Origin of the sequence: Micromonospora sonchi (assembly GCF_014646235.1) — a bacterium.
In the GTDB taxonomy this organism is placed as follows: domain Bacteria; phylum Actinomycetota; class Actinomycetes; order Mycobacteriales; family Micromonosporaceae; genus Micromonospora; species Micromonospora sonchi.
Map to the genome: position 1 here is coordinate 57,350 of NZ_BMNB01000009.1, position 174,759 is coordinate 232,108.

154 protein-coding genes, 1 tRNA gene and 4 pseudogenes are annotated in these 174,759 nt (G+C 72.3%); 105 read left to right on the plus strand and 54 right to left on the minus strand.

Annotation, left to right across the window (positions count from 1 at the left end):
• Positions 1–138: 138 nt before the first annotated feature.
• Positions 139–1,221, minus strand: coding sequence for a polyprenyl synthetase family protein (locus IEY61_RS11685; protein ID WP_189043428.1), 1,083 nt, complete (start codon positions 1,219–1,221; stop codon positions 139–141).
• 9 nt (positions 1,222–1,230) lie between these two features.
• Complete coding sequence (locus IEY61_RS11690; protein ID WP_189043430.1) at positions 1,231–1,629, minus strand: helix-turn-helix domain-containing protein; 399 nt, start codon at positions 1,627–1,629, stop codon at positions 1,231–1,233.
• Positions 1,630–1,842: 213 nt separating this feature from the next.
• Between IEY61_RS11690 and metF the strand changes: the two genes are divergently transcribed.
• Positions 1,843–2,760, plus strand: a complete 918-nt coding sequence (metF, locus tag IEY61_RS11695; RefSeq protein WP_189043433.1) for a methylenetetrahydrofolate reductase [NAD(P)H] — start codon at positions 1,843–1,845, stop codon at positions 2,758–2,760.
• Positions 2,761–2,804: 44 nt separating this feature from the next.
• Positions 2,805–3,494, plus strand: coding sequence for a CDP-alcohol phosphatidyltransferase family protein (locus IEY61_RS11700; RefSeq protein WP_189043435.1), 690 nt, complete (start codon positions 2,805–2,807; stop codon positions 3,492–3,494).
• Positions 3,495–3,612: 118 nt separating this feature from the next.
• Here IEY61_RS11700 and IEY61_RS11705 read toward each other — a convergent pair whose 3' ends face one another.
• From IEY61_RS11705 to IEY61_RS11735, 7 genes are all read right to left on the minus strand, one after another.
• A complete protein-coding gene (locus tag IEY61_RS11705; protein ID WP_189043437.1) occupies positions 3,613–5,100 on the minus strand; it encodes a phytoene desaturase family protein in 1,488 nt (495 codons plus the stop codon).
• An 11-nt stretch (positions 5,101–5,111) separates the two neighbouring features.
• Entirely contained in the window at positions 5,112–6,239 is a 1,128-nt protein-coding gene (locus tag IEY61_RS11710; protein ID WP_189043439.1) for a glycosyltransferase family 2 protein, read from the minus strand.
• On the minus strand, positions 6,236–7,150 hold the full coding sequence (locus tag IEY61_RS11715) for a carotenoid biosynthesis protein (protein WP_189043441.1): 915 nt from the start codon (positions 7,148–7,150) through the stop codon (positions 6,236–6,238). Before IEY61_RS11715 ends, IEY61_RS11710 begins: the two co-directional genes overlap by 4 nt.
• Positions 7,147–7,719, minus strand: coding sequence for a GNAT family N-acetyltransferase (locus IEY61_RS11720; protein WP_189043443.1), 573 nt, complete (start codon positions 7,717–7,719; stop codon positions 7,147–7,149). Before IEY61_RS11720 ends, IEY61_RS11715 begins: the two co-directional genes overlap by 4 nt.
• A complete protein-coding gene (locus IEY61_RS11725; RefSeq protein WP_189043445.1) occupies positions 7,716–8,459 on the minus strand; it encodes a monooxygenase in 744 nt (247 codons plus the stop codon). The genes IEY61_RS11720 and IEY61_RS11725 overlap by 4 nt, the downstream gene beginning before the upstream one ends.
• Positions 8,456–8,944 (minus strand): YbaK/EbsC family protein, encoded by a 489-nt coding sequence (locus tag IEY61_RS11730; protein WP_189043447.1) that lies wholly within the window; start codon positions 8,942–8,944, stop codon positions 8,456–8,458. The genes IEY61_RS11725 and IEY61_RS11730 overlap by 4 nt, the downstream gene beginning before the upstream one ends.
• Positions 8,945–9,047: 103 nt before the next feature.
• Positions 9,048–9,461, minus strand: a complete 414-nt coding sequence (locus tag IEY61_RS11735) for a GntR family transcriptional regulator (protein WP_189043449.1) — start codon at positions 9,459–9,461, stop codon at positions 9,048–9,050.
• Between the two features lie 115 nt (positions 9,462–9,576).
• Between IEY61_RS11735 and IEY61_RS11740 the strand changes: the two genes are divergently transcribed.
• The 12 genes from IEY61_RS11740 (at position 9,577) to IEY61_RS11795 (ending at position 25,036) form a co-directional block, all read left to right on the plus strand.
• Positions 9,577–9,747: a hypothetical protein gene (locus IEY61_RS11740; RefSeq protein WP_229705836.1), complete on the plus strand. Its 171-nt coding sequence runs from the start codon at positions 9,577–9,579 to the stop codon at positions 9,745–9,747.
• A 205-nt stretch (positions 9,748–9,952) separates the two neighbouring features.
• Entirely contained in the window at positions 9,953–10,225 is a 273-nt protein-coding gene (locus IEY61_RS11745) for a hypothetical protein (protein WP_189043454.1), read from the plus strand.
• 413 nt (positions 10,226–10,638) lie between these two features.
• Positions 10,639–11,088, plus strand: coding sequence for an SAV_6107 family HEPN domain-containing protein (locus IEY61_RS11750; RefSeq protein ID WP_189043456.1), 450 nt, complete (start codon positions 10,639–10,641; stop codon positions 11,086–11,088).
• Between the two features lie 144 nt (positions 11,089–11,232).
• Positions 11,233–11,982, plus strand: coding sequence for a DnaE2-dependent mutagenesis accessory factor ImuA' (gene imuA' / locus IEY61_RS11755; RefSeq protein ID WP_189043458.1), 750 nt, complete (start codon positions 11,233–11,235; stop codon positions 11,980–11,982).
• 78 nt (positions 11,983–12,060) lie between these two features.
• Positions 12,061–13,674, plus strand: coding sequence for a DNA polymerase Y family protein (locus IEY61_RS11760; RefSeq protein ID WP_189043703.1), 1,614 nt, complete (start codon positions 12,061–12,063; stop codon positions 13,672–13,674).
• A gap of 66 nt (positions 13,675–13,740) precedes the next feature.
• On the plus strand, positions 13,741–17,133 hold the full coding sequence (locus tag IEY61_RS11765) for an error-prone DNA polymerase (RefSeq protein ID WP_189043460.1): 3,393 nt from the start codon (positions 13,741–13,743) through the stop codon (positions 17,131–17,133).
• Between the two features lie 45 nt (positions 17,134–17,178).
• Positions 17,179–19,815: an AAA family ATPase gene (locus IEY61_RS11770; protein ID WP_189043462.1), complete on the plus strand. Its 2,637-nt coding sequence runs from the start codon at positions 17,179–17,181 to the stop codon at positions 19,813–19,815.
• A 135-nt stretch (positions 19,816–19,950) separates the two neighbouring features.
• Positions 19,951–21,072 (plus strand): RodZ family helix-turn-helix domain-containing protein, encoded by a 1,122-nt coding sequence (locus IEY61_RS11775; RefSeq protein ID WP_189043465.1) that lies wholly within the window; start codon positions 19,951–19,953, stop codon positions 21,070–21,072.
• Between the two features lie 152 nt (positions 21,073–21,224).
• Positions 21,225–21,974, plus strand: a complete 750-nt coding sequence (locus IEY61_RS11780) for a methyltransferase domain-containing protein (protein ID WP_189043467.1) — start codon at positions 21,225–21,227, stop codon at positions 21,972–21,974.
• Positions 21,971–23,224 carry an alkaline phosphatase family protein gene (locus tag IEY61_RS11785; RefSeq protein ID WP_189043470.1) on the plus strand — a complete coding sequence of 418 codons (1,254 nt, stop codon included), beginning with the start codon at positions 21,971–21,973 and terminating at the stop codon, positions 23,222–23,224. The genes IEY61_RS11780 and IEY61_RS11785 overlap by 4 nt, the downstream gene beginning before the upstream one ends.
• Before the next feature lie 38 nt (positions 23,225–23,262).
• Positions 23,263–24,522, plus strand: a complete 1,260-nt coding sequence (locus tag IEY61_RS11790; RefSeq protein WP_189043472.1) for a DNA polymerase IV — start codon at positions 23,263–23,265, stop codon at positions 24,520–24,522.
• Positions 24,523–24,637: 115 nt separating this feature from the next.
• Positions 24,638–25,036, plus strand: coding sequence for an SCO2097 family morphological protein (locus IEY61_RS11795; protein WP_189043475.1), 399 nt, complete (start codon positions 24,638–24,640; stop codon positions 25,034–25,036).
• 132 nt (positions 25,037–25,168) lie between these two features.
• On the opposite strand, the gene IEY61_RS11800 is transcribed toward IEY61_RS11795, so the two are convergent.
• From IEY61_RS11800 to IEY61_RS11810, 3 genes are read right to left on the minus strand one after another with little or no spacing between them, the layout of a single operon-like run.
• Complete coding sequence (locus IEY61_RS11800; RefSeq protein WP_189043477.1) at positions 25,169–27,643, minus strand: transglutaminase TgpA family protein; 2,475 nt, start codon at positions 27,641–27,643, stop codon at positions 25,169–25,171.
• 16 nt (positions 27,644–27,659) lie between these two features.
• Entirely contained in the window at positions 27,660–28,958 is a 1,299-nt protein-coding gene (locus tag IEY61_RS11805; protein ID WP_189043479.1) for a DUF58 domain-containing protein, read from the minus strand.
• A gap of 1 nt (position 28,959) precedes the next feature.
• On the minus strand, positions 28,960–30,012 hold the full coding sequence (locus IEY61_RS11810; RefSeq protein WP_189043481.1) for an AAA family ATPase: 1,053 nt from the start codon (positions 30,010–30,012) through the stop codon (positions 28,960–28,962).
• A gap of 510 nt (positions 30,013–30,522) precedes the next feature.
• Between IEY61_RS11810 and leuS the strand changes: the two genes are divergently transcribed.
• Positions 30,523–33,357: a leucine--tRNA ligase gene (leuS, locus tag IEY61_RS11815; protein ID WP_189043483.1), complete on the plus strand. Its 2,835-nt coding sequence runs from the start codon at positions 30,523–30,525 to the stop codon at positions 33,355–33,357.
• A gap of 47 nt (positions 33,358–33,404) precedes the next feature.
• Here the strand turns inward: leuS and IEY61_RS11820 are convergent, their stop codons facing one another.
• The 4 genes from IEY61_RS11820 to IEY61_RS11840 form a co-directional block, all read right to left on the minus strand.
• Positions 33,405–33,833: a hypothetical protein gene (locus IEY61_RS11820; protein ID WP_189043485.1), complete on the minus strand. Its 429-nt coding sequence runs from the start codon at positions 33,831–33,833 to the stop codon at positions 33,405–33,407.
• A gap of 633 nt (positions 33,834–34,466) precedes the next feature.
• On the minus strand, positions 34,467–35,162 hold the full coding sequence (locus IEY61_RS11830; RefSeq protein WP_229705849.1) for a TVP38/TMEM64 family protein: 696 nt from the start codon (positions 35,160–35,162) through the stop codon (positions 34,467–34,469).
• Positions 35,163–35,236: 74 nt separating this feature from the next.
• On the minus strand, positions 35,237–35,959 hold the full coding sequence (locus IEY61_RS11835; RefSeq protein WP_189043489.1) for a type 1 glutamine amidotransferase: 723 nt from the start codon (positions 35,957–35,959) through the stop codon (positions 35,237–35,239).
• Entirely contained in the window at positions 35,949–37,196 is a 1,248-nt protein-coding gene (locus IEY61_RS11840) for a MurT ligase domain-containing protein (protein ID WP_189043706.1), read from the minus strand. Before IEY61_RS11840 ends, IEY61_RS11835 begins: the two co-directional genes overlap by 11 nt.
• A 355-nt stretch (positions 37,197–37,551) precedes the next feature.
• On the opposite strand from IEY61_RS11840, the gene mraZ reads away from it, so the two are divergent.
• The 24 genes and pseudogenes from mraZ (at position 37,552) to IEY61_RS11960 (ending at position 62,787) form a co-directional block, all read left to right on the plus strand.
• Positions 37,552–37,983 (plus strand): division/cell wall cluster transcriptional repressor MraZ, encoded by a 432-nt coding sequence (gene mraZ, locus IEY61_RS11845; protein WP_119575626.1) that lies wholly within the window; start codon positions 37,552–37,554, stop codon positions 37,981–37,983.
• 213 nt (positions 37,984–38,196) lie between these two features.
• The gene (gene rsmH, locus IEY61_RS11850; protein WP_189043491.1) at positions 38,197–39,303 is read left to right on the plus strand and encodes a 16S rRNA (cytosine(1402)-N(4))-methyltransferase RsmH; all 1,107 of its coding nucleotides are present in this window, start codon (positions 38,197–38,199) and stop codon (positions 39,301–39,303) included.
• A complete protein-coding gene (gene ftsL / locus IEY61_RS11855) occupies positions 39,300–39,905 on the plus strand; it encodes a cell division protein FtsL (protein WP_189043493.1) in 606 nt (201 codons plus the stop codon). Before rsmH ends, ftsL begins: the two co-directional genes overlap by 4 nt.
• Before the next feature lie 3 nt (positions 39,906–39,908).
• Entirely contained in the window at positions 39,909–42,158 is a 2,250-nt protein-coding gene (locus IEY61_RS11860) for a peptidoglycan D,D-transpeptidase FtsI family protein (RefSeq protein ID WP_189043495.1), read from the plus strand.
• Between the two features lie 101 nt (positions 42,159–42,259).
• A pseudogene (locus IEY61_RS11865) lies at positions 42,260–43,801 on the plus strand (UDP-N-acetylmuramoyl-L-alanyl-D-glutamate--2,6-diaminopimelate ligase); the annotation flags it as partial.
• Positions 43,802–43,893: 92 nt separating this feature from the next.
• Positions 43,894–45,318, plus strand: a complete 1,425-nt coding sequence (locus IEY61_RS11870) for a UDP-N-acetylmuramoyl-tripeptide--D-alanyl-D-alanine ligase (protein WP_189043498.1) — start codon at positions 43,894–43,896, stop codon at positions 45,316–45,318.
• Positions 45,315–46,448 (plus strand): phospho-N-acetylmuramoyl-pentapeptide-transferase, encoded by a 1,134-nt coding sequence (gene mraY / locus IEY61_RS11875; protein ID WP_189043500.1) that lies wholly within the window; start codon positions 45,315–45,317, stop codon positions 46,446–46,448. The genes IEY61_RS11870 and mraY overlap by 4 nt, the downstream gene beginning before the upstream one ends.
• A gap of 297 nt (positions 46,449–46,745) precedes the next feature.
• The gene (locus IEY61_RS11880) at positions 46,746–48,200 is read left to right on the plus strand and encodes an FtsW/RodA/SpoVE family cell cycle protein (RefSeq protein WP_189043708.1); all 1,455 of its coding nucleotides are present in this window, start codon (positions 46,746–46,748) and stop codon (positions 48,198–48,200) included.
• On the plus strand, positions 48,200–49,306 hold the full coding sequence (gene murG / locus IEY61_RS11885) for an undecaprenyldiphospho-muramoylpentapeptide beta-N-acetylglucosaminyltransferase (RefSeq protein ID WP_189043502.1): 1,107 nt from the start codon (positions 48,200–48,202) through the stop codon (positions 49,304–49,306). The genes IEY61_RS11880 and murG overlap by 1 nt, the downstream gene beginning before the upstream one ends.
• Before the next feature lie 58 nt (positions 49,307–49,364).
• Entirely contained in the window at positions 49,365–50,897 is a 1,533-nt protein-coding gene (murC, locus tag IEY61_RS11890; RefSeq protein WP_373293138.1) for a UDP-N-acetylmuramate--L-alanine ligase, read from the plus strand.
• Positions 50,894–51,709, plus strand: a complete 816-nt coding sequence (locus tag IEY61_RS11895) for a cell division protein FtsQ/DivIB (protein ID WP_189043506.1) — start codon at positions 50,894–50,896, stop codon at positions 51,707–51,709. The genes murC and IEY61_RS11895 overlap by 4 nt, the downstream gene beginning before the upstream one ends.
• A 252-nt stretch (positions 51,710–51,961) precedes the next feature.
• Complete coding sequence (ftsZ, locus tag IEY61_RS11900) at positions 51,962–53,077, plus strand: cell division protein FtsZ (RefSeq protein WP_189043508.1); 1,116 nt, start codon at positions 51,962–51,964, stop codon at positions 53,075–53,077.
• 9 nt (positions 53,078–53,086) lie between these two features.
• Positions 53,087–53,833 carry a YggS family pyridoxal phosphate-dependent enzyme gene (locus IEY61_RS11905; RefSeq protein WP_189043510.1) on the plus strand — a complete coding sequence of 249 codons (747 nt, stop codon included), beginning with the start codon at positions 53,087–53,089 and terminating at the stop codon, positions 53,831–53,833.
• Positions 53,834–54,029: 196 nt separating this feature from the next.
• Complete coding sequence (locus IEY61_RS11910) at positions 54,030–54,719, plus strand: cell division protein SepF (protein WP_189043512.1); 690 nt, start codon at positions 54,030–54,032, stop codon at positions 54,717–54,719.
• 29 nt (positions 54,720–54,748) lie between these two features.
• Positions 54,749–55,054: a YggT family protein gene (locus tag IEY61_RS11915; RefSeq protein ID WP_111212523.1), complete on the plus strand. Its 306-nt coding sequence runs from the start codon at positions 54,749–54,751 to the stop codon at positions 55,052–55,054.
• A 44-nt stretch (positions 55,055–55,098) separates the two neighbouring features.
• Positions 55,099–55,902 (plus strand): DivIVA domain-containing protein, encoded by an 804-nt coding sequence (locus IEY61_RS11920; RefSeq protein WP_189043514.1) that lies wholly within the window; start codon positions 55,099–55,101, stop codon positions 55,900–55,902.
• Between the two features lie 77 nt (positions 55,903–55,979).
• Positions 55,980–56,531 (plus strand): hypothetical protein, encoded by a 552-nt coding sequence (locus IEY61_RS11925; protein ID WP_189043516.1) that lies wholly within the window; start codon positions 55,980–55,982, stop codon positions 56,529–56,531.
• 11 nt (positions 56,532–56,542) lie between these two features.
• Positions 56,543–56,848: a DUF167 domain-containing protein gene (locus tag IEY61_RS11930; RefSeq protein ID WP_189043517.1), complete on the plus strand. Its 306-nt coding sequence runs from the start codon at positions 56,543–56,545 to the stop codon at positions 56,846–56,848.
• 299 nt (positions 56,849–57,147) lie between these two features.
• A complete protein-coding gene (locus IEY61_RS11935; RefSeq protein ID WP_189043518.1) occupies positions 57,148–57,567 on the plus strand; it encodes a TraR/DksA family transcriptional regulator in 420 nt (139 codons plus the stop codon).
• A gap of 67 nt (positions 57,568–57,634) precedes the next feature.
• A complete protein-coding gene (gene lspA, locus IEY61_RS11940; protein ID WP_189043519.1) occupies positions 57,635–58,270 on the plus strand; it encodes a signal peptidase II in 636 nt (211 codons plus the stop codon).
• The gene (locus IEY61_RS11945) at positions 58,267–59,211 is read left to right on the plus strand and encodes an RluA family pseudouridine synthase (RefSeq protein WP_189043520.1); all 945 of its coding nucleotides are present in this window, start codon (positions 58,267–58,269) and stop codon (positions 59,209–59,211) included. Before lspA ends, IEY61_RS11945 begins: the two co-directional genes overlap by 4 nt.
• A 34-nt stretch (positions 59,212–59,245) precedes the next feature.
• The gene (locus tag IEY61_RS11950) at positions 59,246–60,289 is read left to right on the plus strand and encodes a hypothetical protein (protein WP_229705838.1); all 1,044 of its coding nucleotides are present in this window, start codon (positions 59,246–59,248) and stop codon (positions 60,287–60,289) included.
• 97 nt (positions 60,290–60,386) lie between these two features.
• Complete coding sequence (locus IEY61_RS11955; RefSeq protein ID WP_189043521.1) at positions 60,387–62,003, plus strand: AAA family ATPase; 1,617 nt, start codon at positions 60,387–60,389, stop codon at positions 62,001–62,003.
• A 49-nt stretch (positions 62,004–62,052) separates the two neighbouring features.
• A complete protein-coding gene (locus tag IEY61_RS11960) occupies positions 62,053–62,787 on the plus strand; it encodes a DUF2567 domain-containing protein (protein WP_189043522.1) in 735 nt (244 codons plus the stop codon).
• Here the strand turns inward: IEY61_RS11960 and IEY61_RS11965 are convergent.
• Positions 62,699–63,400: an LON peptidase substrate-binding domain-containing protein gene (locus tag IEY61_RS11965; protein WP_189043524.1), complete on the minus strand. Its 702-nt coding sequence runs from the start codon at positions 63,398–63,400 to the stop codon at positions 62,699–62,701. The genes IEY61_RS11960 and IEY61_RS11965 overlap by 89 nt on opposite strands.
• 108 nt (positions 63,401–63,508) lie before the next feature.
• Here IEY61_RS11965 and hisD point away from each other — a divergent pair, with 108 nt between their 5' ends.
• The 8 genes from hisD (at position 63,509) to hisF (ending at position 69,434) form a co-directional block, all read left to right on the plus strand.
• On the plus strand, positions 63,509–64,831 hold the full coding sequence (hisD, locus tag IEY61_RS11970; RefSeq protein ID WP_189043526.1) for a histidinol dehydrogenase: 1,323 nt from the start codon (positions 63,509–63,511) through the stop codon (positions 64,829–64,831).
• Positions 64,828–65,943: a histidinol-phosphate transaminase gene (locus IEY61_RS11975; protein WP_189043529.1), complete on the plus strand. Its 1,116-nt coding sequence runs from the start codon at positions 64,828–64,830 to the stop codon at positions 65,941–65,943. The genes hisD and IEY61_RS11975 overlap by 4 nt, the downstream gene beginning before the upstream one ends.
• A complete protein-coding gene (gene hisB / locus IEY61_RS11980) occupies positions 65,940–66,551 on the plus strand; it encodes an imidazoleglycerol-phosphate dehydratase HisB (protein WP_189043531.1) in 612 nt (203 codons plus the stop codon). The genes IEY61_RS11975 and hisB overlap by 4 nt, the downstream gene beginning before the upstream one ends.
• Positions 66,552–66,609: 58 nt before the next feature.
• Positions 66,610–66,783 carry a CG2302 family histidine operon protein gene (locus tag IEY61_RS11985; RefSeq protein WP_189043533.1) on the plus strand — a complete coding sequence of 58 codons (174 nt, stop codon included), beginning with the start codon at positions 66,610–66,612 and terminating at the stop codon, positions 66,781–66,783.
• Positions 66,780–67,433 carry an imidazole glycerol phosphate synthase subunit HisH gene (gene hisH / locus IEY61_RS11990; RefSeq protein ID WP_189043535.1) on the plus strand — a complete coding sequence of 218 codons (654 nt, stop codon included), beginning with the start codon at positions 66,780–66,782 and terminating at the stop codon, positions 67,431–67,433. The genes IEY61_RS11985 and hisH overlap by 4 nt, the downstream gene beginning before the upstream one ends.
• A 57-nt stretch (positions 67,434–67,490) precedes the next feature.
• Positions 67,491–67,814, plus strand: coding sequence for a hypothetical protein (locus IEY61_RS11995; protein WP_189043537.1), 324 nt, complete (start codon positions 67,491–67,493; stop codon positions 67,812–67,814).
• Positions 67,815–67,831: 17 nt separating this feature from the next.
• Positions 67,832–68,557 (plus strand): bifunctional 1-(5-phosphoribosyl)-5-((5-phosphoribosylamino)methylideneamino)imidazole-4-carboxamide isomerase/phosphoribosylanthranilate isomerase PriA, encoded by a 726-nt coding sequence (priA, locus tag IEY61_RS12000; protein WP_189043539.1) that lies wholly within the window; start codon positions 67,832–67,834, stop codon positions 68,555–68,557.
• A 109-nt stretch (positions 68,558–68,666) separates the two neighbouring features.
• Entirely contained in the window at positions 68,667–69,434 is a 768-nt protein-coding gene (hisF, locus tag IEY61_RS12005; protein ID WP_189043541.1) for an imidazole glycerol phosphate synthase subunit HisF, read from the plus strand.
• A 9-nt stretch (positions 69,435–69,443) separates the two neighbouring features.
• On the opposite strand, the gene IEY61_RS12010 is transcribed toward hisF, so the two are convergent.
• Positions 69,444–69,905, minus strand: coding sequence for a hypothetical protein (locus tag IEY61_RS12010; RefSeq protein ID WP_189043543.1), 462 nt, complete (start codon positions 69,903–69,905; stop codon positions 69,444–69,446).
• A gap of 99 nt (positions 69,906–70,004) precedes the next feature.
• Positions 70,005–70,658: a membrane protein YczE gene (gene yczE / locus IEY61_RS12015; RefSeq protein WP_189043545.1), complete on the minus strand. Its 654-nt coding sequence runs from the start codon at positions 70,656–70,658 to the stop codon at positions 70,005–70,007.
• 58 nt (positions 70,659–70,716) lie between these two features.
• Here yczE and yczR point away from each other — a divergent pair, with 58 nt between their 5' ends.
• Positions 70,717–72,174 carry a MocR-like transcription factor YczR gene (gene yczR, locus IEY61_RS12020; protein WP_189043547.1) on the plus strand — a complete coding sequence of 486 codons (1,458 nt, stop codon included), beginning with the start codon at positions 70,717–70,719 and terminating at the stop codon, positions 72,172–72,174.
• A 100-nt stretch (positions 72,175–72,274) separates the two neighbouring features.
• Here yczR and IEY61_RS12025 read toward each other — a convergent pair whose 3' ends face one another.
• From IEY61_RS12025 to IEY61_RS12035, 3 genes are all read right to left on the minus strand, one after another.
• On the minus strand, positions 72,275–74,098 hold the full coding sequence (locus IEY61_RS12025; protein WP_189043550.1) for an AMP-dependent synthetase/ligase: 1,824 nt from the start codon (positions 74,096–74,098) through the stop codon (positions 72,275–72,277).
• A 139-nt stretch (positions 74,099–74,237) separates the two neighbouring features.
• Positions 74,238–75,176: a terpene synthase family protein gene (locus IEY61_RS12030; RefSeq protein ID WP_189043552.1), complete on the minus strand. Its 939-nt coding sequence runs from the start codon at positions 75,174–75,176 to the stop codon at positions 74,238–74,240.
• Between the two features lie 122 nt (positions 75,177–75,298).
• A complete protein-coding gene (locus tag IEY61_RS12035) occupies positions 75,299–75,928 on the minus strand; it encodes a TIGR03085 family metal-binding protein (RefSeq protein WP_189043554.1) in 630 nt (209 codons plus the stop codon).
• A gap of 154 nt (positions 75,929–76,082) precedes the next feature.
• Here IEY61_RS12035 and IEY61_RS12040 point away from each other — a divergent pair, with 154 nt between their 5' ends.
• Positions 76,083–77,951, plus strand: coding sequence for an ABC transporter ATP-binding protein (locus IEY61_RS12040; RefSeq protein WP_189043556.1), 1,869 nt, complete (start codon positions 76,083–76,085; stop codon positions 77,949–77,951).
• Positions 77,952–78,182: 231 nt separating this feature from the next.
• A complete protein-coding gene (locus IEY61_RS12045) occupies positions 78,183–79,916 on the plus strand; it encodes an ABC transporter ATP-binding protein (RefSeq protein ID WP_189043710.1) in 1,734 nt (577 codons plus the stop codon).
• Between the two features lie 53 nt (positions 79,917–79,969).
• Here IEY61_RS12045 and IEY61_RS12050 read toward each other — a convergent pair whose 3' ends face one another.
• From IEY61_RS12050 to IEY61_RS12060, 3 genes are all read right to left on the minus strand, one after another.
• Complete coding sequence (locus IEY61_RS12050) at positions 79,970–80,605, minus strand: TetR/AcrR family transcriptional regulator (protein WP_189043558.1); 636 nt, start codon at positions 80,603–80,605, stop codon at positions 79,970–79,972.
• Positions 80,606–80,724: 119 nt separating this feature from the next.
• Entirely contained in the window at positions 80,725–81,480 is a 756-nt protein-coding gene (locus IEY61_RS12055; protein WP_189043560.1) for an ABC transporter permease, read from the minus strand.
• Entirely contained in the window at positions 81,480–82,226 is a 747-nt protein-coding gene (locus IEY61_RS12060) for an ABC transporter ATP-binding protein (RefSeq protein WP_189043562.1), read from the minus strand. The genes IEY61_RS12055 and IEY61_RS12060 overlap by 1 nt, the downstream gene beginning before the upstream one ends.
• A gap of 615 nt (positions 82,227–82,841) precedes the next feature.
• On the opposite strand from IEY61_RS12060, the pseudogene IEY61_RS31135 reads away from it, so the two are divergent.
• From IEY61_RS31135 to IEY61_RS12075, 4 genes and pseudogenes are all read left to right on the plus strand, one after another.
• A pseudogene (locus tag IEY61_RS31135) lies at positions 82,842–83,159 on the plus strand (phosphoribosyl-AMP cyclohydrolase); the annotation flags it as partial.
• A 186-nt stretch (positions 83,160–83,345) separates the two neighbouring features.
• Entirely contained in the window at positions 83,346–83,777 is a 432-nt protein-coding gene (gene hisI, locus IEY61_RS31140; protein WP_229705850.1) for a phosphoribosyl-AMP cyclohydrolase, read from the plus strand.
• 46 nt (positions 83,778–83,823) lie between these two features.
• Positions 83,824–85,377: an anthranilate synthase component I gene (locus tag IEY61_RS12070; protein WP_189043566.1), complete on the plus strand. Its 1,554-nt coding sequence runs from the start codon at positions 83,824–83,826 to the stop codon at positions 85,375–85,377.
• Between the two features lie 55 nt (positions 85,378–85,432).
• Positions 85,433–85,984, plus strand: coding sequence for a Trp biosynthesis-associated membrane protein (locus tag IEY61_RS12075; RefSeq protein ID WP_189043568.1), 552 nt, complete (start codon positions 85,433–85,435; stop codon positions 85,982–85,984).
• On the opposite strand, the gene IEY61_RS12080 is transcribed toward IEY61_RS12075, so the two are convergent.
• Complete coding sequence (locus IEY61_RS12080; protein ID WP_189043712.1) at positions 85,977–86,228, minus strand: hypothetical protein; 252 nt, start codon at positions 86,226–86,228, stop codon at positions 85,977–85,979. The two genes, IEY61_RS12075 and IEY61_RS12080, sit on opposite strands and share 8 nt — an antisense overlap.
• Positions 86,229–86,665: 437 nt before the next feature.
• Here IEY61_RS12080 and trpC point away from each other — a divergent pair, with 437 nt between their 5' ends.
• From trpC to IEY61_RS12140, 12 genes are all read left to right on the plus strand, one after another.
• A complete protein-coding gene (gene trpC, locus IEY61_RS12085) occupies positions 86,666–87,469 on the plus strand; it encodes an indole-3-glycerol phosphate synthase TrpC (RefSeq protein ID WP_189043715.1) in 804 nt (267 codons plus the stop codon).
• Between the two features lie 35 nt (positions 87,470–87,504).
• Positions 87,505–88,740 carry a tryptophan synthase subunit beta gene (gene trpB, locus IEY61_RS12090; protein ID WP_189043570.1) on the plus strand — a complete coding sequence of 412 codons (1,236 nt, stop codon included), beginning with the start codon at positions 87,505–87,507 and terminating at the stop codon, positions 88,738–88,740.
• A gap of 5 nt (positions 88,741–88,745) precedes the next feature.
• Positions 88,746–89,558: a tryptophan synthase subunit alpha gene (gene trpA / locus IEY61_RS12095; RefSeq protein WP_189043571.1), complete on the plus strand. Its 813-nt coding sequence runs from the start codon at positions 88,746–88,748 to the stop codon at positions 89,556–89,558.
• A 161-nt stretch (positions 89,559–89,719) separates the two neighbouring features.
• Positions 89,720–90,895 (plus strand): prolipoprotein diacylglyceryl transferase, encoded by a 1,176-nt coding sequence (lgt, locus tag IEY61_RS12100; RefSeq protein WP_189043573.1) that lies wholly within the window; start codon positions 89,720–89,722, stop codon positions 90,893–90,895.
• Between the two features lie 13 nt (positions 90,896–90,908).
• On the plus strand, positions 90,909–92,099 hold the full coding sequence (locus IEY61_RS12105; protein WP_189043575.1) for an FAD-dependent oxidoreductase: 1,191 nt from the start codon (positions 90,909–90,911) through the stop codon (positions 92,097–92,099).
• Between the two features lie 195 nt (positions 92,100–92,294).
• Positions 92,295–97,091, plus strand: a complete 4,797-nt coding sequence (gene gltB, locus IEY61_RS12110) for a glutamate synthase large subunit (RefSeq protein WP_189043577.1) — start codon at positions 92,295–92,297, stop codon at positions 97,089–97,091.
• Positions 97,084–98,595, plus strand: a complete 1,512-nt coding sequence (locus IEY61_RS12115; RefSeq protein WP_189043579.1) for a glutamate synthase subunit beta — start codon at positions 97,084–97,086, stop codon at positions 98,593–98,595. Before gltB ends, IEY61_RS12115 begins: the two co-directional genes overlap by 8 nt.
• A gap of 221 nt (positions 98,596–98,816) precedes the next feature.
• The gene (locus tag IEY61_RS12120) at positions 98,817–101,384 is read left to right on the plus strand and encodes an FtsK/SpoIIIE domain-containing protein (RefSeq protein WP_189043581.1); all 2,568 of its coding nucleotides are present in this window, start codon (positions 98,817–98,819) and stop codon (positions 101,382–101,384) included.
• Between the two features lie 2 nt (positions 101,385–101,386).
• Entirely contained in the window at positions 101,387–102,208 is an 822-nt protein-coding gene (locus IEY61_RS12125; RefSeq protein WP_189043583.1) for a hypothetical protein, read from the plus strand.
• A 186-nt stretch (positions 102,209–102,394) separates the two neighbouring features.
• Entirely contained in the window at positions 102,395–102,658 is a 264-nt protein-coding gene (locus tag IEY61_RS12130) for a DUF6244 family protein (RefSeq protein ID WP_189043585.1), read from the plus strand.
• A gap of 9 nt (positions 102,659–102,667) precedes the next feature.
• Positions 102,668–103,090, plus strand: coding sequence for a hypothetical protein (locus IEY61_RS12135; protein WP_189043587.1), 423 nt, complete (start codon positions 102,668–102,670; stop codon positions 103,088–103,090).
• A 408-nt stretch (positions 103,091–103,498) separates the two neighbouring features.
• Positions 103,499–104,548, plus strand: coding sequence for a polysaccharide deacetylase family protein (locus tag IEY61_RS12140; RefSeq protein ID WP_189043589.1), 1,050 nt, complete (start codon positions 103,499–103,501; stop codon positions 104,546–104,548).
• Between the two features lie 92 nt (positions 104,549–104,640).
• On the opposite strand, the gene IEY61_RS12145 is transcribed toward IEY61_RS12140, so the two are convergent.
• Together IEY61_RS12145 and IEY61_RS12150 are read right to left on the minus strand one after the other, a co-directional pair.
• Positions 104,641–104,895 (minus strand): flavin reductase, encoded by a 255-nt coding sequence (locus tag IEY61_RS12145; protein WP_189043591.1) that lies wholly within the window; start codon positions 104,893–104,895, stop codon positions 104,641–104,643.
• Positions 104,892–105,284 (minus strand): hypothetical protein, encoded by a 393-nt coding sequence (locus IEY61_RS12150; RefSeq protein WP_229705839.1) that lies wholly within the window; start codon positions 105,282–105,284, stop codon positions 104,892–104,894. Before IEY61_RS12150 ends, IEY61_RS12145 begins: the two co-directional genes overlap by 4 nt.
• Positions 105,285–105,416: 132 nt before the next feature.
• On the opposite strand from IEY61_RS12150, the gene IEY61_RS31785 reads away from it, so the two are divergent.
• Together IEY61_RS31785 and IEY61_RS12160 are read left to right on the plus strand one after the other, a co-directional pair.
• Positions 105,417–106,184, plus strand: coding sequence for a helix-turn-helix domain-containing protein (locus tag IEY61_RS31785; protein WP_268240642.1), 768 nt, complete (start codon positions 105,417–105,419; stop codon positions 106,182–106,184).
• The gene (locus tag IEY61_RS12160; protein ID WP_189043593.1) at positions 106,172–106,366 is read left to right on the plus strand and encodes a DUF397 domain-containing protein; all 195 of its coding nucleotides are present in this window, start codon (positions 106,172–106,174) and stop codon (positions 106,364–106,366) included. The genes IEY61_RS31785 and IEY61_RS12160 overlap by 13 nt, the downstream gene beginning before the upstream one ends.
• A gap of 41 nt (positions 106,367–106,407) precedes the next feature.
• Here the strand turns inward: IEY61_RS12160 and IEY61_RS31975 are convergent, their stop codons facing one another.
• Complete coding sequence (locus IEY61_RS31975; protein WP_308424566.1) at positions 106,408–106,623, minus strand: Fic family protein; 216 nt, start codon at positions 106,621–106,623, stop codon at positions 106,408–106,410.
• Between the two features lie 233 nt (positions 106,624–106,856).
• Positions 106,857–107,435 carry a Panacea domain-containing protein gene (locus IEY61_RS12170; protein ID WP_229705841.1) on the minus strand — a complete coding sequence of 193 codons (579 nt, stop codon included), beginning with the start codon at positions 107,433–107,435 and terminating at the stop codon, positions 106,857–106,859.
• A 219-nt stretch (positions 107,436–107,654) separates the two neighbouring features.
• Here IEY61_RS12170 and IEY61_RS12175 point away from each other — a divergent pair, with 219 nt between their 5' ends.
• The 6 genes from IEY61_RS12175 to IEY61_RS12200 all read left to right on the plus strand — a co-directional run bounded on the left by IEY61_RS12175 (position 107,655) and on the right by IEY61_RS12200 (position 113,766).
• Positions 107,655–108,455 carry a TerC family protein gene (locus tag IEY61_RS12175; protein WP_189043596.1) on the plus strand — a complete coding sequence of 267 codons (801 nt, stop codon included), beginning with the start codon at positions 107,655–107,657 and terminating at the stop codon, positions 108,453–108,455.
• A gap of 243 nt (positions 108,456–108,698) precedes the next feature.
• Positions 108,699–109,532, plus strand: a complete 834-nt coding sequence (locus IEY61_RS12180) for an esterase/lipase family protein (protein ID WP_189043597.1) — start codon at positions 108,699–108,701, stop codon at positions 109,530–109,532.
• Positions 109,533–109,810: 278 nt separating this feature from the next.
• Positions 109,811–111,259 (plus strand): pyruvate kinase, encoded by a 1,449-nt coding sequence (pyk, locus tag IEY61_RS12185; RefSeq protein ID WP_189043598.1) that lies wholly within the window; start codon positions 109,811–109,813, stop codon positions 111,257–111,259.
• Complete coding sequence (locus IEY61_RS12190) at positions 111,256–112,134, plus strand: acyl-CoA thioesterase (RefSeq protein WP_189043599.1); 879 nt, start codon at positions 111,256–111,258, stop codon at positions 112,132–112,134. Before pyk ends, IEY61_RS12190 begins: the two co-directional genes overlap by 4 nt.
• 85 nt (positions 112,135–112,219) lie before the next feature.
• A complete protein-coding gene (locus IEY61_RS12195) occupies positions 112,220–112,681 on the plus strand; it encodes an RrF2 family transcriptional regulator (protein WP_189043600.1) in 462 nt (153 codons plus the stop codon).
• A 158-nt stretch (positions 112,682–112,839) separates the two neighbouring features.
• Positions 112,840–113,766, plus strand: coding sequence for a sulfite exporter TauE/SafE family protein (locus IEY61_RS12200; protein ID WP_189043601.1), 927 nt, complete (start codon positions 112,840–112,842; stop codon positions 113,764–113,766).
• On the opposite strand, the gene IEY61_RS12205 is transcribed toward IEY61_RS12200, so the two are convergent.
• Entirely contained in the window at positions 113,763–115,196 is a 1,434-nt protein-coding gene (locus IEY61_RS12205) for a pyridoxal-dependent decarboxylase (protein ID WP_229705842.1), read from the minus strand. The genes IEY61_RS12200 and IEY61_RS12205 overlap by 4 nt on opposite strands.
• Before the next feature lie 245 nt (positions 115,197–115,441).
• Between IEY61_RS12205 and IEY61_RS12210 the strand changes: the two genes are divergently transcribed.
• Positions 115,442–117,724, plus strand: coding sequence for a rhamnogalacturonan lyase family protein (locus IEY61_RS12210; RefSeq protein ID WP_189043603.1), 2,283 nt, complete (start codon positions 115,442–115,444; stop codon positions 117,722–117,724).
• Between the two features lie 217 nt (positions 117,725–117,941).
• On the opposite strand, the gene IEY61_RS12215 is transcribed toward IEY61_RS12210, so the two are convergent.
• A complete protein-coding gene (locus IEY61_RS12215; RefSeq protein WP_189043605.1) occupies positions 117,942–118,967 on the minus strand; it encodes an LLM class flavin-dependent oxidoreductase in 1,026 nt (341 codons plus the stop codon).
• 53 nt (positions 118,968–119,020) lie between these two features.
• Positions 119,021–119,500 (minus strand): Lrp/AsnC family transcriptional regulator, encoded by a 480-nt coding sequence (locus IEY61_RS12220; protein ID WP_189043607.1) that lies wholly within the window; start codon positions 119,498–119,500, stop codon positions 119,021–119,023.
• A gap of 103 nt (positions 119,501–119,603) precedes the next feature.
• Between IEY61_RS12220 and IEY61_RS12225 the strand changes: the two genes are divergently transcribed.
• The gene (locus tag IEY61_RS12225; RefSeq protein WP_189043609.1) at positions 119,604–120,761 is read left to right on the plus strand and encodes a trans-sulfuration enzyme family protein; all 1,158 of its coding nucleotides are present in this window, start codon (positions 119,604–119,606) and stop codon (positions 120,759–120,761) included.
• A 33-nt stretch (positions 120,762–120,794) separates the two neighbouring features.
• Here the strand turns inward: IEY61_RS12225 and IEY61_RS12230 are convergent, their stop codons facing one another.
• Both IEY61_RS12230 and IEY61_RS12235 read right to left on the minus strand, forming a co-directional pair.
• Positions 120,795–121,283 carry a hypothetical protein gene (locus IEY61_RS12230; RefSeq protein ID WP_229705843.1) on the minus strand — a complete coding sequence of 163 codons (489 nt, stop codon included), beginning with the start codon at positions 121,281–121,283 and terminating at the stop codon, positions 120,795–120,797.
• Positions 121,284–121,576: 293 nt separating this feature from the next.
• Positions 121,577–121,659 (minus strand) — tRNA-Leu (locus IEY61_RS12235).
• Between the two features lie 81 nt (positions 121,660–121,740).
• On the opposite strand from IEY61_RS12235, the gene IEY61_RS12240 reads away from it, so the two are divergent.
• The 10 genes from IEY61_RS12240 to polA all read left to right on the plus strand — a co-directional run bounded on the left by IEY61_RS12240 (position 121,741) and on the right by polA (position 133,108).
• Entirely contained in the window at positions 121,741–122,361 is a 621-nt protein-coding gene (locus tag IEY61_RS12240) for an ANTAR domain-containing response regulator (RefSeq protein ID WP_189043613.1), read from the plus strand.
• A 243-nt stretch (positions 122,362–122,604) separates the two neighbouring features.
• A complete protein-coding gene (locus IEY61_RS12245) occupies positions 122,605–123,768 on the plus strand; it encodes a branched-chain amino acid ABC transporter substrate-binding protein (RefSeq protein ID WP_189043615.1) in 1,164 nt (387 codons plus the stop codon).
• Positions 123,769–123,871: 103 nt separating this feature from the next.
• Entirely contained in the window at positions 123,872–124,822 is a 951-nt protein-coding gene (locus IEY61_RS12250) for a branched-chain amino acid ABC transporter permease (protein WP_189043725.1), read from the plus strand.
• A complete protein-coding gene (locus IEY61_RS12255; protein WP_189043618.1) occupies positions 124,819–125,928 on the plus strand; it encodes a branched-chain amino acid ABC transporter permease in 1,110 nt (369 codons plus the stop codon). Before IEY61_RS12250 ends, IEY61_RS12255 begins: the two co-directional genes overlap by 4 nt.
• A gap of 4 nt (positions 125,929–125,932) precedes the next feature.
• On the plus strand, positions 125,933–126,772 hold the full coding sequence (locus IEY61_RS12260) for an ABC transporter ATP-binding protein (RefSeq protein ID WP_373293140.1): 840 nt from the start codon (positions 125,933–125,935) through the stop codon (positions 126,770–126,772).
• Complete coding sequence (locus IEY61_RS12265; protein ID WP_189043622.1) at positions 126,756–127,472, plus strand: ABC transporter ATP-binding protein; 717 nt, start codon at positions 126,756–126,758, stop codon at positions 127,470–127,472. Before IEY61_RS12260 ends, IEY61_RS12265 begins: the two co-directional genes overlap by 17 nt.
• A 35-nt stretch (positions 127,473–127,507) precedes the next feature.
• Entirely contained in the window at positions 127,508–128,413 is a 906-nt protein-coding gene (locus IEY61_RS12270; RefSeq protein WP_189043623.1) for an ABC transporter substrate-binding protein, read from the plus strand.
• Positions 128,414–128,419: 6 nt separating this feature from the next.
• Complete coding sequence (locus IEY61_RS12275) at positions 128,420–129,400, plus strand: amino acid ABC transporter permease (RefSeq protein ID WP_189043626.1); 981 nt, start codon at positions 128,420–128,422, stop codon at positions 129,398–129,400.
• 53 nt (positions 129,401–129,453) lie between these two features.
• Complete coding sequence (locus tag IEY61_RS12280) at positions 129,454–130,257, plus strand: amino acid ABC transporter ATP-binding protein (protein WP_189043727.1); 804 nt, start codon at positions 129,454–129,456, stop codon at positions 130,255–130,257.
• A 151-nt stretch (positions 130,258–130,408) separates the two neighbouring features.
• Positions 130,409–133,108 (plus strand): DNA polymerase I, encoded by a 2,700-nt coding sequence (polA, locus tag IEY61_RS12285; RefSeq protein WP_189043628.1) that lies wholly within the window; start codon positions 130,409–130,411, stop codon positions 133,106–133,108.
• 78 nt (positions 133,109–133,186) lie between these two features.
• Here polA and IEY61_RS12290 read toward each other — a convergent pair whose 3' ends face one another.
• The 5 genes from IEY61_RS12290 to IEY61_RS12315 all read right to left on the minus strand — a co-directional run bounded on the left by IEY61_RS12290 (position 133,187) and on the right by IEY61_RS12315 (position 136,497).
• The gene (locus IEY61_RS12290; protein WP_189043630.1) at positions 133,187–133,837 is read right to left on the minus strand and encodes a histidine phosphatase family protein; all 651 of its coding nucleotides are present in this window, start codon (positions 133,835–133,837) and stop codon (positions 133,187–133,189) included.
• Between the two features lie 500 nt (positions 133,838–134,337).
• Entirely contained in the window at positions 134,338–134,769 is a 432-nt protein-coding gene (locus IEY61_RS12300) for a DUF3140 domain-containing protein (RefSeq protein WP_189043633.1), read from the minus strand.
• Positions 134,759–134,974 (minus strand): hypervirulence associated TUDOR domain-containing protein, encoded by a 216-nt coding sequence (locus tag IEY61_RS12305; protein ID WP_189043635.1) that lies wholly within the window; start codon positions 134,972–134,974, stop codon positions 134,759–134,761. Before IEY61_RS12305 ends, IEY61_RS12300 begins: the two co-directional genes overlap by 11 nt.
• Positions 134,975–135,083: 109 nt before the next feature.
• A complete protein-coding gene (locus IEY61_RS12310) occupies positions 135,084–135,635 on the minus strand; it encodes a Uma2 family endonuclease (RefSeq protein WP_229705844.1) in 552 nt (183 codons plus the stop codon).
• 55 nt (positions 135,636–135,690) lie between these two features.
• Entirely contained in the window at positions 135,691–136,497 is an 807-nt protein-coding gene (locus IEY61_RS12315) for a class I SAM-dependent methyltransferase (protein ID WP_189043637.1), read from the minus strand.
• Between the two features lie 358 nt (positions 136,498–136,855).
• On the opposite strand from IEY61_RS12315, the gene rpsA reads away from it, so the two are divergent.
• Entirely contained in the window at positions 136,856–138,343 is a 1,488-nt protein-coding gene (gene rpsA, locus IEY61_RS12320; RefSeq protein WP_189043639.1) for a 30S ribosomal protein S1, read from the plus strand.
• 318 nt (positions 138,344–138,661) lie between these two features.
• Positions 138,662–139,843, plus strand: coding sequence for a dephospho-CoA kinase (gene coaE, locus IEY61_RS12325; protein ID WP_189043641.1), 1,182 nt, complete (start codon positions 138,662–138,664; stop codon positions 139,841–139,843).
• Positions 139,844–139,865: 22 nt separating this feature from the next.
• Here coaE and IEY61_RS12330 read toward each other — a convergent pair whose 3' ends face one another.
• Complete coding sequence (locus IEY61_RS12330) at positions 139,866–141,458, minus strand: hypothetical protein (RefSeq protein WP_189043643.1); 1,593 nt, start codon at positions 141,456–141,458, stop codon at positions 139,866–139,868.
• Positions 141,459–141,860: 402 nt separating this feature from the next.
• Between IEY61_RS12330 and uvrB the strand changes: the two genes are divergently transcribed.
• Both uvrB and IEY61_RS12340 read left to right on the plus strand, forming a co-directional pair.
• On the plus strand, positions 141,861–143,969 hold the full coding sequence (gene uvrB / locus IEY61_RS12335) for an excinuclease ABC subunit UvrB (protein WP_189043645.1): 2,109 nt from the start codon (positions 141,861–141,863) through the stop codon (positions 143,967–143,969).
• Between the two features lie 108 nt (positions 143,970–144,077).
• Positions 144,078–144,932, plus strand: coding sequence for a helix-turn-helix domain-containing protein (locus IEY61_RS12340; protein ID WP_189043647.1), 855 nt, complete (start codon positions 144,078–144,080; stop codon positions 144,930–144,932).
• Between the two features lie 94 nt (positions 144,933–145,026).
• Here the strand turns inward: IEY61_RS12340 and IEY61_RS12345 are convergent, their stop codons facing one another.
• Positions 145,027–145,320 (minus strand): antibiotic biosynthesis monooxygenase family protein, encoded by a 294-nt coding sequence (locus tag IEY61_RS12345; RefSeq protein WP_189043650.1) that lies wholly within the window; start codon positions 145,318–145,320, stop codon positions 145,027–145,029.
• A gap of 145 nt (positions 145,321–145,465) precedes the next feature.
• On the opposite strand from IEY61_RS12345, the gene IEY61_RS12350 reads away from it, so the two are divergent.
• Positions 145,466–146,464, plus strand: coding sequence for a TerC family protein (locus IEY61_RS12350; protein ID WP_189043652.1), 999 nt, complete (start codon positions 145,466–145,468; stop codon positions 146,462–146,464).
• A gap of 42 nt (positions 146,465–146,506) precedes the next feature.
• On the opposite strand, the gene IEY61_RS12355 is transcribed toward IEY61_RS12350, so the two are convergent.
• Together IEY61_RS12355 and typA are read right to left on the minus strand one after the other, a co-directional pair.
• Positions 146,507–147,370, minus strand: coding sequence for a serine hydrolase (locus IEY61_RS12355; protein ID WP_189043729.1), 864 nt, complete (start codon positions 147,368–147,370; stop codon positions 146,507–146,509).
• 80 nt (positions 147,371–147,450) lie between these two features.
• Entirely contained in the window at positions 147,451–149,319 is a 1,869-nt protein-coding gene (gene typA / locus IEY61_RS12360) for a translational GTPase TypA (RefSeq protein WP_189043654.1), read from the minus strand.
• A gap of 198 nt (positions 149,320–149,517) precedes the next feature.
• Between typA and IEY61_RS12365 the strand changes: the two genes are divergently transcribed.
• Positions 149,518–150,435, plus strand: a complete 918-nt coding sequence (locus IEY61_RS12365; RefSeq protein WP_189043655.1) for a lytic transglycosylase domain-containing protein — start codon at positions 149,518–149,520, stop codon at positions 150,433–150,435.
• On the opposite strand, the gene IEY61_RS12370 is transcribed toward IEY61_RS12365, so the two are convergent.
• The gene (locus tag IEY61_RS12370; protein ID WP_189043656.1) at positions 150,436–152,511 is read right to left on the minus strand and encodes an MMPL family transporter; all 2,076 of its coding nucleotides are present in this window, start codon (positions 152,509–152,511) and stop codon (positions 150,436–150,438) included.
• A gap of 181 nt (positions 152,512–152,692) precedes the next feature.
• Between IEY61_RS12370 and IEY61_RS12375 the strand changes: the two genes are divergently transcribed.
• Both IEY61_RS12375 and IEY61_RS12380 read left to right on the plus strand, forming a co-directional pair.
• Complete coding sequence (locus IEY61_RS12375) at positions 152,693–153,199, plus strand: MarR family winged helix-turn-helix transcriptional regulator (RefSeq protein WP_189043731.1); 507 nt, start codon at positions 152,693–152,695, stop codon at positions 153,197–153,199.
• Between the two features lie 5 nt (positions 153,200–153,204).
• Positions 153,205–154,929 carry a CocE/NonD family hydrolase gene (locus tag IEY61_RS12380; RefSeq protein ID WP_189043657.1) on the plus strand — a complete coding sequence of 575 codons (1,725 nt, stop codon included), beginning with the start codon at positions 153,205–153,207 and terminating at the stop codon, positions 154,927–154,929.
• A gap of 60 nt (positions 154,930–154,989) precedes the next feature.
• Here the strand turns inward: IEY61_RS12380 and IEY61_RS12385 are convergent, their stop codons facing one another.
• A complete protein-coding gene (locus IEY61_RS12385; RefSeq protein WP_189043658.1) occupies positions 154,990–155,193 on the minus strand; it encodes a cold-shock protein in 204 nt (67 codons plus the stop codon).
• A 256-nt stretch (positions 155,194–155,449) separates the two neighbouring features.
• On the opposite strand from IEY61_RS12385, the gene IEY61_RS12390 reads away from it, so the two are divergent.
• Entirely contained in the window at positions 155,450–156,058 is a 609-nt protein-coding gene (locus IEY61_RS12390) for a DedA family protein (protein ID WP_189043659.1), read from the plus strand.
• Between the two features lie 50 nt (positions 156,059–156,108).
• On the opposite strand, the gene IEY61_RS12395 is transcribed toward IEY61_RS12390, so the two are convergent.
• Positions 156,109–157,029: a N,N-dimethylformamidase beta subunit family domain-containing protein gene (locus tag IEY61_RS12395; RefSeq protein ID WP_189043660.1), complete on the minus strand. Its 921-nt coding sequence runs from the start codon at positions 157,027–157,029 to the stop codon at positions 156,109–156,111.
• 20 nt (positions 157,030–157,049) lie between these two features.
• Positions 157,050–158,282, minus strand: coding sequence for an RNA-guided endonuclease InsQ/TnpB family protein (locus tag IEY61_RS12400; RefSeq protein WP_189043661.1), 1,233 nt, complete (start codon positions 158,280–158,282; stop codon positions 157,050–157,052).
• Between the two features lie 69 nt (positions 158,283–158,351).
• On the opposite strand from IEY61_RS12400, the gene tnpA reads away from it, so the two are divergent.
• Together tnpA and IEY61_RS12410 are read left to right on the plus strand one after the other, a co-directional pair.
• On the plus strand, positions 158,352–158,720 hold the full coding sequence (tnpA, locus tag IEY61_RS12405) for an IS200/IS605 family transposase (RefSeq protein WP_229705845.1): 369 nt from the start codon (positions 158,352–158,354) through the stop codon (positions 158,718–158,720).
• 196 nt (positions 158,721–158,916) lie between these two features.
• A complete protein-coding gene (locus IEY61_RS12410) occupies positions 158,917–159,228 on the plus strand; it encodes a hypothetical protein (RefSeq protein ID WP_189043665.1) in 312 nt (103 codons plus the stop codon).
• Between the two features lie 151 nt (positions 159,229–159,379).
• On the opposite strand, the gene IEY61_RS12415 is transcribed toward IEY61_RS12410, so the two are convergent.
• A complete protein-coding gene (locus IEY61_RS12415; RefSeq protein ID WP_189043667.1) occupies positions 159,380–160,033 on the minus strand; it encodes an MBL fold metallo-hydrolase in 654 nt (217 codons plus the stop codon).
• Between the two features lie 5 nt (positions 160,034–160,038).
• Entirely contained in the window at positions 160,039–160,755 is a 717-nt protein-coding gene (locus IEY61_RS12420) for a maleylpyruvate isomerase family mycothiol-dependent enzyme (protein ID WP_189043669.1), read from the minus strand.
• A gap of 168 nt (positions 160,756–160,923) precedes the next feature.
• On the opposite strand from IEY61_RS12420, the gene rsgA reads away from it, so the two are divergent.
• The 3 genes and pseudogenes from rsgA to IEY61_RS12435 all read left to right on the plus strand — a co-directional run bounded on the left by rsgA (position 160,924) and on the right by IEY61_RS12435 (position 166,079).
• Complete coding sequence (gene rsgA / locus IEY61_RS12425; protein WP_189043672.1) at positions 160,924–161,955, plus strand: ribosome small subunit-dependent GTPase A; 1,032 nt, start codon at positions 160,924–160,926, stop codon at positions 161,953–161,955.
• 354 nt (positions 161,956–162,309) lie between these two features.
• Positions 162,310–165,291: pseudogene (gene uvrA / locus IEY61_RS12430) on the plus strand (excinuclease ABC subunit UvrA); the annotation flags it as partial.
• Between the two features lie 308 nt (positions 165,292–165,599).
• Complete coding sequence (locus IEY61_RS12435; RefSeq protein ID WP_189043674.1) at positions 165,600–166,079, plus strand: Rieske (2Fe-2S) protein; 480 nt, start codon at positions 165,600–165,602, stop codon at positions 166,077–166,079.
• Between the two features lie 95 nt (positions 166,080–166,174).
• On the opposite strand, the pseudogene IEY61_RS12440 reads toward IEY61_RS12435, so the two are convergent.
• Positions 166,175–166,891, minus strand: a pseudogene (locus IEY61_RS12440) (discoidin domain-containing protein); the annotation flags it as partial.
• Between the two features lie 114 nt (positions 166,892–167,005).
• On the opposite strand from IEY61_RS12440, the gene uvrC reads away from it, so the two are divergent.
• A complete protein-coding gene (uvrC, locus tag IEY61_RS12445) occupies positions 167,006–168,937 on the plus strand; it encodes an excinuclease ABC subunit UvrC (protein WP_189043676.1) in 1,932 nt (643 codons plus the stop codon).
• A gap of 51 nt (positions 168,938–168,988) precedes the next feature.
• Here the strand turns inward: uvrC and recQ are convergent, their stop codons facing one another.
• From recQ to IEY61_RS12460, 3 genes are all read right to left on the minus strand, one after another.
• Complete coding sequence (recQ, locus tag IEY61_RS12450) at positions 168,989–170,884, minus strand: DNA helicase RecQ (RefSeq protein WP_189043678.1); 1,896 nt, start codon at positions 170,882–170,884, stop codon at positions 168,989–168,991.
• Positions 170,885–170,987: 103 nt separating this feature from the next.
• Positions 170,988–171,215 (minus strand): DUF433 domain-containing protein, encoded by a 228-nt coding sequence (locus IEY61_RS12455; RefSeq protein ID WP_189043680.1) that lies wholly within the window; start codon positions 171,213–171,215, stop codon positions 170,988–170,990.
• Positions 171,216–171,297: 82 nt separating this feature from the next.
• Positions 171,298–171,822 (minus strand): hypothetical protein, encoded by a 525-nt coding sequence (locus IEY61_RS12460; RefSeq protein ID WP_189043682.1) that lies wholly within the window; start codon positions 171,820–171,822, stop codon positions 171,298–171,300.
• Positions 171,823–171,980: 158 nt separating this feature from the next.
• Here IEY61_RS12460 and IEY61_RS12465 point away from each other — a divergent pair, with 158 nt between their 5' ends.
• The 4 genes from IEY61_RS12465 to IEY61_RS12480 all read left to right on the plus strand — a co-directional run bounded on the left by IEY61_RS12465 (position 171,981) and on the right by IEY61_RS12480 (position 174,688).
• A complete protein-coding gene (locus tag IEY61_RS12465) occupies positions 171,981–172,835 on the plus strand; it encodes a helix-turn-helix domain-containing protein (protein WP_189043684.1) in 855 nt (284 codons plus the stop codon).
• A 22-nt stretch (positions 172,836–172,857) separates the two neighbouring features.
• On the plus strand, positions 172,858–173,049 hold the full coding sequence (locus tag IEY61_RS12470; RefSeq protein WP_189043686.1) for a DUF397 domain-containing protein: 192 nt from the start codon (positions 172,858–172,860) through the stop codon (positions 173,047–173,049).
• 114 nt (positions 173,050–173,163) lie between these two features.
• On the plus strand, positions 173,164–173,814 hold the full coding sequence (locus IEY61_RS12475; RefSeq protein WP_189043688.1) for a class I SAM-dependent methyltransferase: 651 nt from the start codon (positions 173,164–173,166) through the stop codon (positions 173,812–173,814).
• Positions 173,815–173,899: 85 nt separating this feature from the next.
• On the plus strand, positions 173,900–174,688 hold the full coding sequence (locus IEY61_RS12480; protein WP_229705847.1) for an alpha/beta fold hydrolase: 789 nt from the start codon (positions 173,900–173,902) through the stop codon (positions 174,686–174,688).
• Positions 174,689–174,759 lie beyond the last annotated feature (71 nt).

Sequence of the window (174,759 nt, forward strand, 5' to 3'; positions counted from 1 at the left end):
CGCCTCCGCGATCTTGCACTTTCCGTCGGGAGATTTCGGGGCAGAATGCGCAAAAGGCCGACCGAAAGTGCAAGATCGGCGCGGCGACCGCGGCGACCGCGGCGACCGCGGCGGCGTGGCGGTGCGGGGCGAGGGGTGTCAGTCGGCGCGGCGGGTGGCGGCGATGGCCAGGTCGACCAAGGCCTGGCGGGCCTCGGTGTCCAGGTCGACCGTGGTCAGCGCGGCGAGCGCGGCATCGGTCAGCGTGACGATGCGCTGTTCGGTGCGGGCCAGTGCGCCGCTGCTGGCGATCAACTCCCGCAGTCGGTTCACCCCGGCCGGGTCCAGGTCCGCGTCACCCAGACCGGCGCGCAGCAGCGCCCGGCCGGCCGCGTCGGTCGCCTCCATCGCCGCCGCCACCAGGTAGGTCCGCTTGCCCTCGCGCAGGTCGTCGCCGGCCGGCTTGCCCGTCTGTGCCGGGTCGCCGAAGACGCCCAGCACATCGTCGCGCAACTGGAACGCCTCACCCAGTGGCAAGCCGTACGCCGAGTAGGCGAGGCGTACGTCGGTGGGGGCGTCGGCCAGCGCCGCGCCGAGCAGCAGCGGTCGCTCGACGGTGTACTTTGCCGACTTGTACCGGGCGACCTTCCCCGCCCGCTCCAGCGAGGTGTCCCCGGTGGCCTGGGTCAGCACGTCGAGGTACTGCCCGACGGTGACCTCGGCCCGCATCTCGTCGAAGTCCGGCCGGGCGCGGGCCACCGCCCGGGGATCGAGCCCGGCCGAGTGCAGCAGTTCGTCGGACCAGACCAGGCAGAGGTCGCCCAGCAGGATCGCCGCCGCGTCGCCGAAGCCGTCCGGGTCGCCGCCCCAACCGGCCGTCCGGTGCCGGGCGGCGAACCGACGATGCACCGCCGGCTCGCCCCGGCGGGTGTCCGAACGATCCATCAGGTCGTCGTGGATCAGCGCGCTGGCCTGGACGAACTCCAGCGCAGCGAGGGCGGTCACCACCGGATCGCTGTCCGCCCCGCCCGCGCCCCGGTAGCCCCAGTAGGCGAAGGCCGGACGCAACCGCTTACCGCCGCCGAGCACGAACGCCTCGATCGTCTCGGCGACCGGCACCAGCGCCTCGTCGACGTTGGTCATCCAGGCTCGGCGACCGGCGAGGAAATCGGAGAGGGCCTGGTCGACCCGTTGTCGCAAACTGGCACGGTCGACGGGGGAGACAGGAGCAGCGTGGGTCACGCCCCGACGCTAACGGTTCCGGTCCCGACGCGCCGAGCCCCCCGTGTCCCGGCGTGCCGTGGCGCACCTGCTCACGGCCCGCGTCGCCGGTCGGGTCGGTGGGTGCCTCGGGGCCCGGGGGCGTCGCGCCCGGCGGTCGCGGCCGCCCTCGGTGGCGTCCGGCAGCAGGTCGGCCGGCAGCGCGAGGACCTGCGCCAACCAGGAGCGCCAGAAGGGCCCGGGCACGCGTCGCTGGCGCTCCCACCGGGAGATTTCATGCCGGCTCAGCGTGGGTACGCCGGCGGCGGCGCAGAGTTCGGCGGCGAGTCGGGACTGGCTCCAGCCCCGGGCCAGCCGGAACCGACTCAACAGTGCCCCGAAGGGCTCCTCCCCGAGCAGCGGCGGCGAATCGGGCGGTGACGACGGCATCACTCCTCCAAGGGGTCGGCGTGGTGGTGGCCCGCCGCCGGACACGGCTGTCGCGCCACCTGTCGAAACACTGACCCCCGCGCGGCCCCCACCACACCCGCGCAGCCCGAAAGCTATCCCGCCCGTACGACACTCCTCCGCGGCACCACCACCGCCACCCCGCCGACGTGGGAAGCTGGTGAGATGGCGGGTGTCACCCGTTAGAGTCGGAGCGTGGCTCTCGGTCTTCCCTCGGTCCTCCCAAAACCGCACCCGTCGATCGGGGAGCTGGTCCGCGACTGCCAGCCGACCTTCTCCTTCGAGTTCATGCCTCCCAAGACGGAGCAGGGGGAGCGGCAGCTCTGGCAGGCCATCCGCGAGTTGGAGTCGCTGCGCCCGTCGTTCGTCTCGATCACGTACGGTGCCGGCGGGTCGACCCGGGACACCACGGTGGCGGTCACCGAACGGGTCGCCAACGAGACGACCCTGCTGCCGATGGCGCACCTGACCGCGGTCAACCACTCCGTCGCCGAGCTGCGACACGTGATCGGGCGGCTGGCCGCGGCTGGGGTGCGCAACGTGCTCGCGGTGCGGGGTGATCCGCCCGGTGACCCGACCGGCGAATGGGTGCCGCACCCCGAGGGCGTCCACTACGCGGAGGACCTGGTCCGCCTGGTCCGCCGCTCCGGCGACTTCAGCGTCGGCGTGGCCGCCTTCCCGTACCGGCATCCCCGCTCGCCGGACGTCGCCACCGACACCGAGTACTTCGTCCGCAAGTGTCGGGCCGGCGCGGAGTTCGCGATCACCCAGATGTTCTTCGACGCCGACGAGTACCTCCGCCTGCGCGACCGGGTGGCCGCCGCCGGCTGCGACACCCCGGTCCTGGCCGGGGTGATGCCGGTGACCCGGATCGGCACGATCGAGCGGTCGGTGCAACTGTCCGGGGCGCCCTTCCCGGCGGCGCTGGCCGCGCGGTTCGAGCGGGTGGCCGACGATCCGGAGGCGGTCCGCCGGCTCGGCGTCGAGCAGGCCAGCGAGATGTGCCAGCGGCTGCTCGACGAGGGGGTCCCGGGCATCCACTTCATCACCTTCAACCGGTCCACCGCGACCCGCGAGATCTGGCAGAACCTCCGGGTCGGCGCCGCGACCTGACACCCGGGGGCGCGACACCTCAGCACCGCCGAGCCGGTTGAAACGTGGTGGGCAGACAGCTGAACTGGAACGAGTACGCCACGGCGTGGGCCCGGCTGCACGGCGGGTTCGATCCCCGGGCCGCCACACCGGTGGTACGCGGCTGGCTGCGTTTCTCCTATCACCTCGGCTTCCTGTTGGGGCGGCTGCGGGTCGGCCCGACCGCGGTGACGGTGGTCGGCGTGCTGCTCTGCGTCTGCGTACCGCTGCTCGCGGTCCGGCCGGGCGACGGGCCGTTCCTGGGCGCGTTGCTCGTGCTGCTCGCCTCGGTGGCCGACAGCGTCGACGGGGCGGTGGCGGTGGTCACCGGGCGGACGACCCGGCTCGGCTACGTCTACGACTCGCTGGCCGACCGGCTCGGCGAGGCCGCGTGGCTGGTGGCGTTCTGGCTGGTCGGTGCGCCGGGCGTGCTGGTCGTCGCGGGCGGCGCGCTGTCCTGGCTGCACGAGTACGTCCGGGCCCGCGCGGTCGCCGCCGGCATGCGGGAGATCGGCGCGGTGACCGTGGGGGAGCGGCCCACCCGGGTCTGCGTGGCCGTGGCCGGGCTGCTGCTGGCCGGTCTGACCGGGCTGATCGAGCCGGATCTGGCCGCCGGCACCATCACCATGGCCACCGCGGTCTGGGTGCTGCTGGCCGCCTTCGGGCTCGGGCAGTTGCTCTCCGCCGTCCGCCGGGCACTGATCGACGCGCGCTGACGATCTCCGGGTGGGCTGAGCTGAGCTCGGCGTGCGGGCCGGGTGTTAATAGGGGGCCCTTCCTCTACACCAGGCGTTAATAGGGGGCCCTTCCTTACACCCACACCCACACCCACACCTACCAGGCGGGGCCGATCTCGTGGGCGACGATCTGGGCGGAGAGGGTGACCATCGGCAGGCCGCCGCCCGGGTGGCTGGAGCCGCCGACCAGCCAGAGGCCGTGGGCCGGGCCCCGGTTGGCCGGACGGAGCAGACCGCCGGCCGTGCCGTAGATGGTCCCGCCCGGTGCGCCGGCCGAGTCGGCCAGATCGGCCGGGGTGCGGATGTCGCGGAAGAGCAGCCGATCGCGCACGTCCACGCCGCGCTCGGCCAGCACGTCGAGGATCCGGTCGGCGTACGCCTGCGCCAGCCCCGGCCGGCGCCAGTCGACCGCCCCGGAGGCGGTGCCGTGGCGGGCGGCGTTGACCAGCACGAACCACGCCTCGTGGCCGGTCGGGCGGACCACCGGGTCGTCGGCCACGGTGACGAAGACGGTCGGGTCGGCGGCCGGTCGGGCCCGTACCCCCCGGCCCGGGGCACCGAAGACCGCGTCGAACTCGGCATCGTGGTCGCGCGGGAAGAAGACGTTGTGGTGGGCCAGCCTGCTCTCGCCGCGTACGCCGAGCAGCAGCACGAAGCCGGCCAGGCTGCGGTCGGTGAGCCCGGCCAGCCGGCGCGGGTCGGGCAGCAGGTCGCGGTAGACGGTGAGCGCGTCGACGTTGGCCACCACCACGTCGGCGGGGATCGGGGCGTGCTGCCCGGCGACGCGTACCCCGTGCACCCGGCCACCCACCGCGTCGATCCGGGTGACCGTGGCGCCGGTGCGCACCACCACCCCCAGGTCCAGGCAGCGCGACAGCAGCGCGTCGGCGAGGGTGCCCAGCCCGCCGCGCAGGTACCAGCCGCCGAAGGTCAGCTCGGCGTAGGGGACCGCGACCAGCGCGGCCGGCGCGCGACGTGGGTCGGCGCCGGTGTAGGTGGCGTACCGGTCCAGCAGCATCCGCAGCCGTGGGTCGGCCAGGTGGGCCCGGCCCAGCCCGCGCAGGCTCTGCCCGGGCCGGATCGCGGCCAGGTCGCCCAGCCGCCAGGCCAGCCGGGCCAGGTTCCGGGGCGAGTCGACCCGGCGGCGCAGGATGTCGTGCTCGCTGGCCCGCCACACCCGCGCGGCGCGCCGCCACAGCCGCTGCCAGTCGGCGGCGGCCCGGTCGCCGAGGGCCGCGCCGACGCGGGCGGTGAACTCGTCCGGGTCGGCGCAGGAGTCGAGCACCGGCCCGCCGCCCGGGAAGACGTGCCGCACGATCGGGTCCAGCGGCTCCAGGCCGAGGTACTCGTCCAGCTTCGCCCCGGTCGCCTCGAACAGCTCGTGGAACACCTCGGGCAGGGTGAGCAGGCTGGGCCCGGTGTCGAAGTGGAACGAGCCCTCGGGCGTGTCGCGGGTGTGCCGGCCGAGCTTGCCGCCGACCGCCTCGGCCCGCTCCAGCACGGTCACCTCGTGCCCGGTGACGGCCAACCGGGCGGCGGTGGCCAGCCCACCCACCCCGGCGCCGACGACCACGATCCGCGCCATGCCGCGTCCTCCTAGACGACCGGGCGACCGCGCCAGGACAGGCGTCGCCGCTTGCGCAGATGGTACGACCGCAGGGTCAGCCAACCGAGGACCGCGACCGACACGGGGTGGCCCAGCGCGTCGGGCCAGGCCAGCCCGCCGGTGGCCCGGGCGCTGATCACCCGCCCGGCCACCCCCGTCAGGTACGCCAGGAAGGCGACCCCGGCCACCGCCGGCGCGCCGGCCAGCAGCGCGGTCACGGCGACCAGCGGCGGCGCGGTGTAGAGCAGGAGCAGCAGGGCCACCACCAGCGCGGCGTTGCCCGGGTGCCCGAACGAGGCCCAGAGCGACTTGGTGTATCCGTCGCGCAACTGCGCCCAGTTCTCGTACATCCGGCAGGAGGCCAGCCGGGAACCGTCCGCGAGGGCGATCCGGCCGCCGGCCCGCTTCACCGCCCGGGCCAGCTCGATGTCCTCCAGCACCCGGTCGGCGACCGCCGCGTGCCCGCCGGCCCGCAGGTAGCCGGCCCGGTCCACGACCAGGAACTGCCCGCCGGCCGCGGCCAGCGACGGCCGCGGTGAGCGTTCCATCGCCCGCAGCGGCAGGAAGGTCAGCCACAACCACTGCAACAGCGGCTGGACCAGCCGGTCCGCCGCCGTCCGCACCACGATCCGGGGGTACGGCGACAGCAGCGTCGCCCCGGCGGCGCGCAGCTCGGTGACCGCCGCCGCGACGGCGTACGGGGCGAGCACCACGTCGGCGTCCACGAAGACCAGCGCGCCGGCCGAGGCCTCGGCGCGACTGGCCAGCTGCCAGCAGGCGTGCGGCTTGCCCAGCCAGCCCGGCGGCGGGGCGACGCCGGTGAGCAGGGTGACCCGGGGATCGCCAGCGGCCACCGCGCGGACCACCTCGGCGGTGCCGTCGGTCGAACCGTCGTCGAGCACCACGATCCGCAGTTCGGGCACGCCGCGCTGGGCGAGCAGGGCCCGCAGGCACGGGGTGACCCGGGCGGCCTCGTCGCGCAGCGGCAGCAGCACCGCCACCGTCTCGGTGACCTCGGCCGTCCCCTCCGGCGGGCGGCGCAGCCACCGGCCGGCGTTGACCACGGTGTGCCCGGTCAGCACGGCGACGCCGCACAGCAGGACGAGCGCCGCGGTCATGCCGCGACGTCGACCCGGGGCCGGGGCGACCCGTCCCGGCGCGGGGTCCGGCGGGCCCGCCGCAGCGTGACCGCCAGCGGCACGGCGACCACCGCCATGCCGGCCGCGCCCCACAGCGCGGAGGCGGGCAGGTCGAGGAAGACCGCGTGGGCCAGCACGCTGGAGCCGTACGTCCACAGGTAGAGCGCGTACATCGGGTGGTCCCGGGCGTCGGTGGTGGCCACGGCGGGCCCGGCGAGCGGACGCAGCGCGGCCATCACCAGCACCGCGAACAGCAGCCAGCCCAGGTAGTTGCTGACCGGGATGCCGGGCAGGCCGGGCAGCGCCGGATCGGCATTCCGCCACACCCAGTGGCCCTCGGCCACCATCTGCGGGTCGAGGAAGAGGTCCCAGGTGGCCAGCCCGAGCGTCGCCAGCCCGATCCGTGCCGGCCACCGCCACCACTGCCGGTGCGGGCGGCCGGTGGCCGGTGCGCGTGTCGTGTTGGTCGAGCCGGTCGAGCCGGTGTCGACGAGCGAGTCGGTCGAGCCGGTGTCGACGAGTCGGGTCGCCACCAGCCAGGCGGGCCAGGCCATCCAGGTCCAGGCCAGCGGGATGATCAGCGGCACCCCGGCCAGCTTCGGGCCGAGCTGGCCGGAGTAGTCGTAGCTGCCGAACGGGAAGCCGGTGGCCACCCCCAGCGCCTCGATGGCGAACCCGCCACCGGTGGCCACCGCGACCAGCGCCACCGCCGTACGCGCACCCCGGGTCAGCAGCGCGTGACCGACCGAGAGCAGGTAGCCGAGCACGACCGTGGCCACGGTCAGCCGGGCCCGGGTCGCCCCCTCGGTCAGCGGATAGCAGATCTGGGCCAGCACCAGCAGCACCAGCAGCGCCCAGGCGCAGCCGCGGGCCGGTGGACGTCCGTTCATGACCGGGCGGGCTGGGGTGCCGGCTCCGGCGCGGGCAGGGGCAGGTCCCGGCCGAGCACCCCGAACGGGCGTTCGTCGCCGGGAAAGCGGAAGTCGCGCAGGATGTCGACGAAGCCGAAGCGGCGGTACAGCCGCCAGGCGCGCGAGGTGCCCTCGTCGGCCTCCGGGGTGGACAGCAGGGTGGTCGTTCCCTCGGCCATGGTGAGCAGGGCGCGCAGCTGCCTTGCGCCCAGGCCGTGCCCCTGCGCCGGTGGCCGTACGTGCAGCTCGACCACCTCGAAGCAGTCGGTCAGCCAGCGTTGCCGGGTGGCCGGGTCGAGCGCCCGCCAGACCTGGTCGTGCCACCACTGGCCGGGCCCGCCGACGTAGCCGTAGCCGAAGCCGGCCAGGTGCCCCGCGCTGGTCAGGCTGGCGACGGCGCGGAACCCGGGCCGCCGGACGTGGGTGGCGATGTAGCCGCGCCGAGCCCCCAGCAGGTCGGCGCGGTAGCCCATGGCTTCGCCGTAGACGGCCACCACGTCGTCCAGCCGCCGCAGGAGATCGTCCGGGGTCCAGCGCACCAGTCTCATGCCGCCCGCCCATCCTTCGCCGGGTCGCCGTCGGCCACCCATCCCAGTACCGTCCGGTCACCGACCACGTCACGCACCTCGAACCGGGCGAAGAGTTCCTCCGCGTACCACCGCTCGGTGTCCGTCCGGATGATCGCGGCTCGGTGCTCCGGGTGACGGTACGCGAACGCCACCAGATCCGCCGGATCACGCCACACACTCACCGTGCCCTGCCAGCCCAGCGGTGCCTCACCGACGCCGAAGCGGGCCAGCAGGCCGGGCGCGGCGTGCAGGGCGGCGGCGACCGGCGGGACCGCCCGCCAGAAGGTGAGCGCCCGCGCCGGACGCAGCCGGGCCCGCGTCAGGGCCAGCACCGGCCCGGTCACCCGGCTCCCCGTCGGCTCGCCGAACGGTCGCCGGCCGGACCATTCGCCCCGGCTGCTCAGTGGCCGCAGGTCGAGCCGGACGTCCGCCCGGGCGATGCCGGACCAGGCCCGACCCACCGGCGAGCCGGCGAACCGGGCCGCCGCGGCGGGAGACTCCCACACCGTCAGCGCCGCCCAGCGGGTCGGGTCGACGTCGCCCGGCCCGAAGCCGGTGCCGGTCCCGGTGCCGAGCAGCTTGCCGAACCGTACGCCGGGCAGGGCGCGCAACCGGCGCGGGTCGCGTGCCATCCGGACCAGCGCCCGGGGCAGAGCGGTCCGGGCGACCCGCCACACGTGCAGGGTGACCAGCTCCGGGACGGTCGCGGGCTCGTTCACGCCACGTCGGTCGGCGTTCCGCCGGTGAACCGCAGCAGTTCGGCGTACGTGGTGGGGAAGACCGCCCGGGGCACGCCACCGGCGGCCCAGATCTCGTCGTACTTCTCCAGGGCGGTGTCCACCAGCGTGCGCAGGGGGTGCGGGTGGCCCACCGGGGCGACCCCGCCGATCACCTGCCCGGTGTGCTCCTTGACGAACTGCGGGGTGGCCCGGCGCAGCCGGGCGACCCCGATCCGGGTGGCCAGGGCGACGGTGTCCACCCGGTGCGCGCCGGAGGTGAGCACCAGCACCGGCACCCCGTCGGCGTCGAAGACGAGCGAGTTGGCGATGGCACCCACGTCGACGCCGAGCGCCTCGGCGGCGGCCGCGGCGGTGTGCACCGCGTCGGGTAGCAGGCGGACCGTGGTGGGGGCGCCGACGCCGTCCCGGGCGTCCGCGCTCTCGAGCGCGTCCTGCACCGCCCGTACGTTCGGGTGTGACTGCATCCCGCCATTCTTCCCGGTACGCGGACGACCGGTGCACCCGGCCACGCCGCGTCGAGCCGCCGGCACGCGTTCCGGCAACGGTCACCGGGTTGTCACGTGGGCGTTATCCGCCGACGACGGTCACGCCATGCGCGCCGTACCCCTCCACCGTGCCGTTCGTTCTGGTCACCAGGACGACGGGCTCGCCTTCGTGGAGACCGTACCTGCGCCGCTCGTCAGGGTCGGGCATCCGAGCCTGCACCTGGTCGCCCTTACCCAGGGTCACCGTGGTGCGCTCCTGCTCGCCTCTGACGAACGTGCCGCGACTTTGTACGACCACGATCAAGCCCTCGCTTCGCAGTTGCTGAAGTGCGCGGCGGACCGTGAGCCTGCTGAGTTGGTACTCCTGGGTGAGGCTCAGCTCAGTCGGAACTCGCTGACCAGGGGCAAGTTGGCCGGAGCGGATGGCTTGCCGCAGCCGGTCCGCGAGTTGCTTCCATGTGGCGACATCGGGATCGAAGTCGCTCTCGCTGCTCACGAGCGCACGTTAGGTGACTCCATGTTGTCGTAGTGTTGTGTTTACGTCAATACAGCACTTAGAGTGACTGTATCCATGTTGGTCTGCCTTCAAGGAGCGCGACATGACCAGGCGCATGACCTACAACCAGTTCCTGCTGGCCGCAGCGTTCACGCTCGCGCGCAAGCACCGGCCGACGTGGAACCACATCTTGAAGCGGGTGACCTGCCGATGCGGACGAGATCTGCCGTGCCGCGTGCGGCATCGGGTGCCGATCGATCGGGGTCACTGGCCAGGGGAGGTGTGATGACGGCGCACGGGCCGGTGTTGCCGATCTGGACATGTGCGGGATGTGGTGCGCCCTGGCCCTGTCTGACCCGGCGTCGGGAGTTGCTGGCCGAGTACGCGGGTGCTCGGGTGTCCTTGTCGATCTACATGGCGTCGCGTCTGGTGTCCGCGACGCAGGACAGGGGCTGGGAGTCTGCCGGTGTTCTCCATCGCCGGTTCCTCGGATGGCTGCCGTGACCAGCCTCCGGGCTGGTGACCTGCTTCTCGTGGGTCGGCAGGCCAGCGTGCAGTTCGCCAAGCCGATCCTGTTCCGCGTGATTCGCGTGTTGGACCGGCCTACTTACGACGGGTGGATCTGGCTGGAGGGGTACCAGATCGACAACAGGGGCGATGCGGTGGAGCGGCGGTCCATCTTCGTGATGAAGGCCGGGCTGCGCATCGCTCCGCCGTCCGCGGTGGGCAAGCCGAGGCGCTTGAGGTCGCCTGTGAGTGGCTGAACTGCCGGATGTACGGCGCGCCACGCGTTGCATTTTCGCCAGCGGGAGGGTGTACTGTCAGCAGTAGTTAGAACGGGTGTTCGATTGCCTTGAACGTTCGTTTCAACCCTCGGGAGCAGGTGTTTCGCGGCACCGGCTTCCGACAGGTGCGGCGCCGCGGGCCGCACCGGGCCCCGGGCAGTCGCGAGTCCGGGCCCGTCAGGCAGGACCGTCGTCCGCCGCCCACGACCCCCGGGCGGCGGACGACGGACCCGCCGGTACGCCGGCCGGGTGTGGTGTGGGGAAGCTCCACACCCGGCCGGCCGCCCACCTGGTGCGTCTTCCTCCGCACCGCCCGCCACGGGTGCCTCGTGTCGCCGGAGCCGCTTTCCGTCGCGCGATGCGCCCGCACCGGCCCACCTGGAGGGAGACCCATGCCGACCACTCCGGCCCCGGCGCCGACGGTGCCCGCCCACGTGCTGCCGCACCGCACCCCCGCCCAGTTGCTCAGGGTGGCCCGGCAGGGTCTCGTCGAGGCCGCGCTGACCCGCCCCGACGGTCTCCGGTACGCCGCCGCCCATCTCGCGGCGCTGCGCGCCGCGGCCGGGATGCTCGCTGCCCGAGCCCGTCCCGCGCCCACCCGACGCAGCCGGGTTACCAACGTCTGGGTCCTGCTCGCCGGCGTCGCCCCCGAGCTCGACGAGTGGGCCAGCTACTTCGCCCTCGCGGCCGGCAAGCGGGCTGCCGCCGAGGCCGGCATACCCCGGGTGGTCACCGCCCGGGAGGCCGACGACCTGCTCCGCGCCGCCGAGGAGTTCGTGGCGGTGGTGGAGTCCGCGCTCGGCCTTACGCACCAACCGGCGATCGACGGTCTCGCCGCCTGAGTCGCGCCGCCTGAGTCGCGGCGTCCGGCCACCACGGCGGGACCCAGGGTGGCCGGACGCCGTCCGGCGCGACATGTCCTTATTGATCCATGAAGAGCACCATCCCGGGCCGGTGCCCGAGGCGACACGACGGGGGTAGATCCGATGGCGGGCCGTATGGTCGTCGGTTCCGCTGCGCTGGCCGGGCTGGTCCGCCCGGCCAGCGCGCCCGACCCGGCGGGCGGGCATCGGGTGTTGCCCGTGCGGCCCGAGTTGACCGGGCTGCTGCCCGGCCGTGGGCTACGGCGCGGCAGCACCATCGCGGTCGGCGCCGGCACGATCGGCGCCGGCCAGCTCCGGCACAGCGGCACCACGTCGCTGCTGCTCGCCCTGCTCGCCGAGGCATCCCGGGCCGGTTCCTGGTGTGCCGTGGTGGGGATGCCGACCTTCGGAGCCGGCGCGGCGGCCGAGGCCGGGATCGTCCTGGACCGGCTCGCCCTGGTACCACAGCCGGGGCCCGACTGGCCCACCGTCGTCGCCGCGCTCATCGATGGGGTCGACGTGGTGGTCACCGCCGTACCGACCACTGTCTCCGCCTCGGTCGCCGCTCGGCTGGCCGCACGGGCCCGGCAGCGCGGCTGCGTGCTCGTGCCGTACGGCCGGTGGGACGGCGCGGACGTGATGCTCCAGGTGGTCCGCGGGGTGTGGGACGGGCTCGGTGCGGGCCGGGGCCGGCTGCGCTGCCGCGAGGTGACCATCTCGGCCCGCGGTCGGGGCGCCGCCGCCCGACCCAAGGAGGTCAGGGTCTGGCTCCCCGGCGACGAGCTGACCCGGGTCATCCCCTCGGCCGACCGCTCCCGTAGCACGCCTCCTGGCGGGCGCGCGGCGATCATGCACTTGTGGTCGTCGAGATGAGCATTTCGCGGCTTATACGGCGACGCAAAGCGCAAGATCGCGGCGGACGGGCGTGGGTGACGTGGCGTGAGTGAGGGGATGCGGACGCTGGTGGTGTGGTGCCCGGACTGGCCGGTGCTGGCCGCCGAGATCGTCGACGGGGTGGCCGCCACCGGCCCGGTGGCGGTGTTGCACGCCAACCGGGTGGTTGCCTGCTCCGAGCGAGCTCGGGCCGAGGGGGTGCGCCGGGGGTTGCGTCGGCGGGAGGCGCAGGGGCGCTGCCCAGGGCTCATCGTCGTCGACCACGACCCCGGGCGGGACGCGCGGGCCTTCGAGCCGGTGGTGGCGGCGGTCGAGGAGGTGGCGGTCGGGGTCGAGGTGATCCGTCCCGGAGCCTGCGCGTTGGCCGCTCGGGGGCCGAGCCGCTACCTCGGCGGTGAGGAGGCGGCGGCCGAGCGGATCGTCGAGCACGTCGCGCAGAGCTGCGCGGTGGAGAGCCAGGTCGGCATCGCCGACGGGGCGTTCGCCGCCGGGCTGGCCGCCCGCCAGGGACGGATCGTGCCGCCCGGCGGGACGCCGGAGTTCCTGGCCGCCCAGCCCGTCGAGGCGCTCGGTCGGCCCGCCTTGGTCGATCTGCTGCGCCGGCTCGGAGTGCGTACGCTCGGTGACTTCGCCGCGCTGCCCGCCGGCGACGTGCTGGCCCGGTTCGGGTTCGACGGGGCGCTGGCCCACCGGCTGGCGACCGGTCGGGACGACCACCCGCTCGCGGTCCGGCGACCCCCTGCCGACCTGACGGTCACCGCCGATCTCGACGAGCCGATCGACCGCGTCGACGTCGCGGCGTTCGCGGCCCGGACGCTGGCCGCGCGGCTGCACGAACGCCTCGCCGGGCACGGGCTGGCCTGCACCCGGCTCGGCATCGAGGCGGTCACCGCGCACGGCCAGGAACTGCACCGGGTCTGGCGGCACGACGGTCTGCTCACCCCGGCGGCGATCACCGACCGGGTCCGCTGGCAGTTGGACGGCTGGCTCTCCGGCGGCGCCCGCTCCGGCGGCGGACCGGAGCGCCCCACCGCCGGGATCATCCGGCTGCGGCTGGTGCCGGACGGAGTGCTCGCCCAGGCCGGGCTGCAATCCGGGCTGTGGGGCGAGACCGGCGCGGAACGCGAGCGGGCGAGCCGGGCGCTGAGTCGGGTACAGGGCCTGCTCGGCCCCGAGTCGGTGGTCACCGCCGTGCTCGGCGGCGGTCGCTCTCCGGCCGACCAGACGCGGCTGGTTCCGTGGGGCGACGAGCGGCTGCCCGCCCGCCCCGGTGCCGCGCCACTGCCGGGCGGGGGCGCGGGCCCCGTCTCGATGCCGCCCTGGCCGGGGCGACTGCCGCCGCCCGCACCGGCGGTGGTGCTGCCCACCCCGCTCGCCGCGAGCGTGTGGGATGCCACCGGTACGCCGGTCGTGGTGAGCGCACGGCTGGCGGTGAGTGCCCCGCCGGCCCGGCTGGCCGTCGCTACGAATGTGCAGCCCGCCACCGTCTCCGGTGTCGCGGCGGCGTCCGAGATCGTGGGCTGGGCCGGGCCGTGGCCGGTCGACGAGCGGTGGTGGGCCCCGGGCGAAGCGCGTCGTCGAGCCCGCTTCCAGGTTTGCCTGGCCGACGGCGCTGCCCTGCTGCTCGCCGTCGAAGGCGGCCGCTGGCTGGTGGAGGCGATCTATGACTGACGTGAATCTTGGTCCCAAACTGCCCTCCAAGGGGCCGGAACGGACCAAGATCTCGGGGGAGAAACAGTGAGTTTCCACAATCCGCAGCTGTCGTGGTCGGAGTTGGAGCGGGTGCTCTCCGGACGGACGGAGGGCGGGAAAGGGAGCGGGGGCGGGAAGGGAAGCGGGAGCGGGAGCGGGCGGCACCTGCACGTGGTGGATCCGCTCGCGGTCGACGCCGACGGGGGCGACTCGCCGGCCGGAAGCCGGCGACGGGAGCACTACCGGCCGCCGGAGCTGACCCGCCCCGACGGCGCGGTGCCGTACGCCGAGCTGCACGCGCACAGCAACTTCAGCTTCCTCGACGGCGCCAGCCACCCCGAGGAACTGGTCGAGGAGGCGACCCGGCTGGGGCTCACCGCGCTCGCCGTCACCGACCACGACGGCTTCTACGGCGTGGTCCGCTTCGCCGAGGCGGCCCGCGCGCTGAACCTGCCGACGGTCTTCGGGGCGGAGTTGACCCTCGATCTGCCCGGCCCGCAGCCCGGGGTGCCCGACCCGCACGGCCGCCACCTGCTGGTGCTGGCGCACGGTCATGAGGGGTACGCCCGGCTGGCCACGACCATCGCCCGCGCCCAACTGCGCGGCGGGGAGAAGGGCCGCCCGGTCTACGGCGAGCTGGAGGAGGTCGCCGCCGACCTGCGCGACCACGTGCTGGTGCTCACCGGCTGCCGCAAGGGGCACGTGCCGGGCGCGCTGCTCACCGAGGGGGTCGACGCGGCAGCCCGCGAGCTGGACCGGCTCACCGCGCTGTTCGGCGCGGAGACGGTGGCGGTGGAGCTGACCGACCACGGGCATCCGGTCGACGGCGACCGCAACGACGCCCTGGCCGAGCTGGCCGCCGCCGCCGGGCTGCCCACGGTGGCCACGAACAACGTGCACTACGCCACCCCGGGGCGGCGGCGGCTGGCCACCACCCTCGCGGCGGTCCGGGCCCGGCGCAGCCTGGACGAGATCGACGGCTGGCTGCCCGCCGCCGGCACCGCCCATCTGCGCTCCGGCGCCGAGATGGCGGCCAGGTTCGCCGCCTACCCGGGCGCGGTGGCGCGGGCCGCCGAGTTCGGCGCGGAACTCGCTTTCGACCTCCAGCTCGTCGCGCCGCAGCTGCCGGCGTACCCGGTGCCGCCGGGGCACACCGAGATGAGCTGGCTGCGCCACCTCACCGAGCGGGGCGCCCGGGAACGCTACGGCCCCCGCGAGGCGCACCCGCAGGCGTACGCGCAACTCGACCACGAGCTGAACATGATCGAGGAGTTGGGCTTCCCCGGCTACTTCCTGGTGGTCTACGACATCGTCGAGTTCTGCCGCCGGGAGAACATCTACTGCCAGGGGCGGGGCTCGGCGGCGAACTCGGCGGTCTGCTACGCGCTGCGGATCACCAATGTGGACGCGGTCCGGCACCGGCTGCTGTTCGAGCGGTTCCTGGCCCCCGAGCGCGATGGCCCGCCCGACATCGACGTGGACATCGAGTCCGGCCGCCGGGAGGAGGTCATCCAGCACGTCTACGCCCGGTACGGCCGGGAGCACACCGCCCAGGTGGCCAACGTGATCTCGTACCGGCCCCGCTCGGCGGTGCGGGACGTGGCCAAGGCGTTCGGTTTCTCGCCCGGCCAGCAGGACGCCTGGAGCAAGCAGATCGACCGGTGGGGCGACGTGGCCACGGTGGACGTGCCGGACATCCCCGAGCAGGTGATCGAGTACGCCAACGCTCTCCAGACGTTCCCCCGGCACCTGGGCATCCACTCCGGCGGCATGGTGATCTGCGACCGACCGGTGATCGAGGTCTGCCCGGTGGAGTGGGGCCGGATGCCCGGCCGCAGCGTGCTCCAGTGGGACAAGGACGACTGCGCCGCCGTCGGCCTGGTCAAGTTCGACCTGCTCGGCCTCGGCATGCTGTCGGCGCTGCACCACGGCTACGACATGATCGGGATGAGCCTGGATCTCGGCGACATGACGCTGGACGACCCCGAGGTGTACGACATGCTCTGCCGGGCCGACTCGGTCGGGGTGTTCCAGGTGGAGAGCCGGGCCCAGATGGCCACCCTGCCCCGGCTCAAGCCCCGCGAGTTCTACGACCTGGTGGTGGAGGTGGCGCTGATCCGACCCGGCCCGATCCAGGGCGGTTCGGTGCACCCGTACATCCGGCGCCGCAACGGCCAGGAGCCGGTGACCTACCCGCACCCGCTGATGCGCAACGCGCTGGAGAAGACCCTCGGCGTGCCGCTGTTCCAGGAGCAGCTCATGCAGCTCGCCATCGACCTGGCCGGTTTCGACGCGGCCGAGGCCGACCAGCTGCGCCGGGCGATGGGCGCCAAGCGGTCGGTGGAGCGGATGGCGAAGATCGCCGACCGGCTCTACGCCGGCATGGCGCAGCGCGGCATCACCGGCGAGCTGGCCGACGACGTCTACCGCAAGCTCACCGCGTTCGCCAGCTACGGCTTCCCGGAGAGCCACGCGATGAGCTTCGCCTACCTGGTCTACGCCAGCTCCTGGCTCAAGCGCTACCACCCGGGTCCGTTCCTGGCCGCGCTGCTCAGCGCCCAGCCGATGGGCTTCTACTCGCCGCAGAGCCTGGTCGACGACGCCCGTCGGCACGGCGTGGAGGTACGCCGCCCGGACGTCAACGCCAGCGGCGCGAAGCCGGTGCTGGAGTCCACCCCGGACACCCGGTGGGGCAGCCAGTCGGGGGAGCCGCCGCACGCCTGGGGCCTGGGCGGGCCGGCCGTGCGGCTCGGGCTGGGCAGCGTGCGTACCCTCGGCGACGAGGTGGCCGAGCGGATCGAGGCCGAACGGGTGGCGCACGGGCCGTACCGCGACATGCCTGATCTGGCCCGGCGGACCGGGCTGACCGCCGCGCAGCTGGAGGCGCTGGCCACCGCGGACGCCTTCGCCTGTTTCGGGCTGACCCGGCGCCAGGCGCTCTGGGCGGCCGGTGCGGCGGCGCAGGACCGGCCGGGCCGGCTGCCCGGCACGGTGACCGGCGCGGACGCGCCCACCCTGCCCGGCATGGAGGCGGTGGACCGGCTGGTCGCCGACGTGTGGGCCACCGGGCTGTCCCCGGAGAACCATCCGGCCCGGTTCGTCCGCCCGCAGCTGGACGCCCTGGGCGCGGTGCCGATCGACCGGTTGGGCCGGGTGGAGCCGGGTCGGCGGATCCGGGTCGGCGGGATCGTCACCCACCGGCAGCGCCCGGGGACGGCGGGCGGGGTCACCTTCCTCAACCTGGAGGACGAGACCGGCATGCTCAACGTCACCTGTTCGCCGGGGCTGTGGCAGCGGTACCGGCGGGTGGCCCGCACCAGCGCGGCGCTGGTGGTGCGCGGGCGGTTGCAGCGGCACGAGGGGGTGGTCAACCTGGTCGCCGACCGGCTGGACGCGATCGAGGCGCCGGTCAGCCCCGCCTCCCGCGACTTCCGGTGATCAGCCCGAAGCGGCGGGTGTGCGCGGGTCGATATCCTGCCGGGCATGCTGCCGGGCCCCTCCGTTGCGTCGTTTGTCGGTCGAGACCGCGAGTTGGCGACGGTCCGCGCGGCGGTGTGCGCTCCGGCGGCGCGGGGCGCGCTGATCGCCGGCCTCGCCGGGGTCGGTAAGACCCGGCTGGCGCAGGAGGTCGCGGCGTACGCCAGGGCGGCCGGCCGGCAGGTCCTCGCCGCCCGGCCCTCCGGGTCCGGCTCCCACCTGCCCCTCGCCGCGCTCGCCAGCCTGCTGCTGCGGGACGACCAGGCCGCCGCCGCGGCCAATCCGGTTCAGCGGGGGCTGCGCGGACTGCGCCAACTGGCGGAGAAGTCCCCGACCGTGCTCCTGGTCGACGACGCGCACCTGCTCGACGAGGTCTCCGCGACCGTCATCCATCAACTGGTCGCCGAACGATCCGTGGCGGTGCTCGCCACCCTGCGTACCGACGAAGCCGTGCCCGCCGCGGTGACCGCGCTCTGGAAAGACCTCGACGTGCTTCGGGTCGACCTGGCGGTCCTGTCCGCGGAGGAGGCCGACACCCTGATCACCGAGGCGCTCGGCGACCCCGTCGAGGGGCAGACCCTGCGCCGCCTGCGGGACGTGACCGCCGGCAACGCGCTGTTCCTGCACGAGCTGCTCCACTCCGCCTGGGAGGCGGGTCTGCTGACCCGCTCGGCCGGCATCTGGCGGTTGACCGGGCGGCTGCGGACGACCGCCCGCCTGACCGAGCTGCTGCACGACCGGCTGGCCACCGCCGATCCCGACGAGCGCGACGCGCTCGAGACGATCGCCGTCGGTGAGCCGGTGCCGCTGGACGTGCTGCGGCAGCTGGTGGCCGGGGAGCTGCTGGAGACCCTGGAGCGGCGCCGGCTGATCACGGTGGCGGAGCGCGACCACCCGCTGGTACGCCTCGCCCACCCCCTCTACGGCGAACTGCTGCGGGACGAGATGCCACAGCTGGCCCGGCTGCGGCACATCCGCCGGCTCGCCGACGCGCAGGAGACGGCCGGGATCCACCAGGACGAGGACGTGCTGCGGGTGGCGATGTGGCGGCTCGACGCGGGCGGGCCGGTCAACCCCGAACTGATGCTCGCCGCCGCCCGGCAGGCGGCCCTGATCCGCCAGTACGAACTCGTCGAGCGCCTGGCGCTGCGCGCCCGTCAGGCCGGTGCGGGCGTATCCGCCGGACTGACCGTGGTCGGGGCGCTGTTCCAGTCCGGGCGCTCGGCGGAGGCGCTGCGGTGGTGCGCCGAACTGGCGGCGCAGGCCGGCGACGACGCCGAGCGCGCGCAGATCGCGCTCACCCACGCCTCCCTGCTGGCCCACGGCCGTGACGCGCCCGGCCTGGCGCACGCGGTGCTCGACGCGGCCGCGGTCACCGACCCGTTCTGGCAGGCCCAGATCGAGGTGAACCGGCTTTACCTGCGGACGTACGAGTTGGACTGCACCGGGGTCGAGGCGGCGCTGTCCCTCTTCGACCGGGCCGAGTCGGTGGCCGTGCGGCTCGGGGCGGCCAGTGCCGCCGGTGGTGCGTTGATGCTGGCCGGCCGCTATGCGGAGGTCATTCCGCTGGTGCAGCGGGCCATCCCGCTGGCGGCTGGGCACGACGGGCCGGGCCGGCTGCTGGCCGACAGCATGCGTCCGGCCAACGCGTGGATGCGCGCCAACCTGCTGGACCTGCCGGCGGCGCTGGCCGAGGCGGAGACGTCGTACCGGGAGAGCCTGCACCCGCCGGACCGGATCGCGCAGGCGGTGAGCGCCTTCACCCTCAGCCGGATCACCCTGATGCTCGGCCGCCCGGTGGCCGCGCTGCGCTGGGCGGCCGAGGCGCACGTCGTCGGCCGGCAGGCCCAGCTGCGGGCCGTGTGCCGGTGGTCGGCCGGCGTGCGGCTGCAGGCGGCGGCGCAGGCCGGGGCCGCCGACGAGTTGGCCGCGGCCGCGGCCGACCTGGCCGCCGAGTCCGGCGAGCGCCGAACCCGACTGTTCGACATCGAGGTGATGCGGGGCCGGGCGTGGTCCGCCGCCACCCGCGGTGATCAGGTCGGCGTCCGTGAGTCGCTCGGCACGGAGGTGGCGCGGCACGGCGGACGCGGCGCCGTCGGCGCCGGTGCCCTCGGTGCGTTGGATCTCGTCCGGCTGGGCGAGGCGGTTCTGGCGGCCGAACTGCTCACCCGTTTTCCGCCGCCGGCGGACTGGGCGCTGGGCCAGCTCGTCGTGGGGTACGCCGAGGCCGCGGCCGCCGGTGACCCCGCGCGGTTGCTGACGGTCGCCCGGCAGTTCGGCCGGCACGGCATGCCCCTGTACGCGGCCGAAGCGGCGTCCCTCGCGGCGGGCGCGTGGCACAGCGGTGCGCAGGCGCGGGCTGCCGCGCAAGCCAGACTCTTCGCCGAGGCCCAGCTGACGCGCTGCGAGCGTGCGGTGACTCCCGCGTTGCGGCTCGACGGCCCGGTCACCGGGCTGACCAGCCGGGAACGTGAGGTGGTGCTCGCCGCGGCGGGCGGCGCATCGGACCGGGCCATCGCTGCCCGCCTGCACATCGCCGAACGGACGGTGGAGAACCACCTGCACCGGGCGTACGCGAAGCTCGGCGTCGCCGGCCGGCCCGAGCTGCGTTCCGCGCTCGGCCTGGAGCACCCGCCGGATTGAGGAAGACCGGGCCTGAGTACCGGGACGCGAGGATCTGAGTGCCCGAGGACTCATGCCGGTCCGTGGGTTCTCTGCTTCGGTTTGCCGGGCGGCCGTTCGCCTGTGGCCGCCGTCATTCCGGAAAGGTTTGCCTTGATGCGTACGATATCCGTTCTCCGCCGCGTGCTCGCCACACTCGGCATCACCGCCGTGGTCGGCGGGGCAGTGGTGGCCGGCTCGGCCGCACCGGCCCTCGCCGAACCCGACCTGACGGTCCGGCTGACCGCGGAATGCGGAGCCGCCGTGCTCACCTTCGGTGAAGCGACTCCTGGCCTGCCGGGGGTGCTGAACGTCACGGTGCATCGCAACGGTGTGGGGGCGGAGAGCACCGTCGTCGACCAGGGCGGGACCAAGCGGTACGGCGCCTCCGACGGCGACACCTTCACCGTCCACTTGCCGGGCGGGCGGCCGGCGCAGAGCCTGCGATACGCGGCGCCGGCCGGCTGCGACACGCCGAAGCTGCAGGTGGCGGTGCTGCAGGACTGCTATGGGATCGAGGTCCGCGTGATCAACACCGGTGCCGTCCCGGCCACCGGGTTGAAGGTGGCATCGCCGGTCGGGCCGCTGCTGGTGGAGCTGGACCCGGTGACCAGCGATGCCATGTTCCGGCGGCACTACCCGCTGCCCGACGACGCGCCGTACGCGGTGTTCAGCGGGGAGGTCGACGGTGGGGCGCTCTGGGCCAGCGGCCGCTACCGCCAGCCGCAGGGATGCGGGCCGGAGAGCGTGACCGCCAGGTTCACCGACCGCTGCGGGGAGGTCCGGATCGACCTGACGAACCGGGCCCGGGGCGGTGTCCGGCTGGAGGTGCTCGTCGGCGGCGCCGTGGTGGCCTCCCCGTCGATTCCCGCCGACAGCAGCGACACGGTCGCGGTGCCGGCCAGTTCGGGGGATCGCGTCGTGGTGCGCGACGCGGTGCTCGGCACCGAGATCGCACGGCACACGGCCGGGCGGTGTCCCTCGGCGACGCCGAGCCCGGGCGGTGACGGGAGCCCGTCCGCGACGCCGAGCCCGGGCGGTGACGAGGAGCCTTCCGCGACGCCCAGCCCGGACGAGGACGCGAGCCCGTCCGTGACGCCGAGCCCCAGCGGTGCGGCGGGCGGCCTTCCGCTCACCGGCGGGCCCGTCCTCCGCCTGCTCGGCGCGGCGGTGTTGATCGTCGCCGCAGGCGTGGCGCTGCTGCTGATCGCACGCCGTCGCGGCACGTTCGCGCGCTGATTCTGGCGGACGCGTATGGTCCGGCCGGGTGGAAGCCGAGCACGGCGACCGTCCGGCCGGCCTCCGGCCCGACCGGACCCGCGAGGCGGGCCTCGCCCTCTCCGGGGAGTCAGGGGTTCGGACTGCCCGCACCAGCCACTAGGCTCGCGGTCGTGGAACGCACACCCGTTCGGCCCGCCGCAGCTCCCGCCGGACCACGGACGGCGGTGATCTGGTCCGTGCTCCACGGCGAACTGGGCCGCCACCCGGGCCGCAGCCTCACCGTCCTGGACGTGGGCGGGGGCACCGGCGGATTCGCCGTACCCCTCGCGCAGGCCGGCCACCAGGTCACGGTCATCGACGCCAGCCCGGACGCGCTGGCCGCGCTGACCCGGCGGGCTGCCGAGGCGGGGGTGGCGGATCGGATCCGTGGCCGGCAGGGCGACGGCGACGCGCTCGCCGGTCTGGTCGAGCCGGCCAGCGTCGACCTGGTGCTCTGCCACGCGGTACTGGAGTTCGTCGACGACCCGGCGCCGGTGGCGTCCGCGCTGGCCGGGGCCCTGCGTCCGGGCGGCGCGGCGAGCGTGCTGGTCGCCGGGCGGGCCGCGGCGGTGCTCGGCCGGGCGATGAACGGCCATCTCGACCTGGCCGCGGCGCTGGCCGCCGACCCCGCGGGCAGCGCCGGCCCCCGGGACACGCTGCGCCGGCGCTTCGACGTCGAGGCCGCCGCCGCGCTGCTGGCCGCCGCCGGGCTCACGGTCGAGGAGATCCATGGCGTACGCGTCCTCGCCGGCCTGCTCCCGGCGGCCGTGGCGGACAGCCAGCTGGCGGCCCTGGTCGAGTTGGAGCGTACGCTCGCCGACCGGCCACCCTGGCGCGACATCGCCGCCCAACTGCACCTGTTCGCCCGACGCCCGGCATGACCACCTCGCCCGGCACCCACCCTCTGCCCGGCACCCACCCCCTGCCCGGCATCCGGCAGGTGTTAAAAGGGGGCCCTTCCTCTACACCAGGCGTTAATAAGGGGCCCTTCCTTTCACCGGTGCCGCCGGCGAAGGGTGGGGGTGGGTTGGTTGACGTGCTGCCGAGCGTTCTGGCGGTGCTCGGGGTGCCCGGTGCCGTCGACCTGCTCGGGCTCGGGGCCGAGTTGGCCGGGGTACGCCGGATCGCGGTGCTGCTCATCGACGGTCTCGGCTGGTACCAGATACCGGTCGCCGCGCCGTACGCGCCGGTCCTGGCCGGGCTGGCCGACACCGTGGGCCGACCGCTCACCTGCGGCTTTCCCTCCACCACTCCGACCAGCCTGGTCACCCTGGGCACCGGTGTGCCCTCCGGCGTGCACGGCGTGCTCGGCTTCACCCTGCGCGTACCGGGCACCGACCGGGTGCTCAACCACATCGAGTGGACCGACGATCCGCAACCGTTGCGCTGGCAGCCGGTCACCACGCAGCTGGAGCGGGCCCGGGCCGCGGGGGTGGCGGTGACCGTGGTGAGCCGCCCGGAGTTCGGCGGCAGCGGCCTGACCGTGGCCGCGAACCGGGGCGGCGACTACCGGGGCGCGGCCGGCATCGACGAAGTGGCCGCCCGGATGCGCGCGGCCCTGGTCGCCGGGCCCGGTCCCACCCTGGTTTCCGGCTACCACCCGGACGTCGACCGGCACGGCCATCTCAGCGGCGTGGACTCGCTGCCCTGGCGGGCGGCGGTGGCCGAGGTGGACGCGCTGCTGACCCGGCTGGTGGACGGCCTGCCGCCGGATGCGGCGCTGCTGGTCACCGCCGACCACGGGCAGCTCGACGTGCCGTCCGGGCACCGGTTCGACCTGGACACCGACCCCCGTCTGATCGACGGGGTGCGGGTCGTCGCGGGCGAGCCCCGGGTGCGTTACCTGCACGTCGCGCCGGGCGCGACCGCGGATGTGGTGGCCGCCTGGTCGGGTGTGCTGGGGGCCGCCGCCCGGGTGCTCACCCGCGAGGAGGCGGTGGCCACCGGCTGGTTCGGACCGGTGCCCGAGGAACACCTGGCCCGCATCGGCGACGTCGTGGTGGTCTGCAACGACACGTACGCGGTGCTGGCCAGCCGGTCGGAGAGCCCGGCGGTGTCCCGGCTGGTGGCGCTGCACGGCGCGGACACGGCGGTCGAGATGACCGTTCCGCTGCTGGTGGTGCGGGGCTGACCGGCCGGAGTGTCGGTCCCGGGCGCTAGCCTGCACGGATGGGTCGCAGCCAGTCGGTGCCCCGGGGCGATGATCCCCGGTTCGGGCCGGACGCCGACGACACCGGCTGCCCGATCCTGCACGTCGACATGGACGCCTTCTACGCCTCAGTGGAGGTGCGCCACCGGCCGGAGCTGCGGGGCAGGGCCGTCGTGGTCGGCGGGGTCGGCCCGCGCGGCGTGGTCAGCTCGGCCAGCTACGAGGCCCGGCGGTACGGCGTACGCAGCGCGATGCCCACCATGCGGGCCCGTGCCCTCTGCCCGCACGCGGTCTTCCTTCCGCCGGACTTCACCCGCTACATCGCCGCCTCGCGGGCCGTCATGCAGATCTTCCGCGACGTCACGCCGCTGGTCGAGCCGCTCTCGTTGGACGAGGCGTTCCTCGACGTGGCCGGTGCCCGGCGACTGTTCGGCCCGCCCGCGGCGATCGCCCGCCGCATCCGCGAACGGGTCGCGACGGAGCAGGGGCTGACCTGCTCGGTGGGGGTCGCGTCGAACAAGTTCCTGGCCAAGCTCGGGTCGACCCGGGCGAAGCCCGACGGTCTGCTCGTGGTGCCGGCCGCGCGGGCGCTCGACTTCCTCCACCCGCTGCCGGTCTCCGCCCTGTGGGGGGTCGGGGAGCGCTCCGAGCAGGCGTTGCTGCGGCTCGGTCTGCGGACGGTCGGCGACCTCGCGGCGGCGCCGCTCGGCATGCTGCGTACCGCGCTCGGCGAGGCGGCCGCGGCGCACCTGCACGAGCTGGCCGCCGGGCGGGACCCGCGCCGGGTCAGCCCGGAGCAGGCGGAGAAGTCGATCGGCGCGGAGGTCACCTTCGACGTCGACGTCGGCGACCCGGACGAGATCCGGCGCGCACTGCTCGCGCTGGCCGAGAAGGTCGGTGCCCGGCTGCGCGCCGCCGGGCAGGTGGGGCGGACGGTCTCGGTCAAGGTGCGGATGGCCGATTTTCGGACCGTCACCCGCTCGCGCACCCTGGGCGTCCCCACCGATGTCGCTCGTGAGATGTTCGACACGGCATGGTCCCTCTTCACCGTTCTGCCTGCCGGTGAGCTGATCCGCCTCGTCGGCGTACGCGCCGAGGGTCTCACCGCGGCGGAGACGACGCCCCGGCAACTCGCCCTCGGCGCGCCCGAGCGGGGCTGGCGGGAGGCGGAGGCCGTCGCCGACGCGGCGGCTGCCCGTTTCGGGCGGTCCGTCATAGGACCGGCCAGTCTGCTCACCGGGCGCGATCCGCGACAAAACGAAAATCCGACCCGGCCATAGGTCGTCCCGCTTTCCGACGCGCGAGGCCCCTCGTAGACTTGCGGGTAAGCAGCCGGTTGGCTGCCACGGTCTGTCGGTCCGACCGGGCCGACCAACGTGACCGGGGAGGAGTGCCGTGCCGCTCTCGGAGCACGAGCAGCGGCTGTTCGAGCAGATCGAGCGGTCGCTTGCCGAGGACCCCAAGTTCGCCTCGGCCGTGCGTGCCAGCGACCCGCGTTTCCACGCGCGGCGTCGCCTGCTCGTCGCTGCCGGCGTGATCATCGCTGGCCTGGCGCTGTTGGTCTATGGCGCGGTGATCAAGACTCCGCCGCTGGCGGTGGCGGGATTCGTTGTGATGTTGGCATCGGCAGCCTTCGCGGTGCAGTCGCACCGCCGGGCGCAGTCACCCGACCTGCACGTCGTCGGCGGCACGGCGAGTCGTCGCCGGTCCCGGGGTCGGGCCGGCGGGCGGCGGCCGGGGCTCATCGACCGGCTGGAGGACCGGTGGCGGCAGCGCCCGGAGGGCCACCGCTGATTCCGATGTCGGGCCGGCGATGGGGTGCAAGTCCCATCGCCGGCCCGGTCGTCGTTCGGCCGCTCGGCCTCCCGTGCGGTTGGCTCAGCGTCGTCCCGTGCGGTCGGCTCAGCGTCGTCCCGTGCGGTCGGCTCAGCGTCCCGTGCGGTTGGCGATCAGCCGGCGCGGGCTGAACCGCAGCAGCCGGTACCGCAGCCGCCCACCGGAGGCCACCAGCCGCGCCGAGGTGTCCGCGACGGCGGTCCGCCAGCGGTGCAGCACCGACGGCGGCAACACGGTCGCCATCAGCCGGGTACGCCGATCGGCCTGACCGGCCAGCGCGTCGCGCACCGTGCGCAGGGCCGCCGGCAGGGGTTCCCCGGTCAACGGGTCCCGCGCGTAGCGGGCCCGCTCCTCCGCCCGACAGAGCAGGCGGACCGCCGTTCCGGCGGCGGCGTCGGCGCGCAACGGCTCGCCGGCCAGCCGCTCGGCGGTCGACCGTGGCGTCTCCGTCCGGTCCACCCGGACCCGGTAGTCGACCAGCGTGTCGATCAACTCGTCCCAGGCCGCGTGCGCATCCGCCCGCGCCCGGTCCGGATCAACGCCGACCACCACGACCGGCTGACCCGTGTCGGTGGAGTCCGGGTCCGGCGCGTCGACCGTGCGGAACGTCGGCGCCGGCCGACCCCGGCGACGGCGCAGGGCGAGCCGGCGCAGCGCGGGAACGGCGAGCAGGGCGAGCACCGCCAGGACGCCGAGGGCCGCGAACCAGGGCCAGACCGGCGTCGACCGCACCGGAGTGCCGTCACCGGCGATCGCGCCCGGGTCGACACCCTCCTCGAACCGGTTCGGTCCGCGGTCCGGGCCGGCCGACGGGTCGGACTCGTCGGGCGTGTCCGCCGCGCCGGGCTGCGGCGTCGACTCCTCCGGCGCGTCGGTGTTCGGCGCCCAGGCCGAGCGGGCCGAACCGGGCACGCCGTAGGTCGGGGTGGCGTCGAACGGCACCCAGCCGACCTGGTCGAAGTAGACCTCCGTCCAGGCGTGCAGGTTCCGGTTGGTCAGGGTGAAGGTGTCACCGGTGCGCCGGTTGCCGTTGGTGAAGCCGAACGCGACCCGGGCCGGGATGCCGGCGTTCCGGACCATCCACGCCAGCGCCGCGGCGTACTGCTGGCAGAAGCCGGCCTTGTTCTCCAGGAAGTCGAGGATCTGCTGCCCGCTGGTGCCCTGCTCGGTGTTCAGCTGGTAGGTGAAGCCGTTGTCCTCGGAGAAGTAGTCGTAGATGGCGCGCACCTTGTCGTACTCGGTGCGCTTGCCCCGGATCAGCTCCGCCACCAGCTCCGCCACCTCGGGCACGTCGGGGGTGACGGTCTGCTGTGCGCGTAGCGGCAGGTCGGCCGGCAGCGGCTGCGCCCCGCGCAGCGCCTGCGGGGTGTACACCGACCGCACATAGTCGAACGAGTACGTCCGGCCCCGGGAGTTCTCCCGGTTCGAGAAGACGACCTGGAGGTTCGGATCGTAGTGCCAGCTGTTACCGAGTTCGGCGAAGCCGACCGGCTCGGCGTAGACCGGCAGCAGCCGCATGTCCAGGTCGCGGCTCACCTCCACGGTGGCCCGGTGCCGGGTCCGCTCGATACCGGGCAGCGTCCGCCTCGCCGGGTCGGGCAGGTCGCCGGTGACCCGCTGGCCGCTCGGGCCGCGTACCCGGAACCCGTCCGCGCGCAGGTCGTCGGCGACCCCGAAACGCAGGTAGAACGGTTCCTTCTCGGTGGTGGTGACCTTCAGCAGGTCGGTCACCTCGGACTGGTTGAGCCGTCCGCTGAGCGCGGCGAAGAGGTCGACCCGCCCGGGCGAGCCGCCCAGACCCGGTCCGCCGAAGCCGGCGCCCGCACCGGAGTTCAGGGTGCTCATCAGGCCCGCGGTCATCCCGGGCACGGCCAGCGGCACCAGCACGGCCAGCGCGAGACCGACCACAGCCAACCGGCGCCCGGCGGCGGACAGCGGCGACGCCTCCCAGACGTCGACGTCGCGGCCGTCGCCGGTGAACCGTCGGCCGAACCGGCGTACGCGGTCCACGTTGTCGGTGACCAGCAGCCAGAGGAAGCCGGCGGCGCCGATCGCGAACGGCACCGGGGGGACGCTCTCCACGTGGACCGCCACCGGCACCGAGTAGATGGCCAGCATCGGCAGCCCGGCCAGGGCGGGCCGACGGAGCCCGACGCAGAGCACGTCCACCAGCACCGCCACCGCGCCCACGCCGAGCACCGTGACGAACAGCAGCGGATCGGTGTCCGGGACCGGCACGCTGCGCGAGCGCATATCCTCGCCGGAGCCGATGATCAGCTCGGCGAAGTGCCCGAAGGTGGCCGGGGTGGGCAGCACGGCCAACAACTCGTCACCGCTGGGGAACAGCCAGGTCAGGGCGAGGATGAGGCCGCCGACCATGGCCAGGATCTGGGCCCAGGTCGGGGTCCGGCCGAGCCGGGCCAGCGCCGCCGCTGCGGCAACCGCGGCCACCGCGATGACGGCCTGGACCAGCCACGTCCAACGTTCGAAGATGGCCGACAGCGGCGCGGCGGCGAGCAGCGTCGCGGCGGCGGACACCAGGCCCAGGTTTCGGTGGGCGATCATGAGGGGGACCTTCCGTTCATCGCACGGCACTCGCCACCGTCTCGGCCATCGCCGCGCGGAGGGCGAACCCCTGGGAGCCCCGTCCCGCCTGCGGCCAGATCGCCGGCAGCCGGTCTCCGTGGCTGATGCCGATCACCCGCCAGCCGGACTGCAGCAGGGCGAGCGCGGCGGTGTCGTGTGCCTGGTCGGCCTCGGCACGGGCGTGCGCCGGCAGGTTGAGCCAGGCGGAGCTGTCCAGCAGGAAGCACACGCAGGTGGCGCCGTTGGCCCGCAGGCCGGCGAGCAGCTCCGCCTCGGCGCTGCTCAACGACCCGAACAGGCCAATGATCAGGCCGCCGTCGGCCCGCTGCCGAACGTGCTGGATCAGTGTGGTGATCTCGACCCGCTGGTCCAGTCGGACCTCGGCGAGGTGATCGAGCAGCAGCCCGTCACCGGTGCCCTCGCCCGCGTCGACGTCCCCGCCGGAACCGGTGACCAGGCGCAGCTTGTAGCCGGCCTGACGCAGGTGGACGGTGATGCTGGCGGCCGCCGACACCGCCCACTCGAAGCTGGCCGTCGGGCCGTCGCCCCGGTGGCCGTACGCCCGGGTGTCCAGCAGGACCGTGGCCCGGCTCTCCCAGGGTTGCTCCTCGCGCCGCACCATCAGCTCGCCGGTGCGCGCGGTGGATTTCCAGTGCACCCGGCGCAGGTCGTCGCCGCGCCGGTACTCACGGGTCGCCGCGTCGTCCTCGCCGTGCACCGCGACCGAGCGGGCCCGGCTCTCACCGCTGCCGGTGTACGCGCCGGCCAGCCGCACCGATGGCAACGGCGCCACCTGCGGGACCACCGTGAGCCGGTCGATGCCGGGAAACGCGCGGGTGAGTTCGCACAGCCCGAACGGGTCGGTCATCCGGACCACCAGTGGGCCGACCTCGTACCGGCCGCGCACGTCGGCCCGCACGGTGTACGCCACCGAACTGGCCTGGTGCGCGCCGAGCCGCTCGAGCACCACCCGAGGTCGGCTGCCCAGCGCGTACGGGAGTCGGTCCTCCAGCAGCAGGGTGCCGGTGGGCAGCCGGGACATGTTCTGCAACCGCAGCACCACCCGGGCGCTGGCGCCGACCGGCACCCGGTGCGGTTCCAGCGACCGGTGGCAGGCCAGCTTGTACCGGCTACGGCCGACGTAGAGCGCGGCGAGCAGCGGCAGGACGGCCAGCAGCACGGCCACCCGCAGCAGGTCCTTCTCGCCGAGGATGCCGGCGGAGATGGCCGCCGCGACCGCCGCGGCCAGGAAGGAACGGCCGCGGGTGGTCAGTCCGCGCAGCCCGGCACGCACGTCACGGCCTCCGCGGTTCGAACGCGGCCCGGCCGTTGCCGCCCGACGGGCGGTTGTCGTACGGCGAGCGCTTGCGGTCGTGCGGCAACGGCAGCCGGTGCACCAGGTCGGCGATGATCGCGTCGGTGGTACGCCGGGCGAGCTGGGCGTCGGCGGTGGGGATGAGACGGTGCGCCAGCACCGGCACGGCGAGCACCTGGAGGTCGTCCGGGAGCACGTAGTCGCGTCCGTCGAGGGCGGCCACCGCGCGGGCGGTGCGCAGCATCTGCAGCGTGCATCGGGGGGACGCGCCCAGCCGCAGGTCGGGCGACTCGCGGGTGGCGGTGACCAGGTCGACGGCGTACTCCTTCACCGCGTCGGCGACGTGCACCTGCCGGACGTGGCCGATCAGCCGGCGGACGGTCTCGGCGTCGGAGACCGGCTGCAGCGCCGCCAGCGGGTCCACCGCGCCGTGGCCGTCGAGCATGGCCAGCTCGGCGATCGGGTCGGGGTAGCCCATCGCGATCCGGGCGGTGAACCGGTCGCGCTGCGCCTCCGGCAGCGGGTACGTCCCCTCCATCTCGATCGGGTTCTGCGTCGCGATCACCATGAACGGGGTCTGTAGCTGGTAGGTCACCCCGTCGACGGTGACCTGCCGCTCCTCCATGCACTCCAGCAGCGCGGACTGGGTCTTCGGCGAGGCTCGGTTGATCTCGTCACCGACCACCAGGTTGGCGAAGACGGCGCCCGGACGGAACTCGAAGTCGTGCGTCTCCTGGTTGTAGACGCTGACCCCGGTGACGTCGCTGGGCAGCAGGTCGGGAGTGAACTGGATGCGACGTACCGAACAGTCGATCGACCGCGCGAGGGCTTTGGCCAGCTTGGTCTTGCCGACCCCGGGTACGTCCTCAATGAGCAGATGACCCTCGGCGAGCAGGACGGCCAAAGCCAGCCGTACGGTGGCGGTCTTGCCCTCGATGACCTGTTCGATGTTGGCCACGATTGCGTCACTGGCGGCGCGGAACTCGTCGTGCGGCAGCAGTCCGCCAACTTCGTCCCAGGTCTGTTGTGTCACGGGCCTCCTCCTCCGTCGCCGTCACGGCAGCTCTGTAAAGAGCACCTGGACCCGTCGTTGGGTTCGCGACGTCCGAGCCTCGTCTGCCGCAGCAATCTCACTGGCCTCTCAGGCTAACCATGTTTGTCGTCCACGCCGACCGGCGCAGGTGTTTGACCGGTTACGCAGTGATTTGTCATTCACGGAACGCATGTCGGCGACTGTGCCGGGTAATGCGGCCGCCCGAGCCACTCCGCCAGCGGGGTGAGCCGCCGCCGGCGGATAGTGGGCGGCGGCCGTGCCGCCGGTGGCGGTACACTGCCGACATGGCCGGAGTCTTCCTGCTTCTTACCGGGCCGTGCTGACGCGCTGAACGCGCCACAGCACGGCGGCCCCTCCTGTGTGAGGGGCTTTTTCGTGCCCGCTTCCGGCCGCTGCCCGCTTCCGGCCACGGCGGGCCGGCCGAAGCACGAGACACGGGACCACAGCCAGCAGGGGACAGACTCCGCCGAGCGACGCGAGGAGAAGGCCATGACCGAGGCAGCCACGAGCGACAGCCCGCCGTTCCGGTACACCGCAGTGCTGGCCGACGAGATCGAACGCCACTGGCAGGACTACTGGGAGCGGCAGGGCAGCTTCCACGCGCCGAACCCGACCGGCCCGCTGGCCGACCCGGCCCATCCGCGCTCCGAAGCCGAGAAGCTGTACGTGCTGGACATGTTCCCCTACCCATCGGGCGCGGGGCTGCACGTGGGGCACCCGCTGGGCTACATCGGTACCGACTGCTTCGCCCGCTACCAGCGGATGGCGGGGCGCAACGTGCTGCACGCGATGGGCTTCGACGCGTTCGGCCTGCCCGCCGAGCAGTACGCGGTGCAGACCGGCACCCACCCGAGGACCACCACCGAGGCGAACATCGAGCGCTACCGGGCGCAGTTGCGCCGGCTGGGGCTGGCCCACGACGAGCGGCGTTCGGTCGCGACCATCGACACCGACTTCTACCGCTGGACCCAGTGGATCTTCCTGCAGATCTTCAACTCCTGGTACGACCGCGACGCCGGTCGGGCCCGGCCGATCAGTGAGCTGATCGCCGAGTTCGACGCCGGCGCCCGGCCGACCCCGGACGGCCGCCCGTGGGCCGAGCTGTCGCCCGCCGAGCGCCGCCGGATCGTCGACGACCACCGCCTGGCGTACGTCTCGCAGGCACCGGTGAACTGGTGCCCGGGGCTGGGCACGGTGCTGGCCAACGAGGAGGTCACCGCCGACGGCCGCTCGGAGCGGGGCAACTTCCCGGTCTTCAAGCGCAACCTGAAGCAGTGGATGATGCGGATCACCGCGTACGGCGACCGGCTGCTGGACGACCTGGACAAGCTGGACTGGCCCGAGCCGATCAAGCTGATGCAGCGCAACTGGATCGGCCGCTCCACCGGCGCGCACATCGACTTCTCGACCACGATCGCGCCGATCCGGGTGTTCACGACCCGGCCGGACACCATCTTCGGCGCCACCTACATGGTCCTGGCACCGGAGCACGAACTGGTGGACGAGCTGGTGCCGGCGGCCTGGCCGGAGGGCACCCGCCCGGCGTGGACCGGCGGGCACGCCAGCCCCCGCGGGGCCGTGGAGGCGTACCGCAAGGCGGCGGCGGCCAAGACCGACGTCGAGCGGCAGACCGAGACCAAGGAGAAGACCGGCGTCTTCATCGGCGCGTACGCCACCAACCCGGCCACCGACGCGCGGATCCCGATCTTCATCGCCGACTACGTGCTGGCCGGCTACGGCACCGGCGCGATCATGGCGGTGCCCGCCCAGGACGAGCGGGACTGGGACTTCGCCGAAGTCTTCGAGCTGCCGATCGTGCGTACCGTGCAGCCGCCGGAGGGCTTCGACGGCAAGGCGTACACCGGGGAGGGCCCGGCGGTCAACAGCGCCGCACCCGAGCGCGGCCTGGACCTGAACGGCCTGGGGGTGGCCGACGCCAAGGCCCGGATCATCGAGTGGCTGGAGGCCGAGGGCGCCGGCCAGGGCGCGGTGACCTACCGGCTGCGGGACTGGCTGTTCAGCCGGCAGCGCTACTGGGGCGAGCCGTTCCCCATCGTGTACGACGCCGACGGCGCCGCCATCGCGCTGCCGGACGAGATGCTGCCGGTCGAGCTGCCCGAGGTGGACGACTTCTCGCCGCGCACCTTCGACCCGCAGGACGCGAACAGCGACCCGGAGACACCGCTGTCGCGCCGCTGGGACTGGGTCGAGGTCGAGCTGGACCTGGGTGACGGGCCGAAGCGCTACACCCGGGAGACCAACGTGATGCCGCAGTGGGCCGGCTCCTGCTGGTACGAGCTGCGCTACCTGGACCCGGCCAACAGCGAGCGGTTCGTCGACCCGGACAACGAGCGGTACTGGATGGGCCCGCGCGACGAGGGCGACTGCGGCGGCGTGGACCTGTACGTCGGTGGCGCCGAGCACGCCGTGCTGCACCTGCTGTACGCCCGGTTCTGGCACAAGGTGCTGTACGACCTGGGCCACGTCTCCAGCTTCGAGCCGTTCCGCAAGCTGTTCAACCAGGGCTACATCCAGGCGTACGCGTACACCGACGCCCGGGGCGCGTACGTGCCGGCTGAGGAGGTCGCCGAGCGTGACGGCGGCTGGTTCCTGGGCGACGTCCAGGTCAACCGCGAGTACGGCAAGATGGGCAAGTCCCTGAAGAACGTGGTCACCCCGGACGAGATGTGCGCCGCCTACGGTGCCGACACGTTCCGGGTGTACGAGATGTCGATGGGTCCGCTGGAGGTGTCCCGCCCCTGGGAGACCCGGGCCGTGGTGGGCTCGTACCGGTTCCTGCAACGGGTCTGGCGGACGATCGTCGACGAGCAGACCGGCGAGTCGCGGGTGGTGGACACCCCGGCCGACGAGGCGGCCCGGCGACTGCTGCACAAGGTGATCGACGGTGTCCGGGGCGACATGGCGGGGATCCGGTTCAACACCGCCATCGCCAAGCTGATCGAGCTGACCAACGCGGCGACCCGGCTGCCGGCGACCCCGCGCGAGGTGGCCGAGCCGCTGGTGCTGATGCTGGCGCCGGTCGCCCCGCACATCGCCGAGGAGCTGTGGCGGCGGCTGGGGCACGACACCTCACTGACCTACGTCGACTTCCCGGTCGCCGACCCGGCCCTGCTGGTCGCCGAGACGGTCACCTACCCGGTGCAGGTCAACGGCAAGGTCCGCGGTCGGATCGAGGTCCCCGCCGACGCCGCCGAGCAGGCCGTGCGGGAGCAGGCGCTGGCGGCCGTGGCCGGCGCCCTGGCCGGCAAGGAACCCCGCAAGGTCATCGTCGTCGCCGGCCGCATGGTCTCCGTGGTGCTGTGAAAGGAGGGGCCCCTTCTTAACGCCTCGTGCATAGGAGGGGCCCCTTCTTAACACCGGATCACGGTTCGCGGCGGTGCACGACGACCGGCGATCGCCACCTCCGCCACCCATCGGATCCGGTCGCTGTCCACCGCCATGGGCAGCAGGACCAGCACGGCCAGGGCCGCGCCGACGCTGGCCGGAGTGTGTCGGATCAGGGCGCCCAGCCCCATGCCGATCAGCGCGCAGACGGGCGCGAGCAGGGCGGTCGCGGCCAGGGCCCGGAGCACCCCGGGATCGCCGAGCGCCCAGTGCGCGTCCCGATCGGCCAGGATCGTCTGGGACACCCCGAACGAACTCGCCGCGGTGAGCGTGCCCAGGGCGAGCATCACCCCGGCGAGTACGACGGCCTTCGCCGCCACCACCGACCGGCGCGCCGGCACGGCGGCGAAGCTGGCCCGGATCAGGCCGTTGCCGTACTCCCCGACGATCGTCATCGCCCCGACCGTGGTGGTGACCCAAGAACAGGTATCCCGCCTCGGGGAAGGCGTCGCGGAGCGGACCGTCGGCGAGACCCACCTCGTGCAGCACCTCCGCCACCCTGGCCGGCGGTATGCGGTTGCTGCGGGCCAGCGCGCCGAGGTGGGCCGTTGTGGTGTGCCTGCCATGCACGTCGCCGGCGTCGAGCAGGGCACCCGACGTGTCGCAGGCCCCGACTCCGGCGGCGGAACTCGATCCCGTCGATCGTCGCCGAACCGGCGGTGGGGGCAGACCGAGGATCATTCGCAGGGTGGTGGACTTCCCGGCGCCGTTGGCCGGAGAGAACCGGTGACCCTGCCGGGTCGCACGGTGCAGGTCAGGTCACGGACGGCGGTGCGCTTGCCGTACCGCTTGGTGAGGTTGTCGATGACTATCACCGATGGCGACCGCGAAGGCCCACGTGGCCCGGCTCTTCACCAAGCTCAACGCCCGGGACCGCGCGCACCTGGTCATCGCCTCCTACGAAACCGGCCTGGTCGGCCCACCCCATTGACCGATCGTGGGCAACAACTTCGGGGAAAGTGCTGCCTCGACCCTGCCGGGAGGCCGCACTTTGCCCGACGTTGCGCGGATCTCGACGTGGGTGGGGGTCAGGTGGGGGCGGGGCGACGGCGGCGTTCGGCGTGCCACCAGCGGGCGATCAGGATTGCGCTGGCGATGAAGCCCAGCGCGGCGGGGGTGGCGGCGAACCAGTTGATTCCGCCGGGGGAGGTGACGGCGGCACCGATGGCCGCGTAGCCGAAGGCGGTCGGCACGGAGGCGAGCACGCTGCCGGTGAGGAACGGCAGCAGGCGGGCGCCGGTGGTGCCGTAGCCGTAGCTGACCAGGCCGAAGCCGGAGATGGGCAGCAGCCGTACGGTGATCACGCCGAGCACGCTCTGCCGGGTGAACCAGCGGTCCAGCCGGGCCAGTCGGCCCCGGACACGTTCGGCGACGAAGTCCCGCCCCAGCAGCCGGCCCACGGCGAAGCCGATCGCCGCCGCCAGCAGGGCGGCGCCCAGCGCGTATCCGGCGCCCGCCAGCGGACCGAAGACCGCCCCGGCGGCGAGCGTGATGAACGTGCGGGGCACCAGCGCCACCAGCAGCAGCGCTCCGCCGAGGACGGCCGCGAACGGGGCGAGCCGACCCAACCCGTCGGCCAACTGAGGCAGCGCCGACGGGTCGGGGCGCGGCCCCACCAGCAGCAGCAGCCCGAACCCGGCCAGCAGGAGCAGCAGCAGCCCGAACCGGACCGCCGCCGGCCTCGCGACGAGGCGGAGGTCGCGCCGTCCGGGCTGCCGGCCCATCTGACCGGCGCCGCCGGGCGGGGTTGTGCCGGGGTCTCGTGACCACCGGCCCAGCAGCCGCCGGGCGGCGGGGATCATGGCCGGGCGGCGGCGGCCACTGCGGCTCGGCGCTCGGTGCGTAGCCGGTCGAACCAGGTGTCGTTCAGCGGCGGGAGCTGGTGCACGCCGGTGGCCCAGCGCAGCAGCAGGTCGGCCAGCGCCGGGTTGCGGGCGAGCGCCGGCCCGTGCGAGTACGTGCCGAGCAGCTTGCCCCGCCATGCCCCCTCGGTGGTGCCGTCGTTGCCGACCCCGGCGGTGACCCGGGCCAGCGGGGCCGCGCCGGGACCGAGGAGGGTACGGCCGCCGTGGTTCTCGAAGCCGCTCAGCGGCGGCAGTCCCAGCCGGGCGTCGATGTCGCCGGCCAGCTCGCCGACCGCCCGGCTGGGGCCCCGGTCCGAGCTGATGTCGAGCAGTTCCAGCCCGCGGTACTGGGTGCCCTTGGCGAAGAACGAGGTGCCGAGCAGTTGGTAGCCGGCGCAGACGCCGAAGACCACCGAGCCCTGGGCCACTGCCCGGTGCAGCCCGCCGTCGGCGAGCAGGCGTTGCGCGCCGAGCGCCTGTGGTCCGTCCTCGCCGCCGCCGATGAGGTAGATGTCGGCGGTGTTGGGAAGCTGCTGGTCGGAGCGGACCTCCAACACCTCGACCCGGAAACCGCGCTGGCGCGCCCGCCGGGCCAGGATCAGCACGTTGCCCCGGTCGCCGTAGGTGGAGAGCAGATCCGGGTAGATCCAGACGATGCGCAGGGTCTCAGTTGACACGGTCCAACTCCGCTCGGATGTCCTGGAACGCGGTGTAGTTCGCGATGACCTCCAGGCGGCCCGGCGGCACCGCCCGGACGGCCTCGTCGAACGTGCGGACGTGCTGGAACGGCACGTCGTTGACGTCCAACCGGACCGCCAGGTCGTACGCCCGGTCGCCGGTGATGAGCACCTGGCGCCCGCGTAGCGGAGCGAAGTCGACGTCGAACAGCCAGGAGGTGTCCAGCCCGTCGGGGTCACGCGCGTTGATGGAGAGCAGGGTGGGCGCCTCGTCGGCCATGTCGAACGCCTCCAGCCAGCTGGCCGGGTTCTTGGCCAGCAGCAGCCGGACGGTGCGTCCGTCCCGTACCACCTGGGCGTACCGGCCGGCGACCGAGGTGACGTCGGAGAGGCGGGGGACCGCGTCGAACGGGCGTACGCCGAACTCGGCGGCGACCGCCAGGGCGGTGGCCGCGTTGCCGACGTTGACCTTGCCCGGGAGTTGGAGCTTGACCTTGTACCAGGCGCCGGTCGGATCGAGGACGCCCTCGTCGTCCACGGTCCACTGCGGATCGGGCCGGCGCAGCGGGCAGCCGGTGCACCACCACTGCTCGCCGGAACGCTGGATGGTCGCGCCGCACTCGGGGCAGACCCACGAGTCGTCGTGCCACCGTTGGCCGGCGGAGAACCAGGTGACGTGCGGCGGGGCGATCCGTTGGTCGTGTGCGGCCGGCGGGGTGGCCGCCCAGACCACCATCGGGTCGTCGGCGTTGGCGACGATGCGGATGTCCGGGTGGCGGGCCAGCGCCGAGCGCCAGAGCTGCGCCATCATGGCGACCTCCTTGGCCCGGTCCAGCTGGTCGCGGGAGAGGTTGAGCAGCGCCACCACGTGCGGCTCGGTCGCCTCGATCACCTGCGCGAGGTAGTGCTCGTCGACCTCCAGCACGGCGTACGGGGTGCTGCCGGCCTTGGCCAGGGCGGAGGTGTGCCCGGTGGGCATGTTGGCGCCGAACGAGTTGGTGGCGACCCTGCCGAGGGCACTGACCGCCGCGGCGGCCAGCCGGGTGGTGGTCGTCTTGCCGTTGGTGCCGGAGATCAGGGCGATGGCCCGTCCGGCGGACAGGTGGGCGAGCAGGTCTGGATCGATCTTCAAGCCGATCCAGCCGCCGATCACCGAGCCGTCGCCACGGCCCGCGGCCCGCGACAGCGCCGCGGCGGTCCGTGACACGGAACTGGCCACCTTCGCCCGCAGGGGCATCTTCGCGTCTGTCACGCGAGCGAGGTTACCGGACCACCGGAGGTCCCAGATCGCCACCGACGACGATCCACTCGGGTCGGTGGCGCGCCGCATCCGGATCGGCGGCGCCGGCCGACCGGAGTCGATCTATGTCGGATAGCGGACGCGGTCCGGCGCCGGTGCGGGCCCTCCACTCCGCTCCACCCGCTTTGACGTGCGGTTTTGTCGGCGGAGGAGGCGCGAAACGCGGTCGATTCTGGTTGCGGGTGGAGGGAAGTGGAGTAGAGTGGGGCGCATTGGTGAGGCCGGGAGGGCCCACCGGCCCGGGGGGTCAGCGGCGCGCGAACGCCGCTAGAAGGGCGAGGGGGTTGGGCCGATGTTCCTCGGCACTCACACTCCGCGCCTGGACGACAAGGGCCGGTTGATCCTGCCGGCCAAGTTCCGGGATGAGCTGGCGGGGGGTGTCGTGATCACCAAAGGGCAGGAGCGCTGTCTCTACGTCTTTCCGACGCCCGAGTTCCAGCGCATCGCGGAGCAGTTGCGCGCGCAGCCGATGACGCACAAGGCCGCCCGGGCCTACAGCCGGGTGTTCTTCGCCAGCGCGCACGACGAAGTCCCCGACAAGCAGGGCCGGGTGACCATCCCGGCGCACCTGCGCTCGTACGCGGGGCTCGACCGGGACCTGGTGGTCATCGGCGCGAGCACCCGGGTGGAGGTCTGGGACAAGGTCGCCTGGGAGACCTACCTCGCCGAGAGCGAAGACGACTTCGCCGACATCGAGGAAGGGGTGCTGCCAGGCGGTCTGTAGGGCGTGGCGACGCCCGACGACGTACTGCGAGATCTCCAGCCGCTTTCGAGTTCCTGGCATCCCTTCCCCGGTGCCAGGCGCACGATCCGACACGGAGGGCCGTGGCCTGACGGGCGGGCGGGGAGCGGATGGGGATCTGGCGGTACGACGGCACGGCGTCGCCCGACGAGCAGGACGCGGGAAAACGAGAAGGGTCAACGGGTGGGGGGCGACATGGGGGAGCTACGCGGCACGCACGTGCCGGTGCTGCTTGAGCGGTGTCTTGAGCTGCTGACCCCCGCACTGGGCCGGGGCGGGCGCACCGTCCACGTCGACGCCACGCTGGGGCTGGCCGGCCACGCCGAGGCGGTGTTGCAGGCCCATCCGGAGACGATTCTGGTGGGCCTGGATCGGGACACCGAGGCGCTCGCCCACGCGCGGGTGCGGCTGGCGCGGTTCGCCGATCGGGTCCACCTGGAGCACGCCGTCTACGACGAGCTGCCCGAGGTGCTCGACCGGCTGGGCTACCCGACCGTGGACGGCGTGTTGTTCGACCTGGGTGTCTCCTCGTTGCAGCTCGACGCGCCCGACCGCGGGTTCGCGTACGCGCAGGACGCGCCGCTGGACATGCGGATGGACCAGACCCGGGGGGTGACCGCCGAGGAGGTGGTCAACACCTATGCCCACCCGGACCTGGCCCGGGTGCTGCGGGTGTACGGCGAGGAGAAGTTCGCCGGGCGGGTCGCCTCGGCGATCATCCGGGAGCGGGAGCGGGCCCCGATCACCTCCTCGGCGCGGTTGGCGGAGCTGGTCCGGGAGGCCATTCCGGCTCCAGCCCGACGAACCGGCGGACACCCGGCAAAGAGAACGTTTCAGGCTTTGCGGATCGAGGTAAACAGGGAACTGGCAGCGCTGGAGACCGCGCTGCCGGCCGCTCTGGACCGGCTCTCGGTCGGTGGTCGCCTGGTGGTGCTCTCCTACCACTCGCTGGAGGACCGGCTCACCAAGCAGGCGCTCGCCGGCCGGGTCCGCAGCACGGGTCCGATCGACCTTCCGGTCGAACTGCCCGGGTCAGAGCCGACGTTCCGGCTGCTCAGCCGGGGCGCGGAGCTGCCCGGGGAGGAGGAGGTCGCCGCGAATCCGCGGGCCGCTTCGGTGCGGCTGCGGGCCGCGGAACGGATCGACCCGCAGGCCCGGCGACAGGGGCGTACCGACCGCGAACGGTACCGCCGCCGGGTCAAGGCGATGCACCAACCGGGGACGGGATCGGCCACCGGATCCGGATCGGATCCGCAGCGGGGGCCGGGGGAGACGACGGACGAAGAGGGGGAGGGAACATGAGCGGAATCAAGCGCCGGGACGTGGCCGGCGCCGGGCAGCGCGTACCGCGGTCGGGGGGCCGGATCGCGGCGGAGCGGGCCGGCAGGACCGGGCAGGACGCCCACGTCGAGCGGGTGAGCCGGCTGGCGGAGACTCGCGCCCGGGGGGCGCGCGAGTTTCCCACCCAGGGCAGCGCCGCGCTGCGGCCGGTCGAGCGGGTCGGTGCCGCCGACCCGCAGCGGGCCGAGTCGCCGCGGCTGCGGGTCGCCCCGCCGCCGCCGGTGCGGGTGCCCCGGGCGCCCTTCGCGGCGCTCGTGGTGCTGCTGGTCGTCGGCGGGGTACTGGGCATCCTGGCGGTCAACACGAAGATCAACGAGAACGCCTTCCGGCTGTTGGAGTTGCAGGAGCAGCAGGCCAAGCTCGACCAGGAGCAGCAGCAGCTGAAGAAGCAGATCGCCGATGCCGAGGCGCCGGGCAACCTGGCCGCCCAGGCCCGCAAGTTGGGGCTGGTCGAGTCCAGCGAGCCGGCCTACATCCGGCTGCCGGACGGCAAGCTGATCTTCGTGCCGCAGCCGGCCGGCGGGCAGCCGTCGCTGGCGAGCCAGTCGGGCGCGGAGGGATAGACCGTGCCACCGAGGTCGGAGGAACCGCGCCGGGACGCCACAGGCTCCCGGCGCGGTTCGTCCCGTGGCGCGTCCGGCCCGCCCCGTCCTGCCGGAGAGCGCAGCGACGAGCCGGTCCTGGGCGGCATCTCCGACGCCCGCGCGTACACCCCTCGGGGCCGCACTCTGCGGGAGGACGGTGGCCCGGCCGCCGCCGGCCGGGCCGAACAGCGGCGCACTCCCCGCGGCGGCCGGTCGCAGGATCCGTTCCGGCCGGCGTTGCAGGTACTCGACGGCGGCCGGTCCGGCGCCGCCCGGGCCGGCAACCGGCAGGTCGGTACGACCCGCCGGGACGGCGGAGCCGGGCGCACCACGGTCGTCCGCACCGTCACCGGTCGCCCGCCCCGCGACGAGCCGGCGAACACCGCTCGGCGCGGCAGCGGTGCCCGCGAACCACGGCCGACCCGCCAGCCACGATCCGGCGGTGCCCGCGAGTCACGGCGCGGCGACCGCCCGCCCGCCCGCCGGCCGTCCCGCCGACGTCCCACGCCGCCGAGGCTCGCCGACCCCGGCCGCCGGCTGCGGCTGGGCACCGCGCTGGCCATGGCCCTGTTCGTCGCGATCGGCGTCCGGCTCGTCGTGCTCCAGGCGGTCGACACTCCGGCGTACGCCGACGGCGGCGTGGCCGACCGGCTGCGGACCGTGCAGCTGCCCGCGCCGCGCGGGGCGATCTACGACCGGGACGGCGCCGCGCTGGCGCACAGCGTCGAGGCACGCTACGTCTCCGCCGACCCGACCGAGGTGGAGGACGTCGAGGCGACCGCGCGGACCCTCTCCCCGCTGCTGGGCGTCCCGGCCTCGGAACTCGCCGAGAAGATGCGTCCCCGCAAGCGCAACGGCGTGGACTCGCGGTTCGAGTACCTGGCCCGGGGGGTGGACATCGACCGGGCCCGCGAGATCAACACGCTGAAGCTGTCCGGCATCTACACGCTGCGCGATGAGCGGCGCGAGGTGCCCGGCGGCGACCTGGCGGCCAACCTGATCGGCTTCACCAGCCTCGACATGGTCGGGCTGGAAGGGCTGGAGGCGCGCTACGACGACCTGCTGCACGGCGAGGACGGCGAGCGGGTGTTCGAGATGGGCCTGGGCGCACCCATCCCCGGCGGCTACAGCCGCACCACCCCGGCCAAGCCGGGCAGCTCCATCGTGCTCACCACCGACCGTGACCTGCAGTTCATGACCCAGCGGATCCTCGCCAAGCAGGCCAGGGCGGCGCAGGCCAGCACCGCCGCGGCGATAGTGCTCGAGGTGGGCACCGGCGAGGTGCTGGCCCAGGCCAGCCACCCCACGTACAACGCGGCGAAGCCGCAGCCCAGCGACCCGACCGACCGGGAGGACGCGGCCACCAGCTTCGTGGTCGACCCGGGTTCGGTGCACAAGGCGATCACCTTCGGGGCCGCCCTCCAGGAGGGAGCCATCACCCCGGACACCTCCTTCCCGGTGGCCAACTTCGTCATGAAGGGCGACACCCCGTTCTCGGACACCCGTCCCGCGAACGGCCGGCGGATGAGCGTGGCCGGGATGATGGCGTACTCCTCCAACGTCGGCACGATCGAGATCGCCGAGAAGCTCGGCCAGGAACGCCTGATCGACTACCAGCGGCGGTTCGGGCTGGGTGAGCCGACCGGGGTCGGTATGCCCGGCGAGGCGAGCGGGCGGCTGCTGCCGCCGGAGGAGTGGAGCGGCTCGTCGTACGGGTCGGTGCCGATCGGGCACAGCGTGGACGCCACCCCGTTGCAGATGGCCGCCGTGTACGCCGCCATCGCCAACGACGGCACGTACGTCCAGCCGCACCTGGTCAAGGAGACCATCGACCCGAAGGGCAACCGGACCCCGGCCGAGCCGCCGGTGACCCGTCCGGTGCTCAGCCCGGAGAACGCCAAGGCGCTGCGGACCATGCTGGAGGCGGTCACCACCGTGGAGCACGGCACCGGGCTGGCCGCCGCGGTCCCCGGCTACCGGGTCGCCGGCAAGACCGGCACCGGCTGGCGGCTGGTGGACGGCAAGAAGCAGCCCGGCCAGGTCGCCTCGTTCATCGGGATGGCGCCGGCGGAGAACCCGCGCTATGTGATCGCGGTCTTCCTGCACAGCCCCGAGGGCAGCGGCGGCGATGTGGCCGCGCCGGCGTTCCGGGAAATGATGACCTTCACCCTGCGCCATTTCAAGGTGCCGCCGTCGAGTGGGCCGGCACCGAAGTTCACGGTCTTCCCGTAACGACGCGGCGCGACCGAAAGTTCCCGTTCGGTAATCGGGCCGGGTCACCGGCGTGGCTGGTACCTGCGGTTCGACTCCGGAGGCGGAGTTTCAGGCGCGCCGTGCGGCCGGGACCCGGCGACCGGGTAGGGTCTGACGCCGTGCGCGGCAATCCTCGTCCCCGTACCGTGACCGGAATCCGGCTCGGTGACCTGGCCGCCCGGCTCGCCGTGGCGCCCCCTACCAGTGGCGACCCGGTGGTGACCGGGGTGACTCACGCCAGCGGCGAGGTCCGCCCCGGCGACCTGTACGCCGCGCTGCCCGGTGCCCGCCGGCACGGCGCGGAGTTCGTCGCCGGTGCGGCGGCGGCCGGGGCGGTCGCCGTCCTGACCGATCCGACCGGTGCCGAGCGGGCAGGCGCGAGCGGCTTGCCGGTGCTGGTGGTGCCCGATCCGCGCGCGGTGCTCGGCCCGCTCGCCTCGGCGGTCTACGGCGACCCGACCGCCCAGTTGATCGTGATCGGGCTGACCGGCACCGCCGGCAAGACCTCCACCGCGTACCTCGTCGAGTCGGGGCTGCGGGCCGCCGGGCACACCACCGGCCTGATCGGCACCGTGGAGACCCGCCTCGGTGACCTGGTGGTGGACAGCGTCCGGACCACGCCCGAGGCCACCGACCTGCACGCGATGCTGGCCGCTGCCCGCGAACGCGGGGTCACCGCGGTGGTCATGGAGGTCTCCAGCCACGCCCTGGCGATGGGCCGGGTCGGCGGCGTGCGGTTCACCGTGGGCGGCTGGAGCAACTTCGGCTCCGACCACCTCGACTTCCACGCCGACGCCGCGGACTACTTCGCCGCCAAGGCCCGACTGTTCGACGGCCGCTGCGCGGTCGAGGTGCTCAACCAGGACGACCCGGCGTTGCAGTCGCTGTTCAAGCCGGACACGGTCAGCTTCTCGGCGGCCGGCGACCCGGCCGCCACCTGGCGGGCCGAGGGCATCGGCGGCGAGGGGTACGCCCAGCGGTTCACCGCGCACGGCCCGGACGGCCTGACGCTGGCCGCCCAGGTGGCGCTGCCCGGCCGGCACAACGTGTCGAACGCCCTGCTCGCCATCGCCGTCCTGGTCGCCGCCGGGATCGACCCGGCGGTCGCGGCCCGGGGCGTGAGCGCCTGCGGTGGGGTGCCCGGCCGGCTGGAGTCGGTGGGCGTGGCCGGCGGGGTGCGCGGGGTGGTCGACTACGCGCACAAGACCGACGCTGTCGTGGCCGCGCTGGCCGCGCTGCGGGAACTCAGCGTCGGCCGGCTGATCTGTGTGATCGGCGCGGGTGGCGACCGGGACCGGGGCAAGCGGCCGATGATGGGTGCCGCGGCCGCGAAGGGAGCCGACGTGGTGGTGGTGACCGACGACAACCCGCGCACCGAGGAACCCTCGGCGATCCGCGCCGAGGTGCTCGCCGGGGCGTACGGGGCCGACGCGCCGGCCCGGATCCTGGAGGTGGCCGGGCGTCGGGCGGCGATCGACGAGGCGGTCCGGCTGGCCGCTCCCGGCGACGTGGTGGCGGTGCTCGGCAAGGGACACGAACGTGGCCAGGAGATCGGCGGCGAGGTGCACCCGTTCGACGACGTGACCGAACTCGCGGACGCCCTGCGGGCCCGCTTCGGGGACCTCAGCCAGAGCGACGACGCCGAGGGCAGCCAGCGCGGCGAGCCCGACCTCGATCAGCGCGGCGAGGCCGACGGCGGTCTGGCGGGTCGGCGGTGATCGCGCTGAGCCTGGCCGAGGTCGCGTCGGCCGTCGACGGCCGGCTGGTGGCCGCCGATCCCGCTGTGCGGGTCACCGGCAGCGTCGAGTTCGACTCCCGCAAGGTCACCTCCGGCGGGCTCTTCGTCGCCTTCGCCGGGGAGAAGGCGGACGGGCACGACTTCGCCGCCGGGGCGGTCGAGGCGGGCGCGGTGGCGGTGCTGGGCACCCGCGAGGTGCCCGGCGTGCCGATGGTCCTGGTCGCCGACGCGCTGGCCGCGATGGCCCGGCTGGCCCGTGCCGTGGTGGACCGGCTGCCCGAGCTGACCGTGATCGGGCTGACCGGCTCCTCCGGCAAGACCACCACCAAGGACCTGATCGCCCAGCTCGCCGCGCGGCTCGGGGAGACGGTGGCGCCGCCCGGGTCGTTCAACAACGAGCTGGGTCACCCGTACACCGCGTTGCAGGCCGGTACGTCGACGCGCTACCTGGTGCTGGAGAAGGGCGCCCGGGGCATCGGTCACGTGCGGTACCTGTGCGAGGTGGCACCGCCGCGGATCTCCGTGGTGCTCAACGTCGGGGTGTCGCACATCGGCGAGTTCGGTTCCCAGGAGAACATCGCGCTGGCAAAGGGCGAGCTGGTGGAGGCGCTGCCGGCCGACGGTCTGGCCGTGCTGAACGCCGACGACCCCCGGGTGGACGCCATGGCCGCGCGTACGGCTGCCCGGGTGATCCGCTACGGCGAGGCAGCCCACGCCGACGTGCGGGCCGAGAACGTGACGCTGGACGAGCGCGGGCGGCCCGCGTACACCCTGGTGACGCCGGAGGGCAGCGCGCCGGTGCGGCTCGGGCTGACCGGCCGGCACCAGGTCTGGAACACGCTCGCCGCCGCGGCGGTGGCCCGGGAGCTGGGCATGCCGCTGACCGAGCTGGCCATCGCGCTGGGCGGGCTCGGGCTGGTCTCCACCCGTCGGATGGACGTCTTCGAACGCGCCGACGGGGTGACCGTGATCGACGACTCGTACAACGCCAACCCGGCGTCGATGGCGGTGGCGCTGCGGGCGCTGGCCGGTGTCGGTGACGGACGGCGTACTGTCGCGGTGCTCGGCTACATGGCCGAGTTGGGCGAGTTCGAGGCGCAGGGGCACGCCGAGGTGGGCCGGCTCGCGGCCGAGCTGGGCGTCGACCGGCTGCTTGTGGTCGGCGAAGCGGCGGCGTCGATCCACCACGGGGCGACATCGGTAGGTGAATGGGGAGGAGGATCGGTGCTGCTCACCGATCAGGCGGCGGCCGTCGAGGTGCTGCGCAGCGAGCTACGGCCGGGCGATGTCGTCCTGGTGAAGGGCTCCCGGTACCGGACCTGGGAGGTGGCCGACGCGCTGCGCGCCGACGCCACCGCCGACGGCCCGGCTGACCCGGCGGCCGGGGGTGGCGTGGCGTGAGAGCGGTCATCGTGGCCATCGGGGTGGCCTTCCTCGTCTCGCTGTTCTGCACCCCGATCGCGATCAAGGTCTTCACGCGGCTGAAGGCCGGTCAGCCGATCCGGGCCGAGGGCCCGCAGATGCACCAGGGCAAGAAGGGCACCCCGACCATGGGCGGGGTGGTGTTCATCCTCGCCACCGTCATCGCGTACGTCGCCGGGCACCTGGCGCTGACCACGCTGCCGGACAAGCAGATCGCCCAGGTCGAGCCGACCATCACCGCGCTGGTGCTGCTCGGGCTGATGGTCTTCTCCGGCGCCGTCGGGTTCATCGACGACTTCCTCAAGGTGCGCAAGCGGCACAGCGGCGGCCTCAGCGCGCGCGGCAAGCTGCTCGGGCAGATCCTGGTCGGCGCGGCGTTCGGCGCGGTCGCGCTCTACTTTCCGTCCACCATGACCGACGCCTCCGGCGCGGTGACCAACACCGAGACGGTCGGCAGCACGACGTTGAGCTTCATCCGGGACATCCCGGCGCTGGACGTCACCAAGATCGGCGCAGTGATCATTTTCATCTTCGTGGTGATGGCGGCGACGAACGGTGTCAACCTCACCGACGGACTCGACGGCCTGGCCACCGGGGCTTCGGTGATGGTGCTCGGCGCGTACGCGGTGATCGCCTTCTGGCAGTACCGGCACTGGTGCGCCGACCCGGCGTACACCGCGAACCCGAACAACTACTGCTACACCGTCCGGGACCCGTTGGAGATCGCGCTGATCGCCGGGGCGGCGGCCGGGGCCTGTGTGGGTTTCCTGTGGTGGAACACCTCACCGGCCCGGATCTTCATGGGCGACACCGGGGCGCTCGGTCTCGGTGGGCTGATCGCCGGCATGGCGATGTCCACCCGCACCATCCTGCTGCTGCCGATCATCGGTGGACTGTTCGTGATCATCACGATGTCGGTGGTCATCCAGATCATCTCCTTCAAGACCACCGGCAAGCGGGTGTTCCGCATGTCCCCCCTCCAGCACCACTTCGAACTGGCCGGCTGGAGCGAGGTCAACATCGTGGTCCGCTTCTGGATCATCGCCGGCATCGGCGTAGCCATCGCCCTGGGCCTCTTCTACAGCGATTTCCTGGCCAACATGGGCTGACCCACCCCTCTCGGGGTCTCCCTCGTTGATCATGAGGTTAGCGGCGATGTTGATCGCGAAACCTGCCGCTAACCTCATGATCAACGGGGTGGGTGAGGGGTTTCTGACACACCGAGGAAGGGCGTACCGGCGGTGTCGGGTGGCGGCAACGGCGATGATGGCGGTGTGGGGGAGGGACGAGAGGAGTCCGGCGCGGCGGGCAAGGGCGGCGCGGTACGGGCGGGGGACGGGACACGAAGCGCGGGACCGGGCACGGTCGGTGCCACGCGTACGGGCGGGGCGGGTTCCTTCGGCGCGGTGCCGGATGGTGGCCCGTGGCGCGGACTGGACGCGGTAGGCGGGCTCGCCGCGCTGCGGGGCCTGCTGGCCCGTCCGCTGGCCTCCTACCACCTGCTGCTGGCCAGTGCGGGGCTGCTGCTGCTGATCGGCCTGACCATGGTCTTCTCGGCCACCAGCGTGCGCGACTACGCCCAGGGCGGCAACGCCTCGGCGTCCCTGACCAAGCAGGCGATCTTCGCGGTGATCGGCATCGTGGCCTTCTGGGCCTGCCAGCGATTGCCGGCCCGCACCTACCGGTCACTGGGTCGGCCGGCGCTGGCCGTGGCGGTGGGGCTGTTGGTGCTGCTGAACCTGTTCGTGGCGTACGGGCGGTTGACCGGCGGTGCGACGAAGATCGGCCCGCTGGAAGCCGAGCTGCTCGGGCTGTACATCGGCGGCATCGGCCTGCAGCCCTCCGAGCTGGCGAAGTTCGCGCTGGTGCTGTGGGGGGCGCACGTGCTCGCCCGCAAGGGCGCGTCGCTGGGCTGGTGGCGGGAGTTGGCCACCCCGCTCTTCCCGGTGGTGGGCCTGATGTTCGTCCTCGTCGGCTACAACGACCTGGGCAGCATGCTCTGCCTGCTGGCCCTGGTGGTCGGCCTGCTCTGGGCGGCGGGAGTGCGGCTGCGGGTCTTCGCCGTCCTCAGCGCGATCGGTCTGGCCGGGATCGGCCTGCTGGTCGCGGTCGCCTCGCTCGGCGCCGGCTCCGGCGTCCGCGGCGAGAGCAACTACCGCCTGGAGCGGCTGACCATGTTCGTCAGCCCGCCGCCGCTGGAGCAGTGCAGGGACGATCTCTGCTACCAGATGGTGCAGGCCCGGTACGCCATCGCCAGCGGCGGCTGGTTCGGCACCGGGCTGGGGCAGGGGTGGAGCAAGTGGAACTGGCTGCCAGCGGCGGAGAACGACTTCATCTTCGCGGTGATCGCCGAGGAGTTGGGTGTGGTCGGCTGCGCGGTGGTGGTCAGCCTCTTCGCGGTGCTGGCCTACACCGGCCTGCGCATCGCCCGGCGGGTCGACGACCCGTTCCGTCGACTCGCCGCGGCCGGGGCCACCGCGTGGCTCGTCGGGCAGGCGTTCATCAACATCGGCGGCGTGATCGGCCTGCTGCCGCTGACCGGCGTGCCGCTGCCGTTCATCTCGGTCGGCGGAAGTGCCCTGGTCGTCACCCTGGCGGCGGTGGGAATGCTGGCCTCGTTCGCGCGTGCGGAACCCGATGCGGCCCGAGCGCTGCATGCCCGTCCGCCGGCCCGGTGGGTCCGACTAGTGTGGGCACCGTTGCCGCCGCTTCCCGGCCGGCGTCGCCGTGCGGCGCCGCCGTCGGACGCCCGGGGAACCGTGCCCCAGGCGCGCAGGCGGCGCAGGGACGATCAGGCCGCACCGCGTGGCGCCCGGGACGGCCGGGGCCGCGGCGGGTCGGCGGACGAGAGGAGACGGTGATGGGTCCGCTGCGTTCGGTGGTGCTCGCGGGAGGCGGCACCGGGGGGCACATCTACCCCTTGCTCGCCTTCGCCGACTGCCTGCGCCGACACGACCCCGGCGTTCGGATCACCTGTCTCGGCACGCCGAAGGGCCTGGAGAACGAGCTGATCCCGCCGGCCGGCTACGACCTGCGGAACATCCCGGCCTACCAGCTGCCCCGGTCGGTCAACATGAACCTGGTCCGCACTCCGGGTCGGATGTGGACCGCGGCCCGCGCCGCCGGCAAGATCATCGAGGAGGTGCGCGCCGACGTGGTGGTGGGCTTCGGCGGGTACGTCTCGGTGCCGGCCTACCTGGCGGCCTGGCGGCGCGAGCTGCCGATCGTCATCCACGAGGTCAACGTGCCGCCGGGGGTGGCCAACCGGCTGGGCATGAGGTTCACCAAGCACGTGGCGGTCGGCTTCCCGCACCAGCCGTCCCAGGCCGAGTCGCTGCGCGACGCGCGGGTGGTCGGCGTGCCGCTGCGGCGCAGCATCACCGGGCTGGACCGGGCGGCCATGCAGGGCGCCGCCCGCGCCCACTTCGGACTCCGTCCCGACCTGCCGGTGCTCTTCGTCGCCGGTGGCTCGCAGGGTGCCCGGTCGATCAACCTCGCCGTCGCCGGTGCGGCCAAGGAGCTGGCCCGCAACGGCATCCAGGTGCTGCACGTGATCGGGGCTCGCAACGAGCCGGTGCCGATCCCCACCGACCTTCCGGTGCCGTACGTGACCCTGCCGTACCTGTCCGACATGGACGCCGGGTACGCCGCGGCGGACCTGATGCTCGGCCGGGGCGGGGCGATGACCTGCGCCGAGGTGGCGGCCATCGGCCTGCCGACCATTTACGTGCCGTACCCGCACAGCAACCAGGAGCAGAAGCGCAACGCGCTGCCGGTGGTCGAGGCCGGTGGCGGGCTGCTGGTCGACGACACCGAGCTGACCCCGGACTGGCTCGAGCGTACGGTCATCCCACTGATCCGGGACCCGCAGCGGCTGCACGCGATGGGCGCCGCCGCGGCGGCCTACGGGCGCCGCGACGGCGACGAGGCGCTGCTCAACTTCGTCTACGAGGCGGTGGCCCGGTGAGCGCGAGGAGTGAGCCGGGTCTGCGAGCCCCGCAGTCGCGAACGAAAGGTTGGCTCCGGTGAGCGCGTTCAGTCCGGCCGGCACCCTGACCGCCGAGGACCTCGGCCACATCCACCTGATCGGGGTGGGCGGAATCGGGATGAGCGGCCTGGCCCGACTCTTCCTCACCCGGGGCCTGCCGGTCTCCGGCAGCGAACTGCGCGAGTGGCCCGCCCTGGCCGGCCTGCGGGCACTCGGCGGCACCATCCACATGACCCACGAGCCGGCCAACCTCGACGGGGTCGACACGGTGGTCTACTCCTCGGCCATCCCCGCCGACCATCTGGAGATGGTCGAGGCACGCCGGCGCGGCCTGCGGGTGCTGCACCGCTCGGAGGCCCTCGCGGCCGCGATGACCGGCCGCCGCACGCTGGCCGTGACCGGTACGCACGGCAAGACCACCACGACCTCCATGGTCACCACGGTGCTCCAGCAGGCCGGGGCGGATCCCTCCTTCGTGATCGGTGGGGAGCTCTCCGAGGTCGGCTCGGGGGGACACCACGGCACCGGCGAGTACTTCGTGGTCGAGGCGGACGAGAGCGACCGCTCCTTCCTCATCTACCGCCCGTTCGTGTCGATCATCACGAACATCGAGGCGGACCACCTGAACACCTACGGCAACCTGGCCAACCTGGAGGCCGCCTTCGCCGAGTTCGCTCGGCTCACCGACCCGGCCGGCTTCGTCATCACCTGCGCCGACGACCCCGGCGGGCGGTGGCTGGCGGCCACGCTGCGCGGCGAGGGGCGCCGCGTGTACACCTACGGTGAGGCCGCCGACGCCGACCTGCGGCTGAGCGAGATGGCCTCCTCGGCCCGCGGGGTGCGGTACCTCGCCCACATGCAGGGCCGGCCGCTGGGTGAGTTCCGGTTGCCGGTGCCGGGGCGGCACATGGGGCTCAACAGCGCCTCGGCGGTGCTGGCCGCGTACCTGCTGGAGCTGCCGGGCGAGGCGGCGGAGGCCGCGTTGGCGGCGTTTCCCGGCGTGCGCCGCCGGTTCGAGCGCAAGGGAGTCGCCGACGACGTGCTGGTGTACGACGAGTACGCCTACCACCCGACCGCGGTGGCCCTGGCCCTGCGGACGCTGCGGGAGGTGGCCGGGGACGGCCGCCTGATCGTCGTCTACCAGCCCTACCGGCTCTACCGCACCCGGGATCTGCAGGCGGAACTCGCCGAGGCGCTCGCCCTCGCCGACGAGTTGGTGCTGCTGGAGGTCTTCGGCCCGGGGGAGCAGCGCGGCCCGGGTGAGGGGTCGGTGGCACTGGTCGAGGCGGTGCTGCTGCCGGCGGAGCGGAAGGTCTTCGTCGACTCGTGGGAGGATGCCCCGGTCGAGGTGGCCCGGCGGGCCCGTCCCGGCGACGTCGTGGTGACGATGGGCGCCCCGCCGATCTCGCTGATGGGTGACGAGCTGCTGGCCGCGCTCTCCGCGCGTACCGCCGACCCGCAGGCGCCGGTCGACACCGCCGCGAGCGGTCTGGCTGGTGGGTCGATCAGCATCGGCGGCAGCGTTCCCGGCGGCGTCGGGGTGGACGGCGCGGCGCCCGTGGCGGAATGAGTCCCGGTCCCGCTCGCGGGCGCGGCACCGGAGTCGACGGCGGCGGGGCCCGGCGTCCGGCCCGCCGGTGGCAGCTGGTCCGCGCCGGTCGCGATGCGGTGCCCGCCTCCACCCGACGGTTCATGGCGCGGGCCCGCCGCCGCCGGATGCGCGCGGCGCTGCCCTGGGCGGTGGCCGGCGGGGTGCTCGCCCTGGCCGGGCTGGTGGCCTGGACGCTGCTCGGTACCGGCCTGTTCGGGGTGCGCGAGGTGCGGGTGGAGGGCGCCGAGCTGGTGACCGCGGTGCAGGTGCGCAACGCGGCGGGGGTGCCCGACGGCGTCCCGCTGGCCCGGGTCGACCTGGCCGACCTGGTCGACCGGATCGGCGCCCTGCCCGAGGTGGAGCGGGTGACGGTGACCCGGGACTGGCCGGACGCGTTGGTCGTCCGGCTCACCGAACGGACCGGCGTGGCGGTCGTGCCCCGTGGCGAGCAGTTCGTCGTGCTCGACGCCGCCGGGGTGGCGTTCCGGGCGTTGCCGCAGCGTCCGGGCGGCCTGCCGCTGATCCGGCTGGCGGAGCCGGGCCCCGACGATCCGGCCACCCGGGCCGGGCTGGAGGTGCTCGCCGCGCTCACCCCGCAGCTGCGCGCGGAACTGGTGGAGCTCAACGTCGAGAGCCTGGCCCGGATCAGCGTCCTGTTGGCCGGGGATCGTACGGTGTTCTGGGGCGACGCGACCCGTGGGGCGGACAAGGCCCGGGTGGCCACCGCGCTGCTCGACCAGGACGCCGCCCGGATCGACGTCAGCGCGCCGGACGTGGTCACCTTCCGATGAGTGGCGGGTCAGTGGGGGCGCCGGCTGTGAGGCGGGGCGCTCGACCGGCGACACGCCGGGCAGGTCCTTGGCTCGGCGCGTTGGTGCGCTTACGTTGCCCGGAAGAGGATCAGTGGTTGACATAATCCTAACCCTCTAGTAGAGGGTTAGGGTTTGCCTCTGGACCCTGCTGGTGACAGCTGCGTCGACCGCCGGTCCGGCCACGCCGGAGCCGGTCGGGGAGTAGCCAATCTCGAAGGGAAAGGACCGGAGATGACACCTCCGCACAACTACCTGGCGGTCATCAAGGTCGTCGGCATCGGGGGCGGCGGCGTGAACGCCGTCAACCGGATGATCGAGGTTGGGCTCAAGGGCGTCGAGTTCATCGCGATCAACACGGATGCGCAGGCGTTGCTGATGAGCGACGCCGACGTCAAGTTGGACGTCGGCCGCGAGCTGACCCGGGGGTTGGGCGCCGGCGCCAATCCGGACGTCGGCAAGAACGCAGCCGAGGACCACCGCGACGAGATCGAGGAGGTGCTCAAGGGCGCGGACATGGTCTTCGTGACCTGCGGCGAGGGCGGCGGCACCGGCACCGGCGGCGCGCCCGTGGTGGCGAACATCGCCCGCAAGCTGGGTGCGCTGACCATCGGCGTGGTGACCCGGCCGTTCTCCTTCGAGGGCAAGCGCCGCCAGGTGCAGGCCGAGGCCGGCATCGACGAGCTGCGTAACCAGTGCGACACGCTGATCGTCATTCCCAACGACCGGCTGCTGGCGCTCGGCGACCGCAACATCAGCATGATGGATGCCTTCCGCACGGCCGACCAGGTGCTCCTCTCCGGTGTGCAGGGCATCACCGACCTGATCACCACGCCGGGTCTGATCAACCTGGACTTCGCCGACGTCAAGAGCGTGATGAGCGGCGCGGGCAGCGCGCTGATGGGCATCGGCAGCGCACGTGGCGAGAACCGCGCGGTGGAGGCGGCCGAGGCGGCCATCTCCAGCCCGCTGCTGGAACAGAGCATGGACGGCGCCCGGGGCGTGCTGCTCTCCATCGCCGGCGGTTCCGACCTGGGCCTGTTCGAGATCAACGACGCGGCCCAGCTGGTCACCGACGCGGCCCACCCGGATGCCAACATCATCTTCGGCGCGGTCATCGACGACGCCCTCGGCGACGAGGTGCGGGTGACCGTGATCGCAGCCGGCTTCGACGGCGGCACACCGGCCTACAAGGTGGCCGAGCCGGCCCGCAAGACCAACCAGAACCAGCCCGCCCAGCCGAGCACGCCGGTCGTGCCGTCGCCCGCCCCGCCGGTCGCTCCGCAGTCGCCGCGCCGGGTGCTCTTCGACGACGTCGACGTGCCCGACTTCCTCAAGAACGGGTCCTGAGCGGCCGCCATGACCGACAGCTTCGCCCTGGTGCGCCCCGATCGTCGCGCCGAACTCGCCGCTGGGCTGGCGCGCGTACGCTCCCGCATCGCCGATGCCTGTGCCGCCGCCGGTCGGGACCGGACCGAGGTGACCATGATCGCGGTGACCAAGACCTATCCGGCGTCCGACGTGGTCGCACTGGCGGGTCTGGGCGTGACCGACGTGGGGGAGAACCGCGACCAGGAGGCGGCGCCCAAGGCCAGGGAGGTCGCCGCGGTCGGGGTGACCCCGCGCTGGCACTTCATCGGGCGGCTGCAACGCAACAAGGTGCGGTCGGTCGTCCGGTACGCGGACATGGTCCAGTCGGTCGACCGGGTCCGGCTGGCGTCCGCCCTGGACGCGGCCGCGGTCGCCGCCCGGGACCGGCCGTTGGACGTGCTCCTCCAGGTCAGCATCGACGCCGATCCGGCGCGGGGCGGGGCGGTGCCGGGCTCGTCCGATCCGGACGTCGGTCTCGGCCCGCTCGTCGACGCGGTGGCCGCGGCGCCGGGACTGCGGCTGGCCGGGCTGATGGCCGTGGCGCCGCTGGGCTGGGAGCCGGCCCGGGCGTTCGACCGGCTGGCCGCCCTCGCCGCGGCCCTGCGCGCGGACCATCCGCAGGCCGCGAGCGTGTCAGCGGGCATGAGCGGTGATCTGGAAACGGCGATCGAACACGGCGCGACACATGTCCGCGTCGGCAGCGCGTTGCTCGGAATGCGTCCCACGCTGGGGTAGCCTGGCCGCCAGAGAAGCAAATTACATCAGTGTTGTTTGTGGGAACGGCCTTCCCAGCGACCAGGGGGGCGTGACGTGCAACGCGAATTGCGCGTCGGGGGATTGCCGTTCCGGTCCGGTGGGCAGAAGACGGCCCACTCGCGACAGGCGGCACGGTGGGGTGTGTCGCCGCAGGGCGGACGGGAAGGGCGCGGGGATGGGTGCACTGCGCAAGGCGGGGGTCTGGCTCGGACTGGTCGAAGAGGACGACGAGCGGGCCTACGACGACGGTGGCTACGACAAGGGTGGCTACCGCGAGTCGCGCTACCGGCAGAGCCGGTACGCCGAGGAGTTCGCCGACGACGAGGATGAAGCGGAGGAGCCGCCGGCGCCGCGCTCGCGGCTGGGCGAGCGGGGCCGGCTCAGCGAGCGGTCCGGTGGCCGCCTGAGCGAGTCCGAGCGGCTGGAGAGCGAGCGCCCGGAGCGGATGGAACGCGCCAGCGTCCGGTCGATCACCCGGTCGACCGGGGACTCGGCGGGTGCGCTGACCTACCACACCCGGGACAACCTCGCCCTGGCTCCGCAGGCGCAGCCACGCGAGCGCGCGGTGATGCACGAGGAGGAGCAGCGCTACCAGATCACCACGCTGCACCCGACGACCTACCGGGAGGCCCGCACCATCGGCGAGCACTTCCGGGACGGGGTGCCCGTGATCATCAACCTCACCGAGATGGATGAGGCGGATGCCCGCCGTCTGGTGGACTTCGCCGCCGGGCTGGCGTTCGGGCTGCGGGGTACGATCGAGCGCGTGACCAACCGGGTTTTCCTGCTCTCTCCGGCCAACGTCCAGGTCACCGCGGAGGACAAGGCCAAGATCGCTGAGGGCGGGTTCTTCAGCCTGAGTTGACCCGCCCGACCCGAGGGACGTCGCCTACCGTGTTGTCGATCTTGCTCCAGGTCCTCTACCTGATCACGTACGTCTTCCTGATCGTTCTCCTGGCCCGGTTCGTGCTCAGCGCGGTTCTGCAGTACGGCCGGCGCTGGCAGCCCGGCCGCGGAGCATCGGCCGGACTGGAATCCGTGTGGAGCGTCACTGATCCCCCGCTCTGGGCGTTGAGGCGTGTGATCCCTCCGCTGCGGATTGGTACCGTGAGCATCGACCTGGCCTCACTTGTGCTCCTGGTTATCCTGTTCGTGCTGATGAGGTTTGTGTTAGAGCCGGCGATCATCAGGACCGCCTGATGACCGACGCGCTATCGCGGCCGCAACTGACCCGAGGAGTTTCGATGCCGCTGACCCCGGCCGACGTTCACAACGTCGCTTTCAAGAAGCCGCCGATCGGCAAACGGGGCTACGACGAGGAGGAGGTCGACGCCTTCCTGGACGAGGTCGAGCGCGAGCTCGCCCGGCTGATCGAGGAGAACAACGAGCTGCGCGCCCAGGTGGAGCGCGGCGGTCGAGGCGGTGCGCCCGCCGGCCCTGGTGGTGACGCCCGGCTGGCGGCCGAGCTGAACGACCTCAAGGGTCAGCTCGACCGGATCCAGCGCGACAAGGCCGCCGCCGAGCAGGCCGCCCGCGCCATGCAGGCCGAGCTGGAGCAGGTCCGTGCCGCCGGTGGTGCCGTGGTGCCGGGCGGTGACGGCGAGCAGCAGGCGCTGCGGGTGCTGATGATGGCCCAGCGGACGGCGGACGACCACGTCTCCGACGCTCGCCGCGAGGCCGACCAGCTCCTCTCCGAGGCCCGTTCGAAGGCCGAGGAGGTCACCCGCGAGGCCCGGGCCAAGGCCGACGCCCTCGAGCGCGACGCCCGGCAGCGGCACCAGGAGGCCATGGGCGGCCTGGACGCCAAGCGCACGGCGCTGTCGAAGCACATCGAGGAGCTCAAGCAGTTCGAGCGGGAGTACCGCACCCGGCTCAAGGCGTACCTGGAGAGCCAGCTGCGCGACCTCGACGGCCGTGGTCAGGGTCTGGAGGCCGAGCTGACCCGTGGTGAGGGCTCCCGGTCCGGCGGCAACGCACTGGCCGCCGCCGGTCTCGCCGGTTCGTTCGGCGGTGCGGGCCGCTCCGGGGCACTCGAGGCGGGTCGCTGAATCACCGGGTCGGTGACTGTCGTCGGCACGGCGGTCGCCCACCCTGCCTCATCGGTACGACGCGGCGGGGGTGAGCCGTGATAGTCGTCAGTCTCGCGCTCATCCTCGTTGCGGTGGTGCTGCTGGTGTTCGGCCTGGCCGGCGGGTCAAGTCCGCTGCTGGTCGTCTCGATCGGGGCCAGTCTGCTGGCCGCCGTCGCGCTGGTCGCCGGTGCCCGCCAGGCAGCCGCCGGCCGGGTTTCGGCGGCTCGCGGGTCAACCGCTCGCGAGCCGGGCATCCCGACCCAGCATCTGCCTCCGACGATGCACGCCGACGACCCCGGGTGGCGGCAACCACCCGGGCCGTCGGCGACGGACCCGCCGGAGCCGGCCGTCGACGCCGGTGTCGGCCATGACGACGAGCCCCCGGCCCAGGAGATCACCCCGGACGAGATGGCCCACCTGGCCCTCCTTCCGGACGAGGTGCAGGTGGTCGACGGCCGGCCGCGCTACCACCTTGCGGAGTGCCCGCACCTGGTCGGGCGGGAGCACGAGCCGTTGCCGGTCGCCGAGGCGGTCGAGCTCGGTTTCACCCCGTGCGCGCACTGCACGCCGGCCACCATCCTGCTGTCCCGCTCCGGCCGGCGCTGAGCGTGGCGCCGGTGGACGATGCGCTGACCGTCGCGGTCCGCGTGAAACCGGGCGCATCGCGGGCCCGGGTGGGCGGCCGGTACGACGGTCCGCACGGCGTCGCGCTGGTGATCGCGGTCAACGCGCCGGCGGTCGACGGGCGGGCCACCGAGGCGGCCCGGCGCGCCCTGGCCGGCGCGCTCGGCGTTCGGCGGGCGGCGGTGTCGCTGCGCTCCGGCACGGCCAGCCGCGACAAGCTCTTCCTGGTGGCCGACGCCAACCCGGAGGTGGCCGGGCGGCTGCGCCGGTTGCTCGACGGCACCGAACCGACCGGTTGACAGCGATCGATCGCGTACCCGTCCGGCCGGGACTCCCCGGTGCGAGGTTGCGAAGTCCGTCTGGGCGGGCGATTCCATCTGCTAGCGTCCCCTTTGCCCCGATGCGGCAGTAGTTGGGGCGGAAGCGGGCGTTATCGGTGCGGTGCATTGTCGGACGCGTGTACGTTCCGTATCCTTGCCAACCTCCGGAGTGCGCGGCCAGGTCGCCGCGCGCCCGTTTTGTACCTGGGGCGGCCGATGTCGGCGGCCCCTGTCCAGGTGCCGCGGACCACCGCGGCTCCGCGGCCGAGGGAGCGACGATGGCCAAGCCAGCCGAGACCAGGACCGCAGGCCGCAAGGCGGCGGCGAAGTCCACCCGCAGCGCCGCGGAGACCGAGAAGATCCGAGCAGCCCTGGCGGCCCGGCATGACGAGTTGCGAGCCGAGTACGATCAGACGCTGAGCGAGATCACCGAGCTGCAGCGCGACCGGCTGACCGACTCGGCCGGGGACGACCAGGCCGACACCGGCACCAAGACGTTCGAGCGGGAGCAGGAGATCTCCCTCGCCAACAGCATCCTGGAACGGATCACGCAGGTCGAGCGCGCGTTGGAGCGCCTCGACGAGGGTGGTTACGGCTGGTGCGAGCGGTGCGGCAACCCCATTCCGGTGGAGCGGCTGGCCGCTTTCCCGTCGGCCACCCTCTGCGTGACCTGCAAACAGCTGGAGGAACGGCGCTGACGGCACGTTCCCCGGCGCCCGTGCGCGGCGGTACGACGGTACCGCCGCGATCGTCGATGGGAAATAGATGAGCGCAGCACCGCCCGCCGGATCCGGCACCGCCGAATCGGGCACCGTCCCGAGGTCGCGGCGCAAGCCCCTCACGATCCTGCTCTGCCTGGCGGTGTTCGCGCTCGCGGTCGACCTGCTCACCAAGCATCTGGCCCTGGCCGAGTTGAGCGACCGCGAGCCGGTGCGACTGCTGGGCGGTGCGGTCTACCTCTCGCTGACCCGCAACAGCGGGGCCGCGTGGAGCCTGGGCTCGGACTACACCTTCATCTTCCCGGTGATCGCGGTCGGCGTGCTCGGCTGGATCGCCTGGATGACCCGGAGCCTGCGGTCGGTGCCGTGGGCGATCTCGCTGGGCCTGGTGGTCGGCGGCGTGACGGGCAACCTGCTCGATCGGATCTTCCGGGCCCCGGGCTGGTTCGTCGGGCACGTGGTCGACATGATCAGCGTCTTCGACCCGTACGGTCGGGTCTTCCCGATCTTCAACGTCGCGGACAGCGCCCTGGTCTGCGGCGTGCTGCTGGCCGTCGCGCTGGAGTTCACCGGCCGTCAGCGCGACGGCAGCCGGATCGTCACCGACAAGGACAAGGGCGCGGACGTCGGCCCGGGGGCGGCCGAGGAGCACGCCGACGGCGGACGGCGGGAGCGCGCATGACCGCCACCTACGCCGCCGGGGGCGACCACCGCAGCCTGCCGGTGCCCGACGGCCTCGACGGGATGCGACTGGACCAGGCCGTGGCCCGGCTGTTCGGCCTCTCCCGGACGGCCGCCGCCGCCCTCGTCGACGCCGGCGACGCGTTGGTCGACGGGGCGGTCCGGGCCAACTCGCACAAGGTCCGGGCGGGCTCCTGGCTGGAGGTGACGCTGCCCCCGCCGGCCGCCGCGCCGGTGGTGGTGCCCCAGGCGGTGCCCGGCCTGCGGGTGGTCTGGGCCGACGACGACATCGTGGTGGTCGACAAGCCGGTCGGCGTGGCCGCCCACCCGAGCCCCGGCTGGACCGGTCCGACCGTGATCGGCGGATTGGCCGCGATCGGGCACACCATCGCCACCAGCGGCGCCGCCGAGCGGCAGGGGGTGGTGCAGCGGCTCGACGTGGGCACCACCGGGATCATGGTGGTGGCCAAGAGCGAGCAGGCGTACAGCGTCCTCAAACGGGCCTTCAAGTACCGCGAGGTCGAGAAGCGGTACCACGCGGTGGTGCAGGGCCACCTGGATCCGCTGCATGGCACCATCGACGCCCCGATCGACCGGCACCCGCACCACGACTACCGCTGGGCGGTGGTCTCCGGCGGCAAGCCGAGCATCACCCACTACGACACCATCGAGGCGTTCCCCGCCGCGAGCCTGGTCGACGTGGGGCTGGAGACCGGTCGTACCCACCAGATCCGGGTGCACTTCTCGACCCTGCGGCATCCGTGTGTGGGTGACCTGACGTATGGCGCCGATCCCACGCTCGCCGCCCGGCTCGGACTGGACCGCCAGTGGTTGCACGCCAGAGAGTTGAGTTTCCGGCACCCCCGTACGGGGGACGAGGTCCGCTTCGTCAGCGACTACCCTGACGACCTGGGGCGTGCGTTGGACATCCTCCGCGACTGACGCGCCCCGACCGATCTCACGAGGGGGGCCGCCCTTGCGCGCCGGCGATCTGCTCCGGCAGCTGGATCAGCTGCTGCTGCCGCGCCTCGCCACCGTGCTGGCCCGGCTCGCTCAGGCCCCGGTCCGCGGATCGCTGCTCGGGTGGGTGGCGGTGCTGTCCTGTTCCGCCGTGCTGTGCACCGCCATGCTCGCCACCGGCGGTCCGCCGGTGCCGGACCGGACGGTGGGTGAGGTGACCCGGGTGGGGGTCGCCGACGGCGACTCGATTCCCGGCTACGAGCGTGCGGCAGCGGCGGACCTGGCCGCGCTGAACGGCGACGCCGCGTCGGGCGACGGCACCTACGCCCTGGTCTCACTGGCCGACTACCTCACCCCGCAGTCGCTCGCCACGGTGGTCGGCGACGTGCGGGTGGCGGCCGTCTTCGGGCGGGTACCGCTGCCGGAGCGGCAGACCGAGATCGTCCGCATCCCCGCCCAGCGACTGCCCGAGGACGTGATGGCCGGGATGGCGATGCTGGCCGAGCGCAAGGAGCGGGAGGCCGCCGACTACCGGTCGCGGGCCGCCGCGTTGGGCGGCGGCGGGCCGCCGGAGCGCGAGCTGCGCCAGCTGTACGAGAGTGGAGCGCGGATCGCGGCGCAGGAGGCGGCCGCCTACCGCGCCGGGTGCGCCTGCGTCTACGCCCTCGTGGTGCGGGACACGACGACGATGCTGCGCGGCGTGGCGACCCGGCCCGGCGTACGGGTGGTCGACCCGGCGCCGGAGGTCCGGCGGCTCGAGCGCACCGTGTTCACCCCACCGCTGCCCGAGCAGTGGGACGTGGCCCGGCCACCGGTCGATCGCGATCTCGAGCCGGGCGCGACACCGAGCGCCGGCACGGGCCCCCGGTCTCCGGATGCCGTGCCGGAGGAGCGCGCACCGACCGAGCCCGGGGAGCGCCCGACCGAGCCCGAGGTGACGAGTTCGTCACCATCACCAGAAGCGCCCGGGCCCCTACCCGCACCTTCGCCTTCGGCGGTCGAGACACCGTCGACCTCGGCGGAGACCGTCGCAGAGAGCGTGCCAAACCCGACAACGTGACGGATCCGGGCACATTGGTACACAGTCCGGTGTGGCCTGAATAGGGTTTCGTTCGTAGCCTGTCAGACGGAAATCCAAGCGCTGGGGAGGCGGAGCCGTGGAGGGCAGCGAGACCGGTTGGGGACGACCCGCCGAACCGGCACCGCGGTGGCGGGCGCTGCTCGACCGAGCCCGTTTCGGCGGTCGCGGCGTGGAGCAGGCCGGGGCCGAGCGGCGCGTCGACGAGGAGCCGCCACCGCCGCCGCCCGAGCCGCTGCCCCGACGCGCGACGGGCTCCGGCTACTCGGGGCGGGTCGCGCCGGTGGGCCCGTCCGCCGACCGGCCGTACGGCACGGAGCCCGGCTACCGAGCCGAGCCGAGCTACCGGGTCGAGCCCGTCCGCCCGGCCCAGACGTACGGCGGGCAGCCGGCCTACCCGACGGGCCAGGCCTACCCGGCGGAACCGACCTATCCGGCTGAGCCGGCCTATCCGGCTGAGCCGGCCTATCCGGCTGAGCCGGCCTACTCGGCTGAGCCGGCCTATCCGGCTGAGCCGGCCTACTCGGCTGAGCCGGCCTATCCGGCGGAGCCGACCTACTCGGCCGGGCAGACCTACCCGGCGGGTCAGACCTACCCGCCGGAGCCGGCCTACTCGCCGGAGCCGGCCTACTCGCCGGAACCTGCCTATCCGGTCGTGCCCGAGCAGCGCCGGCCGGAGTCGATGGAGTCCCGGTACACCCTGCTGGAGAACGGATACCGGCACGCGGCGCCGCCGGTGGAGTCCCGGTACGCACTGCTCGACAACGGCGGCTACCAGCCATCCGCTCCGCCACCGCCTCCGCCACCGCCCCCGGCACCCGCGCCGGTGCCATCGGCCATGGCGGGCCGACCGGGGCGGATCGAATGGCGCGCGCAGAGCGCCGAGAACGAACTCGAACGGGCCGCCGCCGTGCTCCGCCGGGAGCTGGGGACCCCGCGAGTGATCGCCTTCGCCAACCCCAAGGGCGGCGTGCACAAGACCACGGCCACCGTGCTGGCCGCGGCCACCGTCGGCAGCGTACGCGGCCGTGGGGTGCTGGCCTGGGACGACAACGAGTTGCGCGGCACCCTCGGGTTGCGCGCCGGCAGCGCCCGGCACGCCCGCACGATCCGGCACCTGGTCGCCGATCTCGTCCAGATCGAGATCCGGGAGGGCGCGGAGCTGCTGGAGATCCTCGACGACTACCTGCGGCACGCCTCCGACGGCTCGTACGACGTGCTGGCCGGTGAGGAGAGCCCCCGATTCGCCCAGCGGCTGGACCAGTTCACCGTCAAGCGGGTGCTGGAACTGCTCCGGCGCACCCACGACGTGATCTGTGTGGACACCGGCAACAACGTGGAGAGCCCGAACTGGCGCACCGTCATGCAGGCCGCCGACCAACTGGTGGTCACCACCGTGCCGCGCGAGGACGCCGCGTTCAGCGCGGACTGGATGCTCGACCTGCTGCACGAGGAGGGGATGGGTGAGCTGGCCGACAACGCGGTCACCCTGATCTCCTGCCCGACGCCGGGCCGGCTGCCGATCCAGGCAGACCTGGAGCGGCACTTCGCCACCCGCACCCGCGCGGTGACCGTGGTGCCGTACGACCCCGCCCTGGAGACCGGGTCCTCGATCGAATACCACCAGCTTCAGGCCGAGACCCGGCAGGCGTGGCTACGGGCGGCGTCGGCGATGCTGGAACCCTTCGCCCGCTGAGGTGACGACACCGCGCACGGCGAGCGCCGGCACCTGGGAGGATCATCCGGTGAGCCCGGACACCTCCGCCGCCGAACCGCCCGTGCCGGCACCGCCGGCCGACCCGTCACCGCCCGCCGCAGCGGACCGGTCCGTCTGGACAGTGGCGGCGACGCTGCTGATCCTTGGCCTGCTGGGCGCCCCGCTGGGGCTGCTCTGGGCGGTGCTCGCCCCGGCCACCCCGGTCATCAAGACCGCCGAGGGCGCGGTGTACGGCCAGCCGCAGCCGGAACAGCCGGTCGCGGCCGACGGTTGGTTCAGCCTGCTCGGGCTGGGCTTCGGGGTGCTCGCCGCCCTCGCGGTGTGGTTCGTGCTGCGCCGCCGGCGGGGACCGGTCGGGCTGGTCACGGTGGTGGCCGGTGGACTTGCCGCCGCGCTGGTGGCCTGGCAGGTTGGGCGCCGGGTCGAGCTGGGCACCTACCACCGGCTGCTGGAGACCGCCCCGGACGGGACGGCCTTCACCAAGCCGGCCGACCTGCGTGCCGGCGGGATCGAGCTGGTGTTCGGGGTGCTCCCGGTGCCGTACGGCAACGTGCTGCTGCCGGCGTTCGGCGCCGCGGTGGCGTACACCCTGCTGGCGGGCTGGTCGCGGTGGCCGTCGTTGCGGCCGGAGCCGGAGCCGGATCCGCAGCTCGGCCCGCTCTGGCCGGGCCCGGTCAGTTCGGGGTCGGCGGCGCCGTGGCCAGCTCCGCCAGCGGCACCGGAACCGCCCGCACCTGACGCAGCAGAGCCGCCTCGCGGTTGAGCAGGTGCAGCTCGGCGCGCAGCCGGGCCGCGGTGTCGTCGATCTCGAGCAGCCGCTGCCGGTCCGCCACGGTCAGCGCCGCCGTCGCGGCCACCAGGTGGGAGAGCACGGTGGCGTCCTCCGGCAACTGCTCGGTCAACTGGCCGGACTCGTCCCGGATCAGGCCGAGATAGTGCCGGAAGACGGCGATCACCCGCGCCGCCAGCTGGCTGGCCGTCTCGTCCGGGCCCTCCGGCTCGGGCAGCCACCGCACCTCGGCGGTCAGGTACGGCGCGGCGTGGTGGTCCACCTCCAACACCCGGAACCGCCGCCGCCCCACGGTGACGATGTCGAAACCACCGTCGGCCAGCTCGGTGACCTGCCGCAGCTGCGCGGTGCAGCCCACCTCGTGCAGCGTCACCTCCCCGGTGCCGGGGACGGTCCGGCCGGGGGCGGGCGCCACCTCCCAGCCGCTGCGGATCGCCACCACCCCGAACTCGCGCGGCGTGCCCTCGGGCAGCTCGACCAGGTGCCGGACCAGGGCGCGGTAGCGCTCCTCGAAGATGTGCAGCGGCAGCACCAGCCCGGGGAAGAGCACTGTGGCGAGCGGGAACACCGGCAGCCGTGCGGTCACGTGATCGAGGGTAGCCGTACCGGCTGGTGCCCGGCGTGTCCCGCCTCACCGTCCCGGCCTGCGGGCGGCGCGGGCCGGCCCGGCGCGGAGCAGCCTAGACTCGCAGGGGTGTTGAACCGCATCGACCTGCGCGGTGGCGCGCCCGACCCGCGCCACCTGCTGCCCCGCGCCCGGCTCGACGTCTCGGCGGCCGTCGAGCAGATCCGTCCCGTCGTGACGGCGGTGCGCGAGCATGGCTACCCGGCGGTCCGCGAGGCCAGCGAGCGGTTCGACGGAGTGGCGCCGGAGACGCTGCGCGTGCCCACCGAGGCGATCGCCGAGGCCGAGGGCACGTTGGATCCGCAGGTCCGCGCCGCGCTGCTGGAGTCGATCTCCCGGGCCCGCAAGGTGCACGCCGACCAGCGACGTACCGACCACACCACCCAGGTCGTGCCGGGTGGCACGGTCACCGAGCGTTGGGTCCCGGTCGACCGGGTCGGCCTCTACGTGCCCGGTGGCCTGGCCATGTACCCGTCGACCGTGGTGATGAACGTGGTGCCGGCCCAGGCGGCCGGCGTCCGGTCGCTGGTGGTGGCCAGCCCGCCGCAGCAGGACAACGGCGGCCTGCCCGACGCGCGGGTGCTGGCCGCCTGCGCGCTGCTCGGCGTCGACGAGGTGTACGCCGTCGGGGGTGCCCAGGCCGTGGCCATGCTGGCGTACGGCTGCGCGATTGACGCCGCCGGCAGCGCCCACTGCGATCCGGTCGACATGATCACCGGGCCGGGCAACATCTGGGTGACCGCCGCCAAACGGCTGCTGCGCGGTGTGGTGGGCATCGACGCCGAGGCCGGCCCGACCGAGATCGCCATCCTCGCCGACGACACCGCCGACCCGACGCACGTCGCCGCCGACCTGATCAGCCAGGCCGAGCACGATCCGCTCGCGGCCAGCGTGCTGGTCACCCCGTCGGTGGCGCTCGCCGACGCGGTGGACCGCGAACTGGCCCGGCAGGTGCCGGCCACCAAGCACACCGACCGGGTCGGCACCGCCCTGCGCGGCGAGCAGAGCGGGGTCGTGCTGGTCGACGACCTGGCGGCCGGGCTGCGGGTGGTCGACGCGTACGCGGCGGAGCACCTGGAGATCCAGACCGTGGACGCCCGGGAGTGGGCCATGCGGGTACGCAATGCCGGCGCGATCTTCGTGGGCGCGTACTCCCCGGTCTCGCTGGGGGACTACTGCGCCGGCTCCAACCACGTGCTGCCCACCGGCGGCTGCGCGCGGCACTCCTCCGGGCTGTCCGTGCAGTCCTTCCTGCGCGGCATCCACCTGGTCGAGTACACGTCGGAGGCGCTGCGGGAGGTCGCGCCGCACGTGGTCACCCTGGCGGACGCGGAGGACCTGCCGGCGCACGGCCAGGCGGTCACCGCCCGGTTCCCGGGGAAGCCGGCATGACGGGCCTCTCCGACCTGCCGATCCGGGACGACCTGCGCGGGCTGTCGCCGTACGGCGCCCCGCAGCTGGACGTGCCGGTGCGGCTGAACACCAACGAGAACTCCTACCCGATGCCGGAGCCGGTGGTCGAGGCGATCGGCAAGGCCGTCGCGGCCGAGCTGCGCGACCTCAACCGCTACCCGGACCGGGACGCGCTGGCGCTCCGCGCCGACCTGGCCGCCTACCTTGGCCACGGGATCGACGCCGAAGGGGTGTGGGCGGCCAACGGCTCCAACGAGATCCAGCAGCAGCTGCTCCAGGCGTTCGGCGGTCCCGGGCGCAGCGCGCTCGGCTTCACCCCGGCGTACTCCATGCATCCGCTGCTGGCGCTGGGCACCGGCACCCGCTGGGTGCCGGCCCGCCGGGGCGTCGACTTCGGGCTGACCGCCGACGAGGCGGTGGCCCAGGTCCGCGAGCACCACCCGGACGTGGTCTTCCTCTGCTCGCCGAACAACCCCACCGGGACCGCGCTCGACCCGGCCGTGATCGCCGCCGTGCTCGACGTCGCGCCCGGGATGGTGGTGGTCGACGAGGCGTACGCCGAGTTCGCCCGGCCGGGCACGGTGAGCGCCCTGGCGGTGCTCCCCGACCACCCGCGGCTGGTGGTGACCCGCACGATGAGCAAGGCCTTCGGGTTCGCCGGCGGGCGGCTGGGTTACCTGGCGGCCGACCCGGCCGTGGTGGCGGCGGTGCAGTTGGTACGCCTGCCGTACCACCTCTCGGCGCTCACCCAGGCCGCCGCCCGGGCCGCGCTGGCGCACCGCGAAGCCCTGCTCGGTACGGTTGCCGCGATCTCGCAACAGCGCGACCGGATCGTCACCGAGCTGCGCCGCCGTAACCTGCGGGTCGCCGACAGCGACGCCAACTTCGTGCTGTACGAGGTCGGCGGCGACCAGTCGGTGGCCTGGCGGGCGCTGCTCGACCAGGGGGTACTGGTCCGCGACGTCGGCCTGCCCGGCTGGCTGCGGGTCACCGCCGGCACCCCGGCCGAGACCGACGCCTTCCTAGCAGCCATGGACAAGATTCAGCGCGAGGGCACGTCCGCCCCGCAGTCACCGAAAGGCACGCCATGAGCCGGACCGCCCGGGTGGAGCGGATCACCAAGGAGACCAAGGTCCTGGTCGAGATCGGCCTCGACGGCACCGGAGCGGCCGAGATCAGCACCGGGGTCGGCTTCTACGACCACATGTTGCACCAGATCGCCCGGCACGGCGGTTTCGACCTGACCGTGCAGACGGTGGGTGACCTGGAGATCGACGCCCACCACACCATGGAGGACACCGCGTTGGCCCTCGGCGCCGCGTTCGACCAGGCGCTGGGGGACAAGGCCGGCATCCGGCGGTACGGCTCGGCCACCGTCCCGATGGACGAGGTACTGGTCCGCGCCGCCGTGGACCTGTCCGGCCGGCCGTACGTCGTGCACGACGAGCCACCCCTGGCCCCGTACATCGGGCCGGTCTACCCGACCAGCATGACCCGGCACATCTGGGAGTCCTTCGGCCAGGCGGCCCGGATCACCCTGCACGTGGACGTGCTGCGGGCGGCCCGTCCGGGCGGCCACCCGGACGCGCACCACGTGGTGGAGGCGCAGTTCAAGGCGGTATCCCGGGCGCTGCGGGAGGCCACCGCCGTGGATCCGCGGGCGGCCGGCACGATCCCCAGCACCAAGGGCGCTCTGTGACCAGGCCGGGCACGCCGGTGCGCGGCGTGGCTACCGGACCGGGGTGGGGGCGGCGCCGATGAGGGCGGTGCTGCCGACGCTGTTGCTGATCTTCGCCGGGGTCCTGGTGGGCGGGGCGCTGTCCCTGCACCGCCAGGGGGCGCCGCGGGGCGCGGTGGTGGTGACCGGGCTGCTCGCCGTGCTGGCCACCGCCGCCGGGGTGCTGTGGCTGCTGCCCGGGGATGGGTCGTGACGGGCCTCGGGGGTGAGCGCCGCCGCGTCGTGGTGCTCGACCACGGCTCGGGCAACCTGCGTTCGGCGGAGCGGGCGCTGACCGCCGCCGGTGCCGACGTGCTGGTCACCGACGATCTGGCCGCCGCGGCCGACGCCGACGGTCTGGTGGTGCCCGGGGTCGGTGCCTTCGCCGCGTGCATGGCCGGCATCGAGGCGCTCGGTGCCGGGCCGGTGATCGCCGGGCGGGTCGCCGCCGGCCGCCCGGTGCTGGGCATCTGCGTGGGCATGCAGATCCTCTTCGAATCCGGCGACGAGCACGGGGTCGTCACCAAGGGCCTGGGCCTGCTGCCGGGCGGCGTCACCCGGCTCGCCGCCGCCCGACTGCCGCACATGGGGTGGAACACCGTGCACCCGCCGGTGGGCTCGGTCCTCTTCGCCGGGCTGCCGGCCGACAGCCGGTTCTACTTCGTCCACTCGTACGCCGTCTGCGACACCGCCGCGCTCGCCGCGACCGGCGCCCGGGTGACCACGGCCCATCACGAGACCGACTTCGTCGCCGCGGTGGAACGCGGCGCGCTGTCGGCCGCCCAGTTCCACCCCGAAAAGTCCGCCGACACCGGTGCCGCGTTGCTGGGCAACTGGCTGGCCACCGTGCCCACCAGTGGCTGAGCTGGCGGGCCGGTCGCGGCCGGCCGGGCCGGCGGGCGGGTCGGGCCGGAGGTCGCGGTGAGCAAGGAACGGGCCCGGCGGCGGGCGGTTCGCGAGGCGGAGGCGGCCCGGCGGCGGGCGGTGCGGGAACGCGCGCTGGCCCGACGGGCCCGTCGCCGGGCGTTGGTCCGTCGGCTGGTGCCGACCGTACGCCGTGGCCGGACGGGGCGCCTGCAGAGATACTCCCGGGGCGAGCGGGCCAGCATCGTGGCGCTGAGCCTGGCGGCGGTCGTCCTGATCTGGCTGTTCGTGCCCGACTTGGCGCTGCGCGTCATGCTGGTCATGCTGTTGCTGCTCGTACTACCGGTGATCGTGGTGATCGCCCTGGACCGCCGTTCCTGATCGAGAGGACAAGACCCGTGAGCCTCACCCTGTTGCCCGCCGTGGACGTCGCCGACGGCCAGGCCGTCCGACTCGTGCAGGGCGCCGCCGGCAGTGAGACCACCTACGGCGACCCGCTGGAGGCCGCCCTGGCCTGGCAGCGCGACGGCGCGGAGTGGATCCACCTGGTCGACCTGGACGCCGCGTTCGGCCGAGGCTCCAACGCCGAGCTGCTCGCCGACGTGGTGCGTCGCCTCGACGTACGGGTGGAACTCTCCGGCGGCATCCGCGACGACGCCTCGCTGCGCGCCGCGCTGGCCACCGGTGCCGCCCGGGTGAACATCGGCACCGCCGCGCTGGAGGACCCGGCGTGGTGCGACCGGATCTGCGGCGAGTACGGCGACCGGGTCGCCATCGGGCTGGACGTACGCGGGCGCACCCTGTCGGCCCGAGGGTGGACCCGGGACGGCGGCGACCTGTACGAGGTGCTGGAACGGCTGGACAAGGCCGGGGCCTCCCGGTACGTGGTCACCGACATCACCAAGGACGGCACCATGCGCGGGCCGAACCTGGACCTGCTGCGGGAGGTGTGCGCCCGTACCGACGCCCCGGTGATCGCCTCGGGCGGCGTCTCGACGCTGGACGACCTGCGCGCGCTGGCCACCCTGGAACCGATCGGGGTGGAGGGCGTCATCGCCGGCAAGGCCCTCTACGCCGGCGCCTTCACCGTCGCCCAGGCCCTCCACACCCTCGCCGAGGTGTGAGGAAGGGCCCCTTATTAACGCCTACGGTAGAGAAAGGGCCCCCTATTAACGCCGCAGCGCGGGTGCGCGGCGTCAGGGTGCCGTTCGCGGGAGAGATAGGCTCGGGGATATGACGGTGGCGGTGCGGGTGATTCCCTGTCTCGACGTGGACGCGGGTCGTGTGGTCAAGGGGGTCAACTTCCTGAACCTGCGGGATGCCGGTGATCCGGTGGAGCTGGCGGCGGCGTACGACCGGGCCGGCGCGGACGAGCTGACCTTCCTCGACGTCACCGCCTCGTCCAGTGACCGGGGCACCATGCTCGACGTGGTGCGGCGCACTGCGGAGTCGGTCTTCATCCCGCTGACCGTGGGCGGGGGCGTCCGCACCGTGGCCGACGTGGACACCCTGCTGCGCGCCGGCGCCGACAAGGTCGGGGTGAACACGGCGGCCATCGCCCGGCCCGAACTGATCGCGGAGATCGCGGACCGCTTCGGCCGGCAGGTGCTGGTGCTCTCGCTGGACGTGCGGCGGGCCCCGGCCGGCGTCACCCCCAGCGGCTTCGAGGTGACCACCCACGGTGGCCGGCGTGGCACCGGGGTCGACGCGGTGTGGTGGGCACGGCGCGGTGCGGAACTGGGCGCCGGGGAGATCCTGCTCAACTCGATGGACGCCGACGGCACGAAGGCCGGCTTCGACCTGGAACTGATCGCCGCGGTGCGCCGGGTGGTCGACGTGCCGGTGGTGGCCAGCGGCGGCGCGGGCGAGGTGGCGCACTTTCCCCCGGCCGTCGGCGCGGGCGCCGACGCCGTGCTGGCGGCCAGCGTCTTCCACTTCGGCGAGCTGACCGTCGGCCAGGTCAAGGACGCGCTGCGCGGTGCGGGTCACCCGGTCCGGTGACGGAGGCGATCAGCCCCGGCCCGAGTGACCCTCGGGCGAGCGCCGGGGCATCGGAATGGACCGGACGACATATTCCTGTACGGCGGCGGCATGCTCGGCCTCGTCGAGATGCCACTCCGCGGTGCCCGGTGCGTACCGGCGGGTGAGCACGCTCTGCACGGTGTCGACCGTGGTGGCCAGCCCGGCGCTGGGGCGGGACCGCCAGAGCCGTTCACCGTCGGGAGTGATCCGGAACCAGCCGTCGGCGACGTCGACCAGCCCGGCGCCGAGCAGTCGCCGGATCGCCTCCTCGATGTCCTGCCGTTCGGGGATGCTCCGGTCGAGGTGGTCGGCGGTGGAGAGCACGTCGGCCAGACGTACGCCCTCGGGACGGCGGGTGGTCGGGGACCGACGGTGCCGGCCGGCGCCGCTGGCGATCACCAACGAAACGAAGATCCATGCGTCGGTACGACGCCACGCTCTCTCCCCCATGCGGAGATTCTGCCCGCTGACCCGGCTCTAGGAAAGTGCCGCCCAGGCTATCGCGACGCCATGTGACCGGGTGAATGCGGGCGGCTGATGGAAGTCGGGTCAGCCGGCCGGTGTCGGCGCGATTCGCTCCGCTGCCGCGCGGTTCGGCTCGGATACGTCGAAGATCGGCAGGAACAGCTGCGCCAGCGGTCCGATGGCCAGCGCGTAGGCGATCGTGCCGGCGCCGATCGTCCCGCCGAGCAGCGCCCCCACGGCCAGTACGCCGACCTCGATGATGGTGCGGACCAGGCGGAGCGACCGGCCGGGCCGGCGGGCGACGAACCCGGTCATCAGGCCGTCGCGAGGTCCGGGACCGAGCCGGGCGCCGAGGTAGAGGGCGGTGGCCGCGCCGTTGCCCACGATGCCGGCGACCAGCAGGACGGCCCGGGCGGCGAACGGCTCCACGGGCGGCATCAGGGCCAGGGTCGCGTCGACGGCCAGACCGATCACCACGACGTTGGCCAGGGTGCCCACGCCGGGGCGTTGCCGCAGCGGGAGCCAGGCCAGCAGCACCAGCAACCCCACGACGATGACCACCGTGCCCATGCTCAGCCCGGTCAGCCGGGACAGCCCCTGGTGGAACACGTCCCAGGGGTTCAGGCCGAGTTCGGAGCGGATCATCAGCGCCATGCTGAAGCCGTAGGCGACGAGCCCGAAGAACAGCTGTGTCAGGCGTCGGACCGGGCGGTGTCGGAGGTTGCCAAGCAATGCCACGCATGCCACTCTAGGTGCCAATTGGCATATCAATAGAGCCAATATCGGGGGAGTGGCCATGACGAGTCAGGTGCGGGGAGTCCAATTGGCCCGGCTTCTCGGGCAGTGGCATGCGCTGCCCGGCCGCCGGCGCAGCCCCGACTACGCGGCGCTGGCCGCCGCCGTCCGCGGTCTGCTCGCCGATGGCCGGCTGCCCCTGGGCGTACGCCTGCCGGCCGAGCGTGAGCTGGCCGAGGCGCTGCGGATCAGCCGTACCACCGTCACCGCCGCCTACCGCGAGCTGCGTGACAGTGGGCACCTGGCCAGCCGGCGGGGCGCGGGCAGTTGGACGATGCTGCCGGGGACGCACCGGGTGGCGCCCAACGGGCTGTGGATCCCGCTGGACGACCGGGAGATGCTCGACCTCGGGGTGGCGGCCCTGGCCGCGCCGCCCGAGCTGTTGCCGGCCGCCCGGGCAGCGGCCGAGGACCTGCCACGACACCTCGGCGGCGCGGGATACCACCCGATCGGCGTCATCGAGTTGCGGGAGGCGGTCGCCCAGGCGTACACCTCGCGTGGCCTACCCACCTCGCCGGACCAGATCATGGTCACCAACGGCACCCAGCACGCCCTGGACCTGGTGCTGCGACTGGGTCTCGCCCCGGGTGGCAGCGTGCTGGTCGAGTCGCCGAGCTACCCCAACGCCCTCGCCGCGCTGGCCGCCCGGCGGGCCCGGATCACCACCCACGGCCTGGCCGCCGACCCCAGCGGCTGGGACGCCGACCTGCTGCTCGGCTCCCTCCGACAGGTGCGTCCGCGGATGGCGTACCTGATTCCCGACTTCCAGAACCCGACCGGTCACCTGATGCCGGCGGAGCTGCGTGAGCGGCTGGTGACCATCGCGCACACGGTCGGCACCGACCTCGTGATCGACGAGTCGTTCGTGGACCTGCCGCTGGACGGCACCGAGCTGCCACCGCCGACCGCGAGCTTCGACCGCCACAGCCGGGTGATCAGCATCGGCGGGATGAGCAAGCCGTACTGGGGTGGGCTGCGGATCGGGTGGATCCGCGCCTCCGCGCCCCAGGTGCAGCGGCTGGCCGCGGTACGGGTCGGTGTGGACATGGCCAGTCCGGTGCTGGATCAGCTGGTCGCCGTGCACCTGCTCGCCGCCGCGCCGGCCATCGTGGCGGCCCGACGGGCGCAGCTTGCCGCACAACGCGACGCGCTGCTCGACGCGCTGGCCGCCCGGCTGCCCGAGTGGCGGGTCACCGTGCCGCGCGGTGGTGTGACGCTCTGGGCCGAGTTGGACGGGCCGATCTCCAGCGCGCTGGCGCGGGCGGCCGAGGAGGTCGGCGTACGGCTGGCGCCGGGGCCCCGGTTCGGCCTGGACGGCACCCTGGAGCGGTTCCTGCGGCTGCCCTTCACCCTCCCCGCCGCCGACCTGGTCGAGGCGGTCGGGCGGATCGCCGCGGTCCGCTACGACCTGGACCGGGCGGGGCTGACCCGGTGGCGTGAGCCCAGCGTCATCGCCTGACAGAGCCCGGCCGACCGATCCGGCGGCACCCGGCGGGCCGGGAGGACGCGTCGGCCCCGCGCCCGGACGGGGCGCGGGGGCCGACGTGGGGCACCGTCGGTCAGACCTCGGCGAGGGTGCCCTCGTACATCTTGTCGATCTCGGCGGCGAAGTTGCTCTCCACCCCGCGGCGCTTGATCTTCAGCGAGGGGGTGATCTCGCCGTCCTCGATGGTCAGGTCACGCGGCAGGACGGTGACCTTCTTGATGGTCTCCCAGCGGTTGAGCTTGCTGTTGAGCTCGGCGACGTACTCCTCGATCATGGCCTGCGCCTCGGGCGAGGCCACGATCTCGGCGTACGGGCGACCCTCGAGCGGGGTGCCGGCCGCCCAGCCGGCGATGGCGTCCGGGTCGAGGGTGACCAGCATGGTGCAGTAGTTGCGGGCCTGACCGATGACCACCGCCTGGGAGGTGTACGGGCAGGTCGCCTTGAACATGCCCTCGATGTGCGACGGCGCCACGTACTTGCCGCCAGAGGTCTTGACCAGGTCCTTCTTCCGGTCGGTGATGCGCAGGTAGCCGTCGTCGTCAAGGCTGCCGATGTCACCGGTGCGGAAGAAGCCGTCCTCGGTGAAGGCGCCGCTGGTCTCCTCGGGCAGGTTGTGATAGCCGCGCATCACCGGCCGGCCCTTGATCAGGATCTCCCCGTCGGTGTCGATGCGGCACTCCAGGTCGCCCATGGCCTTGCCGACGGTGCCGATCCGGATCGCCCCCGGCGGGTTGACGAAGTTGCCGGCGCTGGACTCGGTCAGCCCGTAGCCCTCGGAGATCGGCAGGTTCGCCGCGGCGAAGAAGGTGGCGATGTCGGGGCTGAGCGGGGCGGCGCCGGACACCAACACCCGCATCCGCCCGCCGAGGCGGGCCTGGAGCTTGCTGAAGACCAGCTTCTCGGCCACCGCGTACTTCAGCTTCAATCCGCCCGGCACCGGCTTGCCGGCCTGCTCCAGGGCGACCTTCTCGGTGCCGACGGCGACCGCCCAGGCGAAGATCCTGGCCTTCGCGCCACCGGCGTCCCGCGCGGTGGTCACCGCCTTGTTGTAGACCTTCTCGAAGACCCGCGGCGCCCCGCACATCAGCGTCGGTCGGACCACCGAGAGGAGTTCGACCAGCTTGTCCACCCGGCCGTCGACGTACGTGGGCATGCCGACGTGAGTGGTGCCGCAGAGCAGCGTCTTGCCGAACGAGTGGGACAGCGGCAGCCAGAGGTACTGGAGGTCGTCCTCGCGCAGCAGCCCCACCGCCTCCTGTGCCACGCCCTCCCAGCACCAGCCGCCGTGCAGCAGCTCGACCCCCTTGGGCCGGCCGGTGGTGCCGGAGGTGTAGATCAAGGTGGCCAGGTGCTCCGGGCCGATCCCGGCCACGAGGCGGTCGATCAGCTCCGGGTCCTCGGCGAGCCGCCCGGCGCCCTGCTCCTCCAACTCGGCCAGGGTCAGCTGGGGCACCGCCGCCGACGGGTCGGGAGCACCGTCGAGGAGGACCACGTGGGTCAGCGCGGGCAGCTCCACCCCGGCGATCTTCGCCGCCTGGTCCGGATTCTCCGCGAACAGCACCTTCGAGCCGGAGTCGGCGAGGATGTAGGTGGCGTCCTGCGGCTCGGTGGTCGGGTAGACCGTGGTGGTGGCGCCGCTGGCACACATGATGCCGAAGTCGGCCAGCACCCACTCGAGCCGGGTGTTCGCCAGGATTGCCACCGGATCCTCCTGACCGACGCCCAGGCCGTGCAGGCCGGCGGCGACCGCCTTGGCCCGCTGGGCGACCTGCGCCCAGGTCAGCCAGACCGGCGAGTCGTCCGGCCCGGGGTGGGCGAAGGCCTGGCGATCGGGGGTCGCGGCCACGCGCTTGAGGAACATGTCAGGGATGGAGCGGTAAGGTACGTCGAGAGCCATCGGGGTAGCCGCCTTCGGGGGTGGAGGCGTGACGGTCGTCACGTAGGGTGCGTTACCGAAGAGTATTGCCTGCGTCGGGGGCATCGGCCACCCCCGGCGCTCATCGGGCGGCCGGTCCCGGCGCGCGAGCCGGGCGGGCTCAGGCGTACCGCTGTGCCGCCCGGGACCAGTCGTAGGTGGCCCGGATCCAGTTCCGCCGGGCGGCCAGCGCCGGGCGTATCGCGTCGCCGTGGGTGACCAGCAGGTCGCGCTCGATGGTCAGGTACGCGCTGAGTCGTTCGTTGAACCGGTCGGCGGCGGTCCGTAGCGCCACCGACTCGTCACCGATCTCTTCGGTCAGCACGGTGATCAGGTTGTGCGCGTCGGGCCGGACCCGGTGTTCCTTGCCGTAGGAGAAGACGTCGTTGCACCAGCAGACCAGGTCGGCGACGAGCGACTCCAACGTGGCCCAGCCCGGGTCGGCCCGCCGGTCGGCCGGCGGAAAGGCGTCCAGGGCCAGATCGGTGAGGGTGAGGCTGGGGTAGACGGCTCCGGTGTGCCGGCGCAGTTGGACGTACTCGGCCACCGGCGGAATCCGGTCGTGCTCCCGGTTGGCCGCCTCCCACAGCAGCGCGAGCAGGTACTCGCGCATGCCGGCCGTGAAGCGCAACAACACGGCCGGCTGGCGGTGGGCGCGGATCCGGTGGCAGAGGTCGGCCAGAGCGGGCGCCAGCGGGCCGGCGGTGCGGGCCGGCGCCGGTGACCCCCCACCTTGGTCGTCGAGCACCTCCAACAGGTCCGCCACCGCGGGCGCGAGGCGGGTCGGGTCGTCGCCCAGACCGTCCTCGTCACAGGCGTCGTCCATGACGAACAGCCAGGAGATCAGGTCGGTCAGCAGCCGCAGCCCGGCCAGCGGTGCCTGCGGGCAGGCCCGTCCGGCGAGCCCGGCGGCGTCCGCCCGGCTCAGCCGTTGCCCGTCATCGATCAGGCCCATGCTCTGCGCCCAGTCCGCACTCTCCCGCGCGACGCGTTCCGTGTCGTCGTGCCGGATGCCGGAGAAAGGGGGCTCCCGCAGTGCCGCGATCGCAAAGCTTCGCATCGCGCTCCCTGTTGCCCTGCCCCACGCAGAGCAGCGCGGCCAGCGTACGGGAGCAACGATCGTTCCGGCTGGCCGCGTGGATAACGTTTCGGATATTCCTGCCGACCCGATGCGGGCCAGGGTCAGAAGCCCAGCCTGGCGGCGCGGAGCCGCTCCGTCAGCTCTGGCTGACCGCTCAGTCGCACCTCGGCCACCCGTTGCCGACCGGACAGGAACAGCGCCAGCTCACCCGGAGTGCCCACCATGCGCAGCGACTCACCGCCCCGGCCGGCGCCGATCTCGCCCTGGCCGGGCGCCTGCACGAGCAGGCGGGCCGGGAAGCGGCGCAGCGCCAGCCGGGCCAGCATCGAGGCCCGTCGCCACAGCGCCCGGTCCAGCCCCGCGGGCAGCTCCCGGGGCCGCCATTCCGCCCGGGCCCGACGCACGTCCTCGTGATGGATGAAGAACTCCAGCGTGTTGGTCAGGTCGTCGACCAGCGGGTTGCTCACCGGGCTCCACAACGGAGGGTGCCGCAGCCGGTCGAGCAGTTGGGCCCAGTCGCCTGCCGCCACCTCGCGTCGGACCCGCTCAGCGTAACCGCGCAGCGGCGCCAGCACGATGCCCGCCGCGGCGTCCGGCCGTCGTTCGCGTACCGCCAGGTGCGCGGCGAGGTCACGGGTGCGCCACCCCTCGTTGAGGGTCGGAGCCTCCGGGCCCAGCATCGACATCAGCGCAACGAGCGCCTCGCGCTCCGAACGGGCGTACCGCGGCATGGCACTGATCGTATGCCGGCGGAGGGCGGCGGGTGCGGGTCGCGGCCGGTCCGGTCGATCGGGGTGACGTCGGACATATCGCTGCGGGTCGGCGGGACCGGCGCGTAGCGGTAAGGATGAGGGAGGATGATGGCAGCTTACGGCGGGGGAGAATGTGGCGAGCGGGACTAGTCGCGAGGTGCTCGGTCGCGGGCTGGCCGTGTTGGGGCGGGCCATCCGGGAGCAGCCGCGGATCTTCGCGGTCGCGGTGGCCGGCAGCGTGCTCTTCGGCCTGATGGTGGTGGCCAGCGCGTTCGTGGTCGGCCGGGTGGTCGGTGAGGTGGTCGTGCCGGCGGTCGCCAGCGGGTCGGTCGGCACGGGCGCGCTCGCCCTGGCGGCCGCGGCGTTGCTCGGCATCAGCGTGCTGCGGGTGGTCGGCATCTTCGGCCGGCGGCTCGGCGCGGGTTACATGCAGTACCGGCTCCAGGCCGACTACCGGCGCCGGGTCACCCGCCGCTATCTGGAGCTGCCGCTGTCCTGGCACCATCGGCACGCCACCGGCACCCTGCTGTCCAACGCGAACTCCGACGTGGAAGCGGCCTGGCACCCGATCGCCCCGCTGCCCTTCGCGGTCGGCACGCTGGTGATGCTGGTCGGCGCCGTGGCCGCGCTGTTCGTCACCGACTGGGCGCTCGCCCTGGTCGGCCTGGCGGTGTTCCCGGCGTTGTTCGCGCTCAACGTGGCCTACTCCCGCCGGATGGCGCCCCGTCAGGCTCGCGCCCAGCGGCTCCGGGCCGAGGTCAGCGGCATCGCCCACGAGAGCTTCGACGGCGCGTTGGTGGTCAAGACGATGGGCCGGGAGGCCCAGGAGACCGGCCGGTTCGCCGACCGCGCCGGCGAGTTGCGGGACGCGCTGATCTCCGTCGGCCGGCTGCGTGGCATCTTCGACCCGATGCTGGAGACCCTGCCCAGCCTCGGCACCCTCGCGGTGCTGGTGGTCGGCGCGTACCGCCTGCGGCAGGGCGCGATCGACGTGACCGAACTGGTCAGCGTCGCCTTCCTGTTCACCGTGCTGGCCTTCCCGGTACGGGCGATCGGCTGGGTGCTGGCCGAGCTGCCGCGCAGCGTCGCCGGCTGGGACCGGCTCCGCCGGGTGCTCGACGCCACCGGCGAGATGCCGTACGGCGAGAGCCGCCTGGACGCTGCCTCGTCCGCGCCGGCCACCCTCACCTTCACCGACGTCGGCTTCGCCTACGAGCCGGCCGAGGCGCACCTGCCCGGCGCGCAGGTGCTCGGCGAGGTCTCCTTCACCGTCCCGGCCGGCCGGACGGTCGCCCTGGTCGGGCCGACCGGGGCCGGCAAGTCGACCGTCGCGGCGCTGGCCGTCCGGCTGATGGACCCGCGCTCCGGCGCGGTCCGCATCGACGGCGTGGACGTGCGGGAGTTGGCCGTGGACTCGCTGGCCGGCACCGCCGCGCTGGTGGCCCAGGTGCCGTTCATCTTCGACGACACCGTCCGGGCCAACGTCTCACTCGACCGGCCGGGCGTCGACGACGAGGCCGTGTGGGCCGCGTTGCGGCTGGCCGAGGCCGACGCTTTCATCGCCGCCCTGCCCGACGGACTGGACACCATGGTCGGCGAGCGGGGCGCCTCGCTCTCCGGCGGCCAGCGGCAACGGCTCACCCTGGCCCGGGCGTTGGCCGGGCGTCCCCGGCTGCTGGTGCTCGACGACGCCACCAGCGCGGTCGACCCCCGGGTGGAGGCCGCCATCCTGGCCGGGCTGCGCTCCGCCGAGGCCGGCGGGCCCGGCGCGTCGATCCTGGTGGTGGCCTACCGCCGGGCCACCATCGCGCTCGCCGACGAGGTCGTCTACCTGGAGCAGGGCCGGGTGGTGGCGCGGGGCACCCATGCCACCCTGCTGGCCACAGTGCCCGGCTACACCGACCTGGTCACCGCCTACGAGCAGGCCGAGGTCGACCATGACCGGCAGCGGACGTACGACGAGGTCACGCCGTTGACCTCCGGTCTGGAGGTGGACCGGTGAGCGCGAGGAACGCAGCGCAGCGGAGTCCCGCAGTCGGGAACGAAAGGCGGGCCCCGGTGAGCGCGAGGAACGCAGCGCAGCGGAGTCCCGCAGTCGGGAACGAAAGGCGGGCCCGGTGAGCGCGAGGAACGCAGCGCAGCGGAGTCCCGCAGTCGCGAACGAAAGGCGGGCCCCGTGAGCGCGGTCGCGGACGAGACGAAACCGGGCCCGGAGCGGGCCGGGTCGACCTGGATGACGTTGCGCCGGGGGCTGGCGCTCTCCCCGGAGCTGCGGATCGGGCTGGCTGGCACGCTCGGCCTGGCGCTGGTCTACATGGTCGGCCGGGTGGCCGTGCCGGTGGCGGTGCAGCAGGGCATCGACCGTGGCATCGCCGGCGGGCTCGATTTCGACGCGCTGTTCATCGTCGTGGCGATCACCGCCGGCGTGCTGGTGGTGACCACCGCCTGCGGCTACCTGATGATGCGCCGGCTGTTCACGGTCAGCGAGACCGCGCTGGCCGGGGTGCGGATCCGCGCCTTCCGGCACGTGCACGACCTGTCCATGCTGCACCAGCAGTCCGAGCGGCGCGGCTCGTTGGTCTCCCGGGTCACCAGCGACGTCGACCAGATCACCCAGTTCCTCCAGTGGGGCGGGGTGATCCTGCTGGTCAACCTCGGGCAGTTGGTGGTCACCACCGCGGTGATGCTGGCGTACTCCTGGCAGCTGACGCTGGTGGTCTACGCCGCCTTCGGGCCGGCGGTGCTCGTGATCCGGCTGCTCCAGCGCCGGCTCGCCGCCGCGTACGGGGTGGTTCGGCAGCGCACCGGCGCGTTGCTGGCGGCGGTCGGGGAGAGCGTGGTCGGCGCGCCGGTGATCCGGGCGTACGCCGTCGCCGGCCGCACCGCCCGGCGACTCGACAAGGCGATCGACAGCCAGCAGCGGGCCCAGCAGAAGGCGATCCGGATCAGCATCATGGGCAGTTCCGTCGGCGAACTGGCCGCCGGGTTGGCGCTGGCCGGTGTGGTGGTGCTGGGGGTGTTCCTCGGCGCCGACCGGACGCTGACCGTCGGCGAGGTCACCGCGTTCCTGTTCCTGGTGACGCTCTTCATCCAGCCGGTGCAGATCGCCACCGAGGTGCTGAACGAGGCGCAGAACGCCATCGCCGGCTGGCGGCGGGTGCTGGACGTGCTGGACGTGGCCCCGGACGTGGCCGACCCGGGTGAGCGGGGGCGCGAGCTGCCGGCCGGTCCGCTCGACATCCGCTTCGCCGATGTGAGCTTCGCCTACCCGGGCGGCCCGAGGGTGCTGCACGACGTCAGCCTGGAGATCCCGGCGAAGAGCCGGGTAGCGGTGGTCGGTGAGACCGGCAGCGGCAAGACCACCTTCGCCAAGCTGCTCACCCGGCTGATGGATCCGGCGGCCGGCGCGGTGCTGCTCTCCGGGGTGCCGCTGACCGAGGTCCGCTTCGACTCGTTGCGTTCCCGGGTGGTGATGGTGCCGCAGGACGGTTTCCTGTTCGACGCCAGCGTCGCCGACAACGTCCGCTTCGCCCGTCCGGAGCTGACCGACGAACAACTCGCCGCCGCCTTCACCGAGTTGGGGCTGGCCGACTGGCTGGACGGGTTGCCGGACGGGCTGGCCACCGGGGTGGGGGAACGTGGCGAGGCGCTGAGCGTGGGGGAGCGGCAACTGGTCGCGTTGGCCCGGGCGTACGTGGCCGACCCGGACCTGCTGGTGCTGGACGAGGCGACCAGCGCTGTCGATCCCGCCACCGAGGTGCGGCTGCAACGGACCCTGGACGCGGTGACCCGGGGGCGGACCACCCTCGCCATCGCGCACCGGCTCAGCACCGCGCAGAGCGCCGACGAGGTGATCGTGGTGGACCGGGGCCGGATCGTGCAGCGCGGCCGGCACGACGAGCTGATCCGCGATGCGGACTCCGTCTACGCCCTCCTCTACGCCTCCTGGCTCGAACAAACCCGCTGACCGTGAAAGGAAGGGCCCCTTCTTAACGCCTGGCGTAGTGAAAGGGCCCCCTTTTAACACTTCGGCGACGTCTGATCGGGAGGGCCGGCGGGCTGGTCGGGCAGCGGAGCGGTGAGGTAGCGCTGGATCGTGGGGGCGATCGTGGTGACCAGGGCCTCCGGGGCGGCGGTGGCGATCGGCTCCAGGCGGACGACGTACCGCATCATCGCCAGGCCGATCAGCTGGCTGGCCACCAGGGATCCGCGCAGCGGCAGCTCCGCCGGATCGACGTCGAGGCGGTCGAGGACCCGGCGCAGCACCTGGGTGACCACGAACTCGCGCAGCAGCCGGGCGGTCCACTCGTTGCTGAACGCGGAGCGCAGCAGGGCCACCCCGGCGGTGCCGGCCGGTGAGTCCCAGACCGCGAGGAACATTCGCACCAGCCGCTCACCGATGCCCTCCGGGTCGCCGGTGAGCACCGTCGGCAGCAGTTCCCGGGGGTCGATCGGCGCCTGCATGGCGGCCAGGAAGAGCTGGTCCTTGCTGCCGAAGTAGTGGTGCACCAGTGCCGGGTCCACCCCGGCGGAGGCGGCGATGGCCCGGATGGTGCCGGCGTCGAAGCCCCGCTCCGCGAAGATGCTCCGGGCCGCATCGAGGATCGCCTCCCGGGTACCAGGATTTCCGGGTCGCCGTCCGGTCCGCCGTGCCAATCGCCCTCCTCAGTCTCGCCCGTCGCTGTCCGGGCCCCGGGGCCGGCATCCCCGGCAGGCCCCGCGGCAACCCGGGCCTGGACCGCCGGCCCCGCCGGCAACCCGGGCCGGGCCGGTGGTCAGCCGCTGCGCCGGCGCAGGGTGGCCGCGGCGAGGACCAGTGCCAGCACCGTCGCGCCGGCGACGATGGCCACGTCGCGCCACATCGTCCCGGTCGGTTCGGCACGCGCGCCGACCTCCTGCAGCGCCTCGACGGCGTACGTCAGGGGCAGCGCGTCGCTGATCGCCTGCAACCAGCCGGCCATCTGGTCGCGCGGCACGAAGAGCCCGCAGAGCAGCAGCTGCGGCGCGACCACGACCGGCATGAACTGTACGGCCTGGAACTCGGTGCGGGCGAAGGCGCTGCAGAGCAGCCCGAGCGCGACGGCGAGCACGGCGTTCAACGCCGCGATCATGATCACCAGGCCGCTGCTGCCCGCGGTGTGCAGACCGAACACCCAGTACGCCACGGCCGCGGCGATCGCGGCCTGCAGGGCGCCGGCCAGACCGAAGGCGATGCCGTAGCCGAAGAGCAGGTCGGTCTTGGCCAGCGGGGTGGTGAGCAGCCGTTCCAGCGTGCCGGTGGTCCGCTCGCGGAGCATGGCGATGCTGGTCACCAGGAACATGACGATGAACGGGAAGAAGCCGAGCATCACCAGCGCGATCCGGTCGAAGGCGGACGGCTGGCCGGGCACAGCGGGCTGGTCGACGTACATGTAGTAGACCAGGGTGAGCAGCACGGTGGGCACGGCCACCAGCAGGGCGATCGTCCGTCGATCGTGCCGGAGCTGGCGCAGGATCCGAGCGACCGTGACGGCGAGAATACGCGGGTTCATCATGCCTCCCCGGCTGCGGAGCCGGCCGGACCGCCGGCCTCGCCCGCTCTGATCAGCCGTAGGAACGCTTCGTCGAGATCGTCGACTCCGGCGGCGGCGCGAACCGCGGCCGGGGTGTCGTCGGCGATCAGCCGGCCTTCGCGGATGAGCAGCAGCCGGTCGCAGCGGGCCGCCTCGTCCATCACGTGACTCGACACCAGCAGGGCCGTGCCGGCTGCGGCCAGCTCGTGGAACCGGGCCCAGAGGTCGGCCCGCAGGACCGGGTCCTGGCCGACGGTGGGCTCGTCGAGCACGACCAGCTCCGGTTCGCCGACCAGGGCGCAGGCCAGCGACGCGCGGCTGCGCTGCCCGCCGGAGAGCGTGCCGACCAACTGCCCGGCAGCCGACGCCAGCCCGACGTCGGTCATCGCCCGGTCCGCCTCGGCCCGGCCACGGCCGTGCAGCGCGGCGAAGTAGCGCACGTTCTCCCGAACGGTCAGGTCGGCGTAGACGCTCGGCGCCTGGGTCAGGTAGCCCACCCGGTGCCGCAGCTGAGCCGAGCCGGCCGGTGCACCCAGCACGGTGACCGTGCCGGCGGTGATCACCTGGACCCCGACGATCGCCCGCATCAGCGTCGTCTTGCCGCTTCCGCTGGGCCCCAGCAGCCCGGTCACCGAGCCGCGCGGCACCGTGGCGTCGATCCCGTCCAGCACCCGCCGGCCGCCCCGGTCCACCACCAGGCCGCGGACGGCGATGGCGTCTTCCATCGCCCACCTCCAAGATTTCATCTACCGTTGAGATCGACACTAGATGAAATCCTGCGCTGAACGGAAGGGGGAGCTGGCCCGGCAGGGCGACGGCCGGTGACGGTCCGACAACGGCCCGGAGGGCCCGCCGACGGCTCCGGAAAATCGTCACGGAGGGTCATATCCGTATACCACGGCCACTGGCCTCCGAACCGGACACCAGGTCCGTCACCGGTCATTGCGCCCTGATCGGACGTACGGCACGATGGCGCGGTGGATCACGCTCGGTCACCAGAAAGCGGGTTTCTCGACGACTGGGCCGCGCGACTGCGGGCGATCTCCGACCGGCCCGTTGTGGGCATCCTGCTGCGCGGTAGCCATGCCCGCCGGGCCGCCACCGCACACAGCGACGTCGACGTCGACGTCCTGGTCGGCGGGGCACCGTACGCGGCCCGCCGGGCGTACCTCGCGGAGCACTCCGGCCGGCTGACCCACGTCTCGGTGGCCGCCCGGGACGTCCGCTCCTGGGTGACCCGGCTGGGCGAACCGGCCGACTGGGCGTTCGGCCTGCCCGTGGCGGCTCCCGCCCGACTGCTCTGGGCGGACCCGTGCTGGCGCGACCGGATCGACCTGCCGGTGCTCTGTCAGCCGGCGGACGAGCCACGGCTGGAGGAGCTGATCGCCACCCTCGGCAAGGTGGCGTCGGCCCGCGACGCCGACGACTCGCTCGGTGCCCGACTGGCCGCCGCCGACCTGGCCCGGCTCTGCCCGTCGGTACTGCGGCTGGCGAACCCCGGCGTCCGGGTGGTGTCCCGCCGGTCGGCGTTCGCGGCCGCGCTCGACCTGCCGGTCGCGCCGGCCGGCTACCGCGAGGACATGTTGCGCTGCCTCGGGATCCGGCCCGGCTCGATCGGCGAGTTGTGGGCGGCGGCGGCCCGGCTGGTGGCCGGCACCATCCCGCTGATCCGCCCGTACGCCGCCGAGGTGGCCGAGGCGGCCGGCCCGGATCTCGCCGACGCCCTGCTCGACGGCCGACTGGACCGCTACCTCACGCAGTTGGCCCGGCCGGTCGGCGCGCCGCTGTCCGCCAGCCGGGAGCCCGCTGGGGTGCCCGCCCCGCGTACGGGACAATGGCTCACTGTGTCCGCACCTGACGCGCCGGTGACCGGCGCCCACCTCGAAGCGCCGGAACCGCCCGGCGGCGGTGACCGGCCGTCCCGGCTCGATCCGGCGATCGCCGCCCGGCTGCGGCGTACCCCCGATGGCCTGGTGGCCGCCGTGGTCCGTCAGCACGACAGCGGCGAGGTGCTGATGGTGGCCTGGATGGACGACGAGGCCCTGCACCGCACCCTGACCACCGGCCGGGCCACCTACTGGTCGCGCAGCCGGCGCGAGTACTGGGTCAAGGGCGCCACCTCCGGTCACCACCAGTACGTCCGCTCGGTGGCGCTCGACTGCGACGGCGACGCCGTGCTGGTCAGCGTCGACCAGGTGGGTGCGGCCTGCCACACCGGGCACCGCAGCTGCTTCTTCACCCAACTTCCGGTGGCCTCAGGGGAGGTGACGTCGTGAGCGGGCGAACCGTGCGCGGCGGCAGGGAGCGCAGCGGAGTGTCGGCGTGAGCGACGGCGTGGTGAATCCGGACCTGGCGACCTTCACCGAACTCGCCGCCCGCTGGCGGGTGGTGCCGGTGACGCGGCGGCTGCTCGCCGACGCGGAGACCCCGGTCGGGGTGTACCGCAAGCTGGCCGGCGGCCCCGGGACGTTTCTGCTGGAGTCGGCCGAGCAGGGGGTGGGCTCCTCGGGGCTGTCCTGGTCGCGGTACTCCTTCGTCGGCGTACGCAGCAGCGCCACCCTGATCGAGCGGGACGGCGCCGCCGCCTGGCTCGGTACGCCGCCGGCCGGGCTGCCGACCACCGGCGACCCGGTCCGGGTGCTGCGGGAGACGGTGGCGGCGCTGGCCGGCCCGCCCGGCGACCCGGACTCCGGGCTGCCCCCGCTGACCGGGGGCATGGTCGGTTACCTCGGCTACGACCTGATCCGCCGCTTCGAGCGGTTGCCCACGCTCACCGAGGACGACCTGCGCCTGCCCGAGCTGGGCATGCTGCTCGCCACCGACCTGGTGGTGCTGGACCACTTCGACGGCTCGGCGATCCTGATCGCCAACGCCGTCCTGCCGCCGCCGGACGAGCCGGGTCGCGAGGCGCTGGTCGCCGCCGCCTACCACCACGCGGTGGGCCGGCTCGACGCGATGACCACCGCGCTGTCGCGGCCCATCCCGCCGATGGTCGCCACGGTCCGTCGGACGCCGCCCGGTGTGGTACGCAGCCGTACTCCCGACGGCGGCTATCCGAAGGCGGTCGAGGCGGCCAAGGAGGCGATCCGGGCCGGCGAGTGCTTCCAGATCGTGCTCGCGCAGCGCTTTGAACGCGACACCGACGCCGACCCGCTGGACGTCTACCGGGTGCTGCGCACCACCAATCCCAGCCCTTACATGTACCTGCTGCGCTTCGACGGTTTCGACATCGTCGGCTCGTCGCCGGAGGCGCACCTGAAGGTGACCGGCGAGGCCGACGGCGAGCGGCGGGCGCTGCTGCACCCGATCGCCGGCACCCGGCCGCGCGGCGCGACGCCCGAGGCCGACGCCCGACTCGCCGCCGAACTGCTGGCGGACCCGAAGGAGCGGGCCGAGCACGTGATGCTGGTCGACCTGGGCCGCAACGACCTGGGCCGGGTCTGCCGGCCGGGCACCGTCGAGGTGCCGGAGTTCGCCACCATCGAGCGGTACAGCCATGTCATGCACATCGTCTCGACGGTGGTCGGCACGCTCCACGCGGACCGCACCGCCTTCGACGCGCTCGCCGCGACGTTCCCCGCGGGCACCCTCTCCGGCGCCCCGAAGGTACGGGCCATGGAGATCATCGAGGAGTTGGAACCGGTACGCCGCGGCCTGTACGGCGGCACGGTCGGTTACTTCGGCTTCGGCGGCGATCTCGACATGGCCATCGCGATCCGCACCGCGCTGATCCGGTCCGGACGGGCCTACGTGCAGGCCGGTGCGGGCGTGGTGGCCGACTCCGATCCGGCCGCGGAGGACCAGGAGACCCGGAACAAGGCCGCCGCGGTGCTGGCGGCCATCGCCGCCGCCGAAACCCTGAGGCCGGCCCGGTGAGCGCGAGGAACGTAGCGCAGCGGAGTCCCGCAGTCGCGAACGAAGGACGGCTCCGGTGAGCGCGAGGAACGCCGTGGGCCGGCGCGAGTTGGCGTACGCCGTGCTGCTCTGCCTGGCCGGGGCGGGCCTGGCCGCCTGGGCCGCGACGTTCGCCTGGGAGACGGACGAGATCGTCCGCCAGGATCCGATGCCGTTGGTGACCGAGGGGCGGACCGGGCGGCAGTTGCTGCCCTGGCTGTGGGCGCTGGCGCTGGTCGGGCTGGCCGGCGGGGGCGCGGTGCTGGCCACCCGGGGCTGGCTGCGCCGGGTGCTGGGCGGGCTGCTCGCGCTGCTCGGCCTGACGCTGGTGGCCGGCGGGGGTTACGGGCTCCTCGCCGACTTCGGTGGTCGGATCGACTGGCGGTGGCCGGCGCTCTGCCTGCTCGGCGGGCTGCTGGCGGCGGCCGGCGGGCTGCTGACCGCGCTGCGTGGCCACCGGTGGCCGGCGATGGGCGCCCGCTACGAGCGGTCTTCGAACCGGCCGGCGGCGGGTGGTCCGATCGGCGGGCAGGGCACGGTCGACGCGTGGGACGCGCTGGACCGGGGCGAGGATCCGACGGTCAGCTGACCGGCTGCCGGTCGCGGGCCCGGGCCGCGGCGAGTTCGGCCACCAACCGGTCCAGGGCGGCCCGCCGGTCGGCGCGGGCCCGGTCGGCGCAGATGGCCTCCCAGGCGTTGCCCTGCGCGGTCCGCATCCGGCCCGGCCCGACCACGGCGCGCTCCAGGGTGTGTACGACACCGGCGGCGAGCGACACGACGGTACGCGAGATCGTGGTGAGTCCGATGGTCTGCTGCGGCGCGGAGGAGTTCATGGTCACCCCGGAGGAGATCGGCGTGGTGGTGGGGCAGGCGCTCGTTGAGTTTGCCCGAGAAGAATGCTGGCCGACTCGGGTTTCCTGGTGATGACCGCCTCATCAACACTGCGGTACGCCATCCGAGCAGGCACAGGGCCCTTCGTCCTTGACCTTGCTCACAGCATCGACGTCGATCATGATGTTGCGGTCGGGCGGGCGCGGGGCAGGCCCGACATGGGCGACTGTCGATGGCGCGGTGACGTAGAGTCACAGGATGTTCGCGCAAGTCGGCCATTATGCCGCAGCCCATTTGGTGAGGAGCGCCATACCCCCGCCACCCGGTGCCAGGTAGAGCCCCCTAGCATCGGCCCATGACACCCGGAGAGGGGAGTCCGCTGGTGACTGCTGAGCATCCGCACGCGGAGGGGGACAAGGCCGGTACGGCGTCCCTCGGCGTGCTCGACGAGATCCTGACCGGTGTCCGGGCGGACGTGGCCCGCCGGCAGGAGCAGGTTCCGCTGGAGCGGATCCGCGAACTGGCCGCCGCCGCGCCACCGCCGCTGGACGCCTACGCGGCACTGCGTCGGCCGGGCGTCGCCGTCATCGCGGAGGTGAAGCGCGCCTCGCCGTCGAAGGGCAAGTTGGCCGAGATCGCCGACCCGGCGGAGTTGGCCGGTGGGTACGCCGCCGGCGGTGCCCGCGCGATCAGCGTGCTCACCGAGGGGCGCTGGTTCGGCGGATCGCTGGACGATCTCGCGGCCGTGCGGGCCGCGGTGAAGATCCCGGTGCTACGCAAGGACTTCGTGGTCTCCAGCTACCAGGTGCACGAGGCCCGCGCGTACGGCGCCGACCTGGTGCTGCTGATCGTGGCCGCGTTGGAGCAGAACGCGTTGGTCGGCCTGCTCGAGCGGATCGAGTCGCTGGGCATGACCGCGCTGGTCGAGGTGCACGACGAGGAGGAGGCCGACCGGGCCCTGGAGGCCGGCGCGCAGGTGATCGGGGTCAACGCCCGCGACCTGCGTACCCTCGAGGTCGACCGGTCCGCGTTCGAGCGGATCGCGCCCGGCCTGCCGAGCAGCATCGTCAAGATCGCCGAGTCCGGCGTACGCGGCCCGCACGACCTCATCCGGTACGCCTCGGCCGGCGCCGACGCGGTGCTGGTCGGCGAGGGCCTGGTCACCCAGAAGAGCCCCCGCGAGGCGGTGGCCGAGCTGGTCAACGCCGGCAATCACCCCGCGACGCCCCGCCCGGTGCGCTGACCCGCGCCGGCTTCGTTCGAAGGAGAGGATCCGGCATGAGCGCTGACGCGCTGGCCGCCCCGGCGGCGCAGTTTCCCGACGCGGCCGGTCACTTCGGCCGCTTCGGCGGTCGCTTCGTGCCGGAGGCACTGGTCGCCGCCCTCGACGAGTTGGGCGCCGCGCACCGCGCGGCAATGGCCGACGAGCAGTTCCGGGCCGAGTTCGACGCCCTGCTGCGCGACTACGCGGGCACCCCGTCGCTGCTGTACGAGGCCCACCGGTTCTCCGCGCGGGCCGGTGCCCGGGTGCTGCTCAAGCGGGAGGACCTCAACCACACCGGCGCGCACAAGGTGCGCAACGTGCTCGGCCAGGCGCTGCTGACCCGGCGGATGGGCAAGAAGCGGGTGATCGCCGAGACCGGCGCGGGTCAGCACGGCGTCGCGACCGCCACCGCCGCCGCCCTGTTCGACCTGGACTGCGTGGTCTACATGGGGCAGGTGGACACCGAGCGGCAGGCGCTGAACGTGGCCCGGATGCGGATGCTCGGCGCCACGGTCGTACCGGTGACGAACGGCTCGCGCACGCTCAAGGACGCGATGAACGAGGCGATGCGGGACTGGGTCGCCAACGTCGACGACACCCACTACCTGATCGGCACGGCCGCCGGCCCGGACCCGTTCCCGAGGCTGGTGCGCGACTTCGTCCGGGGCATCGGCGACGAGGCGCGGGCGCAGTGCCTGGAGCTGACCGGCGCGCTGCCGGACGCGATCACCGCCTGTGTCGGCGGTGGTTCGAACGCGCTGGGCATCTTCCACGCCTTCACCGACGACCCGCAGGTGCGGCTCTACGGCTTCGAGGCGGGCGGCGAGGGCGTGGCCACCGGTCGGCACGCGGCCAGCATCACCGGCGGCTCCGCCGGCGTGCTGCACGGCACCCGCACCTACGTGCTCCAGGACGCCGACGGCCAGACGCAGGAGTCGCATTCGATCTCCGCCGGGTTGGACTACCCGGGGGTGGGGCCGGAGCACGCCTGGCTGCACGACACCGGCCGGGCCAGCTACCGGCCGGTCACCGACGCCGAGGCGATGGCGGCGTTCGAGCTGCTGTGCCGCACCGAGGGGATCATTCCCGCGATCGAGAGCGCGCACGCCCTCGCCGGCACCCTGGCCGTCGCCGGAGAACTCGCCGCCGAGCTGGGCCGGCAGCCCACCATCGTGGTCAACCTCTCCGGCCGGGGCGACAAGGACGTGCACACCGCCGGCGAGTACTTCGGCATCCTCGACAAGGAGTAAGGGCCATGAGCGAGCGCAGTCGGATCGGGGTCGTCTTCGACAAGGCCCGGGCGGACGGACGCGCGCTGCTGGTCGGCTGCATGCCGGCCGGCTTCCCCACCGTCGAGGGCAGCATCGCGGCGATGAAGACGATGATCGCCGCGGGCGTCGACGTGATCGAGTTGGAGATCCCCTACTCCGATCCGGTGATGGACGGTCCGGTGATCCAGCGGGCCAGTGGCATTGCCCTGGCCGGTGGCGTACGCACCCGGGACGCGCTGCGGATCGTCGAGGAGGTCGCGGCCACCGGCGCGCCGGTGGCCGCGATGACCTACTGGAACCCGATCGAGCAGTACGGCGTGGACGCGTTCGCCCGGGACCTCGCGGCGGCCGGGGGCACCGGAATGGTCACCCCGGATCTGATTCCCGACGAGGCCGACGAGTGGCTGGCCGCGTCGGACGCGTACGGGCTGGACCGCACCTTCCTGGTGGCGCCCTCCTCCACCGACGAGCGGCTGGCGATGACGGTCGCGCACTGCCGTGGCTTCGTCTACGCCACCGCGCTGATGGGGGTGACCGGCGCGCGTGCGCAGATCTCGCAGGCGGCGCCGGTGCTGGTGTCCCGGGTCCGGGCGGTCACCGACCTGCCGGTCGGCGTCGGGCTGGGCGTGGGCACCGGTGCGCAGGCCGCTGCCGTCGCCGGGTACGCCGACGCGGTGATCGTCGGCAGCGCGCTGATCCGCTGCCTGCTCGACGCCCCCGACCAGGAATCCGGTCTCTCCGCCCTGCGGGCGGTCAGCGCCGAGCTGGCTGAGGGCGTGCGCAACCCCACGCCCTGACCCCGCGCCGATCATGGACTTTGTGTCGCCTCTATGCCGGGATTGTCCGTGAATGCGGGGGCGAAAAGTGCAAGATCGCGGGGACGGGTGCGGGGTGGTGTGGGAAGGGCCAGCGGACCGGGGTGACGTTTGAGGGGGTGACAGCGGTAGCCTTTGCATCCGTGAGTCTCGCCTCGCCGACCTACCTGGCCGCCATCCCCAGCCCGAGCACCGCCGTGTGGCAACTCGGCCCGATTCCGCTCCGGGCGTACGCCCTGTGCATCCTCGCCGGCATCGTGGTGGCCTGCTGGGTCACCGAACGGCGACTGCGCCAACGTGGCGTGGCCCCTGGCACCGTGCTGGACATCGCCCTGTGGGCGGTGCCGGCCGGCATCATCGGCGCCCGGATCTACCACGTGATCACCTCACCGGCGGCCTACTTCGGCACCGGCGGTGATCCGATCAAGGTCTTCTTCATCCACGAGGGTGGGTTGGGGATCTGGGGTGCGGTCGCCGGGGGTGCGCTCGGCGCCTGGCTCGCCGCCCGACAACTCGGCATCCCGTTCGCGGTGGTCGCCGACGCGCTGGCACCGGGTCTGCCACTGGCGCAGGCGATCGGGCGGCTCGGCAACTGGTTCAACAACGAGCTCTACGGCGGCCGGACCGACCTGCCCTGGGGGCTGGAGATCCACCGGATGGACGGCGGGCAGGCGCTGCGCGACGAGGCGGGCCGGCCGATCCTGGAGGAGGGGCTCTATCACCCGACCTTCGCCTACGAGGCGCTGTGGAACGTCGGGGTCGCGGCGCTGGTGTTCTTCCTCGACCGCAAGCTGCGACTCGGCCGTGGCCGGGCCTTCGCGCTCTACGTGATGGGCTACACCGCGGGCCGGTTCTGGATCGAGATGATGCGCACCGACGAGGCCAACACCATCCTCGGCGTACGCCTCAATGTCTGGACCGCGGCGCTGGTGTTCCTCGGCGCGTTGATCTACTTCCTGCGGGTCCGTGGGCCGCGCGAGTACCTGATCCCGATCGGCGTGCCGGCCGCCACCACGCCGGAGGCCACCTCCGACGTCTCCCAGCTGGACCTGTCGGCCCGGCGGGCCGCCGCCGAGCCGGCCGCCCCGGAGGGCTACCGGGTGGTCAGCGAGGAGCAGTTCCGGCACTGGCGCAGCACCGGCGAGGCGCCGCCCGAGGTCGTCGCCCACGACGGGTCCGGCACCGACCACGAGTCCGGCACCGCAGCCGGCTCCGAAGCGCGGGGTGACGCGGTCGCCGGGAACGACGCCGAGCCGACCGGCGCAGCCGCCGACGCGGTGGAGTCCACGCCGGGCCGGCCCACCGATCGCGACAGCTGAACGAGGGGGCGCTATGCGGACCGCGGTGGTGGTCGGCGGTGGCCCCGGTGGCCTGGCGGTCGCCGGTGCGCTGGCCCGATCCGGCTGGCAGGTCACCCTCCTGGAGCGAGCCGACCGGATCCGCCCCGAGCCGACGGCGGTGGCGCTCTGGCCCAACGGGGTCCGCGCCCTGCGCACCCTGAATCTCGGTGCCGGCCTGGACGCGATCGCCACGCCGCTGCCCGACGGCGGTGTCCGGCGCCCCGACGGGCAGTGGCTGGTGCAGCCGCGGCAGTCCCCGGTCGAGCGGCTTCCGGTCGTGGTGCACCGGGAGGACCTGCACGACGCGCTGATCGCGGGCCTGGGCGACCGGGTCGAGCTGCGTACCGGGGTGACGGTGCGGACGGTACGCGCAGCGCCGGGCGCGCGCCCGGCGGTCGGCGACGGCCGACACACCTTCGAGGCGGACCTGATCGTCGCGGCCGACGGCGCCGACAGCGTGATCCGTCGGCAGCTCGCCCCCGAGGCGAGCCTGGTCAGTTCCGGGTGCGCCGCCTGGCGGGCGGTGATCCCCTGGTACCGGGCACCGAGTCTGTCCGGGCCCGTCGGTGGGGAGATCCTCGGCGCCGGCTACCGGTTCGTGGCCGCCTCGCTCGGCGATCGGGGCGCGTCCGGCGGGTCCAGCCGGGGCGGCATCCACTGGATGGCCACCGCGGCCGGTGCGCCCCGACCCGAGCCGCCCGAGACGCAGTTGACGCTGCTGCGCCGCTGGTACGCCGGCTGGCCCGCACCCGTCGACGAGTTGCTGGCCGCCACCGACCCGGCCGACCTGGTGCAGCAGGAGATCCGGGAACTGCGTCCGCTGCCCCGGGCGTACGGCTTTCCGCTCGGCCCGGGTGCGGTGGTGCTGCTCGGCGACGCCGCCCACGCCATGCCCCCGCACCTCGGGCAGGGCACCTGCCTCGCCTTCGAGGACGCCGCGACGCTCGCCGCGCTGCTGCGCGAGTCGACGCTGCCCGACGCGGTGATGGCGTACGACCGGGTGCGGCGGCCCCGCGCGGCGGCCGTGGTCCGGCAGACCCGCCGGATGTCGGCCGTGCTGCGGACCCGGGGCCGGCTGGCGTTGCGTGCCCGTGACGCCGCCCTCGGCACCATCACCCCTCGCCTCCTGGGTAGCGCCGCCACCATGGCCACCCAGTGGCGCCCGCCCTCCGCGTCCAGCTAGGACCATCGCCGATAACAGCCAGCGGAAATTGCCGGCGGGGAGTCCAGGGCACGGGAGTGGCGTCCCGAAATATGGATGGTGTGATCAATCTGTCCGGGCCTTGCCAAATGGGCCCTGACGTAGAATCAAATAGACCAATCAAGGGCCAGCGTCGTCCCACCCAATGAATGAACTTGAGTGACGACAGGAGGCCCGGTGGCCTTTGCTGCGTATGCACACCGCCTTCATCCGGCATCCGGATCAGGCCAACCAACATCCCCGGCCGGCCTCTACGACGGCGCCCACGAACACGACGCGTGCGGAGTGGCCTTTGTGGCCGACCTGCACGGCAGACGCTCCCACACGGTGGTCGCGAGCGGCCTCGGCGCGCTTCGCCGGCTGGACCACCGTGGTGCCCGGGGCGCCGAACCGAACACCGGTGACGGCGCGGGCATCATGATCCAGGTGCCGGACGCGTTCCTACGCGCGGTGGTGGACTTCCCGCTGCCCCCGCCCGGCGAGTACGCCACCGGCCTGGTCTTCCTTCCCGACGACGACGCGGCCGAGGCCCGTGCCCGGCAGGTGGTCGAGAAGTACGCCCTGGTCGAGGGCGCGGACCTGCTCGGCTGGCGGGACGTCCCGGTCGACCCGACCGACCTCGGCGCGACGGCGCTGGCCGTGATGCCCCGGGTGCGGCAGCTCTTCCTCGCCGCGCACCGGCTCACCGACACCGCCGCCGGCCCGGCCGGCGCCCCGCTGCGCGGCATCGAGCTGGAGCGGGTCGCCTTCTGCGTACGCAAGCAGGCCGAGCGGGAGTCCGCCGAGCGCGGCGTGCCGGCGTACTTCCCCTCGCTGTCCGGGCGGACCATGGTCTACAAGGGCATGCTTACCCCGGACCAGCTGCCCGCCTTCTTCCCCGACCTGACCGACGAGCGGGTGGAGAGCGCCATCGCGTTGGTGCACTCCCGGTTCTCCACCAACACCTTCCCGTCCTGGCCGCTGGCGCACCCGTACCGGTTCATCGCCCACAATGGCGAGATCAACACCATCCGGGGCAACCGGAACTGGATGCAGGCGAGAGAGTCGATGCTCACCGCTGCGCTGCCGGCCGCCGGCGGACACCTGCCCGGCAACATCCGCCGGATCTTCCCGGTCTGCACCCCGGCCGTCTCCGACTCGGCCAACTTCGACGAGGTCCTGGAGCTGCTGCATCTGGCCGGCCGCAGCCTGCCGCACGCGGTGCTGATGATGATCCCCGAGGCGTGGGAGAACGACCCGGACATGGACCCGGGCCGGGCGTCCTTCTACCGGTTCCACGCCAGCCTGATGGAGCCCTGGGACGGCCCCGCCTCGGTCGCCTTCACCGACGGCGAGATCGTCGGCGCGGTGCTCGACCGCAACGGCCTGCGGCCGGGCCGCTGGTGGCAGACCGCCGACGGCCTGGTGGTGCTGGGCAGCGAGGCGGGCGTGCTCGACCTCGACCCGGCGACGGTGGTCGCCAAGGGCCGACTCCAGCCCGGCAAGATGTTCCTGGTCGACACCGCGACCGGCCGGATCGTGCACGACGACGAGATCAAGACCGAGCTGGCCGCCGCCGAGCCGTACGCCGACTGGCTGCACGCCGGCCTGATCGAGCTGGACGACCTGCCGGCCCGCGAGCACGTCGTCTACACCCACGACTCGGTCCGCCGCCGCCAGCTGACCTTCGGCTACACCGAGGAGGAGCTGAAGATCCTGCTCGCGCCGATGGCCGGTACCGGCGCGGAACCGATCGGGTCGATGGGCACCGACACCCCGATCGCCCCGCTGTCCACCCGGCCGCGGTTGCTCTACGACTACTTCCACCAGCTCTTCGCCCAGGTCACCAACCCGCCGCTGGACGCCATCCGGGAGGAGCTGGTGACCAGCCTGGCCTCGACCATCGGCCCGGAGGGCAACCTGCTCGACCCCGGCCCGGCCAGCTGCCGGCAGATCGTGCTGCCCCACCCGGTGATCGACAACGACGAGCTGGCCAAGATCCTCTCCATCGACGAGGACGGTGACCTGCCCGGGTTCACGGCGGTCCGGGTCTCCGGGCTCTACCGGATCCGGGACGGCGGCGCCGGGATCAAGGCCCGGCTGACTGAGATCTGCCGGCACGTCTCCGAGGCGATCGAGGACGGCGTACGGATTCTGGTCCTCTCCGACCGGGACTCCAACGCCGACCTCGCCCCGATCCCGTCGCTGCTGCTCACCGCGGCGGTGCACCAGCACCTGGTCCGCGAGCAGACCCGCACCCAGGTCGCGCTGATCGTCGAGTCCGGCGACTGCCGCGAGGTGCACCACGCGGCGGTGCTGATCGGCTACGGTGCGGCGGCGGTCAACCCCTATCTCGCCTTCGAGTCGGTGGAGGACATGATCGCCACCGGGTCGTTGACCGGCGTCGAGCCGGAGCGAGCGGTCCGCAACTACGTCAAGGCGCTCGGCAAGGGTGTCCTGAAGATCATGTCCAAGATGGGCATCTCCACCGTGTCGTCGTACTGCGGCGCGCAGGTCTTCGAGGCGGTCGGGTTGGACGCCCGACTGGTCGAGCGGTATTTCCGGGGCACGCCGAGCACCATCAGCGGCGTCGGGCTCGACGAGATCCACACCGAGATCGCCGCGCGGTGCGAGCTGGCCTGGCCGGCGGGCGCCGACCCGCCCGCCCGGCTGCCGGTTGGTGGCGAGTACCAGTGGCGCCGCGAGGGTGAGCTGCACCTGTTCAACCCGGAGACGGTCTTCCTGCTCCAGCACGCCACCCGCAGCCGCCAGTACGACGTGTTCCGCACCTACACTTCCAAAGTCGACGAGCTGGCCGCCCGGGGCGGCTCGCTACGCGGGTTGTTCCGACTACGGACCGGTGAGCTGCCGGTGGTGCCGATCGACGAGGTCGAGCCGGCCAGCGAGATCGTCAAGCGCTTCGCCACCGGCGCCATGTCGTACGGGTCGATCTCCGCCGAGTCGCACGAGACTCTCGCGATCGCGATGAACCGCCTCGGCGGCAAGTCCAACACCGGCGAGGGCGGCGAGGACGTCGAGCGCCTGCGCGACCCGGCCCGCCGCTCCGCCGTCAAGCAGATCGCCAGTGGCCGGTTCGGGGTGACCAGTGAATACCTGGTCAACGCCGACGATCTCCAGATCAAGATGGCGCAGGGCGCCAAACCCGGCGAGGGCGGGCAGCTGCCCGGCAACAAGGTGTGGCCGTGGATCGCTCGGACCCGGCACGCCACCCCGGGCGTCGGTCTGATCTCGCCGCCGCCGCACCACGACATCTACTCCATCGAGGACCTCGCCCAGCTGGTGCACGACCTCAAGTGCGTCAATCCGGCGGCCCGGGTGCACGTCAAGCTGGTCAGTGAGGTCGGCGTCGGCACCGTCGCCGCCGGGGTGGCCAAGCTCAAGGCCGACGTCATCCTGATCTCCGGCCACGACGGCGGCACCGGCGCCTCCCCGCTGAACTCGCTCAAGCACGCCGGCACCCCCTGGGAGCTGGGCCTGGCCGAGGCACAGCAGACGCTGCTGCTCAACCGGCTGCGCGACCGGGTCACCGTGCAGGTCGACGGCCAGCTCAAGACCGGCCGGGACGTGATCGTCGCCGCGCTGCTCGGCGCCGAGGAGTTCGGCTTCGCAACCGCCCCGCTGATCGTCTCCGGTTGCGTGATGATGCGCGTCTGCCACCTGGACACCTGCCCGGTGGGCATCGCCACCCAGAACCCGGTGCTGCGTGAGCGGTTCACCGGCAGGCCGGAGTTCGTGGAGAACTTCTTCCTCTTCCTCGCCGAGGAGATCCGCGGCTACCTGGCCGAGCTGGGCCTGCACAGCATCGACGAGGCGATCGGCCGCACCGAGCTGCTCGACGTCGCCCCGGCGATCGAGCACTGGAAGGCGGGCGGGCTCGACCTGCGCCGGGTGCTGCACCTGCCGGAGCTGCCCGAGGGCGCGGCCCGTCGGGGCGTACGGGCCCAGGACCACGGCCTGGACCGGGCTCTGGACAACGAGCTGATCGCCCTGGCCGAGCCGGCGCTGCGCGAGCCGGCCGACGACGCGCCGGTCACCCGGGTCCTGGCCGAGGTGGCGATCCGCAACGAGCACCGCAGCGTCGGCGCCATGCTCGGCGGCGCGGTGACCCGCCGGCACGGCGGCGCCGGGCTGCCCGCCGACACCATCGAGTTCACCCTGCGCGGCACCGCCGGGCAGTCCTTCGGCGCGTTCCTGCCGCGCGGGGTCACCCTGCGCCTGCACGGCGACGCCAACGACTACGTCGGCAAGGGGCTCTCGGGCGGGCGGCTGGTGGTCCGGCCGGACCCGGCGGCGCCATTCGTCGCCGCCGACGCCGCGCCGGGCCACCGCGCCGAGGACCAGATCATCGCCGGCAACACCATCCTGTACGGCGCCACGTCCGGCGAGGTTTTCCTCCGCGGCCGGGCGGGGGAGCGGTTCGCGGTGCGCAACTCCGGCGCGGTGGCCGTCGTCGAGGGGGTCGGCGACCACGGTTGCGAGTACATGACCGGCGGCACGGTGGTGGTGCTCGGCGGATGCGGGCGCAACTTCGCCGCCGGCATGTCCGGCGGCACCGCGTTCGTCTGGAACCTCGACCGGCGGCTGGTCAACACCGAACTGGTCGACCTGTCCCCACCCGGCGAGCCGGAGCGGGCCCGGCTGCACGAGCTGGTGCAGCGGCACTTCGCCGAGACCGCCTCGGCGGTCGCCGAGGCGCTGCTCAAGCGCTGGCCCGAGGCGGTGGAGGAGTTCACCGCCGTGGTACCCCGCGACTACCGCCGGGTGTTGGAGATCATGCAGGCCGCCGAAGCCGCTGGCCAGGACGTCGACGAGGCGGTGATGAGCGCACTGGCGGCACCGCCCGCCCCGGCGGCACGGCCCGCGCCCGCCGACGCCTCCGCGCCGCTCCCACCCGCCGACGCGCCGCTGCCACCCGCCGACCCGCCGGTGCCACCCGCGCCGCGGGCGATCGCTCAGGAGGTGGCTCGTGCCTGACCCGAACGGTTTCCTGCGCCACGGCCGGCGACTGCCGGCCCGCCGGCCGGTGCCGGTGCGCATCAGCGACTGGCGGGAGGTCTACCCGCCGGCCGGTGCGGAACTGATCCGCGAACAGGCCACCCGCTGCATGGACTGCGGCATCCCGTTCTGCCACAGCGAGACAGCCGGGTGCCCACTGGCGAATCGGATCCCGGACTGGAACGACCTGGTCCGCACCGGCAACTGGGACGCGGCCGTGGAGACGCTGCACGCCACCAACAACTTTCCCGAGTTCACCGGCCGGCTCTGCCCGGCGCCCTGCGAGGCCGCCTGCGTACTCGGCATCGCCGGCGGCGATCCGGTGACCATCAAGCAGGTCGAGGTGGAGATCGCCGACGCGGCCGTGGCCCGCGGCCTGCCGCCGCGTCCGGCGTCGGCGTCGTCCGGCCGGTCGGTCGCCGTGGTCGGCTCCGGCCCGGCCGGGCTCGCCGCCGCGCAGCAGCTGGCCCGCGCCGGTCACGCCGTGACGGTGTACGAGCGCGACGACGCGATCGGCGGCCTGCTGCGCTACGGCATCCCCGACTTCAAGCTGGAGAAACGGCACATCGACGCCCGGCTGGCCCAGCTGCTGGCCGAGGGGGTCGTCTTCCGCACCGGGGTGAACATCGGCGTCGACGTGACCGCCGAGCAGCTCCGCGAGCAGCACGACGCGGTGCTGCTCGCCTGCGGCGCCCTCCAGGGCCGGGACACGCCGACCACGCCCGGCCGGCAGTTGCGCGGCGTGCACCAGGCGATGGCGCACCTGGTGGCCGCCAACCGGGTGGTCGCGGCGGCCGGCGAGGATCCTCCCGCCCCGGCCACCCTGCCGGACGGTACGCCGATCGACGCGGCCGGCAAACACGTGGTCATCATCGGTGGCGGCGACACCGCGGCGGACTGCCTCGGCGTGGCCCACCGGCAGGGCGCGGTCGGCGTACACCAGCTGGACCTGTACCCGCGACCGTCGCAGGCCCGCGACGAGGCCCGCGACCCGTGGCCGACCTGGCCGTGGATCCTGCGCGAGTACCCGGCGCACGAGGAGGGCGGCGAGCGGGTGTTCGCCGTGGCGGTGCAGGAGTTCGTCGACGACGGCACCGGTGCGGTCCGGGCGGTACGCGTCGCCGAGGTGACCGTCGAGAAGCGGGACGGCCGGCGCGTCGTCACCCCGGTGCCGGGCACCGAGCGGGAACTCCCCGCCGACCTGGTGCTGCTGGCGGTCGGCTTCGACGGCACCGAGGAGCAGCCGCTGCTGGCCCAGTTCGGCCTGACCCGAAACGCCCGGGGCGCCATCGACTCCCGGGCCGACTGGCAGACCGGCGCCGACGGGGTCTTCGTCGCCGGGGACATGCACCGGGGCGCCTCGCTGATCGTCTGGGCGATCGCCGAGGGCCGGGCCGCCGCCGCCGCGATCCACACCTACCTCGGCGGCCCCGGCACCCTCCCCGCCCCCGTCCACCCCACCTCCCACCCGCTCGCGGTGTAAGGAAGGGGTGTAAGGAAGGGCCCCCTTTTAACGCCTCGTGTATAGCAGGGGCCCCTTGTTAACAGTCTCTGTTGACAAGGGGCCCCGGCCGACTGCGAGCGCGCACCCTGACCCGTCGACCAGGCTGAGCGGACACGTCGGGTTCGGACACTGTGCCGCTGCCGCGGCGTCCGTTAGGGTTCTGTGCGGACCAGGCGGCGCTCGGCGGTGGGGGGCAGAGGTTGGGCAGGCTCGCGTCGGCGTACGGGCATGCGATTGCCGCTCACCACGCGGCCCGGGCACACCTCGACGCGGCCCGCGACGTGTTGCGCACGGCCGGCGTCCCGGACGCCCCGGGCCCCGACCCCGAGATCATCGCGCGGCTGGCCCGGGTGGGTGACGCGCTGGCCACCCCCGTGCCCGGAACCCCGCTGGCCCGTCAGCCGGTGCCGGTACGCGTCGGCGTCGCCGTCACCCCCGGCGGCGGGTTCCCCGTCCTGCTCCCGCTCGGCGGCGGGCACCATCTGGCGGTCGACGCCGACGGCCGCGAGCCGGCGGTGGCGGCGCTGCTGCGGGCCCTGGTGCTGCGGCTGCTGGCCATCGCCCCGCCCGGCGGCGTACGGGTGGTCGGGCTGGACACCGCCGCCCTCGGTGCCACCTTCGGGCCGCTGCGCCCGCTGCTCGATACGGGCGTCATCGAAGCTCCGGCCACCACCGAGGCGGAGGTCGCCGCCGCCCTCGACGCGGCGGAACGGCACACCCGCGCCGCCCACCAGGCCGACCGCCCGGACCAGGAACTCCTCGTGCTCGTCGCCACCGCCAGCCCGCCGCCCCGGGAGGCGGCCCGCCTCGCCGCGCTCACCCACGCCGGCCCCGCGGCGGCGGTCTGCGTCCTGGTCGCCGGCTGGCCGTCCGGCACGTCCACCGATCCGGCTCCCCGGCTGGGCGCCACCACCATGCTGCGGATGACCGGCCCCCACGCCCACGTCGGCGACCCGCCCGCCGCGCCGTTCAGCACCGACGGCAGCGGTCTCGCCGCGCCGGTGCTGCTCGACGGGGACCCCCCGTCGACCTCGGTCGCCGCCCTCGCCCAACACCTCGGGCAGGCCGCGCGGCGCGACGGTACGGTCGACTTCGCCGACCTGCTGCCCGGGCAGCGCTGGGCCGGCTCGGCCCGTGCCGGGCTGCGGACCGTGGTGGGTCGGGCCGGGCGGGACACCTTTGCCATGGCCTTCGACGACGCCACCCCGCACTGGCTGGTCGGTGGGCGTACCGGCGCCGGCAAGACGGTCTTCCTGCTCGACGTCCTCTACGGGCTGGCCGCCCGCTACTCGCCGACCGAGTTGCAGCTCTACCTGCTCGACTTCAAGGAGGGGGTGAGCTTCACCGAGTTCGTCCCCACCGGCCGGGACCCGTCCTGGCTGCCGCACGCCCGCGCCGTCGGGATCGAGAGCGACCGCGAGTACGGCGTGGCCGTGCTGCGCGAGCTGCGCCGCGAACTGAACCGGCGGGCCACCGCGCTCAAGCGGCACGGCGTCACCAAGCTCGCCGACCTGCCCGCCGACACTGCCGTGCCGCGCATCGTCGCGGTGATCGACGAGTTCCAGGTGCTGCTCGCCGGTAACGACCCGATCGCCCGTGAATCGGTGAACCTGCTGGAGGAGTTGGCCCGCAAGGGCCGCTCGTACGGCGTACACCTGGTGCTGGCCAGCCAGAGCACGACGGGCATCGAGGCGCTCTACGGCCGCGCCGAGGCGGTCTTCGGGCAGTTCGCGCTGCGGGTGGCGCTGCCCGGCGGCGGGGGAGTGCTCGACCAGCTCAACGACGCGGCGGCCACCCTGCCGGTCGGCTCGGCCGTGGTCAACACCGCCGCCGGCGTGCCCGGCGCGAACACCGTGATCCGCTTCCCGGACGTCTCCGCCGCCGCCGGTGAGCTGACCCGGCTGCGGCACGAGCTGTGGCAGGCCCGCCCGGCCGGCTCCCGGTCGCCGTCGGTGTTCCGGGGGTACGACACGGCCCGCGTCGAGGACGACTCCACCTTCACCGGGCTGCGTCCGGGTGGCCGGCGTCCCCTCGCGCTGGTCGGCCGGACGGTCGACGTGGACGGCACCAGCGCGCTGTTCATCATGGACACCGCCCCCGGCCGGCACCTGGCCGTGGTGGGCACCTCCGCCGTCGGCGCCGAGGTGCTGCGCGCCGCGACGCTGAGCCTGGCCCGGCAGCACGCCCCGGGCGAGGCGGCCTTCCTGCTCGCCCCCCTGGTTGCCGCCGCCGACCCGGCCGCCGACGACACCGCCGCCGCCCTGGCCGCCGCCGGTCACCTGGTCGAGCGCCTCGACACCGTCGCCCTGCGGGCCAACCTCGGCCTGCTCGCCAGCACGTCGGCGGGCCGCACCTCCGGGTCCGCCGCGGCCGCCGACTCGTCGGGGCGTACCTACCTGGTGGTCTTCGGGATGGACGCCGCCGCCGGGCTGCTCGCCGAGAGCGATCCGTCGACCTTCCGCTCCGGCCACGACGACCTGCGCACCCTGCTGCGTCAGGGCCCCGGCCACGGGGTGCATCTGCTCGGCTGGTGGCGCGGGCTGCGCCGGCTCGCCGACGACCTCGGCGGCACCCAGAACCGCGACGACGTCGCCTGCCTGGTCGCGTTGAACGTGCCCGGCGCCGACCTGGGTCTGCACCTGGGCGTGCACGACCTGGCGTACACGCCCCGCGCCGACCGGGCGCTGCTGGTCGACCGGCACGACCAGCGGGTCAAACTGATCGTGCCGTTCGCTCGGGACGGGCACACCTCCGACGGGCAGGAGTGAGCGTGTCCACCTTCGACGAGTACGCCGCGCTGGCCCGTCACCTCTCCAACCAGCAGCGCGCCGGCGAGCAGGGCGCCGCCGCCGAGGCGGAACGCCGACGCGACCTGCACGCCGCCGTCGAATACCTGGACGGGCGGCTCGTCGCCCAGGGCCAGCGCCTCGACCACCTCGGCCGCACGATCGGGATATCCCCGGGTACGCCTGCCCCGCCGGTCTCCGGCCCGCCGGGCGCACCCCCTCCGGTGTCGGGGGCACCGGTGTCCGGGGTGCCGACGTCGGGGGTGCCGGTGTCGGGGCCGCCGGGTGTCGGGGCGTACGGTCAGCCGGGGGTTGGGGAGACGGAGCGGGCGTTGCCGGTGGCGGTGAGCGCGATGGCGGCCGGGGTGCCGGCCCAGCGCGCCGGCCAGGTCGACCCGGCGACGGAGTTGGAGTTGGCGCGGCGCTGGGCCGACGAGGCCGACCGGCACGCGCAGCAGGCGGAGTTGCTCGCTCAGCGGCCGGCCCTGCTACCGACCTGGTCGCCGATGGCCCGTGCGGTCGCCGTCTACCTCGGCTGCGCCGGCGTCTCGGTGGTGCTCATGCTGCTCATGGTGCTCGCCTCCGGCGTCGGGGTGGTCGACGGCTTCACCCTCTACGCCTGGATGTGCGCCGGCCTGCCCGCCGTCTCGCTGATCGGCGGCTGGCTGGTGCTCGGTCGCTGGGGTCGGCCCGCCGTGGGTGCTGCCACTCCGCCCCGTCACCCGGTGCTCGGCTTCCTGCTCTGCTTCCTGGCTGTCCCGCTGGCCTACTGCGGCTACCTCCTGCTCTTCCGCGCCCTGCGCTGAGACTGCCGGGCGGCGTGTGGGCGGCGACCGTTGCAACCGCCGCTTGAATCCGCCCTGGGGGCGCTTTCGCACCAAGATCCACGTCTTGGTGCGTCGCGGGGGAGGGCGAATCTCAGTACCCTCCTGTGTGGTCGCCGCTTGTGCGGGAGTGGGGACTTTGCGTGCCGGTGGCTTGGGGGAGGGCGTGTGAGTGCAGCGGAGATGATCGCCAGGCTGGCGGCAGCCGCGCAGAAGCTGGAAGAGGCGAAGGCGAAGACAGCCGCCGCCGCCCAGGACGTGGCCGAGGCACGCCAACTCGTCGCGGGGGCGTTGCAGGGCGCTGCCGCCGGCCCGCTGATCGGCATGATCGATTCCTATCGGCAGGCGCTGGCGCAGGCGGCCCAGGGCAATGAGCCCGCCAAGCAGCAAGTCCAGGAAACGATCACCAAGGTCCGCGCGCTGGGAAACTGAGGAGGCGGCATGCGCGACGGCGGGGTGTTGGACGGGTTCCACATCGGGCATGTGCCCGCCGAGGCGGGCGAGGAGGTCTCCGACTTCGCCAGCGAGTGGGAGGATGTCCACTTCGCCTCGCGGGTGTGGGAACGGCAGACCGACGGCGGCTACCGGGCTGACCTGCGGGTTCATGTGCTGCGCGGAGAGCGACTGACGGACCTTGAAGCCCTGCGCGCCTTCCTCGTCGACTACCACGAACGTGACGCCGAGGCCTGGACCCTGCGCGACTTCTGCCATGGCGCCGCCACCGGGCTTCGGGACGAGAGCCAAGCCTTCTGGCTGGCTTCCCCGGGCGTAGGTGTGAGCGTACTGATCGATTCGGAACACCTCGACGGCGAAGACCTCATGTCGGTTTCCCTCGCCGTGGTGCCGGCCCCGAGCGAGAACTGATCACTCGGCTCAGCCGTCCAGGCAAGACAGCCAAGCCCTCCGTCAACGCTGCCCCATGTTGCCGCCTCATGTTCCGGAGTTGTTCCGGAAAGTAGCTGAGCAGCGATCCGCCGCTACCTCCGTCTGGTGGAGACGAGTGGCATCCCGGAAACATAACCGCACCTCAGCGTCGCTGTGAGCGTATCCATCGCCTCCTTTGTCGTCCGGAAAGCTTCCGGAACTCATTGACGCCTCTGAATTATCGCTGTGATAATTCGGTCCACCACGGCCGATGTGAGGCGCTTGGTCAAGGTATGGGGCGCCCCCGCTCACACCCGCATGTCCGGACCGTACTACCGCACTTTCCGCGCCCCGGCCCGACGGCCGACACCACCAGGTCGGCATCCACGACCCAAGGAGGGAAGCTCTATGTTCGGCAAACTCGACAAGCCTCGGCCACCGACCGCTCCCGGTCGGCTCAGCCACATCGTCCGGCTGGCCGTCATCGCCACCACCGTGGCGATGGGCGGCGTCGCCATCGCGGTCGTCGCGACTCCGTCCAGCGCCGCCGCCTGCAACGGTTACGTCGGACTGACCTTCGACGACGGGCCGACCGGCAGCACCAGCGCACTGCTGTCCGTGCTGCGCAACAACGGCGTACGGGCCACGATGTTCAACGTCGGGCAGAACGTCCAGAACAACCGGTCGGCGGCGCAGGCACAGGTCTCGGCCGGCATGTGGATCGGCAACCACAGCTGGAACCACGCCCATATGACCTCGATGAGTCAGAGCCAGATGCAGTCCGACCTGTCCCAGACGAATTCGGCGATCCAGTCGGCGACCGGCGTTCGGCCGCAGCTCTTCCGGCCGCCGTACGGGGAGACGAACTCCACGCTCCAGTCCGTCGCCTCGTCGCTCGGCCTGCGTCAGGTGATCTGGGACGTGGACTCCCAGGACTGGAACGGCGCCAGTGTCAGTCAGATCGTCTCCAACGCCAGCCGACTCCAGGCCGGCCAGGTCATCCTGATGCACGACGGAATCCAGAACACCCGCGACGCGATCCCGCAGATCATGGCCAACCTCACCAGCCGCAACCTGTGCCCCGGCATGATCTCGCCGTCCACCGGCCGAGCGGTGGCCCCCGACGGCAGCACACCGCCCACGACCCCGCCCAGCGGCAACCCCACCACCCCGCCACCCGGCGGCGGGTGCAGCACGTCGGTGACGCCCGGCACGGTCTGGGGCGACCGGTACAACACCACGGTGACGGTCAGCGGCGCCAACAGTTGGACCGTGGTGGTGGCCGTCACCGCGCCACAGTCGATCACCACCACGTGGAGCGGCAACGCCAGCCTGAGCAACAACAACACCGTGCTGACGATGCGCTCCAACGGCAGCGGCAACGCCTTCGGCTTCACCACGATGATGAACGGCAACTCCGGCGCCCGACCACAGGTCAGGTCCTGCACCGCCGGCTGACACCCCGCCAATCCGAGCTGCTGTGTCAGGCGACGAGTGCCAGAGCCTCGTCGCCTGACGCGCCATGGCACCGTCAGGCCAGGGCGGTGCCGTCAGCGGGAGCGGACCGGTACCCAGTCGGTGAACCGTTGGTGCAGGTTCGCCGGGTAGGTGTCCGGGTTGAGTTGGGCGAGTTGTTCGGCGGCCTCTTCGCGGAGCGTGACCAGGTGGACCAGGAGGCCCGGCATGTTCCCCCGATATTCGGCGAGCAGGCGCAGCTTGGCGGGGGAACAGGGCCAGGCACTGCCGCAGGCGTGGCAGCGCCACGTCGGGCGGGACGGGACGTGATCGCGCCGGCGCCGGCTCATCGGTCGCCCTTCGTCGTGTCGCGTCGGTTGTGGGTGCGACCGCTGCCCGGCTCGGGTACGCGTCGCATGCCGTCGGGTCGCACGAACAGCTCACGCCGGTCGACCGCGTCGCCGTGCTTGTCTAGTTGGTACGCCTGGATCCACGTCCACTCGTAGTAGGTGTGCCGGTCGGTCAGCTCGCGGATCACCCGTACGACGATCGGTTTGGCGAACTGCGGTGACGCCTCGCGGGTCAGCAGGTACACGCCGGGCGCGACCCGGGGGGTTCCGTCCGCGCGCCGACCGGGGATCGCGGCGGGTGGACGGTTCGCCCAGCGCGACGCGGGCACCGCGTTCGCGGTCCTCCCTGCGGAGGCGGGCATGGCGTTCGGGTTCCTCGGCGTGGGCACGGGCGTCTCCTTCCGGTGGGTGAGGTGGGACGGGGGTCGCTGCGGTTGCTCGCCCGGCAGCGACCCCCGTGACGTACGCGCCCACCGGGTCGGGGGGAATCGACCTCCACCGTCGAGTACCTGCTTCGTGAGCTGAGGCGACGCCGAGGGGTTGCCGGCCTGACCCAGGCCCAACTCGGCGAGCTGGTCTTCTGCTCGGACTCCCAGGCCAGCGCGATCGAGACCGGCACCAAGGCACCGAACCCGCCCTACCTCACCGCCGTCGACAAGGCCCTGAACACCGGCGGCCAATTCGCGACCCTCTGGGAGGAACTGGTCAAGGACGACGACGCCCCGGTCTGGCTGCGCGAATGGCTAGGACAGATTGAGCGGGAAGCAACCGCGCTGCGCTGGTACGAGCACTCCTTCGTGCCCGGACTCCTGCAAACCGAGGCGTACGCCCGTGCGACCTTCCGTGCGGCGGGTACGCCGCTGTCTCAGTTGGACCAGCGAGTCGCGGCGCGGATGCAGCGGCAGGCGGTGCTTGACCGTGACCCGAGTCCGCGGCTCTTCGTGGTGCTGGACGAGATGGTTCTCCGGCGGCAGTGCGGCGGCCCCGACGTCATGGCTGAGCAGGTCGAACACCCGCTGAGCTGCGCCGAACAGCCGCATATCCGGATGCAGATCGTGCCGCTGTCCGCCGGCATCTACTCAGGGTTGGCCGGGGCGTTCATCCTGGCTGACCTACCCGACGGGTCGCGCGCCGGGTGCACGGACCATCAGTTGGAGTCGCAGACCACCGGGCAGCCCGACCCCGTTGCTCGTCTGGCATTGATCTGGGACGCGGTCCGAGCTCAGGCTCTCCCGTTGGGGCAGTCGCTCGACGTGCTCAAGGAGGCGGCGAAGACATGGACCAACTGACCGGTGCGCGCTGGCGCACGTCGTCCCGCTCGTCTTCCAACGGTGGTGCCTGTGTGGAGGTCGCCGACAACCTGCCCGGCGTCGTCGGCGTACGCGATTCGGAGGACCCGACCGGGCCGGCGCTGACCTTCACCCCGACCGCCTGGCGGGCCTTCGTCGCCGGGGTCACCGAACGGCCATGACACGTAAACCGTCCAGCTGTTGGGCGACAGCCTTCGTAGCCTCAGGGTAGTCGCCGGACGACGGGGCGGAGCGCTGTGACCAGGAGGCTCAGGTCGGCCGTGGCGAGGTGTTGCTGGCAGGCAGCGATGTTCGCTTCCGCGTTCAACTCCGACCAGTCGAGCAGGTAACCGGCCGCTGCCGCGAGTTGGCGCAGAAATGCGCGGACCGTACGTCCATTGCCCTCGCGGAAAGGATGGCAGACATTCAGTTCGCGCACCAGGCTTGCTGATGTCCACCGTCCTGGTTTGTCCGGCCCACGGATAGACGTCAGAGAAAAGATGCTGGTGAAAATCTTGTAGATGTCCCAGCGCGTAGTTGCCCGGGATGATCATCCGGGAGGCTTGGACCTCGCGGATGGAGGCCAGTCTGGACTCGACCTCGGCCAGTTGGTGTGCGTCGTAGATGTCGAGTTTGTTCTGTAGGCAGTTCGTGCCTGGCCAGCAGTAGGGGTCAGTCTCGGTCACCGTGGATCCGGGCTATCTCCTGAGCGATCAATTCGTCGGCGTCCGTGACGCCGGAGGCGACGTCGCGGAGTTTGTCCTGCCAGTCCTCGTCGAACTCGACGCCTTCGAGGGCGGCGTTCGCGGAGGCGAGGGCGACAGCCGTCTCGACGTTGGCTACCTGCCGAGCGAAGTACGTCCGCATGAGATCGATATCGAGCTGTTCCGTCGAACTGGCGGAATCGGGCAGCGCACCCCGAGCGACGCGCCAGGGCAGCTCGTGGTGAGTCATGGTGGAAAGCTCGGCCGCCGAAAATCGGCCGTAGTTCGCGGCCACCCAGCGAACCGTAGCGGCCTGGGCTGGTGTCAGGCGAGACGGCTCGCCGTGCGGCCAGTCGGACACGGTGCGTTGGCGTCGGTGGTGCCGATAGAGGAGCGGCACCACCGGGCCCTCCCGCCATGCCTCGATAGGCTCCTGGAACAGGGGATGCCCCTCACGCGCCAGGTGCCAGCCCTGGCAGTAGTAGACGAGCTTCTCCAGCTTCATCGCCGTCATCGGCCCGAGTTCGCTCAACACCGCCGCTGCCACGTCATGCGCGGTAGCCACTGGCGCACCCCCTCTCCGAATCCCGGTTCTGTCTCCGACAAGCCTATCGAGCAGGGCGACAAGCGAACCTCCGCTCGCCGCCTACTCGTGGTCCGGCGTGGCCTCGCCAACTCGTCGTCCGGCGGGGCGTGCAGGGCCGTGCGACGATTCTCGGCGGTCCGGGCACCGGCCCGGCGACCGGTCGTGAGAGTCGAGGATGGCATGGAATTCTTGACCAGTCCCGAGCTGTGGATCGCGTTCGCGACCCTGCTCCTGCTGGAGATCGTGTTGGGCATCGACAACGTCGTGTTCATCTCGATTCTGTCCGGCCGGCTGCCCGAGCATCAGCAGGCTCGGGCCCGCACGATCGGCATCTCGCTCGCCCTGATCACCCGTCTGCTCCTGTTGGCCTCGCTCTCCTGGATCATCGGCCTGACCGCGCCGTGGTTCACCGTGGTGGGGCAGGAGATCTCCGGGCGGGACCTGATACTCCTGCTCGGCGGGTTGTTCCTGCTCGGCAAGGCGACGTACGAGATACACGAGCACCTGGAGGGCGACGATCACGGGCGGTCGGCCAAGAAGACCGTCTCGTTCGGTGCGGTCATCGCGCAGATCCTGGTGCTGGACGTGGTCTTCTCGCTCGACTCGGTGATCACCGCGGTCGGCATGGTCGACGAACTCGCCATCATGGTGGCTGCCGTGGTCATCGCGATGATCATCATGCTGGTCTCCTCGGGAGCGGTCAGCAGGTTCGTCAACCAGCACCCGACGGTCAAGATGCTGGCCCTGTCGTTCCTGCTGATCATCGGCGCGAGCCTGATCGCGGAGAGCTTCGACCAGCACATCCCGAAGGGCTACGTGTACGGGCCGATCGCCTTCTCGATCTTCGTGGAGTTCCTCAACCTGCGGGTCCGGGCGCGGCAACGCCGCCACGAGGTGCAGCCGGTGCAGCTGCACCCGACGTACGTGAAGAACGCTCCGGCGCGACCGGAGCCCGAGCCGGAGGCGACCCCGATCGCCTGACCCCGGGGCGCGGGTCGGTCGGGCCCAGCCGGCACCCCGGATGCCGCACGCGCCCTCGCCGGCGCGTGCAGCATCCGCTTTTGTGGCCGGTCGGTGGGTGGTCTCGCCTGGCCAGGCCGTCGCTACTCGTGCGTAACTTTTCATTGACGTTTCCAGATTGTTGCCGGATCATCAACTCACGGTCGATCGGACACACCCACCTCCACCCCGGCAACCCCGGGCTCCCTCTTGGGAGGTGCAGCGATGCTGCTCCGAAAGGCTGTCCCCGTTCTCGCCCTCACCCTCGCCGCCATCCTGGCTGCCCCGGCTGCCGCCACCGCGGCCCCCGCCACCGACCAACCCGTCAAGGCGACCCCGGCCGGCGCCGCCGCCACCGGCGCCAGCCTGGACGCCACCGCGGGGCCAGGGACGCTCGCCGCCGCCAACCCGGTCATCGTCGTCGGTGGGCTCAGTGGCATCGCCGTCGTGTACGAGCCGCTCGCCGCCCGGCTGCGCGCCGACGGCCACCGGGTCTGGATCTACCAGTTGCCGAACCTCGGGCTCGGTGACATCACCGCCTCCGCCAACAGCCTGCGTGGCTTCGTTGGGCAGGTCCGTTCCGCCACCGGAGCGAGCCGGATCGACCTGGTCGCCCACTCCGAGGGTGGCCTGGTCAGCCGCTACTACATCAAGAACCTCGGCGGTGGCGACGTGATCGGGCGCTACGTCAGCCTGGGTACGCCGCAGTACGGCACCTACGTCGCTAACATCGTGGCGTTCCTCGGCCTGGGTAGCTGCGCCGGCGTCGTGGCCTGCCAGCAGATGACGATCGGCTCGTCGTTCCTGGCCGCGCTCAACGCCGGTGACGACACCCCGGGTGCGGTGCGCTGGACCACCGTACGCACCTGGCAGGACGAACTGGTCCGGCCGGTCGACAACGCCATGCTGGCCGATGGCGTGACCAACGTGCTGATCCAGTCCAAGTGCCCGCTGCGTGTCGTCGGCCACCTCGGACTGGTCGTCGACGGCACCACCTACTCGGTCATCCGCCAGGCCCTGAACGACCAACCCATCAACCCCAACTGCCTGGCCCTCTAGCCGCACCTGCCCCCACCCCGCCGATCATGCACTTGCTGTCCGGACGAATGCCGCAAAAGGGCTGTACCGGCGACCAAAAGTGCAAGATCGGCGGGGTTTGGGTGAGTGCCTCGGCGCGCGCTGACGTCGGGGGCGTACCATTCCGGCGCGGTCGCCGTCGCCCGCCTTGACCGTCCGGCGCGGTTGCCCTGTCGGGCCGCTTCGTGCGCTGTTGGACGGTTGTTCCGCCGTGCGCAAGGGGTCGGCCCCTCGTCCGACCCGGAGGAGAGACTAGCCTGATGGGCGTGACACGCCGCGCGAAGATCGTCTGTACTCTTGGCCCCGCCACCTCGTCGCCCGAGCGCATCCGTGGGCTCGTCGAGGCCGGCATGAACGTGGCGAGGCTGAACTTCAGCCACGGCAGCCACGCCGACCACGAGGCGGTGTACCACCTCGTCCGGGAGGCCGCCGAGGCGGCCGGCCAGCCGGTGGCGATCCTGGCCGACCTCCAGGGGCCGAAGATCCGGCTGGGTCGGTTCGCCGACGGCCCGCACGAGTGGCGCACCGGTGACTCCGTGGTGATCACCAGTGACGACATCCTGGGCACCAAGGACCGGGTCTCCTGCACCTACCGGAAGCTGCCGCAGGAGGTGAAGCCGGGCGACCGGTTGCTGATCGACGACGGCCGGGTCGCCGTCGAGGTCACCGACGTCACCGGCAACGACATCCGTGTACTGATCACCGAGGGCGGGCCGGTCAGCAACAACAAGGGCGTCTCGCTGCCCAACGTGGCGGTCAGCGTGCCCGCGCTGTCGGAGAAGGACATCGAGGATCTGCGCTTCGCGCTCGGCCTCGGTGTCGACCTGATCGCGCTCTCCTTCGTCCGCTCCGCCGACGACATCAAGCTGGCCCACGCGATCATGAGCGAGGTCGGCGTGCACCGGCCGGTGCTGGCCAAGGTCGAGAAGCCGGAGGCGGTGGACAACCTCGAGGCGATCGTGCTGGCCTTCGACGGGGTCATGGTCGCCCGCGGCGACCTCGGCGTGGAGTTGCCGCTGGACGAGGTGCCGCTGGTGCAGAAGCGCGCCGTGCAGCTGTGCCGGGAGAACGCCAAGCCCGTCATCGTGGCCACCCAGATGCTCGACTCGATGATCGAGAATTCCCGGCCGACCCGCGCCGAGGCGTCCGACGTCGCCAACGCCGTGCTCGACGGCGCCGACGCGGTGATGCTCTCCGGCGAGACCAGCGTGGGCAAGTATCCGGTGCTCACCGTCAGCACCATGGCCAAGATCGTCAAGACCACCGAGGCCGGTTCGATCCTGGTGCCCCGGCTCCAGCACGATCCGCGTACGCACGGTGGCGCGCTCACCGTCGCCGCGTCCTCGATCGCCCGGGCCATCGGCGCCAAGGCGCTGGTCGCGTTCTCGCAGACCGGCGACACCGTGCGCCGGCTGAGCCGACTGCACTGCGACCTGCCCCTGCTTGCCTTCACCCCGGTGCCCGAGGTGCACTGCCAGCTCGCCCTCTCCTGGGGCGTGGAGACCTTCCTGATGCCCTTCGTGCAGCACACCGACGACATGTTCCGCCAGGTCGACGAGGCGCTGCTGGGGCTCAACCGGGCCACCCCCGGCGACTACGTGGTGATCGTCGCGGGCAGCCCGCCCGGCACCCCCGGCTCGACCAACACCCTGCGGGTGCACCAGCTCGGCTCGCTGGTCGACGCCGCGTCCGCGCGAGCACTGCGGTGACGGAGGCCGTCACCGGTCAGGCCGCCGTCGACCATCTGCTGGAGGTGCTCGACCTCGCGCCGACCGGCGCCATGTCGTTCCGGGGGATGAGCCCGCAGGTCGGCCCGCAGCGGGTCTACGGCGGCCAGGTCGCCGGCCAGGCCCTGGTCGCCGCCGGCCGGACCGTCGACCCCGAGCGGATGGTCCACTCGCTGCACGGCTACTTCGTGCGGCCCGGCGACGCGACCGAGCCGATCGAGTACGAGGTGGAGAACGTCCGCGACGGCCGATCCTTCTCGGTACGCCGCTCGGTCGCGCTCCAGCACGACAAGCCGATCTTCTTCATGTCCGCCTCGTTCCAACAACCGGAGGAGGGGCTGGACCACCAGGCTCCGGTCCCGCCGGACGTGCCCGGTCCGGACGCGGTGCCCACCATGGCCGACCGGCTCGCCCGCTACCGCGAACGGCTGGGCATCTGGGAGCAGATCCCCCGGCCCATCGACGTACGCTACGTCGGCGAGCCCGGCTGGGTGGCCCCCGGTGACCGGCCGGCCGACCCGCACCAGCGGGTGTGGATGCGCGTCGACGGGAAGCTGCCTGATGATCCGTTGCTGCACGCCTGCGCCCTGGCCTACGCCTCCGACCTGACCCTGCTCGACTCGGTGCTCTCCACACACGGCGAGGTGTGGGGGCCGGGCGGGGTGATCGGAGCGAGCCTGGATCACGCGCTCTGGCTCCACCGGCCGTTCCGCGCCGACGAGTGGTTCCTCTACGACTGCTGGAGCCCGTCCGCCTCCGGCGCGCGGGGCCTGGCCGCCGGCCGGATGTTCACCGTCGACGGCCGGCACATCGCCAGTGCCGTGCAGGAGGGGCTGCTGCGTCGCGTCGGGGGGTGACCGGAGGTGACCCGGGCGGCCGGGCGGCCCGACCGCTCCAGGGGTGATCGACTGGCGGGACCGGCCGGCCGTTAACCTGTCCGGCATGCGTCTCTCCGCCCGGGTCGACTACGCCCTACGAGCGGTCACCGAGCTGGCCTCGGTGACCGGGGCGAACCGCGGTCGCCCGGTGACCGCCGACCAGATCGCCCGGGCCCAGGAGATACCGCCGAAATTCCTGGAGAGCATCCTGCTGCAACTGCGCCGGGGCGGCATCGTGCAGGCCCAGCGGGGCCCCGAGGGCGGCTACTGGCTGGCTCGACCGGCCGAGGCGATCTCCCTGGCCGAGGTGATCCGGGTGGTCGACGGGCCGTTGGCCCACATCCGGGGGCAGCGCCCCGAGCACCTCGGCTACACCGGTGCGGCCCGCGCGCTCCAGGACGTCTGGATCGCGCTGCGCGCCAACGAACGCCAGATCCTCGAACTGGTCACGGTGGCCGACGTGGCCCAGGGCGCGCTCCCCGAGCAGGTCACCAAGTTGGCAGCCGACCCCGACGCCTGGACCTGACCCACCGCGCCCGCTCGGCCCCGTGACCTGACCCACCGGGTGGGGGCCACGAGGCGGGTGTGAGTCGTCTCAGTGGACGGTCGAGGGGTTGACGCGAGGGACGCCGGTGCCGCATTGTCGACCAAGTCGGTAGGAGTTGCCGAGAGTTGGGGGCACCCGTGCGCAAGCTACTGGTCATCGCACTGGTCGGGCTCGCCGCGCAGATGGTCGACGGTGCGCTCGGCATGGCGTACGGGCTGACCTCCACGACGCTGCTGCTCCTGGTCGGCGTCGCGCCGGCCGCCGCGTCCGCGTCGGTGCACCTGGCCGAGATCGGCACCACCCTCGCCGCCGGGGCGGCGCACTGGAAGTTCGGCAACGTCGACTGGCGGGTGGTGACCCGCATCGCCGTGCCCGGCGCGATCGGCGCCTTCGCCGGCGCCACCTTCCTCAGCGCACTCTCCACCGAGACGGCCGCCCCCTGGATGGCCGCGATCCTGTTCACGCTGGGGGCGTACCTGCTCGTGCGCTTCTCCCGACCGCTGCGCCGCAACCCGACCGCCGGCCGGCTACGCGGGCGCTTCCTTGGCCCGCTCGGGCTGGTCGCCGGCTTCGTCGACGCCACCGGCGGCGGGGGATGGGGGCCGGTGGCCACGCCGGCCCTACTGGTCAGCGGGCGGATGGAGCCCCGCAAGGTGATCGGCTCGGTGGACACCTCCGAGTTCGTGGTCGCGAGCGCGGCCAGCCTCGGCTTCCTGATCGGCCTGGGCACCGAGGGCTTCCTGCTGCCGATCGTGCTCGCCCTGCTCGCCGGCGGCCTGATCGCCGCCCCGATCGCCGCGTGGCTGGTCCGGATCGTCCCGGGCCAACTGCTCGGTGCGGCGGTCGGCGGCGTGATCGTGCTGACCAACGCCCGGGTCCTGATGCGTGCCGCCGACCTGGACGGTGCCCTGCCGGTGCTGGTCTACCTGCTGCTGGCCGTGGGCTGGGCCGCCGCGCTGACGCTGGCGATCCGGATCCTGCTCCGCACCCGCCGCGAGCGCGCGATCGTCAGGGCGGCGACGACACCGGCCCAGTCGCAGGAGACCGAGACGGTCAACGCCTAGGCCGGGGTGGCACTCGCTGCGGCCTCGCAGATGAGCGCCCAGGCCTCGTCCACGTGGGTTTCGGTGGTCTGGGGCGAGCCGACGGCGAGGCGCAGCGTGTAGCGGCCGGCCACCCGGGTATGGGTCAGGAACACCCGGCCGGTGGCGTTCACCCGGGCCAACAGCTCCTCGTTCGGCCCGTCCGGGCCGCGCAGCCGGAAACACACCAGCGCGTACGGGTGTGGGGCGACCAGCTCGAAGCGGTCGTCGGCGCGTACCCGGTCGGCGAAGCGGGCGGCCAGGGCCACGCCCCGGCGGATGTGCTCACGCAGGCCCTCGACGCCATACCAGCGCAGCACGAACCACAGCTTGAGGGCACGGAACCGCCGACCCAGCGGCACCTGCCAGTCCCGGTAGTCGATCACCGCACCGGACTCGGTGGCCGCGTTGCGCAGGTACTCCGGCAGCACGGTCAACGCCTCGACCAACTCGCCGGTGTCGGCGACCCAGAACGCGTCGCAGTCGAACCCGGTGAGCAGCCACTTGTGCGGGTCGAAGCAGTAGGAGTCGGCGTACTCCAGGCCGGCGTGGCCGAACCGCAGCTCCGGGCAGACCGCCGCCGCGCCCGCGTACGCGGCGTCGACGTGCAGGAAGACGCCGTACCCGGCGCAGATCGGCCCGATCTGCGGCAGCGGGTCCACGGCGGTGGTGGAGGTGGTGCCCACGGTCGCCACCACCAGCGCCGGCACCAGCCCGGCCGCCTGGTCCGCCTCGATCGCGGCACGCAGCGCCGTCGGCGACATGGCCCGGGTCGTCGGGTCCACCTCGATCAGTCGTACCCCGTCGCTGCCGAGCCCGGCGATGCGGGCGGCCTTCTCGACCGACGAGTGCGCCTCGGTGGAGGTGTACACCCGGTAGCGGCGGTCGACGCCCACCTCGCGCCATCGCCCGCCCGCCGCCCGGTGCAGGGCGACCAGGGTGGCCACCAGCGTGGCGGAGGAGGCCGAGTCCTGGATGACGCCACCGCCGCGACCGGTCGAGCGGAATCGGGCCGGCAGGTCCAGCGCCTCCGCCAGCCAGTCCAGCATCACCGTCTCCAGCTCGGTGCAGGCCGGACCGGTGGCCCAGAGCATGCCCTGTACGCCCAGCCCGGCGCTGACCAGGTCGCCCAGCACGCTGGGGCCGGAGGTGTTGGCCGGGAAGTAGCCGAAGAAGCCGGGGTGCTGCCAGTGGGTGAGCCGCGGCGCCACCAGCTTGCCCAGGTCGGTGAGGATCGCCTCGACCGGCTCGCCCTGTGTTGGTGGCCGGGGCGGCAGCTCGGCGGCCACCGTGCCGGGTGGGTCCTGGGAGGTGACCGGGCGCTGGGGCAGCGTGGCCCAGTAGTCGGCGATCCAGTCGACCACCGCGTACCCGGCCTGGCGGAACTCCTCAGGGGTCATGTGTGCAGCCACCCGGCGAGTCGATCAAAGAGATCGGCTTCAGGGCAAGTGCAGCAGATTGATTGTGAGCAGAAAGCGCTTGCCCTAGCATCGCACATGCGCGGGAACGCATTTTCCGACGTCGATGCGTCGGTGTCTCTGCCGCAGTGCGGCGCCCTGCCGGCTTCGGGCACGGCCGGTGGACCATGGCCCGTCGGCTACCGGGCACGGCCGGCGGACCACCGGCTGCCGCGCGTCCGACCTCCACCGGAGGAACCATGCTTCGCACCGCCCCCCGGGCTGCCCTGCTCGCCGTGGCCACCGCCACCACGCTCGCCGCCGGCGCGCTGACCACCCTGACCGCCTCGGCCGCCGCCGCCGGCTGTCGCGCCGACTACCGGCTCACCGGCTGGACGCTGACCTGGACCTGGCCCGCCGGTCAGCAGGTCACCCAGGCCTGGAACGCCACCGTCACCCAGTCCGGCGTCCAGGCCACCGCCCGCAACGTCGACTACAACGCCGCCATCGGCACCAACGCCAGCGTCAACTTCGGATTCAACGGCTCGTGGAACGGCAGCAACCCGGCACCGACCAGCTTCGCGCTGAACGGCACCACCTGCACCGGCGCCACCACCCCGACCACCCCGCCGCCCAGCACGTCACCCCCGCCACCCCCGACCACGCCGCCGCCCACCACGCCACCCCCGACCACGCCGCCGCCCACCACGCCACCCCCGACCACGCCGCCGCCCACCACGCCACCCCCGACCACGCCGCCGCCCACCACGCCACCCCCGACCACCCCACCGGCGGGCACGATGCAGGCGGAGAACCTGGACCGGGGTCTGGTCAGCGTCCGCTCCGGATCGGCCAACCTGGTCTCCTGGCGGCTGCTCGGCACCGAGACCGCCGGCGTCGCGTTCAACCTCTACCGGGGCGGCACCCGGGTCAACGCCACCCCGATCACCGGCGCCACCAACTACCTGGACAGCGGCGCCGCAGCCGGCACGGCGTACACCGTGCGGGCCGTGGTGGACGGCGTCGAACAGGCCGCCTCCGCGCCCGCGCTGCAGTTCCCCGCCGGCTACCTGGACGTGCCGTTGCAGGTCCCGCCAGGCGGCACCACGCCCAGCGGGGAGGCCTACACCTACTCCGCCAACGACGCCAGCGTCGGCGACCTCGACGGCGACGGCCGGTACGAGTTCGTGCTCAAGTGGGAGCCGTCCAACGCCAAGGACAACTCCCAGTCCGGCTACACCGGCAACGTGTACGTCGACGCGTACACCCTCACCGGCACCCGGCTGTGGCGCATCGACCTCGGCCGCAACATCCGGGCCGGTGCCCACTACACCCAGTTCCAGGTGTACGACTACGACGGCGACGGGCGCGCCGAGGTGGCCATGAAGACCGCCGACGGCACCCGCTCCGGCGCCGGCCAGGTGATCGGGAACGCGAACGCCGACCACCGCAACTCCAGCGGCTACGTGCTCGCCGGACCCGAGTACCTGACCATGTTCGACGGCCGCACCGGCGCCGCCCTCTCCACCGTCAACTACGATCCGCCGCGCGGCACCGTCTCCTCCTGGGGCGACAACTACGGCAACCGGGTCGACCGGTTCCTCGCCGCCACCGCCTACCTCGACGGGCAGCGCCCCTCGCTGATCATGGCCCGCGGCTACTACACCCGCGCGGTCATCGCCGCCTGGGACTTCCGCAACGGCACCCTCACCAAGCGCTGGACCTTCGACTCCAACACCTCCGGCAACGGCGCCGCCGCCGGCCAGGGCAACCACAACCTCTCCGTGGCCGACGTCGACGGCGACGGCCGCCAGGAGATCGTCTACGGCGCGGCCACCATCGACGACAACGGCCGGCTGCTGCACTCCACCGCCACCGGACACGGCGACGCCATGCACGTCGGCGACCTGGACCCGACCCGCCCCGGTCTGGAGGTCTTCAAGGTCAACGAGGACGGCAGCAAGCCCAGCTCCTACCTCGCCGACGCCCGCACCGGCCAGCTGATCTGGTCCACCCCTGCCAACGGCGACAACGGCCGGGGCGTCTCCGGCGACATCTGGGCCGGCAGCCCCGGCGCCGAATCCTGGTCGTCGGCGGTGAGCGGCCTGGCCAACACCCGCGGCCAGAACGTCGGCCGCAAACCCTCCTCGACCAACTTCCTGATCTGGTGGGACGGCGACCCGGTCCGGGAACTGCTCGACGCCACCCGAATCGACAAGTACGGCCCGAACGGCGACACCCGCCTGCTCACCGGCGGCGACGTGGCCGCGAACAACGGCACCAAGGCCACGCCCGCGCTCTCGGCCGACCTGCTCGGCGACTGGCGGGAAGAGGTGGTCTGGCGCACCACCGACAGCCGGGCGCTACGGATCTACAGCACCCCGACGACCACCAGCACCCGGCTGCACACCCTGATGCACGACCCGCAGTACCGGGTCGCGGTCGCCTGGCAGAACACCGCCTACAACCAACCGCCGCACCCGAGCTTCTTCCTCGGCGACGGGATGGCCACCCCGCCCGCGCCCCGCATTTACCTGCGTTGAGCCGAACGGGACAGGCACCGGGCCGCGATCGCGGAATCCGCTCGATCGCGGCCCGGTGCCCCACACCGCGGCACCCCCCGACCCGTCCCGACCGGGGAATGCCGTACCACCACCGGAACCAACATTAGGCACTCCTCGCGTCGCGCGGGTGACGCCACCATGAAGCCCATGTTTCATGGCCACGGAACCGCTGTGACCTGCGCCACCGCGCTCCGGCTCAGGCGCCCAGCCCGGGCGCCCGACCGCGCAGCCCCCCGGCGACCTCCTCGGCGATCAGCTCGAACGAGCGCACCCGGTCGGCCACGTCGTACACCATCGTGGTGAGCATCAACTCGTCCGCGCCGGTACGCTCCAGCAACTCGCCCAGCTGCCGGCGGACCGTCTCCGGCGAGCCGGTCGCCTGACCCCGCTGGCGCTGCGCCAGGAACTCCCGCTCCATCTCCTGATACGGGTACGCCGCCGCCTCCTCCGGCGTCGCGAGCGGCTCGGGACGCCCGGAACGCAGCCGCAGGAACGACAACCCGGCCGGCCCGGCCAGCCACTCGGCGCGTTCGTCGGTCTCCGCGCACACCGCGTTCACCGCCACCATCGCGTACGGCTCCCGCAGCCAGCGCGACGGCCGGAAGCTCTGCCGGTACAACGCCAGCGCGGGCAGCGTGTTCTCCCCGCCGAAGTGGTGCGCGAACGAGAACGGCAGCCCCAGCGCGCCGGCCAACTGGGCGCTGAACCCGCTGGACCCCAACAGCCACACCGCCGGCCGCTCGCCACGCCCCGGGGTGGCCGTGATCGGCCCGGCCGCCTCGTCGGCGAAAAAGTTCATCAAGTCGGCCAGCTCCCGAGGAAAGCCCTCGGCCGACAACCCCTCCATGGTCCGGCGCAACGCCAACGCGGTCACCCGGTCGGTGCCCGGCGCGCGGCCGATCCCCAGGTCGATGCGGCCCGGGTGCAGCGCCTCCAGAGTGCCGAACTGCTCGGCGACCACCAGCGGCGCGTGGTTGGGCAGCATCACCCCGCCCGAGCCCAGCCGGATCCGGTCGGTCTGCGCGGCCAGGTGCGCGATCAGCACCGCGGGCGCCGACGACGCGATGGCCGGCATGTTGTGGTGCTCGGCCACCCAGAACCGGTGATAGCCCAGCTCGTCGGTACGCCGGGCCAGCTCGGTGGTGTGCCGCAGCGCCTCGCCGGCGGAGGCGCCGGCCGCGACGGGGGCGAGGTCGAGAACAGACAGCGGTACGTTGATCACACGGCTCCCCAACGCGCGGGATGCCGGTTTTGTTCCCCCGCCCCGCCGGCCGGTCAACCCATCCCGCGCGCCTGCTCGAAGATCAGGCTGGTCTGGGTGTGTTGCACCGCCGGATCCACCGCCAGATGGTCCAGGACGAAATCCCGCAGCGCCTCCGCCGAGGCGGCCCGCACGTGCAGCACGTAATCCTCGGCACCGGCCACGTGGAACACCGACACCACCCCGGGCAGTCGCACCGAACGGGCCCGGAACGCGTCCACCGCCGCCCGGGCGTGCTCGGTCAACCGCACCGACACCAGCGCCTGCAACGGCAGACCCACCGCCGCCGGATCCACCTCGGCGTGGAACCCGCGGATCGCGCCGCTCTCCCGCAACGCCCGGGTACGCGCCAGGCAGGTCGACGGCGCCACCCCCACCCGCTCGGCGAGGGCGTTGTTCGGCAGCCGACCGTCCGCGGACAACTCGGTCAGGATCGCGCGATCGGTGTCGTCGAGGGCCGCGAACGGCCGTACATCGTTCGATACGAGGGGCATCCCGCCAGTCTCCACCGAATCAGACCATGGCGGAAGGCGATTTCCCGCGAATAATCTTCGAAACTATTGCCGCTGATGGGCTAGTTGTTCAATCCTCTCCGGCATGGTGACCGTGGACACCCGAGCCGTACACGCCGGCCGCGACGACCTCGCGGCCCTCGGCGTGCACGTGCCGCCGATCGATTTGTCGACCACCAACCCACTGCCGTCGGTGCACGCCGGCGGCCACGCGTACGAGACCCTGGCCACCGGCGGCACCCCCACGCCCGGCACCAGCGCCGTCTACCAGCGGCTCTGGAACCCCACCGTGGCGCGCTTCGAGACCGCCCTCGCCGAACTGGAAGGCACCGCCGAAGCCGTCGCCTTCGCCAGCGGCATGGCCGCCCTCACCGCCGCCCTGCTCGCCGCCACCCGCGACGGCAAACGGCACCTGGTCGCCGTACGCCCCCTCTACGGCGGCACCGACCACGTACTCGCCACCGGCCTGCTCGGCACCGAGGTCACCTGGGCCCGCCCCGACGAGGTCGCCGACGCCATCCGCCCCGACACCGCCCTGGTGATCGCCGAGACCCCGGCCAACCCCACCCTCGACCTGATCGACATCGCTGCGCTGGCCGACGCCGCCGGGCAGGTGCCACTGCTGATCGACAACACCGTCGCCACCCCTGTGCTCCAGCAACCCACCCGCCACGGCGCCCGGCTCGTCCTGCACAGCGCCACCAAGAGCATCGGCGGCCACGGCGACGTCCTCGCCGGCGTGCTCGCCTGCGACCCCGAATGGGCCGCCCAACTGCGCCAGGTCCGCGCCCTCACCGGCGCGATCCTGCACCCGCTCGGGGCGTACCTGCTGCACCGCGGCCTACAGACGCTGCCGCTGCGGGTCCGCGCCCAGCAGGCCGGCGCGGAGAAGATCGCCGCCTGGCTCGGCGACCACCCGGCCGTCGCGCGCGTGCACCACCCCGGTGTCAACGACCCGGCCGGGCTCGTCGGCCGACAGATGTCCGGCCCCGGAAGCCTGCTCGCCTTCGAGGTACGCGGCGGCGCACCCGCTGCCGCGGCGGTCGCCGGCGCCTGCCGACTGATCACCCACGCCGTCTCCCTCGGCGGGGTCGACACCCTCATCCAGCACCCGGCCTCGCTCACCCACCGGCCAGTCGAGCGGGACGCCAAGCCCGACGGCGGGCTGCTGCGGCTCTCGGTCGGCCTGGAGGATCCGGAGGACCTGCGACTGGACCTGGAGCAGGCGCTCGCGGTCGGCTGACATTCGGCGCTCGCGTCCCGCCGCCCGGCCTGGTCAGGACTTCGGGCCGACGTGGCGGTCCAGCGCGGCAACCGCGCCCCGCCGCGCGACCGAGAGGCAGTTGCGACGGTTCATTCGCCAGGCGATGCCGAGCAGGTCGAGCGCCCACTGGCAGAGCCCCATGATGTCGGTGGACTCGTTGGTGAACATGTAGCGCGGGTAGACGTACTCCTTGCCCCGGACGGTGACCCGGTTGCTCACCCGGCATCCATCGGAGTGGAACAGACCGCGCAAGAAGCTGCCGGGGTGTGCCTTGACGATCTGGCGCTGCCAGTCGGCGAGGACGATCGGCCGCTCGTGCTTCTTTCCCGGCCCGTGCTGCGGCAACAGACACGGCCAGTGCGTTCCGTAGCTCTGCACGCCGACGCAGCCCTGCTTCTGCACCCGCTGCACCGAGCTAGCCAACACCTCCTTCATCGCCCTCTCGCAGAGGTCGATCAAGTTGGGCCAGGAGTCGGAACAGTAGATGCGGAGCACGGGCACGCGCGCCGTGGTGACCAAGTGACCGTCTCCCAGGTAGAGACCGAGGAGGTAGGCGTAGGCCGTCGGATCGGAGGGTTGCTCCTGATCCGAGCGGCAGCGGAAGCAGCGGGCCGCGCTGCCGAGGATGGCGGGTTGGGGCCGGTCAACGCACCAGTGCCACACGGTCGTGTAAGGAAGTGAGAGGGCGCGGGCTACCGAGCGGATGTTGAGGCCTTGAGCGCGGAGAGAGCGCACGCGTGCCCGCATTTCGGGAGGATGCACGGCAACATCCTCGAACGCCTGTATGACAAAAGTGCCGGGAGCGGGATTCGAACCCGCAAGCCCTTTCGGGCAGAAGTGTTTGAGACTTCCGTGTATGCCGTTCCACCATCCCGGCGAGTGACGCTTACTGTACCCGACTACCCTCATGCGAGAGCATGGGTGGTAGCCGTGCCGGGAACGATGGTGGGAGTGGCTCGTGGCCGAGACGCAGACGGATGTCGGGCGCAGGCGGGTGTTGATCGCCGAGGACGAGGCGCTGATCCGGCTGGATCTGGCCGAGATGCTGGCCGAGGAGGGCTACGAGGTCGTCGGCGAGGCCGGCGACGGCGAGACCGCCGTCCGGCTGGCCGAGGAGTTGAAGCCGGATCTGGTCATCCTCGACATCAAGATGCCGATCATGGATGGGTTGGCCGCCGCCGAGCGGATCGCCGGCACCCGGATCGCCCCGGTGATCATCCTGACCGCGTTCAGCCAGCGGGACCTGGTGGAGCGGGCTCGGGCGGCCGGCGCGATGGCCTACCTGGTCAAGCCGTTCCAGAAGAGCGACCTGGTGCCGGCGGTGGAGATCGCCCTGTCCCGCTACTCGGAGATCGCCGCGCTGGAGGCCGAGGTCGCCGGGCTGACCGACCGGCTGGAGGTCCGCAAGATCGTCGAGCGGGCCAAGGGCGCGCTGATGACCGCGTACGGCATGACCGAGCCGCAGGCGTTCAAGTGGATCCAGCGGACGGCGATGGACCACCGGATGACCATGAAGGAGGTCTCCGAGCGGATCCTCGCCGAGACCGCCGGCGGTGAGGTCGGCCAGCCGGCTTCCTGAGCGGCTGCCGGGCGAAAACATCTCGTAACCGGCCCTTTCGGCGGTGGCTTCTTACAGGGACCGGCTCCGATTCGGCGTCGCGTGTAACGGTTCGGTCAACCGCCCCTCCTGGGACTTACGTCACAGCTCCACCGTGGGATAACGTCCGGCCCCAGACCGCGACGACGGTCTGGTTCGTCCGCCCTCGCAAGAGCCAATAGGCAGCGGGTGGTTCGGGCCAACGGACGGAGGAGGGTTCGGGCCGTGAGGCAGAAGCTCGTACGTTTGGTAGGTGGGGTGGCGATCGCCGCTCTCGCCCTGGGTGGCGCGACCGCCTGCAAGTCTGACAGTGGAAGCGACGGCGCCAGCGGTGACGGCTGCGGCAAGAAGATCGCGTTCTTCGGCGCGCTCACCGGGCCGGCCTCGGCGCTGGGCATCAACGAGAACCACGGCGTCGAGCTCGCCGTTGAGCAGTACAACAAGGACAATGCCGACTGCAAGGTGACCCTGGTGCCGTTGGACTCCCAGGGCAACCCGGACCAGGCGCCCGGTCTGGCCCAGCAGGCGATCGACGACGAGCAGATCATCGGCATCGTCGGTCCCGCGTTCTCGGGTGAGTCCGAGGCCGCCAACCCGTTCTTCGCCGAGGCCGGCCTGGTGCACGTCACCGCGTCCGCCACCAACCCGACCCTGGCCGACCAGGGCTGGAAGACCTTCTTCCGGGTCGTCGGCAACGACTTCACCCAGGCCCCCGCGGCCGCCTGGTACATCGAGAACGAGCTCAAGGCCGAGAAGGTCTACGTCATCGACGACCAGTCGGCGTACGGCGCTGGCCTTGGTGACGAGATCAAGAAGGTGCTCGGGGCCAAGGTCGTCGGCAGCGACAAGGTCCAGGGCGAGGGCAAGCAGAACGACTTCTCGGCGACGGTCACCAAGGTCAAGTCCTCTGGCGCGACCGCGATCTTCTACGGCGGCTACTACCAGGAGGCCGGCCTGATCCGTAAGCAGCTCACCGCTGCCGGCGTCACCGCCACCCTGGTCGCCGCCGATGGCGTCAACGACGCCTCCTACATCGAGGGCGCCGGCGCCGCGGCCGCCGAGGGCAGCATCCTGACCTGCCCCTGCATGCCGGCCTCGGAGACGGGTGGCACCTTCGAGGAGGACTACAAGGCGATGCACGGTACCGACCCCGGTACCTACAGTGACACCGCGTTCGACGCGGCGAACATCCTGCTCGCGGGCATCAAGGCCGGCAACACCGACCGCGCCAAGCTGGTGGAGTTCGTGCGGGGCTACACCGGCCAGGGCGTCGCGGCCAACCACAAGTTCACCGAGACCGGTGACCTGGACCCGGCTTCGGTCCGGATCTGGGCGTACGTGGTGAAGGACGGCAAGATCGTGCCGGCCAGGGAGATTCCGAAGTCCTGATGCCGGTTGCTGCCACAGCGATCGGATGGTGATCGTGGGTGCGGCCGGGAGTTGACTCTCGGCCGCACCCCCATCTTTCTTCATCCTGTACGGAGTGCTCTCCTTGGACTTCAACGCCCTGTTCTCCGATTTCGGGGGATATACGATAACCGGCCTGACAGTGGGCGCCATCTATGCCCTCGTCGCGCTGGGTTACACGCTGGTCTACGGCGTGCTGAGACTTATCAACTTCGCCCACTCCGAGGTCTTCATCGCGGGCGCCTTCGCCGCCATCTGGGGCTGGAGCGCGTTGGGCCTGGACCGTGACTCGGTGGTCAGCGGCTTCGGCTCGATCATGCTCTATCTGCTGGTCGGCGCCCTGATCGCGGCGGTCGCCTCGGCCGGCACCGCAACGGTGGTCGAGCAGGTGGCGTACCGGCCGCTGCGTAAGCGCAACGCCCCGCCGCTGGCCTTCCTGATCACCGCGATCGGCGCGTCGATCGCGATCGCCGAGGCGTTCGGCATCTACACCCGACGGTTGCCGGTCGGTGCCCCCACCGTGGTCAAGAACGACGTCCTCTTCACGATCTTCGGTGCGGAAGTCACCGCGGTGCAGCTGCTGATCCTCGGCTCGGCGCTGGGGATGATGGTCGCCCTGGACCTCTTCATCAACCGCAGCCGGATCGGTCGGGGTATCCGGGCGGTCGCGCAGGATCAGAACACGGCCGCGCTGATGGGGATCAACAAGGACCGGATCATCCTGGTGGTCTTCATCATCGGTGGCGTGATGGCCGGGGTCGCCGGCATGCTCTACGACGTCCGGATCGGCGCGCTGACCTACAGTGTGGGCTTTCTGCTCGGGCTGAAGGCGTTCACCGCGGCGGTCCTCGGTGGCATCGGCAACCTCCGCGGCGCACTGGTCGGCGGGCTGTTGCTCGGCCTGGTGGAGAACTACGCCTCCGCCTTGTTCGGCGCGAACTGGAAGGACCTCGTCGCGTTCGTCGTCCTGGTCGTGCTGCTGATGTTCCGGCCGACCGGTCTGCTCGGTGAATCGTTGGGGAGGGCCCGCGCATGACAAGCGTGAGGGAATGGATCGATTCGGGCCGGCACGCGGTCTCCGAGCGGTGGCACAACGGACCACGTTGGATGCGGTGGGCGGTCATCGCGGCGGTGATCGTTTTCTTCTACGCGCTGCCGAACCGGGAGTTCTACCAGTGGCTCGGGCCGATCCCGACCACCGGGTCGAACTTCGGCCAGGTGCTCTTCACCATCTCCATCTACGTGCTGCTGGCGGTCGGGTTGAACATCGTGGTCGGCTTCGCCGGCCTGCTCGACCTGGGCTACTTCGGCTTCTTCGCGGTCGGCGCGTACACGGTGGCGGTGTTCACCTCGCCGAGCAGTGATCTCAAGACGCTCTGGCCGTGGCTGCTCGCCCTGCCGCTGGCGATCGTGCTGACCATGATCTCCGGCGTGATGCTGGGCACTCCGACGCTCCGACTGCGCGGTGACTACCTGGCCATCGTGACGCTCGGCTTCGCCGAGATGATCCGGGTCGCGGCGACCAGCTCCGCGTTCCTCAAGGGGCAGCGCGGCTTCAACCAGATCCCGCACCCGCCGGGCAGCTACTCCGACGGCAAGCCGATCTTCGGGGTGCTCGACCCCCGGCCGTACTACTGGCTGGTGCTCACGCTGATCATCCTGGTGGTCATCGGGGTGCGGAACCTCAACCGCAGCCGGGTCGGCCGGGCCTGGATCTCGATCCGGGAGGACGAGGACGCGGCGCAGCTGATGGGTGTGCCGACGTTCAAGTTCAAGCTCTGGGCCTTCGCCTCGGGCGCGGCGATCGGTGGCCTGGCCGGAGCGCTCTTCGCCGGCAAGCAGAACTTCGTCAGCTCGCAGAACCTCGAACTGCTCAACTCGATCATCATCCTGGCTGCGGTGATCCTCGGTGGCTCGGGCAACATCGTCGGCGCGATCGTCGGCGGCGGCCTGGTGGCGTACCTGATCGAGCGGTTCCGCGGCATCGAGTTCTTCGGCATCGAGCTGTACGAGTACCGGTTCATGTTGTTCGGCGTGGTGCTGGTGGTCATGATGATCTTCCGGCCGCAGGGCCTGATACCGAACCGACGACGAGCGGCGGAGTTCAAGGATCGCCGCAAGGAGGTGATCGTCGGTGGGTGAGACCGTGCAGAAGCCGACCGTTCCCGAGCAGGCCGGCCCTCCGGCGGCGGAGTCCACCGCCGCCACCCGGGAGCCGCTGCTGGAGGTCGACCACGTGACGCTGCGCTTCGGCGGCGTGGTGGCCCTCAACGATGTGGACTTCACCCTCTACAAGGGGGAGATCCTCGGCCTGATCGGGCCCAACGGCGCCGGCAAGACCACCTGCTTCAACGTGATGACCGGGATCTACCAGCCCTCCGAGGGGGAGATCCGGTTCCGGGGCGAGCGGATCACCGGCAAGAAGAAGCACCACATCACCAAGATGGGCATGGCGCGGACGTTCCAGAACATCCGCCTGTTCCCGGAGATGACGGCGCTGGAGAACATCCAGGTGGGCGCGGACGCCCACCACAAGACCAGCGTCATCTCCGCGTTGTTCCGGCTGCCCCGGCACTACCGGGAGGAGCGCGACGGGCTGGAGAAGGCCCGTCGGCTGCTGGACTTCGTCGGCATCTCCGGTCGGATGCACGATGCCGCGCGCAACCTGTCCTACGGCGAACAGCGCCGACTGGAGATCGCTCGGGCGCTGGCCACCGACCCGGTGCTGCTCTGCCTGGACGAGCCGGCCGCCGGCTTCAACCCCGCGGAGAAGGAGGAACTGCTCCAGCTCATCCGCAAGATCCGGGATCAGGGGATCACCGTGCTGCTGATCGAGCACGACATGCGCCTGGTGATGGGGGTGACCGACCGGATCGTGGTGTTGGAGTTCGGAAAGAAGATCGCTGACGGGCTCCCCGCCGAGGTGCGTGAGGATCACCGGGTGATCGCTGCCTACCTGGGGGTGCCGGATGACGACGTTGCTTGAGATCGAGGACGTCAGCCTGCTCTACGGGCGGATCAAGGCGTTGCACGGCATCAGCCTGACCGTCGACGAGGGCGAGATCGTCGCTCTGATCGGCGCCAACGGTGCTGGCAAGTCCACCACGATGCGGGCCGTCTCCGGCATCCGCCCGGTCGCCGGCGGGAAGATCTGGTTCAACGGTGAGGACATCACCAAGCTCCGTGCCGACCTGCGGGTGCGGCGCGGGTTGTGCCAGGCGCCCGAGGGCCGGGGCATCTTTCCCGGCATGACGGTGCTGGAGAACCTCGACATCGGCGCCTACACCCGGCGGGATCGGGCGGGCGTGGCCAGGGATCTGGCCCGGGTGCTGGAGCTGTTCCCCCGGCTGGCGGAGCGGCGCAAGCAGGCCGGCGGCACGCTCTCCGGCGGTGAGCAGCAGATGCTGGCCGTCGGTCGGGCGTTGATGAGCCAGCCCAAGCTGCTGCTGCTCGACGAGCCCTCGATGGGGCTGGCGCCGATGCTGATCCAGCAGATCTTCAGCATCATCACGGAGATCAACGAGCAGGGCACCACGATCCTGCTGGTGGAGCAGAACGCCCAGCAGGCCCTCGCCCGGGCGCATCGCGCGTACGTGCTGGAGACTGGCCGGATCGTCAAGGAGGGCACCGGCGCGGACCTGCTGCACGACCCGTCGGTCAAGGAGGCCTACCTCGGCGTGGCCTGACGGGCCGCTTCACCCCTCATTGCAAGGAGTACGACATGTTCACATTCAGCGGTGGCCGGCGGGCCGCCCTTGGGATCACCGGTGCCGCCCTGCTGGCACTGTCGCTCGCCGGCTGTGGCGAGAAGGAAGGCGACGAGCAGCCTGGCGGCGGCCTGCCGGTGACCGCTGCGGCGGATGAGTCGCTGGCCGCGAAGGTGCCCGACGCGATCAAGGCGGACGGCAAGATCTTGGTCGGCAGCGACACGTCCTACGCCCCGGCGGAGTTCCTCGACAACGACGGCAAGACGGCCATCGGGTTCGACATCGAGCTGTTCACCGCGGTCGCCGCGAAGCTCGGGCTGCAGGCGGAGTTCGTCTCCGCGGACTTCGGCGCCATCATCACCGGCGTGAACTCGGGCAAGTACGAGGTCGGTGTCTCGTCGTTCACCGTCAACGACGAGCGCAAGGGCCAGGCCAACATGGTCAGCTACTACCAGGTGGGCACCCAGTGGGTGACCAAGAAGGGCAACCCGGCCGGCGTCACGCTGGACGACGCCTGCGGCAAGAAGATCGCCGTGCAGAAGGACACCGTCCAGGTCGACGACATCCAAGCGCGGTCGAAGGCCTGCACCGACGCCGGCAAGCCGGCGATCACCATCGAGCAGTTCCCCGGCCAGGACGCGGCGACCACCGCGGTGATGTCCGGTAAGGACGACGCCATGCTCGCCGACTACCCGGTCGGGGTGTACGCCGTCACCCAGTCCGAGGGGCAGCTGGAGCTGCTCGACAAGATGTACGAGGCTGCCCCGTATGGCTATGTGGTGGCCAAGGACCAGGCGGCGTTCGCCGAGGCGGTCCGGGACGCGACCAAGGCACTGATCACCGACGGGACGTACCAGAGCATCCTCGACAAGTGGAAGGTCGGCGACGGCGCGATCACGGACCCGGCGATCAACCCGTAACACGACATGACAACCGACCAAGTGACAACCGAACGGGCGCGGCCGGAGCCGATCCGTGCCGTGCCCGTCCGGCATCCGGGACGCTGGATCACGGTGGCCGTGCTCGGCGTCCTGACCGCGATGTTCGTCCACCTGCTGGTGACCAACGAGGCCTTCAACTGGTCCTTCATGGTGGACCGGATGTTCCGTCCGCCGATCATCGAGGGCCTGCTGCGCGGCACCGTCCTGATGACCGTGACCGCGATGCTGATCGGCGTCACCCTCGGCGTGGTGATCGCGGTGATGCGCCTGTCGGAGAATCCGATCCTGCGCGGGGTGGCCTGGCTCTACACCTGGTTCTTCCGGGCGGTGCCCCGGCTGGTGCTGCTGGCCGTCTTCGGCAACATCGGCATCCTGTGGAGCCGGATCGAGTTCGGGGTGCCGTTCGACACCCAGCTGGGCCAGCTGTTCGGCATCGACAACCTGCAACTGCGGTTGTTCGGGTTCTCCTCGCACGACATCCTCACCGGGTTCATGGCCGGCCTGCTGGGGCTCGCGCTGTCCGAGGCCGCGTACATGGCGGAGATCGTCCGGGCCGGCATCCAGTCGGTGGACCAGGGCCAGACCGAGGCGGCCCAGGCCCTGGGCATGAGCCGGGGCCAGTTGCTGCGCCGGGTGGTGCTGCCGCAGGCGATGCGGGTGATCATCCCGCCGACCGGCAACGAGACGATCGCGATGCTCAAGGACACCTCGCTGCTGTTGTACGTGCCGGTCAGCGTCGAGCTGTTCTTCCAGCTCGACGCGGTCGGCAATCGGACGTTCAAGATCTTCCCGATGTACGTCGCGGCCTGCCTGTGGTACCTCTTCCTGACCAGCATCCTGCTGGTGGGGCAGTACTTCCTGGAGCGGCACTTCGGCAAGGGGTACGGCACGGCCGGTCGGGCCCGCCTGCGGCTGCGCGGGGTGGCCGCCGAGGCCGGCGGCAACCCGGGGGAGGTGAAGCCGTGACCGAGTTGGTCATTCCCGGCCAGGCGGGTGCCCCGGAGGCGGAGTCCGACCTGATGGTGCGGGCCGAGCAGGTGCACAAGTCGTTCGGCTCGATCGAGGTGCTCAAGGGCATCGACCTGGAGGTGCGTACCGGCCAGGTGTGCTGCCTGCTCGGGCCCTCCGGCTCGGGCAAGTCGACCTTCCTGCGCTGCATCAACCATCTGGAGAAGATCAACGCCGGCCGGATCTGGGTGGACGGCGAGCTGATCGGCTACCGGCAGCGCGGCGACAAGCTGTACGAGATGCGGGAGAAGGAGGTCGCCGCCCAGCGCCGCGCCATCGGCATGGTGTTCCAGCGGTTCAACCTCTTCCCGCACAAGACCGCTCTGGAGAACGTCACCGAGGCACCGCTGCTGGTGCGCAGGGAGAAGCGGGCCGAGGTCCGGGAGCAGGCGGCGCCGCTGCTGGGGCGCAGGGAGAAGCGGGCCGAGGTCCGGGAGCGGGCGGCGGCGCTGCTGGAGCGGGTGGGGCTGGGCGACCGGCTGCACAGCTATCCGAGCCAGCTCTCCGGCGGGCAGCAGCAGCGGGTGGCGATCGCCCGGGCCCTCGCCATGCAGCCGAAGTTGATGCTCTTCGACGAGCCGACCAGCGCGCTCGACCCGGAGCTGGTCGGCGAGGTGTTGGACGTGATGAAGGATCTGGCCCGCGAGGGCATGACGATGATCGTGGTGACCCACGAGATCGGCTTCGCCCGCGAGGTCGGCGACTCGCTGGTCTTCATGGACGGCGGCGTGGTGGTCGAGCAGGGCAATCCGCGCGAGGTGATCGCCGCCCCGCAGCACGAGCGCACCAAGGCGTTCCTGGCCAAGGTGCTGTGAGCCGCCCCCGCGGTTCCATTCGTTGATCATGAGGTTGGCGGCAGTTTGAAGATCGATTACTGCCGCTAACCTCATGATCAACTTGGCTGGGTGGAGCGCGAGCGGGGGCGCTTCGACGGGCTTGTCGGCGGTACGGACTAGAGTCGCTGCCGTGACAGCTACGACGCCGCGCCTGCTTCTCGTCGACGGACACTCCCTGGCATACCGGGCCTTCTTCGCCCTGCCGGTGGAGAACTTCTCCACCACGACAGGGCAGCCGACCAACGCGGTCTACGGCTTCACCTCGATGCTGATCAACGTGCTCCGCGACGAGCGGCCGACCCACATCGTGGTCGCCTTCGACGTGTCCCGTCGCTCGTTCCGCACCGACCGTTACGCCGAGTACAAGGCCGGCCGCAGCGAGACCCCCACCGACTTCAAGGGCCAGGTCAGCCTGGTCAAGGAGGTCCTGGCCGCGCTGCGCGTCCCAGCGGTGGAGAAGGAGGGCTACGAGGCCGACGACATCATCGCCACCCTGGCCTGCCAGGCCCGCGACGCGGGCATGCCGGTGCTGATCTGCACCGGCGACCGGGACGCCTTCCAACTCGTCGACGAGCAGATCACCGTGCTCTACCCACGCAAGGGCGTCTCCGACCTGGCCCGGATGGATCCGGCCGCGGTCGAGGCCAAGTACGGCGTCCCACCGCAGCGCCACCGCGACCTGGCCGCGCTGGTCGGCGAGACCAGCGACAACCTGCCGGGCGTCCCCGGCGTCGGCCCGAAGACCGCGGCCAAGTGGATCAACACGTACGGCGGGGTGGAGGGCATCATCGCCCGCGCCGACGAGATCAAGGGCAAGGCCGGCGAGAGCCTGCGCGAGCGGCTGGCCGACGTGATCCGCAACTACGAGATCAACTGCCTGGTCACCGACCTGGAGCTGCCCATCCGCCCCGACGACGCCCGCTGGCCGGGATGGGACCGCGAGGCGGTGCACCAGGTCTTCGACACCCTCCAGTTCCGCATCCTGCGCGACCGGCTCTACCAGTACCTCGAGGCGGTCGAGCCGGAGGCGGAGGCGGGCTTCGACCTGGCCGGTGAGCTGCTCACCGCACCGGGCGCCCTGGCCGGCTGGCTGGCGACGCACGCGGCGGCCGACACCCCGGTCGGGGTGGGGGTCAAGCTCGACACCGGCCCCAACCGGCGGCACACCGCCAGCGTCGTCGGCATGGCCCTGGCCACCGGCGACGGCGCGGCGGCCTGGTTCGACCCGGGCGCGCTCGACGCGGCCGACGAGGCGGCCCTGGCCGGCTGGCTGGCCGACGAGACCCGGCCCAAGGTGCTGCACGACAGCAAGCCGGCCGTGCTCGCCTTCGCCGCGCACGGCTGGACCCTGGCCGGCATCGCCCGGGACACCCAGATCGCGGCCTACCTGGCCCGCCCCGACCAGCGTTCCTACGACCTGACCGACCTGGCGCTGCGCTACCTGCACCGCGAGCTGCGGGTCGACGCGCCCGACAACGGCCAGCTGACGCTCGACGGGCTCGGCGCCGACGGCGAGGCCGAGCAGAACCTCATGCTCCAGGCCCGCGCCACCCTGGACCTGGCCGAGGCGATCGACGCGGAGCTGTCCCGCGACGGCGAGCAGTCCGCTCGGCTGATGGCCGGGGTGGAGCTGCCGCTGATGCGGGTCCTCGCCGACATGGAGCGCACCGGCATCGCCGCCGACACCGACTACCTCTCCGAACTGGAGGCGCACTTCGCCGCCGAGGTCAAGGCCGCCGCCCAGAGCGCGTACGCGGTGATCGACCGGGAGTTCAACCTCGGCTCGCCCAAGCAGCTTCAGGAGATCCTCTTCAATGAGCTGAACCTGCCAAAGACGAAGCGGATCAAGACGGGCTACACCACCGACGCCGACGCGTTGCAGTGGCTCTACGCGCAGACCGAGCACCCGCTCCTGCACCACCTGCTGCGCCACCGCGACGTGGCGAGGCTCAAGTCGACGGTCGACGGTCTGCTCAAGTCGGTCTCCGACGACGGGCGCATCCACACCACGTTCAACCAGACGGTGGCCGCCACCGGTCGGCTCTCCTCCACCGAGCCCAACCTCCAGAACATCCCGATCCGCACCGAGGAGGGTCGGCGCATCCGCCGCGCCTTCGTGGTGGGGGAGGGGTACGAATGCCTGCTCACCGCCGACTACAGCCAGATCGAGATGCGGATCATGGCGCACCTGTCGACGGACGACGCGTTGATCGAGGCGTTCAACTCCGGGCACGACTTCCACGCGGCGACCGCCTCCTCCGTCTTCGCGGTCGGGGTGGCCGAGGTGACCCCGGACCAGCGGCGCAAGATCAAGGCGATGAACTACGGCCTGGCGTACGGGCTGAGCGCGTTCGGCCTGTCCCAGCAGCTCGGCATCAGCGCCGAGGAGGCGCGTGGGCTGATGGAGGTCTACTTCGCCGGCTTCGGCGGCGTCCGTGACTACCTGCACGAGGTGGTTGCCCGGGCCCGCCAGGACGGCTACACCTCCACCATCCTGGGTCGCCGCCGCTACCTGCCCGACCTGGTCAGCGACAACCGGCAGCGCCGGGAGATGGCCGAGCGGATGGCGCTCAACGCCCCGATCCAGGGCTCCGCGGCCGACATCATCAAGGTGGCCATGCTGCACGTCGACACCGCGCTGCGCGACGCCGGGCTGCGCTCCCGGATGCTGCTGCAGGTGCACGACGAACTGGTCTTCGAGGTGGCGCCGGGAGAGCGGGCGGCGCTGGAGGAGCTGGTGCGGCGCGAGATGGGTGGGGCGTACCCGCTCTCCGTGCCGCTGGAGGTCTCCATCGGCGAGGGCCCCGACTGGAACAGCGCCGACCACTGAGGCCGCAGGTTTTCCGGGCAGCATGCCGGTGGATCGACGAGGTCTGCCATCCTCGCCAGAAGTCGCTGTTGCCTCCACTCAGACCAGGTGGTGGGTGTCGTTGAGGTAGGCGATCCAGTGGTTGTGGAAATGGTCGTCCTCGCGCAGGTGGGTGATGCCCCCGGGGGAGAAGCGGATGCCCACCAGGCCCGCCGTGTCGACGGGCATGCCGATCCAGGCCGCGAGCAGGAACGTGGCCGTTCCCCCGTGGGTCACCACGACCTGATGCTCCACCGTCGACCGTAGGATCCGGTCCAGCGCGGCGTAGGCGCGTACGGCCAGTTCCCATTTCGTCTCAGCGCCGGGGATGCCCTCGTCGTGCCGCATCCGCTCACCGGTGGCGGGCGGCGGTATGAACCGTTCGTCTAGCCACGCCTGCGGGCGTCCTCCTGCCTCGCCGTACGACTTCTCGCGCAGGTCGGCGTCGAGCACCACGCCCACTCCGAGCCGCTTGCCGAGCACCTCCGCTGTCCGCCGGGCGCGCAGCAGGTCCGACGAGAACACCTCGACGGCAGCAGCCGGCGGCAACCGGTCGACCAAGGCCTGCGCGATCTGCCCGGCGTGCGCAAGGCCGCGATCAGTGAGGTCGGAGTCGAACCATCCGCCGACCAGTCCATCGACGTGGTGCGTCGCCTCCGGGCCCTCCGTTACGGCGGTAAGGCGGTATCCGGCCCACCAGGATCCCACCATTCCGCCGAAACCGAGTCGAGCAACCTGCTCTGGCTACCGGCTGGCGTCCCTCGCGGCCAGGCCCGCCCTTCAACACGCTCGTCGACGACTCGTCGAGGGCGGCCCGATGGGTGTGTCGATCGCGCCCGAGGCCACCGCGACCACCCCGGATGCTCTGCGGCGCCAGTTCCACCGCCCAGCTGCGGGTCAGCGAGTCGAGGGCGACCTTGCCGGCCGGGCAGCCGTCTCGTCGAACTCGGCGAGAGAGCTGTCGCCGGCGATCCCGGCGTTGTTGATCAGAACCGCCAGGACGTGGGCGCCGTGCCGAAGGCGCGGGCGGTGGCCCGGCCGATGCCGGTGCCTGCCCCGGTGACGACGGCGACCCTGCGTTGCGTTTCGTTCATGCCGCCGATCGTCCGACCCTGCCGTCAGCGGCAGGGTCAAGCGGGCCGGCATCGGCGGATGGCGGCCCGTCGGGTGGAACGGCCACCCGGGCACGCGACCGGGCGGCGCGAGGCGGGTCAGCGGCCCGGTCCCCGGCGCTCCTTCGGTGGGGCGCCGTGTCGTTCGAGGGCCTTGCGGGACGGGCCGCCGGGGGGCGGCAGCGGGGCCTTGACCGGGTCGTGGCCCCAGTTCATCAGGGAGTACCGCCACCGGGTCGCGCGGACGTCGCCGCTCGGCCGTTGCGCCATGTGTCGCCGGACGTACCCGACGACCTTGCGCATGTGCTTGTAGTCGGCCTCGGTGAGCTGGTCGCGCTTGCGGCGCAGCAGGTCGATGATCTTCCGGCCGGACTCGTGGCCGACCGACTCGCCGCCCTCGGTGCCCTTCTTCTGCCAGCCGACGTGCTTGGACTCCTCGCTCTCCAACCACGTGGACAGCTCGCCGGGTTTCATGTTCACCGCCTCGGTGAACTCCCGGTAGGTCTGCTCCGGATCGGCGCTACGACTCACGGCGCAGCACCTCCGGGCGGTGTGCGACGTCCCGACCCGAGTCGTCGTTGCGGATGCGGTACTGCGGCTCCTCCGGGGAGGCGTTCACCGCGTGTCCGCGTACGTGGGTGCGTTCGGTGAGCTTCTCCTTGACGACTCCGTACGCCCGGCCGCTGTGGCTGGCCCAGGAGACGTGGTCGCCCCTGCGGAATTCCTTGTCGGCCATGCCCGAGGGTTACCCGGGGGCACCGGCCGGAAACGACCAGGGCGGGGTACGCGCTACGGGGTGATCTCGGTGATCGGCAGCTTGATGTCGAAGGGCTCGCTCAGCTCGATCAGCTCCGCGCTGTCGACGACCAGCTCGTACTGCCGCTCACCGCCCGGCCCGATCCGGTCTCCGAGGCGGTACGCGTACAGGTGCACGGGGTTCTGCTCGAACGCCAGTAGAAGGGGATGCCGGCGGCGGCGTACTCACCCGGCTTGGCGAACCGGTCGACCCGCCGGGTGCCGGGCGAGACGACCTCGACGGCCAGGACGACGTCCGTCGGCCGCAGCCGGGACCGGTCGGAGGGTAGCCCGGCGCGGCACAGCACCACGTCCGGCTGCCGGCTGGTGTTGTGGCTGAGCCCGACGCCGACCGCTTGGGTGGCGCGCAGGTGAGCCGGCGCGTGGGAGCGCAGCCACAGCCACAGCCACAGCAGGCTGGAGATGTCCTGATGGCCCAGGGTGGGGGAGGGTGTCACCTGGATGACTCCGTCGACGAGTTCGACGCGGGGGGCATCGTCCGGCAGGGCGAGCAGATCCTCCAGCGTGTAGTCCGCACGCTGCTGCCGCATCGGGTCCGGACACCAGGGGCCAGGTGATGTCGGGATGGGCTCGGCGCTCACGGGCCGAGCCTACCGCCGACGAACGAGACAGACGTCGCACCAGGAGTGCGGCGATTCAGTCCGATGGTTTCTCGGTGACGAAGATGGCGGTGCCGGGGAAGAGCCGCCCGCGCAGCGGGCTCCACTGTCCCCAGATCCCCTCGTGTCCCTCGGGCCACTCCGGTTCCACCAGGTCCACCACCCGGAACCCGGCGCCGACCAACTCGCGGACCCGGTCGCCGAGGGTGCGGTGCTGCTCGACGTAGCTGGCCACGCCGTGCTCGTCCTGCTCCACGTACGGGCGGGTGTCGAAGTACGAGTGCACGGCGACCAGCCCGGCCTCGCCCGGGTCGTCGAGGAAGACCCAGCGCATCGGGTGGGTGACCGAGAAGACCCAGCGGCCGCCGGCGCGCAACACCCGGTGCACCTCGCGCATCAACGCCGCCGAGTCGTCGACGAAGGGCACCGCGCCGAACGCCGTGCAGGCGATGTCGAAGCTCGCGTCGCGAAAGGGCAGCGCCAGCGCGTCGGCCTGGGCCAGTGGCACGCGTACGCCGGAGCGCTCGGCGGCCTGGACGGCGTGGCGCAACATGCCGGCGGACAGGTCCACGGCGACCGGCCGGGCGCCCTGGGTGGCCAGCCAGCGGGCGCAGGCCGCCGCCCCGCAGCCGACCTCCAGCACCCGGCGTCCGGCCACCTCGCCGAGCAACCGGGCGTCGGCCTCGCGCAGCCCCTCGGGGCACCAGACGAAGTCCACGTCGCCCAGGAAGTCCCCGTGTTCGGCCTGGTACGCGTCGGCGTCAGTGTCCCACCAGCGGCGGTTGGCGCGGCGCGCCTCGGCGTCGCCGACCCGGCGCCGGGTCACCCGGTTGTCGTCGTCCACCAGTTCACGCTAGGCCCCGGCGCGGACGGGACCGGCGTCGGGCCGGTGTTCACGGCCGCGCCCCGGTGACGATCCGGGGCTCGGGTGGGGCCGTCTGGCCGGAAATCTCCGCTTTCGCGGGTGGTGCGGCGATCGGGAGCCGGGAGGGCTTGCACGCTGTGGTAATGCAACGGGTAGGGTAGACGATGCGCTCGCGGATCGTGTGCCTCGGCAGGGAGCAGGTGCGCGGTCGACGGAGTCACATCAAGATGTCGTTCAGCGATTTCCGGGTGGGCCCGCCGACGGATCCGTTGGCGCGCACAGGTCACCGCGACACCAACCTGCTGTGACACACCATCCGACCGGAGCAACCGCCCACATGACGAGCAGCATCGAGGCCCCCTCGAGCGCCACCAAGGTCACCCACGACGACCTCGGCTCAGAGGAGGCTTTCCTCGCCGCGATCGACGAGACCATCAAGTACTTCAACGACGGCGACATTGTCGAAGGCACCGTCGTCAAGGTCGATCGGGACGAGGTCCTGCTCGACATCGGCTACAAGACCGAGGGTGTCATCCCCTCTCGGGAGTTGTCGATCAAGCACGACGTGGACCCGGCAGAGGTCGTCTCGGTGGGTGACCACATCGAGGCCCTGGTCCTCCAGAAGGAGGACAAGGAGGGTCGGCTGATCCTCTCCAAGAAGCGGGCGCAGTACGAGCGGGCCTGGGGCACGATCGAGAAGATCAAGGACGAGGACGGCGTCGTCCGCGGCTCGGTCATCGAGGTGGTCAAGGGTGGCCTCATCCTCGACATCGGGCTGCGCGGCTTCCTGCCTGCCTCCCTGGTCGAGATGCGGCGGGTGCGCGACCTGCAGCCGTACGTGGGCCGCGAGCTCGAAGCCAAGATCATCGAGCTGGACAAGAACCGCAACAACGTGGTGCTGTCCCGCCGGGCGTGGCTGGAGCAGACCCAGTCCGAGGTGCGCACCGAGTTCCTCAACAAGCTCCAGAAGGGGCAGGTCCGCAAGGGCGTCGTCTCCTCGATCGTCAACTTCGGTGCGTTCGTCGACCTCGGCGGCGTGGACGGTCTGGTGCACGTCTCCGAGCTGTCCTGGAAGCACATCGACCACCCGTCCGAGGTCGTCGAGGTGGGCCAGGAGGTCGAGGTCGAGGTCCTGGACGTCGACCTGGACCGCGAGCGGGTCTCGCTGTCGCTGAAGGCGACCCAGGAGGACCCGTGGCGGCAGTTCGCCCGCACCCACGCGATCCAGCAGATCGTGCCGGGTAAGGTCACCAAGCTGGTGCCGTTCGGCGCCTTCGTCCGGGTGGACGACGGCATCGAGGGCCTGGTCCACATCTCCGAGCTGGCCGAGCGGCACGTGGAGATCCCGGAGCAGGTCGTCCAGGTCGGCTCCGAGGTCATGGTCAAGGTCATCGACATCGACCTGGAGCGCCGCCGGATCTCGCTCTCGCTCAAGCAGGCCAACGAGGGCTTCGTCGAGGGCGAGGAGCACTTCGACCCGACCCTCTACGGCATGGCCGCGACCTACGACACCGAGGGCAACTACATCTACCCGGAGGGCTTCGACCCGGAGACGGGCGAGTGGCTCGAGGGGTACGACAAGCAGCGCGAGACGTGGGAGAACCAGTACGCCGAGGCGCGGCAGCGCTGGGAGGCGCACCAGAAGCAGGTGCAGACCTCCCGGGCCGCCGAGGCCGAGGCCGCGGCCAACCCGCAGCCCGCCCCCACCGGCACCACCACCACGACCAGCGCGGCCCCCAGCCGCCAGGCCGAGGAGCCGGCAGGCACGCTGGCCACCGACGAGGCGCTCGCCGCACTGCGGGAGAAGCTCGCCGGCGGCAAGTGACCCCTGCGACAACTTCAGTTCGGCGCGTCTGACGCCGCGCCACGACCTGAAGCTGTCAACTGACAACGAAGGGCCCCGCCCCAACCCGGTTCCCCCGGGCCAAGGCGGGGCCCTTCCCTGTCCCCCCGGCCCTCCAGCCCCTTCCCGGTTGATCATGAGGTTAGCGGCAGTAGTCGATCTCCAAACTGCCGCTAACCTCATGATCAACGCGGGATTGGCGGTGGGGAGGGGGTGGGGAGGGGGTGGGGAGGGGGTGGGGAGGGGGTGGGGAGGGGAGGGGGTTTGGTGGGGGTGGGGTGATCGGGTTGACTGGGTGTCGTGTTGAGGGTGGGGTTGACCGGCGGGATCGGTTCGGGGAAGAGCGCCGTGGCGCGGCGACTGGTTGAGCGCGGGGCGGTGCTCGTCGACGCCGACCAGGTCGCGCGGGAGGTGGTCGCGCCGGGCACCGAGGGGCTGGCCGAGGTGGTGGCCGCCTTCTCCGACCGGGTGCTCGACGCCGACGGCGCCCTCGACCGGGCCGCCCTGGCAGACCTGGTCTTCGCCGACGAGGCCGCGCGTCGCCGGCTGGAGGCCATCGTGCACACCCGGGTACGGGCCCGTACCGCGGAACTGATCGCCGCCGCGCCGGTGGACGCCGTGCTGGTCAACGACGTACCGCTGCTGGTCGAGGTGGGGCTGGCGCCCACGTACCACCTGGTGGTGGTGGTGCAGACGGCGGTGGCCACCCGGCTCGAGCGGCTGGCCCGCGACCGGGGGATGAGTCGCGCGGAGGCCGAACGGCGGATCGCCGCCCAGGCCGACGACGCCCGCCGCGCCGCCGCGGCGGACGTGCTGCTCACCAACGACGGCACCCTCGCGCAACTGCACGCGGCGGTCGACGCGCTCTGGTCCGAAAGGCTGGTCCCCTTCGAGGAGAACGTGCGACACCGGCGGGCGGTCGGCATCCGCCGGGTGACGCTGGCCGAGCCGGATCCGACCTGGCCGCAGCAGTACGCCCGGCTCGCCGCCCGGATCCGGCACGCGATCGCCCCCGCCGACCTGCGGATCGACCACATCGGGTCGACCGCGATGACCGGACTGCCCGCCAAGGACGTCATCGACATCCAGCTCAGCGTGCCGTCGCTGGCCGACGCCGACGGGCCGCTGGCCGAGCGGCTCGCCGAGGCCGGCTTTCCCCGGCTGCCGGGCGACTGGTGGGACAGCCCGCGACCGGCCGGCAGTGGCCGGTGGGAGAAGCGGCTGCACGGCAGCGCCGATCCGGCCCGCCCGGTCCACCTGCACCTGCGGGTCACCGGCTCACCCAACTGGCGGTACGCGTTGCTGATGCGCGACCACCTGCGGGCGGATCCCGACCGGCGGGCCGCGTACCTGATGCTCAAGCGGGAGCTGGCGGCCGCCGCGCCGGACAGCGGTGCGTACGCCACCGCGAAGGACCCGTGGTTCGACGAGGAGCAGTTGCGGGCGGAGGAGTGGGCGGCCGGGACGGGCTGGCGTCCCTGAGTCGCCCGACCCCAGCCGGTGCTCAGCGCGGTGCGGTCAGTCGAGGCACCCGGCCGGGGGCCAGGTCGAGCTGCGCCCAGGCACCGCCCCGGGTCGGCAGCTCCAATCGGCGCAGCAGGCCGTCGCGCCCGACCCAGTAGCGCACCCGGCCCCGGGCCGTGTCGACCTCCACGACGTCGACCACGTTGCCGGCGAGCTTGTCCCCGCGAATGCGCCGTACGCCGCCCGACGGCCCGCTGCCGCGAGCGGCTCGCAACGCGGCGTCCAGCAGCGGGGCCAGGGCCTCGCTGCGGTGCGGGCCGGTCCGCCAGCCGGCGCGCGGGGGCGGCAGCGGCGGGGGATCAGCCGCGTCGCCGGCCGACGCCCGCTCGATTCGGGCCAGCCCGGTCCGGTCCCGACGCAGCAGGGTCCGCCGGCCGTCGGCGTCGAGGTCGGTGACGCCGAGGTACGCGCTGCCCGAGGTCCAGCTCAACCAGCCCACGCCGCGCAGGTTCGTGCCGGCGGCGGCGGGAACGGTCACCGTGGCGGAGGCGCCCCCGACGGCCCGTAGCCGGGCGGGCAGGCCGCGCCAGCGCTCCCGCTCGGCGGCGGTGAGGGCGCGGGGCAGGCCGACCCGGCCGCCGAGCGCGTCGACCGGCCGCAGCGTGGGCCGGTCGGCACGGTTCAGCTGCACGTGCACCGGTCCGACCTCGGGCAGGCTGGTCGCCAGCCGGTGCAGCCGCCCGGCCGGATCCAGCCAGTAGCGCGTCGCCTCGTCGCCGGGAGGCCACCCCCTGCCCGGCGCCCCACCGTCCGGGCCGCCGCCCGGTGGTCGGGTCACGTGGCCGTTCGTGCCGGCGCCCGGCGGCGGGGCGGCCAGAACGTCGACGGTCTCTCCGTTGATCCGTTCCTGGCCCAGCCAGCGGCCCGACAGCCCGTCGGTCGGGTCCGGGCGATCGCTGGCGAGGGCGAAGACGAGCTTCAGCACGGGGTCGAGCCGCCGGTCGGTGGGTAGCCGCCAGCCGTCGGTCGGTGGGACCAGCGGTGGCATGGCGGGCGTCTGCACCGCCGCCGGATCGGGGCGGAGCACCAGCACGGTGGGGGTGGCCTGGGCCAGGCCGCGCAGCTGGCCGGCGCCGGGCCCGGTCACGTCCAGGTAGGCCAGCTGTCGGGCCCAGTCGACCCAGCCGAGCAGGTCGGTGCGGGCACTCCCGTCACCCACCGTGACATGCAGTCCGGCGCGGAGCTCCCGGTAGTTGGTGACCCGCATGGCGGCCAGCCGGTCCCGCTCGGCCGTCGTCATCTCCCGGGCCGCCGGCCCACCGGGGGGCCAGTTGATCAGCGTGGCGACCAGCATGATCGCCGAGACCACCGCGGTCAGGGCGAGCCCGGCCAGGGTGAGGCGGCGTCGCCGGGCCGCTCGCCGGCGCGTCTCGCCGACCTCGTCGCCCGATCCGGCGAGATCCTCGTCCTCCGCCGGGTCGCCCGCGACCGGGTCGAGCAGGCCGGCCGACACCCGGGCGCGGCTGCCGGGCGGACCGGCCGCCGATCCGGTGAGGCCGAGGTGAACGGGCGGGGTGGTGCCGGCGCGGTGTAGCCGGGTGGCGGCGCGGTGCCGGCGTTCGGCGCGGTCCACGGGGGCACCCGACGGGCGGCCGGGCCGGGTGGGGCGAGCGGCCGGATCGTCCGCGGGGCCGATGCGATGGTTGCCGGGTATGGGTCGTGAGGTGTTCTCCACGGGAGGATGAACGGACCGGACCCGGGTCGGGTGACGACATGGCGGCGCTCGCGGCGGCCGGTCTGCGCGTTCGGCGCGACCACGCCGGGTGCGCACGCCGGGAGTGCCGGGTGCTGCGACCCTCGGTGCCGGCACCGGGGCGGCCTGTGCGGCTCGCCGCCGGACCGGTCGGCCGCCGCGAGCGGCCTACGACGAGATCGTAGCCGGGCGGGAAGGACCACACAATGCGAATATCGAAGCCGATCAGATGCCGGGCGTAGTCGTCCCGGACTGTCGGACCTGCGGCGTACCGTTGAGGTCATGGCGCTCGACATTCCCCGGCTCGACAACCGTTTCCAGGTCGTCAGCGAGTTCCAGCCGGCCGGCGACCAGCCGGCGGCGATCGACGACCTGGAGCGGCGGACGCGCCGTGGCGACCGGCACACGGTGCTGCTCGGCGCGACCGGCACCGGCAAGAGCGCCACCGCCGCCTGGTTGATCGAGCGGCTGCAACGGCCCACGCTGGTGCTGGCGCCCAACAAGACGCTCTGCGCCCAGCTCGCGAAGGAGTTCAGCGAGCTGCTGCCGGGCAACGCGGTGGAATATTTCGTCTCCTACTACGACTACTACCAGCCCGAGGCTTACATTCCGCAGACCGACACGTACATCGAGAAGGACTCCTCGATCAACGAGGAGGTCGAGCGGCTACGGCACTCGGCGACCATGTCGCTGCTCACCCGCCGCGACGTGGTGGTGGTCGCCACGGTCAGCGCGATCTACGGGCTGGGCACCCCGGAGGAATACCTCGACCGGGCGGTGCGCGTCGCGGTCGGCCAGGAGCTGGATCGCGACCAGCTGCTGCGCCGGCTGGTCGACATCCAGTACACCCGCAACGACATGGCCTTCCAGCGGGGCACGTTCCGGGTCCGGGGCGACACGCTGGAGATCATCCCGGCGTACGAGGAGTTGGCCGTCCGGGTCGAGCTCTTCGGCGACGAGGTGGAGAAGCTCTACTACCTCAACCCGCTCACCGGTGACGTGGTCCGCGAGGTGGACCATTTGTTGATCTTCCCGGCGACGCACTACGCGGCCGGGCCGGAGCGGATGGAGCGGGCCATCCGCGACATCGAGACCGAGCTGGCCGAGCGGCTGGCCGAGCTGGAGCGGCAGGGCAAGCTGCTGGAGGCGCAGCGGCTGCGGATGCGCACCACCTACGACATCGAGATGATGCGGCAGGTCGGCTTCTGTTCCGGCATCGAGAACTACTCCATGCACATCGACGGCCGGTTGCCCGGCAGCCCGCCGCACTGCCTGCTCGACTACTTCCCCGACGACTTTCTCACCGTGATCGACGAGTCGCACGTGACCATCCCGCAAATCGGCGGCATGTACGAGGGCGACGCCTCCCGCAAGCGGATGTTGATCGACCACGGCTTCCGGTTGCCCAGCGCCGCTGACAACCGGCCGCTGCGGTTCGACGAGTTCCTGGAGCGGGTCGGCCAGATGGTGTTCCTGTCGGCCACCCCGGGGCCGTGGGAGCTGGAACACGCCCAGGGCGAGTTCGTCGAGCAGGTGATCCGTCCGACCGGCCTGATCGACCCGGAGGTCGTGGTCAAGCCCACCAAGGGCCAGATCGACGACCTGATGCACGAGATCAAGCTGCGCACCGAGCGTGACGAGCGGGTGCTGGTCACCACGCTGACCAAGAAGATGGCCGAGGACCTGTCGGACTACCTCCTGGAGAACGGCATCCGGGTGCGCTACCTGCACTCCGAGGTCGACACGCTGCGCCGGGTGGAGCTGCTGCGTGAGCTGCGCCGGGGCGACTACGACGTGCTGGTCGGCATCAACCTGCTCCGGGAGGGCCTCGACCTGCCCGAGGTGTCCCTGGTGGCGATCCTGGACGCCGACAAGGAGGGCTTCCTGCGCAGCGGCCGCTCGCTGATCCAGACCATCGGTCGGGCCGCCCGCAACGTCTCCGGCCAGGTGCACATGTACGCCGACAAGATCACACCGTCGATGGCGGACGCGATCGAGGAGACCGACCGGCGGCGGGCCAAGCAGATCGCGCACAACGAGGCGCACGGCATCAGCCCCGAGCCGCTGCGTAAGAAGATCCACGACATCCTGGACGACATCTACCGCGAGGCGGAGGACACCGAGGCGACCAGGGTCGGCGGTGCGGTGCGGCAGCTGTCCCGGGGCAAGGCGCCGGTCAAGGAGACCCGCAGCCGGGTCCGGGCCGGCACCGGCACCCCGGCCCGGGAGGGGATGGCTCGGGCCGAGTTGGCGCAGCTCATCCAGGAGCTCAACGACCAGATGCTGGCCGCCGCGCGGGAGCTTCAGTTCGAGTTGGCGGCCCGGATCCGCGACGAGGTCGCCGAGCTCAAGAAGGAGCTGCGGGGAATGGACGCCGCCGGGGTGAAGTGAGCGTGGACAGTCCGCCACATCCACTTTGCCCGATGGGGAATAGCTGAATGCGAGCACCCTATTGCGCTGGGTGATGGCCGTGCGTAATCTCCCCGTGGGGAGGCGGGGATGCCGTTACCAACGAGTCCGGTCATTCGACGCGCACGACTCGGCGCGGAGCTGCGCCAGCTCCGACGGCGGGAGGCGCTGACGCTGGAGCAGGTGTGCGATCGGCTCGGGTGGGCATCGACCTCCAAGCTGTCCCGCATCGAGCTGGGGCAGAGCCGGCCCGACCTGGCCGACGTGCTCGATCTGCTCGACGCCTACCAGGTGCCCCCGCCGCAGCGGGACGCGCTGATCATCATCGCCCGGGACGCCGCGGTCAGCCGAGGCTGGTGGAAGTCGCTGGGGGAGATGGGCGAGCGGCAGCGCGCGTACGCCGAACTGGAGGCCGGTGCGGCGAGCATCGTGGAGTACCAGCCGGCTCTCGTGCCCGGCCTGTTGCAGATCCCGGCGTACGCGCGCCAGCGCATCGCCGCGGGCCAGCTGATCGACCCGGAGGTGGACATCGAGGCCGACCTGCGCGCACGCGCCGCGCGGCATGCGGTGCTGCGTCGGGTCGAACCGCCCCGCTACACGGCGCTGATCTCCGAGGCGGCCTGTGAGCCCCGTGGCGACTCGGTGGAGGTCTGGGATGCGCAACTGCGGCACCTGATCGACCTGGCCGAGCTGCCGCACGTGATGATCCGGTTGCTGCCGGCCGGGACCGAGCCGCAGCCGTTGCCGCTCACCGCCTTCTCCTGCTACTCCTTTCCCGATCCGGCGGACCCGCGGACGGTGATGTTGGAGGCGCTGACCACGGACGTGCGGCTGACCACCGCGGCCGACGTCGATCGATATCAGCGGATCACCGACTGTCTGCTGGAGGCGGCGCTACCGGCGGAGGAGACGGCGCGGGTGCTGGCCCGCCGGCTGGACGGGTGACGGCTCGGCGCGTCGGCCCCGGGCCCGGCGCCCCCGTAGCCGTCGGGACCGGGTCGACGTGAGGCGCAGGATAGGACGACGGTACGACAGAATCTCAGACCGCTACGTCGACGAAGTGCTCGACCCGGGGTGGGGCGGCGAAGTGTGGACCGATCAGCTCGCGCCACCGCGTGAACCGGTCGGAGGCCCGGAAGTTCTGCTCGTGGGCCTCGACCGAGTCCCATTCGACCAGCAGGACGAATCGGGAGGGCGACTCGACGCCCCGGGTCATCCGCACCGAACGGCAGCCGGGAGTGCCGACGAGCAGCTTGTGCCCCTCGGCGTACGCGGCGGCGAAGGCGTCCTCGTTGCCGGGAAGGATGTCGATGAGCGCGACCTCAAGCACCATGCCCGTCAGCCTGCCATGGCGGAGGATCTCCCGCCGAGGCCAGGGGGCATCCCTAGCCTCCTAGGAAGCCGAGCGGGAGGTGAGCAGCCTGACACCGAGGGCGTACGGTGTGCCGGTTGCCGGGTGGCTGTCGGAGGAAGAAACTGTGAACGTGTCCGGACTGGTGTGGGCGGTTACTCTCGTCGCACTGACCGCGGTGCTCCTGGTGGATCTGCTCATTATCGGGCGCCGTCCACACGAGCCGAGCGTTCGGGAGTCGAGCCTCTGGGTCGCTCTCTACGTGGGGCTGGCCCTGCTCTTCGGCGCCGGGCTCTGGTTGACCGCCGGGGGCAGCGTCGCGGGGCAGTTCTACACCGGCTGGCTGACCGAGTACAGCCTCTCGGTCGACAACCTCTTCGTATTCATCATCATCATGGGCCGCTTCGCGGTGCCCCGGGCGTACCAGCAGAAGGTGCTGCTCATCGGCATCGTGCTCGCGTTGGTCATGCGGGGTGCCTTCATTGCCGCCGGCGCTGCGCTGATCAGCCAGTTCGGCTGGGTCTTCTACATCTTCGGCGCCTTCCTGATCTACACCGCGATCAATCTGGCCCGGCAGGGTGAGTCGGCGGAGGAGGAGTTCCGGGAGAACGTGCTCATCCGGTGGAGCCGGCGGGCCCTACCGATCTCCCGGGGATACGACGGGGCCGGGTTGACCGTACGGGAGAACGGCCGACGGATGTTCACCCCGATGCTCATCGTCATGATCGCTATCGGCACCACCGACCTGATCTTCGCCCTCGACTCGATTCCGGCGATCTTCGGCATCACCCACGAGCCGTACCTCGTCTTCACGGCCAACGTCTTCGCGCTGATGGGGCTGCGTCAGCTGTACTTCCTGCTCGGCGGCCTGCTGGACCGGCTGATCTTCCTGAGCTACGGCCTGGCGGTGGTGCTCGGCTTCATCGGGATCAAGTTGGTCCTCGAGGCGTTGGCCGACAACAACCTGCCCTTCCTCAACGGTGGCGAGCCGATCGGCTGGGCGCCGCACATCCCCATCTGGTTGTCGTTGCTGGTCATTCTGGTCACCCTCTCCATCGCCACCGTTGCCAGCCTGGTCAGGTCGTCTCGGGACCGGCGACGCGAACTCGCCGGGGTGCGCCGCTGAGTCCGGCCGAGGCCGGGGAGGTCCGAGGCGTGCTGGTTCGGGTCACCGGCCTGGCGGTGCGGGCGTGAGGTCGTGGCGGGCGCGCCAGACCCGGGCGGAGATGTCGGCCAGCAGCCGGCGGGCCGCCCGGTCGGCCCGGTCGCTGCGCTGGTCGTCGCGGAGCGACCGGCTGGTGCAGACGACGAGCAGGTAGGCGGGGGCGTCGTCGGGAAAGACCACGGCCGCGCCGTGCCGTACGCCGCGTACCCAGCCGTTCTTGTGTGCCAGCCGGGTGCCGTCGGGTAGCCCCTCGGCGAGGTCCTGACGGATCTGTTGGGCGCAGAGCACGTCGAGCATCGCGGTGCAGGCCGTGGGGGAGGCGACCGGCCCGGGGACGGTGGTGCCACTGGCGACGGCGTCGAGCAGGGCGGCCAGGTCGGCGGCGGTGACCAGGTTGGTGATGCCCGCCTCGCGGGCGGCGAAGTCCTCGATGCCGCGGCCGGTGACGCTGTGTCGGGCACCGGCCCGGGCCCAGACCTCGGCCACGGCGGCCAGCCCGACGTGTTCGATGACCAGGTTGGCGGCGAGGTTGCTGGACATCACGATCATTCGCTCGGCGAGCCAGCGTAGCGGAACCCGTTCGCCGAGCCGGTCCCAGACCGCGCCGTCGTTGTCGTGCTGACGGACGCAGGAGTACGCGGGCGCGTCCGGCCGGGCCGAGGTGAACCGGTTGCGCACCTCGACCGGGGCGTCCAGGTCGAGACGACCGGCCTCGGCGGCGCGGTACAGGGCCGCGAGCACCGCCACCTTCATCGTGCTGGCCGCGTAGTGGGTGGCCTGGGCGTGCCGGGTCCAGGTGGGCGGGGCGGCGAGTCGACCCGCGTACACCGAGGTCGTGCCCGGCAACCCGTCCAGCCACTCATCCATCACCCCCCGACCGTATGAAAGGAAGGGCCCCCTGTTAACGCCTGGCGTATTAAAAGGGGCCCCTCCTAACACTTGACGGGTCAGCCGGCGTGCTTGCGCCGGGCGGTGGCGCGGGCCCGCTGGGTCTGGTCGAGCGTCACCTTGCGGATGCGTACGGCGGCGGGGGTGACCTCGACGCACTCGTCCTCGCGGCAGAACTCCAGGGCCTGCTCCAGCGACAGCTTGCGCGGCGGGATCAGCTTCTCGGTCTCCTCGGCGGTGGAGGAGCGCATGTTGGTGAGCTTCTTCTCCTTGGTGATGTTGACGTCCATGTCGTCGGGGCGGGAGTTCTCCCCGACGATCATGCCCTCGTACACCTCGGTGCTCGGCTCGATGAAGAGCGAGCCCCGCTCCTGAAGGTTCATCATGGCGAACGCGGTGGCGGCACCGGCGCGGTCGGCGACCAGCGAGCCGTTGCTGCGGGTGCGCAGCTCGCCGAACCACGGCTCGTACGACTCGAAGACGTGGTTCAGGATGCCGGTGCCCCGGGTCTCGGTGAGGAACTCGGTGCGGAAGCCGATCAGGCCGCGCGCCGGGACCAGCCATTCCATCCGGATCCAGCCGGTGCCGTGGTTGACCAACTGCTCCATCCGGCCCTTGCGGGTGGCCAGCAGTTGGGTGATCGCGCCGAGGTACTCGTCCGGGGCGTCGATGGTGAGCCGCTCCACCGGCTCGCAGGTCCTCCCGTCGATCTCCCGGGTCACCACCTGCGGCTTGCCGACGGTGAGTTCGTACTGCTCGCGGCGCATCTGCTCGACCAGGATGGCCAGCGCCAGCTCACCGCGGCCCTGCACCTCCCAGGCATCGGGCCGCTCGGTGGGCAGTACCCGCAGCGAGACGTTGCCGATGAGTTCCTTGTCCAGGCGGTCCTTGACCATTCGGGCGGTGACCTTGGCGCCCTTGACTCGGCCGACCAGCGGCGAGGTGTTGGTGCCGATGGTCATCGAGATGGCCGGCTCGTCGACGGTGATCAGCGGCAGCGGGATCGGGTTCTCCGCGTCGGCGAGCGTCTCGCCGATCATGATCTCGGGGATGCCGGCGACAGCGATGATGTCGCCCGGCCCGGCCGAGTCGGCGGGCTTGCGCTCCAGCCCCTCGGTCATCAGCAGTTCGGAGATGCGGACCCGCTGGGTGCTGCCGTCGGTGCGGCACCAGGCCACGGTCTGGCCCTTGGCGATGGTGCCCTGACGCACCCGGCACAGCGCGAGCCGGCCGAGGAACGGGGAGGCGTCGAGGTTGGTGACGTGCGCCTGGAGCGGTGCCTGCTCGTCGTACGCGGGCGGCGGGATGGTGTCCAGCAGGGTGCGGAACAGCGGCTCCATGCTGTGGCTGTCCTGCGGCACCGAGCCGCCGGCGGGCTGGGTCAGCGAGGCGATGCCGTCGCGGGCGCAGGCGTAGATGATCGGGAAGTCGATCTGCTCCTCGTCGGCGTCCAGGTCGAGGAAGAGTTCGTACGCCTCGTCGACGACCTCCTTGATCCGGGCGTCGGGGCGGTCCACCTTGTTGATCACGAGGATGATCGGCAGCCGGGCCTTGAGGGCCTTGCGGAGCACGAACCGGGTCTGCGGCAGCGGGCCCTCGCTGGCGTCGACCAGCAGCACCACCCCGTCGACCATGGTCAGCCCGCGCTCGACCTCCCCGCCGAAGTCGGCGTGACCGGGAGTGTCGATGATGTTGATGGTGACCGGGTCGGAGCCGTCCGCCGGCAGGTAGCGCACGCCGGTGTTCTTGGCCAGGATGGTGATGCCCTTCTCCCGTTCGAGCTCCATCGAGTCCATCACCCGCTCGGTCGTCTCGCCTCGGCCGCCGTAGGCGCCGGCCTGCCGCAGCATGGCGTCGACCAGGGTGGTCTTGCCGTGGTCGACGTGGGCGATGATGGCGACGTTGCGAAGGTCGGTGCGCAGCTGCATGCCTCCATCCTCGCGCCTGGGCGGTTGCCGCGCCGCGTCGGGGTGGGATCACCGTGGGTGCGGGCGGCTCGCCGGAACCCGCCGCCCGCCGCGTGGCCCGGCCGCGACAACCCGGGGGTCCGAGCCGTCGCGGGGCCCCGCGCGGCGGGTGCCGGCTGTTAGGGTGCGGCGGGTTCGTCATTGCCGAAGGGGGTCGACATGGGACGCAACGTCACCCGGCTGGGCATCGCGCTCGTCGCCGGAGTGCTGCTGTTGACCGGCGGCGCGTGCGCCCGAGCGGACACGCCGGCACAGGAGTTGCCGGCCCCGGTCGCGCTGCCCGAGGACCTGCCCGCGGAGGTGACGCCGAGCGGGTCGCCGGAACCGGACGAACCGGCCGCCACGCCGTCGGCCGTGGAGTCGATGGGCGCCGCGCCCAAGGCCAGTGCCAGCGCCAAGGGCAGCGCTTCGCCGTCGGTGAAACCGGACCCGAAGCCCAAGCGCACCAGGACGGCGCCGCGGGCGGTGCCGAAGCCGCCGACCGAGACGAACCTGCCGCCGAAGCTGCCGAAGCCCCCGGCGGAGGGCTGCAAGCCCAGCTACAAGGGCGAACAGGCCAGCCGGGCGCAGGTCAAGACCGCGCTGACCAACGCAGCCAAGCGCACGTACTGGCCGACGTCGGCACCGGACATCCGCATCTCGCCGGAGCTGATCAAGGCGACGGCGTGGCAGGAGAGCGGCTGGCAGTCCAACATCGTCGCCTGCGACGAGGGTATCGGCCTGATGCAGGTGATGCCGGACACCGCCACCTGGATGAACCAGCGGTTCGGGCAGAGCTACGACGTGTGGAACCACCAGGACAACGCCTACCTCGGCGCCACCTACCTGGCGTGGCTCACCAAGTACATCGGTGACATGTACTTCGACGCCGACAAAGACCCAGCCGGCTACCGGCTCGACGCCGACCTGTGCATCCCGGGTGAACTCGACTCCTGCCTGCTCAACGCGGTCATCGCCGCGTACAACTTCGGTCACGGCGCGGTGGCCCGCCCGGGGCAGCCGTTGGCAATCCCCAACCCGAACTACGTGCGCAACGTCCGGGCGCTGATGACGGAGTGCGTCTGCCTGGGCTACTGACTAGTCGGCCCTGACCCGTCCCGGCCACCAGAACCGCTCGCCGAGCAGGAACGCCAGGGCCGGGACGACGACGGTGCGCACCAGCAGGGTGTCCAGCAGGACGCCGAGGCAGACGATGATCCCGATCTGGGTCAGCGTGATCAGCGGGAGTACGCCGAGGACGGCGAAGACCGCGGCGAGCAGGATCCCGGCGCTGGTGATGACCCCGCCGGTGACCCGTAGCGCGGAGAGCATGCCGTCGCGGGTGCCGGCGGTGCGGGCGTCCTCACGGGCCCGGGTGACCAGGAAGATGTTGTAGTCGACGCCGAGCGCGACGAGGAAGACGAAGGCGAGCAACGGCACGCTGCTGTCCAGCGCTGGGAAGCCGAGCACGTGGTCGAAGAGCAGCCAGGCGCCGCCGAGGCTGGCGAAGTACGAGGCGACGACGGTCGCGACCAGCAGCACCGGGGCGAGCAGCCCTCGCAGCAGCAGGACCAGTACGGCGGCGACGAGCAGCAGGATGAGCGGCAGGATGAGGCGCAGATCGCGGGCGTCGGCCTCGGCCGAGTCGTACGTGCCGGCGACGGTGCCGCCGACGACGGCGCCGGGGAGAGCGTCGACCCCTGCCGGGGCGGGTGGGGCGGAGTCGGGCACGGCGGCGACGGCCGCTCGCAGTTCGGCCAGCGTACGGTCGGAGGCGGTGGTGCCCGGCTCGGCGTCGAGCACGACGTCGACCTGGGCGACGGTCGACCCGGCCGCGCCGGGCCGGGCGGAGGCGACCCCGGGCACGTCGGTGGCGGCCGCGGTGACCGCGCGTACGGCGTCGGGGGTGGTCAGCACCGCGACCGGCTGCGTGGTGCCGGCGGGGAAGGCGCGGGCGAGGGTCTGCGCGCCGGCGACCGCCTCCGGCTGGACCCGGAACTGTTCGGTTTCCGACAGCCCGGTGCGGCTGCCCAGCCCGCCGAGGGCGAGGCCGACCAACAGCAGCGTGGCCAGCACCGCGACGGGGACCGGGCGGCGGATCACGGCGGCGCCGAGCCGGCCCCAGATCCGGCCTTCCTGTCCGGTGCTGCCGACGTGCGGCACGAACGGCCAGAACAGGCCGCGTCCGAGCAGCACCAGCGCGGCGGGCAGCACGAGCAGGGCCGAGGCCATGGCCAGCAGGATGCCGGTGGCGCAGGCGACGGCGAGGGCGCGGTTGAGTTCCCGCTCGCTCAGCAGCAGGGTGAGCACCCCGAGCATCACGGTGCCGCCGCTGGCCAGGATGGGTTCGGCGGTACGACGCAGGGCGGAGCGCATCGCGGCGAACCGGTCCGGTTCGCGGCGGAGTTCCTCGCGGTAGCGGGCGATCAGCAGCAGCGCGTAGTTGGTGGCGGCGCCGAAGACGAGCACGCTGGCGATGCCGGTGACCGCGCCGCCGGCGAGGTGGATGCCGACCGCCGGGACGATCGTGTCGAGGGCCCGCAGGGTGATCTGTTCGGTGGCGGCCACGATGGCCAGCGGCACCATCCAGAGCAGGGGACTGCGGTAGGTGACGATCAGCAGCAGCGCCACGACGGTGGCGGTGACGGCGAGCAGGGTGGTGTCGGCGCCCTCGAAGACCTTGGTCAGGTCGGCGGTGAAGGCGGGGGCTCCGGTCACCTCGACGGTGAGGTCGGTGGGCAGCCCGGCCAACGCCGCGCGGAGTTCGGTCACGCGGTCGACGACCTCCTCCTGGCCGCCGGCGGCCAGCGGTACGGCGACCAGGGCCACCGTGCCGTCGGGGGAGAGTCGCTGCGGGGCGACCTGGCCGCCGGCGGCGAGCGGGGCCAGGGTGCCGGTGGCGGTGGTGACCGCTGCCCGATCGGCGTCGGTGAGCGGTGCGCCGTCGTCGCGGCTGACCACCACGACGGCCGGCTGGACGTCGCTGCCGGGCAGTTCGTTTTGGAGCCGCTCGACCTGGGTGGACTGCCACTGCTCGGACAGGCCGGTGGCGGAGACGGGTGCCGGGTTGTCGGGTACGGGTAGCCAGAAGACCGCCGCGCCGAGCGCGATCGCCATGCCGAGGGTGAGCCACGCGTTCAGGCGGTTGCCGGCGACACGAGCGAACGCGAGCATCCGGGCACCATCCGATCATCGTACGACGGGATCTCTGGACGTTCGAGAGTCTCGCCTATCAAGAGAGATGCCGCAACAGCTCTCGGCGGGCGAGAATCTTGGCGGGCGGCACACCGGACCGGCTCGGCTATGCTGCCAGCCGGGCGTGGAAGGAAGCGTGCGGGACGTGGCAGCTCACGGCATGTATCGGCGACGCGACACGCGGCGAGGGTGGTTGATCGCGGAGATCGCCGCCGAGCTGCGGCGGTACGGCGCGGACGCCCAGCACGTCGGGCATGTCTTCGCCGCGCGGCACGGTCTGAACGCCACCGACCTCCAGGCGTTGATCGCCGTGATGGACGCCGAACTCGTCGGCACGCCGATCACCCCCGGCCGGCTCGGCGGGCAGCTGAACCTCTCCTCCGGTTCGGTCACCGCCCTGATCGACCGGCTGGAACGCGCCGGGCACATCCGCCGCGACCGCGACACCAGCGACCGGCGCAAGGTGCTGCTGCACTACGCCGACCGGGGGGCCGCCCTGGCCATGGACTTCTTCCGGCCGCTGGGTGAACGCACCGACCAGGTGATGGCCGGTTTCCAGGACGAGGAACTGGAGGTGGTGCACCGGTTCGTGACGGCGATGGGTGCCTCGCTGCGGGAGCACCGCGACGGACTGCGGGACGAGCCCGCGCAGCAGCGGACCGACTGAGGCCGATGCTGGATCGACTCGCCTCCCGCCTCGCCGCCGCCGCGCTGCGGTTGCCGCCGGCACGCACCCGCAGGATCGTTGTCAGCCGGGACCTCGCCGTCCGGGTACGCGACGGGGTGATCCTGCGCACCGACCACTACGCCCCCGATCTGGCGGGCGCGCCCACCGTGCTGATCCGCACCCCGTACGGCCGAGGCGGGCCGATGCGGCTGCTCGGCCGGCTCGCCGCCGAGCAGGGGTTCCACGTGGTCATCCAGTCCTGCCGGGGCACCGGCGGCTCGGGCGGGGTGTTCGACCCGTTCGTGCACGAGCGTGACGACGGGCTGGACACCCTCGACTGGCTGCGCCGGCAGTGCTGGTGGTGCGGCGCGTTCGGCATGTTCGGCGCCAGTTACCAGGGCTTCGTGCAGTGGGCCCTGGCGGCCGACGCGGGCGAGGAACTGCGGGCGATGGTCGCCGTGGCCACCGCCTCGGCCACCCGCGACTCCACGTACGCCGGCGAGTCGTTCGCCCTGGACACGGTGCTGACCTGGACGGAGCTGCTCCAGGCGCAGACCGTGCCCTGGCTGGCCCGGCAGTGGGAACTCAAGCGGGGACAGCCCCGGCTGGTCGCCGCGCTGTCCCACCTGCCACTGGTCGAGGCGGACCGGGTGGCCACCGGGGTCACCGTGCCGTTCTTCCAGGAGTGGCTGCGGCACCACACCCCGCGGTCCGACTACTGGCGCAGCCGGGTCTTCGACGACCGACTGCACCTGGTGCGGGCCCCGGTGGCGATGGTCAGCGGCTGGCACGACATCTTCCTGCCGGCGCAGCTGCGCGACTACGCCGCGCTGCGCGCCACCGGCGCCCGGCCGCGGCTGATCGTCGGACCGTGGACCCACGGCAGTCCCGGGATGTTCGTGGCCGCCCTGCGGGAAGGACTCCGCTGGCTCGACGTCCACCTGGGCGGCGCCGACGCGACGGGCCCGGCCGCCACCGACACCGGCGGTGGTGGGATGCCCGACGAGGCCCGCGCCACGCAGGTGCGCGACGCGCCGGTACGGGTGCACGTCGGCGGGGCCGGCGGAGGTTGGCGGGACCTGCCGGACTGGCCGCCGCCCGCCCGCGAGGTCCGGTGGTACCTGCACCCGGGTCGTGCGCTGCGCACCGCGGTCGCCGTGCCGTCGCCGCCGGACGGGTTCTGGTACGACCCGGCCGACCCGACGCCCTCGCTGGGCGGCCCGCTGCTGGTGGCCCAACGGGCCGGGCCGGTCGACAACCGTCCGGTGGAGGCCCGTCCGGACGTGCTGAGCTGGACCAGCGCGCCGCTGACCAGCGCGGTCGAGGTGATCGGACCGGTCCGCGCCGAGATCCACCTGCGTAGCGAACTGCCGTATCTCGACGTCTTCGTACGGTTGTGCGACGTGGACCGTCAGGGGCGTTCCTGGAATGTCTGCGACGGGCTGGTCCGACTCGACCCGCTGCGCGCCAGCACCGACGGGGCGGGTGTGGTGGCGGCGCGGGTGGAACTCTGGCCCACCGCCCACCGGTTCGCGCCCGGTCACCGGTTGCGTCTGCAGGTCTCCGGCGGCGCCCACCCCCGGTACGCGCGCAACCCCGGCACCGGCGAACCGCTCGGCGCGGCGGTCACGCTGCATGCTGGATATCGCGAGATCCTGCACGACCCGGATCATTCGTCCGCCGTGGTCCTGCCGGTTGTGCGTCCTGCCGCGCCGCCTCGCTCGGCCTGAGCGAGGCGAACGCTGCCGCCCGTGGCGGCGACCGTCACCGGCCGCCGCCACCGGCACCGCTTACATCGGGCGGACGTTGTCCGCCTGCGGTCCCTTCTGCCCCTGGGTCACCTCGAACTCGACCTGCTGGCCCTCGGTCAACTCCCGATAGCCGCTCGACGCGATCGCCGAGTAGTGGACGAAGACGTCCGGACCCCCACCGTCCTGCTCGATGAAACCGAAGCCCTTTTCCGAGTTGAACCACTTCACGGTGCCGGTTGCCATGCGTTTCTCTCTCCTTGTTCCGCGGACGATCGCCGAATGCGTGCCGGTGATCGTCCAATACCGTCCCGACAGTAACCGCTGTGCGCGGAATTTGCCGTGCGAAGCGCTCGCTGGGTCGGTGAGGTGTCGGGTTGGGCCCCAGGCGATGCCGCGTGATGGCGTCGCCGAGGGCGATGCGGCCTCCGGGATGACCCGGAGGAACCTCCGGTGGAAACCCGGTGTCGGGCGTCGCGGAGCAGGCCCTAGCGTACGGGGTATGGCAGAACACTTGGCCCAGGCCGGAGAGCTTCCCGTCGCGCTGCTGATGGCGGCGCTCGGCGTGGTGATGCTCTTCGATGCAGTGCCGCTGTTCGGGGTCCTCGTCCCGGGTGACGTGGCGGTGCTCGCCGCAGTGGCGGTCGGCAGCCCCGGCACCGGGCTGGCGTCCTTCGTCGCCGTGGTCACCGGCTGCCTCGCCGGCTGGTCCCTGAGCTTCCTGGCCGGCCGGCGGTGGGGGGACCGGCTGCGGCACAGCCGCTTCGGCGACTGGGTCGGTGAGGCCCGGTGGGCGGCGGCGGAAGGCATCCTGCGCCGTGACGGCGGGCGACTGGTGCTGGTCGCACCCTTCCTGCCGGTGTTCAACGCGCTGCTGCCGCTGGCGGCGGGTGGTCTGCACATGTCGTACCGGCGGTTCCTCGGCTTCGCGGCGCTCGGTGCGGGCGCGTGGGCCGGCCTCTACCTGCTGGTGGGTACCGTGTCGCGGTCGCTGGCCGGGCTGTTCCCACCGGGCGCGAGCCCGCTGCTGGTCACCCTGGTCGGTGGCCTGTTGCTGGCCACCCTGGTGCTGCTCGGCGCCCGGCGTCGGCTGCGTACGATCACCGACTGAGCGCCGGGCCGGCCCGCGCGTCGGGCACCGGACCGGCTCCCGCGTCGGGATCACGGTGCGGACGGGCCCCACCAGTGGACGCGGGTCGGCGCGGTCAGGCCGGACATCAGCGTCGCGGCGGTCACACCCATGTCGGCCAGGATGTTGATGGTCGCCTGCCGGATCACGGTCGAGGTGTTGTCGCCGCCCACCTGGTAGGTGTTGGCCGAGTCGAGCCCCAACGACCAGTTGATCGTCCCTGTGCCGAACGTCACGCTGCCCGCGCCGCCCGGGTGCACCACCAGCCGGTGCGTCGCGGTGCCGGCGGAGTCGTACTCGTCGCCCGGCCCGGTCAGCAGCAACCCGGACGGGATCGGATACATCACGTGCGAGCAGAAGACGGCGTCCGGGTGCGGTGGCGCCAGGTATGCCGCACCCGGGGAACTCGTCCCGGCCGGGCCGTAGGTGTCCCACTCGAAGCCGAGGATCTGCGCCGGGGAGCTCCACGCCTGGCCGGCGGTGAGCGCCGCCACGCTGGTGTGCCGCCACAGCGGGGTGGCCGAGTGGTCGAAACTGAACCCGTCGGCGAACCCCTGCAGGGTGCTCACTCCGCCGAGGGCGCCGACCGGCAGATCCCACGTCGCGCGGGCGGCACCCGGCAGGGTGTTCTCCGCCGCGACCGGATTCGGCCCCCGCGACACCCTCAGGTCCAGGTTGCCGGACCTGCCGGCGCTCGTGGTCACCGACGCGCGCACCACCGCCACGCCCGAGCCGGAGGGAGCGGTGTAGGTCGGCGTCGCCGTGGTGGCGCCGGCCAGCGAGCCGCCACCGGACTGCACCGACCACGCGTAGGAGACGATCGTCTCGCCGGCGGAGAGATCGGTGGCGGTCACGTCCAGGCCGACCGTCGAGCCGGACCGGACCGGCCGGTCCGGTCCGGCCAACGCGACGGTGCCGCCGGGCACGCTGGGGACCGCGCAGAGCAGATCCACGAATTGACATCCTCTCCGTCCTAAGGGATGGAGATTCCCTCCACGCTGCGTGTGGAACACGCAACGTCCGGGTGGGTTCCCGCTTCTTTGCGCGCCGCCGGTACGAGTGTCGGTCTTACGTGCGCTCCACGGGCGTTGAAGTCCGCCTGTCCGGCGGCCTTGATGTTGATGGCGGCGTTGATGTCTCGGTCGTGGTGACTGCCGCAGGGGCAGTACCACTCCCGGACGTTCAACGTCATCTTGTTGTTGGTCCGGCGGCAGTCGGAGCACATCCGGGTGGACGGGTAGTAGCGGTCCACCCGGGCGAAGACGCGTCCGTACCGCGCGGCTTTGTACTGCAACATGCGCGTGAACGACGCCCAGCCGGCATCGTGTACGGATTTGGCGAGCCGGGTGCGGCCGAGACCGACCACGCACAGGTCCTCGACGTACACCGCTTGGTTGTCGCGGATGATCGCCGTGGAGAGTTTGTGCTGCCAGTCCCGCCGGGTGTCGGCCACCCGCGCGTGAGCGCGAGCAACCTTCGTGGCGGCCTTGGTGCGGCGGTTGCTGCCCCGGGTTTTGCGGGAGAGGTCCTGCTGCAACCGTTTGAGCTTGCGGGCGGTACGGCGCAGGAATTTCGGGGCGGTCACCTTCGTGCCGTCGGACATGACCGCGAAGTGGGTCAGGCCGAGGTCGATCCCGATCTCGGCGTCGGTGCTCGGCAGCGTCTCGTCGGGGGTGGTCTGCACGACGAACGAGGCGAAGTACCGCCCGGCCGCATCCTTGATCACGGTGACCGAGGTGGGTTCGGACGGCAGGGTCCGCGACCAGCGGACCGGCACGTCGCCGATCTTCGGCAACCCGAGGCGGCCGTTGTCGCAGACCTTGAACCGGGCGTTCTTCGTAAACCGGATCGCCTGCCGGTTGTCCTTGCGGGATCGGAACCGGGGCGCCGACAGCGCGCGGCCCTGGCGTTTACCGATGATCGAGTGGAAGAAGTTGCGGTATGCGGTGTTCAGGTCCGCCAGGGCCTGCTGCAACACCACGGCGGACACCTCGTTCAGCCAGGCCCGCTCCTCGGTGGCCTTGGCCTGCGTGATGACCAGCTTCGACAGGTCACCGTCCGAGATGTACTTCACGCCCGCCTCGCGGGCCTGCAGGCGCAGGCGCAGCGCATCGTTGAACACCGCGCGGGCGCACCCGAACGCCCGTGACAGCGCGGTGCGCTGGGCGGCGTCCGGATACACCCGGTAGTTGTACCGAAGCTGCACGATCACCACCGTACCGTGCCGGTTTATGGCAGAACGTCAGGACATCCGGGCAGAAACTGCACTTTCGCGATGCATGCCCACTTGGTCTTCGTCACCAAATTCCGGCACAAGATGTTCACCGACCGGCACCCGACCAGGATGAAACAGATCAGGCGAGACGCCTGCGCCGACCTCGACACTGAACTGATCGAGTTCAACGGCGAGAACAACCACGTCCCCCTACTCGTCAACTTCCCACCCAAAGTCGCCGTGACCCGCCTGGTCAACAGCCTCAAAGGAGTCTCTTCACGCCGCCTGCGGCAGGAGTTCCCCGACCTGGCACGCCACTACTACCGGGCCAACAAGCTCTGGTCCGGCTCGTACTTCGCCGCGTCCGTCGGCGGCGCACCGCTGACCATCGTGAAGCAGTACATCGAGCAGCAAAACCGGCCAGGTTAAGGCACTGCTCGGGCCTTGGCGGCCCTCCCAGCGCGGGCCTTCACCCCCGGCCTGAAGGCCGGAGCACTGGCCCGCATTCCGGTAGCGGCCGTTGCCGATGCCCGCCGGGTCCGCGCCGGTCGCCGGGGCGAACAGGTTGCCGTTCGTGCGGGCGGAGGTGAAGAACGCGTGCGTGTACGGGTAGGCCACCTCGATCGTGGCGGACAGGTACACGGCGGCGACCAACCACCGGCCGGCCAGCACCGGCAGCGGCTCGACGGCGACCGCGTTCCAGGCGCCCCAGGTCGGTGTGCCGAACGTCGCGCACCGCAGCACCTGCCGGGAGGTGTTGTCGTACAGCACCCACTGGGCCGTCAGTCGCCCGGCGGGCGCGGACTGCGGGAACAACCATCGGCCACCGACGATCTCGCCGTCGGCGGTGACCTGGATCAGAGTGCCGATCGTCAACTGTGGGCGGGGCTCGGTCCAGCGTGGATTGGCGGCGGTCAGGTCGTCGAAGAGAGACTGAGGCTGCACGGGCCACCTTCCGGGATGGGTTGGTGACATCCAGTTTCAGCGTGATGAGCCGCTGTCGTAGCCGATGATCCGACGTGGCCGGGTACTGGACACCCGGCCCGACCCTGCGCCGCAGGGCCGGGCCATTGTGGAGCGGCGGCGAGCTACCAGCCGCGCGCCCGCCACTCGGGTAGCTGCGGGCGCTGGGCGCCGAGCGTCGAGTCCCGGCCGTGCCCCGGGTAGAACCAGGTCTCGTCCGGCAGCCGGTCGAACAGCTTGTGCTCGACGTCGTCGATCAGCGCGGCGAACCGCTCCGGGTCCTGATCGGTGTTGCCGACCCCACCGGGAAAGAGGCTGTCGCCGGTGAAGAGGTGGGGAATGCCCTCGGGATCACGGTAGAGCAGTGCCACCGAACCCGGCGTGTGCCCCTTGAGGTGGATGACCTCCAGGGCGCAGTCACCGACGGAAACGATGTCGCCGTCGGTGAGGGTCTGCGTCTCGATCGGCAGGCCGGCCGCGTCGTCGGCGTGCACCAGCGCGCGGGCACCGGTCCTGGCCACCACCTCGGCCAATCCCACCCAGTGGTCCATGTGCTGGTGGGTGGTGACCACCGTGCGCAGCCCGTCGTCGCCGATCAGCTCCAGCAGGCGCGGCGCCTCGTTGGCCGCGTCGATGAGCAACTGCTCACCGGTGGAGCGGCAGCGCAGCAGGTACGCGTTGTTGTCCATCGGCCCGACCGAAACCTTGGTGATGGTCAGCCGGTCGAGTTCGCGTACCGCCGGGGGGCCGCCGGGGGTGACGTCTCCGCTGTAGGCCATAGGTGCTAGATCCATTCGGGTGGGCGGGGCAACTGGCCGTCGGGGGTGACGGTCAGGTCGGTGCCGGGGCTGCGGCCGATCAGCCAGGCGGCCAGTTCGGCCGCCGGGCCGGCGACGACGGGGGCCCGGGCGCGGTCGCCGACCACCAGTTCGTGGCGGCTGTCATCGAAACGCAGCACCATCGGCGGGGCGTCGTCGCGGCCGGTGAAGGTGTCGGCCACCTCATGCAGCAGCCGGTGGCCGAACTCCGCCGACCAGTCGGCCGGCCGGTAGTCGGCGGCCAGGTCGACGTGGTGGACCTCCAGTTCCCGCAACCGTCCCCAGACCAGCATCGCGGCCGGCCAGTGCCCGCGCCGGGTCTCGACGGTGGCCGCCCACGCCTGCGGCGGCATGGCGGCGACCGCCTCGGTGAACCGGTCTGCGCTGCGGCGCAGGTCGTCGAGGTGTTCCTCGGGCGTCCGGGAGGCGCCGGCGGCGATGTCGGCGTCCCGGGCCTCGGCGCTGGCGTACTGCGGGATCCGCTCGCCGGTCCGCGCCGAGGTGAGCAGATTGACGAAGGCGTCGGCGTTGCGGGCCAGGTGGGCGAGGACGTGACCGCGCGTCCAACCCGGCAGCAGCGAGGGCGCCGCCAGGTCGGCGTCGTCGAAGCGGGCCGCCGTGCGCAGCAGACGAGCCGTCGCGTCGTGCACGTCGCCGGTCAGCAGGAGGGGGTCCATGGTCACACCCCGACCCTAGCCGCCCGGGTTGGCCGCGTCGCCGGGGAATTCACTTCCTCCGGTGCTGCCGGGCGTCCTACCGTCGAGGTGGTTCGCGGCGCCGGAACGGGGGAGGTGGTGGTCATGCCGGTCACCGCACGCACGTCTCACCCGCACCGACCTGAACGAGGAGCCATGAACATCACCCTGACCGCCCTGGGCTGGGACACCGACCGGGCGGCGTACCTGCGTCGGCACCGGACCGACCACCGCCCGGGCCGGGTCGCCCGGGTCGACCGCGGCGTCTGCACCGTGCTCACCGAGGACGGGCCGGTGCGCGCCACCTCGGGCGGGGCCCTGCTCGCCGCCGCGGCCGGCGATGCCACCCGACTGCCCTGCGCCGGGGACTGGGTGCTGCTCGGCACCTGGCCCGACGCGCGGGTGACCGTGGAGGCGGTGCTGCCCCGGCGTACCGCCCTGATCCGGCGGACCGCAGGCAAGGACGCCAGCGGTCAACTGCTGGCCGCCAACCTGGACGCCGCCGCGGTGGTGGAGCCGATGCACCCCGCGCCGGACGCCGGCCGCATCGAGCGGCTGCTCTCCCTGGTGCACGAGTCCGGCGCCCGGCCGCTGGTCGTGTTGACCAAGACCGATCTGGCGGCCGATCCGGCGGCGGTGGCCCGCCAACTCGCCGCCGTCGCGCCGGGGGTGCCGGTGCTGCCGGTCAGTGCCGAGCGGGGCAGCGGGCTGGACCCGCTGCGCGCCGAGGTGGCCCCGGGCCGGACCCTCGGCCTGCTCGGGCCCTCCGGCGCGGGCAAGTCGAGCCTGGTCAACGCGCTCGCCGGGACGACGGTGATGCCCACTCAGTCGATCCGCCGGGTCGACGGCAAGGGGCGGCACACCACCACCTGGCGGTCGCTGGTGCCGCTGCCCGGCGGCGGTGCCGTGCTGGACACCCCGGGCGTGCGGGCGGTCGGCCTGCTGGACGGGGCGACGGGCCTCGACCGGGCCTTCGTCGACATCGCCGATCTCGCCGCCGGCTGCCGGTACGGCGACTGCGGGCACGAGTCGGAGCCGGGCTGCGCCGTGCGGGCGGCACTGGAGTCCGGCGAACTCTCCGCCCGCCGTTGGGAGAGCTGGCGCCGCCTGCACCGCGAGATCGCCCACGAAACCCGCCGTCGCACCACCCGCACCACCCGCCCCACCCGCCTCCGCCCCTCCCACTGAGTGCCCCACCCCACCCCACCCCACCCCACCCCGCCCCCACTTGCGCCGATCTTGCAGTTTTGGTCGCGGCATAAGCCGTGAAAGGGGCGTAACGGCGACCGAAAGTGCAAGATCGCGAGGGGGAGGGTGAGGGGTGGGGAGGGAGGGTGAGGGGTGAGGGTGGGGGAGCGGGGGTGGGGGAGGGAGGGGCCGGGACGGGGTGGGGGGATGTGCGGGGTGGGGGAGTTGTCGGGGGGCGGGTTTACAGTTGCCGGGGCGCACTCTCCGCGCTGGCACAACCGTTGGGATGGCCGCTGAGGTCAGCCCAAAAGTGGACAGATCTTCCTTCTCATCTCACCCGGGAGTACACGGACCGTGGCCGACCGTCTGATCATCCGTGGCGCACGCGAGCACAACCTGCGTGACGTCAGCCTCGACCTGCCCCGGGACGCCCTGATCGTGTTCACCGGGCTGTCCGGGTCGGGCAAGTCGAGCCTGGCCTTCGACACGATCTTCGCCGAGGGGCAGCGCCGCTACGTCGAGTCGCTGTCGTCGTACGCCCGGCAGTTCCTCGGCCAGATGGACAAGCCGGACGTCGACTTCATCGAGGGCCTCAGCCCGGCGGTGTCGATCGACCAGAAGTCCACCTCGCGCAACCCGCGTTCCACCGTCGGCACGATCACCGAGGTCTACGACTACCTGCGGCTGCTGTTCGCCCGGGTCGGCGAGCCGCACTGCCCGGTCTGCGGCGAACGGATCTCCAAGCAGAGCCCGCAGCAGATCGTCGACCGGGTCCTCACGATGGCCGAGGGGACCCGGTTCATGGTGCTCGCCCCGGTGGTCCGGGGCCGCAAGGGCGAGTACGTCGACCTGTTCGCCGAACTCCAGGCCAAGGGGTACGCGCGGGCCCGGGTCGACGGCGTGGTGCACCAGCTCACCGACCCGCCGAAGCTCAAGAAGCAGGAGAAGCACACCATCGAGGTGGTGATCGACCGGCTCAGCGTCAAGCCGAGCGCCCAGCAGCGGCTGACCGACTCGGTCGAGGCGGCGCTGGGGCTCTCCGGCGGCCTGGTCCTGCTCGACTTCGTCGACCTGCCCGAGGACGACCCGGACCGCGAGCGCCGCTACTCCGAGCACCTGGCCTGCCCCAACGACCACCCCCTGGCGATCGAGGACCTGGAACCCCGGGTGTTCTCCTTCAACGCGCCGTACGGCGCCTGCCCGGAGTGCACCGGCCTGGGCACCAAGAAGGAGGTCGATCCGGAACTGCTCGTCCCCGACCCGGAGCGCACGCTGCGCGAGGGCGCGATCCAGCCCTGGTCGACGGGGCACAACCTGGAATATTTCCTGCGCCTGCTGGAGGCCCTCGGCGAGGCGGAGCACTTCGACATCGACACGCCCTGGCGTGCGCTGCCGTCGCGGGCTCAGAAGACCATTCTGCACGGCTCCGACGATCAGGTGCACGTGCGCTACCGCAACAAGTACGGCCGGGAGCGCTCGTACTACACCGGCTTCGAGGGCGTGGTGCAGTGGATCGAGCGCCGGCACTCCGACACCGAGAGCGAGTGGTCGCGGGAGAAGTACGAGGGCTACATGCGCGACGTGCCCTGCGCGGCCTGCGGTGGTGCCCGGCTCAAGCCCGAGGTGCTCGCCGTCACCCTCGCCGGGCGCAGCATCGCCGAGGTCTGCAACCTGTCGGTGGGCGAGTGCGCCGACCTGCTGGCCGGCATCGAGCTGACCGACCGGCAGAAGATGATCGCCGAGCGGGTGCTCAAGGAGATCAACGCCCGGCTGCGGTTCCTGCTCGACGTCGGCCTGGACTACCTCTCCCTGGACCGGCCCGCCGGCACCCTCTCCGGCGGCGAGGCGCAGCGCATCCGGCTGGCCACCCAGATCGGCTCGGGCCTGGTCGGGGTGCTCTACGTGCTGGACGAGCCCTCCATCGGCCTGCACCAGCGCGACAACCACCGGCTGATCGAGACCCTGGTGCGGCTGCGTGGCCTGGGCAACACGCTGATCGTGGTGGAGCACGACGAGGACACCATCCGCACCGCGGACTGGATCGTCGACATCGGTCCCGGCGCGGGCGAGCACGGCGGGCGGATCGTGCACAGCGGCTCGGTGCCGGCGCTGCTGGAGAATCCGGAGTCGGTGACCGGGGCGTACCTCGCGGGGCGTCGGGAGATCCCGATGCCGAAGGGCCGCCGTCCGCAGACGTCGGGGCGGGAGCTGGTGGTGCACGGGGCGCGTGAGCACAATCTGCGCAACCTGACCGTGAGCTTCCCGCTCGGGCAGTTGATCGCCGTCACCGGGGTCAGCGGCTCGGGCAAGTCGACCCTGGTCAACGACATCCTCTACGCGGTGTTGGCCAACCAGATCAACGGCGCCCGGCTGGTGCCCGGCCGGCACACCCGGGTTTCCGGGCTGGAGCACGTGGACAAGGTCGTCGGCGTCGACCAGTCGCCGATCGGCCGTACGCCGCGCTCCAACCCCGCCACCTACACCGGGGTCTGGGACCACGTCCGCAAGCTGTTCGCCGAGACCACCGAGGCCAAGGTCCGGGGGTACGGGCCGGGCCGGTTCTCGTTCAACGTCAAGGGCGGTCGCTGCGAGGCGTGCTCCGGCGACGGCACCATCAAGATCGAGATGAACTTCCTGCCCGACGTCTACGTGCCCTGCGAGGTCTGCAAGGGCGCCCGGTACAACCGGGAGACCCTGGAGGTGCACTACAAGGGCCGGACCGTCGCCGACGTGCTGGACATGCCGATCGAGGAGGCGGCCGAGTTCTTCTCCGCCATCCCGGCCATTCACCGGCACCTCAGGACGCTGGTCGACGTGGGACTCGGCTACGTACGGCTGGGCCAGCCGGCGCCGACGCTCTCCGGCGGTGAGGCGCAGCGGGTCAAGCTCGCCTCCGAGTTGCAGAAGCGCTCCACCGGGAGGACGGTCTACGTGCTCGACGAGCCGACCACCGGCCTGCACTTCGAGGACATCCGCAAGCTGTTGCTGGTGCTGGAGGGGCTGGTCGACAAGGGCAACACGGTGATCACGATTGAGCACAACCTCGACGTGATCAAGAGCGCCGACTGGCTGATCGACATGGGGCCCGAGGGCGGCCACCGGGGCGGCACCCTGCTCGCCGCCGGCACCCCCGAGGAGGTGGCCGAGGTGACCGAGAGCCACACCGGGCAGTTCCTGCGTACCGTGCTCAAGCTCGACGGCGCGGCCAAGGGCGCGGCGGCGGCCACCGCCCGAGCGGCCAAGGCCAACGGCACCAAGGCCAACGGCACCAAGGTCACCGGCACCAAGGCCAACGGCACCAAGACCAACGGCGCGAAGGCGAGCGGCGCGAAGGCCAACGGCGCGAAGGCGAGCGGCGCGAAGGCCAACGGCGCGAAGGCGAGCGGCGCGAAGGCCAACGGCGCGAAGGCGAGCGGCGCGAAGGCCAACGGTGGCCGCAAGGCCGACGCCCCGCGCTGACCCCGAACACCCGGCCTCCGCGCGTCGACCCCGCGTGTCGCCCCGCGCCACGGCGACGGGCGGCAGTCACCGCCGCGGGGGTGCCGGCCCCGAGTGGTCGGACGGGTGAACCGCCGGGCAGAGTTGTTCGCGTTGGGCGAAGGTGGCCATGGGCCATCCGCGGCGGTGAACGAGGAGGGACGGGGATGACTGAGGACCAGGTGGTGGCCGGAGCGGCGGTGCGGACGCGGCGCGCCCTGCTGGCCGGCGCGGGGGCGGCCGGCGCGGCGGTGGTGTTGTCGGCCTGTGGTGGCGGGGATGACAACGGCGCTGCGTCGACCAGTCCGGGCCCGGCCGTGACGCAGACCGGCGACGCCGGCGGCGGCGACCGGCAGGGTGCCCAGTCCCTGGCCCGGACCACCGACATTCCGGTCGGCGGGGGTGCCGTCCTCGCCGCCCAGGGCATCGTGATCACCCAGCCGTCGCCGGGGGAGTTCCGCGGCTTCGACCCGAAGTGCCCGCACCAGGGGTGCAACGTGACGACCATCGAGGGCGGCACGATCAACTGCGCCTGCCACAACAGCCGGTTCTCGATCGAGGACGGCTCGGTCCAGTCCGGTCCGTCCCCGGCCCCGCTGGCACCCAAGGACGTCAAGGTTTCCGGCGACCAGATCTCCCTCGCCTGAGGCCAGGACCGGCCGGTGGCCCGGTCCAAACGGGGCGACCCACCCGCCGGTCAGCGATGGTGGCCGGGTGACACCCCGGCCACCATCGGGCTCGCTCAGTGTGCGTACACGGACAGCTCCCACAGGGAGAAGCCGTAGGAGGTGCCTCGGGTGAGGCCGACCATCCGCACGTAGCGGGCCTGCTGCGGGGCGAAGGCAGCCACGTCGGTGCCGCCGTCACCGGCCGTGGTCGACCAGACCTGCCGCCAGGTCGTCCCGTCGGTGGAGACCTCGATTCGGTACGACCGGGCGTACGCCGCCTCCCAGGCCAGGATCACCCGGCCGACCTGCCGTACGCCGCCCAGGTCCACCCTGATCCACTGGTTGTCGGACCAGGAACTGGCCCAGCGGGTGCCCAGGTCACCGTCGACGGCACGGGCCGCCGGGTAGAGCAGTTGGTTGCTGGAGGCCGTCACCGGCCGCCCGACGGCCAGGTTCGTCAGGTCGGCGCCGCGTCGGGCCGGGAACGAGACCACCTGCTGGTAGGTGGGGCGGTTCTGCCAGGCGATGGTGGCGTGCTTGATCCCGCCCAGCGGGGACTGGATGATCGCGTCCGCGCACCACTGGTCGCCGGCGGCGCAACTGCCGTCGCCCGGGTAGGTGGTGGCGGCCGGTGTGGTCGCCGCCGTGCGCAGGGTGTCGAGCAGGATCTGCCGGCAGGAGATCAGGTCGCCGCCGCCGCAGAAGGTACGCCCGAGACCGCCGGCGACCGGGTCGCCGAGGACCGCCCGCAGGTCCTTGTCGACGTAGCCCCACCAGCCGTACTGGAAGGCATGCCGCATTGGAAGACGTCAATCGCTCCGGGTGGGCGTATCAGTCGGAACCGGGCCAGAAGTCGACAATCATGGTCAATCCGGGCTGTCGGGGGCGCCGACTAGTCTCGAAGCGTGGCTGATCCGTCGACCTACCGTCCCGCCGCCGGCACCATCCCCGAGTCGCCGGGGGTCTACCGCTTCTACGACGGCACCGGCCGGGTGATCTACGTCGGCAAGGCCCGCAACCTGCGCAGCCGGCTCAACTCGTATTTCGCCGACCTGCTCGGGCTGCACGAGCGGACCCGGCAGATGGTCACCACGGCCGAGGCGGTCGACTGGGTCACCGTGGGCACCGAGGTCGAGGCGCTCCAGCTCGAATACACCTGGATCAAGCAGTACGACCCGAGGTTCAACGTCCGCTACCGCGACGACAAGTCCTACCCCTACCTGGCCGTCACCCTCGACGAGGAGTACCCGCGGTTGCAGGTGATGCGCGGCGCCAAGCGCAAGGGGGTGCGCTACTTCGGGCCGTACTCGCACGCCTGGGCGATCCGCGAGACGCTCGACCTGCTGCTGCGGGTCTTCCCCGCGCGGACCTGCTCCGCCGGGGTGTTCAAGCGGGCCGGCCAGGTCGGTCGACCCTGTCTGCTCGGCTACATCGGCAAGTGCTCGGCACCCTGCGTGGGCAGCGTCAGCGCGCAGCGGCACCGCGAGATCGTCGACGACTTCTGCGACTTCATGGCCGGGCGCACCGACACCATGGTGCGCAAGCTGGAGCGCGAGATGGCCGAGGCCAGCGCGGAGCTGGAGTTCGAGCGGGCGGCGCGGCTGCGCGACGACGTCGCCGCGCTGCGGCGGGCGATGGAGAAGCAGACGGTGGTGCTCGGCGACGGCACCGACGCCGACGTGGTCGCCTTCGCCGACGACCCCCTCGAAGCCGCGGTGCAGGTCTTCCACGTACGCGGCGGCCGGGTACGCGGCCAGCGCGGCTGGGTGGTGGAGAAGACCGAGGCGCTTACCATCGGCGACCTGGTGCACCACTTCTGCACGCAGGTCTACGGCGGCGAGCAGGGTGAGACCGACGTGCCCCGCGAACTGCTGGTGCCGGAGCTGCCCGCCGACGCCGACGCGCTGGCCGACTGGCTCTCCGCCCACCGGGGCAGCCGGGTGACGCTGCGGGTGCCGCAGCGTGGTGACAAGCGCGCCCTGCTGGAGACGGTCGGGCGCAACGCCACCGGCGCCCTCGCCCGGCACAAGCTCAAGCGGGCCGGCGACCTGACCACCCGCAGCAAGGCGCTCGACGAGATCAGCGAGGCGCTGGGCATGCGCACCGCGCCGTTGCGCATCGAGTGCTTCGACGTCTCGCAGATCCAGGGCACCGACGTGGTGGCGAGCATGGTCGTCTTCGAGGACGGGCTGCCCCGCAAGAGCGAATACCGCCGGTTCATCGTCCGGGGTGCCACCGACGATCTCTCGGCGATGTCCGAGGTGCTGCGCCGCCGCTTCGCCCGCTACCTCGACGCCCGCGCGGAGACCGGCGAGATCGGCGAGGAGACCGCGGCGGACCCGGACCGTCCCGGGGTCGACCCGACCACCGGGCGCCCGCGCAAGTTCGCGTACCCCCCGCAGTTGGTGGTGGTCGACGGCGGCGCGCCGCAGGTGGCCGCCGCCGCGCAGGCCCTCGCCGAACTGGGCATCGACGACGTGGCGCTCTGCGGCCTGGCCAAGCGGCTGGAGGAGGTGTGGCTGCCCGACGACGACTTCCCGGTCATCCTGCCGCGCACCTCGGAGGGGCTCTACCTGCTGCAACGGGTACGCGACGAGGCGCACCGGTTCGCCATCACCTTCCACCGGCAGCGCCGCTCCAAGCGGATGACCGCCTCCGCGCTGGACAACGTCCCCGGTCTGGGCGAGGTACGCCGCAAGGCCCTGCTGCGCCATTTCGGCTCGCTCAAGCGCCTCTCCGCCGCCACCGTGGAGGAGATCACCGAGGTCCCCGGCATCGGCCCCCGCACCGCCGAGGCCATCCTGACCGCACTCACCCCCCCAGCCAACCCCGGTTGATCATGAGGTTAGCGGCAGTCAGAGAGATCGACTTCGCCGCTAACCTCATGATCAATCTTGTGGGGGTTGGGCTAGGACGGTGAGGATCTGCTCGCCGTACTTGGCCAGTTTGGCCTCGCCGACACCGTTGATCCCGGAGAGGTCGGTCAGGGAGGTGGGAGGGGTGGCGGCGATCTGCCGCAGCGTGGCGTCGTGGAAGACGACGTACGCGGGGACGCCCTGCTCCTTCGCGGTCGCCGCCCGCCAGGCGCGCAGCCGCTCGAACGTGCCGGCCGCCTCGGCGGGCAGCTCCGCGACCATGGTGGCCGCGCCCCGGGGCTTGGCCGCCCGCGCCGTCCGCGCCGGGCGGGCCGGCTCGCGACGCAGCATCACCGTACGCCGCTTGCCGAGCACCTCGGCGCTGGCGTCGGTGAGGGCCAGCGTGCCGTAGTCGCCCTCGACCGCGAGCAGCCCCTCGGCGAGCAGTTGCCGCACCACGCCGCGCCACTCCGCCTCGCTCAGCTCATCACCGATGCCGAAGACCGTCAGCGCGTCGTGCCGGTGCTGGACGATCTTGTCGGTGCTGCGGCCCAGCAGGATGTCGACGCAGTGCCCGGCCCCGAAGCGCTGATTGCGCTCCCGGTCCAGCCGGAACACCGTGGAGAGCAGCTTCTGCGCGGCCACCGTGCCGTCCCACGACTCGGGCGGCTCCAGGCAGGTGTCGCAGTTGCCGCAACCGCCGGTGGCCGGCTCGCCGAAGTACTCCAGCAGCTGCGCCCGGCGGCAGCGGACCGTCTCGCAGAGCGCCAGCATCGCGTCGAGGTGGGCGGCGAGGTTACGTCGGTGGGCCAGGTCGCCCTCCGAGGTGTCGATCATCTTGCGCTGCTGCACGACGTCCTGGAGCCCGTATGCCAGCCAGGCCGTCGACGGCAACCCGTCCCGGCCGGCGCGGCCGGTCTCCTGGTAGTAGCCCTCGACCGACTTGGGCAGGTCGAGGTGGGCGACGAAGCGTACGTCCGGCTTGTCGATGCCCATGCCGAAGGCGATCGTGGCCACCATCACCACGCCGTCGGCACGCAGGAACCGCTGCTGGTTCGCGGCGCGGGTCGCGGCGTCCAGACCGGCGTGGTACGGCAGCGCGTCGACGCCGTTGGCGACCAGGAACTCGGCGGTCTTCTCCACCGAGGCGCGGGACAGGCAGTAGACGATCCCGGCATCGTCGGGATGCTCGTCGCGCAGCAGGGCCAGCAACTGCTTGCGAGGCTCCCGCTTCGGCGCGATCCGGTACTGGATGTTGGGCCGGTCGAAGCTGGCCACGAAGTGCCGCGCCTCGGTCAGCGACAGCCGGGTGGCGATCTCGGCCCGGGTGGCGCTGGTGGCGGTGGCGGTCAGCGCGATGCGCGGCACCCCCGGCCAGCGCTCGTGCAGCATCGACAGGTTCAGGTAGTCCGGCCGGAAGTCGTGCCCCCACTGCGACACGCAGTGCGCCTCGTCGATGGCGAACAGGCTGATCCGGCCCCGCTCCAGCAGGCTCAGCGTGGCCCGGCTGGCCAGCGCCTCCGGCGCGAGGTAGAGCAGGTCGATCTCCCCGGCCACGAACTCCGCCTCGACCAGCCGACGGGTGTCCAGATCGAGCGTGGAGTTGAGGAAGCCGGCCCGGACCCCGACCGCGGTCAGCGCGTCCACCTGGTCCTGCATCAACGCGATCAGCGGCGAGATCACCACGGCGACGCCGTCGCGCACCAGCGCCGGGATCTGGTAGCACAGCGACTTGCCACCGCCGGTCGGCATCAGCACCAGCGCGTCCCCGCCGCCCACCACGTGGTCGATCACCTCGTGCTGGAAGCCGCGGAAGGAGTCGTACCCGAAGACCCGCCGCAGCACGTCCAGCGCCGCTGTCACCTTCTCGCCAGTGGGCGCGTCGGAGGTGGCCAGGTCGGTGATGCTCACGTCGGCGGGGGAGACCATCCGAGGATTCTACGAGCCCACCCCGCTGGCTGGCGGACGCCAGCTCCGGCCGAGGCCAACGCTGCCCTGCCCGTTCCCTGCTGCGCACTTGTTGATGGGAACCTCACGCGGTCATCCTCACGGTTAGCTCACGTTCGTCGACTGCTGAGGCGGCGAACCGCAACGCGGCGAGGATGTCCTCGTGGCTCAGCGTCGGGTAGTCCTCAAGGATGTCATCAGCGGTGTGTCCCTGACCCAGCAGACCGACGATGATCGTGACGGGAATTCGAGTCCCCGAAATGCACGGGATCCCGCCCATTGTTCGGTGACCGATCGAGATCCGGTTCTGCATTACGTCATCATCACCCGTGACGGGTGCCCTTCATGAGCGCCATACCGAACGCGGCATGGTCGGTGTGCGGCTGGAGCAGCCATCACTGCCCGCCGTCGCTGTCGCCCCAGCTCAGGCCATTGACACCGGCCGCGCGGTGGAAACCGGGATGCCCGGTGACGTCCATGCAGATCTCGTCGTCGGGGCCGATCCGGCCGCAGAACACCGGCTCGACATGGTTCCAGGCGTCGGCCCGGGACAGCAGCGCCGCACCGGCCGGCAGTTCCGGGCGAAGGATGGTCAGTCCCTCCGTGTAGACGACCGCCTGCTCCCGGGCCTCCTCGGGATCGGGGGCCAGGTAGGTCAGGTGCAACGTCCAGCGGCGGGGAAACCGGCCCGCGTTGGTGGGCGGCTGGCCGCCCGACCGCCGCTCGCGCTCCGTCGTGTATCGGTCGACCAGCGCATCGACGTACGACGAGAGGGCGCTCGGCCTGGTCAGCGCGTGGGCGATAGCGGCCCGCTGCCGCTCGGACACGTCAGCCCCATTCAGTACGGCGGACAGCTCTTCCTGGAACCCAGCGCCCCGCTCGACCCGCCGCCCCCACCGCGACGATCGGTTGTCATTCATGGCCTACCCCTGACCTCGGTTGGTCTGCTTACAGCCCCGAGGCATTGAGCCTGCACTATGACAAGAGATCTTGCAACGTAGCAGCATTGAGTGTTGGATTGAATGCTCGTACTTCTTCTGGTTCCCTGTCCCTGTCCCTGTTCGGCGGAGGTGCAGTCATGGCGTCACCAGCGAGTCCAACCATTCGTGCTCGCCGGCTACGGCGTGAACTCCGGCGGTTGCGTGATCAGCGAGGGCTGACCGTTGATGAGGTGGCGCGCGAGGTGGGGTGGCACCGTGCGAAGGTCATCCGCATCGAGCAGGGCCACAGTGGAGTCGCCGTGGATGGCCTACGGAAGCTCCTGGATCTCTACGCGGCGTCCCCAGAGGAGCGGGACACGTTGGGCGGCCTCGCCCGCCAAGCCCGCCAGAAGGGCTGGTGGAGTTCCTACGGCGATGTTCTGCACGATGACTACGTAGGCTTCGAGGCGGAGGCGACCTCGATCAGCACATTCCAGAGCCTCTACATCCCCGGCTTGTTGCAGACCGAGCAGTATGCGCGAGCAATCGTCCATGCCGGTCGGACACCCGCCAACCCGGATGAGGTCGACCGGGTCATCGCGGCACGGCAGGCTCGGAAAGTTTTGCTCACGCGCGACGTACCGCCGAAGCTCTGGATCGTGCTTGACGAGGCTGCGGTGCGGCGGGTGGTTGGCGGTGCCGAGGTCATGAGAGCTCAGTTGACCCGCGTCATCGAGGCGTGCCAGCTGCCGACCGTTGAGATCCAGGTGCTGCCCTTCGTCGCGGGCGCGCATGCCTCAATGGGCGGGGCCTTCACGATCCTCGACTACGCACAACCGGCGCTCGACCCGACCATCGTCTACGTCGACAACGACACCAACACACTTCTGCTTGAAGAGGATCAGCAGGTGACGCGATATAAACTCGTCTTCGACCACCTGCGAGCGAAGGCGCTCGACCCTGACCAGTCCGCCAAGTTCCTCGTCAGGGTGTCCGCCGAGCTGCATGACTAAGTCTGGCTTGAGGAGCACTGTGATGACTGGGCGTGACCTTCAGAATGTGACCTGGCGGAAGAGTTCCCGCAGCAGTGCCAACGGATCCGACTGCGTTGAGGTGGCGGAGGCGGTTGGCGGGCTGGCGGTGCGGGACTCGAAGGATCCGGCGGGGGCGGTGTTGCGCTTCGAGCGGGATGCTTGGTCGGCGTTCGTGGCCGGGTTGCGCGCCTGAGCTTGGCTCCCTCGATCGTTGACGCTTCAGCAGGTGTCGCATCGGCGTGTCGAGTAGCTGAAGCGTCAGGCTTCGAGTTGGGAGCGGTCGTCGGCACGCATCTACGCTCTTGCAGTGGATGATTTGAGCGAACTGCTGCGCGAGCAGGCTGTGTACTACCGCACTCACGCCGGCGAGTACGACCTGGCGTATGAAGCCAACGAGGAGTTGCGCTCACTGGAGATGTTGACAGATGGGCTTCCTATCGCCGGAGATGTCCTGGAACTGGCGTGCGGCACCGGCCAGTGGACCAGCCTGTTGGCGAGGCGCGGGCACAGGGTGACTGCCGTCGACGGCTCTCCGGAGATGTTGAGTCGCGCCAGAAAGCGGACCGCCGGTCTGGCTGTGGAGTTCGTCGAGGCGGACCTGTTCGCCTGGCAGCCACCGCAGCAGTTTGACACCGTGTTCTTCGGGTTTTGGCTGTCCCATGTGCCGCCGCAGCGATTCGGCGACTTCTGGGATCTGGTACGGAGAGCGTTGCGTCCGGCGGGGCAGGCGTGCTTCGTTGACTCCGGTCCGGGTGATGCTGCAAACGAGGAGGTACTCGTAGGGCAGCCAGCGCCAGCGGTGCTACGCCCTCTGGGCAACGGCGGCACGCGCCGGGTCGTGAAGGTCTTCCACGAACCAAGTGATCTTGCGAAGGCGCTCGAAGGGATTGGCTGGTCCGCGCGTATCTGGCCGGTCGGGGCGACGCTGATCGCTGGGTCTGCCATGCCACAGGGGTAGCCCAGCACGAGTTTCAGCCAGCGCGCTCAGTGCATTGTTCTCAGCACGTTCGGCCGCCGGTGCCGCCTCTGGTGACGTACACAGGATGCACCTGGATCTGCGCGTACCCGACCTTGAGGCGGAGGTGGCCAGACTGGTGTCTCTGGGGGCGCGGTGCCTCACGGAGAGTCTCATCGAAGAAGGCGGCTGGGCCCCCACGTCCTCGCCGACCCCGACGGCAACGAATTCTGTGGTGCTGCGGCCACCCACGGCACCCACCGACCACTGGTCCGCACCACGGGCTGGGTTCCACCGCGCCACGCGCGGCATGAGCGGAGGTACGGGTTCGCGCCTGTCTGGCAGTGTTGATCGGATGGACCTGACGGAGAAGTTCGAGTGGCGCGGACGTGAAGTTCGCTGGTGTCGGACGGGTGCCGGGCCCGATGTGGTTTTCTGCCATGGCACTCCATGGTCCTCCCAGGTGTGGGCCCCGTACGCCAAGGCGCTGAGCGACAGGTTCCGGGTTCATCTTTGGGACATGCCCGGTTACGGACAGTCCTCGAAGTCTCCAGATCACCGAGTGTCGCTGGACGTCCAGGGTGAGCTCCTGGCCGACCTTGTCGCGCATTGGGATCTACAGTCTCCACACGTCGTTGCCCACGACTACGGCGGTGCCGTCGCGCTGAGGGCTCTCCTTTTGAACGGCTGTGCGTTCGCATCGTTGGCGCTGGTCGACGTGGTGGCGCTGGCTCCTTGGGGGTCGGACTTCTTCCGGCTTGTGCGCGAGCAGGCGGAAGTTTTCAGCGCGCTTCCCAACGCCGTGCACGAGGGGGTACTGCGTACGTATTCAGCTTGGGGTAGCCGTTTGGGGCAACCACGGCCCGGTGGTGAATAGTTGCTTGAGCACGTCGAGGGCGTCCATGCCGTGCTTGGCGGCAGTGGACAGGTAAGAACGCAGGGTGGCGA

What these genes read in the sequence shown, in the direction of transcription:
- IEY61_RS11840 (WP_189043706.1), bottom strand. Translation starts at nt 37,196, where the DNA reads ATGCCCCTGCGGGCGAAGGTGGCCAGTTCCGTGTCACGGACCGCCGCG.
- rsmH (WP_189043491.1), top strand. Translation starts at nt 38,197, where the DNA reads ATGGGGGAGCTACGCGGCACGCACGTGCCGGTGCTGCTTGAGCGGTGT.
- IEY61_RS12390 (WP_189043659.1), top strand. Translation starts at nt 155,450, where the DNA reads ATGGCAGAACACTTGGCCCAGGCCGGAGAGCTTCCCGTCGCGCTGCTG.
- IEY61_RS12280 (WP_189043727.1), top strand. Translation starts at nt 129,454, where the DNA reads ATGGTGCGGGCCGAGCAGGTGCACAAGTCGTTCGGCTCGATCGAGGTG.
- trpA (WP_189043571.1), top strand. Translation starts at nt 88,746, where the DNA reads ATGAGCGAGCGCAGTCGGATCGGGGTCGTCTTCGACAAGGCCCGGGCG.
- IEY61_RS12180 (WP_189043597.1), top strand. Translation starts at nt 108,699, where the DNA reads ATGCTGCTCCGAAAGGCTGTCCCCGTTCTCGCCCTCACCCTCGCCGCC.
- IEY61_RS12060 (WP_189043562.1), bottom strand. Translation starts at nt 82,226, where the DNA reads ATGGAAGACGCCATCGCCGTCCGCGGCCTGGTGGTGGACCGGGGCGGC.
- IEY61_RS11720 (WP_189043443.1), bottom strand. Translation starts at nt 7,719, where the DNA reads ATGAGACTGGTGCGCTGGACCCCGGACGATCTCCTGCGGCGGCTGGAC.
- IEY61_RS11905 (WP_189043510.1), top strand. Translation starts at nt 53,087, where the DNA reads ATGACCGACAGCTTCGCCCTGGTGCGCCCCGATCGTCGCGCCGAACTC.
- IEY61_RS11710 (WP_189043439.1), bottom strand. Translation starts at nt 6,239, where the DNA reads ATGACCGCGGCGCTCGTCCTGCTGTGCGGCGTCGCCGTGCTGACCGGG.
- IEY61_RS12365 (WP_189043655.1), top strand. Translation starts at nt 149,518, where the DNA reads ATGGGACGCAACGTCACCCGGCTGGGCATCGCGCTCGTCGCCGGAGTG.
- IEY61_RS12255 (WP_189043618.1), top strand. Translation starts at nt 124,819, where the DNA reads ATGACAAGCGTGAGGGAATGGATCGATTCGGGCCGGCACGCGGTCTCC.
- uvrB (WP_189043645.1), top strand. Translation starts at nt 141,861, where the DNA reads ATGGCGCTCGACATTCCCCGGCTCGACAACCGTTTCCAGGTCGTCAGC.
- IEY61_RS11820 (WP_189043485.1), bottom strand. Translation starts at nt 33,833, where the DNA reads ATGACGATCGTCGGGGAGTACGGCAACGGCCTGATCCGGGCCAGCTTC.
- hisB (WP_189043531.1), top strand. Translation starts at nt 65,940, where the DNA reads ATGAGCCGGACCGCCCGGGTGGAGCGGATCACCAAGGAGACCAAGGTC.
- IEY61_RS12160 (WP_189043593.1), top strand. Translation starts at nt 106,172, where the DNA reads ATGGACCAACTGACCGGTGCGCGCTGGCGCACGTCGTCCCGCTCGTCT.
- IEY61_RS12290 (WP_189043630.1), bottom strand. Translation starts at nt 133,837, where the DNA reads ATGGTGGGATCCTGGTGGGCCGGATACCGCCTTACCGCCGTAACGGAG.
- imuA' (WP_189043458.1), top strand. Translation starts at nt 11,233, where the DNA reads ATGGCGGGCCGTATGGTCGTCGGTTCCGCTGCGCTGGCCGGGCTGGTC.
- IEY61_RS12275 (WP_189043626.1), top strand. Translation starts at nt 128,420, where the DNA reads ATGACAACCGACCAAGTGACAACCGAACGGGCGCGGCCGGAGCCGATC.
- IEY61_RS12270 (WP_189043623.1), top strand. Translation starts at nt 127,508, where the DNA reads ATGTTCACATTCAGCGGTGGCCGGCGGGCCGCCCTTGGGATCACCGGT.
- IEY61_RS11910 (WP_189043512.1), top strand. Translation starts at nt 54,030, where the DNA reads ATGGGTGCACTGCGCAAGGCGGGGGTCTGGCTCGGACTGGTCGAAGAG.
- IEY61_RS12455 (WP_189043680.1), bottom strand. Translation starts at nt 171,215, where the DNA reads ATGCAGAACCGGATCTCGATCGGTCACCGAACAATGGGCGGGATCCCG.
- IEY61_RS11775 (WP_189043465.1), top strand. Translation starts at nt 19,951, where the DNA reads ATGCGTACGATATCCGTTCTCCGCCGCGTGCTCGCCACACTCGGCATC.
- IEY61_RS12385 (WP_189043658.1), bottom strand. Translation starts at nt 155,193, where the DNA reads ATGGCAACCGGCACCGTGAAGTGGTTCAACTCGGAAAAGGGCTTCGGT.
- IEY61_RS12025 (WP_189043550.1), bottom strand. Translation starts at nt 74,098, where the DNA reads ATGGCTCTCGACGTACCTTACCGCTCCATCCCTGACATGTTCCTCAAG.
- rsgA (WP_189043672.1), top strand. Translation starts at nt 160,924, where the DNA reads ATGAACATCACCCTGACCGCCCTGGGCTGGGACACCGACCGGGCGGCG.
- IEY61_RS11920 (WP_189043514.1), top strand. Translation starts at nt 55,099, where the DNA reads ATGCCGCTGACCCCGGCCGACGTTCACAACGTCGCTTTCAAGAAGCCG.
- IEY61_RS12375 (WP_189043731.1), top strand. Translation starts at nt 152,693, where the DNA reads ATGTATCGGCGACGCGACACGCGGCGAGGGTGGTTGATCGCGGAGATC.
- IEY61_RS12435 (WP_189043674.1), top strand. Translation starts at nt 165,600, where the DNA reads ATGACTGAGGACCAGGTGGTGGCCGGAGCGGCGGTGCGGACGCGGCGC.
- IEY61_RS11705 (WP_189043437.1), bottom strand. Translation starts at nt 5,100, where the DNA reads ATGGCGCGGATCGTGGTCGTCGGCGCCGGGGTGGGTGGGCTGGCCACC.
- IEY61_RS11770 (WP_189043462.1), top strand. Translation starts at nt 17,179, where the DNA reads ATGCTGCCGGGCCCCTCCGTTGCGTCGTTTGTCGGTCGAGACCGCGAG.
- IEY61_RS11895 (WP_189043506.1), top strand. Translation starts at nt 50,894, where the DNA reads ATGAGTCCCGGTCCCGCTCGCGGGCGCGGCACCGGAGTCGACGGCGGC.
- IEY61_RS12340 (WP_189043647.1), top strand. Translation starts at nt 144,078, where the DNA reads ATGCCGTTACCAACGAGTCCGGTCATTCGACGCGCACGACTCGGCGCG.
- IEY61_RS12080 (WP_189043712.1), bottom strand. Translation starts at nt 86,228, where the DNA reads ATGAACTCCTCCGCGCCGCAGCAGACCATCGGACTCACCACGATCTCG.
- IEY61_RS11715 (WP_189043441.1), bottom strand. Translation starts at nt 7,150, where the DNA reads ATGAACGGACGTCCACCGGCCCGCGGCTGCGCCTGGGCGCTGCTGGTG.
- lspA (WP_189043519.1), top strand. Translation starts at nt 57,635, where the DNA reads ATGAGCGCAGCACCGCCCGCCGGATCCGGCACCGCCGAATCGGGCACC.
- IEY61_RS11745 (WP_189043454.1), top strand. Translation starts at nt 9,953, where the DNA reads ATGGCTGCCGTGACCAGCCTCCGGGCTGGTGACCTGCTTCTCGTGGGT.
- IEY61_RS12035 (WP_189043554.1), bottom strand. Translation starts at nt 75,928, where the DNA reads ATGCCGCGGTACGCCCGTTCGGAGCGCGAGGCGCTCGTTGCGCTGATG.
- yczR (WP_189043547.1), top strand. Translation starts at nt 70,717, where the DNA reads ATGACGAGTCAGGTGCGGGGAGTCCAATTGGCCCGGCTTCTCGGGCAG.
- IEY61_RS12470 (WP_189043686.1), top strand. Translation starts at nt 172,858, where the DNA reads ATGACTGGGCGTGACCTTCAGAATGTGACCTGGCGGAAGAGTTCCCGC.
- IEY61_RS12480 (WP_229705847.1), top strand. Translation starts at nt 173,900, where the DNA reads ATGCACCTGGATCTGCGCGTACCCGACCTTGAGGCGGAGGTGGCCAGA.
- IEY61_RS12355 (WP_189043729.1), bottom strand. Translation starts at nt 147,370, where the DNA reads ATGGATGAGTGGCTGGACGGGTTGCCGGGCACGACCTCGGTGTACGCG.
- IEY61_RS11935 (WP_189043518.1), top strand. Translation starts at nt 57,148, where the DNA reads ATGGCCAAGCCAGCCGAGACCAGGACCGCAGGCCGCAAGGCGGCGGCG.
- IEY61_RS11975 (WP_189043529.1), top strand. Translation starts at nt 64,828, where the DNA reads ATGACGGGCCTCTCCGACCTGCCGATCCGGGACGACCTGCGCGGGCTG.
- hisF (WP_189043541.1), top strand. Translation starts at nt 68,667, where the DNA reads ATGACGGTGGCGGTGCGGGTGATTCCCTGTCTCGACGTGGACGCGGGT.
- IEY61_RS11785 (WP_189043470.1), top strand. Translation starts at nt 21,971, where the DNA reads ATGACCACCTCGCCCGGCACCCACCCTCTGCCCGGCACCCACCCCCTG.
- IEY61_RS12175 (WP_189043596.1), top strand. Translation starts at nt 107,655, where the DNA reads ATGGAATTCTTGACCAGTCCCGAGCTGTGGATCGCGTTCGCGACCCTG.
- IEY61_RS12105 (WP_189043575.1), top strand. Translation starts at nt 90,909, where the DNA reads ATGCGGACCGCGGTGGTGGTCGGCGGTGGCCCCGGTGGCCTGGCGGTC.
- mraZ (WP_119575626.1), top strand. Translation starts at nt 37,552, where the DNA reads ATGTTCCTCGGCACTCACACTCCGCGCCTGGACGACAAGGGCCGGTTG.
- IEY61_RS12145 (WP_189043591.1), bottom strand. Translation starts at nt 104,895, where the DNA reads ATGAGCCGGCGCCGGCGCGATCACGTCCCGTCCCGCCCGACGTGGCGC.
- IEY61_RS11830 (WP_229705849.1), bottom strand. Translation starts at nt 35,162, where the DNA reads ATGGGCCGGCAGCCCGGACGGCGCGACCTCCGCCTCGTCGCGAGGCCG.
- IEY61_RS12045 (WP_189043710.1), top strand. Translation starts at nt 78,183, where the DNA reads ATGACGTTGCGCCGGGGGCTGGCGCTCTCCCCGGAGCTGCGGATCGGG.
- ftsL (WP_189043493.1), top strand. Translation starts at nt 39,300, where the DNA reads ATGAGCGGAATCAAGCGCCGGGACGTGGCCGGCGCCGGGCAGCGCGTA.
- trpB (WP_189043570.1), top strand. Translation starts at nt 87,505, where the DNA reads ATGAGCGCTGACGCGCTGGCCGCCCCGGCGGCGCAGTTTCCCGACGCG.
- IEY61_RS11730 (WP_189043447.1), bottom strand. Translation starts at nt 8,944, where the DNA reads ATGCAGTCACACCCGAACGTACGGGCGGTGCAGGACGCGCTCGAGAGC.
- IEY61_RS12030 (WP_189043552.1), bottom strand. Translation starts at nt 75,176, where the DNA reads ATGCGAAGCTTTGCGATCGCGGCACTGCGGGAGCCCCCTTTCTCCGGC.
- IEY61_RS11690 (WP_189043430.1), bottom strand. Translation starts at nt 1,629, where the DNA reads ATGCCGTCGTCACCGCCCGATTCGCCGCCGCTGCTCGGGGAGGAGCCC.
- IEY61_RS12195 (WP_189043600.1), top strand. Translation starts at nt 112,220, where the DNA reads ATGCGTCTCTCCGCCCGGGTCGACTACGCCCTACGAGCGGTCACCGAG.
- typA (WP_189043654.1), bottom strand. Translation starts at nt 149,319, where the DNA reads ATGCAGCTGCGCACCGACCTTCGCAACGTCGCCATCATCGCCCACGTC.
- IEY61_RS12225 (WP_189043609.1), top strand. Translation starts at nt 119,604, where the DNA reads ATGGTGACCGTGGACACCCGAGCCGTACACGCCGGCCGCGACGACCTC.
- IEY61_RS12265 (WP_189043622.1), top strand. Translation starts at nt 126,756, where the DNA reads ATGACGACGTTGCTTGAGATCGAGGACGTCAGCCTGCTCTACGGGCGG.
- IEY61_RS12135 (WP_189043587.1), top strand. Translation starts at nt 102,668, where the DNA reads ATGCGCGACGGCGGGGTGTTGGACGGGTTCCACATCGGGCATGTGCCC.
- IEY61_RS12210 (WP_189043603.1), top strand. Translation starts at nt 115,442, where the DNA reads ATGCTTCGCACCGCCCCCCGGGCTGCCCTGCTCGCCGTGGCCACCGCC.
- IEY61_RS12010 (WP_189043543.1), bottom strand. Translation starts at nt 69,905, where the DNA reads ATGGGGGAGAGAGCGTGGCGTCGTACCGACGCATGGATCTTCGTTTCG.
- IEY61_RS12055 (WP_189043560.1), bottom strand. Translation starts at nt 81,480, where the DNA reads ATGAACCCGCGTATTCTCGCCGTCACGGTCGCTCGGATCCTGCGCCAG.
- IEY61_RS12220 (WP_189043607.1), bottom strand. Translation starts at nt 119,500, where the DNA reads ATGCCCCTCGTATCGAACGATGTACGGCCGTTCGCGGCCCTCGACGAC.
- recQ (WP_189043678.1), bottom strand. Translation starts at nt 170,884, where the DNA reads ATGGTCTCCCCCGCCGACGTGAGCATCACCGACCTGGCCACCTCCGAC.
- tnpA (WP_229705845.1), top strand. Translation starts at nt 158,352, where the DNA reads ATGCATGCCCACTTGGTCTTCGTCACCAAATTCCGGCACAAGATGTTC.
- IEY61_RS12465 (WP_189043684.1), top strand. Translation starts at nt 171,981, where the DNA reads ATGGCGTCACCAGCGAGTCCAACCATTCGTGCTCGCCGGCTACGGCGT.
- IEY61_RS12345 (WP_189043650.1), bottom strand. Translation starts at nt 145,320, where the DNA reads ATGGTGCTTGAGGTCGCGCTCATCGACATCCTTCCCGGCAACGAGGAC.
- pyk (WP_189043598.1), top strand. Translation starts at nt 109,811, where the DNA reads ATGGGCGTGACACGCCGCGCGAAGATCGTCTGTACTCTTGGCCCCGCC.
- IEY61_RS11750 (WP_189043456.1), top strand. Translation starts at nt 10,639, where the DNA reads ATGCCGACCACTCCGGCCCCGGCGCCGACGGTGCCCGCCCACGTGCTG.
- IEY61_RS12140 (WP_189043589.1), top strand. Translation starts at nt 103,499, where the DNA reads ATGTTCGGCAAACTCGACAAGCCTCGGCCACCGACCGCTCCCGGTCGG.
- IEY61_RS12370 (WP_189043656.1), bottom strand. Translation starts at nt 152,511, where the DNA reads ATGCTCGCGTTCGCTCGTGTCGCCGGCAACCGCCTGAACGCGTGGCTC.
- IEY61_RS11985 (WP_189043533.1), top strand. Translation starts at nt 66,610, where the DNA reads ATGAGGGCGGTGCTGCCGACGCTGTTGCTGATCTTCGCCGGGGTCCTG.
- leuS (WP_189043483.1), top strand. Translation starts at nt 30,523, where the DNA reads ATGACCGAGGCAGCCACGAGCGACAGCCCGCCGTTCCGGTACACCGCA.
- IEY61_RS11945 (WP_189043520.1), top strand. Translation starts at nt 58,267, where the DNA reads ATGACCGCCACCTACGCCGCCGGGGGCGACCACCGCAGCCTGCCGGTG.
- IEY61_RS11760 (WP_189043703.1), top strand. Translation starts at nt 12,061, where the DNA reads ATGCGGACGCTGGTGGTGTGGTGCCCGGACTGGCCGGTGCTGGCCGCC.
- IEY61_RS11740 (WP_229705836.1), top strand. Translation starts at nt 9,577, where the DNA reads ATGACCTACAACCAGTTCCTGCTGGCCGCAGCGTTCACGCTCGCGCGC.
- rpsA (WP_189043639.1), top strand. Translation starts at nt 136,856, where the DNA reads ATGACGAGCAGCATCGAGGCCCCCTCGAGCGCCACCAAGGTCACCCAC.
- IEY61_RS11790 (WP_189043472.1), top strand. Translation starts at nt 23,263, where the DNA reads ATGGGTCGCAGCCAGTCGGTGCCCCGGGGCGATGATCCCCGGTTCGGG.
- IEY61_RS12305 (WP_189043635.1), bottom strand. Translation starts at nt 134,974, where the DNA reads ATGGCCGACAAGGAATTCCGCAGGGGCGACCACGTCTCCTGGGCCAGC.
- murG (WP_189043502.1), top strand. Translation starts at nt 48,200, where the DNA reads ATGGGTCCGCTGCGTTCGGTGGTGCTCGCGGGAGGCGGCACCGGGGGG.
- ftsZ (WP_189043508.1), top strand. Translation starts at nt 51,962, where the DNA reads ATGACACCTCCGCACAACTACCTGGCGGTCATCAAGGTCGTCGGCATC.
- IEY61_RS12415 (WP_189043667.1), bottom strand. Translation starts at nt 160,033, where the DNA reads ATGGCCTACAGCGGAGACGTCACCCCCGGCGGCCCCCCGGCGGTACGC.
- IEY61_RS12460 (WP_189043682.1), bottom strand. Translation starts at nt 171,822, where the DNA reads ATGAATGACAACCGATCGTCGCGGTGGGGGCGGCGGGTCGAGCGGGGC.
- IEY61_RS11800 (WP_189043477.1), bottom strand. Translation starts at nt 27,643, where the DNA reads ATGATCGCCCACCGAAACCTGGGCCTGGTGTCCGCCGCCGCGACGCTG.
- IEY61_RS12380 (WP_189043657.1), top strand. Translation starts at nt 153,205, where the DNA reads ATGCTGGATCGACTCGCCTCCCGCCTCGCCGCCGCCGCGCTGCGGTTG.